Annotated in this window: 209 protein-coding genes, 7 tRNA genes, 1 pseudogene, 1 riboswitch and 1 other annotated feature; of the genes and pseudogenes, 54 read left to right on the top strand and 163 right to left on the bottom strand. The window is 45.9% G+C overall.

Annotated features, from left to right (window positions below):
* Positions 1-219 precede the first annotated feature (219 nt).
* From E0496_RS31365 to E0496_RS31350, 4 genes are all read right to left on the bottom strand, one after another.
* Positions 220-1920, bottom strand: a complete 1701-nt coding sequence (locus E0496_RS31365; protein ID WP_141505887.1) for a proline--tRNA ligase — start codon at positions 1918-1920, stop codon at positions 220-222.
* Between the two features lie 359 nt (positions 1921-2279).
* Entirely contained in the window at positions 2280-3434 is a 1155-nt protein-coding gene (locus tag E0496_RS31360) for an ABC transporter permease (protein ID WP_141505886.1), read from the bottom strand.
* The gene (locus tag E0496_RS31355) at positions 3427-4596 is read right to left on the bottom strand and encodes an ABC transporter permease (protein WP_141505885.1); all 1170 of its coding nucleotides are present in this window, start codon (positions 4594-4596) and stop codon (positions 3427-3429) included. The genes E0496_RS31360 and E0496_RS31355 overlap by 8 nt, the downstream gene beginning before the upstream one ends.
* A 12-nt stretch (positions 4597-4608) precedes the next feature.
* Positions 4609-5553, bottom strand: coding sequence for an ABC transporter ATP-binding protein (locus tag E0496_RS31350; protein ID WP_141505884.1), 945 nt, complete (start codon positions 5551-5553; stop codon positions 4609-4611).
* 219 nt (positions 5554-5772) lie between these two features.
* On the opposite strand from E0496_RS31350, the gene E0496_RS31345 reads away from it, so the two are divergent.
* Genes E0496_RS31345 through E0496_RS31335 form a run of 3 tightly spaced genes read left to right on the top strand, consistent with a single transcriptional unit; the run spans position 5773 to position 8263 of the window.
* Positions 5773-6903, top strand: a complete 1131-nt coding sequence (locus E0496_RS31345) for a sensor histidine kinase (RefSeq protein WP_161601652.1) — start codon at positions 5773-5775, stop codon at positions 6901-6903.
* Between the two features lie 38 nt (positions 6904-6941).
* On the top strand, positions 6942-7583 hold the full coding sequence (locus E0496_RS31340) for a response regulator (RefSeq protein WP_141505882.1): 642 nt from the start codon (positions 6942-6944) through the stop codon (positions 7581-7583).
* Positions 7584-7609: 26 nt separating this feature from the next.
* Positions 7610-8263, top strand: a complete 654-nt coding sequence (locus E0496_RS31335; RefSeq protein WP_141505881.1) for a DUF1054 domain-containing protein — start codon at positions 7610-7612, stop codon at positions 8261-8263.
* An 81-nt stretch (positions 8264-8344) separates the two neighbouring features.
* Here E0496_RS31335 and E0496_RS31330 read toward each other — a convergent pair whose 3' ends face one another.
* Entirely contained in the window at positions 8345-11365 is a 3021-nt protein-coding gene (locus E0496_RS31330; RefSeq protein ID WP_141505880.1) for an efflux RND transporter permease subunit, read from the bottom strand.
* Positions 11366-11605: 240 nt separating this feature from the next.
* On the opposite strand from E0496_RS31330, the gene E0496_RS31325 reads away from it, so the two are divergent.
* Genes E0496_RS31325 through E0496_RS31315 form a run of 3 tightly spaced genes read left to right on the top strand, consistent with a single transcriptional unit; the run spans position 11606 to position 14103 of the window.
* The gene (locus tag E0496_RS31325; RefSeq protein WP_141505879.1) at positions 11606-12367 is read left to right on the top strand and encodes an ABC transporter ATP-binding protein; all 762 of its coding nucleotides are present in this window, start codon (positions 11606-11608) and stop codon (positions 12365-12367) included.
* Positions 12364-13383, top strand: a complete 1020-nt coding sequence (locus E0496_RS31320) for an ABC transporter permease (protein ID WP_141505878.1) — start codon at positions 12364-12366, stop codon at positions 13381-13383. The genes E0496_RS31325 and E0496_RS31320 overlap by 4 nt, the downstream gene beginning before the upstream one ends.
* Before the next feature lie 57 nt (positions 13384-13440).
* Complete coding sequence (locus E0496_RS31315) at positions 13441-14103, top strand: TetR/AcrR family transcriptional regulator (RefSeq protein WP_141505877.1); 663 nt, start codon at positions 13441-13443, stop codon at positions 14101-14103.
* A 55-nt stretch (positions 14104-14158) separates the two neighbouring features.
* Here the strand turns inward: E0496_RS31315 and E0496_RS31310 are convergent, their stop codons facing one another.
* Positions 14159-15352, bottom strand: coding sequence for an MFS transporter (locus E0496_RS31310; protein WP_141505876.1), 1194 nt, complete (start codon positions 15350-15352; stop codon positions 14159-14161).
* Positions 15353-15529: 177 nt separating this feature from the next.
* Between E0496_RS31310 and E0496_RS31305 the strand changes: the two genes are divergently transcribed.
* Together E0496_RS31305 and E0496_RS31300 are read left to right on the top strand one after the other, a co-directional pair.
* Positions 15530-16999, top strand: a complete 1470-nt coding sequence (locus tag E0496_RS31305; protein ID WP_141505875.1) for an aminotransferase class I/II-fold pyridoxal phosphate-dependent enzyme — start codon at positions 15530-15532, stop codon at positions 16997-16999.
* 130 nt (positions 17000-17129) lie between these two features.
* The gene (locus tag E0496_RS31300) at positions 17130-17546 is read left to right on the top strand and encodes a DUF1885 family protein (RefSeq protein WP_141505874.1); all 417 of its coding nucleotides are present in this window, start codon (positions 17130-17132) and stop codon (positions 17544-17546) included.
* A gap of 110 nt (positions 17547-17656) precedes the next feature.
* On the opposite strand, the gene E0496_RS31295 is transcribed toward E0496_RS31300, so the two are convergent.
* The 3 genes from E0496_RS31295 to E0496_RS31285 all read right to left on the bottom strand — a co-directional run bounded on the left by E0496_RS31295 (position 17657) and on the right by E0496_RS31285 (position 19018).
* Positions 17657-17965, bottom strand: coding sequence for a DUF1292 domain-containing protein (locus tag E0496_RS31295; protein WP_141505873.1), 309 nt, complete (start codon positions 17963-17965; stop codon positions 17657-17659).
* 116 nt (positions 17966-18081) lie between these two features.
* Positions 18082-18645, bottom strand: coding sequence for a stalk domain-containing protein (locus tag E0496_RS31290; RefSeq protein ID WP_141505872.1), 564 nt, complete (start codon positions 18643-18645; stop codon positions 18082-18084).
* Between the two features lie 169 nt (positions 18646-18814).
* On the bottom strand, positions 18815-19018 hold the full coding sequence (locus E0496_RS31285; protein WP_141505871.1) for a hypothetical protein: 204 nt from the start codon (positions 19016-19018) through the stop codon (positions 18815-18817).
* Positions 19019-19148: 130 nt separating this feature from the next.
* Here E0496_RS31285 and E0496_RS31280 point away from each other — a divergent pair, with 130 nt between their 5' ends.
* A complete protein-coding gene (locus E0496_RS31280) occupies positions 19149-19877 on the top strand; it encodes an MBL fold metallo-hydrolase (protein ID WP_338325887.1) in 729 nt (242 codons plus the stop codon).
* Positions 19878-20093: 216 nt separating this feature from the next.
* Here the strand turns inward: E0496_RS31280 and E0496_RS31275 are convergent, their stop codons facing one another.
* Together E0496_RS31275 and E0496_RS35955 are read right to left on the bottom strand one after the other, a co-directional pair.
* Positions 20094-20345, bottom strand: a complete 252-nt coding sequence (locus tag E0496_RS31275) for a DUF3892 domain-containing protein (RefSeq protein WP_141505870.1) — start codon at positions 20343-20345, stop codon at positions 20094-20096.
* A gap of 156 nt (positions 20346-20501) precedes the next feature.
* The gene (locus tag E0496_RS35955) at positions 20502-20666 is read right to left on the bottom strand and encodes a hypothetical protein (protein WP_175598136.1); all 165 of its coding nucleotides are present in this window, start codon (positions 20664-20666) and stop codon (positions 20502-20504) included.
* A gap of 182 nt (positions 20667-20848) precedes the next feature.
* Between E0496_RS35955 and E0496_RS31270 the strand changes: the two genes are divergently transcribed.
* Together E0496_RS31270 and E0496_RS31265 are read left to right on the top strand one after the other, a co-directional pair.
* Positions 20849-21022 carry a YjfB family protein gene (locus E0496_RS31270; protein ID WP_141505869.1) on the top strand — a complete coding sequence of 58 codons (174 nt, stop codon included), beginning with the start codon at positions 20849-20851 and terminating at the stop codon, positions 21020-21022.
* A gap of 249 nt (positions 21023-21271) precedes the next feature.
* Positions 21272-21439: an aspartyl-phosphate phosphatase Spo0E family protein gene (locus tag E0496_RS31265; RefSeq protein ID WP_206669922.1), complete on the top strand. Its 168-nt coding sequence runs from the start codon at positions 21272-21274 to the stop codon at positions 21437-21439.
* On the opposite strand, the gene E0496_RS31260 is transcribed toward E0496_RS31265, so the two are convergent.
* Positions 21440-21790: a hypothetical protein gene (locus E0496_RS31260; protein ID WP_141505867.1), complete on the bottom strand. Its 351-nt coding sequence runs from the start codon at positions 21788-21790 to the stop codon at positions 21440-21442.
* Positions 21791-21967: 177 nt separating this feature from the next.
* Between E0496_RS31260 and E0496_RS31255 the strand changes: the two genes are divergently transcribed.
* Positions 21968-22040, top strand: a tRNA-Val gene (locus tag E0496_RS31255).
* 125 nt (positions 22041-22165) lie between these two features.
* Here E0496_RS31255 and E0496_RS31250 read toward each other — a convergent pair.
* Positions 22166-23668 carry a stalk domain-containing protein gene (locus E0496_RS31250; RefSeq protein WP_141505866.1) on the bottom strand — a complete coding sequence of 501 codons (1503 nt, stop codon included), beginning with the start codon at positions 23666-23668 and terminating at the stop codon, positions 22166-22168.
* A 343-nt stretch (positions 23669-24011) separates the two neighbouring features.
* Between E0496_RS31250 and E0496_RS31245 the strand changes: the two genes are divergently transcribed.
* The gene (locus E0496_RS31245) at positions 24012-24965 is read left to right on the top strand and encodes an S-layer homology domain-containing protein (RefSeq protein ID WP_141505865.1); all 954 of its coding nucleotides are present in this window, start codon (positions 24012-24014) and stop codon (positions 24963-24965) included.
* An 80-nt stretch (positions 24966-25045) separates the two neighbouring features.
* Here E0496_RS31245 and E0496_RS31240 read toward each other — a convergent pair whose 3' ends face one another.
* From E0496_RS31240 to E0496_RS37040, 13 genes are all read right to left on the bottom strand, one after another.
* Positions 25046-25738 (bottom strand): uracil-DNA glycosylase, encoded by a 693-nt coding sequence (locus E0496_RS31240; RefSeq protein ID WP_141505864.1) that lies wholly within the window; start codon positions 25736-25738, stop codon positions 25046-25048.
* Between the two features lie 211 nt (positions 25739-25949).
* A complete protein-coding gene (locus E0496_RS31235) occupies positions 25950-28220 on the bottom strand; it encodes a glycoside hydrolase family 88/105 protein (protein ID WP_141505863.1) in 2271 nt (756 codons plus the stop codon).
* A complete protein-coding gene (locus E0496_RS31230) occupies positions 28217-30007 on the bottom strand; it encodes a hypothetical protein (RefSeq protein ID WP_141505862.1) in 1791 nt (596 codons plus the stop codon). The genes E0496_RS31235 and E0496_RS31230 overlap by 4 nt, the downstream gene beginning before the upstream one ends.
* A gap of 46 nt (positions 30008-30053) precedes the next feature.
* Entirely contained in the window at positions 30054-30926 is an 873-nt protein-coding gene (locus E0496_RS31225; protein ID WP_141505861.1) for a carbohydrate ABC transporter permease, read from the bottom strand.
* Between the two features lie 56 nt (positions 30927-30982).
* Positions 30983-31879 (bottom strand): ABC transporter permease, encoded by an 897-nt coding sequence (locus E0496_RS31220; protein WP_141505975.1) that lies wholly within the window; start codon positions 31877-31879, stop codon positions 30983-30985.
* Between the two features lie 90 nt (positions 31880-31969).
* A complete protein-coding gene (locus E0496_RS31215) occupies positions 31970-33583 on the bottom strand; it encodes an extracellular solute-binding protein (RefSeq protein ID WP_241675051.1) in 1614 nt (537 codons plus the stop codon).
* A 230-nt stretch (positions 33584-33813) separates the two neighbouring features.
* Entirely contained in the window at positions 33814-36066 is a 2253-nt protein-coding gene (locus E0496_RS31210) for a helix-turn-helix domain-containing protein (RefSeq protein WP_141505859.1), read from the bottom strand.
* A gap of 309 nt (positions 36067-36375) precedes the next feature.
* Positions 36376-36861 (bottom strand): hypothetical protein, encoded by a 486-nt coding sequence (locus tag E0496_RS31205; protein ID WP_141505858.1) that lies wholly within the window; start codon positions 36859-36861, stop codon positions 36376-36378.
* A gap of 157 nt (positions 36862-37018) precedes the next feature.
* Positions 37019-37414, bottom strand: coding sequence for an RDD family protein (locus tag E0496_RS31200; protein ID WP_141505857.1), 396 nt, complete (start codon positions 37412-37414; stop codon positions 37019-37021).
* A 324-nt stretch (positions 37415-37738) separates the two neighbouring features.
* Positions 37739-37824 (bottom strand) — tRNA-Leu (locus E0496_RS31195).
* Between the two features lie 21 nt (positions 37825-37845).
* A tRNA-Ile gene (locus E0496_RS31190) sits at positions 37846-37922 on the bottom strand.
* Between the two features lie 37 nt (positions 37923-37959).
* A tRNA-Met gene (locus E0496_RS31185) sits at positions 37960-38036 on the bottom strand.
* A gap of 123 nt (positions 38037-38159) precedes the next feature.
* Positions 38160-38282 (bottom strand): hypothetical protein, encoded by a 123-nt coding sequence (locus E0496_RS37040; protein WP_277755901.1) that lies wholly within the window; start codon positions 38280-38282, stop codon positions 38160-38162.
* Between the two features lie 280 nt (positions 38283-38562).
* Here E0496_RS37040 and E0496_RS31180 point away from each other — a divergent pair, with 280 nt between their 5' ends.
* Positions 38563-39075 carry a 2'-5' RNA ligase family protein gene (locus E0496_RS31180; RefSeq protein ID WP_141505856.1) on the top strand — a complete coding sequence of 171 codons (513 nt, stop codon included), beginning with the start codon at positions 38563-38565 and terminating at the stop codon, positions 39073-39075.
* Between the two features lie 76 nt (positions 39076-39151).
* Here E0496_RS31180 and E0496_RS31175 read toward each other — a convergent pair whose 3' ends face one another.
* The 16 genes from E0496_RS31175 to lspA form a co-directional block, all read right to left on the bottom strand.
* The gene (locus E0496_RS31175) at positions 39152-40672 is read right to left on the bottom strand and encodes an ABC transporter substrate-binding protein (RefSeq protein WP_241675050.1); all 1521 of its coding nucleotides are present in this window, start codon (positions 40670-40672) and stop codon (positions 39152-39154) included.
* Positions 40665-41567, bottom strand: a complete 903-nt coding sequence (locus E0496_RS31170; protein ID WP_141505973.1) for an ABC transporter ATP-binding protein — start codon at positions 41565-41567, stop codon at positions 40665-40667. The genes E0496_RS31175 and E0496_RS31170 overlap by 8 nt, the downstream gene beginning before the upstream one ends.
* A gap of 8 nt (positions 41568-41575) precedes the next feature.
* Positions 41576-44497, bottom strand: coding sequence for an ABC transporter permease (locus E0496_RS31165; RefSeq protein WP_141505855.1), 2922 nt, complete (start codon positions 44495-44497; stop codon positions 41576-41578).
* Between the two features lie 3 nt (positions 44498-44500).
* Entirely contained in the window at positions 44501-45568 is a 1068-nt protein-coding gene (locus E0496_RS31160; RefSeq protein WP_141505854.1) for an efflux RND transporter periplasmic adaptor subunit, read from the bottom strand.
* The gene (locus tag E0496_RS31155) at positions 45534-46265 is read right to left on the bottom strand and encodes an ABC transporter ATP-binding protein (protein ID WP_141505853.1); all 732 of its coding nucleotides are present in this window, start codon (positions 46263-46265) and stop codon (positions 45534-45536) included. Before E0496_RS31155 ends, E0496_RS31160 begins: the two co-directional genes overlap by 35 nt.
* Positions 46266-46444: 179 nt before the next feature.
* Positions 46445-48172 carry a methyl-accepting chemotaxis protein gene (locus E0496_RS31150; protein ID WP_141505852.1) on the bottom strand — a complete coding sequence of 576 codons (1728 nt, stop codon included), beginning with the start codon at positions 48170-48172 and terminating at the stop codon, positions 46445-46447.
* 182 nt (positions 48173-48354) lie between these two features.
* Positions 48355-49002, bottom strand: a complete 648-nt coding sequence (pyrE, locus tag E0496_RS31145; protein ID WP_141505851.1) for an orotate phosphoribosyltransferase — start codon at positions 49000-49002, stop codon at positions 48355-48357.
* The gene (gene pyrF / locus E0496_RS31140; RefSeq protein ID WP_141505850.1) at positions 48995-49732 is read right to left on the bottom strand and encodes an orotidine-5'-phosphate decarboxylase; all 738 of its coding nucleotides are present in this window, start codon (positions 49730-49732) and stop codon (positions 48995-48997) included. The genes pyrE and pyrF overlap by 8 nt, the downstream gene beginning before the upstream one ends.
* 138 nt (positions 49733-49870) lie before the next feature.
* The gene (carB, locus tag E0496_RS31135; RefSeq protein ID WP_141505849.1) at positions 49871-53095 is read right to left on the bottom strand and encodes a carbamoyl-phosphate synthase large subunit; all 3225 of its coding nucleotides are present in this window, start codon (positions 53093-53095) and stop codon (positions 49871-49873) included.
* On the bottom strand, positions 53082-54227 hold the full coding sequence (gene carA, locus E0496_RS31130; protein ID WP_141505848.1) for a glutamine-hydrolyzing carbamoyl-phosphate synthase small subunit: 1146 nt from the start codon (positions 54225-54227) through the stop codon (positions 53082-53084). Before carA ends, carB begins: the two co-directional genes overlap by 14 nt.
* A gap of 64 nt (positions 54228-54291) precedes the next feature.
* On the bottom strand, positions 54292-55578 hold the full coding sequence (locus tag E0496_RS31125; RefSeq protein WP_141505847.1) for a dihydroorotase: 1287 nt from the start codon (positions 55576-55578) through the stop codon (positions 54292-54294).
* Between the two features lie 43 nt (positions 55579-55621).
* Complete coding sequence (locus E0496_RS31120) at positions 55622-56521, bottom strand: aspartate carbamoyltransferase catalytic subunit (RefSeq protein ID WP_141505846.1); 900 nt, start codon at positions 56519-56521, stop codon at positions 55622-55624.
* A complete protein-coding gene (gene pyrR, locus E0496_RS31115; protein ID WP_141505845.1) occupies positions 56518-57093 on the bottom strand; it encodes a bifunctional pyr operon transcriptional regulator/uracil phosphoribosyltransferase PyrR in 576 nt (191 codons plus the stop codon). Before pyrR ends, E0496_RS31120 begins: the two co-directional genes overlap by 4 nt.
* A 363-nt stretch (positions 57094-57456) precedes the next feature.
* Entirely contained in the window at positions 57457-58692 is a 1236-nt protein-coding gene (locus E0496_RS31110; protein ID WP_141505844.1) for an LL-diaminopimelate aminotransferase, read from the bottom strand.
* Positions 58693-58811: 119 nt separating this feature from the next.
* On the bottom strand, positions 58812-59750 hold the full coding sequence (locus tag E0496_RS31105; RefSeq protein ID WP_141505843.1) for an RluA family pseudouridine synthase: 939 nt from the start codon (positions 59748-59750) through the stop codon (positions 58812-58814).
* Complete coding sequence (lspA, locus tag E0496_RS31100) at positions 59731-60252, bottom strand: signal peptidase II (RefSeq protein ID WP_139997975.1); 522 nt, start codon at positions 60250-60252, stop codon at positions 59731-59733. Before lspA ends, E0496_RS31105 begins: the two co-directional genes overlap by 20 nt.
* Before the next feature lie 235 nt (positions 60253-60487).
* Here lspA and E0496_RS31095 point away from each other — a divergent pair, with 235 nt between their 5' ends.
* Positions 60488-61219, top strand: a complete 732-nt coding sequence (locus E0496_RS31095) for a TraR/DksA C4-type zinc finger protein (RefSeq protein ID WP_141505842.1) — start codon at positions 60488-60490, stop codon at positions 61217-61219.
* Here E0496_RS31095 and E0496_RS31090 read toward each other — a convergent pair whose 3' ends face one another.
* The 9 genes from E0496_RS31090 to E0496_RS31050 all read right to left on the bottom strand — a co-directional run bounded on the left by E0496_RS31090 (position 61220) and on the right by E0496_RS31050 (position 69358).
* A complete protein-coding gene (locus tag E0496_RS31090) occupies positions 61220-61498 on the bottom strand; it encodes a DUF5665 domain-containing protein (protein WP_241675060.1) in 279 nt (92 codons plus the stop codon).
* Positions 61499-61700: 202 nt separating this feature from the next.
* Entirely contained in the window at positions 61701-64799 is a 3099-nt protein-coding gene (gene ileS, locus E0496_RS31085; protein WP_141505972.1) for an isoleucine--tRNA ligase, read from the bottom strand.
* Between the two features lie 48 nt (positions 64800-64847).
* Positions 64848-65154, bottom strand: a binding site (T-box leader).
* Positions 65155-65231: 77 nt separating this feature from the next.
* The gene (locus E0496_RS31080; protein ID WP_139997967.1) at positions 65232-65732 is read right to left on the bottom strand and encodes a DivIVA domain-containing protein; all 501 of its coding nucleotides are present in this window, start codon (positions 65730-65732) and stop codon (positions 65232-65234) included.
* Positions 65733-65827: 95 nt separating this feature from the next.
* Positions 65828-66610 (bottom strand): YlmH family RNA-binding protein, encoded by a 783-nt coding sequence (locus E0496_RS31075; protein WP_141505840.1) that lies wholly within the window; start codon positions 66608-66610, stop codon positions 65828-65830.
* Positions 66611-66645: 35 nt separating this feature from the next.
* The gene (locus E0496_RS31070; protein WP_277755898.1) at positions 66646-66918 is read right to left on the bottom strand and encodes a YggT family protein; all 273 of its coding nucleotides are present in this window, start codon (positions 66916-66918) and stop codon (positions 66646-66648) included.
* Positions 66919-66925: 7 nt separating this feature from the next.
* Positions 66926-67375, bottom strand: coding sequence for a cell division protein SepF (locus E0496_RS31065; protein ID WP_141505839.1), 450 nt, complete (start codon positions 67373-67375; stop codon positions 66926-66928).
* A 3-nt stretch (positions 67376-67378) separates the two neighbouring features.
* Positions 67379-68098, bottom strand: coding sequence for a YggS family pyridoxal phosphate-dependent enzyme (locus E0496_RS31060; RefSeq protein WP_141505838.1), 720 nt, complete (start codon positions 68096-68098; stop codon positions 67379-67381).
* A 3-nt stretch (positions 68099-68101) separates the two neighbouring features.
* Positions 68102-68890, bottom strand: a complete 789-nt coding sequence (gene pgeF / locus E0496_RS31055) for a peptidoglycan editing factor PgeF (RefSeq protein WP_141505970.1) — start codon at positions 68888-68890, stop codon at positions 68102-68104.
* A gap of 186 nt (positions 68891-69076) precedes the next feature.
* Positions 69077-69358 carry a YlmC/YmxH family sporulation protein gene (locus E0496_RS31050; RefSeq protein ID WP_053375508.1) on the bottom strand — a complete coding sequence of 94 codons (282 nt, stop codon included), beginning with the start codon at positions 69356-69358 and terminating at the stop codon, positions 69077-69079.
* Positions 69359-69415: 57 nt separating this feature from the next.
* Here E0496_RS31050 and E0496_RS31045 point away from each other — a divergent pair, with 57 nt between their 5' ends.
* Together E0496_RS31045 and E0496_RS31040 are read left to right on the top strand one after the other, a co-directional pair.
* On the top strand, positions 69416-69778 hold the full coding sequence (locus E0496_RS31045) for a hypothetical protein (protein ID WP_206669921.1): 363 nt from the start codon (positions 69416-69418) through the stop codon (positions 69776-69778).
* A 105-nt stretch (positions 69779-69883) separates the two neighbouring features.
* On the top strand, positions 69884-70180 hold the full coding sequence (locus E0496_RS31040; RefSeq protein WP_241675049.1) for a DUF3995 domain-containing protein: 297 nt from the start codon (positions 69884-69886) through the stop codon (positions 70178-70180).
* Positions 70181-70235: 55 nt separating this feature from the next.
* Here the strand turns inward: E0496_RS31040 and sigG are convergent, their stop codons facing one another.
* From sigG to E0496_RS30920, 26 genes are all read right to left on the bottom strand, one after another.
* Positions 70236-71018: an RNA polymerase sporulation sigma factor SigG gene (gene sigG, locus E0496_RS31035; protein ID WP_076339226.1), complete on the bottom strand. Its 783-nt coding sequence runs from the start codon at positions 71016-71018 to the stop codon at positions 70236-70238.
* Between the two features lie 104 nt (positions 71019-71122).
* Positions 71123-71845 carry an RNA polymerase sporulation sigma factor SigE gene (gene sigE / locus E0496_RS31030; protein WP_139997957.1) on the bottom strand — a complete coding sequence of 241 codons (723 nt, stop codon included), beginning with the start codon at positions 71843-71845 and terminating at the stop codon, positions 71123-71125.
* A gap of 37 nt (positions 71846-71882) precedes the next feature.
* Positions 71883-72812 carry a sigma-E processing peptidase SpoIIGA gene (spoIIGA, locus tag E0496_RS31025; protein ID WP_338325886.1) on the bottom strand — a complete coding sequence of 310 codons (930 nt, stop codon included), beginning with the start codon at positions 72810-72812 and terminating at the stop codon, positions 71883-71885.
* A 333-nt stretch (positions 72813-73145) separates the two neighbouring features.
* Positions 73146-73388, bottom strand: a complete 243-nt coding sequence (locus tag E0496_RS36305) for a hypothetical protein (RefSeq protein WP_206669920.1) — start codon at positions 73386-73388, stop codon at positions 73146-73148.
* Between the two features lie 192 nt (positions 73389-73580).
* Positions 73581-74693, bottom strand: coding sequence for a cell division protein FtsZ (ftsZ, locus tag E0496_RS31020; RefSeq protein ID WP_141505834.1), 1113 nt, complete (start codon positions 74691-74693; stop codon positions 73581-73583).
* 214 nt (positions 74694-74907) lie between these two features.
* On the bottom strand, positions 74908-76149 hold the full coding sequence (gene ftsA, locus E0496_RS31015) for a cell division protein FtsA (RefSeq protein WP_141505833.1): 1242 nt from the start codon (positions 76147-76149) through the stop codon (positions 74908-74910).
* Between the two features lie 219 nt (positions 76150-76368).
* A complete protein-coding gene (locus E0496_RS31010) occupies positions 76369-77130 on the bottom strand; it encodes a cell division protein FtsQ/DivIB (protein WP_141505832.1) in 762 nt (253 codons plus the stop codon).
* A 111-nt stretch (positions 77131-77241) separates the two neighbouring features.
* A complete protein-coding gene (gene murA / locus E0496_RS31005; RefSeq protein WP_141505831.1) occupies positions 77242-78510 on the bottom strand; it encodes a UDP-N-acetylglucosamine 1-carboxyvinyltransferase in 1269 nt (422 codons plus the stop codon).
* Between the two features lie 15 nt (positions 78511-78525).
* On the bottom strand, positions 78526-79431 hold the full coding sequence (murB, locus tag E0496_RS31000; protein ID WP_141505830.1) for a UDP-N-acetylmuramate dehydrogenase: 906 nt from the start codon (positions 79429-79431) through the stop codon (positions 78526-78528).
* A gap of 542 nt (positions 79432-79973) precedes the next feature.
* The gene (gene spoVE / locus E0496_RS30995) at positions 79974-81071 is read right to left on the bottom strand and encodes a stage V sporulation protein E (protein ID WP_141505829.1); all 1098 of its coding nucleotides are present in this window, start codon (positions 81069-81071) and stop codon (positions 79974-79976) included.
* 46 nt (positions 81072-81117) lie between these two features.
* Positions 81118-82566, bottom strand: coding sequence for a UDP-N-acetylmuramoyl-L-alanine--D-glutamate ligase (murD, locus tag E0496_RS30990; RefSeq protein WP_141505828.1), 1449 nt, complete (start codon positions 82564-82566; stop codon positions 81118-81120).
* Between the two features lie 88 nt (positions 82567-82654).
* On the bottom strand, positions 82655-83611 hold the full coding sequence (gene mraY, locus E0496_RS30985; RefSeq protein ID WP_141505827.1) for a phospho-N-acetylmuramoyl-pentapeptide-transferase: 957 nt from the start codon (positions 83609-83611) through the stop codon (positions 82655-82657).
* Between the two features lie 4 nt (positions 83612-83615).
* Positions 83616-85031, bottom strand: coding sequence for a UDP-N-acetylmuramoyl-tripeptide--D-alanyl-D-alanine ligase (locus E0496_RS30980; RefSeq protein WP_141505826.1), 1416 nt, complete (start codon positions 85029-85031; stop codon positions 83616-83618).
* The gene (locus E0496_RS30975; protein WP_141505825.1) at positions 85028-86515 is read right to left on the bottom strand and encodes a UDP-N-acetylmuramoyl-L-alanyl-D-glutamate--2,6-diaminopimelate ligase; all 1488 of its coding nucleotides are present in this window, start codon (positions 86513-86515) and stop codon (positions 85028-85030) included. Before E0496_RS30975 ends, E0496_RS30980 begins: the two co-directional genes overlap by 4 nt.
* Before the next feature lie 75 nt (positions 86516-86590).
* Positions 86591-88531: a stage V sporulation protein D gene (locus tag E0496_RS30970; RefSeq protein ID WP_141505824.1), complete on the bottom strand. Its 1941-nt coding sequence runs from the start codon at positions 88529-88531 to the stop codon at positions 86591-86593.
* Between the two features lie 132 nt (positions 88532-88663).
* Entirely contained in the window at positions 88664-90979 is a 2316-nt protein-coding gene (locus E0496_RS30965; RefSeq protein ID WP_241675048.1) for a penicillin-binding transpeptidase domain-containing protein, read from the bottom strand.
* 4 nt (positions 90980-90983) lie between these two features.
* The gene (gene ftsL / locus E0496_RS30960) at positions 90984-91376 is read right to left on the bottom strand and encodes a cell division protein FtsL (protein ID WP_241675059.1); all 393 of its coding nucleotides are present in this window, start codon (positions 91374-91376) and stop codon (positions 90984-90986) included.
* Between the two features lie 23 nt (positions 91377-91399).
* Positions 91400-92350 carry a 16S rRNA (cytosine(1402)-N(4))-methyltransferase RsmH gene (gene rsmH / locus E0496_RS30955; RefSeq protein ID WP_141505821.1) on the bottom strand — a complete coding sequence of 317 codons (951 nt, stop codon included), beginning with the start codon at positions 92348-92350 and terminating at the stop codon, positions 91400-91402.
* A 30-nt stretch (positions 92351-92380) separates the two neighbouring features.
* Entirely contained in the window at positions 92381-92818 is a 438-nt protein-coding gene (mraZ, locus tag E0496_RS30950) for a division/cell wall cluster transcriptional repressor MraZ (RefSeq protein ID WP_139997927.1), read from the bottom strand.
* Positions 92819-92964: 146 nt separating this feature from the next.
* On the bottom strand, positions 92965-93981 hold the full coding sequence (locus E0496_RS30945; protein ID WP_141505820.1) for a DUF4349 domain-containing protein: 1017 nt from the start codon (positions 93979-93981) through the stop codon (positions 92965-92967).
* A gap of 173 nt (positions 93982-94154) precedes the next feature.
* Positions 94155-95420 (bottom strand): adenosylhomocysteinase, encoded by a 1266-nt coding sequence (locus E0496_RS30940; RefSeq protein ID WP_141505819.1) that lies wholly within the window; start codon positions 95418-95420, stop codon positions 94155-94157.
* Between the two features lie 20 nt (positions 95421-95440).
* On the bottom strand, positions 95441-97081 hold the full coding sequence (gene bshC / locus E0496_RS30935; protein ID WP_141505818.1) for a bacillithiol biosynthesis cysteine-adding enzyme BshC: 1641 nt from the start codon (positions 97079-97081) through the stop codon (positions 95441-95443).
* Positions 97071-97220, bottom strand: coding sequence for a hypothetical protein (locus E0496_RS36300; protein ID WP_206669919.1), 150 nt, complete (start codon positions 97218-97220; stop codon positions 97071-97073). Before E0496_RS36300 ends, bshC begins: the two co-directional genes overlap by 11 nt.
* A gap of 9 nt (positions 97221-97229) precedes the next feature.
* Entirely contained in the window at positions 97230-97613 is a 384-nt protein-coding gene (locus E0496_RS30930; protein ID WP_139997907.1) for a DUF3397 domain-containing protein, read from the bottom strand.
* Positions 97614-97629: 16 nt separating this feature from the next.
* Positions 97630-98616 (bottom strand): ketopantoate reductase family protein, encoded by a 987-nt coding sequence (locus E0496_RS30925; protein ID WP_141505817.1) that lies wholly within the window; start codon positions 98614-98616, stop codon positions 97630-97632.
* A gap of 179 nt (positions 98617-98795) precedes the next feature.
* Complete coding sequence (locus tag E0496_RS30920; RefSeq protein ID WP_141505816.1) at positions 98796-99446, bottom strand: RsfA family transcriptional regulator; 651 nt, start codon at positions 99444-99446, stop codon at positions 98796-98798.
* Between the two features lie 277 nt (positions 99447-99723).
* On the opposite strand from E0496_RS30920, the gene E0496_RS30915 reads away from it, so the two are divergent.
* Positions 99724-99960 (top strand): DUF2626 domain-containing protein, encoded by a 237-nt coding sequence (locus E0496_RS30915; RefSeq protein ID WP_139997901.1) that lies wholly within the window; start codon positions 99724-99726, stop codon positions 99958-99960.
* Between the two features lie 291 nt (positions 99961-100251).
* Here the strand turns inward: E0496_RS30915 and E0496_RS30910 are convergent, their stop codons facing one another.
* Positions 100252-101409 (bottom strand): class I SAM-dependent methyltransferase, encoded by a 1158-nt coding sequence (locus E0496_RS30910; protein WP_161601651.1) that lies wholly within the window; start codon positions 101407-101409, stop codon positions 100252-100254.
* Positions 101410-101487: 78 nt separating this feature from the next.
* Between E0496_RS30910 and E0496_RS30905 the strand changes: the two genes are divergently transcribed.
* Positions 101488-102588, top strand: coding sequence for a coiled-coil domain-containing protein (locus tag E0496_RS30905; RefSeq protein ID WP_141505814.1), 1101 nt, complete (start codon positions 101488-101490; stop codon positions 102586-102588).
* 84 nt (positions 102589-102672) lie between these two features.
* Here the strand turns inward: E0496_RS30905 and E0496_RS30900 are convergent, their stop codons facing one another.
* From E0496_RS30900 to E0496_RS37310, 4 genes are all read right to left on the bottom strand, one after another.
* Complete coding sequence (locus E0496_RS30900; RefSeq protein ID WP_141505813.1) at positions 102673-103968, bottom strand: ABC transporter substrate-binding protein; 1296 nt, start codon at positions 103966-103968, stop codon at positions 102673-102675.
* A gap of 180 nt (positions 103969-104148) precedes the next feature.
* The gene (locus tag E0496_RS30895) at positions 104149-105549 is read right to left on the bottom strand and encodes a sialate O-acetylesterase (protein ID WP_141505812.1); all 1401 of its coding nucleotides are present in this window, start codon (positions 105547-105549) and stop codon (positions 104149-104151) included.
* 46 nt (positions 105550-105595) lie between these two features.
* Positions 105596-106306 (bottom strand): SGNH/GDSL hydrolase family protein, encoded by a 711-nt coding sequence (locus E0496_RS30890; RefSeq protein ID WP_161601650.1) that lies wholly within the window; start codon positions 106304-106306, stop codon positions 105596-105598.
* A 111-nt stretch (positions 106307-106417) separates the two neighbouring features.
* Positions 106418-106639, bottom strand: a complete 222-nt coding sequence (locus tag E0496_RS37310) for an AraC family ligand binding domain-containing protein (protein ID WP_421924799.1) — start codon at positions 106637-106639, stop codon at positions 106418-106420.
* Positions 106640-107024: 385 nt separating this feature from the next.
* On the opposite strand from E0496_RS37310, the gene E0496_RS35770 reads away from it, so the two are divergent.
* Genes E0496_RS35770 through E0496_RS30875 form a run of 3 tightly spaced genes read left to right on the top strand, consistent with a single transcriptional unit; the run spans position 107025 to position 108435 of the window.
* Positions 107025-107189, top strand: a complete 165-nt coding sequence (locus tag E0496_RS35770) for a hypothetical protein (RefSeq protein WP_161601648.1) — start codon at positions 107025-107027, stop codon at positions 107187-107189.
* Complete coding sequence (locus E0496_RS30880) at positions 107186-107449, top strand: hypothetical protein (RefSeq protein ID WP_141505810.1); 264 nt, start codon at positions 107186-107188, stop codon at positions 107447-107449. The genes E0496_RS35770 and E0496_RS30880 overlap by 4 nt, the downstream gene beginning before the upstream one ends.
* Positions 107446-108435 (top strand): zinc-binding dehydrogenase, encoded by a 990-nt coding sequence (locus E0496_RS30875; RefSeq protein ID WP_141505809.1) that lies wholly within the window; start codon positions 107446-107448, stop codon positions 108433-108435. The genes E0496_RS30880 and E0496_RS30875 overlap by 4 nt, the downstream gene beginning before the upstream one ends.
* Before the next feature lie 114 nt (positions 108436-108549).
* On the opposite strand, the gene E0496_RS30870 is transcribed toward E0496_RS30875, so the two are convergent.
* The 11 genes from E0496_RS30870 to E0496_RS30820 all read right to left on the bottom strand — a co-directional run bounded on the left by E0496_RS30870 (position 108550) and on the right by E0496_RS30820 (position 128394).
* Positions 108550-109686: a GntR family transcriptional regulator gene (locus E0496_RS30870; protein WP_141505808.1), complete on the bottom strand. Its 1137-nt coding sequence runs from the start codon at positions 109684-109686 to the stop codon at positions 108550-108552.
* A gap of 119 nt (positions 109687-109805) precedes the next feature.
* A complete protein-coding gene (rpe, locus tag E0496_RS30865; protein ID WP_141505807.1) occupies positions 109806-110471 on the bottom strand; it encodes a ribulose-phosphate 3-epimerase in 666 nt (221 codons plus the stop codon).
* Between the two features lie 26 nt (positions 110472-110497).
* Positions 110498-111535 (bottom strand): zinc-dependent dehydrogenase, encoded by a 1038-nt coding sequence (locus E0496_RS30860; protein ID WP_141505968.1) that lies wholly within the window; start codon positions 111533-111535, stop codon positions 110498-110500.
* Positions 111535-112605 (bottom strand): galactitol-1-phosphate 5-dehydrogenase, encoded by a 1071-nt coding sequence (locus E0496_RS30855; RefSeq protein WP_141505806.1) that lies wholly within the window; start codon positions 112603-112605, stop codon positions 111535-111537. Before E0496_RS30855 ends, E0496_RS30860 begins: the two co-directional genes overlap by 1 nt.
* 31 nt (positions 112606-112636) lie before the next feature.
* Positions 112637-113536 (bottom strand): sugar phosphate isomerase/epimerase family protein, encoded by a 900-nt coding sequence (locus E0496_RS30850; RefSeq protein WP_141505805.1) that lies wholly within the window; start codon positions 113534-113536, stop codon positions 112637-112639.
* A 250-nt stretch (positions 113537-113786) separates the two neighbouring features.
* Positions 113787-116714 carry a family 78 glycoside hydrolase catalytic domain gene (locus E0496_RS30845; protein WP_241675047.1) on the bottom strand — a complete coding sequence of 976 codons (2928 nt, stop codon included), beginning with the start codon at positions 116712-116714 and terminating at the stop codon, positions 113787-113789.
* Positions 116715-116768: 54 nt separating this feature from the next.
* Positions 116769-118925 carry a beta-galactosidase gene (locus tag E0496_RS30840; protein ID WP_141505804.1) on the bottom strand — a complete coding sequence of 719 codons (2157 nt, stop codon included), beginning with the start codon at positions 118923-118925 and terminating at the stop codon, positions 116769-116771.
* Between the two features lie 110 nt (positions 118926-119035).
* Positions 119036-125224: an S-layer homology domain-containing protein gene (locus tag E0496_RS30835; protein ID WP_141505803.1), complete on the bottom strand. Its 6189-nt coding sequence runs from the start codon at positions 125222-125224 to the stop codon at positions 119036-119038.
* A 46-nt stretch (positions 125225-125270) separates the two neighbouring features.
* Positions 125271-126089 (bottom strand): carbohydrate ABC transporter permease, encoded by an 819-nt coding sequence (locus E0496_RS30830; RefSeq protein ID WP_141505802.1) that lies wholly within the window; start codon positions 126087-126089, stop codon positions 125271-125273.
* Positions 126090-126093: 4 nt separating this feature from the next.
* Positions 126094-126963: a carbohydrate ABC transporter permease gene (locus E0496_RS30825; protein ID WP_076336724.1), complete on the bottom strand. Its 870-nt coding sequence runs from the start codon at positions 126961-126963 to the stop codon at positions 126094-126096.
* Between the two features lie 57 nt (positions 126964-127020).
* A complete protein-coding gene (locus tag E0496_RS30820; protein ID WP_141505801.1) occupies positions 127021-128394 on the bottom strand; it encodes an ABC transporter substrate-binding protein in 1374 nt (457 codons plus the stop codon).
* A 245-nt stretch (positions 128395-128639) separates the two neighbouring features.
* Between E0496_RS30820 and E0496_RS30815 the strand changes: the two genes are divergently transcribed.
* Both E0496_RS30815 and E0496_RS30810 read left to right on the top strand, forming a co-directional pair.
* Complete coding sequence (locus E0496_RS30815) at positions 128640-130367, top strand: sensor histidine kinase (protein WP_206669918.1); 1728 nt, start codon at positions 128640-128642, stop codon at positions 130365-130367.
* Between the two features lie 14 nt (positions 130368-130381).
* Entirely contained in the window at positions 130382-131926 is a 1545-nt protein-coding gene (locus tag E0496_RS30810; RefSeq protein WP_141505799.1) for a response regulator, read from the top strand.
* 112 nt (positions 131927-132038) lie between these two features.
* Here E0496_RS30810 and E0496_RS30805 read toward each other — a convergent pair whose 3' ends face one another.
* Entirely contained in the window at positions 132039-133370 is a 1332-nt protein-coding gene (locus E0496_RS30805; RefSeq protein WP_141505798.1) for a PhoH family protein, read from the bottom strand.
* Between the two features lie 118 nt (positions 133371-133488).
* Between E0496_RS30805 and E0496_RS30800 the strand changes: the two genes are divergently transcribed.
* On the top strand, positions 133489-134028 hold the full coding sequence (locus tag E0496_RS30800) for a YhcN/YlaJ family sporulation lipoprotein (protein ID WP_141505797.1): 540 nt from the start codon (positions 133489-133491) through the stop codon (positions 134026-134028).
* Positions 134029-134067: 39 nt separating this feature from the next.
* Here E0496_RS30800 and E0496_RS30795 read toward each other — a convergent pair whose 3' ends face one another.
* The 7 genes from E0496_RS30795 to E0496_RS30765 form a co-directional block, all read right to left on the bottom strand.
* The gene (locus E0496_RS30795) at positions 134068-134307 is read right to left on the bottom strand and encodes a hypothetical protein (RefSeq protein WP_141505796.1); all 240 of its coding nucleotides are present in this window, start codon (positions 134305-134307) and stop codon (positions 134068-134070) included.
* Positions 134308-134388: 81 nt separating this feature from the next.
* Complete coding sequence (locus E0496_RS30790) at positions 134389-135441, bottom strand: LCP family protein (RefSeq protein WP_141505795.1); 1053 nt, start codon at positions 135439-135441, stop codon at positions 134389-134391.
* A 17-nt stretch (positions 135442-135458) separates the two neighbouring features.
* On the bottom strand, positions 135459-135731 hold the full coding sequence (locus E0496_RS30785) for a hypothetical protein (protein ID WP_141505794.1): 273 nt from the start codon (positions 135729-135731) through the stop codon (positions 135459-135461).
* On the bottom strand, positions 135728-136039 hold the full coding sequence (locus E0496_RS30780; protein ID WP_141505793.1) for a YlaH-like family protein: 312 nt from the start codon (positions 136037-136039) through the stop codon (positions 135728-135730). The genes E0496_RS30785 and E0496_RS30780 overlap by 4 nt, the downstream gene beginning before the upstream one ends.
* Before the next feature lie 178 nt (positions 136040-136217).
* Complete coding sequence (typA, locus tag E0496_RS30775) at positions 136218-138059, bottom strand: translational GTPase TypA (RefSeq protein WP_141505792.1); 1842 nt, start codon at positions 138057-138059, stop codon at positions 136218-136220.
* A gap of 39 nt (positions 138060-138098) precedes the next feature.
* Positions 138099-138581, bottom strand: coding sequence for a hypothetical protein (locus E0496_RS30770; RefSeq protein WP_139997845.1), 483 nt, complete (start codon positions 138579-138581; stop codon positions 138099-138101).
* A 168-nt stretch (positions 138582-138749) separates the two neighbouring features.
* Complete coding sequence (locus tag E0496_RS30765; protein ID WP_421924798.1) at positions 138750-139415, bottom strand: TerC family protein; 666 nt, start codon at positions 139413-139415, stop codon at positions 138750-138752.
* Positions 139416-139656: 241 nt separating this feature from the next.
* Here E0496_RS30765 and E0496_RS30760 point away from each other — a divergent pair, with 241 nt between their 5' ends.
* Positions 139657-140352 carry a TerC family protein gene (locus tag E0496_RS30760; protein WP_141505791.1) on the top strand — a complete coding sequence of 232 codons (696 nt, stop codon included), beginning with the start codon at positions 139657-139659 and terminating at the stop codon, positions 140350-140352.
* Positions 140353-140384: 32 nt separating this feature from the next.
* Here E0496_RS30760 and E0496_RS30755 read toward each other — a convergent pair whose 3' ends face one another.
* The 20 genes from E0496_RS30755 to E0496_RS30660 form a co-directional block, all read right to left on the bottom strand.
* The gene (locus tag E0496_RS30755) at positions 140385-141281 is read right to left on the bottom strand and encodes a glycoside hydrolase family 43 protein (RefSeq protein WP_175598144.1); all 897 of its coding nucleotides are present in this window, start codon (positions 141279-141281) and stop codon (positions 140385-140387) included.
* Between the two features lie 17 nt (positions 141282-141298).
* Positions 141299-142951: an MGH1-like glycoside hydrolase domain-containing protein gene (locus E0496_RS30750; RefSeq protein WP_141505790.1), complete on the bottom strand. Its 1653-nt coding sequence runs from the start codon at positions 142949-142951 to the stop codon at positions 141299-141301.
* A 115-nt stretch (positions 142952-143066) separates the two neighbouring features.
* Positions 143067-144386 carry an ABC transporter substrate-binding protein gene (locus E0496_RS30745; RefSeq protein WP_141505789.1) on the bottom strand — a complete coding sequence of 440 codons (1320 nt, stop codon included), beginning with the start codon at positions 144384-144386 and terminating at the stop codon, positions 143067-143069.
* A 122-nt stretch (positions 144387-144508) separates the two neighbouring features.
* Positions 144509-145345, bottom strand: a complete 837-nt coding sequence (locus E0496_RS30740) for a carbohydrate ABC transporter permease (protein ID WP_141505788.1) — start codon at positions 145343-145345, stop codon at positions 144509-144511.
* A gap of 6 nt (positions 145346-145351) precedes the next feature.
* Positions 145352-146266 carry a carbohydrate ABC transporter permease gene (locus E0496_RS30735; protein WP_141505787.1) on the bottom strand — a complete coding sequence of 305 codons (915 nt, stop codon included), beginning with the start codon at positions 146264-146266 and terminating at the stop codon, positions 145352-145354.
* A 63-nt stretch (positions 146267-146329) separates the two neighbouring features.
* The gene (locus E0496_RS30730; RefSeq protein ID WP_141505786.1) at positions 146330-147931 is read right to left on the bottom strand and encodes a response regulator transcription factor; all 1602 of its coding nucleotides are present in this window, start codon (positions 147929-147931) and stop codon (positions 146330-146332) included.
* The gene (locus E0496_RS30725) at positions 147924-149726 is read right to left on the bottom strand and encodes a sensor histidine kinase (RefSeq protein WP_141505785.1); all 1803 of its coding nucleotides are present in this window, start codon (positions 149724-149726) and stop codon (positions 147924-147926) included. Before E0496_RS30725 ends, E0496_RS30730 begins: the two co-directional genes overlap by 8 nt.
* A gap of 156 nt (positions 149727-149882) precedes the next feature.
* A complete protein-coding gene (thiI, locus tag E0496_RS30720) occupies positions 149883-151103 on the bottom strand; it encodes a tRNA uracil 4-sulfurtransferase ThiI (RefSeq protein WP_141505784.1) in 1221 nt (406 codons plus the stop codon).
* A gap of 2 nt (positions 151104-151105) precedes the next feature.
* Entirely contained in the window at positions 151106-152254 is a 1149-nt protein-coding gene (locus E0496_RS30715; RefSeq protein WP_141505964.1) for a cysteine desulfurase family protein, read from the bottom strand.
* 96 nt (positions 152255-152350) lie between these two features.
* Positions 152351-153025, bottom strand: a complete 675-nt coding sequence (locus E0496_RS30710; protein ID WP_141505783.1) for a lytic transglycosylase domain-containing protein — start codon at positions 153023-153025, stop codon at positions 152351-152353.
* An 81-nt stretch (positions 153026-153106) separates the two neighbouring features.
* Positions 153107-153847: an HAD family hydrolase gene (locus E0496_RS30705; RefSeq protein WP_161601646.1), complete on the bottom strand. Its 741-nt coding sequence runs from the start codon at positions 153845-153847 to the stop codon at positions 153107-153109.
* A gap of 275 nt (positions 153848-154122) precedes the next feature.
* The gene (locus E0496_RS30700) at positions 154123-154725 is read right to left on the bottom strand and encodes a nitroreductase family protein (RefSeq protein ID WP_141505781.1); all 603 of its coding nucleotides are present in this window, start codon (positions 154723-154725) and stop codon (positions 154123-154125) included.
* A 161-nt stretch (positions 154726-154886) separates the two neighbouring features.
* Entirely contained in the window at positions 154887-155585 is a 699-nt protein-coding gene (locus E0496_RS30695) for a YwaF family protein (protein ID WP_161601645.1), read from the bottom strand.
* 88 nt (positions 155586-155673) lie between these two features.
* Positions 155674-156372 (bottom strand): response regulator, encoded by a 699-nt coding sequence (locus E0496_RS30690; RefSeq protein ID WP_141505779.1) that lies wholly within the window; start codon positions 156370-156372, stop codon positions 155674-155676.
* Positions 156365-157768, bottom strand: a complete 1404-nt coding sequence (locus E0496_RS30685) for a sensor histidine kinase (RefSeq protein WP_141505778.1) — start codon at positions 157766-157768, stop codon at positions 156365-156367. Before E0496_RS30685 ends, E0496_RS30690 begins: the two co-directional genes overlap by 8 nt.
* A gap of 22 nt (positions 157769-157790) precedes the next feature.
* Positions 157791-158519, bottom strand: coding sequence for a DUF6081 family protein (locus tag E0496_RS30680; RefSeq protein WP_141505777.1), 729 nt, complete (start codon positions 158517-158519; stop codon positions 157791-157793).
* A gap of 29 nt (positions 158520-158548) precedes the next feature.
* Positions 158549-159412 (bottom strand): prenyltransferase, encoded by an 864-nt coding sequence (locus tag E0496_RS30675; RefSeq protein ID WP_241675046.1) that lies wholly within the window; start codon positions 159410-159412, stop codon positions 158549-158551.
* Positions 159413-159670: 258 nt separating this feature from the next.
* Entirely contained in the window at positions 159671-161014 is a 1344-nt protein-coding gene (locus E0496_RS30670) for a GH1 family beta-glucosidase (RefSeq protein ID WP_141505775.1), read from the bottom strand.
* 191 nt (positions 161015-161205) lie between these two features.
* Positions 161206-162963, bottom strand: coding sequence for a methyl-accepting chemotaxis protein (locus E0496_RS30665; RefSeq protein ID WP_141505774.1), 1758 nt, complete (start codon positions 162961-162963; stop codon positions 161206-161208).
* A gap of 84 nt (positions 162964-163047) precedes the next feature.
* Positions 163048-163132: riboswitch (cyclic di-GMP riboswitch) on the bottom strand.
* A 74-nt stretch (positions 163133-163206) separates the two neighbouring features.
* Positions 163207-163977: a DUF1836 domain-containing protein gene (locus E0496_RS30660; RefSeq protein ID WP_141505773.1), complete on the bottom strand. Its 771-nt coding sequence runs from the start codon at positions 163975-163977 to the stop codon at positions 163207-163209.
* A gap of 254 nt (positions 163978-164231) precedes the next feature.
* Between E0496_RS30660 and E0496_RS30655 the strand changes: the two genes are divergently transcribed.
* Positions 164232-165551 (top strand): hemolysin family protein, encoded by a 1320-nt coding sequence (locus E0496_RS30655; RefSeq protein ID WP_141505772.1) that lies wholly within the window; start codon positions 164232-164234, stop codon positions 165549-165551.
* Between the two features lie 91 nt (positions 165552-165642).
* On the opposite strand, the gene E0496_RS30650 is transcribed toward E0496_RS30655, so the two are convergent.
* On the bottom strand, positions 165643-166356 hold the full coding sequence (locus E0496_RS30650; protein WP_141505771.1) for an MOSC domain-containing protein: 714 nt from the start codon (positions 166354-166356) through the stop codon (positions 165643-165645).
* Between the two features lie 128 nt (positions 166357-166484).
* Positions 166485-167606 (bottom strand): glycerate kinase, encoded by a 1122-nt coding sequence (locus E0496_RS30645; RefSeq protein ID WP_141505770.1) that lies wholly within the window; start codon positions 167604-167606, stop codon positions 166485-166487.
* 93 nt (positions 167607-167699) lie between these two features.
* Between E0496_RS30645 and E0496_RS30640 the strand changes: the two genes are divergently transcribed.
* Together E0496_RS30640 and E0496_RS30635 are read left to right on the top strand one after the other, a co-directional pair.
* A tRNA-Thr gene (locus tag E0496_RS30640) sits at positions 167700-167775 on the top strand.
* A gap of 11 nt (positions 167776-167786) precedes the next feature.
* Positions 167787-167863, top strand: a tRNA-Pro gene (locus E0496_RS30635).
* Between the two features lie 64 nt (positions 167864-167927).
* On the opposite strand, the gene E0496_RS30630 is transcribed toward E0496_RS30635, so the two are convergent.
* The gene (locus E0496_RS30630) at positions 167928-169307 is read right to left on the bottom strand and encodes a M48 family metallopeptidase (protein WP_141505769.1); all 1380 of its coding nucleotides are present in this window, start codon (positions 169305-169307) and stop codon (positions 167928-167930) included.
* A 376-nt stretch (positions 169308-169683) separates the two neighbouring features.
* Positions 169684-171426, bottom strand: coding sequence for a hypothetical protein (locus tag E0496_RS30625; RefSeq protein ID WP_141505768.1), 1743 nt, complete (start codon positions 171424-171426; stop codon positions 169684-169686).
* A 148-nt stretch (positions 171427-171574) separates the two neighbouring features.
* On the opposite strand from E0496_RS30625, the gene E0496_RS30620 reads away from it, so the two are divergent.
* On the top strand, positions 171575-171784 hold the full coding sequence (locus E0496_RS30620) for a YrzA family protein (protein WP_139997791.1): 210 nt from the start codon (positions 171575-171577) through the stop codon (positions 171782-171784).
* A 68-nt stretch (positions 171785-171852) separates the two neighbouring features.
* Here E0496_RS30620 and E0496_RS30615 read toward each other — a convergent pair whose 3' ends face one another.
* Entirely contained in the window at positions 171853-174780 is a 2928-nt protein-coding gene (locus E0496_RS30615; RefSeq protein WP_241675058.1) for a cellulose binding domain-containing protein, read from the bottom strand.
* Positions 174781-174940: 160 nt separating this feature from the next.
* A complete protein-coding gene (locus tag E0496_RS30610; RefSeq protein ID WP_141505767.1) occupies positions 174941-176392 on the bottom strand; it encodes an amidase family protein in 1452 nt (483 codons plus the stop codon).
* Between the two features lie 264 nt (positions 176393-176656).
* Here E0496_RS30610 and E0496_RS30605 point away from each other — a divergent pair, with 264 nt between their 5' ends.
* The 8 genes from E0496_RS30605 to E0496_RS30570 all read left to right on the top strand — a co-directional run bounded on the left by E0496_RS30605 (position 176657) and on the right by E0496_RS30570 (position 183843).
* On the top strand, positions 176657-178090 hold the full coding sequence (locus tag E0496_RS30605) for a stalk domain-containing protein (RefSeq protein ID WP_141505766.1): 1434 nt from the start codon (positions 176657-176659) through the stop codon (positions 178088-178090).
* A 231-nt stretch (positions 178091-178321) separates the two neighbouring features.
* Positions 178322-178639, top strand: a complete 318-nt coding sequence (locus E0496_RS30600) for an ArsR/SmtB family transcription factor (RefSeq protein WP_141505765.1) — start codon at positions 178322-178324, stop codon at positions 178637-178639.
* A gap of 54 nt (positions 178640-178693) precedes the next feature.
* Positions 178694-179986, top strand: a complete 1293-nt coding sequence (locus E0496_RS30595) for an arsenic transporter (protein WP_141505764.1) — start codon at positions 178694-178696, stop codon at positions 179984-179986.
* 27 nt (positions 179987-180013) lie between these two features.
* Positions 180014-180436, top strand: coding sequence for an arsenate reductase (thioredoxin) (arsC, locus tag E0496_RS30590; protein ID WP_141505763.1), 423 nt, complete (start codon positions 180014-180016; stop codon positions 180434-180436).
* Between the two features lie 202 nt (positions 180437-180638).
* Complete coding sequence (locus E0496_RS30585; protein ID WP_141505762.1) at positions 180639-181637, top strand: alpha/beta hydrolase; 999 nt, start codon at positions 180639-180641, stop codon at positions 181635-181637.
* Positions 181638-181704: 67 nt separating this feature from the next.
* Positions 181705-182295, top strand: a complete 591-nt coding sequence (locus tag E0496_RS30580) for a DUF1989 domain-containing protein (RefSeq protein WP_141505761.1) — start codon at positions 181705-181707, stop codon at positions 182293-182295.
* 72 nt (positions 182296-182367) lie between these two features.
* The gene (locus E0496_RS30575; protein ID WP_141505760.1) at positions 182368-182994 is read left to right on the top strand and encodes a LysE family translocator; all 627 of its coding nucleotides are present in this window, start codon (positions 182368-182370) and stop codon (positions 182992-182994) included.
* A 75-nt stretch (positions 182995-183069) separates the two neighbouring features.
* Positions 183070-183843 carry a YqcI/YcgG family protein gene (locus E0496_RS30570; protein ID WP_141505759.1) on the top strand — a complete coding sequence of 258 codons (774 nt, stop codon included), beginning with the start codon at positions 183070-183072 and terminating at the stop codon, positions 183841-183843.
* A gap of 11 nt (positions 183844-183854) precedes the next feature.
* Here the strand turns inward: E0496_RS30570 and E0496_RS30565 are convergent, their stop codons facing one another.
* Positions 183855-185165, bottom strand: coding sequence for an amino acid permease (locus tag E0496_RS30565; protein ID WP_141505758.1), 1311 nt, complete (start codon positions 185163-185165; stop codon positions 183855-183857).
* 154 nt (positions 185166-185319) lie between these two features.
* Between E0496_RS30565 and E0496_RS30560 the strand changes: the two genes are divergently transcribed.
* The gene (locus E0496_RS30560) at positions 185320-186183 is read left to right on the top strand and encodes an SDR family oxidoreductase (RefSeq protein ID WP_141505757.1); all 864 of its coding nucleotides are present in this window, start codon (positions 185320-185322) and stop codon (positions 186181-186183) included.
* Between the two features lie 42 nt (positions 186184-186225).
* Here the strand turns inward: E0496_RS30560 and E0496_RS30555 are convergent, their stop codons facing one another.
* Positions 186226-186591, bottom strand: a complete 366-nt coding sequence (locus E0496_RS30555; RefSeq protein ID WP_141505756.1) for a hypothetical protein — start codon at positions 186589-186591, stop codon at positions 186226-186228.
* A gap of 287 nt (positions 186592-186878) precedes the next feature.
* Between E0496_RS30555 and E0496_RS30550 the strand changes: the two genes are divergently transcribed.
* Positions 186879-187253: a BlaI/MecI/CopY family transcriptional regulator gene (locus tag E0496_RS30550; protein WP_141505755.1), complete on the top strand. Its 375-nt coding sequence runs from the start codon at positions 186879-186881 to the stop codon at positions 187251-187253.
* Between the two features lie 3 nt (positions 187254-187256).
* Positions 187257-188744 carry a M56 family metallopeptidase gene (locus E0496_RS30545; protein ID WP_141505754.1) on the top strand — a complete coding sequence of 496 codons (1488 nt, stop codon included), beginning with the start codon at positions 187257-187259 and terminating at the stop codon, positions 188742-188744.
* A 63-nt stretch (positions 188745-188807) separates the two neighbouring features.
* On the opposite strand, the gene E0496_RS30540 is transcribed toward E0496_RS30545, so the two are convergent.
* Entirely contained in the window at positions 188808-190517 is a 1710-nt protein-coding gene (locus E0496_RS30540; RefSeq protein WP_141505753.1) for an alpha/beta hydrolase family protein, read from the bottom strand.
* A 225-nt stretch (positions 190518-190742) separates the two neighbouring features.
* Between E0496_RS30540 and E0496_RS30535 the strand changes: the two genes are divergently transcribed.
* Positions 190743-191264 (top strand): ClbS/DfsB family four-helix bundle protein, encoded by a 522-nt coding sequence (locus E0496_RS30535; RefSeq protein WP_141505752.1) that lies wholly within the window; start codon positions 190743-190745, stop codon positions 191262-191264.
* Between the two features lie 742 nt (positions 191265-192006).
* On the opposite strand, the gene E0496_RS30530 is transcribed toward E0496_RS30535, so the two are convergent.
* Positions 192007-194658 (bottom strand): adenosylcobalamin-dependent ribonucleoside-diphosphate reductase, encoded by a 2652-nt coding sequence (locus E0496_RS30530; protein ID WP_241675045.1) that lies wholly within the window; start codon positions 194656-194658, stop codon positions 192007-192009.
* 256 nt (positions 194659-194914) lie between these two features.
* Between E0496_RS30530 and E0496_RS30525 the strand changes: the two genes are divergently transcribed.
* From E0496_RS30525 to E0496_RS30515, 3 genes are all read left to right on the top strand, one after another.
* Positions 194915-196738, top strand: coding sequence for a DEAD/DEAH box helicase (locus E0496_RS30525; RefSeq protein ID WP_141505750.1), 1824 nt, complete (start codon positions 194915-194917; stop codon positions 196736-196738).
* A complete protein-coding gene (locus E0496_RS30520; RefSeq protein ID WP_141505749.1) occupies positions 196735-197694 on the top strand; it encodes a YqhG family protein in 960 nt (319 codons plus the stop codon). Before E0496_RS30525 ends, E0496_RS30520 begins: the two co-directional genes overlap by 4 nt.
* Positions 197695-197818: 124 nt before the next feature.
* A complete protein-coding gene (locus tag E0496_RS30515) occupies positions 197819-198709 on the top strand; it encodes a hypothetical protein (RefSeq protein ID WP_141505748.1) in 891 nt (296 codons plus the stop codon).
* Here E0496_RS30515 and E0496_RS30510 read toward each other — a convergent pair.
* On the bottom strand, positions 198700-198894 hold the full coding sequence (locus tag E0496_RS30510) for a YqzE family protein (protein WP_141505747.1): 195 nt from the start codon (positions 198892-198894) through the stop codon (positions 198700-198702). The genes E0496_RS30515 and E0496_RS30510 overlap by 10 nt on opposite strands.
* 133 nt (positions 198895-199027) lie before the next feature.
* Between E0496_RS30510 and E0496_RS30505 the strand changes: the two genes are divergently transcribed.
* The gene (locus E0496_RS30505; RefSeq protein WP_141505746.1) at positions 199028-199732 is read left to right on the top strand and encodes an N-acetylmuramoyl-L-alanine amidase family protein; all 705 of its coding nucleotides are present in this window, start codon (positions 199028-199030) and stop codon (positions 199730-199732) included.
* Here E0496_RS30505 and E0496_RS30500 read toward each other — a convergent pair.
* Positions 199697-200611 (bottom strand): divergent polysaccharide deacetylase family protein, encoded by a 915-nt coding sequence (locus E0496_RS30500; protein WP_241675044.1) that lies wholly within the window; start codon positions 200609-200611, stop codon positions 199697-199699. The two genes, E0496_RS30505 and E0496_RS30500, sit on opposite strands and share 36 nt — an antisense overlap.
* Positions 200612-201038: 427 nt before the next feature.
* On the opposite strand from E0496_RS30500, the gene E0496_RS30495 reads away from it, so the two are divergent.
* From E0496_RS30495 to E0496_RS30485, 3 genes are all read left to right on the top strand, one after another.
* Complete coding sequence (locus E0496_RS30495; protein ID WP_141505745.1) at positions 201039-202331, top strand: sugar ABC transporter substrate-binding protein; 1293 nt, start codon at positions 201039-201041, stop codon at positions 202329-202331.
* Between the two features lie 99 nt (positions 202332-202430).
* Positions 202431-203738 carry a carbohydrate ABC transporter permease gene (locus E0496_RS30490; protein ID WP_141505744.1) on the top strand — a complete coding sequence of 436 codons (1308 nt, stop codon included), beginning with the start codon at positions 202431-202433 and terminating at the stop codon, positions 203736-203738.
* Positions 203735-204568 carry a sugar ABC transporter permease gene (locus tag E0496_RS30485; protein ID WP_141505743.1) on the top strand — a complete coding sequence of 278 codons (834 nt, stop codon included), beginning with the start codon at positions 203735-203737 and terminating at the stop codon, positions 204566-204568. Before E0496_RS30490 ends, E0496_RS30485 begins: the two co-directional genes overlap by 4 nt.
* A gap of 49 nt (positions 204569-204617) precedes the next feature.
* Here E0496_RS30485 and E0496_RS30480 read toward each other — a convergent pair whose 3' ends face one another.
* Both E0496_RS30480 and E0496_RS30475 read right to left on the bottom strand, forming a co-directional pair.
* On the bottom strand, positions 204618-205043 hold the full coding sequence (locus tag E0496_RS30480) for an Rrf2 family transcriptional regulator (protein WP_141505742.1): 426 nt from the start codon (positions 205041-205043) through the stop codon (positions 204618-204620).
* A gap of 84 nt (positions 205044-205127) precedes the next feature.
* Positions 205128-205730, bottom strand: coding sequence for a xanthine phosphoribosyltransferase (locus E0496_RS30475; RefSeq protein WP_141505741.1), 603 nt, complete (start codon positions 205728-205730; stop codon positions 205128-205130).
* 82 nt (positions 205731-205812) lie between these two features.
* Here E0496_RS30475 and E0496_RS30470 point away from each other — a divergent pair.
* Together E0496_RS30470 and E0496_RS30465 are read left to right on the top strand one after the other, a co-directional pair.
* Positions 205813-205896: transfer RNA gene (locus E0496_RS30470), tRNA-Leu, on the top strand.
* Between the two features lie 127 nt (positions 205897-206023).
* Positions 206024-206947, top strand: coding sequence for a tyrosine-type recombinase/integrase (locus E0496_RS30465; RefSeq protein ID WP_141505740.1), 924 nt, complete (start codon positions 206024-206026; stop codon positions 206945-206947).
* A gap of 588 nt (positions 206948-207535) precedes the next feature.
* Here the strand turns inward: E0496_RS30465 and E0496_RS30460 are convergent.
* Positions 207536-207883, bottom strand: coding sequence for a helix-turn-helix domain-containing protein (locus tag E0496_RS30460; RefSeq protein WP_141505739.1), 348 nt, complete (start codon positions 207881-207883; stop codon positions 207536-207538).
* A 528-nt stretch (positions 207884-208411) separates the two neighbouring features.
* Between E0496_RS30460 and E0496_RS30455 the strand changes: the two genes are divergently transcribed.
* Together E0496_RS30455 and E0496_RS30450 are read left to right on the top strand one after the other, a co-directional pair.
* Complete coding sequence (locus tag E0496_RS30455; protein WP_141505738.1) at positions 208412-208795, top strand: hypothetical protein; 384 nt, start codon at positions 208412-208414, stop codon at positions 208793-208795.
* Positions 208796-209042: 247 nt separating this feature from the next.
* Complete coding sequence (locus E0496_RS30450; RefSeq protein WP_141505737.1) at positions 209043-209351, top strand: hypothetical protein; 309 nt, start codon at positions 209043-209045, stop codon at positions 209349-209351.
* 165 nt (positions 209352-209516) lie between these two features.
* On the opposite strand, the gene E0496_RS30445 is transcribed toward E0496_RS30450, so the two are convergent.
* From E0496_RS30445 to E0496_RS30345, 21 genes and pseudogenes are all read right to left on the bottom strand, one after another.
* Positions 209517-209753 carry a hypothetical protein gene (locus tag E0496_RS30445; RefSeq protein ID WP_141505736.1) on the bottom strand — a complete coding sequence of 79 codons (237 nt, stop codon included), beginning with the start codon at positions 209751-209753 and terminating at the stop codon, positions 209517-209519.
* Between the two features lie 46 nt (positions 209754-209799).
* Positions 209800-210837 carry a hypothetical protein gene (locus E0496_RS30440; protein WP_206669917.1) on the bottom strand — a complete coding sequence of 346 codons (1038 nt, stop codon included), beginning with the start codon at positions 210835-210837 and terminating at the stop codon, positions 209800-209802.
* Between the two features lie 35 nt (positions 210838-210872).
* Complete coding sequence (locus E0496_RS30435) at positions 210873-211301, bottom strand: hypothetical protein (RefSeq protein ID WP_141505734.1); 429 nt, start codon at positions 211299-211301, stop codon at positions 210873-210875.
* Positions 211302-211342: 41 nt separating this feature from the next.
* Positions 211343-211504, bottom strand: coding sequence for a hypothetical protein (locus E0496_RS36295; RefSeq protein ID WP_206669916.1), 162 nt, complete (start codon positions 211502-211504; stop codon positions 211343-211345).
* 232 nt (positions 211505-211736) lie between these two features.
* Entirely contained in the window at positions 211737-211925 is a 189-nt protein-coding gene (locus tag E0496_RS36755; RefSeq protein WP_241675043.1) for a hypothetical protein, read from the bottom strand.
* 706 nt (positions 211926-212631) lie between these two features.
* Positions 212632-212886, bottom strand: coding sequence for a hypothetical protein (locus tag E0496_RS30425; RefSeq protein WP_141505733.1), 255 nt, complete (start codon positions 212884-212886; stop codon positions 212632-212634).
* A 28-nt stretch (positions 212887-212914) separates the two neighbouring features.
* Entirely contained in the window at positions 212915-213298 is a 384-nt protein-coding gene (locus E0496_RS30420) for a nucleoside 2-deoxyribosyltransferase (protein ID WP_141505732.1), read from the bottom strand.
* A gap of 179 nt (positions 213299-213477) precedes the next feature.
* Positions 213478-213963, bottom strand: a pseudogene (locus E0496_RS30415) (DUF4304 domain-containing protein); the annotation flags it as partial.
* 127 nt (positions 213964-214090) lie between these two features.
* Positions 214091-214966, bottom strand: a complete 876-nt coding sequence (locus E0496_RS30410) for a DDE-type integrase/transposase/recombinase (protein WP_241675057.1) — start codon at positions 214964-214966, stop codon at positions 214091-214093.
* A 53-nt stretch (positions 214967-215019) separates the two neighbouring features.
* A complete protein-coding gene (locus E0496_RS30405) occupies positions 215020-215346 on the bottom strand; it encodes a transposase (protein ID WP_161601644.1) in 327 nt (108 codons plus the stop codon).
* Between the two features lie 1267 nt (positions 215347-216613).
* Positions 216614-217237 (bottom strand): recombinase family protein, encoded by a 624-nt coding sequence (locus E0496_RS30395; RefSeq protein ID WP_141505728.1) that lies wholly within the window; start codon positions 217235-217237, stop codon positions 216614-216616.
* A gap of 470 nt (positions 217238-217707) precedes the next feature.
* Positions 217708-217884: a nucleoside triphosphate pyrophosphohydrolase family protein gene (locus E0496_RS30390; RefSeq protein WP_141505727.1), complete on the bottom strand. Its 177-nt coding sequence runs from the start codon at positions 217882-217884 to the stop codon at positions 217708-217710.
* Positions 217885-217899: 15 nt separating this feature from the next.
* The gene (locus tag E0496_RS30385) at positions 217900-218424 is read right to left on the bottom strand and encodes an FxLYD domain-containing protein (protein ID WP_141505726.1); all 525 of its coding nucleotides are present in this window, start codon (positions 218422-218424) and stop codon (positions 217900-217902) included.
* Between the two features lie 13 nt (positions 218425-218437).
* Positions 218438-218836 (bottom strand): hypothetical protein, encoded by a 399-nt coding sequence (locus E0496_RS30380; RefSeq protein WP_141505725.1) that lies wholly within the window; start codon positions 218834-218836, stop codon positions 218438-218440.
* A 300-nt stretch (positions 218837-219136) separates the two neighbouring features.
* On the bottom strand, positions 219137-219562 hold the full coding sequence (locus tag E0496_RS30375) for a hypothetical protein (RefSeq protein WP_141505724.1): 426 nt from the start codon (positions 219560-219562) through the stop codon (positions 219137-219139).
* 42 nt (positions 219563-219604) lie between these two features.
* Positions 219605-219964: a hypothetical protein gene (locus E0496_RS30370; protein WP_141505723.1), complete on the bottom strand. Its 360-nt coding sequence runs from the start codon at positions 219962-219964 to the stop codon at positions 219605-219607.
* A 127-nt stretch (positions 219965-220091) separates the two neighbouring features.
* Complete coding sequence (locus E0496_RS30365) at positions 220092-220295, bottom strand: hypothetical protein (protein ID WP_141505722.1); 204 nt, start codon at positions 220293-220295, stop codon at positions 220092-220094.
* Between the two features lie 52 nt (positions 220296-220347).
* A complete protein-coding gene (locus E0496_RS30360) occupies positions 220348-220854 on the bottom strand; it encodes a hypothetical protein (protein WP_241675042.1) in 507 nt (168 codons plus the stop codon).
* 31 nt (positions 220855-220885) lie between these two features.
* Positions 220886-221119, bottom strand: a complete 234-nt coding sequence (locus E0496_RS30355) for a hypothetical protein (RefSeq protein ID WP_141505960.1) — start codon at positions 221117-221119, stop codon at positions 220886-220888.
* A 302-nt stretch (positions 221120-221421) separates the two neighbouring features.
* Positions 221422-222564: a DUF4303 domain-containing protein gene (locus tag E0496_RS30350; protein ID WP_161601643.1), complete on the bottom strand. Its 1143-nt coding sequence runs from the start codon at positions 222562-222564 to the stop codon at positions 221422-221424.
* A gap of 61 nt (positions 222565-222625) precedes the next feature.
* Positions 222626-222895, bottom strand: coding sequence for a hypothetical protein (locus tag E0496_RS30345; RefSeq protein WP_141505720.1), 270 nt, complete (start codon positions 222893-222895; stop codon positions 222626-222628).
* Positions 222896-223373: 478 nt separating this feature from the next.
* Here E0496_RS30345 and E0496_RS30340 point away from each other — a divergent pair, with 478 nt between their 5' ends.
* Positions 223374-224204 carry a hypothetical protein gene (locus tag E0496_RS30340; RefSeq protein WP_141505719.1) on the top strand — a complete coding sequence of 277 codons (831 nt, stop codon included), beginning with the start codon at positions 223374-223376 and terminating at the stop codon, positions 224202-224204.
* 164 nt (positions 224205-224368) lie between these two features.
* Here E0496_RS30340 and E0496_RS30335 read toward each other — a convergent pair whose 3' ends face one another.
* The 6 genes from E0496_RS30335 to E0496_RS30320 all read right to left on the bottom strand — a co-directional run bounded on the left by E0496_RS30335 (position 224369) and on the right by E0496_RS30320 (position 230477).
* On the bottom strand, positions 224369-224890 hold the full coding sequence (locus E0496_RS30335; protein WP_161601642.1) for a DUF1643 domain-containing protein: 522 nt from the start codon (positions 224888-224890) through the stop codon (positions 224369-224371).
* A gap of 820 nt (positions 224891-225710) precedes the next feature.
* Positions 225711-226133, bottom strand: coding sequence for a hypothetical protein (locus tag E0496_RS30330; protein ID WP_141505717.1), 423 nt, complete (start codon positions 226131-226133; stop codon positions 225711-225713).
* A gap of 145 nt (positions 226134-226278) precedes the next feature.
* The gene (locus E0496_RS35765) at positions 226279-226428 is read right to left on the bottom strand and encodes a hypothetical protein (protein ID WP_161601641.1); all 150 of its coding nucleotides are present in this window, start codon (positions 226426-226428) and stop codon (positions 226279-226281) included.
* Positions 226429-226568: 140 nt separating this feature from the next.
* On the bottom strand, positions 226569-226700 hold the full coding sequence (locus E0496_RS37035) for a hypothetical protein (RefSeq protein WP_277755897.1): 132 nt from the start codon (positions 226698-226700) through the stop codon (positions 226569-226571).
* 34 nt (positions 226701-226734) lie between these two features.
* Positions 226735-226953, bottom strand: a complete 219-nt coding sequence (locus E0496_RS30325; RefSeq protein ID WP_141505716.1) for a hypothetical protein — start codon at positions 226951-226953, stop codon at positions 226735-226737.
* Between the two features lie 506 nt (positions 226954-227459).
* Entirely contained in the window at positions 227460-230477 is a 3018-nt protein-coding gene (locus E0496_RS30320; RefSeq protein ID WP_141505715.1) for a hypothetical protein, read from the bottom strand.
* Between the last annotated feature and the right edge of the window lie 209 nt (positions 230478-230686).

The raw sequence follows: 230686 nt of genomic DNA, 5'->3' as shown, positions 1-230686 counted from the left end.
TGTTCTGATAATTTGTTCTTATCTTCATCTTATACTCCATCTTATGTTCTGGCAACTTGGATTATTGACTATTTTTACGCTTACAGCCGACTAAACTTAAAAAAGGGCGCAGTCGTCTGTAAATCAAGACGGCTGCGCCCTTATTCCATTGATATTCTATAGGCATGCGTTGAATTTTGATCAGGCTGAAAGCTTGCCCTCATCCAAACTTCAATGTGCTTATTCTAGCGCAAGGGCAATGGCTTCTTCCAAGCTTAGCTTCTGCGCTTCGGATTCACTTCGGCGCTTCACTTCCACTATGCCCTCAGCCGCTTGCTTCCCTACTACGATACGGAGTGGAATCCCGATGAGATCGGAGTCTTTGAATTTCACGCCTGGCCGCTCGTCTCGGTCATCCAGCAGAGTTTCAATGCCTGCTTCACTCAATCTAGCTGTTATATGTGCCGCAAGATCGAGCTGGGTTTGATCCTTCGCCGACACCGGAACCACATGAACGTGATAGGGAGCAATGGCTTTTGGCCATATGATGCCGTTGCTGTCGGAATGCTGCTCAAGTACAGCCGACAGCAGCCTAGATACGCCGATTCCATAACACCCCATAATAAGCGGCTGTTCTCTGCCGGTAGCATCCAGAAACTTGGCATTCAACGCTTCGCTGTATTTCGTGCCGAGCTTGAATACATGCCCGATTTCAATGCCGCGATGAAAGGTTAATCGCCCCTGCTCGCAGCGAGGACAGCCGTCATCGGATTCCGCGTTGCGATAATCGCCTGCTTGCACTTGAGCCAGATGAACGCCCGGAATAACGTGAGCCAAATGATAGTCCTGCTCGTTGGCTCCCGCAATGCCCTCTTCCATCGCCATAACCGCAAAATCAGCAAGAACCGGAATCGCGAGTCCGATCGGACCTGCGAAGCCTATAGGAGCTCCGGTCACGCGTTCGGCGGTCTCCTGATCCGCAAGCTCCAGTTGCTCCGCAGCTAAAGCATTTTTTAATTTGATCTCGTTAACCTCATGGTCGCCGCGAACAATGACCGCGATCGGCTTCCCGTCCGCAACGTAAATTAAGGTTTTCATAAACGCATCCGCACCTGTGCGAAACGCTTCAACAAGCTGATCTATTTTCTTGATGCCCGGTGTGTGATGGCGCTCAAGCTCAACTGGTGATTTGGTTGGTATGCTTTTCTCGCCGTCCATCACGCGATATTCAGCTTTCTCCAGATTGGCCGCATAATCGCAGGCCGAGCAGACCGCTATCGTATCTTCGCCGATGTCGGCAAGCGCCATAAATTCATGCGTTCCGCCTTCGCCACCGATCGAACCAGCATCAGCTTCAACCGGACGGAAATGAATCCCGCATCTTGTAAAAATACGGTTATAAGCTTCGTACATACTCGTATAGCTGCGGTGAAGACTTTCCCATGATTCGTCGAAGGAATAGGCATCCTTCATCAGAAACTCTCTACCCCGCAGCAGCCCGTAACGCGGACGCTGCTCATCACGGAATTTGGTCTGGATCTGATAGAGGGTCATCGGCAGCTGGCGGTAGGAGCTAACCTCACCGCGAACCAAAGCGGTAATCACCTCTTCATGCGTAGGCCCAAGTGTAAATTCGCGATCATGTCGGTCACGCAGACGAACAAGCTCTGGCCCATATACATCATAGCGGCCGGATTGCTGCCATAGCTCAGCTGGCTGCAGCGCTGGCATCAGCACCTCTTGTGCTCCTGCTAAATCCATTTCCTCGCGCACAATTTGCTCCAGCTTTCGAAGCACTCTGCGGCCAAGCGGCAAATACGTATAAATTCCAGCAGCAAGCTGTCTGATCAGACCTGCACGCAGCATCAGCCGATGGCTCGCCGCCTCTGCTTCTGATGGCGCCTCGCGCAGCGTAGGCATTAATAATTGACTTTGTCTCATATCCATCTGTCCTCCGATTATTGAAATTACGTTAAAAAAACAAAAAGAACGCATTCGTAAGGGACGAATGCGTTCGTGGTACCACCCTAATATCGCCGCTTAACTAAATCATGCGACTCTTCATGGATAACGGAATAAAATATTCCGGCAGCGTTTTGATTGAGCTTCCACGCTGCAGCTTGCAAGGTAGGGAATGATCAGTCGTTCATAGAAGCCTTGCAGCCTGCGGGCTTCCTCTCTGTCATAAACGTGTGCTGGTCAACATAGCCTTGGTCAACGCTGTTTTGCTGTCATTAACTTTTGACAAACTTACAATACAACGCTGGTGAAGTCAAGCACATTCTACATTAGGAATAAAATCAGGATTTGCTGCTTTGATTCGGTCGGAGTACCGCCGATCCAAAGGCGATCATCACCGCTGCGAACAGAAACAGTATAGAGAGCTGCATTCCAATATCGCTCAGGCTACCTCCGCCACCCAAGCGATCTATCGCTTGAATCGCCCATTTTTGCGGTGTGAAATTAGCCATTTTTTGCATGAAATCGGGCAGCATGGATATAGGGAAAAAGCAGCCGCTAATGATGGAGGTCGGCGTAATGACTAAATTGTTGATTTGGGACAGCTGGGTGCTGTTGCGAACAAGCCCCGCGACTGCCGATGCGAGACCTACCGCCGCCAGCAAGAAGATCTCCAATACGAGAAGCAGTTCTCCAAATGAGATGCCCGGCGAGTAACCAAATACAAAATACGTTAAGCTGAGAACGATAAGCAGCTGTATGGTGCCAACCAGCATGCTTCCGGCAAAATTGCCAATCGCGATATCGATTGCGCGCAGCGGAGCCGTAAACATTCTAGCCATTGTCCGTTTCTCCCGATCCTCCATAATAAAGCCAATGGATTGACTGGCAAGCAGCATAAGAAACATAAGAATAAGCCCGATCATTAATGGATTGGATACTACGTCTCCAAGTTTCATCCCTGCATTCTGAGCTACGATTGTTGGCGTGGCCTGTGCATCCAGCAGTTCCTTGAGCTTGGTTAAGTCAGCCGTCCCACCTGTGGCACGAACCATGGAGGCTGAGGCAGCTAGTTTGCTCGCTTCAGCAGCGAGACTGGTCTCCAATGCCGCACTCCATAGCTGCTCATTCATGCGATATAGTCCCGCTTCGACAGTTATGCCTTGGAGAAGCTTCTGTGAATAATCCTCAGGAATATAGACTGCCGCATCCGCTTTGCGGTCAAGCACAGCATTTTTCAACTCTTCCTCCGAGAGCTTAACCTCCAGCTGAATATCATATAAGGCTTCTTTCTCCAAAGCGGCAGCAAGGTAACCGCCCATTAGGCCAGAGTCAGCATTTTGAACCACAATAACCGCTTTTTGCCCTTCCAGATTAGAGAACAAACCTGAAATGATTGCTAAGAAAATAGCCGGAATGAATACATTCATGATCAAGCCACGGCGCGAGCCCATGGTTCTTCGAATGAGCTGGGCGGCAATGTGCAAGCTAGGCATGATACTTCACCACCTTTGGCATCCTTAAGACAGCGATAATCGTTAATGCAAGAGCGATGAGACCGAGGATTCCCACATGATAACTGACGCCAGAGAGGCCCGTATTGCTCATGATCTCCCTCAGACTCTCATTAGCCCAGTAATTAATGGTGAATTTACCTACGCCGCCAATTATTCGATCGATGCCCGTTACCATGCCTCCGCTTACAAAAGTCATGCTGAATACAATAATCGTAAACAAGCTTTGCAACGTTTTCTTTGAACGGACAAAGGAGCTGACGATAATCGCAAATCCGGCACCCGCAGCGATGGTGAACAAACAAATGAGCGCAATCCAGCCCAAATGCCCTCCCCAGTCCACGCCGTAGACGTAAGTTGTAAATGCGACAATAATGACAGCTTGCAATGCCGCAAGCAGCATCGCGCCCGCTATAATGCCGAATACGTTGGCTTTAAACGAACTAGGTACGGCATACAGCCTCTGCAGCGTACCACTCTCCCTCTGGTTCAAGAGCGCAATAGCCGCCGACATGCCCCCGTACAGCAAGAACATAATCAGATAAGCTGCTGAATAATACTGAAGAGCTGATGTTTTACCAAACCCTTGATTATCTCCATATCCCAAATTATGTGTGAGAATAGGAGATTCCGTTGCCTGCGTTGTGCTGCGATCATCATCAGATGCTTCGAAAGCCGCAGGGCCAAGCGTCCGAAGTGCCGCCATACGCATATTCGCATTACCCAAATAACCATTCACTACCGCTTCCGCTGCCAAATTCTTTTCCCCATACCTCCCTGAATACGTAAACCACGCTGCCGTCTCCCCTGCGGAAAGCTGCTTAGAGAAGTTCACGGGAATATGGACGCCAAAGTCGGCTATCCCCTCACGCACCCAATCCTGAACCTCCTTTTCAGACCCGGCGTCCAGCACTTTAACATAGGGCTTAATCGCATCATCGTTCCAGAGCTGGTCTATGCTCTCGCGCATTTCTCCGTGATCGGCTACGTATAGCGCGACCTTGGCGGGCTTGATCTCTGTGTCAAAAGCGCTGCCGAGCAGCAAGATCAACAATAAAGGCAAACCTATTAATAGGATAAGAACCGAACGCATGCGGCTATATTTAATCAGCTCGTAATACACAGTCGTCCACCATACCAACATTGCCAGCACCTCCTATTCATCACGCAATGTGCGTCCAGTCATTTGCAAAAAAAGTGATTCTAAATTAGGTTCTACCCTCGTAAGCGTTCGAAGATGGATGTCGTGCTTCTGTAAAATGAATAATAAGTCCTGCAAAATGGACGGAGATTCCTTTACCGATACCTCCAGCGTTAAGCCTTGGTCCCGCACATCCAATTGTTGTACGCTAGGATGCTCTTCCATCTCTATGATCGCACTCTCCAAGTGCCGGTCAATCTCAAAAATAAGCTTCTCTTGCTGTCCTAATTGGCGCTTCAGCTCATCTTTTGTGCCGACTGCGATAAGCTTTCCTTGATCCAAAATACCGATCCGAGTGCAGATCGATTCTACCTCTTCCATATAGTGGCTCGTATAAATAACCGTCGACCCCATTTTATTCAAGGCTTTGACCGATTCAAGAATATGATTGCGGGATTGCGGGTCAATTCCCACCGTTGGTTCATCCATAATAATCAGCTTCGGACGATGCATGATTGCACAAGCAATGTTTAGCCGCCTCTTCATCCCTCCGGAAAACGTCGAGGGCTTATCCTTCGCCCGCTCCAGCAAGCCTACGAATTGTAATGCTTCATCCACCCTTTCCCGCAGCAGCGACCCTTTCAGCCCATATAACTTCGCAAAAAAAGTGACGTTCTCGCGTGCAGTCAACGTCTCATAAATGGCCAGTTCCTGTGGTACAAGGCCGATCCGCTTCTTCACCTCAACTGGCTGCTTCCGAATCGAGAAGCCATCAACCAAAATATCGCCGCCGCTTGGATCTAGCAATCCAGACAGCATATGGATGGTTGTGCTTTTGCCAGCCCCGTTCGGACCCAGCAAGCCAAAGATTTCTCCCTCGCCGATAGTGAACGTCAAATGATTTACCGTTAAGACGGTATCGTATTTTTTGACAACCTCACGAAATGCAACCAAGCTCATCTATTATTCATCCTTTCGGTTTGTATCTGATATTTTCATTGTACGTCATGATTTGCCTGCATACAGGTTTATTAAGTCACCTTCGAGGGTGACAAAAGTCATATTGTTCTAATCATTGCCTTCAAGACATGAAGGTTGGATGAAAAGCTTTCTCCTTGTCGTGTGCCCCTGCTTCATTATGCTATAATGAAGCAAATTCAGCTGCGGGAGCGTTTTTTTATGAATAGTATGCTGTACCGAATTCGAATCCTGCTGGCGGTACTGCCTTGTATAATTAGCATTGCGCATGTTGAGGCTGGCTCTTATGCTTTTTATACTGCTTACGTTCTGCTTATTATGCTCCTGATTAAAGCAGGCTCGATGCTGCCCAGGTTCCGGCCCTTATTAGCGCTCTCGGAGCTTCTTGCCTACTCTTGGCTCTCGTATACGTATGGCGGCGTTTTGTTTCTTTTGCTATTTTCCAGCCTTATCGCCATATTCCGGAGCAGACCATCTCCTACCGCAAGCCTGTTATGGACGGTCATCGGTTTTACGGCTTTGGTCGCAGGCATGCAGGGAAGCGATTACGAAATCGTGTTCGCTGTTGCCCTTCTATGGGCGACAACGGCTGCCATTCTTTATGCTTCCAATAATTTCGAGGATAAACGACTCCAGATCGAGGATCTGTACGAGGCGCTGGCCGCCAGCAATGTTGAGCTCGGAGCAGCAAAGAGCAGGATGCAAGATTATGCCTCCCAAGTAGAGCTGAACGCGCAAATCGAGGAACGGAATCGCATCGCCAAAGATATTCATGATGATCTAGGCCACCGGTTGATACGAGTCAAAATGATGTCCGAGGCTGCCTTGCATTTATTCGATGCAGACACGAACAGAGCAAAGCTCACCGTGGAGCAAATTCGCGATCAACTGCAGGATAGCATGGAGTTGATGCGCCGAACGGTGCGAAGGCTAGCTGCGGATGGCGAGAAGGACGCAAGGCGTTATGCGCTTGACCGACTGGTAGAGGAATCCGCTTCAGGCCTTGGCATCGCAGTAAGCTTTCAAATCATTGGCATTTTAAGACCGTTGTATCCAAGCATTGAACTTATCCTGTTCAAAAATGCTCAAGAAGCGATTACGAATGCGGTTCGTCATGGAAAAGCAACGTCAGTAACCATCGATCTCGAATTTTCCACCACAAGTGTATCGCTAACTGTATCCAATAACGGCAGCTTGCCAAGCGATTCTATTGAAACAGGAATTGGGATAAAAGGCATGAAAGAAAGAATAGCCCTCATTGGAGGGCAGCTCGACTGGCGGATGGATGACCGCTTTTCAGTTACGACCACGCTTCCGCTGCTTGGCAGCTAATGAACAAACTCCCGTCCGGAATTGGAGATGGACAGCTTATGATTCAAGTGTTGATTGTAGATGACGATCCCTTTATCCGGGAAAGCATGAATGTGATTTTGGGATTGGATGCCGACCTGCAGGTTGCTGGCATTTGCTCCAATGGGAAGGAAGCGGCTGAGTTCGTACGTGCACAGCCTGTCGATGTCGTTCTCATGGACATTCGCATGCCCGTGTGTGACGGCGTAGAAGGCACAAAGCTGCTGCGAGCGCTCGCTTCCCCACCCGCCGTCCTCCTGCTCACAACCTTCGATGACGATGAATATATCGCACAGGCCATTCGAAACGGCGCGAACGGCTACCTGCTCAAAAACGTACCCCCGAGTCGCATTATAAGCGGCATTAAGACCGTGCACGAGGGCTCTATGCTGATTCATCCTGATATCGCCCGCAAGCTGGCGGGCATGATCGAAACACCACGTGCCGATACAAGCAAAGCCGTTACAATCGCTGGCCTTACGCCCGCCGAAGCTCAAATTGTCCGTCTCATCGCAGATGGGCAATCGAACAAAGAAATTGCAGCTTCCTTATTTCTGAGCGAAGGCACCGTTAAAAATTATATTACGGAGATCTTACACAAGCTTGAGCTGCGTGACCGTACGCAAATCGCTATCTTCTATTTGAAATTATTGCATCAGTGATTTAGATGCCGAAGGAGATTACTAGAATGACAACCCAACACCAAGCAGCTACCGCTTCTCTACCAGGATTCACGCAAGCCGACTTTGACGTCTTTCATCTCGAAGGGCTTGAAGAACGCATGGCAGCCATACAAAATCAAATCCAGCCTAAATTCCGTTCACTCGGAGAGCAGCTTAGCGTGGATGCAGCCGTTCATGCAGGCAATGAAATGTATCTGCATGTGGCCCGGCATGCGCGCCGCAAAGTCAATCCACCAAAGGATACTTGGCTTGCCATTTGCAACAATAAACGCGGCTATAAAGCTCATCCTCATTTTCAGCTGGGCTTGTTTGATGACCATTTATTTATCTGGCTGGCACTCATTTATGAAGTACCGAATAAAGCAAACATTGCAACAGCGTTCTTAAAACAGATCGACAGCGTCATCGCAACCGTGCCTCAGGATTATGTGCTCTCATTGGATCACATGAAGAAGGATTCCCAAGCGGTTAGCGAAATGTCCAAGCAGGACTGGAAGGATGCGCTTGTTCGCTTCCGTGACGTGCAGAAAGCCGAGCTGCTCATTGGCCGCCATGTTCAAGTCAACGACCCTATCCTTCGTGATGGCGATGCCCTGCTAGCGTTTGCCTCCTCCACCTACCAGAAGCTGATGCCGCTCTATCATATGGCGAGTGTATAGATTTTCAAAAAAAGGCTGTACCCGGTATTGGTCGACATAGACCAGTCCAGGTACAGCCTTTACTTTTCTTACTTATGCTTGCTACGATAAGGCAGCTTCGGATTGCGCGGATGCAGCTCCAGCGTGCCGCTGCTTGCGTGAAGTACGGAAGAACAACAATTCATACACGCAAGGCACGATGATGAGCGTAAGCAACGTGGCTGCTATCAAGCCGCCAATGACGACAATTGCCAAGCTTTGCGATACGATGCTTCCCGTTTCATGCGAGCCAAACACAAGTGGAAGCATGGCGGATACCGTCGCTACCGCAGTCATCACGATCGGGCGCATCCGGGTCGCGGCAGCTTCGATCAGCGCTTCACGTATAGACATGGTCAGCTCATTTTGCTTCACGCGGTCGATCAAGACGATTGCATTCGTAACCACGATGCCAATGAGCATCAATGCCCCAAACATCGCGGTAAAATCAGGCGTTACGCCAGAGACGAGTAGGCCCGTGACCGCTCCGATGGCCGCTAGCGGAAGTGAAATCATAATGGCCAGCGGTGCCCGAAGCGTCTTAAACGTCAATACCATAATCAGATATACGATTCCAATAGAAATTAACGCGGTTAATCCCAAATCTGCAAAGTCGCTCGTTTGGTCAGCAGAAGCCCCTCCAACCGCGAAGGCTACGCCATCAGACAGCTTAAGCTCATTGGCCGCTTTCGTTATTTTGTCGCCAACGACCGACAGCTGCTTCGCATCGGCACTCGCCGTAACGCGGATATAGGTTTTTCCATCCTTATGGTAGTAAAGGGAAGGCTCTTCGGTTCGAACCAATTGTGCCACTGATGATACAGGTACGACGCCATCAGCTGTACGCACCATTAAGTTATTCAGCTCCGCTTCAGAAGCCGGATTCACTGTCGGCTGTAAAATGACGGAAGTGTCGCTCTCCTCGATCCGAATAGAACCGATTGGCATGGGGTTTAACATGCTTTGCAACTGCAGTGCCACATCCTGGCCTTTTGCAGCTACGGGATCAACAACGAAGGAATAGACGGCTTGTTTCTCTTCTTGGTTGCTCTCCACCTTCTGCACGCCCTCGATCGGCTCGATAGCTGCAATCAACTGATCCGCCGTTTGGGTAAGCAGCTCGGGATCATCCCCTGTTACATCGATATAAATTTGCGGCGAGCCGCCTCCCATAATTAGGTCAGAAGCGTTTACCGTTAGCTCTGCTTCCTTGTAGTTATCCTTCTGAGACTTTACGCTGTCCATGAACAGCTCCGCGTCAACACCGGTTTTTAGATCGATCATATACGTAATCAACGTAGGCGAGGACACTGATCCGTATTTTGCCGCATCAGCGCTGTTGCCGAGCATCATCATAACCCACTCGATATCGGAACTCCCGGTCAAATAAGCTTCTAACTGCTTGCCCGCCTCCAGCACTTTATCCGCTTGGGTATCGCTTGGATATTGCAGCGTCACGTTAATATTTTCTGCGCTGGAAGAATCCAGTGCTCCCTTAGGCATGAACATATACGCGCTAATGGAGCCAGCAAACAGCAGCACAGCAATGAGCAAAGGCACTGCTTTGTGCGCAAGGTTCCAACGGATGAAGGAAGCAAATTTAGGTGATCCGGCATGCGCCTTCTCCTTCGTTCCACGCAGCAGCCACGCACTTAGAAGCGGCACGACCGTCAAAGCCACAAGCAAGGAAGCAAGCAGCGAATAAGCAACCGTTAATGCAAAGGGCAGCAAGAAGGCTTGCAGCGATCCACGCAGCAGTCCCATAGGCAAAAATACGGCGACCGTAACGAGTGTCGATGATGTAATCGCCGAGGCTACCTCTTTCGTGGAGTCAATGATGAGCTTTACGGAGAAGGACTCTTTCTGGAGCCTTCTATAAATGTTCTCAATGACAACAATACTGTCGTCTACCAGACGGCCTACCGCTACGGCTACGCCGCCAAGCGTAATAATATTCAAAGATACGCCTGATAATTGCAGCAAATAGAGCGTAATCCCCAGGGAGAGCGGAATCGAAACAATCGTAACAATCGTTGCTCTGATATTGCGCATGAACAATAAAATCACGATCGTAGCGAACAAGGCCCCAAGCAGCACTTCACGCATCATGCTGTTAACCGAAGAAACGACTGAATCGGATGTGCTTAAAATAATGGACGCATCGATTCCCTTTACATCTGCATTTAAACGTTCAACCGTTTCTTTGATGGCATTGCCGACCGTAACGGCATTCGCATCTGCCGATTTTGAAATCGTAAACATCATGGCATCCTTGCCGTTCATTCGGCTGATGCTCTCCTGATCCTTGGCCAGCTCGACATCCGCAACATCCGATAGCTGTACACCTGCAGCAACCGGAAGCTTGCGGAGCATATCCACGTCGGTAATCTGGTCATAGACATTAATGTTGCCAGCTGCCCCGTCCACATTTCTCTCTCCAATAGAAACGGATGCTCCGCGTCCTTGAAGCACACCCATGAGTGCTTCTACGGGAATACCAGCTGCTTCCAGATTTGTAATATTCGGCACAATGTGAATCGTCGGCGAAGACTTCCCGCTTACGCTGACTTCACCTGCCCCTTCAGATTTTTGAAGCTCTGCCGTAAACAGCTTCAGCTTAGCTTCCTTTTCCTGCTCGCTCATCGACTCATCGAAGGTAAGAGTAACCCAGGCAATCGGAATCATCGATGTGTTGAACTGTACGACGAATGGCTTCATCACATTCGCAGGAAGCGGTACCTGTCCTACCATCCGTTCAATTTCAGCCTTAGCTTCTTTCATATCCGTCTTGGAATCGAAGTTTAAACTAATCTGAGCATAACCAACGCCTGAGGTCGAGAACATACTCGTCTTTCCCTTCACAAGCGTCACTGCATCCTCTAACGGATTCGTGACTTGCTGCTCCATGGTCTTGGCGTCACTGCCTTGCCCGATCGCTGTAATCATCACTTGCGGGTTATCCGCAGCAGGCAGAAATTCCATCGGAAGCCGGAAGTAACTGACCGCCCCCATCGCCAAAGCCATAATGACGATCAGAATAACAGCCGCTTTGTTTCGGAACGACCATTCTGTAAATTTGCTCATTTCTTTCTTGCTCCTTCTCCGTAACGGTTTCATTTATTTGTCTTTTCTAATCATAGAGAGAAGTAGGATTCGTTAAAAACGTCCAGAGAATGGATTTCCCGCTCGCCTCTGGATGTAATCCGTCTACGACTTCAGGCGGAGGCCTATAAAATGAGTAAGTACTCACTTATATTCAAAAGCATTATCGGTTATAGTGAAGTGAGTACTTACTCACTTATGGATAAAGGAACGTGAACAGGTATGCATGCCTTTCCAAATAAGCCTTTAGCATCCGCACCTGCGGTTGAGCTAAAAAGCATTTCACGGCATTTTGGCAACCACACCGTTCTCCAAGACATCACACTTGCCATTCCGCGCGGACAGCTGTTTGGGCTGCTTGGTCCCTCTGGCTCGGGCAAAACAACGCTGATTAAGCTCATGACTGGCATTGACCGTGCGGATAAAGGAACGGTTGCCATGCTTGGCGAGCCTATGCCTCAGCTCAAAATGCTGCAAACATTCGGATACATGGCGCAAGCGGACGCATTGTATGCCGAATTGACCGGCAAGCAAAACCTCGCTTTTTTTGGCGCCATGTTTGGTTTAAAAGGAGCTTTGCTTCAGGCACGCATCCAGAGCGTCGCTAAGCTCGTTGACTTAACGAATCATTTGAACAAGCAAACCTCCGCCTACTCCGGAGGAATGAAACGACGCCTGTCGTTAGCGGTAGCCCTGCTGCATGAGCCGCAGCTGCTCGTACTCGATGAGCCTACTGTTGGTATTGATCCTGTGCTGCGCCAATCGATCTGGAAGGAGCTATCCGCGCTCAGCAAGCAGGGCGTTACAATTATCGTAACGACCCATGTCATGGATGAAGCGGAAAAATGCGATCGCTTGGGACTAATCAGAGGCGGTAAGCTTATCGCAGTGGATACGCCTAAAGGAATTATGGAGCAGTCTGGCACCACGACCATTGAAGAAGCATTCATCGCATTTGGGCAAGCGGGAGGCGAGGAAGCATGAGGATCAAAGCGTTGGCGATCCGGATCATTCACCAATTTATTAAGGACAAACGGACGCTGGCTTTGTTATTTCTTGCCCCTCTTCTTGTTTTAAGCTTAATGAAGCTTATTTTTGACGGTCAAACGGTCTCGCCTGCAATCGGAGCGGTCGATATCCCTCCAACACTTATCGAGAAAATGGAACAGCTGCATGCTGACATCACCGTCTTTGCAAATGCGAGCGATGCCCAATCAGCCCTCGGAACTGGCGACTTGGCCGCCATACTGCAGCTTGATGGTGGTCAGCCCAAGCTTATCCTTGAAGGAAGCGATCCATCGGTCAATAAAGCCGTTCTACTTCTGCTGCAAAATGCCTTTCAGAATGGGGCAGCCAGCACGTCGCCAACCATTAGCTATTTACACGGCGGACCCGATATGGCTGCCTTCGACGCTTTTGGGCCAGTACTTATCGGATTTTTCTCATTCTTCTTCGTATTTCTTCTCGCCGGTGTCTCTTTCCTTCGGGAGAGAACAAGCGGAACCTTGGAGCGGCTTCTCGCCACTCCGATTCGTCGCAGCGAGATCGTGTCAGGTTATCTAGCCGGATTCGGCATATTCACCTTGCTTCAGGCTTCTTTGATCGCTTGGTTTTCCGTTGACGTGCTTGGCCTTTACATGGCGGGGAGTATCGGGTATATGCTGGTCATTAATTTATTGCTATCGTTAACGGCATTAACGCTTGGCACGCTGCTCTCTTCCTTTGCCAGCAGCGAATTTCAAATCATCCAATTCATCCCGCTTGTCATTGTCCCGCAAGTATTTTTCTCTGGATTATTCAATCTGGACGCGATGAACCCTTGGCTGCAAAAGCTCAGCCTGATTATGCCACTTTATTATGGTGCTGACGCTATGCAAGGGATTATGATCCGCGGGGAGGGCTGGATGGATTTCCATAGGGATGTTTACGTCTTGATCGGGTTCTCTTTACTCTTTGCCATACTGAACGTACTGGCGCTGAAGAAACATCGCCGTATGTAGAAAACCGCTGCTTCTGATATACTAATTGGAATGGGTAGTTAAGAAGGAGTGTCTTTCATGCAAGAACCTGTCGAGCAATGGCTTCAGGAACTGTTAAAATTAGATAACGAAGATATTCAAATGACGGATAAGCAGTTGAAAATCGTGCAGGCTGCCTCGGAGGTATTTGCACAGAAAGGTTTTGCTGCTTCATCCACGAGCGAGATCGCCCAGCGGGCTGGGGTAGCCGAAGGAACGATTTTCCGGCATTATAAAACAAAAAAAGATTTGCTCTTCTCCATCGTCGCTCCCGTTATGGCTAAGCTCATAGCACCTTTTGTGCTCCGCGACTTCTTCAAGGTGCTCGACAGCAGCTTTGACAGCTTCGAGGAAATGCTTCGAGCCATTATTGAGAATCGGATCGCGTTCCTAGAACGCCATATGCAGGTATTTAAAATATTCATTCAGGAGATTCCGTTCCATCCCGAGCTTCAAGAGCAATTTCAAGAGCTCATACTTGCTAAGGTACTTGAGAAATTCAGTAGCAATATCAAGAAATTCCAAAGACAAGGAGCTATTGTCGAGTGGTCGCCTCATACGGTTATCCGGTTGACTGCATCCACGCTGATCGGCTATGTCCTTACCCGCAGCTTTGTAAATAAGGAAAAGAACACGACATGGAATGACGAAATGGAACGGGAAGCAACCATCACTTTTATCATAAAAGGGCTTGCACCATAAACGAAGCACAAAAAAAGCCGTTGGCTCATCCTGTGATGAACCAACGGCTTTTTCTTTATTTTGCTGAATCCATGACAGGCGACTGCAAGCTTTGCTTGTCCAACTGACGGAAGCGAAGCAGCAGCAACAGCGCTGCAATACATAAGATGCCACCAAGCAAATACGGCAGCCCCATCTCAATCGTAAAGAAGAAGGAACCGAGCAGCGGACCTGCAATCCTGCCCAAGCTGTCCATCGACGAGCTTAAGCCGGACGCGACACCTTGGCCAACGGTTGTCTTTTGAGTAATTAACGAGGTTACGCAAGGCCTGATTAAGGAATTTCCAATCCCGAAGACCGCCAGCGACAGGGTCGCCCACCATAACGAGTGAGCCGCTAAGAGCATGAAGAAGCCCAGCGCCGAAATCACAAGACCGATGGCGATGTATTTCGGCTCCTCCCCTTTCTTGATCCTGCGGCGTACAATGCCGCCTTGAACGAGAGCGCCAACAAATCCACATACAAAAAACAAGATGCCGACCTGAAGCGGAGTTACGTCAAAACGCCTCATGCCAAAAAATTGCAGCGTAGCCTCCATGCCTGCCAATGTGAACGTTACAAAAAACGCCAGTACGTACAAATACTTGAGCGGCCCGGTAAAAGCAGCCCACCTTGACACCCGCTTCTCTGACTTACTTTTGCGCTGTTCCGGTGCAAGCGATTCTTTCAGCTTCATCGCTGCCAGCACAAACGTAATCAAAGCCAGTGCTGATGCCGTATAGAATGGCGTCTCCAGGGAAAACACGCTTAATAGGCCGCCAACGCCAGGTCCGATCGTAAAGCCAAGACCAATCGACATCCCGACAAGCCCCATCCCCTTCGTTCTTTCCTCGGGCGGAGTTATATCAGCGACATAGGCGACAATAACTGAAGCCACAGCCCCTGAGAACAATCCTCCCAGCACCCGTGATAGATACATCAGTGTCAAGTTCCCGGATGAGAGTCCAAACAGCAGGAAGCTTGCTGCAAAGCCAAGCACGCCAACTAAAATAATCGGCCGTCTGCCAATCCGGTCGGACAAACTGCCCCAGAATGGGGATAGAAAAAAAGAGACAGCGGAATAAATGGCCAGCATCCGGCCCGTATGTATTTCCGCTTTATTCGGATCTGCCGCTTGGATAATTTCAGGCATAACCGGAATGATAATGCCAAACCCTATAAATGTTGTCATTAAAATAGCCATAACAATAAGCATCCGTTTATCTTTCATGCTGCAACCCCTCCACCAACCTATGTTACCATAACCGATTATCCTGCATGTATGAACAATTGAAGAACAAATAACACTGCTATGGGTGCTCTCTTAAAAATGAAGCTTGCATTCCCCCCTGTATTTGCTATACTCAACTTTGTTTGTAACCTCTAATGAAAGGCAGGGATGTTAGCGATGGATCATAATAAAACCCCGCTCTTCACAGCGCTTCGCCAACATGCGGAGAAGGATCCCGTACAGTTTCACATTCCAGGACACAAAAAAGGATTAGGCAGCGACTCGGAATTTCGCGAATTTATCGGCGATAACGCATTGTCGATCGATTTAATCAATATAGCACCGCTTGATGACCTGCATCAGCCAACAGGCGTTATTGAGGAAGCACAGAAGCTTGCTGCTGACGCATTCGGCTCGGATTACACCTATTTCTCCGTGCAAGGCACCAGTGGCGCGATCATGACGATGATTCTGACCGTTTGCGCGCCTGGCGATAAAATCATCGTCCCGCGTAACGTTCACAAGTCGATTATGGCCGCTATCATTTTCGCAGGAGCAAGACCTGTATTTATCTCACCTGCTCGAGACAACAATCTCGGTATTGACCACGGCATTACCACCCGGTCTGTTCGCAAGGCGCTCGAGCGTCATCCGGATGCCAAAGCCGTCCTTGTCATCAACCCGACTTACTTCGGCATTTGCGCCAACTTGAAAGAAATTGTCGATCTTGTTCACAGCTTTGACGTTCCTGTACTCGTTGACGAGGCGCATGGTGTGCTCATCCATTTCCATGAGAAGCTCCCAATGTCTGCAATGCAGGCCGGTGCGGATATGGCTGCCACAAGCGTGCATAAGCTTGGCGGCTCCATGACTCAAAGCTCGGTGCTTAATGTGCGTAAAGGAAGAGTTAACCCACATCGCATCCAAACGGTTATCAGCATGCTGACGACGACATCAACTTCCTATATTTTGCTAGGCTCGCTGGACACCTCGAGGCGCAATCTGGCGTTGAATGGACATGCTATCGCGGAACGGGCGATTGAGCTTGCCGAATCCGCCCGCAAGCAAATTAACGAAATTCCTGGTTTGTATTGCTTTGGCGAGGAAATTCTCGGTGACGAGGCTACCTATGATTACGATCCGACCAAAGTTTCCATCCATGTGCGCCACCTTGGCATTACAGGCTATGAGACCGAGAACTGGCTGCGGGACAACTATAATGTGGAAATCGAAATGAGCGACATGTATAACATTCTTTGCTTAGTTACGCCTGGAGATACCTCAGATTCCATATCTAAATTATTAATTTCATTGCGCGGCTTGTCCGAGCATTTCCATGAAGGCGCTGAAGCGCGTGAATTGGTCGTAAAAATTCCAGATATTCCGCAGCTTTCTCTAACGCCGCGCGACGCTTTCTACGGTGAGACCGAAGTCCTTCCGTTTAAAGAATCAGCAGGCCGTATCATTGCCGAGTTTATTTATGTCTATCCCCCTGGTATCCCGATTTTGCTGCCAGGCGAGGTCATTACCCAAAAAAACATCGATTACATCGTCGATCACGTGCAAGTCGGCCTGCCGGTCAAGGGACCGGAAGATCGCAGCATCGAATTTGTTAAAGTTATCGTGGAAGAAACAGCGATATCGTAATCCAAACACCCGAAACGGCCTTCTATGCGCTTTGCGCGGATGGGGCCGTTTTTTAAAGCGATTTTTCAGAGCTGGCACTTATTGTCAACGGTTTTCGCTCGTGCTATGATGTTGGCAGAGGTGAGATGCGATGAGTCAGAGCGCTTACATAAAATTTGTGCAAGGATCATCCGTTCAGCAAGTGTCGCTGGAGGATATACGCCACCAGCTTCTGCATTACCGTGAGCAAGTTACGCTAACTGGCACCCAACTTGATTGGGATTACGCAGAAGCGGCTTTCCCTTATACCATCGAATCCAAGCAGGATGACCGTTGGTTTTATTTAAAGGGAATCAACCCGCTGTATAAACATATTATTTTGGGCCCCAGTGAAGCACCTAGCACCACGGGCATTTCGGTTCCATGCATTCATGTCGTGCTTCCTGATGAAGCCACTCACGGGGATAAAGCGAAAGCAAATGAATTATGCAAATACATAGCAAAGCAGTTGAAAGCAGAACTGACGATGTTTAATGGACGAACCATATACTTTAATCCGAGAAAATAAATCCGATCTTTGAGGGGTTAACAATGACTTACAGCAACACAAAGAAAGGTCCGCAAGCGACGCTCGCAGACCTCTCTTTATTTGCTTGTCAGCTGGAAGGAAGCACGAAATTAATTTCCTTCGCTCTCCGTACGGGCAATTTCCTCGTAAATCGCAGTAACGCGATCCCACTCGGCATCGTCTTCAATGCCAACAAGGAAGGATTCGTCGTTTTCTTCTTCAATACGGAAAATAACGCCGTCCGCTTCCGGATCGTTGCGATCGAGCAATACTGCGTATACATTGTTTTCGGATTCAAACGTATAAACCATGACCATTTCACGTTCTTGGCCCTCGTCGTCAGTCACGATAAAGACATGCTCTTCATGCTCGTGGTCTTCACCACATCCGCAATCATCGGTATGCTGATGTTCGCTCATGTTATTACCCCATTTCAATAATGTTTATAGACTATCGTATAGTAACATGACATTCTATGAAAGGTCAAACGAAAACGCCCCTCAAATAAGAGGAGCGAATCATGGCAAGGTTCCGATTATTGGGAAGATATGAGTTTTTCTGAAACTGCGGTCCATTCTTCCGAGCCCTTGAGCTTCAGATAGAAGCGAATTGGGTATTTTCCACTAGCATCGAATTTATAATCGATCTCGTCCGTTGCATACCAGAAATTGTCCTTGGACGTATTCACAGTCTCGGTCTGGATTACTTTCTCTTTGCCGGAGGGGTCGAAGATGGATACTTTTACGGCGACGACGTCTGTTTTTAAGTTATCGAGCTGGGCGAATACCTTAAACTTTGCTTGGTAGCCCTTGGCTACATTTCCGAATACCGCATTATTTTGGAATAGAAACATATGCACATTAGGTTTATATACGGTTGCACGTTTGTTTGGACCATCCCACTCGATAATAGCCTGCATGGAAGTGGCTAATTGGCGAAGCGGCAAATAGGTTTTGCCGTCGGTCATTAACCCCCCGCCATCCTGTTCAAGTCCGTTAATTAAAACGCGAACCTTCTGGGTTGCTGAATCTGCAAACAGCATTGATCCGCCCCATAATGACAGCAGCAGCAGCGGAATAATAACTTTTCTGAATTTCATAGGTGTAAGCCCTCCATCCGATAGCCTGGATGTAAGGTTATACTCAGCAATTCCTGCAAAGTTGCGCCTTTAAAGAAACTATTTTGAATGCATTGTTCATACGACCCATCTTGTCAAACGCTGTTGAAACCTGCGCTTGCCTGGGAAATAAATAAAATAATCGCAATCATTACCCAAACGTTCTCGTCAGTACACAGGGCACGCCTTTGCCGACAGTGCCTGGCTGACGCATTCTGGACAAGTAATTGATGCCTCTGGCACATGGTGTTTTGCACACGGCACATGTATCCGAGAGCACTAACTTATAGGAATACTGCTTCCGGTCGCTTGCCGGCTGTTTCTTCTTTGCTACTTTACCTTTTCCTTTGCTCATGCCTTGTTCGCCTCCATTGAACATATTGCTTTTGCATTGTATGTACATAGAGGCAAATGTGCATCAACAATTGTCAAGGATACACAGGATTTGGTACATTAAATGAATGGACGATAAGGAGGGAATTTTCATGCATATCACGATGATCGGAACGGGGAGTGCTTTCGCGAAAAAGTACGACAATAACAATGGAATTATTGAGGTAAACGGCTATCGGCTGTTAGTGGATTGCGGGATTACCCTGCCGAAAGCGCTGCATGAGCAAGGCCTCTCCTTTCCCGAGCTGGATGCTGTACTGATCAGTCATATACATGGAGACCATGTTGGCGGATTGGAAGAATATGCCTTTCAGATGATGTTCAAATATAAGCGAAAACCCATCTTATACCTTGCGGAGACACTTGTTCAGCCCTTGTGGGAACACACGCTTCGTGGGGGGTTAACGCAGGAACCGTTGGACAAGCTTGAAGACTTTTTCGAGGTTCGTCCGCTTCAGCCGGATACAGACATTGAGCTGTCCCCCGGCTTAACCGTTCGACTGATTCAAACCAAACATATTACGAATAAACCAAGCTATTCTTTTATCTTTAACGGTCATTTCTTTTATTCCGCCGACATGCGTTACGATCCCTCGCTGCTTCAGCAATTGATCGATGAGGGTGTGACTACGATTTATCACGATTGCCAGCTTGAGCCTCCCGGCGTCGTGCATGCCTCACTTGAAGAACTCGTACAGCTTCCTGAAGCTGTTCAGAAGAAAACCTGGCTTATGCATTATGGTGATACTATTGAAGAGTACAGAGGCAAAACCGGCTCCATGCGCATTGTTGAACAGCACAAAAGGTATGAAATTATTTAGAGGAAAACAATAGCACTTCTTTCGTTCTTATAAAGAAAGAGTTCATTAAAGCGATAACTTCTGTTCATTCAAAAAGGCGCCAGCATGTTACGCATGCGGCGCCTTTTTTGAGTCGAGCTTATATGCTTTTCTTAATCAGAAATTCATACAGAACACCGTCTTTCTGACTCATAGTTCTGCTTTAAAATTTTTATTTTACTACATGAAATAACGGTGCTAAAAGAGAGGTAGCTGGTCCAAATTATTGGTTGGATCGCCATCAGCATCTCCACGGATATAAAATTCGCCATCCTTGCCTTTGAAGGTATTAACGCCCGCAATATGCCCTGCTTGTACTTCTTGGAGTGCGGTTGAATAATCGAGTACACGCCCGCCAGAGGTTTTGAAAGCCGTCAGATCACCGTCTCCATCCTTTTGTACCGCAACAATATGTTCCCTTGCATCTTGTCCGCCATTGAAGTCATTCATTTTTGCATAAGCCCCTCTCAGATTAACCAAATGTACAGCCAATTATTATGATGCCCCACCATTGTATAACTATGAAATATTCTACTTGTCTTTTTTGAGAACAGTACAAAAAAAATCCGGCTTATTCGCATCCTTCTGCGATTGCCGGATTTCTGTTTACTTCTTGCGAGCTTCTGTTGGAATTCTTCTCAACCACACAAACTGCTCATCATGCGAAAGTGAATCATAAATCGCAAACCTTGCAACGGCACCAATCACAATACCAATAATTCCAAACATACCCGCCAGCCATATGGCCAAATAGGCATACTCTGCAGCCAACAGAAACCGCCTCCTGCGCGCTTTCTTTATAGGTATGCGGTAACATTGGGCTTTAGTATAAGATTCGCACATGCGTTGATGCGATAAAATCAATATGTGACATCGACTAGGAAGGACTTTCATTATGATTAGGTGTAAACAAGTCCCTTCGATTTTCCGATAATGGAAGTAGGAGGTGTAAGATGGATATAGCAGCAGTATCAATGGCCATGAGCCAAAACAGTCTGGCGCTGGCCGCAAGTCTTCGCGTCATGTCCATAGCCAAGGATCAAGCAAATCAGCAAGGTCAGAACCTCGTACAAATGTTAAGCAGCGCTCAACCTAATCTTGGCAAAAACATAGATATTCGTGTTTAAAAAAATCCCCCTTAAAGCAATAAATGCTTTGGGGGATTTTCCCTCGTATTTATGCATTACAGGAAAAATAATCAACTTTTGCATTATGAAAGTGTTTCATATGAAGATTATCCGTTTAGTAAATCAAATACGAAGGTCCTCTGCTCTTAATTATTTTTGTAGCTAACATAAACCTAATTTTTATTTCGGAAAATTCTAACAACCTTCGTTTATTCTAAGTTTAACAAATGAAAAGTTGGAGGGATTATGATGGACAACCATTTTTATCAGCAAAAAATTGAAGAAGTACGTGCAGAAATGGTCCTTTTATTCGAAGCCTGCAACAACTTTACCGATCACGCTGTCGTCAAAATCAGCCAGGAGCTGGATTTTCTCCTTAATGAATACTCCGGATGCTTAGCCAATAGCCGATCCTAGTTAAGCCATATAGAATTCAACCGCGTTGCTTTCATCCTTAAGAACAGCGAAGGCAAAAGCAAGGCCCTGCGGCACCCATTCCTCTGCCACTTCCGGCTGTGTATGATCTAGTTCAAGTATCGCGCTGTCCCAAATTTCCAAAGTGTCCTCTTGGCCAAGCCCATTCAAAAACGATAGTTGAAAAATCATAGGATCCTTCTCATTATCATAATGCTCCGTTACTTCAATACCTGTAAACTGCTGTACCGAAATCTTGTAATCGACGTCATTTTGCAAATGAATGACACCTGACTTGCCGATCAATTGTTGAACTGCTGCTGCAAACTGATTATGTACCTCAAGATTAAACATGTCTCTTAACCGCTCCCGTCACATAGGTGATGTAAAACATAAGTAGGCATCAGCCTTCAGCTATTATATAGTTGTCTTGGCTCCGTGTAAAATAAGGTTTCGCATGGTGCAACAAATTCCAAAAAAAGTATTGACTTCATTCTCCGCCTCTGATATATTATTAATTGTCGCTAACATGATCTGGTAGCTCAGCTGGGAGAGCACTATCTTGACAGGGTAGGGGTCACAGGTTCGAACCCTGTTCAGATCATACAAATAAAAAGCCCGCAATCCTTTGTACCATAAGGGATTGTGGGCTTTTTCCTTTTCATTTTACCAGTGGTTATACTAACCATTTTAGATTTGGTGCGGAAATTGGTGCGATTCACTTTGTTATTACTTTTTGCTTTTAATCGTAATCAATCGATTTTTTTCGTCCCAATTGACTGATGCTCCTAATCCCTCGCTTACAAAGCGAAGTGGAACCATTGTCGTTCCTCTAATTACTAAAGGAGGGCTGCTTAGCGTAATATTCTGCCCGTTTTTTGAAGCCGCTGTCGTTCTTATCTGGAGCTTCAGCTGATCATTATCGCTTGATATGGTAATATTCCCACTATCATATTGAACATGTCCGCCCATCTGCTCAATTACCCCTCGCAGCGGCAAGAAAGAGACTCCATTTATAATGATTGGATTTGTAGGCAGTTTGAGCTCATTTCCGTTGAGCTTTAAAGTGATCGCTTTCCATACAGTTCTAAGCTGAGTCGCATTGACCATCTCTTCTGTTACATTTGCATACTTCTTATAGTCTGTATCATTTATCGTTTCATTACCGGTATTCGCAGAAATCGGGCCGTACGACTGGACGGTACCATCCATTTTTAAAAGCATAGTAGAATAATTGAAATCAATTTGTTTAATCTCTAGCGGATTTATCACTAAACCATGTTTTTCGATATTATTAACATCGCTAAATTTGACCGCTTCTCCACTTGTTTTCAGAATCAAACAACCAGTATAATGGCATTTAAATGACAAGACATCCCCCATTATTGGCTTTATTTCTAAGGATTTTTGAACCTCCCAAAATGTACCGTCTGTCTTCGTCACATAGATGCGATTATGGAAGTCATCGATTTCTTTAATTGGAAAGTCAAAGAGCTTTACAGGCTCCCATCTGGATACTAGACGATCTACAACATTAAAATAACTGCTGAGCGTCCCCCAAGCCCATGTGGTTCCAGCCTCATCCGTTGCCGCGGAAAAATCATTTCCGGCATAGATGGTCTTTATTTTTTGAAGACCAGGTACCTTCATCGGTGTGAAGGCTTTCGGAGTGGATTCCTTCCATTCAGATCTACCAAGCTTGCCCCCAGTTGAACTTCCCCAGCTCCAAACCGTTCCATCCGATTTCAAAGCAAGAACATGAGTAATGCCGGCTTTTATATCAACAACGTCAGATAGCGCTTTGATTGCTGTTGGATTAACAAAGTCAGTAATGCCTGGGCTAGAATAGGAATTTAGTGTTCCATTTCCTTGCAAACCAGTTGCTTTGCCCCACATCCAGACAGTACCATCATTTTTAACTGCAAAACTGTTGGTATCACTTGTAGCAATTTTAATGACATCCTTTATTACCGGAATAGCGGCAGAATTATAACCTTTGATTCCATTGCCCAGTTGCCCATAATTATTTTCACCCCATGCCCATACAACACCTTGCTTATCCAATGCTAAGGTGTGGGGATAATAGTAATGGTATCCTCCTGTGCTGACCTGTACTATGTTGTCTAAGTATCTAGGATTAGATCCAGCAGCAAATAAATGAGCAGGAAATAAAATAGAGGTTGAAATGGCTACAATGAAAAGCAACTTAGTAAAATTAAAATATTTGTTCATGTTCTCCTCCTAGAAAGTAAATTTTTAACAACATTTACAATACGACTGCATGTATAAAAAAGTTGCAGTTGAAAATCATCGTTATTAAACGAAATGTTCGCCTTTGTAGCCGGATTCTTACCTTTACATGTCTAAGTGCATCAAAGAATCTGGCTACAAGCGCGATCGTAAGAATGATCTGCTTGCGCAGCAATCATAACGTAATTGGTTCGTTCAACAGGTGTAGATCAAATCTTCCGAATAATCATATACAATTTTCGAAAGAATTAGGAAAAATGCAACATTTCCGTTTATAATAACGTCAAAATAGGTGCTGCAGCAAATAAGATAAAGAGGTGACCTAATGAGAAAACGACCGATAGTCATCATAATGTTAGTTGCGATGATGCTCTTTACTCTCGGGCAATCCGCACTAGCCTTCAAGGATGTTAAAAACGATACAAATGAACAAAAAATCGCTGAATTAAAAAAGCTGGGCATACTGAACGGTAATGCTCAGGACAAGTTTAACCCAAAAGGCAATTTAACTTATGCGGAAGGCGTTTCTTTGATCGTTAGAGGCCTTGGCCTGAACATCGATAACATCCGTTTCATTAGAGCACCCAAAGCGAGCGATTATTACCCGAATGTGAAAGATGATGCCTGGTATTCGGATGCATTCATTATCGCCAGCCTAAACGGGCTTGAAATTCCAAACGGTGTAAAACCAAATGATATCATGACCCGTGAGCAATTCGCTCACCCCTTGTTCAAAGGGATGACCAAAAAAGGCGATTATGCGTTTATTGAAATCTTTATGCTGCTTGAGGATGAAGCTGAAGTCAATAAAGACTATATGGACAGCATACAGAAACTGATTATTTCCAAAGTGGTTACACTCGACAAAACCAATAAGTTTTATCCGAAAAAAGCCATCACGCGCAGTGATGCAGCCGGCTGGCTCTATAATGCCATTCAATTCGTAAAGGAGACGGCTCCGATTCCAAATTTGCCAGAGCAGCCTACGCTTGATCCCAAGCTGACCGTTACGGCAGTAAACGCCGATATTAACAAAGTAACTGTAACTGCACAAGTGCCACACCCTGGATATGGTCTTCGCATTACTTCCATCGAATTCAACGGAGACCAAGCGATCATCCATGTGGAAGCGGTATTGCCAGACCCTGAAAAAATGTACCCGCAGGTCATAACAGACGTTCAGGTTTCTACTTATATTGATGCTAAGTTGAAGCCGGTACTGCCCGTAACCTCCGGTGGAAGCGAGGCCTCTACAGGCCCTGCGATCATTGTGGAATAACGAAATAATCAAAAGGCTTCTCTGCCTGTCTGAGCTGATGTTCAGACAAGCGGAGAAGCCTTTTTTATTTCATCCGTCTGCTACCTTGCGTCTTCGGCTAGAGCCGGTATGTTCCAATCAATTGGCTCGCTTCCCGTGTTTTCCAAAAAAGCATTTGCCCGCGAGAAAGGCTTGCTGCCAAAAAAACCTTTGCGAGCAGCAAACGGACTCGGATGCGCAGAAGAAATAATGAGATGCTTATCCTTATTAATAGCTTTGGCTTTCTCCTGGGCATACTTGCCCCAAAGCATAAATACAACCGGCTTCTCTCTTTCATTCATGACCGCAATAACGGCATCGGTGAACCGTTCCCACCCCATGCCTTGATGTGAATTAGGCTGCCCCTTCTCCACGGTAAGCACCGCATTCAGCAAAAGCACCCCTTGACGAGCCCAAGACACCAAACTTCCGTGATCGGGTATTGGAGCGCCTACGTCCGACTCAAGCTCTTTGTAAATATTTTTCAGGGAAGGCGGTATCTTTATGCCTGGCTGAACCGAAAAACTCAGGCCATGAGCCTGCTGGGGACCATGGTAAGGGTCCTGACCCAAAATAACAACCTTCGTCTGCTCATAAGTGGTATAGTTTAGTGCGTTAAAAATATGATCCTTTTCCGGATATACCGTTTCAAGCTTGTATTTATCCTCCAGCCAAGCCTGCAGCTCCACCATATATGGAGCATTAAATTCACTCTCCAAGTACAGCGGCCAATCATTCTTAATTTCAATAGTCATAGGACACATCTCCTTCGTCGACGGATAAGCGTATACCGCTATCCCTGGCCTTGGCCAGTGAAGCCCGCTTCGCGGTGAATTATTAAATCTAGTTAAGTTGGTCAACTGGTCATTTCTTCTATTTTAAAATAAAAAACTCTCCTTTACCATGTTCTAATTACTTAGAACATAACAAAGGAGAGTCGGAATCTATTATTTTTGTCACCATCGCTCAAACGATCGCTTTTTCCTGCAATGAAAAAGGATATCCGTTCTTCCTATCCGCCTTTAATCGGCTGATTTCCACGCCTGCGAGCAGCATGATGCCAATGCCGTGATTATCGTTCTGGACAGTCCGAAGATCATACATATAATAATCGGGGGAAAAGGAATAACGCGAGCCGCTGCATACGCCATGCACGTTCCCCTGCCTGTCGATGGCTTCGCCAGTCAGTCCCTGCCACGCATTCAACGCAATTTCAGAAAAATAGCTTGAATTGTCCAACCACCCAAAACGAACCCCGCGTGCGATTGCATAAGCAAACATGGCGGTGCACGACGCTTCCTCATAGGCATCCTGCCGGTTAAGCACTTGACGCCATAACCCCGAATCGGCCTGCAGAGCCGCGACGCCTTTGCACATATCCTGGAAAAATGCGATCAATGCAGGCTTATCGTCATGGCCTTCCGGCAACTTCTCCAACAGCTCTGATAAGGAAAACAGGCACCAGCCATTCCCCCGTCCCCAAGGGACTTGCGTTGCATGGCCAAACTTAAAATCGAAAACATGTGACATTAAACCTTCGTTTTCCATATATAAATAGCTTTTGAACAGCAGAAATTGCTTGGCCGCTTCATGAAGCGCCGCTTGCTCGCCGGATACTTGCGCATAACGAATAAGAAAGGGCCCACTCATGTACAAATCATCCGCCCACATCGTGTCCGCAGAATACTCACCTTCGCAAAGCCGGTAGAATGCCCCCTTCTCTGTACGCTCCAGCCCTTGAAGCATAAACTCCGCAATGCGATCTGCGATCCGTTTAAACGTAAGATCGTTAGTTTCCGCATAGGCTTCCAGCATCGCAGATCCAAATGAACCGCAATTGTCGAGCATCTGAATGAGCACGAGCTGATGGTTAATAGAAGGAAAACCGTATTCCTCTTTATCCCACATTGAGTAGTCATACATTTCTGTACAGCTCCGAATATGGCCGAGCGCATACGAGAGCAGATCCTTCCGTTGCAGCTCGCGCGCTGTTCTCAGCAACCCGTACATCGTAACGCCAAGCGGATAGTCCCAGCGACCATAATTCGTCGCGCTGCCGGTAGTCCACTTATTGCTTAGCATCGCGTTTTCGTAATAGGGACGAACTCGCGCATCCGGTGCATCCAGCGACCAATAAGCAGCGCCGCATGGTTGAGCATCGAGATTTACTGCAGGGAAAACTGATGTCATCGTACATACGGATGAAGGAGACATGGCTAGACTTGGATCAAGTGGTCCCGCAAAAAACCATTCCTTGTCATACCCGTGTACTAGTCTTGGCACACTTAATGCAAGTGGAACGCCCTCTTCAATGATATTCAGCTCAAAGCCCCATCCCTCCGCGCTGCTAACGGTATGAACCAGCACTTCTCCACAGCCAGCTGGCAGAGAAATAGGCTGTTCAAATGGACCTGCTTCCTCAATGGTTAATGCCAACGCCCCGTCCAGCCAAATGGTCGTCGGCCCCCAAGCTCTTCCTATTAACTGCACAGTGCCCCCCGCTGCTGGTGACCTAAGCACTGTCCATCCGTATGCGGCAGTCTCCGCCGACGGTCGCCCGAACAGGCGCTCGCAATTGGGTTTGCGTTCCTGCTCGGCACTCCAATTCATTTGTGGTAGCCATGTTAATCCGCTTTTCTCTTCCGGCAACCGATAATCAAAAACATCGATCTCTGCCTTCATCTTCGAAGCTGGTACCGGCTCAGAATACACCCAGCCGGCGCTGCCTGAACGTCCCTCGAAGGGGGCAAGCACTTGCAGAATTCGAACTTTAGCTTCATCGGCCCCAAAACAACAGCCAAAGCCCACCGGTGTTTTGCGCGCTTCGATGACAAGCTGGTTCCAGCCCTTCTGAAGCAAGAGAGGAATAATTGCTCTAGCACCCGTCTTCAGCTCATCGACCACTGTCGACCGGTAAAGCTGCTCCCCGTTTAAAAAGAACTGAATGGGCCCGAACGGCACCATTAAACCGTCAATTGAACGCTCGTCGTCGCTCCAGACAAGGCCATAGAGGTATGAGTAATCGCCAATATTGGCATTTTGCAGCCTCTCCAGCATGTTCATTTCATACAAGCCTTCTTCATTTTGCAAAATACCCGATTTAGCGAAAGCTCTAAGTGCGAAAGGAATGGGCGGATTCGCTCCAACGTATCTGCCTGACAGCACCTCAAGTATGCGCTGCTCATCTTCACCGTACCAATAGCGGCTGCTCTCACGAGGCTCCAAATAGGTGCTCATCGTATCAGCCCCTCTTCTGCGTCATCCAATGCAGCACCATGCTTCGCAAGCTTTGGATTGCCGCCGGAGAGTTTGATATCGAACGTATGATCATACGGCGTCATTAAATTCACGACCAGCGATTGACACCCGGTAGGTACGCTAGCATTTCGAAGAGCTTTCACCCAGTGCTCATGCGCCCCTCCGTCCAGTTCAATCCAATCTTCGCCAGCGGAATAACGTGCCTTGCCATCCTTCCAGAAATGAATGTCATCCATAGGTGTTATTGCCTCTCCTGTGAGCACTCCTTCATTCCCAAACACAAATGCAACCTGCACCATCATGCCCTCTGGTTCAGTACAACGGATGTTTAGCTTCCAGCCCTGTTCACTTTCCGTCAATTCCGCCTCGACATGATGCTGCTGCAAATGAGTAATTTCCCTCACATGATGAGGGAGCAAATACCACGGACTTATCTCAGATCCAGCCGTCTCCGGCAAATCAGCAGCTGTGATCGGGCCATAATAACCTTTAGTCTCTGTCGCCACCAAGCGGTAACTATTTTCCTCTACATGCAATTGATTCATTTTGACATGTCCCGGCTCGAATGAAGTGCCTATTTGCACGGCTAACAAGCGTGCTTCGCCATGCCGAAGAGCAGCAATGGAGCTCGCTTCCGTTATAACCGTCAAGCTGGTTGCCCCCTGCCGTTCACGGGCGATCGGAGCACCAAAATCCGGATGAAGCCGGCTGTGATAGATCTTTCCGTTATGACCAGCTGAATCCATAGCATTCAAGTATTTCTCGCGAGGAAAGTTCCCGTTAATCACTACGCGGTAACTGCTTGGCAATGTCTGGGGCTCAATAGTAAGGTTACGGAGCTCCGGGTGCAGCAAATACCCCAGCAAGGCATTATTGGGCAACCCGCCCGGATGTTTAAGCGTTTGAGCAGCCAGTTCCGCTATAGCCGCGAATAAGGGATCTTGATCCTTCTCTGCCATTAGCCTGCTGACAAGAAAATAACTGTCCATAGTAAAGCTTAGACCGTAATCCTGCCGACCTGAATAATCGGTAACGACCTCGCCATTCGGATGTACTAGGTAGGACATCATTCGCAAGTTTCGTCTAACTGGCTCTAGCAGCTCAGGCCGGTTCAGCAGCTCTGCGGTATGGTAAAGCATAATATCGCTAACCGCATTGTAAATCCCATTGCTTCGCTCCGTCCATTCCCCATCCTCGGTACAATCCAGCCCCTCTGCCAGCCATTCGTTCGCTCGCACCACCAGCTCAGTTCGTCCTGTTAGCTTATACATTGATGCGAGCGCAGCTGTCAACACCCAGCGGTGATTTGGCGTATGACAGCCGCCCGTTAACAAAGCAGGAATCGTCCGCTCCAGGAATGTAAGAATATTGGCTGCCGATTCAAGAAGAGGCTCCCATTGGTGTTCGTGCAGCAGCTGATAAACCTGCGCGAGCCCAACAACGACAAATGCCGTATCCGGTGGGGAATGCATATTGGTCCAGCCTGGTGAAATCGTACCATCCCCATGCTGCGAGCGCAGCATATACTGCGTGCCGAGCTCCAGACGGGCAAGCATATCCTCGTTATGATAATATGCCGAATCCTCGTTAATCAGAGCTGCTGCCCAAAGCGCCATCACCATAGGAGAGCCGCCATGACTAGGCCATGCTATGCCATTCTCCGGTTCGGTTACTCCCCCGTAATACCGGCTATTCGGGTCCAGCACTTGGCGTTCAGCACCTTCGTTTGCCCAATAATCGTTTATTGCTACAAGCTTCTCGTACATGCTCATCCTCCTCTGCCTTGATTTCATTTGATCCAATTGAAACTCGTTATCCCTTGACCGCCCCCAGCATTACACCACTTACAAAATAGCGCTGCAGCCACGGGTACACAATTAAAATCGGCACCGTAGCAAAAATAACGCTGGCAGCCTTTAAGCTTTCTGGCACGACGGTCGCCATTTGAGCGCCTTCCATCTGCATGAGCTCGGTGATCATATTGTTTTGAATGAGCTGGTACAATTTCAGTTGAAGCGGATAGAGCTCTGGGCTCGTAATATACATCAACGTATCCGTAAATCCATTCCAGCGGCCAACCGCGTAAAACAAGCTGAGCGTCGTAATTACTGGAAGTGATAGCGGCAGCATGATGCTGAATAACGTTCGGAAATGACTGCTGCCATCAATCTCGGCCGATTCTTCGAGACTCTCAGGGATATTGTTAAAAAAAGAAATTAATATAATTAAATAAAAAGGATTGATCAAGCCAGGCAGAACAAGCGCCCACATCGAATCCAGCAAGTGCAGGTTCCGAATTAAGATATATTCAGGAATAATACCGCCGCTGAAAAACATCGTAATCACGACGACAAACATAAATACTTTGCGTCCCTTAAGCTTCTTTTTGGACAAAGGGTAACCAATTGCAATCGTCATGACCATGCATAGTACTGTAAAAATACCAGTAAGCAATATCGTAAAGCCTAGTGAACGAATCATCGCAGGATCGGAAAACACCTTAAAGTAAGCTTCAAAATTAAGCTCCACCGGGAATAAGCTTACTTGCCCCGACACGATCGGCCTTACGGAGCTTAAGGAAATCGCCAATATATGAAGAAATGGAGCAAGACAAATCAGCGTGCAAACACATAATACAATAAAATTAACGGTGTCAAATATTCGGTTAGCGGTTTGTTCTCTCATTTGATCCGCTCCTTTCAAATAGTCATAGCTATACAACGGATCGTTCCTACCTACTATTAGAGAATGCTCTCGTCCGTCAGCTTTTTGGAAGCATAATTCGCGCCCAGTACAAATACGAGCCCCACGACCGCTTGGAACAAGCCAACGACCGTCGCCAGCGTATATTGGCCGGATTGTATACCGGTTCGATATACAAAGGTACTTAGCACATCCGCATATTCGCGAACCGCCAGATTCCCAATGACATAAGGCCGCTCGAATCCGATGGAAATCATATGGCCCAGATTGATGATAAGCAGGACCACAATCGTCGGTTTGAGGCCTGGCAGCGTAATATGCCAGATTCTCTTCAGCCTGCCCGCTCCGTCAATGCCTGCCGCCTCGAACAGCTCTTTGTTGATCCCAGTCAGCGCTGCCAAATAAATAATCGTTCCCCAGCCTGCGCTTTGCCAAACGCCGACTAACAAATACGTGATCAGCCAATCATTTTTGTCTGTAAGAAAGGGAACCGCGTCAAAGCCTATCGAAGTAATGATATTGTTGATCATGCCCGATTGCGTACCAAATACCTGATACACAATTCCACCGATAATAACCCACGAAATAAAATGAGGAATATATAAAATCGTTTGGGATAGTTTTTTGAACCAAACCATCTTCATCTCATACAGCATGATCGCCAAAACCAATGGCGCAGGAAAGGATACCAACAAATCAAGAAAATTTAGCATCAGCGTATTGCGAAGCGTAATATAAAAATCACGCATACCGAATACTTCTTTGAAAGCTTCAAAGCCGATCCACTCACTGCCGTTAATCCCTTGAAAAAAATTAAAATCCTTAAACGCGATTTGAATGCCGTACATCGGACCGTATTTAAAAATAATGAAATACGACAGCGGCAAAACAAGCAGCGCATACAGCTGCCAATATCTGCGAAAATAGTTGGTCATGCTCACAGCGGTTGCCTCCTCTATTAAAACCGGATGCCGCGGGAGAAAGAGGATTGCCTCTTCTTCCGCGCTCACCGATTTTCACTCGCTTTATTTGGATTTCATCTCTTTATATAAGGCAGTGCGCTCATCCAAAATCGCTTGGCCGCCGCTCGACATGTAATCCTTCAGCATAGACTCATAAATGCTGTCGAATTGGTCCGGCTTCGCCATCGTCGTCTTAACGATAATTTCGTTGAATTTATCCAATAGTGTTGTTGCATATTTAGTTTGCGCTTCGATCGGTCTGTCCAGCAAGATAAGATCAATGGTATCCGTGTTTGCAATATCCTGTGCTACAGCAACCTGTTCTTGGAATGCCTTTGGCATTTGAAACGCTCTGGCCTTCAGGTTTTTCTCCAAGCTGCCAAGCTGCTTGCCGTTTGAAATAATAGCCATATCGCCAGCATTGAACATCCGATTGGTCGCTTCTACCGTTGGATTTTCTGCGGCAACAGGAATGTCTTCAACGAGGGTATAGTTTTCATTCTCAACTCCGTTTTGAAGCTGGAACAGATTATCGCTTGACGCCATCCAATCCAAATATTTAATGGCCTCAACCGCACGCTCGCTTGATTTAGGAATCATAATATAGAGACCATTTGACGCATATTTCGGTTTAGCATGCTTTCCTTCTTCATTCGTAAATACGTCTACCGCAGCAATTTCAGCACCCGGTATATTTTTTTGCAGCAGCGCATAGGTTCCATTTTCATAGTAAATATTCACATCATCTTCAGTGAAAAAACCAATTTTTCCGTTGGAGATATCTTCAGTTAATTTCTTCTTGTCCTTATCGAGGCCAAAATCCTTGTTCATGAGGCCTTCATTGTAAAGCTTGTTCATAAATTGAAGCCCATCTTTAAAGCCTGGGAGCAAGATTGGATAATCATTAGAGCCCAACTGTTGTGTTAAGGTGAATTTCTGTTCCTCAGTCATCGTTTTAATGAAAGACCAGAGCAGCGGTTCATATTGTGCGGATGCGATTGTCATGCCTAGCGGAATGACCTGACCGCCGATTTGGCCTGGATCCTTCTCTTTGAATGCTATCAAGGTGTCATAAAGCTCAGCCGTCGTTTGGGGTACAGGCATGCCAAGCTTATCCAACCAGTCCTGACGGATAAAGGATGCATATTTCCCAGTATTCGAGCGCTTCGCTGGAATGGCAAACTGCGTACCTTCAAACTTTCCGTAATTCAATACATCATCGCCTAAAAACGCTTTCAAATTCGGGCCGTATTCATCAAGAAGCGGACCGACATCAGTTAAGCCACCTTGCTTCGCATAACGGTTAAACGTATTCGGGTCATAAGTAAATACGATATCCGGCACGTTGCTTCCACTTGCCATTAGTACATTTAGCTTCTCCACTTCCTCTGAGCGAGGAACTGGAACATACTCGACATCTATATTGCTTGAAGCTCCGAAATTTTCATTTACCCATTTGGTCCAATAGTTATCTGTGATGGTAGAACCTGCTGGTGAATTTCCCCGATCGAACACTTCAACTTTGAGTGTAACCGGCTTCGCTGCTGCTCCTCCACCGTTAGTGCCTTCCGCGGCATTTGGTGAAGATTTCGATGAGCATGCGGTAAATAATAATGAACACGCAACCGCAAGCACGAGCATAGATGTTTTCGAACCAATGAACCGTTTTCTTTTCATGTTTCTAGTCATCGTTCCAACCCCTTCTTCGAATCGAGTAGTATTCCAATCTGGCTGCATCACTCACCTGGTTAGCGCTTACATTCCTTTTGCCGCAGCCTCGACTGGAATGACCAAAGTATGGCATGACTCGAGAATAAGGCGCAATAAACTAGTTTCTAATGGATAAACCCGAAGGAGGAATACCCATTATGTGGAACTACCGATCGGATTCGTATACTAAACATTTTTCATAAATGCCCGGTATGACGGGCTTTCCCAGGCTTTAACTTCAGTTTTCTGTAGTCGCCAGGCGTGACGCCTACCACCCGTTTAAACACGCGGCCAAACGTAATCGAATTGGCATAGCCCACCTGAAGGGCAATGCTTTGCACGGAATCCTCCGTTTCTGCAAGCAGCCCCTCCGCATGCTCCATTCGCAGTTGGACGATGAAATCCACAAATTTCATATTAAATTCCTCTTTGAACAAATAGCTCGCATATTTACCGGAAATATGGAAGCGGTCACTTAGATGCTTAAGCGACAAATCCGGGTCAACAAAGTTTTCTTCGATATAAGCTTTCATTTCATTGATCATCGCTTTGTGGTTTTTCGTTTCACAATAAGCAACATAAAGGCGATAAATTTCGGTTAAATGCTCTAGAAAAAGTGACCGGAGCTGTTCAAGCGTAGCCGTCTCCTCCATCGTTTGCTTCCATTGCTCAGCCTTCTCTCCTGCAAAATGCTCTCGTAAATCTTCGGATACATTGCCAAGCTCACTGCCAAGCATATCCATCATCGTCTGCAGCAGCATCCGAATGTCTTCATCCTTTAAACAATCCGCTTCCAGAGATTCGAAGATCTGTTCGAAATGGATGCGCCACTCCCCTGTGGACAAGCGGAATTCCCGAACCAGATCCGCTGCAAGTTGCAAATGCTTATACGACTTTCGAGCTTTTTGACCAGGCAGATCCTCGCTCATAATGACTGCATCCTTGCCCAGCGACATTTTATGATGCATAGCTTCCACTGCCGGTTTATAGGAAGACGTGATTTTCTCCAAGCCTTGAATAAGCGGGCCTATGCCAAAGGTTAATGACATACGGAGATTTTCGGTGACCCAAAGGCTTCCTTTTTCCGCAAATTGACGTATATGTTCCTTCGCTTCCCGTTCCCCGCCGCTGATGCCAACGATGATGCCCATTCTGCTCTCGCCGATCCATTCCGCCCACGCCTGCATTTCCTCGTCTCTCGCAAGCTCCTGCAGCACATTACTTAACGCAAATTTCAGTGTATTCTGGTCACGAACGGAAAAACCGCTGCGGAATTGGCCATAATGCCCGATTTCAACCACGATAAAAGCAAACTGCAGCACTTCTCTTCCTTCAGGAAGCAGCTTTAACTTGTGCAGCCGCTCGTTCATATGAGGAACGTCTTCACCTTGAATCAACTCAAAGAACAGCTGTTTTCTTCCTACCAGCAAATTTTCATTTTGCTCCTTATCATAATCCTCCGTCTGCTGGATCAAATTCTCAAGCGTTCTGTCGATGAGAGAAAGCTCATCCATCTTGATGCTAAAGCCGTCATTTTGCAGCTGAATGGATTCGATTCGATTCATCATGACTCGGATTGGCTTATAGTTTTTCCGAGTAATATAAATAATATAAAAAATAGCAAATACGACGGTCAGAAGACCGATCACCACCCAAACATAGGAAATGACCGATACCCATAAGAAGAGCTGACCGGCCACGATGCCGCTCTCAAAAGTCCATCCCATTAAGTCTAGCGTTACCTGGTTAAGTACCTTTCCGCTGTCTTCCTGATTTGGTACTGTTGAAAACAGCAGCTTGCCCTCCTTGTCCTTGATATGAAGAAACGTCACGCTATCGCTTTTCATCGATTGAATCAATCGCTCCACTGCATACATGTTCACATTAATAACAACGAGCCCTTCGGTTCCAAAGGGGAGCGGTTCTCTTTTGTACATGGTGATCACCCGTTTGTCACTTTCCATGCTAAGCTCATGATAATTCCGAATCGAAGACCAGCCTTGATAAGAAGCATTTTTGAGCGCCTGATCCAGAAACGACCGATCTGCAAAATCCTCGTACGCAACGAGCCCGATTCGGGTAAGCACCTGCTTGTCCTCAATTCGGTACACATACATTGAGTCTAACAAGCTGTCATTGGCAATTAAGGAGCGCATGCTATTCACTACATTAAAGATGACCTCTCTATTCTCTTGTGTACGCTCAACATTAAGAAACTCGCGGTAATGAGCATTTTTCTCTACTTCCTCAAGCACATTGCTTTCAATCCCTCTTAGCGACCTAGTCAGCGTGTCTGTAATATAACCCGTTGATATGCGGTCAGCTTTAACCGTTTCCTTATGAGATATTTCATTGACCATAATAAACGACAAAAAGATTAAAATCGTCACCGTAAACAAAAATATCGGAAAATAGGAAAGCAGCATGCGGCGGTACCAGTTCTTTTTCATTTTCATCACTCCTCTTTCTTCAAAAGATGCATCATCTCGTCATAATCATGTTCTATGTTTTTAAGATGTAAACGCGTTCACAAATCAAGTTAAGCGCTTTCTCTAATCATTCTATGAGATAAGCTCTGTCTAATCAATGCGAAAAATATAAAAAGAAAAAACGAACGGAAGCTAACAGACCTTAGTAAACAAATATGGCATAAAAAAAACAGCGGAAGCAAGGACTACTCTTACGAGAGCCTTGTATCCGCTATTTTTCAAACCTTTCATGTATGCATCTAACCTAGTCGACTACGCTGTTGCCTTTAACTATTGCTTATCAAACCAATTGTGGAAGGATTGATTAATATACTGTCCGGCTAGCAGATAGGGCAGCGTCTCTTCCTCCACAAACGTTTCTCTTCCTCGTATGCTAAAATACAGCCACAGCGCCAGTCCTTCTGAAAATGCCCCCGCGTGATATTCGGCATCATTCAGAAGCTTGGAGATCGCACCCATGCAATCCTCAAACGCCGCTTCCCCCTCTGGATGTTCGGCGTTTAGTTTTACCGTTAGATAAGAATAAATATAAGGAAACTCCTTGCTCCCTGCCAGCACCTTGCTATATAAGGCTGTCGCAATAGAAGCAGTCATGATGCCCAGCTTCCACTGCTCTGCTTTTTCTAAAATGGACGCATCATCCTTAAAGCGATTCAGCAGATCATTATACAGCGTATCCTTTAAGGAGAATACTTCCGCATATAACCGGCGCGCGCTTTGTCTCAGTAACGACTCCTTGTTCTCCTGCTGGTTCATTCCTTCACCTGCTTCCCTAAAGACACTTTTTCATCTGTTCCTTCATTATAGTTTACTTCATCCAAAATAGAGAATGCAAAACCATAACGCTTGATTACTTTTATAGCCATGAAAAAAACCTACTGTAAGGATATACAGCAGGCCTGCTTGTAAAAAGTTATTCGCTATACACAACTTCGGTTCCAGCTATTAAATCGTGAATTGCCCGTTTATCCTCACGCAGACCGACCATAAACGCGCTTACGATAGCCGCAATTCCTAATGTCACCGCATAGATGAGACTGCAAAGCAGATGACGCAGAAGCATCGTACCAATACCAGGAGGCGTACCGTCGAGTTTTTGAATCTTGATGCCACAAATCCGTTTACCAATCGTGAATCCCTTCCAGAAAACAGGAATCAGCAGGGAATACAAAAAAGAAAGCGATTCTGTTATATAATTCGAGCCTTCCATTGAACCCGAAATGAGCAACGAAATAACCGCCAAAGGTATACCTACAATAATTCCATCTAATAAACCCGCTCCAAACCTAATCCAAAAACCTGCATTCATTACTTATTCCCCCGGTTCTATTACTTTGACCTTTTTCAACAATTATACGATAGAATAGGTAATATGTCCCATATAAAATTATATACACATAATTTCATGCAGCTCGGTGCTGCCCAATGTTGATTGTATTAACTATATGTTGATTTATCAATACTATATTCTTTAGACAACGAAAAAACCTCCTTCGTTAGTATCTGATCTAGCCAGATGCTACAAAGGAGGTTATTCAGCTTTTACATGAATCATGAGTACACATTACTATGTATGAGATTCATATAAATATAACGCTTATGTACTTCGTGAAAGCTCCAGGCTTTCGAGGTATGCCGAGGACGGGAATCGAACCCGTACGGTGGTCACCCACCGCAGGATTTTAAGTCCTGTGCGTCTGCCAGTTCCGCCACCCCGGCATGTTGTGAAGGTTTTGCTTATGGTGGGCCCTGAGGGACTCGAACCCCCGACCAATCGGTTATGAGCCGACCGCTCTAACCAACTGAGCTAAGGGCCCTCGAAAAACGTCTATTTCAACGTATTCATCGAAAGGTTGGTTGCGGGGGCAGGATTTGAACCTGCGGCCTTCGGGTTATGAGCCCGACGAGCTACCGGGCTGCTCCACCCCGCGACGTATATCCATTTGAGCAAAGCTTCTTGAAATGGCGACATAAAATAATATACTATATGGAGGTGTTTTAAGTCAAGCAAAATATGCTAATTTATTTTTTCTTTATTTTTCACGGAATATACCTCACGCCAAAACGTCCTTTCCGCGACCGAAAAACCTCGATTTCACGCGGACATTCGTACCCGTATACCCACCAATCATTTTCCATTCTTCTAACGAGACATCCCGCTTGAAACTTCGACTCATATAGGCGAACCCAGTATATCCATCTCATCCTATTCCCTCCGCTGTCTGATAAGATAAGCAGCCGCTAAGCCGCATTAACAAAGGTTGTAGCCATTAGAATACCCCAAAATACGGATAATACAAGCGAACCAATGGAATCCTTATTATAAGAAGAGCATGCCAGCAAAAGAAGCACATTGCTCCTAATCCCGCTCCCTATTTCACATCACGCTTATGAACTCTTATTATTCATGCAAATCGGGTATACTCAAATTAGGCCAATACGAAGGAGCTGAGCACCATGTTATATGGAATCGTCGCTTTCCCGGAAAAACATGTTCAGGACATCGCTAATAGCTGGCGAAGACGGCATGATCCTCATTATGCCTCCATTCCCGCTCACTTGACTTTAAGAGAGGCGAAGGAATGGTCCGAGGAGCAGCTGCAGCACACCGTCGCCCATCTGGAGCAAGTGACTTCAGCAATGCCGCCATTCACGATATCCCTCAACCGTGTCTCGACTTTCTATCCTGTAAGTCATGTTCTCTATCTCGCGCTGCAAGATACAACTGGCATGGAGAAGCTTCAATCGGCGATCTGCAGCGGTCCTTTAACCGTAGCATCCCCAAAGTACGTGTACACTCCCCACGTTACCATTGGGCAAGAATTGTCAGCTGATGAGCTGCATGATTTATATGGGAACCTCCGAATGCAATCGATCGACCTGCTGACGAAAATTGATCGCATCCATTTGCTTTATCAGACCGATAACGGCTCCTGGACCGCCTATCAGTCGTTTCTGCTAAGAGGATGAGGAAAACATCATCGATATAAATAAAAGCCCTTAAACGACATTTCTGTCGTTTAAGGGCTTTCTGTGTTGCTGCTGGTTATCTAGGAACCGGCATAATTTCGATGCCGCCTCCGCCGTCAGTCACACCTCCACCGGTCGGATTGTTTTTAATTCTCTCAAGCACTGCGTTGCCTTTGGTTTCCCACTCGGCAAGCGCCTCGCGTGCAGTCTTGGTTCCTTTAACCACTTCCTGGAACAGCTCATAGCCTGGTTGCTGTGCTTCCCATACGCCTGGATTGTCACGGTAAATTTTCTCGCTATCCGTGCTGGATGGCGGCAATGGCTTCAAAGAAGTAAAAGCATCGATATTGTATTGCATACCGCCAATTGGCGTTAGGAACTCTTTACGTGCAACCATTTCATAAAGACTTCTTGATTTTAGCTTCGCCCATTCCTTGCTGTTTGAATATTTAATGAAATCCCAAGCATCTTTATCGTTTTGCGCTTTGCTGTTAATACCCATAAGTTGACTAAGCGAAATGCTTCCGCCAACGTCAGGATCAGTCGGGCTGACCGGCACCGTTACAACATCCCAGTCTACCATTTCGAAATCTTTAATTTTAGATGCGTTATCCGACGCTTTTTTCAATTCATTAATGTAACCATAATCTCCAATCGTCATGGCTACTTTGCCTTTAATAAACAAATCACCATAAAACGGATCATTGCCGCCCTCAGCGCTTTGCTTTTCATACAATTTGTTCATGAACTCCTGCGTTGGCGTGATTGCATCCTTTTCCAGCGAGGCTACAGTACTCCAAACCTCTTCCCATTGATCGCTGTTAACGAGCATTTTCTCGCCTTTGTCATCAAACATTTTCAACTGCAATGCTTGGCTGTATACCTGTGAGTTATTAAAGCCATCTGAAGCCCAGCGGTTGAATGAGAATCCGAAATTACGGTCCTCTCCTTCGCCTTTAGCAACCTGACGAGCTACGTTGAGTACTTCCGACCATTGCATTTTGTCCGTCGGAGGCGTCACTCCAGCGTCTGAAAACAATTTTTTGTTATAAAAGAGTGCGGATGAACTGAACGTTGGCGTCAAGGCATACAAAGTGCCATCACCTGCGGATTTGATACCCTCAATAACCGTCGGAACATAATCGCTCAAGTCGAATTTATCTTGGGCTACAAGCGGATCAAGTGGTTGGAGCAGATTATCCTGCGTGAACCGGCGAAGCATGTTGTAGTCCAGTACAATAACGTCTACAGGGTTTTGACCGTTAAGCATTTCTTTCATTTTCTCATACGGATCAGCCTGCGGGATCGGCTTCGATGAATCCGTTTGTTCAAAGCGCTGCTCGTCGTAATTAATGGCGCCCACGATTTCAAATTCAATATTCGGATGAGACATTTCGTACATATCTGTATACTGTTGGCGGAAATAAGGCTCGTTGTCTGATCCACCGTAAAGAACGCCAATCCGGAGTACCCGTTTCTCTGCAGATTCATCAGAGCCGCTGCTGCAAGCTGCAAGCAAACCAACAAGCAGCGCAAGCGTTAGGCTCACTAAAGTAAATTTGCGTAAACGCATTCCTGACATTCGTTTGTTATTCATCCGATTTAACCTCCAATGATTTTGGCGGAGTTATAATGATCCGCTCACCGTCAAATTCCATAGTTGCTTTGTCCTTAATGTTTAGAGCTGTTAAATACTCTTTGGGTACTTGTAACCGTCCGACCCGATCAACGACGACATATGCCTCATGCACCGATTGCAGTCCGCTGGCAGCAGCCGGAAGCTCGGCCTCACCCCCATCAGGATTAATGTTCGGATTACGTTTGATAAACTCTGTACTCGTCAATCCATCGCGAATGGCAACTACCCGATCGACCTTGCCGGCAAGCGTCAAATCATGCGTAACAATGACAATCGTAATGCCAATCTCGCGGTTAAGCCTTCTAAAAATCCCCATAATTAAATCGGATGTTGCCGTATCAACTGAGCCTGTAGGCTCATCGGCAAGCAAGAGCTTGGGACGATTAGATAACGAAATCGCTATCGCTACCCTTTGCTGCTCGCCCCCGGACAGCTGATGAAGCTTGTTGTGCATGCGCTCCTTCAAACCGACCCATTCCAGCAGCTGCTTCGCGTAAGGGCGATCCACTTTGCCCGAGAGCATCATCGGCATTTCTACGTTCTCGAGTGCTGACAGATAGGGAAGGAGGTTACGGGCATTGTTCTGCCAAATGAAGCCTACCGTTTCTCTCTTGTATTTCACAAGATCCTCTTCGGTAATTTTGAGCAGATCCCAGGGCCCTACATGCACCTGTCCGGCAGAAGGGCGGTCAAGACCGCCCAGCGTATTGAGCAGCGTCGATTTTCCGCTGCCGCTGTTGCCGATGATCGCCATCAGTTCGCCTTCGTGTACTTTTAAGTTCAAGCCTTGCAAGGCGACGACCTCCAGATCATCGGTCTTATAGATTTTTACCAGACCCTCGCAATCGATCATCGCTGTTGTCATCGTTCTTCTCCCATCTTGACAGCTTGATGCACTTTAAGTCTGCGGATATGCAGGAAGAGCAGCATTGCGCCAATCAGCATCATAAATCCGACTACAATAAACAATTGATTCGTATCGCTCGCTTCGAAGATAACCCGGAAAGGAGGTACGGTTTCCGCAACATTTTCTGTTGTTTGCAGAAACGGCAGAAATAACAAGCTGACTGCCTTCCCAATCAATACGCCCAGTCCTATTGCCAAACCAGCCGTAAATAGCTGCTCCAGCAGCAGCATCCCTGTAAGCTGCCTGCGGGACAATCCCATTGCTCGCAATACCCCGAATTGTACGACACGTCCAGATAAATTGAAGAACCAGAAAAGGACATATCCGGCTAAAGTGATAACTACCGAGACGAGGAAGCCCAAGCTCAAAATACCAAAAACTCCGCCTCTTGTTGGCAGCTTGGATTGAGAAATCAGCTCGCTTCTAACGTCCTTAATGGCCGCAATCTCGACACCCGCCTTTTGAAGCTCATCAACGATCGGCGCTACCTTCGCATCCGGCTCCATCTTCAGCCATACCTCGTATGGAATAAGCGGAATCTGGTCGTAAATATAATCCAAATTCGTAATTATGAATGGTGATTTATCCGGATATTGACTAGGCCAATATGGCAGTATTCCTACAACGATAAAGTCCACCTTGCCCTCTGTAAAACCAACGGATACCGGATCGCCTAGCTTCAGCTGATATTTCTCTGCAACCTTTGATGGAATAAGTGCAGCGTTCTCGTAAACCCCTAAATTATTTAAATAATAATAAGGGTGAGCAGCGTAAAGATCATTGCGGAACCAGCCTACTTTGGCAAAATCAACGTTATCAATTCCCATGATCGTGCCTTGGCCGATAGACTTGCCTGAGATAACGACACTGCCTTTCGCTTGCAATACACGTGCTGCCGCTTCTACGCCTTCGAGGGAACGGAATAGCTCAAACGGAGGCTCACTGAACAACATTTTTGTAGGGACGCTTTGGCCGCCGCCTCCGCTTCCACCACCGGAACCCCCGCCAGAGCCTCCTCCGGTGCCGCCGCCACCTGAGCCGCCGCCCGAACCCCCTCCATTGCCGCCATTTCCTCCTCCACCGTTTCCACTAGGTGTCGTTGTAATTTCAGCTGAGCCTTCCCATACGGTTTGAATCGTCACATCTGCTCCGTACTTATAAAGCGTCCGTTCTGTCGAGTTCAAATCAATGGTTCGGGCTGCCGATGCATTATATACCCCTAGTCCAAGCGTAAGCACCAACAGAATCATCAGCGGATAGTAACCCTTGGATGAACGTGATAGCTGAGTTAGCGTCAAATAAAGCGGTACGGGCAAGAACTTGCGTCCGAGCCAAGTGAATACCTTCAATAGCCATGGAAACAAACGCAAGAAAAATAACCCAAGCGCAAAGATCGACAATGCAGGTACAAAGAACAAAAACGGCTGAACGTTTAATTGATCCGTTGTCATTCCCGTTTTGAACGTCAGCATTTGTCGTTCGTTGAACATATACCAGCCATATCCTGCCGCCGCTAGCAGCAAGACGTCAAGAAACCAGCGCTGCCATACAGGCTTGCGATCGGATCTAGCTAAATCCTGCTTGTAGCTAACAATTGATGATCTGGCATAAATAACCGCTGGAATAATGGTCGCAAGAAGCGCAAGCAATACTGCAGCTCCGCCTGCAATCATGGCTTCCGTAGAGAAACCGACCGGAATCGACTTACGGTTAACGAAAGAGAGAAATCCGTTGGCGGACCCAATACTCTTGGCCATAAACCAGCCAATAAACGGACCGCTAGCAAGCGCTAAGCTTCCAAGCAACAGCCCCTCCAGCAGATAAATCCATATAATCTGCCGTGTGCCCGCTCCCCTGCTTCGCAGCACAGCAATATCACTCCGCTGTTTATCCAACGACTGCCTTGCATTCATCGCGATAAAGAAGAAGACCATGGCGAGCATCGGAGCAGCGAGCGTAAACAGCAGTGTTTGAAGCTGCAAGCTCTGCTTCTTGAACTCCGTAAGCGTGGAAGCAAAGGAAATCTCAACCCTTGTATCGGTTAGGCGCTGATACAATTCGATATTCAGTCGCTCCAGCGTTCTTCCTAGCGGAGTAAGCTGGCTCGTTTGAATTTGCGAGAGATCAAATGCATAGTACCAGCTGGCATTGTGAAGCGGAATGTTTTTCTTCGCAAGCAGCACTTTATCGAATGCAGCCTCGCTGATTTGGAACGTGTTCAGCAAGCTCTCCATTCCTTGATACCAGTATGAGCTCGTTTCCGTGAGCGGCTTAACCGCTCCGACGATTTTGACCCTTAGCGTAAGGTTTAAACCGCCGAATACCGGGTATTCAAATACATCGCCGATATGTACATCATTTCGATACATAGCCTCCTCGAACATAACCGCTTCGAGCAGGTCTCCATCTCCTTCAGCATTGACGAACCAACGGCCCTGTGTAAGTTCCGTATTCGCTTCAAGCCCAGACATGGTCATAATGGTCAATTGCCGATTGCGGCCCGCATCCACCTTTGTGGAATCCTCCGGGACAACCTCCGTACTGCGAATGGAATAGCTATTGACAAAGGTATTAAATGGAAAACCGATTTCCTTCGGTACGCCTTCAGAAATGTAGCGTTCAAGCTCCGATAACGCCGATAAATCCGTTTTCCCGCCAGCGGGTGATTGATACCTCATAAGCAGCGAGCCCGCCGGCAATCCGGCGCTCTTCTGCTGAAGCGATTCAGCAACGACTCGCTTGAGCGCGCCATCCGCGTACATCGGTATGCTGGTCGCAAACGCAACCGCCAAGGTCAGACCCGCCAGCGTACTCAAGGTTAGCCAGCGCGTGTTCCACATTTTGCGGAACAAAAAACGAAACAGCGGAATCCCCATCGGCTATCGACCTACGACTTTCTGCCCTGGCTTCAAACCTTGTAGAATCTCTACCTGCGTTGCGGTTTGTTGGCCTACCTCTACGTCCACCTCGCGTTTGCCCTCAGCATCAATAACCTGCACATACGTGCGGGAACCAATCGAACGAAGCGTAGAAGGTGGAATGACAATTGCGTTTTCTGTGCGCTTCGTAATGATATTAATGGATAATGGCGTACCTCGGTTCAGGTTTTTCGGCAAGTCCTTCAGGTCAAGAATAAGAAAATCCTCAGGTCTCTCAGGCTTGGTTTCGCCGCCAACGCCTCCGCCACCGTTGTTCGCTTCTGCTGTCTTAACGGGAAGCAGTTTAACTTTGCCTTTAAATGTACCCACATTGCTGATATTCACATTTACTTCCATACCAACAGCAACCTTTTCCAGCTCGGTTTTGGAGAGCTTCGCAGCAGCCGTTATCTTACTTGTGTCTGCAACAATCGCAATAGGCGCATAAGCCTTGATTAAATCGCCTTTTTGTACGTTAAGTGTGACGAGCGTCCCGCCAAACGGTGCTGTCAAGGTCGCTTTCGCGATTTCCTCTTCCATGTCGACCAGTTTCTGCTTGCTCTCTTCGAAGGCAATGGATTTCTCTTCAAATTCAATCGGATCCATCTCATCGCGTGCACGAAGCGTTTCTTTCATGGCAATTTCTTCTTTCTTAAAGTTTAGTTTCGCCATGCGCAAGGTTTTAGACAGGTCATCAACATCCAAGGCACCGATGGCCTGACCCGCCTTAACCGTATCACCCGCTTTCACATTCAACGTCTTCAAATGCTTGCCGTCCAATGTGAAAAACAAAGTTTCTTCTTCCAGGGAAATAAGCTTCCCAATCACAGGCACCTTCGTTTCGAGATTAGCAGTCGTCACCTCATACTCTGGCTTCTTCGAGATCTGAGCAGGCGCAATTTCTGGCAGAACTTCTTCTTCTTCCTCTGCGGGAAAGAGCGAACAGCCGCTCGCAAACAATAGGGATACACTCATTACAACAACCATTGAACGTTTAAATAAATTTTCCGTCCACCATTTCATAGACACGGTCGGCAACCTCCAAAATTGTAGGATCATGTGTAGTCATACAAATTGTAACTTGTTCAGTGCGAATAATATTTTGGAAAACCGCCATAATCTGAGCAGACATTCCGGTATCAAGCTCTGCCGTTGGCTCATCGGCCAATAGCAGCATTGGTTTGTGGGCAATGGCCTTAGCAATAGCTACACGCTGCTGCTCGCCTCCAGAGAGCTCAAACGGACGATGACTCATCCTCCGCTCCAAACCAACAAGCTCCAGACATTGCGTTACCCTGTCCTTCCATTGCGCCCTAGGAACACCGGCCATGCGAAGTGACAGCTCAACGTTTTCCCGGGCGGACAAAAGCGGCATAAGAGCAAAGGCTTGGAAGATAAAGCCCATGTGCTTGCGCCTCACTAATGTTCTTTTGTCATCGCTCATGGTGTGGAAAGGCATGCCGTTAAACATAATCTCTCCCTTGCTGGGGGTATCCAGTCCGCCCAAGCAGTTCAGAAGCGTCGTCTTGCCCGAGCCGGATCTGCCCCTCAGCATCACTAATTGGCGCTCCTTTAGCTCCATTCGAATGCCTTTCAATACATGCAGCGGAGAACCTCCAACTTGAAATGTACGTTCTACATCGGTAACGGTTAGTAGATTACGCCTTTCTTCAGCGGGTTCCAGCTGCGCTTCTGTTGTCTGTTCTTCTCCCTGCGAAATAGCCATTAGCGCTTCAGATCCCTCCTTAACCAACTTTCATAATTCTCATCTTACATGATAGACGTAGGACATGCTCAAAAAGTTACGTCAAATTTAAACATCTTTTTAAAACATTTGTAAACGCAAAAAAACTGCCGGCAGCTTAGGCATTTTAATCCCGCTGACGACAGCTATTAGCAAGCTTGTTATTTCACTTTAAACTGCGAAATCGCACGGTCCAGCTCACGGACAATCGCATCTAAATGACCGGCAGCAGACGAAATATTGTCCATCAAAGCCAGCTGCTCTTCCGTGGCAGCTGCAACGCTTTCCGTCTTCTCTAGGTTGGCAGCCGCAGTGGAAGCCGTTTGCTCCATAGAAGCACTTACCTCTTCTGAGCTAGCCGACATTTGCTGCGTAATCGCAGAATTTTCATGAATTTGCTCACTCATCTGGTTAATAGAAGCAACAATAATATCGAGATTTTGTCGAACATCATTTACACGCTCGCTGCCTCGCTCCATCTCTTCCTTCGTTTGTGCCATGTAGGCAGATGCTCCCGCAATTTCTCCGCGGGTTTCATCAACAAGCTGATGGATACCATCTGCGGATGCAAGAGAGCCTGCTGCCAATTTGCGAATCTCTCCTGCCACAACCGCAAAGCCTCTGCCTTGCTCGCCTGCGCGTGCTGCTTCAATGGATGCATTGAGCGACAATATATTCGTTTGATTAGCGAAGCTTGTAATGTTTTCAGCAATCGTACCGATCTCCTTGGAGCGCTGCTCCAGAGTCACAATGGTAGCCGACAGCTTCACAATAACCGCCGTCACTTCACCCATTTGAGAAACTAGGCGCAGCAGCGATTCATGTCCGAGTTCGGCCTGGCGAGAGGTTGAAGTTGACTTATCAGCGATAGATGCCGTATTCTCCGCAATTCTTTGAATACCTATGGTCATCTCTTCAACAGCGCGAGAGGTCTCTTCGGCCCCTCTTGCCTGTACCTCAGAGCCATTTGCCACTTCCTGAATATTCAAAGCCACATGCTCTGTCGCTGCAGCAGACTCCTTGGAAGCCGTTGATAATTGCAGGGTCGAGCTTGTTACCTCCGCTGCATTGTCTGCGATGCCGCCAACTAGCTTCTTCATCGCTTCGATCATGTGGTCGACTGATTTTGAAATGGTTCCTAGCTCATCATGTTGATACTTTTGATCCGGAAGGACCGTTAGATCTCCTTCTGCAACCTTTCCGGTTTTGTATACGACGCTTTTGATCGTTCTCATAATTTGCCGAACCATAAAGAATACGCTAATGGACAAAACGAGCGTAACTAAGCCAATCCCCATATAAATAAAGATCTGGGTCTGATTTAATTCCTTCGTCAACCTAGCAATGGTTTCTTCTGAATAAATGTCAATGCTTTCTCCAATCTCATCAATCCCTGAACGACTGGTTTCGAAGCTTTTATCAATTCGGTCATTCTTAAATTGACTGGTTGAATCGGCAGCCCCTTTCACTGCCGCTGCTGACCAGAAATTAAAATTAGCTTTAAATTCAATTAAAATTTGATCGATAGTACGTTTGGATGTGCCGCCTGCCAAACTTTGAAGTTCATTATCGTACAAAATCTTTTGAGCAGCTTCAATACGCTCCCCTACCTGCTGAATATTTGCTGCTAAGTCTGCTCGCTGAGCTTCCAAGCCTGCTTGGTCCAATGTACCTGATTCAATCTTCAGATAGGCTTGATAAGCTTGGTACATATCGCGGTCAGCATTTAAAACGAGCGTATCCATTTGATTGGATGTCTCGTAAATTCCCTCCTTCATATCGTTAAAAATACTGCGCTGCTCTCCGAGCAAATAAAGGCCTGTCCCTGCATAAAAGAACAAGGGCACTATAGCCAGCAGCGCTAATCTCAAACGTAAAGATAATTTCATCAAAAATCCCGTCCCTCCAACATGAAAATAGTTCTATACCTATTTATCGGGAAAATCGGATAAATAAGTAGATTAAATGAGAAATATTAAAATTATATTGTCGAATCCTATATTTACCAAATAAAAAAAGCATGCTCTCTTCAAACAGAGTGCATGCCTTTCGTCTACACGTAATTTTGCAATTACTTACCGAAGGATTGAGGATCTTGTCTCCAAGCTTGCAGGGAAGCTACATCCTCAGGAGCAACCTTGCCAAGCTCCAATGCCGTTTGAATCAAGGCGCTGTAATTCGACAACGTAGCCAGTGGAACCTGCTCCGCTGCAAAGGCTTGAATCGCTGTGTCGAATTCGTAAGTAAAGATGGCAAGCACGGCCAAAACCTCAGCACCCGCCTCACGAACAGCCAGTGCCGCTTTCAAAGAGCTTCCGCCCGTTGAGATCAAATCCTCAATAACGACTACTTTCTGGCCTGGGAGAACTCGTCCTTCGATCTGGTTTTGTTTGCCGTGGCCTTTTGCTTTGTCACGGATATAAGCCATGGGCAGATTGAGTTTCTGAGCAACCCATGCTGCGTGAGGGATACCTGCCGTAGAAGTACCCGCAATGACCTCTGCGTCTGGATATTGCTCGCGAATAATCGCCGCAAAGCCTTCCGCAACCAAGTCACGAATGGCAGGATAGGTCATCGTCAGTCTGTTGTCGCAATAAATAGGCGATTTGATGCCTGAAGTCCAAGTAAAAAGGTCATTCGGCCGCAAAGCGACAGCCTCAATCTCAAGCAAGCTCTTAGCAATCTCGTTAGGCAATTCAGCTACTGTAAATTTACTCATGAGTAGTCATCTCCTCAATAATGGATTCTATGGATTGACGCGGGTTAGGTGCTGCTGTAATCGGACGGCCGATAACCATATAATCCGTTCCCTGCCGCAGAGCCTCGCTAGGCGTCATAATGCGGGACTGGTCATTGACATCCGATCCAGCGGGACGGATGCCTGGCGTTACTGTTTTAAAGGATGGACCGCATAACGCTTTAATCGCTTCAACCTCAGAAGGCGAGGCCACAACCCCATCCAGGCCTGCTTTTTTCGTTAACTCCGCGTAACGTAATACCGCAGATTCAACCGTACCGCCAATACCGATTTGCTCATTCAGCATCGCTTGGTTCGTGCTTGTCAAATGGGTAACCGCGATGACCGTCGGTTTGCGCAGAGCGCTTCCCGTAAGCGCGATATCCACGCCTTCCATCGCAGCTTCCAGCATGGCGCTTCCTCCTGCCGCATGAATATTAAACATATCCACGCCCAGCTTCGTTACGCTGCCTGCCCCGCCTTTGACCGTGTTCGGTATATCATGCATTTTGACATCGAGAAAAACATAGTAGCCTCGCTCTTTCAAGCTCTGCACAAACGAAGGCCCAGCAGCGTAGAACAGCTGCATTCCCACCTTCATGTAACAAGGAATACCCTCCAGCTCCGCGATTAAACGCTCCGCCGCTGCCGCATCCGGGTAGTCCAATGCAACCATAATGCGCCCTGCTGCTTGCTCGTTTGACAATTTCATTCGAAATCGCTCCTTTTTCTCTGTTCATTGGCATAATAAACGGCCATACGTCTGCTCCTTACTATTCTCGCGTGACAGGATGTCAAGCAGAGAATAGCGGAGCATATCACGCTGGCCGTACTTTAAGCTGATAACAGCTTATTTTTTTTGAAGCAGCACCGGCATCGAGCGCGAGGAGAAATTCAACGTTTCGAGCATCACTAGCAATGCGCGAACCGTATCTAGCGATGTCATACAAACAACGCCATTCTCAACGGCTTCACGGCGAATTCGGAATCCGTCACGTTCAGGAGCTTTGCCTTTTGTCAGCGTATTGACAACAAACTGCGCTTGGCCCTCACGTACCAGATCCAGAATATTCGGCGATCCTTCGCTTAGCTTATTGACAGTAGTAACGATCAAGCCTGCTTCTTCCAGCGCTTTAGCCGTTCCGCCTGTAGCAATGATTTTGTAACCAAGATTAAAGAATCCGCGCAGCAATTCTGTTGCTTCTTCTTTATCTTTGTCCGCAACGGTTGCGATAATCGCTCCCGATGTTGGAATTTTCATACCTGCACCGATGAGGCCTTTGTAGAGTGCTTTCGCGTATTGTACGTCACGGCCCATAACTTCGCCCGTTGACTTCATCTCAGGCGTCAAGGTAGGGTCAACGCGGCGCAGCTTAGCGAAGGAGAATACAGGTACTTTAACCGATACATACTCATCCTCAGGCCACAAGCCGTCCACATAACCGAGATCGGCAAGCTTCGTTCCGAGAATCGCTTGCGTAGCAAGGTTAGCCATTGGAATATTCGTAACTTTGCTCAAGAACGGTACGGTACGGGATGAACGTGGGTTAACCTCGATCACGTACACTTTCTCCTGATGAATAACGAACTGGATATTAACAAGTCCGATTACATTGAGCGCTTTGGAAATGCTGATCGTAATATCAACGATTTGTTTCTTGATATCATCGGATAGCGACTGCGGCGGATAGACTGCAATGGAATCCCCAGAGTGAACGCCTGCGCGCTCAACATGCTCCATGATGCCTGGAATCAGGACAGTATCGCCATCACAAATCGCATCCACTTCTGCTTCTTTGCCAAGCATGTAGCGGTCGATAAGCACCGGATGCTCAGGGTTGATTTTCACAGCAACTTCCATATAGCTCAGAAGCTCTTCGTCCGAGTAAACAATTTCCATCGCACGGCCGCCAAGCACGTACGAAGGACGTACAAGAACCGGATAACCAAGGCCTTGTGCTGTTACGACAGCATCGTCAACCGTTGTTACAGTCTTGCCATCAGGCTGCGCAATGCTCAAGCTCCGAAGCAATGCTTCAAATTTCTTACGATCCTCTGCTGAATCGATGCTCTCAAGACTGGAGCCAAGAATACGTACCCCTGCTTTGGAAAGCGGAGCTGCAAGGTTAATTGCGGTTTGGCCGCCGAATTGAACGATTACGCCAATTGGATTCTCTTGCTCAATGACGTTCATTACATCTTCGAAGAACAAAGGCTCAAAATACAATCTATCCGATGTGCTGAAATCAGTCGAAACTGTCTCAGGGTTGTTGTTGATGATAACCGCTTCGTAGCCTGCTTTTTGAATCGCCCAAACTGCGTGAACAGTGGAGTAATCGAACTCGATACCTTGACCGATACGAATCGGACCAGAACCAAGAACGAGCACTTTCTGTTTGTCCGTTTGAGTAACTTCATTCTCAACTTCATAAGTCGAGTAGTAATACGGCGTTGAGGCTTCAAATTCCGCCGCGCAAGTATCTACCATTTTGTATACAGGCTTCAGGTTTTGCTGTACGCGAAGCGCGCGAACATCTGCTTCTGTCGTATGGCTGCCATTAGGGAAGCCTTCGCTGCGAACTTCTGCAATCGAACGGTCAGAGAAGCCTTTGCGTTTTGCTTCGTAAAGCGTCTGAGCCGTCAAGGTTGATTCACTGCGCATGCGATCTTCGAACGCTACGATTGACTGAATTTTATCTAGGAACCACCAGTCGATATTCGTAAGATCTTGAATTTCTTGAAGCTTGTAGCCACGGCGGAAAGCTTCCGCTACAAGGAACATACGCTCATCATCCGGTTTCTCCAAGCGCGAGCGCAGTACAGCATCTTCTAATGAAGAAGCTTCTTTCAAATGAATACGGTGTGCGCCGATTTCAAGGGAGCGAACGGCTTTGTGGATCGATTCCTCGAACGTACGGCCAATCGCCATAACCTCGCCCGTTGCTTTCATTTGCGTGCCTAGTTTACGGTTCGCATTCACGAACTTGTCAAACGGCCAGCGTGGAATTTTCGATACGATATAATCCAGCGTAGGCTCGAAGCAAGCGTACGTTTGACCTGTAACCGGGTTAACAAGCTCATCCAATGTGTAACCAATCGCGATTTTAGCTGCCATCTTGGCAATTGGATAGCCTGTTGCTTTGGATGCTAGTGCCGAAGAGCGGCTTACGCGCGGGTTAACTTCGATAACATAATATTGATAGCTTTGCGGATCAAGTGCGAATTGTACATTACAACCGCCTTCGATGTTCAAAGCACGAATGATTTTCAATGATGCTGAACGGAGCATTTGGTACTCGCGGTCAGACAACGTTTGGCTAGGCGCTACGACAATACTGTCGCCGGTATGTACGCCAACCGGGTCAAAGTTCTCCATGTTGCAGACAACAATACAGTTGTCGTTCGCATCACGCATAACTTCATATTCAACTTCCTTCATGCCTGCGATCGATTTTTCAATCAGGCACTGGCTGATTGGGCTGTAACGAATACCGGAAGCCACCGTCTCGCGAAGCTCGTCTTCGTTAGCGCAAATGCCGCCGCCTGTTCCGCCAAGCGTATATGCTGGACGAACGATGATTGGATAACCAATGGTTTTGGCGAAGCTGATCGCAGCTTCAACTGTGGTTACGATATCGCTATCCGGTACCGGCTGCTCAAGCTCACGCATTAGATCACGGAACAAATCGCGATCCTCCGCTTTCTCAATCGCTGTTAGCTGTGTTCCGAGCAGCTTAACGTTTTCGCGTTCAAGAACGCCAGCGCGAGCAAGCTCAACCGCCATGTTAAGACCCGTTTGTCCGCCAAGCGTTGGAAGAAGACCATCCGGACGCTCCTGGCGAATGATTTGGGATACGAAATCCAACGTGATTGGCTCGATGTAAACCTTATCTGCCATGTTTGTATCCGTCATAATTGTTGCTGGGTTACTATTGATAAGGACAACCTCGTAGCCCTCTTCTTTTAGAGCTTGGCAGGCCTGCGTACCTGCATAGTCAAATTCCGCCGCTTGTCCGATGACAATTGGGCCGGATCCGATTACGAGAATTTTTTTGAGTTCATTATTTTTGGGCATACTGAAGCTCTCCTTTCAACGTCTCCGATAATACCGCTTGACGACGTTTTTGTGGGTTATTTTTCTTATGCGTGCGGATCATCTCAAGGAATTCATCGAAAAGGTAGCTGGAATCGTAAGGTCCTGGCGCTGCCTCAGGGTGATATTGAACAGAGAACGCCGGGAATGTATTGTGCTTCAAGCCTTCGATTGTCCGGTCATTATTGTTGATATGAGTAACCAACAACGGTGTATTTTGAATAGAATCCTCAAGCACCGTATAGCCGTGGTTCTGAGAAGTAATGTAGCAACGGTTTGTTGCCAGTTCTTTGACTGGATGATTTCCGCCGCGGTGGCCGAATTTCAGCTTAGTCGTTTGTGCGCCGCAAGCCAGTGCGAACAGTTGATGACCAAGGCAAATCCCGAAGATCGGATATTCGCCAAGCAGCTCAGAGATCATTTTCACAGCGTAAGGTACATCCAGTGGGTCCCCAGGGCCATTCGACAATTGAATGCCATCCGGAGCCAGGCGACGAATCTCTTCTGCTGTTGTATTGTGAGGAACGACCACGACGTCACAGCCGCGCTTCGTAAGCTCGCGCAAAATGCCGCTTTTTGCACCGAAGTCAACAAGCACGATACGCTCGCCTTGACCTGGGCTTGAGAATACATGCGAAGTCGATGTACGTGCAACTTGATCCGTCATCAGCTTGGAAATGTTCAGACGCTCAGCAAGCTCTTCCACACGTTCGTTGCCTGTTGTAATAAGGCCTTTCATCGTTCCGTAGTTGCGCAGTTTGCGCGTAAGCATGCGAGTATCGATATCGCTAATGCCCGGAATGCCGTACTCTTTCAAAAGCTGACCGAGCGAATATTGCGCGCGCCAGTTGCTTGGCACTTCTTCATGACGGCGGACTACAAAGCCGTGAATGAATGGGCGCATGGCTTCAAAGTCATCGCGAGTGATGCCATAGTTGCCGATAAGCGGGTAAGTCATCGTCACGATTTGACCGCAGTAGGAAGGATCGGACAGAACCTCTTGATAACCCGTAATTCCTGTATTAAATACGACCTCACCCATCATCTGTGCTTCAGCGCCGAACGAGAGGCCTGTAAATAGCGTACCATCTTCTAACAATAATCTTGCTTGCATCCGTATCACTCCTCAGGTGTTGATTCATCCTATATATAGGCTTAAGTAAGTTGTTAATCAGGTATTATTCGGACCAAACGACCGCTCCGTCAACAATGGTAGTTACCGGCCAGCCGCTAAGCTTCCAGCCGCCGAATGGCGTATTGTTGCTTTTCGAAGCGAAGGTGCTTGGATCAACCGAACGTTCGCTGTCCAAATCTACGATTGTGACATCCGCAGGAGCACCTTGCTCAAGGCGGCCAGTCGGAAGGCGGAAGACGCGAGCCGGGTCAGCCGTCATGCGCTGCAGCAGGAAGCCAAGCGTCCATTTGCCGGTTTGTACAAACTTGGTGTACAAGAGCGGGAAAGCCGTCTCGAAGCCCACGATTCCAAAAGGAGCAAGCTGAACGCCGCGCGCCTTTTCTTCTGCACTGTGCGGCGCATGGTCGGTTACGACCATATCGATTGTGCCGTCCTCCAGCGCTTCGATTACCGCTTGCACGTCACGCGGCGTGCGGAGCGGCGGATTCATTTTCCAATTCGCATCATCTAGGCCTGGGATGTCCTCATCGGACAACAGCAGGTGATGCGGGCAAACCTCTGCGGTTACCTTTACGCCGATCGATTTCGCTAGACGGATCAGACGAACCGACTGCTCCGTGCTGACGTGGCAAATATGGTAATGCACGCCTGTCGCTTCTGCCAGCAGAATATCTCTGCCAACATGGATCGCTTCCGATTCATTCGGAATGCCCTTCAGGCCATGCTTGCGGGAAAATTCGCCTTCCGAAGCCCATGCGCCTTCAACCAGCGTATCGTCCTCGCAGTGTGCGATGATTGGCATATCCATCGATTGCGCCAGCGCCATCGCATTTTTCATCATTTGGGCGTTTTGCACGCCGACTCCGTCATCCGTGAAGCCAATCGCGCCAGCTTCTTTCAGAGAAGCAAAATCAGTGAGTTCACGGCCAAGCTCATTTTTGGTGATGGATGCGTAAGGAAGCACTTTAACCACACCCACCTGCTCGGCTTTGTTTGTAATGTAACGAACGGTTTCGGCTGTGTCCGTTACTGGACGCGTGTTAGGCATGCAGGCGATCGTTGTGAAGCCGCCCTTGGCTGCCGAAGCTGTTCCCGTTGCAATGTCTTCTTTATATTCGAAACCAGGGTCACGCAAATGCACGTGCATGTCGATGAAGCCTGGCGATACCAGCTTGCCCTGCGCATCGATAACCTCAGCGCTGCCCGTATCCGGCGATTGTCCGCCGTCAATGACCGCTTCGATTTTACCGTTTGCGATTTGAATATGCTTGCTTTCTAGTTTGCCCGAGGTTTCGTTCCATACGTTACCGTTTATAATCCATAATGACATTGATGATTCCCCCTCCGGATTTGTTCGTTCTATGCTGCTGGCGCTAGCTGAGAGCCCGTTCTACAACGGCCATTCGAATCGGAACCCCGTTCTCCATTTGTGGGAAAATGCGTGATTGCGAATGCTCTACCAGTTCATCGTCAATTTCAACATTGCGGTTAATTGGCGCAGGATGCATGATAATCGCATGGCTGGCCAGTTTGCTTGCCCGCTCCACTGTAAGGCCGTAATGCTCGCGGTAGCTCTCAGCGGAGCTTAGCATGCCGCTCTCATGACGCTCAAGCTGCACGCGCAGCATCATGACAACATCTGATTTTAAAGCTTCATCTATAGATACATAATTGACATCAAGTTCAGAAGCCTGCATATTCGGCGGCGAGCAGAAGTTTACGTTGACCCCGAATTTCTGAAGCGCCCACAGGTTCGATCTGGCTACACGGCTGTGAAGCACATCGCCAATGATGGACACCGTCAAGCCTTTCAGCTGTCCAAAATGTTTTCTCATCGTATACATATCGAGCAGCGCTTGTGTAGGGTGCTCGTTATTGCCGTCACCGGCATTGATCAAAGGCACTTTGATCTTTGTTGCCAGCTCGGCAAGGACGCCAATGGGCTTCAAACGAATGATACCCACATCGATTCCCATGGATTCCAAGGTGCGAACCGTATCGTAGATCGATTCACCCTTCTGGACGCTTGATACCGCAGACGAGAAGTTCAGTACCTCTGTACCCAGACGCTTCTCAGCTACTTCGAACGAAAAACGGGTACGCGTGCTGTTTTCAAAAAACATATTGGCTGCAAACTTGCCCTGCATCGTCGTATGAACTTTTACCGCTTGGTTTTCCCAATAAGCGGCGCGATCCAGAATTGATTCAATCTCTTCTTTGCTGAGCTCTTTTAATCCGAGCAAACTCCGTTGTTTAAGCTGCGTCATCGTCATCCGGCTTGCCCCCTCTGGTTAATGATCGTTACCTGGTCGATTTGATCAATTTCAGTTAAAGCCACTTCAATTTGCTCCTGCTTTGAGGTAGGCACGTTTTTGCCTACAAAATCAGGCCTGATCGGAAGTTCTCTATGGCCTCTGTCCACGAGCACAGCAAGCTGTATGCTTTGTGGTCTGCCACAATCCATTAGCGCATCCATTGCTGCGCGAATCGTGCGCCCCGTGTACAGCACGTCATCGAATAAAATAATCCGTTTGTCCTGTACTGTAAAGGGTACGCCGTCCGTATCGCCAATTGCTGCGGCGACTTCTACGTCTGCTGCAATCCCTGCTTTCCGGTCATCGCGATAGTGTGTGATATCGAGTTCGCTTACGATAACGGGCTTGCCTTCGATTTCACCGATTCGCTCGGCAATGCGGCGAGCAAGGTAGATGCCCCGCGTCCGTATTCCGACGATTACGCAATTATCGATGCCTTTGTTCTTCTCCACGATCTCGTGAGCAATTCGCGTTAATGCACGTCGAATTGCCGTTTCATCCATGATGACTAAATGCTCTTCTTCCGTCATTTCCGCTGACTCCTTCCATAATCGCCCAAATGCCAGGTTGCGACAAAAAAGCTCCTTGCCATAAATCGCAAGGAGCTTGTGACCGGCCATGAAGAGACAGGGTACAAGCCCAAGCCGCTTCCGTCACAGAAAGCTGCCCTTTAGGCTGTCCTATTTCACTCTTCGATGTGCCTGTTATTCACGCTACCTTGCCAGCCTCTCGGGACTGATTTAAAGGTACTGATGTATATCATAGGAATTATCCCACGTTCGACAAAAGATGTCAAGTAAAAACGATTATTTCCGCTTGTACTTAGTGTGGTCCTATTCCGATTGGCTATACAAGGTAAGCGTTGTAAGCAAGTCTTCTATGTTTAAAAATGGTTACAGGCTAAGCTTGCGAATTCTTTCCACAGCTTTTTCTGTATTTTCTCTGCTTCCGAAAGCGGTAAGGCGGAAGTAGCCTTGGCCGCTCTGACCGAAGCCTACGCCTGGCGTACCTACAATGTTAGCTTCAGTAAGAAGCTTGTCGAAGAAGGACCAGGAATCCATGCCGTTCGGTGTTTTCAACCAGATGTAAGGAGCGTTCACGCCTCCAAACACCTCAAGGCCAAGAGAGGCCAACCCATCACGGATAATCGCAGCATTCGCCATGTAATAATCAACGAGCGTTTTGATTTGCTCTTTGCCTTCTGCTGAGTAAATCGCTGCAGCCCCGCGCTGTGTCACATAAGAAACGCCATTGAATTTCGTCGTGTGACGGCGGTTCCACAAATCGTTGATCAATACTTCGTTGCCGGAAGCGTCAAGACCTTTCAGCTCACGCGGTACAACTGTATATGCGCAGCGTACACCCGTGAAGCCTGCCGTTTTGGAGAAGCTGCGGAATTCAATTGCCACTTCACGAGCTCCTTCAATTTCATAAATGCTATGCGGAACATCTTCTTCTTGAATGAACGCTTCATAAGCAGAATCATAAAGAATGATGCAGTTGTTCGCTCGCGCGTAGTCAACCCATACTTTAAGCTCGTCCTTAGTCAGCGTCATGCCGGTTGGATTGTTCGGATAGCACAAGTATATGATATCAACTTTGCGGTCCGGCAAGCTTGGCTTGAAATCATTCTCAGCCGTGCACTCCAAGTAAGCAATATTCTCATAACGCTTTGTTTCTTGGTTGTATTTGCCCGAGCGTCCCGCCATTACGTTCGTATCGACATAAACCGGATATACGGGATCTTGTACGGCTACAATGCTGTTTTCGCTGAAAATTTCTTGAATGTTGCCGACATCGCATTTGGATCCGTCGCTCACGAATACTTCATTCGTGGCAATGTCAATGCCGCGTGATTTATAATCATTTTCGATAATCGCATTAATCAAGAAATCATATCCTTGTTCCGGGCCATAGCCGCGGAAAGAACCGGGAGCTGCAAGCTCATCTACTGCACTGTGCATAGCGTTCAGTACCGCATCTGGTAAACCGCGTGTAACGTCGCCAATACCCAAACTGATGATTTCAGCATTCGGATTGTCTTGAATAAATTTTGTGCGGCGCTTGGCAATTTCAGAGAACAAGTAGCTGCCTTGCAGCTCCAAGTAATTTTGATTAATGGATGTCATTTCATGTCACCTATCCTTATTTTCTCATTGATTTCTGTTGTTATTGTTAGAATAACTTACTTCTCAGCTCGAAATAATGAATAAAGTGGTGAAAAGTTTGCACTTTTGGACGTTTCACATTATCTGGATCGCAGATTGCTTAACACAAATTCAAAGTCAGCGGGCAAAGGCATTTCAAACTCCAATCGTTCCCCGCTGCGCGGATGCGTAAAGCCAAGCAAGGTCGCATGCAAGGCTTGACCTTTCAGTGCAACGGTCTTATTCCTTCCATAAACCGGATCGCCTGCTAGCGGATGTCCGATGTACTTCATATGCACGCGAATTTGGTGAGTTCGGCCCGTCTCCAGTTGAAGCTCCACTACCGTATAATCCCCCAAACGCTCCAGCACATGGAAGTGAGTCACCGCATGCCTGCTGTTGCGTTCTGTCACCGTAAACAGCTTGCGGTCATTCTGGTCACGTCCGATGGGCGCATCAATTGTACCTTGATCATGCGGCAAATTGCCATGCACCAAAGCGATATATTTACGAGTAACCGTATGATCTTTAAGCTGCTCTGCTAAGGAAATATGTGCAAGATCGTTCTTCGCTGCCATCAGCAATCCCGTTGTATCCTTGTCTATACGATGTACAATCCCGGGGCGGATCATGCCGTTGATGCCTGATAGATCCTTGCAATGATACATTAGCGCATTAACCAGTGTTCCCGATGAATGGCCTGGCGCTGGGTGCACGACCATGCCGCGTTTTTTGTTAATAACGATCAGATCCGAATCCTCATAAATCACTTCCAGCGGAATGTTCTCAGGAACGATTGCGGCTTCCTCTGGCTCTGGTATATGCAGCACAACCTTGTTGCCCTCAGCAATTTTCACATTTGCTTTCGCTACCTTGCCGTCTACCACAACGGCTCCAGCCTTGATCCATTCCTGTACTTGCGTTCTTGACACGCCTTGTTCATCCATGCTGTCGGTTACAAACTTATCTACCCGCTCGCCGGCTTGCTCCTCGGCTGCGATCCATTCGAGCGGTTCTTCATTATATAGGCTGCTGCTCATGATTGTTTTGATCCTTGTCCTCTCCATTTTGCGAACGTTTTTTGTCTTCTTTAGCTGATAATAGCGTGTCAATTAAAATTAAGGCTACTCCACAGACGATACCTGAATCCGCAATGTTGAAAATCGGAAATTCATAGCTGCCAAAATTAAATTGCAGGAAGTCGGTAACCTCACCAAAGCGAGCACGGTCCAAAAAGTTCCCGATCGCTCCGCCAAGCACAAGGCCTAGCCCTACAAGCAGCCATGGCTTTGCAGATTTGCGCATCATCTGTATGTACCAAATAATGCCTGAGACAATAACCAAGGTAATAATGATGAAAAACAAGCGCTGCTCCTGCAAAATGCCAAATGCTGCTCCACGGTTGCGGTGCGAAGTAATCAGAAAGAAATTACCGATAACGCTAATTTGCTCCGCAATGACTAGTTTGGATTCAATTAATCTTTTTGTTGCAAAATCAAGAATAAAAACCAGTACCGCGATCCAGTAATAATAAAAACGCATGTGATCACTCCTATTTTTTGGTGAAGCCACGTTTCACGACACTCATGACTGTAGCTCAATCGAGCTTCATTATCATGCTTGTCCCTATTATTCCAATCAATTGTAGCATATTGAACCAAAAGAGAGCCAGCATCGGCGAATAAAGGCCTCTCTTCCATTCAAGTCCATACTGAAAAGCCGGCTTTCGGTTAAGCTAATACAGCAATTATGTTTCCTTTTAAGGAGGGCGCTCTAAATGACAACCCCATCATCAGCTCATGTTATGCTGCTTCAAAGCAGACTACTCGATGAGCAGCGCGAAATCGAACATCGCCTATCCGACGAAGACCATTATGGGCTTTCACATTCTTTGCGGGACAACACTGGCGAGCTTACCTCGATTGATAATCATCCCGGCGATACGGCAACCGAGCTTTATGAGCGTGAGAAGGATATCGCACTGCTTGAACAAGAGGAGCTTCATTTAAGGCGAATTGACGCCGCTTTAGAGGCCATTGCAAATGGCACATATGGGATATGTGCAGCCTGCAATGAGCCGATTCCGCTTGAGCGGCTCGATGCTGTTCCCGATACGCTGCATTGCATTGAGCACGCTCCCCGTCAGTATGTGTCGCTGCGCAGGCCTGTAGAAGAATTACTGCTCGATCCCCCATTTGGCCGAACCAGCATGGACGAGCAGGACTCTTATAACGGCTTTGACGGGGAGGATGCCTGGCAAATTGTCGAGCAATGGGGCAATGCCGATTCACCTGCTATGTCTGAAAATCGGGATGTAGCTGATTATGAGCATGTAGGCATCGATGCGTTTGAGCATGACGGCTTTGTTGAGTCCATTGAAAGCTTTCTCGCGACTGACATAACAGGCCGTCATGTGTCCGTCATTCGAAACCGTGAATATCAGCATTATTTAAAAGCAGGTGAAGGCGATCACGGACTAGAAAACGACGAGCTGAACGAAAACGGATAATTAGTACGTTTTCCCTTCCAGCTGAATTTGAACAATGCGGACGATGTCTGCGATATAGTCGCCAATAATAGGAAGATTTAGGGCTCCAAGTATCTTCAACACGTAAAGAATAGTCGCAGCAAAAAAAGTAAAACCGATGGCAATGCCGACGCCTCTGGCCGTACCCGCGAGCAGATTTCTCCAAATCAATGCTCGCGGCCTATTCAATAAGTCAACATATTCGGCCATCTGTGATCGTTCCATATCCGCAGCGATCGTTTGCAATCGTTTATCAAGCATGTTTAACGAAGTATGTAGCTCGTTCAAATTTTTCGGCTGTTCCGGGTTATTTGGTTTCATACGAGGCATCCCCTTTGTCAAACAAGAAAACGAGGCCCTTTCCTCCTACTGCTTGCGCCATGTGACCATTCGGTCGCGGGCTGCAGCAGCCGGCAGGCGACGGCCTCGTTTTTCGCTTGTTATTCTACTCTATACTATATCCTTAACCGCGGATGAAAATCCCTATTTCCTTGCTGCCGAGTGATACTTTCTCCATCTCAGGCACTACCTCGTAAGTCACGCTTTGAACGAGCACATTATCGTAGAGCACTTCAGAGAACGCTTCAAGCGCAGCCTTGAGCTCAGTATCTACATCAAGGACAAGATCAATCCTTTTCTCGATAGCGAGGTCAAGCTTTTTGCGCGTATCCTGCACGGCACGAATCACTTCACGGACCCAGCCCTCTTGCTCGAGCTCAGGCGTAATATCCGTATTCAAGGCTACAGTCACGCCATTTCCAGATGCTGATGCAAAGCCGGATTTCGCTTGTTTTTCGACTAGAAGCTCTTCTACGGAAATCGCAAGCTGCTCGCCCTCTGCACTCGTAAAGGCGAAGCTTCCGCCATTTACGATATCGCGTGTTTGATCAGCGTTCAGACCTTTAAGCTGACCTTGAATAGCACCGACGTTTTTACCGTATTTTTTGCCTGCAACCTTAAGATTCAGCTTCAAAGTAAAGTCGACAAAGCCGCTGTCTGAATGCTGTACCGTAATGGTTTTCACGTTGATTTCATCCTTTACGATATCCTCGTAGTCCGCCACATGAAAATCACGATCAAGAGATACGATAAGCTCCGAAAGAGGCTGACGAGTTTTGATGCCTGTTTCATTGCGGACATTGCGTGCCAGCTCAACAATTTGTTTTGCGTTCTCCATGTCTAGCTCCAACGTTTCATCGATCGCCGACTCATCCACTTTCGGATAATCTGCGAGATGAACGCTGCCTGTTCCGCCAAGATTGCCGTAAACATCTTCAGCCAGAAGCGGTGCATAAGGCGCAATTAGACGCGAGAGCGTCAGCAGCACGCTGCGCAGCGTTTGATAAGCAGCAAGCTTATCCTCTGACAGCCCACTTCCCCAGAAACGATCACGCGAGCGGCGGATATACCAGTTGCTAAGCTCATCAACGAAAAGCTCAATGGATTTGGCAGGGTTAAGGAAATCATTGACCTCGAGCCCTTTATTCACCGTATTGATTAAGCTGTTCAAGCGTGAAATGATCCAGCGATCCAGCTTGTTGTCCGATTTCTTTTCCTCATGCGCCGTATAATCATAACCATCAATGGACGCATACAATGCGAAAAATGCATGTGTGTTAACGATTGTATCAATCACTTTGGATTTTGCTTCGCCAACGATGCCGCGCGAGAAGCGCTTGCTGTTCCAAGGAGCGCTATCTGCTAGCAAAGCCCAGCGGAACGCGTCTGTTCCGTATTCATTGATGATTTCCCAAGGATCGATAACATTCCCTTTGGATTTGGACATCTTTTGCCCGTTTTCATCCAAAATATGGCCGGTTGAGATAACCGCTTTGTACGGTGCCTTGCCATTATATAGCGTAGAGACCGCAAGCAAACTGTAGAACCAGCCGCGCGTTTGGTCGATTCCTTCGCAGATGATATCCGCAGGGTATTGATCAGCAAATTGCTCCTCGTTCTCAAATGGATGATGGTGCTGAGCAAACGGCATCGATCCGCTGTCGAACCAGACATCGATAACTTCTGGGGTACGGGTCATTTCCGCACCCTCGGCATATGGCGATTTGAGCTTAATTCCATCCACGTATGGCTTATGAAGCTCGATATCCTCCGGTACATCACCGACAGCCATCGCACGAAGATCGGCAATGCTGCTTGGCGAATACTCCTTGCCAGTCACATCGCAAACCCAAACGTTCAGAGGCGTTCCCCAGTAACGATTCCGGCTGATGTTCCAATCAACCAGATCCTCCAGAAACTTGCCGAAGCGACCTTCACGGATATGGCCCGGATACCAATCAACTGTATTGTTGTTGGCAATCAATTGATCCTTCACAGCTGTCGTTTTAATAAACCAGCTTTCCATTGCGTAATAGATCAAAGGCGTTTTACAGCGCCAGCAGAACGGATAGCTATGCTCATAACGTTCCTTGGAGTAAAGCAAACCGCGTTCGCTCAAGTTTTTCACGATATCGATATCTAGCTCACTGTCTTTGACGAAACGCCCGGCAAAGTCGGTTACTTCTGCAACGTAGCGGCCTGCCAAATCAACAACGCTCAGCATACTTATGCCGTTCTCACGCGCGACACGGTAGTCATCCTCACCGTGAGCCGGAGCGATATGAACGATACCGGTACCGCTTGTATCGCTGACGAAATCGCCGGCAATAACGACATGCCCTTTGTCGAGCGCTACGTAGTTAAATGGCGCTTCATAACGAAGCCCAACGAGCTCAGCACCTTTTACAACCGAAAGCACTTCGTACTCATCTTTAAATACCTTCTCCGCTAAGTTTTGAGCTACGATATAAACTTCGCCATTCTTGGCTGCACGAACATAATCCAGTTCAGGATTAACAGCAAGCGCTACGTTCGCTGGCAGCGTCCAAGGCGTAGTCGTCCAAGCTAGAACGAACTCGCCTGATTCGAATAACTTGAATTTTGCAGTCGCGCTCAAATCTTTGACATCCTCATAGCCCTGAGCAACCTCATGGGAGCTGAGTGTCGTTTGGCAATCCGGGCAGTAAGGACTAACGCGATGACCGCGGTACAACAAGCCTTTGCCGTGAATCGTCGATAAAATATGCCATACGCTTTCGATGTACTCATTTTTCAAGGTGATATATGGATTGTCTAAGTCGGTCCAATAAGCAATGCCTTCTGTCAACTCGCGCCATTGCTTCTCATATTCAAATACGCTGGCCTTACATTTTTTGACGAATTTCTCTACGCCATAATCTTCTATCTCTTGCTTGCCGGAAATCCCAAGCTGCTTCTCTACGCCTAGCTCAACTGGCAAGCCATGCGTATCCCAGCCCGCTTTACGGATGACCCGATAGCCTGCCATCGTTTTGTATCGGCAAATAAAATCCTTTATTACGCGGCCAAGCACGTGACCGATATGCGGAGCACCGTTAGCGGTTGGCGGCCCTTCATAAAAGACGAAGTTTGGTTTGCCTTCCCGATTTTCGATTGATTTCTTGAATGTATCTTCCGTTTTCCATTTCTCAAGCACACGCAGCTCACGAGAGCGTGCACGTTCCTTTACGTCTACGCGTTGCATCATTTCAGCCTCCTATGTTAAAAACAAAAATAAAGCCTCATCCCTATGAGAAGGGACGAGGCTTAGTCGCGTTACCACCCTTGTTCCGCACATGCTTCAGCTATACAAAGTAAGCTTGAAGCCGAAGGCAGGCAGCTCAAGCCGAGCTGTGCTTCATGCGGCACCTTAGTCGCGAACGATTCGTTCGCGTTCCCTGTAACGGGGGACGGCCGTCAACGCTTATTGGTGCAATTGCAGGTTCGGCGCTGCTTCTCAGAGAGGATATTCCGCAATGGCTCACACACCGGGCTTTCAGCTGCCGCCGGCTCTCTTTGGAGTGAACGTAAAGCGTACTTGTTCTCATCAACGAAGTTTGGATTATCAATTCATTATCCTAGTTATAGCTTACCGACAGGCCAAATGTCAAATGGCATTTCGCCTAAATCTAAAACATTAGCCTCTAGTCAGCTCATGCTCAGAGGATCTGGAAGCTTGCGGCTCCAATGTATCCCAGCCGTCTACCGTTAACAGTTCAAGCTGCGCCTCAACTAGTGTACGGAAACGTGCCCGATAGACCGATGCTTGCTTCTTAAGCTCTTCCACCTCAAGCGATACCTTGCGAGATTTCGCCAGTGAATCATTAATAATACGGTCAGCATTTTTCTCTGACTCTTTAATGATCAGCTGTGCTTCCTTCTTCGCATTGCTTCTCACCTCATCGGCAGCTTCCTGCGCGACGATGATCGTTTTGCTAAGCGTTTCTTCGATATTTGTAAAATGATTCAATCTCTCTTGCAGGCCAAGCACTTGATTTTGCATCTCTTTATTTTCACGAATGAGCGATTCGTAGTCTTTAATTACTTGATCGAGAAATTCATTGACTTCATCCTCGTCATAGCCGCGCAGTCTCCGGCCGAATTCTTTGTTATGTATGTCCAATGGTGATAACGGCATTGGCGCACCTCCTCATGGTATTTGTGACTCTGGCAACGGGAAATACTATTTGTTGTGAACATTTTCGACAACCGCAGTGAAATTCCTGCATTCGCTCAAATAAATTTGCCGACTTTGACTCGGATTCTGCCTTTTTTTGTCACTCCGTCCATCTCTAGTACTTTAAACCGGCCAAGTCCCTTAAAGGATACCACATCGCCCTCGCGAAGCTGCTTCGAAGGGTCCTCCTCCGATTTCCAGTTGACTCTGCATCTGCCAGCCCTGATCGGATCGACAATTTTGGACCTGCTGATCCGATATACATCGCTAGCGATGCCATCCAGTCGCATGGAAGCGACCGACAAGCTCATCTCCTCCAGCTTCGGAACGACCGTCTTAAGCTCATTTAGAGGAATAACGTCCGTCAGAACACTAATTCGATGGACCTGCCTTAGATGGATATTTAAGTAGTCGGCAATTTCATCCATGACGACAATATGGCAAAAATGTTCATGAACATGTATGTCACCAATTCGGTCACGCTTAATGCCAAGTCCGAGCAAGGCGCCCAAAAAATCACCATGGTCCAGTTCAAGCTGGGCTTGTCCTGGCCAGTTTACCACAAGAACGGAGATTCCCGCTGTTTCGTCATCGAGATGACGATATTCCGGCCCAATGATCGCCCGGCAGCGTTCAGCTTGCTCATAACCGCCATCCAGACGAATGCTGACATCCGGATTGCGATTAGCCAGAATCGTCAATATTTGCGCTTGTCTCGGGTCTAAAAAATCGGTCCGCTTCAGCTCATGCTGCTGTGCGGACCGCTCTATCCATTCCTCCGCCCGATCTACGAAAGGCTTCTCATCGGGGTGAAAATGATCATATATACCTTGTTTCATACGATCTCATTCCTTTATTTAAATCAGACATTCCATTACGGGATCAAAAATTCAATAACCGCAATCAGACCCATCGCCACGAAACGCAAAGCGAATAGTGCGATAATCGGGGACAGATCAAGCATTCCGCCAATCGGTGGAATAAACCTTCTGAAAATCCCGAGATACGGCTCGACCATTTTGCCTAGAAAAACGCCAATAAAGCTTTCACGGGCATTTGGCAGCCAAGACAGCAGCACGTAACCAATAATCATAAAGCTGTAAATACTTTGCAGTGTACCAATGACATCTCCCACACTATTAAACAACTCAAGGTCACCTCATTTTGTTGTAGTCGTTCTCCTCCGCCAGCATTTCCGTTATAGCGCCTTGAATTTCCACTGAATCCGGCGTGCAAAGAAAAATATTAGGACCAAGCTTAGAGATGCTCCCGCTTAAAGCGTACACTGTACCGCTCAGGAAATCAACAATGCGAACGGCGAGATCGCTCCGGACGCGCTGGAGATTAACGATGACGGCACGACGCGAGCGCAGATGATCGGCAATTTCTTGCGCTTCGTCATACGAACGGGGCTCACTAAGCACAACTCGTACATTTTTCTGCGAATGGATGCTGACGACGTTATTGCTCTTTGTAGTCTTACGTGCTTCGAACGGTGTGGTTTCAGCTTCTTGTTCTTCATTCTGTACAACTCGTTCTCTCTCTACAACTTCTTCTTCGTCCTGCAGACCAAGAAAGCTCATAAATCGGTTCATGACACTCATCCTTTATTCCTCCTCTTTCCCAACTAGTATCGTGCCAAGACGAATCCAAGTGGCTCCTTCTTCAATCGCGACTTCAAAATCATTCGACATCCCCATAGATAAATGAGTGATCGTGCTTGTATGGTTCGATTGCCGCTGAAGCTCATCACGCCATTCACGCAATGCTCGAAACACGGGCCTTGTTTGCTCTGGTTCGGCTTCATAAGGCGCCATAGTCATTAAGCCAATTGGCTTGATCGACTGAAACCGCTTCAGCTGTTCCACAAACGGAAGCAGGTCCTCTGGCTCCAGACCTTGCTTCGAATCCTCGCCCGATACGTTAACTTGAATAAAGCAAGGAACGATAATACCAAGCTGAGAGGCCTTCTTGTCGATGGCTTCGGCAAGCGATAGCCTGTCCAACGAATGCATGTATGTAAACTTCCCAATGACGTCCTTCACTTTATTCGTTTGCAATGAACCAATGAAATGCCAGATGGGTTGATCGTCAGGCTCCCCGATAGGATTGCTGCTAATGGCTTCCCATTTGACCTGTGCATCCTGCCAGCGGTTCTCGCCTAAATGGCGATAGCCATGTCCAAGCGCTTCCTTGGTTGTGTCCAAAGACACATATTTGGTCACTGCAATAATTTGAACCTCGTCCCTGCTGCGTCCTGAACGCTCACAAGCTTGTCTAATCCGCTCTTCTACGAGCGCTCTTCTATCCTCAAATGCAGATGACATGCTTCACCTCTCCCGAATGCCGATCCAACTGGCCATCCGGCCGGTTAGGCCACCTTCTTTGCGATGAGAAAAAAACAAATCTCGTCTGCATCCGGTGCACCACTCTGTTAATTCGATATGGATCGGCAAAATTCCTGCTTTTATCATAATCTGTCGGTTTATTTCTTTCAAGTGCAAGTTCGCTTTTCCATCTCCAGACAACTTCAACATCGTTTCAGCGGTTTCCGTTTTAACGCCAAGCCCTTGCAGCAGCTGCTGTACCTGATTGATCACGGGACCATCAACCTCATAACAGCAACTACCAATTGATGGCCCTATCGCTGCAAGAAGGACCTTAGGATTAGTTCCATACGCGGCTTCCATCGCATGAATCGTCACTGCGGCAATCTCCTGCACCGTCCCTTTCCAGCCTGCATGGGCAAGAGCGACTGCATCATGCTCGGGATCATAGAAATAAAGCGGTACGCAGTCCGCATAAAATGAAGCCAGCAGCACGCCGGGAACATCCGTCATTATCGCATCGCAATCCTTTATGACGCTGCCTAACGAGTCTCTGCCGCGTCCCCTGTCTTCCTCTATCATTTGATGCACGGTATTCCCATGTACCTGCTCCGCACATGTCCACGCGTCAAATGGCCAGTCTATAGCGTCTGTTAATGCCCTCCGGTTAGCGATGACCGAATGATCCTCATCCCCTACATGAAGACCCATGTTCAAGCTCGACCACGGTGCTTCGCTTGAGCCGCCTTCCCGGCCCGTAAAACCGACAGTTAGCCGTTCATTCCGGACCATCCAATTGGGCAACAAAAAAAGCGAAGGCCCCTTCGCTAATTGTAGATGTTCGAAAGCTTCCACTGTTCCACCTCTATTCAAAGATTTGAGAAGCTGGCTGCTTAACCAGTCATGCCAAGAGCTGCCGTTCCTTTCTCCCTCAGCGTTCAGCGTCTCTACCTTAATATCTAAAAATAGTTTACCGCGTTAAGAGCGGGCGTGCAAATCATCCTCTTCGGCACGGAGCTGCTTCGTATCATCCATTCGCACCAGCACAACGTCCGCACCAATCTTCACAATGTTTCGCCAAGGAATAACAACCTCCGTCCCTCCTCCTCCAAACATCCCCAAAAACTTAGTAAACTGTGGCACGACAATTGAATCAATACGCCCTTGTCTTAAATCCAGCTCCAAATCCGAGATTTGACCGAGCTTCTTCCCGTCCACAATATTAATGACATCCTTCGTCTGAAAATCAGATATTTTCATCACCGTTCACCGCTTTTCACGTAGAGTGATCGTCCTTTTAACTTCTCCTATAACTATATGAGGCATTTGCTACATTTTATGTACGGCATCTGGTATTTCAAAAACCGCCCCTTATTAATTAACCGCATCACAGAGCATTGGCAAGAGCTTGCAACGGCGTCGATTATCGCCCATATCGAAATGCACCATGCTGTGAAGCCGCCAGAGAAGATTCGCCAATTACTGAAACTGATGTTCAGCTCTGTTGACACGAAGGATTTTGTGTACCATCTCCGCAAGCTTGGGGCGACGGAGAGCAAATACGAGGACCTTTTATCAACCATCGAACAGCAGCGGCTTGCTTGTGGATTGCGGCTTCAGTCTGGAGAGGGCATTATCGATCTCAGATTTTGTGTACCATTATTATTTGGGTTGGCATGAACGCAATAAGCATAAAGCAAGGAGCGTTCAAGAAACTGAAAAACAGATCGTACAAATCCTCTCGTTTATCGGAAAGCCTGAATAATGATACTGGAGGGGTTTGATATGCCTTTGCTGCTAGCGTATGGCATTGGAGCGGTAATCTTGGTTTTCTGGGCTGCAGTCCTGATTCTCCTCATGCATGTCGAGGTCATTCCACGAATGGTGCCTTCATGGCTCGCCAACTTTGGCGGGTGGACGCTTGCTGTTGTTTTTTTAATTCGATCAGTTGGCGAATTTAATACGGTCGGCCTTTTCAAGCGCATTCGCAAAACCCCTTTTGCCCGCATGGATACCTTCGTTTATTCACCTCTGTGCCTGTTCCTTTCCTGCTTAACCGTCTGGCTTATGCTGATTACTTAAGCCGTCCGCATATGCTTTTTCACACACAAAAAACGGTGCCTCGCGGCACCGTTTTTTACGATTTTACATGCTTTTGCATTTGCTGAATAGCTGACTTCTCCAGACGTGAAACTTGTGCTTGTGAGATCCCGATTTCATCGGCGACCTCCATTTGCGTCTTGCCTTCAAAGAAGCGCATCGACAAAATCATTTTTTCCCGGTCGTTCAGCTTATGCATCGCTTCCCGAAGGGCAATCTCCTCAATCCAGGAGACATCCTTATTACGCTCATCACTAATTTGATCCATGACATAGATGGGGTCACCACCATCATGATAGATGGGTTCGAATAAGGAAACTGGGTCCTGAATGGCATCCAGTGCAAAAACAACATCTTCCTTCGGAACGTTCAATGCCTCCGATATTTCAAAAATCGTCGGCTCGCGTGAATTCCTGTTCGTTAAGCTATCCCTTACCTGGAGCGCCTTATAAGCGATGTCTCTCAAGCTGCGCGAGACGCGGATCGGATTGTTATCTCGCAAGTAACGGCGTATTTCTCCGATAATCATCGGTACGGCATAGGTGGAAAACTTGACATTTTGGCTAAGGTCAAAATTATCGATCGCCTTCATAAGTCCGATGCAGCCGACTTGGAACAGGTCGTCCACAAACTCTCCCCTATTGTTAAACCTTTGAATAACGCTAAGTACCAGCCGCAGGTTGCCGTTTACTAATTTCTCTCTTGCTGCCCACTCGTTGCGGGTTTGCAATGCCGTAAACAATTCTCTCATCTCGACATTATTTAGGACAGGCAGTTTCGCGGTATCCACTCCACAGATCTCGACTTTATTTCGGGTCAACGTGATTACCTCCCAAGGAGAAACATTACTGTACATTATCTCCTCAGGCGGCCTTTTTATTCCTATTGTGACATCATTCGACAACCGCAGGCAGGACGCGGCCTCTAGACCATTTTATTAAATTCTTTGCGAAGTCTTTTGATAATCCGCTTCTCGAGCCTTGAAATATAGGACTGGGAAATGCCAAGCAGGTCTGCAACATCCTTTTGCGTTTTCTCTTCCCCATCAGCTAAACCAAAGCGCAGCTCCATAATGATCCGCTCACGTTCAGACAGCTTATCGAGCGCTTTATGCAGCAGCTTGCGATCCACTTGCTCCTCGATGTTTCGGTAGATCGTATCATTTTCTGTTCCCAGCACATCGGACAATAGCAGCTCATTGCCGTCCCAGTCGATGTTGAGCGGCTCATCAAAAGATACCTCGGTGCGTGTTTTGCTATTGCGGCGCAGATACATCAATATTTCATTTTCGATACAACGCGAGGCATAAGTGGCCAGCTTGATCTTTTTCTCCGGATCAAAGGTGTTGACCGCCTTGATTAGACCAATCGCGCCAATCGATACGAGATCTTCAATATGAATGCCGGTATTCTCGAACTTGCGGGCAATATATACGACAAGCCGTAGGTTTCGTTCGATCAGCATCGCCCGAATGGCCGTATCGCCCGAAGGCAGCTTTTCCAGCAAATATTCTTCTTCTTCGCGTGTTAATGGCGGTGGAAGCGCTTCACTGCCACCGATATAATAAATCTCTTCGCTTTTTAATCCGAATAAAAACATGACACGATAATAATATAACTGAAGGATCAATTTGTACTTGACGAGCATTTGGCCCATCCCTCCTCGTTTGTATGAGCATACGTTTTTATTGTTGTACCATAGACGGATGGATAATGGCTCGATATGCCCCATCAGACGTTAGCTTTCCGCCGTCAAGCCCGATAAGCACCTTTCGCGTTTCAAAAACTTGTCCTTCCCTAGTAATCTCAACCGCATCAGGCTTTATTGCGAGCATGAACTGTGATCCTCGGTTGACCCCTCTGAATGGAACGAGACGAAGCCTGTCTTGCCATATGAAGTAAGGCTGATCATCCATTCCCGCCACAAGACGATCTACTTGTGCATCTCGTATGCTATTCAACCACGACTCGGGCAAATCTTCTTGCCAAATAGAAGCTTCCATCACCATAACTGGCGTTCTTGTAAGCGGGTCATATAGCTGGTTCCCGGTGTCGATTAGACCAACACAGGTCTGCACTCGTTCACCAATCGTAATCTTCACTTCTGCTAAATGAGTCTGCACCAGCTCCCGTTCTCTTTTTTGCGTCAATACGGTACGGTAGATATACAGTCCGATACAAAACGCAGCAATTAAATAAAACAATCCCATCTTGAGCTCCACATGCATACTGCCATTTACGAAACTAATCGTTCTCCATACTTCACCTGATCCTTGCATGAATAAATAATAAAGCCCTAGCACGGCACCCGCTGCCACAAAGTTAACCGCATAAAACGCCGCAATGTTCCTTGCAAAATGCTGAATCGAAGCAAACCCAAACGCAATCCAAACCATAAGCAGCGATATACCGATCTTTACAACTAGCGTAAATAAAAAAGATAATTGCGGAAAAAGCATCAAAACGACATAACAAGCTCCGACAGCAGAAGCCGCTAACACCCGCCAAGGCCTTGGTTTAAGATGACGCGCCCATGCGGAAGTTAGTAGAATCGCGCCGTCCACGAGAAGCTCTCGCAAAAACATAACATCCACATAAACAGCCACTTCGGTCACCTTCCTGCAACTGGCGATACACGGACCTGCATCCGGCTCCCGGGAGAACGATTGAGACTAGTATATTAAAATCCTATTTCAAAGTCTGTCTATTCATGACAGCATGACATATCTTTTTTTGTCGAGTAGGAGTATAAAAACCGCCTCAACTTTTGCGTTTCTTGTGATTGTTCCTTTCAGAAAAAGCTTGTTCGCGTTTATAAATTATCGTATGATACGAAGCTTAGAAGGAAAGCAGTGAAGCACACCGCCTACTCGGGAGTACCTACCCGAAGTATGCGGTATTTTATTTTACAAGGGGGGATCGATTTGTCGTTTCAAACGGAATATGAGCTATGGCTGGAAAAGGAACTGAACAATCGTAAGGGGGAGTGTAGATGAAGGCTGGAACAGGGGCTTGGCCATGCGGAAAAACATTTTGTCGAGTACATTTGGTATCCCGCCTTCCACGACCTCGACAGATTGCATCCGGAGTTTGAAGTCGCCGACTATCGCGATGGGATAAGATATCTGGACTTTGCCTACTTTAATGATGGACTGCGGCTTGCCATTGAGATTGACGGTTACCGAGCACATTCTGCTGAAATCAGTCGTTTGCAGTTCTCAGATTCGCTTATCCGCCAAAATCATCTCGTATTGGATGGCTACTCTCTAGCTGTAAGAGCATATATGTGCTTACAGCACTCTTTCGGCATCAATGAGCAATGTACATCAACAACAAAAAAAAAAACGCCTCACCAGGAATGGCGAGGCGTTTCATTACATAGATTAGCGATCGCTGCGTGGGCGATTGCGAAGGAATGCTGGAATCTCCAGTTGGTCACTAGACGTGTTGCTTGCACCAAATGGCTTAACAGCACCGGTATTGCCTGCAGGTCTTGTATCCACTGCTTCTGGCTGCTGTGGAGAACGGCGCGGTGTTGGCGCTTTATGTTCAAAACCTGTTGCGATAACGGTTACTTTAATATCGTCCTCTAGGCTTTCATCAATGATAGCACCAAAGATCATATTTACATCTGGATCAGAGGCTGAAATAACGATTTCAGCCGCCTCATTCACTTCATAGAGCGAAAGATTGCTGCCACCAGTAATATTCATAATTACACCACGCGCGCCGTCAATTGATGTTTCAAGCAACGGGCTCATAATCGCTTTTCTCGCAGCTTCAGCAGCACGGTTCTCACCAGTAGCAATACCGATACCCATCAAAGCGGAGCCGCGTTCTGTCATAATCGTTTTTACGTCTGCAAAGTCAAGGTTGATTAGGCCTGGTACTTGAATAAGATCTGAGATGCCTTGTACGGCTTGACGTAATACATTATCTGCCGTACGGAACGCTTCTAGCATAGGGGTTTTCTTATCAACAATTTCAAGCAAACGGTCATTTGGAATGACAATAAGTGTATCCACTTTTTCTTTTAGTGCTTCAATACCAAGCTCAGCTTGTCCAGCACGTTTGCGGCCTTCAAAAGTGAACGGTCTAGTTACTACACCAACTGTCAACGCGCCGCATTCACGCGCAATTTCAGCAATAACTGGCGCAGCGCCTGTTCCTGTTCCGCCACCCATACCCGCTGTAACGAAAACCATGTCCGCGCCTTTTAGCTGATTCATAATAATTTCGCGAGATTCTTCTGCTGCCTTGCTGCCTACATCTGGGTTGGCACCCGCACCAAGTCCACGCGTCAGCTTATCGCCGATCTGCAGCTTATGCTCAGATTTAGCCAAATGCAGCGCCTGAGCGTCGGTGTTTACCGTAATAAACTCCACGCCTTTAACACCATTCTCTATCATTCGGTTAACAGCATTGCTACCGCCACCGCCAACACCTATTACTTTTATTTGAGCAAGCTGCTCAAGCTCAAAGTCGAATTCCAACATCTTTCATTTTCCCCCAGTCAAGCGTAAACTGCTGATAGCATCATGTGACGGTACAGCAACGTTTCGCGGTAAAATATAAGCATCGTACAAGGTGAAACGGCTGTTGCCGTCCTTTGGCGGCGCGGCACGTTTCAATCCAAGAAATATAGAGAAAGGATGGCGAAACCATATGCTTTCCTATATTTTAAAGTTGAAACTTATATTATCTTATATTTTAAATAAATTCATTAAACATACTCTTAATCCGCTCGAACATACCGGGTTTGGTTGAAGGTGCTGGACTTGATTTGCGGCTTGCCGTTTTCTTCACTGCCCCAGTTCCACGAGCTCCCATATATTTCGACACGTATTGGATCATGCCAACACCACTGCTGTATGCCGGATCTCTTACTCCAATATAATCAGGCAACGCAATTCTAACGGTAGACTCCAGCTCTGTCTGGGCCAAAGCGAGCGTTCCTGGCATGGATACGGAACCACCAGTCAGGACATAACCATTTACCTTGTCTCCATAACCTAGACGGCGCACCTCTTGCCGAATAAGATGGAAAATTTCTTGCATGCGAGGCTCAACGATGCTTGCAAGGTCAACCTGCGAAAATTCCTTCTCCACATTGCTTCCCATGCGTGTCACTTTAAATTTTACGTCTTCCGCTGCATCCAGTACATTCGCACAGCCGTACTTCAACTTGATTTTCTCAGCTTGATCGCTTTGTGTGCGCAAGCCATACGCGATATCATTTGTTACATATTCGCCACCGATTGGCAGGGTAGATGTAGCTGCCAGTCCGCCTTGATCGTAAATGGCGATCGTACAGGAGCCCGCTCCAATATCCGTAAGTACAGTTCCCATTGCTTTCTCGTCTTTAGTTAGAGAGACCACGCCGGACGCCAATGATAACAATATGACGCCAGAAATACGAAGGCCTGCTTTCTCTACACAACGCATAAGGTTATGTATGGCAGTCTTCGTCCCCGTGACGATTGTCGCCTCAACCTCAAGGCGGACTCCAATCATACCTCGCGGATCGGATATTCCTTCCAGTCCGTCAACCAAATATTGCTTCGGTACCAAATTAATGATCTCGCGCTCTGGCGGGAGCGCGACAACCTTAGCCGCTTGCAATACGCGTTCAATATCTTCTTCGCCTATTTCACGATCCTCGTTGGATACTGCAACGACGCCACGATTGGTCTGCAGTGCAATATGATTGCCCTGAATTCCCACGTAAACGTCGGATATTTGAATGCCTACCATGCGCTCCGCATGCTCTATAGCATTACGGATCGATTGCACGGTTTGGTCAATATCTACTATTGCTCCTTTGCGAATACCCTCTGAGTCAGCAGATCCAACTCCAATAATATTAATGGCTCCATTATTCACTTCACCAATAATAGCACGAACTTTGGATGTACCGATGTCCAAACTGACGATGATGTCGTTGCTGCTCATCTTGCGGCACCTCCGTTTCAAATAAAAATTATTACATTACTCGTTAAGGTCTTTCTACTAATTCAACACCTTTAATATTTTCCCTCTTTTTTCAACAAGATTTTCATTGTTTTTTCATTTCCTGGCGAGTCCCGCCCCTTGCGAGACCTGATATATCCTAATGTTATCCAGCTTCATCGAGTATAAAAGCGATAAATAAAATTCTACCATTCTTTCAAGCTATTGAGTAGTCTCTTTTTCCTCAGAGTCTAAATTTTCATTAATAAAAGCTTCATATTTATCTGCAAGCAGCATCGTAATCTTCCCTGGTTCCTGCGTTTCAATAACCGCATTCAACGTATCAATTTTTTCAACAAGAACAGAGACTGCTGTAATAACTTCAAATTTGGTTCTTGTATACATTAAAATACGATCCGGGTACGCCGAAGAGGGATTAGGAATAATTTCAGAAAGATCCGAAAGCTGCTTTGCCGTAATTTTACCGAGCTGCTTCGTCAGCTCAGCCTTGACGGGGTCTTCATCTGCCCAGCCTGAAAGCACAGGCTTGTCCACGAGCTGCATTACGTCGCTATCCGCCTCTACTGTCGTTCCATTTGACAAAAGCGCTGTCATTTCACCTTGCTTGGAGAGTTCAAATGCAACGACAGGGTATTCTTCCACTGTTATTTTCAACAAGCCAGGAAATACCTTTGTTACCTTGACCTCATTAATTTGCGGGAGAGCAAGCACTCGATCCTCTATCGTGGAAGATGAGGTTCGAAAAAACGCATCCCCGACCAAAATGGCTGCCGCTTTGCCAATCTCTTCCTTCGTAACGAATCTCGTTCCTTCTATTTGAATCTCTGAAACCTTGCTGATAGAGGAATTAAAAAATAATACAGCCAAAAGAGCAACAAACAATAAAATGAGAATCGTCAACAGCTTGGGGTTGCCCATTCGCTTGCGACTTGGCTCTTTCAGCACAGGCATCTGTGCGCTCATAACTTGTCCCTTCTTTCCCCAAAAAACATCCGGCTCTCCTCTCTGCTTCAGCCATTGCTTTGCAGTGCCAGGAAACCGGCTGTTTCTATCTTGCAGCTCAAACGCATAGTATTAATTATTAGGCACTGGAGCATAACGCGATATCCGCGCACCCAATCTAGACAGCATCGTTTCAATTTTCTCATAGCCTCGGTCGATATGATGAATTTGCTCAACAACGGTTTTGCCCTGTGCAGCCAATCCTGCAATAACAAGAGCAGCACCTGCGCGCAAATCTGTGGCTTCCACCGTGGCACCATAAAGCCTAGGGACACCGCGAATAAATGCAGCATTCATATCTACCCGGATGTCCGCTCCCATTCGGGACAGCTCATCGACATGCTTCAATCTGCCTTCAAAAATCGTTTCTTTCAGTATGCTCACGCCATCCGCCAGCGTAAGCAGAACCATCAATTGAGACTGCAAATCGGTAGGAAAAGCCGGATATGGAGAGGTTACGATTCTTTCGACCGCTTTCGGCCTCGTTGCACAGCCGACTTTAATTATATCACCGTCGACAACAATTTGAACACCTGCACGACGCAGAACATGAATCAAGGAGGATAAGTGCGCGGGCTGAGTATTTAGGAGCGTTACCTGCCCACGTGTGGCGGCGGCCGCTACCATAATTGTCCCTGCTACTATGCGGTCCGGAATGACTTTATAACGACATGGCGTTAGCGACTGTACCCCATCTACCGTTATCGTATCTGTACCGGCACCCATAATTTTCGCGCCCATCGCATTTAGAAAATGTTGCAAATCTTGTATTTCCGGCTCACGTGCAGCATTACTGATCGTTGTCCGGCCCTCCGCCAAAGCAGCGGCCATCATGATGTTTTCTGTAGCTCCAACGCTTGGGAAGCTTAAATGAATATCAGCGCCCCGCAGTTTGTCTGCACGACAGATGATGCGGTTACCTATTTCTTCAATATCCGCACCAAGAGCCTTCAAGCCTTCCAGGTGAAGATCAATTTTTCTCTCGCCGATCGCACAACCGCCCGGCTGGTAAACCTGCGTCTCTCCAAACCTAGCAAGCAAAGGCCCCATTAGAAAAATAGAAGAGCGCATTTGTCTCATTAACGATTCCGGCACGTGGGAAGTATGTGCAGTTTCTGTATCCAGCACAACCGTTCCTCCCACATGCTCGGCGCGGCATCCTAATTCGCGCAAAATGTTCAGCATGACGTCGATATCCAGCAAATCAGGCACATGATCAATCGTTGTTGTGCCTTCGGCCAGCAGACTGGCAGCCAGAATCGGCAAAGCGGCATTTTTCGCTCCTTGGATAACTATGGTTCCTGAGAGAGGTTTCCCACCTTCAATCACCAATTTGTCCAATGTATCACCTCCGAATTACCGCTCACCCACCACCAATACTTCCGGCACCAACAGGATGTCATAGCGATCCTGAATAGTGCTTTGTATATGAGTCATGAGGGCGAGAACGTCTTCAGCTTTTGCTTGCCCGGTGTTAACGATAAAATTGGCGTGCTGCTCTGATACTTGCGCACCTCCGAGACGCTCACCCTTAAGTCCCGCCTCTTGAATAAGTCTGGCAGCATGATCATTCGGCGGATTGCGGAATACACTTCCTGCGCAAGCAAGCTGCAGCGGCTGCGTTCTCAATCTTCTCTCTTTGTAGGAGGCCATCATGGCAAGAACTTCCTTCTTATCTCCTTCTGCCAGCTCAAAGGTTGCTTCAACGACAAGACCCTTTTGCTCATGCAGAATGGAATGCCGGTAAGAGAAATGCATATCGTCTCGTTCGTAGCGAACCAATTCTCCTGTCTCCAGTACAATATCAGCTGACTTAAAAATACGTGACACATCCGATCCATGCGCGCCAGCATTCATATAAACGGCTCCGCCTACCGTACCGGGTATTCCTCCCGCGAACTCCAGACCGGTTAGGCCTTCCTTACCTGCCATTACTGACAGTTTGATTAAAGAATATGAAGCTCCTGCAGTAACTGTAGGCCCTTCAAAGCGCACATAATCCAACCCTCTGTGTGGCTTAATTACAACACCCCGAACTCCTTTATCGCTCACCAACATGTTTGAGCCCCTGCCCAAATTAGTCCATGGCATTTGATGCTTTTGCACCAAACGAACCGCAGCAACTAATTCTTCTTTGCTACGAGGGAGGATTAATATATCGGCGGGACCGCCGATTTTCCATGTCGTATAGTTCGAGAGCGGCTCGTTGTACAAAACTTCGCCAAGATTGGCTTGTTCCAATTCCGCTTTAAATGCTTCCATTAGTAGAACCTCCTTAAGGTTTTGTGAAGCAAAACCTACTTCGTAAGCAGTTGCTTAGGTTTTGTGAAGCAAAACCTACTTCGTAAGCAGTTGCTTAGGTTTTGTGAAGCAAAACCTACTTCGTAAGCAGTTGCTTAGGTTTTGTGATGCAAAACCGACTTCGTAAGCATGCCCATGCTCATGTGCTGCTCAACATGATGATAATCAATAGAATTCGCTGCATTTCGGCTGTAAAGGTCACAACCGGATGCTTCTGCTGCAATAACCGCTCCACGTGGGTGACGGTCACGAATATAGTGTATCTTATGCCCTTATAGGCTCTTGTGTGACAGTCGCCCATTTTGGCCAATTTTCACATTCACGGTTGCTTTCTATAAATACGACAGCAATATCCGGCTCTAATAGACACAGCCGCGCCAAAGCGCACTGCAACTAATCAGAAGCCGGATCCAGGTTTTCGTGTTGTAAAGCTTTAACATCAACTGCATAATCCGAACCAAAGTGAACAATTGATCTTCAACGATCCAGGCAGGCACCTGGCCTCACCTCGAATATCGCGAGATATTGAGCAAGATGCCTAGCGCCGTCAGCAATAGCGTAAGTGATGAGCCCCCGTAGCTAACGAGCGGCAAAGTAATTCCCGTTACCGGCATCATACCGATGACAACACCGATGTTAATTAGCACCTGAACTCCGACAATGCCCGTGATGCCCACGGCAAGCAAACTCCCAAATGTATCGGGAGCGGCAATAGCCGCGCGTATGCCGCGCCATACGACGATTAAAAATAATAAAATCAAAGTTGCTCCGCCAATGAAGCCAAGCTCTTCAGATAAAATCGAAAAGATAAAATCGGTTTGCGGCTCCGGCAAATAACTGAACTTCTGCCGGCTCATTCCTAGCCCTAAACCGACTAGGCCGCCGGGACCAATTGCATATAGTGACTGAATGATTTGATAGCCGCCGCCGAGCGGATCCGCCCATGGATCAAGAAAATTCGTAATGCGTTTCAGCCGATATGGCGCCGCTATGATCAAGCCGACAAAGCCTGCGATGCCAATCATCGCGAGGCCGCCCAAATGAGCCATTCGGGCACCTGCCGTGAAGATCAGAAGCAATGATGCTCCTACCATGACCGCGCCTGTGCCGAGATCCGGCTGCAGCATGATCAGCCCAAAGGCTAGTCCAACCAGTCCAAGCGGCGGTACGAGTCCTTTTCTAAACTGCGTAATCGTTTGCTGCTTCTCTGAAAGCCATTTTGCCAAGAACAAAATCATAGCCAGCTTCATGAATTCCGATGGCTGAATGCCGAAGGAGCTAATGCCTAGCCAGCTGCGTGCGCCTCCGCGGACGACGCCTACCCCTGGAATGAGAACGAGCAGCAGCAGACCGAAGCAAACAATCAATGCCATCGGCGCCCACTTTTTCCAGATGGTATAATGCGTGTTCATCGTAAACAGAAGCGCGCCTATGCCTAAGCCCGCAAATAAAAGCTGGCGCTTCACAAAATAGAACCGGTCGCCGAATTCATGAAAAGCAAGCACCGCACTGGCGCTGTACACCATAATTAACCCGATAGTGAGAATGAGCCCAATTGCAGTCAGCATCCAGATATCCGGGGCAGAACGCGCTTTGGCCATAGCGAACACACCTCTTAGCATGGGAAAGTAGGGACATGCCCCCTACTTACAAGGTATGCGCTGAATCTTTAAAAATGCGCCCTCTTTGCTCATATGAAGCAAACATGTCCCAGCTGGCACAAGCAGGAGACAACAGCACGATGTCGCCCGGCTCTGCAATAGCAGCAGCTTGCTTCACCGCTTGCTGCAGAACGGATTCAGCGTCTTCACTAGGTTCGACGATTTCCACTCTGGCTAAACCTGCAAGGTTCGCTACATTCGCGAGCTTCTCGCTCGTCTGACCGTAAGCAACAAGCGCCTTCAACTTTTCCTTGAACAGCGGTTCAAGCTCCATATAGTCAGAACCGCGATCCAAACCACCTGCGATGAGTACGATCGGCGCAGTAAAGGATCGAATAGCTATGGTCGTAGCAACCGCATTGGTCGCTTTCGAATCATTGTAATATTTGACGCCATTCACATCCCGCACGAACTCCAATCGATGCTCTACGGCATCAAACTCTCTGAGCGGCGCTCTAAGCTGTTCTATAGTCACACCCGCTGAAATACTCGCTGCAATGGCCGCAAGCGCGTTAGCGGCGTTATGTACGCCTGGAATCCCTAGCTCAGCTACCGGTAATATGACCGTTTCCTCCCCATCCGTTTGGCGAAAAACGATTTGCCTCTCAGCGAGCTCTTCGGTTCCATCCGAGATAAGTGCGCCGTTCGCATCGCGCTGGTATGGAGGATCGATATACAGACCCGCTTCAAGCTTCTCATATAGGGAAAAAGGAAATCTCTGCGCGATGAGATGCTCTCCGATTGCCCTGCATTCTGGATCATCCCAATTAATGACGGCCACATCATCCTCAGTCTGGTTATCAAACAGCTTGGCCTTGGAGTTGACATAGTCATCCATGTCACCGTGATAATCCAGATGCGTCTCCGCAATATTCAACAGCATTGCGATATGCGGACGGAACGCATGAGTCCCTTTCAGTTGGAAGCTGCTGAGCTCGGCAACGATCCACTGATCCGGCGCTGCCTCCAGTGCAGCCTCGCACAGTGGACGTCCAATGTTGCCGGCTACGATCGGCTTTAAGCCTGCATCGCTAAGAATCTTGCCGAGCCAGGTTGTGGTCGTGGTTTTTCCATTCGAGCCTGTAATACCGATGATTGGCACAGGTGAAAGCCAATATGCGGCTTCAACCTCCGTAATGATCTCAACCCCAAGCTCCTCCGCTCGTTGAACGGGAGGAGAGCTGTAAGGGATGCCTGGATTTTTAATGAGCAATGCGGTCTCTTCTGTAATTAGATCGTCTGGGTGAAAACCGCATAGCACAGAAATGCCCAAAGCAGTCAATTCGTCCGCTTCGGGGCATAATTCGCGATCTTTTTTATCGTTGACAACGACTTCTGCTCCGAATTGATGAAAGACTTTAGCAACGCTAACGCCGCTTCTAGCCAAGCCTAGTACAACAACTCGGCGGCCTTGATAAGATGCCGGATGATTCATGACTGACAGTCCCTCCTATAGATACATATAGATACATGAAACGGCCCCAATAGGTATCGGAAGCCGCTTTCCGTTATATTACTCTCAATTATATTATAATCAGCAAGCCAATGGCAGCTAGCACTAATCCGACGAGCCAAAACACGGTAACGACCTTCCATTCCGACCAGCCAACCAGCTCGAAGTGATGATGGATAGGACTCATTTTGAAAATACGCTTGCCCCTCAGTTTAAAGGAGCCTACTTGCAAAATAACCGACAGCATTTCAAGCACGAACACGCCGCCAATGACAATAAGAAGCAGCTCTGTTTTGGTCAGAATGGCTACGGCCGCAATGCCTCCGCCAATCCCGAGCGAGCCCATGTCTCCCATAAATACTTTGGCTGGATGCGCATTAAATACGAGAAAACCAAGAACCGCACCCACCATCGCCGCAGCGAAAACAGCTGATTCATGGGCAGAGGTTTGCAAAGCAACGACCGTGAATGCGCCGAACGCGATTGCGCTCGTTCCCGCAAGCAGGCCATCCAGCCCGTCGGTAAAATTGACCGAGTTGCTCGCCGCAAACAAGATAATGACCACCAGCGGGTAGTAGAACCAACCTAGGTCAAATCCCCAGCTTGTGCCAGGTACAGAGATCACGGTGCTGTGATGCATGTTATAGAGCATTGCGCAAACAATGATGGAGAACAGCAGCTGACCGAACAGCTTCTGCCCTGCCGTAAGGCCCAGCGACCTTTTAAAAACAATTTTAATGTAATCATCCAAGAAGCCGACGAGCCCAAAGCCGAGCGATGCTGTCAGCAGCACCCAAAATTCAGGCGTTTTATCCGAAAACTTCAGAAATGCAATCATAAGCGCCAGCATAATAATGATGCCGCCCATGGTTGGCGTACCGCTCTTTTTCAGATGGCTCTGAGGACCTTCCGTACGAATTTGCTGGCCGAACTTCAACCTTCGAAGCATCGGAATGAACAATGGTCCGAGAAGAACCGCTAGCAGGAAAGAAGCGCCTATCGAAAATAAAATGACCATCATGTCCATATCCTCACCCCACTTCCAAAGCTTGGACAATCTGTTCCATACGCATGCCGCGCGAGCCTTTGATCAGAACCAGATCAGTTGGCTCAAGCTTCGTTTTTAGCCACAGTGCAAGCTCTTCTTTATCATTAAAATGTTTAACAACCGCGTCTGCCGAGATAGAGGCAAACTGTGATGCGGCTCCTGCTGCTATATGCTCCGCTAGAGGCCCAAACGCAAGCACGGCATCAGCTTTGCTTGGCGTAATGTATGCGCCGATTTCAAAATGCAGCTCCTGCTCCTCCGGACCAAGCTCCAGCATATCGCCAAGTACGATCCATTTGCGGCTGTAGCCGTCCAACTGCTCAACAAGATCAATAGCTGCGCGTACGGCTGTTGGATTAGCGTTGTAGGCGTCATTGAGCAGCATGGCGCCGTTAAATGCTCTTACCGGCTGAATACGCATGCCCGTCAGCTTCATCCCGTTTAACCCTTCGACTATTTTTGCTGCTGGAACACCGAAGAAACGGCCGATCGCAATCGCTGCCAATGCATTACTCACGTTATGCTGGCCAGGTACCGGGATATGAACCTCTCCCAAACCGCTAGGCGTTCCGTTATAAAGTGCCGTAAAGGAAGACGCCTCGGATTCAATTCGAATATCAGCGGAAGACCACTCGTTATCCGCGGATAATCCGAATGTGCGGCGAACGATGCCTGCAGGCAGAATCGCGCTCTGAAGCTCCGCTTCAAGAAGCGGCTCATCGCCGTTGTAAAGCAGCAATCCATCCTCACTTAATCCTAGAGCAATCTCTAGCTTAGCCTTCGCTATTCCCGCTCTGGAGCCCAGTTGCAGCATATGGGCATCGCCTACATTCGTTATAATAGCAGCGTCAGGCTGGGCGATCTTCGTTAGCAGCTCTATTTCGCCGAATCCACTCATACCCATCTCCAGCACAGCAACCTCGGTATCCTCTTCCAGTTGAAGCACCGTTAGCGGCAGCCCGATATGATTGTTGAAGTTGCCTTCTGTTTTGTGTACCTTGTAGGAAGTACCTAGAATGGCAGCCGTCATATCCTTTGTCGTCGTCTTGCCGTTGCTGCCAGTAATGCCAACAACGCGCACAAAGAGCTCGCTTCGGTATGCCGTAGCCAGCCGCTGCAAGGCAACGAGGGTATCGCCAACAATAAGGAGCGGCACATGGGCCATTGACTCCGGAACCTCCTGCCCCTTCTTCCATAGCGCGGCAACCGCTCCGTTTTGGACGGCCTGCTCCAAATATGCATGCCCGTCAAATTGCTCGCCGACCAACGGAACGAACAACTGGCCCGCGGCAGCTTGCCGCGAGTCCGTCGTCACGCCCGTAATCATAAGCTCATTCTCTTTGCCATTCCATCTTGCGCCGCTCATCTCGGCTATTTGCTTGATCGTACGTTTAATCAATGTATGATTCCCCTTATCGCTTCTTTCGCTGCTTCTCGATCATCGAATGGATATTTAACTCCACTGATATCCTGGTAGGTTTCGTGACCTTTCCCCGCAATCAATACTACATCGCCTGGGCTTGCCATTTCAACCGCTTTTTGAATCGCTGCCCTTCGGTCAGCTATTAATTCATAGGCAGACGGGTCAATATGGCTCCGAATAAGCCCATCCTCTATATCCTTTAAAATGAGCTCTGGCGCCTCTGTTCGAGGATTATCCGAAGTAATGATCGCATAGTCCGCATATTTAACGGCAATTTTTCCCATTAGCGGCCGCTTTGTGCGATCGCGGTCGCCACCGCAGCCGAATACGCATAAAATTCGCTTCTCCGCAAACTGCTGCACGGCCCGGAGCACATTCTCCAGCCCATCAGGCGTATGCGCGTAATCCACGATAACCGCAAAGGGCTGACCAGCGTTGACCGCCTCTACACGGCCAGGCACGCCGGGAATGTTACGAAGGCTTTCCGTGATTGCTTTGAGCTCAACGCCTTCAATCAGAACCGCTCCTATGGCAGCGAGGGCATTATATACATTAAATTTCCCGGCCATCTGCAAGGTGACGTCTGCCTCGCCTCGAAACGTATGAACGTGAAAGGTAGTTCCTTGAGCCGTAATCCGTATGTTTGAGGCACGAATATCTGCCTCATTATCTATGCCGTAAGTGATCACCTCGGCTGCCGTAAGCTCTGCATATGCGGATGAGATTGAATCATCAGCATTGAGGACGGCATAGGATCGATCATTCTCTACAGCTTTATATTCATTGCCAAGCCTTGAGAAAAACAAGCCCTTTACAGCTGCGTAGCGGCTCATCGTTTCATGATAATCCAAATGGTCCTGCGTCAAGTTGGTAAAGACAGCCGTTCGAAAGCGGCAGCCCTTGACCCTGCCCTGCTCCAGCGCATGCGAGGAAACTTCAATCGCGCAGTACTTCGTGCCTGCATCCCGCATTTCGGCGAGATAGCGCTGGAGCTGGAGGGTTTGCGGAGTTGTGCTGCTCATTGGGAAGGACTTTCCGGCAAAGCGGCGCTCAATCGTGCCAATCACTCCTGCCGGCAGGAGCTGGTCATTTAAAATTTGCTCAATCAAATAGGTAGTTGTTGTTTTGCCGTTGGTACCTGTCACTCCGATAAGCTTTAGGGTATCGCTGGGATAAGCATAATAATGATTGGCGATCGCAGCCATGGCAAGCCTGCAATCCCTGACGATGATTTGCGGTATCGGCAGATCAAGCGCTCGTTCCGCAACAATGGCGGCAGCACCGGCCTCCACAGCTTCCGGTGCATACAAATGCCCGTCGACGGTATGTCCTCGCAAGCAGATAAACAATTGACCGCTCGCAACAACTCTCGAATCGGATTCAATTCCGTTCCATTGCGTTTCTCCGCTGCCAATGAGCCGCGCAGTGACAAGCAGCTCAGCCACTTCCTTTAAACGCATCTGCCACACTCCCCCCTTGGACGCCGGCGGAAAACCGTTAGGCCGCAGGAACGTCCTCGTTAACTACCATTATAGTCAATGGGAGTGGGATATATTATCGTCTTCACCTAAATAGATGCGAATGGTTGACCCACGGTCCACGCGGGTTCCCGCTGCGGGTGCTTGGCGGATAACCGTTTTCCCTGATCCGGCAGAGGTCAGGTTAAAATTCATGTTCATGTCCTCATAAATATCCGAGACGGTTTTGCCAACTAAATTCGGCACTGTTACGATAGGAGTCTCCCCGTATTTGTAGATGCGGTCGATCTGTTTCTCACGTGCTGGAATTTCCAGTATAGATAGAGCGTCTTCCATCATATTTCGAACGATCGGAGCGGCAACGACGCCTCCGAATTGAATCCCTTGGGGATTGTCTACGGCCACATAAATAACAATCTTCGGATCATCGGCAGGCGCGAAACCAATAAAGGATACGATATGCTCATTCGGCGAATAACGTCCGTTAATAACTTTCTGGGCCGTCCCGGTTTTGCCGCCAACACGATAACCATCGATAAACGCATTGCGTCCCGTCCCTTTTGCAACGACGCTCTCGAGAGCCTCGCGCACCTGCTTGGAGGTTTCCTCCGATATGACTTTCCGCACGGCGACGGACTCCACCGTCTCTACCGTTGCTCCAGATTCAGGATTTATCCATGCTTTTGCCACATGAGGCTTATATAACGTCCCGCCGTTAATCGCGGCGGATACAGCGGTAATTTGCTGAATCGGCGTTACGGAAACCCCTTGCCCAAAGGCTGTTGTAGCCAGCTCTACTGGACCGACTTGACTGAGCTTGAACAATATCCCGTTTTCTTCCCCGCCAATGTCGATGCCAGTTTTCGTGCCGAAACCAAATTTTTTGATGTAATCGAACAGCATATCCTTGCCAAGCCGCTGCCCTAGTGTGACAAACCCTGGGTTGCAGGAATTTTCAACCACCTCAAGAAACGTCTGGCTGCCATGGCCGCCCTTCTTCCAACAGCGAAGCCTTGCGCCGCCAACCTCAATCGCACCGGGGTCAAAAAAGCGCTCATTGTTCAAGTCAACTTTCTTCTCCTCCAAAGCGGCGGCTAGCGTGATAATTTTAAATGTAGAGCCCGGCTCGTAAGTCATCCAGATAGGAAGGTTCCGGTTGTATACCTCCGTCGGCACCTCACGATACTTGTCTGGTTCATAGGTAGGCCGGCTGGCCATGCCCAAAATCTCACCATTATTCGGGTCCATGGCAATCGCAATGATTCCGTTAGGCTGCAGCTTCGTCATCGCCTGATCCAGCTCTCGTTCCATAACGGTCTGTATTTGCTTGTCGATCGTGAGCTGCATCGTAAGCCCGTCCTTCGGCTCGACATAGGTATCCGAGGAATTCGGCATTTGCCTGCCGGCTGCGTCGGACAGAAAAGATACGCTGCCGCCGATTCCGCTAAGCTCGGTATTGTATTTTGCCTCAATGCCGGTTAACCCCTGGTTATCGATGCCGGTAAAACCAAGCACATGCGCGGCCAAACTGCCGTAAGGATAAAAACGTTTGTTGTCCTCCGCCACGACTACGCCTGGAAGTGCAAGATTGCGGATTTGCTCTGCCTTATCGATCGTAATTTTCCTGCCGCCTGGCCCGAGCTTAACGATCATTTTTTTGGTTTTAATTTTTTCCAGCAGTGTCTCCTGCGACATATCCAGCAAAGGGGCAAGAGCAACGGCCGCAGCTTCCTTATCCTTGATTTGCACAGGAATCGCATACACGGTTGGCGAGCTGATATTATAAGCCAGCTGAACGCCATTACGGTCCACAATTTCGCCGCGCTTCGCTACATAAGGAATATCGCGCCGCCATGAGTTCTCCGCTTTATTCGCAAGCTCTTCCCCTTGCCATAGCTGGACGTAGCTAAGTCTGATACATAAGGCTAGGAATGAAAACCCGGCCAATATAAGAACGATAAATAAACGTCGCCTTACAGTTACATTAGATACCTTCACCGCTTGTTCCCCCTCCGCCTGACTGTTTCGAAGGAGCGTACACTGACGCTCATTCCCAGATTATTCGGGACAAGCGGCGGATAGAACAAGCTTTACGTATTAACAGCTTTGGTTATTTGGCAAACCTAGAACTTATGGCGTAGAGTTAACGGAGGCTTCATCGCCAGCCGTGATCTGCTGGTCGGTTTGCGTGGTTGTGCCATCTGTGCCCGGGGCTTCGCCTTCGGCACCAGCCTCTCCCTCACCCTTCGCTTCAGAATCTCCGGTTCCATCTGCATCTTCCGTTTTAGGTGCTTCGCTAAATGGCGGTGCCAGCACGACCTTTAATACTCTAACGTTATTCAAGGTTTCTTCCTTCTGCGAGACGATATAACCTTGTCCCTCAGGGATGAGCCTAATGCCAATCAGCGACGTAATTTCCAGCGCATCACGCAAGGAGACTCCTTTCAAATCCGGAATCGCAAGCTTCTCCCGCTGCTCCGTAATCAAATAGATGCGCTGCGTTGGGTGAACCGCGGAACCTGCAGCCGGTATTTGCTGCAATACTGTTTTACCATTTCCGACTAATTCAAAGGTCATCGCCTTCGCGGTTAATTCCGCTTTGGCCTGTACGACTTTATAATCCTTCATATCCGGTACGGTTATGGATACTTCTTTTTGAGCATTTTCGGAATCTGCGGGATAGTTAGGAGCTACGCCCATTTTGCGCAAGCTTTTGAGCACAATCTGCTTGAATGCAGGAGCAGCTACCTTACCGCCCCCTACCAAAGGGTCATTCGGTTCATCGACTACAACATAGACGACAATTTTTGGGTCATCCACTGGCGCATAACCGATAAAAGAAACGACAAACTTGGTAGTCGAGTAGTTTTTGCCATCAACTTTTTGGGCTGTACCAGTTTTTCCCGCTACACGGTAACCCTCAATGTAGGCGTTTTTCCCTGTACCCTTCTCCTGATCGGAGACGACCTGCTCCAAATACTCTCCGACTTTTTTGGAGGTTTCCTCCGAAATGACCTGACGGACCACTTTCGGCTCGAAGGTTTGGGTCGTTTTAGTTACAGGATCTGTAATGCTCTTCACGATTTGCGGTTGAAGCAGTTTGCCTCCGTTAGCAACAGCCGCAACGGCCGCAACCTGCTGGATTGGCGTTACCGTAACAACCCCTTGCCCGAAAGTTGCCCGGGCAATATCACTTGCATACCGGAAATTAATCGTTCCAGTTGATTCGTTACCTAATGGAATACCTGTTTTTTGGCCGAAGCCGAAATTGGTATAATATTTTCTAAGTCTCTCTTCTCCCAATCTTTCATAGCCAAGCTTAACGAAAGCAACGTTACTGGAATATTTTAAGCCATCTAGAAACGAGATCGTTCCCCAACCGTCACGCTTAATATCGCGAATGGGAGTAGGCACGCCTTTGAGCTTGATTAGCCCTGACTTATACATCTCATCCGGATTAAAAACGCCTTCTTCAACCGCTGCGGCAAGCGTAACGATCTTAAAGGTTGACCCTGGCTCATAAAGAGATTTAATTGCATGATTATAAGAACTGGAATTATTTACCGAATATTCATTTGGATTGAACTGCGGCATATTCGCCATCGCCAGTATTTCCATCGTATTCGGATCCGCCGCAATGGCGGTTGCACTTTTGGGCGCATACTTCTTCACAATTTCCTGGAGCGCTTCCTCGACGTAGTGCTGAATATCGTTATCAATGGTCAACTTGATGTCTTGCCCATTCTCTGCCGGCTTATACTCTACGTCGCCTTCGGCCAATTGGACCCGCTTTCCATCCTTCTCATACTTGATGAAGCCATTTTCTCCGCTTAGCTGCTCATTAAAAGAAGCTTCCACGCCAGTCATGGCAGCTCCGTCACGGTCCAAATAACCAACGAGCTGAGAAGCCAAAGTTTTACGGGGATAATAGCGTTTTAAATTATCGGTCAAATCGATGCCAACATCATACACCTTCTTTTCTTTATTTTCTTTCAAGAGCTCTTCACGAAAAGCTTTGATTTGGTCTGCAACTGACTTATCCAGTTGCCAGCCGCCATTACGTACCTCCCGATGCACCACGAAGTTTCCATCATCCTTCTTGGCCATTACGTTCTTTCTTAATTCGTCCTTTGATACACCAAGAATTTCATGCAGTCCGTCAATCACTTCCTCTGTAAGCTCTGCTTCGTTGATCACCTTCGGATTAAGAGACAGGTTATAGGCAATCGTATCCATCGCTAGAACATTGCCTGACCGATCTGTGATGGTGCCACGCTTGGCTACTAGCTCTTCAGCAGCAGACCACCTAATCTTCGCAAGATCATACCATTTCGCGCCTTCTACTACCTGCACGACATACATTCGGCTTATTAAAATGAGAAAAAGGAGGGTCATTACCCCTCCAAACAACAGTGTGCGCAATCTGATTCTTTTTTTCATCTTCATCACCTTATTCACGCATAGCCGATTTCAATTCGCTGTCACCGGTATTCACTGTAATGCCGCCTTCCAGCACGCTAACCATTCCTTGGCTCTCAGCCAACTTGCGAATCCGTTCCGGATCGCTAAGCATTTCCACTTGTTTCTTCAAATCTTCCATTTCAATGTTCATCGTCTGATATTGACTATTCAATTGTTTAATTTCAACATTCATATCGTAGATTTGCGCGTAGCGGAAAATAATGACACCAGCGACTACAACGCACATTAGTACGGTAAACATATACAATAGCTTTTCTTGGACGGGTAAGGATTTACGTGTTTTTACCAATCGTTTTGTTTCTTTAATTACCGGTTGTTGATCCTGCTTACGCTTAGGTTGCAGCGCTAAATTGCCATTCACATACGCCAATTCAAATCCCCCTCTTACAATTTTTCTGCGACTCTAAGCTTTGCCGACCGTGCACGTGGATTAAGCTCCAACTCTCTCTCCGACGGAACTATGGGCTTGCGATTAACCAGTTTCACTTTGCCAGCGTTTCCACATACACATAGTGGAAAGTCAGGCGGACACGTACATTTCTCCACAAACTTCACAAACATTTGCTTACAAATGCGATCCTCAAGCGAATGAAATGTAATCACTGAGGCTCGTCCCCCAGGCTTCAAACATCGAATCGTCTGTTCAAGCGCCTCTTCTTCGGCACCAAGCTCATCGTTTACTGCAATACGAAGCGCTTGGAACGAACGTTTGGCGGGATGACCGCCTGTGCGCCTTGTAGCGGCAGGAATGGACATTTTGATTAGCTCGGCAAGTTCACCGGTTTTCTCGATTGGTGCTTTTTCTCTTGCTTTTATAATATTACGCGCAATAGAACGCGCAAATTTCTCCTCACCGTAGCGATCCAAAATACGGGAAATGTCTCGTTCATCCCAAGTATTGATGATTTCGTGAGCCGTTAAATCGCCCTCCCGATCCATCCTCATATCGAGCGGCGCATCGTGGTTATAGCTGAAACCACGCTCTGCCTCGTCAAGCTGCGGACTGGAGACACCCAGATCGAACAAAATGCCGTCTACCTGCGGAATGCCGTCCTCCATTGGAACATCGCAGCCCCGAAGCTCCTGCTCTAAATCGCGGAAATTGCTTCTGACCAGTGTTACTTTATCCATATATGGAGCCAGCTTCACGCGAGCATTATCCAGCGCCCAGTCATCCTGATCGAATGCGATTAGCCGCCCTCCTTCGCCAAGCCTAGATGCAATCAGCTCGCTGTGGCCAGCTCCTCCAAGTGTACAATCGACGTAAATGCCGTCCGGCTTAATAGCCAAACCGTCAACTGCTTCTTCCAATAGCACTGTAATATGCTGAAACACGCCTCAGCCCCCCCATTCTTGTTGTCCATTCTAGAAGTTGAAATCAAAATCGACGAGTTTCTCAGCGATTTCGTTAAAGGTTTGCTCCGACTGCTCATAGTAGCCATCCCATGTCTGCTTGCTCCAAATCTCAACGCGACCGGATACCCCGAGCACCATGCAATCTTTGTCCAGCTTCGCATATTCGCGCAGATGGCTGGGTATGTTTACCCTTCCCTGTTTATCCAGCTCACATTCGGTTGCCCCAGAAAAGAAAAACCGGGTAAACGCGCGTGCGTCGGATTTCATAAGAGGCAATGATTTGAGCTTTTGCTCCAAAACACTCCACTCGCTCATGGGATACACAAACAAGCAATTATCTAATCCGCGTGTTGCGATAAACGAAGCGCCAAGTGATTCACGGAATTTCGAAGGAATAATGATGCGGCCTTTGTCATCAATGCTATGTTGATATTCACCCATAAACATGAGTTCGCCCCACCCCTTCCCCTATCTCCACCACTTTGCCCCACTTTTCCCCACTAAGATACAGTAGTTCGCCACCTAAAATAAAAATCCTGCTCTTAGAGCAGGATTTTTCTAAAATATTTCATAGTATTAATGATTATTAATAATTAAAGGGTGGGCGGCTGCTCCTCGTCCTGTTCCGGCAGCTTAACAGTTCTCCCCTTCTTATTCCGTTTTGCCAGCCAAATAGCGGGAACAGCAATTACAGCAAGCACGGCGATTATTGGAACAGCTCCGGCAATCACAATGAGAAGAAGCTTAAGCGTTTCCCAAACGACCTTTGTGCTGCCGCTGATCGCCTCAGCCATTTTTCCGCCTAGATGTTTCTTTTCCCCACCAGCATCGATTAGGGTTTGCTCCGTTTGGTACATCCGCAGTTCCACCGTAGAGAAAGCGACATTTTTGTCCAAATAACGGATTCGCCCTTTAATCTGCTCGATTTCCTCCTGAACGCTCGCGAGCTGCTGGGAGAACTTGAGTAAATCATCGGCCTTACCCGCCTTTTCCATCAGCGTTAACAACCTTGTTTCCACAAGCTGCTTCGCTTTTAGCCTCGACTCTAGATCTACATATTCCTCCGATACGTCCTTGCCGCCAATCTTACGTTCGAAGTCTTTATGCTTAATTTGCTCAATACGGTCAATGAATGACATAAAACCGTCAGCTGGAACCTTGATGGTATAGGTTGAGCCGATTTCTCCTTCGTTTCTGGTATCTTGAAATTGTAAAATATAGCCACCGCTCTGATGAATGGCATTGCGCAGCTCGGTCGCGGCTTCGGCCAGAAGAGCTACTTGCATATTCAGTGAGGCGGTATAAATAATTTTCTGATTCCATTCTTCGGAAACAACTGCCGTATCCGCAGCAAAGCCTCCTCCCGCTGTAGCTGCAATTGAAAAACTTAATGCCTCTACATTTACCTCTTGTGGAACCTCACTCCCGTTTTCAGCAACAGAAGCTTCAGTCGCAACCGTTCCATCTGCTTCCTCTCTGAATTGATCAGATAAAGGCTTGGAATTGGCTGAATCGCTGTTTGCGGATGAGCAGCCTGCAAGCAAGCCCAATATAACGACAACGACGGCCCAAACTGCCAGTGCTTTTTTCTGTTTTTTTTGTTTATACATGAATATCTCCCCCTGTTCATTTTCCCTATAGACGCCGTCTGGGAATAAAAGGTTACATATCCAATAGAAGAATACTTTATAGCGTGAAACCTATAAAGTCTTATAGTACAGAAAGAAGCCGCGATTGCTCGCGGCTTCTTTCTGTACTACCTATGATCTGCTTTATTCCATATTTATTCCGTTTCTTTCCAGCTGTCTAAATATGCGATTTGCTCCTCTGTCAGCTTGTCGATGCCAAAGCCCAGCGATTGGAGCTTCAATCTTGCGACCTGCTCATCAAGCTCATAAGGAACATTAACGACCTTCGCGCCAATGGACTGGTACTGTTCGTTCACATAACGCAGTGCGACCGCTTGCAGCGCGAACGTCATATCCATAATCTCTGCTGGGTGTCCGTCGCCAGCAGCCAAGTTAACCAGACGTCCTTCAGCCAGCAAATAAATGCTGCGTCCATCCTTTAGCTTATATTCCTCAATATTGCGGCGGACCGTACGCACGCTTGCTGACAAAGCCGTAAGCTCTGGCTTGTTAGCCTCCACGTCAAAGTGGCCCGCATTGGAAATAACTGCTCCGTCTTTCATTACCTCGTAGTGCTCACCGCGAATAACATCCCGGTTTCCAGTAACGGTAACGAAAAACTCACCAACTTTGGCCGCTTCAATCATCGGCATTACAGCAAATCCATCCATATAAGCTTCAACAGCCTTGATGGCATCAATTTCAGTGACAACAACGTTTGCACCTAATCCTTTGGCACGCATCGCAACACCTTTGCCGCACCAACCATAACCGACCACTACAACGGTTTTGCCGGCAACCATCAGATTAGTCGTTCGGTTTATGCCGTCCCATACCGATTGTCCGGTACCATATCGGTTATCGAACAAGTGCTTGCAATAAGCATCATTAACTGCAACCATTGGGAATTTCAGAGAACCATCCTTCTCCATGGCTTTAAGCCGAATGATACCCGTTGTCGTTTCTTCCGCACCGCCGCGAAGATTTTCACCAAATTCCGGATGCTCCGAGTTCAGAATAGTCGCAAGATCTCCACCATCATCAATAATGAGATCAGGCTTCCACTCCAGCGCTTTAACATTTAATGCCTTAAACTCTTCCGCACTTGGATTGTATTTCGCATAAACAGTAATGCCGTCTTCCACTAGCGCAGCACATACATCATCCTGTGTCGATAGCGGATTACTGCCCGTAATCGTTACATCCGCGCCGCCGGCTTTGACGACCTTAGCCAAATAGGCCGTTTTCGCTTCCAAGTGAAGCGCAATGGTCACCTTTAATCCTTTAAAAGGCTGATCCTTTTCGAATTGCTTGCGAATCGTATTCAAAACCGGCATGTGTGCTGCAACCCAATCAATTTTCAAACGCCCTTCGGGCGCCAACGACATATCGGCGACAATGCTTTTATCTGCTGTACTCATCGTAAAAACCTCCTGTATTTTTATAAATATACAATTTCATGACCGCCTGTTCGGCTATAAGGCGCCTCCAGCAGGGAATCCAGCCAATTTAAGCTATACCGGTTCCAGTAGGCCGCCATATTCATTACGCGTTCCTGCGGCTTTCCTAACGGCTGAATCGATAGATGAATGCGGTCAAGCTGACGTGTCGAAGCTTCAAACTGCTTATTAAAAGCATCCACCGTCTTGGAGCCCATATAATTGATCTGTTCCACGATCTTCTGCAGATTGGTATCTCCGAGCTTGGAGAGAGATGGCTGAACGGATGCTGCGAGCGCAAGCAGCGGCTTGTAGAGCTCTTCGAAAGCATCCCTTGCCTCGCCAAACTGTTGTTCAATCGATAATCCGTCTTGCTCCTTTAGCCAAGAAGCCTTGCGCTCCTCAAAGCGCTCCATCACATCTGCAAAAGAAAGCTCATACTTGCTCATATGTTTGGCTACGGTTCCTTCAATTAAGGTATAGGACATGCGCGGAACAATGATAGGCATTTCCATATCAAGGGTACGGAAGGCCTCTCCAGTCAGCGCCCAATACGCAATTTCGCCGGGGCCGAGTACGGTTGCCAGAACCGGAAACAAATAATCCTGCATGAGTGGTCTGGTCAACACATTATTGCTCAGTTGCTGTGGCTCAACCTGTGCAATCCTGAGCAGCTCTTCCTCGGTAAGGGACACTTGACCTTTGCGATCCTCATAACGGCCGTCCTTTTTATGGAGAAGCGTTCTTTCATTGCCATTGGATGATTGAAAAAGAAACAGGTTCGCGCTTCCAGGTGTTACGTCCGCCTGCAGCTCATAACCAAGCTCCTTTACTTTAGCAGCTGAGGCAGCATAAGCCTTCTCCAAGTCGTCATTCCGCTCAATGATGCGTTTGAACATAGGCGACTCCAAGCGGCGAATGCTCTCATGATCTGAATCAAGCAGCACAAGGCCGTGGCTGCCGAACAAATGGCTGAGCAGCATGGCGAAAAAATCGGATAGCGATTGTGCATTCTCCGACATTTTGCGCAATTCCTCAAGCATCACCGGCTTAAATTCAGAGGACGGAAGCGCTTGTTCGAGTTCAGCGAGCAACTGCGCCCAATCTTCAGAGGTTACTTCCGTGCGGCTGACTGACGTGCGGGGCCCTTCCGGCCGGGCAAGGGAAAGCTTGCGCAGCTCTTGTTCTGCAGTCAGTACATAGGCATGATTAGCCTCGTCCCAGTCATGATCCTCACCCGCAATCCAGAACACAGGCACAACTTTTTGTCCAAGCTGCTCACTCGCCGATCTTGCAGCACCAATAATGGATACGGCTTTATGTATGACGAGCAGCGGTCCGGTCCATAAGCCTGCTTGCTGGCCTCCGATAACAACAGGCGCTCCTTCCGCAATCGCAGAAATGGATGCAAATACTTCTGGAGCTGCATCCGCCTTCTCATTGTATGTGCGAAGCACGCTCGCTGCCTCAGTTGCCTCTGCCCGCACATGAGCGCTTTCCTGCAACCGTTTAAACCGTCTTTCCCAATCCTGCTTGGCTCCCGCATGATAGCCGTACAAAGCTTCAGCACGTTCATCAGTGCGATGTATATAAGCCTCTGTCAAAGGCTGAGCGCTTTTCATTGCATAGTTTTCATCTCTCATAGCGCAGCCTGCAACCTCCCGCTTTATAGTCGTCATCAACGACTTTGATATAAATAAACTTAGCTCCATAATTGTACACAAAGGAGAAGCCGTCCGTCAAAGCAAAAACGCCTCTGCATAGGAGAGACGTTTGGCTCATTTGGCGGAGTCAGACAGTAAACACCATTCTTCCGATTCCGATAAACATAAACAGGATATACAGCAAGCTCATCGTGAAGAAGCTAAGCCGCCATATCGTCCGAAAAACTTTTTTGACATCTACCGCTCCCCGCTTGCGAAATTGTGCATTTCCGAGGAGTCCTCCTCCAAGCAGCATAAACAACATGATGCCGTAGAGACCGAAGTTGCTTTTGAATAAATCGTCGAACAACACCGCTACGCAGCCGATCAATAATGCTGTTGTAATATCCATGGCTAACCGGAAGGCTTTCTTCCGATCCTGAATGTATGCCCCGTAACCAAATAATATGATTGCGAAAGGTATGATTGGAAGGACCGCCATATAAGCATACAGATGCTTGATGAACTCCATCTTTCTTCATTACCCCCTACTTCTGCTTAGGATGCAGCGCTTGCACGAGTTCAGCAATTGCTTGGTTGAGCGGCGCTTGCAGACTGTGCCTCTTAGCCAGCCTCACAACACCGCCGTTGATGGCATCGATTTCTGTTATTCTTCCTGCACGTACATCGCTTAGCATGGAGGAAATATTGCGGCTGGTTTGCTGGCACACATCTAGAATGAGCTGCCACCCGTCTTCGGGCGCGCGCATCCCCGCTGTCACAAGCACCTGCTCCGTTTCGATATAGAGCGAACGCATCAGCATCTCCCTATTCGGATGATTGGGTAGCTCTCCGTTTTCTACATCAAAAAGAGCTGTCAACGGATTGATGACTGAATTAATAAGCAATTTATTAAAAATACGATTATTCAACTCATTCGACAGATTAGAGGAAAATCCTGCCGTTTGCAGCATAGAAATCAACAATTGCTGTGACAAATCATGCCATGCCTCCGGAAAGCGTGCATTATCCTCCCATTCGCCTAGCCATAGCTGCCCTCGGCCCGTGTGCTCAACCGAGCGCATATCTAACCGTTTAGCCCCTTCTGTTGTAACCGCTGCAAATAGCGGGATGGCCGGAAGCTCTTGCTTTATTCGCTCCAAATGGCCGATACCGTTCTGCAAACATACAACAGCCGTTCGTTCGCTGCCCGATGCCATGATTTTAAGCGCTGCTATAAGCTCATCATTAATGTCCGTTTGCTTGACCGTCAGCCAGATCCACCGGTAGTTATCTCCCTTTTCGCATGCCAATCCTGAGTTTTTGATTGAGGAAGCCTGTCCAATCCAGCCGCTTTTCAACGGAATGATCCGCTCATTCTCTTCACCGAGCTCACGAAGACGAATGCCTGAACCTGCAATCCTCTCTGCTTGCGCCTCGGTTCGCGTCCAGACCGTCACGTCGGCACCAGCTTCAGCCAGCCTTCCTCCATAGAGTAGTCCTATCGATCCTGCTCCAACTACATCGATTCTCACATGTTCCTCCTTGCAAGCCTATAATGGTTGTCCATTTTTAATTATCGTATCAAATGTGCCGAAAACATAGCAACAAATAAATGCGATGCTTGTCATGCACTTTCAGCAATTCATTCAAACGCAAAAAAAGAGGCTGGCCTTTTCAAAAGGCCTGCCTCTCTTTTTGCAATCGGTATAACTTATTCAATACGTTCCAAATTGCCGTTCGCGTCCATCTTGAATCTCGGTTTTGCTTCGTCGTCGCTTGTGAGTACCGTCAGTCTCCGTGCGCGGTCCATGATCTGGATCAGCGTCTTGTAGTCATCGTTTACTGCGCGGTAGTCCGTCTGGACATTGTTAACCTCTTTGGACAATCTCTCATTCTGATCTCTCAAGCGATAAAGCTCATCATCTTTTTCTTTCAATTCCTTCTCGAACCATTTGATTTGACGAGCTAAATCCTGATAGGTCGTCTTCCAACCTCTAAGAAAACGAATAACAGCATCTACCGACAAGCCTTCCTCGATCGAATTGCTTTCTTGTCTCAATCCGCGATCATCGGTCTCAAACACAGCAATCGATGATACATGAGGTGTCGCGACAATCGTCTGTTTCTTTAAATAATTACGTTTCTGACGCTGCTGCTTAGCGATTTGTATTGCATCCTCGTACCTTTTGCGAACACAACTGTTCCACCGAAATCCACAGGCTGCGGATGTCCGGCCAATCCTCTCTCCTACTTCCTCAAAAGCTGCAAGCTGTGTACTACCTTCGCGAATATGGCGTAGTGTAACCTCGGCGAGTATTAAATCATCGTCCGGACTCCACGCATCTTGTCTAACTGCTGTCATGCAACAAAAACCTCCTAACGTAAAGGCGCTTACTTTATCTCTATGCCCTTGGTAGAGTTCATAGAATCTATTGGATACTAATTTGTATAACCAAATTTTCGCTTGCTCATACATGTTAACCGTTATATTTGAGCAAACTATATTCAAGCACAGTGTGCATTGTCGGTCTTTAAACAAAAAAATTATGATTTCGTCAAGGTTTTTAGTTTACACTTATTTCACCAAACGTTATAATGATCATTAGAAAATCGGGTCGCAGCGAAAGGGGGATGTTATCATGGCACGCATGTATCGGGTACTTGGCTTTTGGACCCTGGTAATCGGACTAATGGCTTTTGCAGGCCATATGACGGAATTTGCGCTTTTGTTTTTCGCGCAAGCCGTAGCTTTCGTATTTCTAGGCTACTTGAATTTCTCCGAAAGAACTTACATTGTAATGTTCTGGGGATATATGATCATTTCATTCGTGGGTTTCACGTACTGGTCGGTCTTCAAGATGGGCTTGCCTTTCTAACCAAGGCAACAAAGAAATACGCCATGGCAAGCAAAATACAAAGCGAAACGTGATCAGCGCTTGCTTCTAATCAGGACAAGCAGCCTGCTCACCGATTGCCTTAAAATGTATACGTCACACGCATACATAAGCAAGGTTTAAACAACCAAGGTGAAACGGCTGCGCCATCCTTTGGCGGCGCAGCGCGTTTCATTCCGAGAAATGTAGAGAAGGGATAGCGCAATGATATACTTTCCTATATTTCAAAAACGGTACCGCCCTTAACTAGGACGGTACCGTTTTTGGTTCCAGCTACTTTTTATCCAGCACCATTACTTTAAACGATTCGCTCATTTGATCACTAAGCAATAGCTGCCTGATAGCACGATTAGACCGCGCTGCCTCACTAAAAGGATCGGCGCTGCTATGATTCTGCAGAAGTTCCAGCACGCCGTGCTCCATTAAAAATTGTTTTTGGGTAGCATAGCTGCTTACCTGCCAGCCGCTTTTCTCCGCTTCATGCCTGATAAATGTAAAAGGAACATGCGAAGTAATATCCTGCTCCCCGATCTGTTTATACGGAGATCCACCTGCTTGGTGCCGCCAATAACACATAAGCGTTCCCATCATCCGGTGCTCTGCTGCATATTCGACGGATTCATGTCCATAATCAATAAGAACCAGCCTTCCCTTTTTCACAACTGTCCCCAGCTGTCTTAAGAACGATGAAGCATCGGCATGAATCTCCGTTTGCTGTCCGTCATTCATCTCAATACCATCACGAATTAGCCATTCATAAATCCGATCATCGGTTAGAGGCAAGTTTACTTCATAAAAACCCAACTCTTTACTATGTGCTACCCCGATCTCCATTAATTGATCATTTACCTTTTGAATGCGGTGTACGGGAAAAGCATCTATAAGCTCATTGGCAAGAATTAACGATGGTTTTTGCAGCCACTCAGACTTCCAGGCTTCCTCTGAAGACATGATTTGCACATGAAGTTCACACAGATTTCCGGACTCCGAAAACTTTTTCTTTGCTTCTTGCTGATGTGCCGGGTGATCCTCAATCAGAATACTGCGAAATTTACGGCCCCAATCTATACTTTGCCTGCAGCCAGCTTCAGCAATTTGCGCTGAGAGTCTTCCCGTTCCCGCTCCCCATTCAATGAAGCCCTGCGGTTCTCCTATTTCCTGCGCATAGTCCAGTGCGAACTTTGCAAGAACTTGCGCAAGCACATCTCCAATGGCAGAACTCGTGTAGAAGTCACCTGCCTTGCCTACACGAACAGGACCTGAACGATAATAGCCGAATTTCACGTCGTACAAACAGGCGTCCATGAAGTCACGAAAGGTGATACATGGCACCGTTCTATGTCTTCCAGCCCTATCCTCATACCAGCCATATAAAGAGGAAGCGGATATCTTTATTGCTAATGCCGCTGTAAGTGCATTTTCCTTCGTCATAAGGTTCATCCTTTTCCAAATGTAAGATATAATAGAATGGATTGCCGCATAAAATGAATGCTGAGGAGGACGATGCCGTTGACATGGACAGCCAAGCGCAATCGTATATCCGCAGCAGCCACAGCTATGCTTCTGATCGCGTTACTGCTGATTCGGCTTCCCGTATGGGCAGAGCCCTTGCCAACCGATGAAGAGGAAATGCATTCACTGCTTGAAAAAAGCCTATCCGTTGTGGAAATTGATAAGGAAATTAGCCGAATTTCTGCGCAAAAGCAGGAACTTATGCTTACCATGACAGATACAGAGAAGCAGCTGCTGCTGCAGGAACAGCAAATATCGGACAAGCAGGAAGAAGCGGGAAATGTTCTTCGCGCCTATTATATGGGAGACAGAGATTTTTTACTTCAAGCGCTATTGTCCTTTAATTCCTTATCCGAGCTGTTTCAAATGCTGGATTACGCCGAAATTATTCTTACTCATGACAAAGATACCTTGAATACATACGTTGGGCAATATCGAAAGGTCAAGCAAGGTTATGAACAGCTGCAGACCCGCCAAGCGGAGCTTAACGCCATTGAGGAGCAGCTTCAAACGCAAAAAAAACGGGTACTGGCGCTCGAACAACAGCTTGATGCACAGCTCTCTGGACGATCAGATGCTGACCGAATCCGTATATTGATGAACGAGCTTACCTCTTATTGGGAAACCGCAGGCATTAACGAAGTCAAACAATATTTTCGCGCCTTATCGAAGGCTATGAAGAACTTACCATCCTGGGTACAGGATAACAAACAGCTGCTCGAAATTAAAGGGTTTAATTACACCATTCGGGTGCCTGAAGATGATTTGAATTCGTTTTTGCGCGAGCAAAACGATATTTTCAACAACTTCGCATTTACTTTCAAGGACGATAAAATCATTGCCCAAGGTAAAAGCGACAATATGGAAATTAAGATTACTGGACATTATACGATTGAAAATGACCCCAAAAACGCGATTCTCTTCCATGTCGATGAACTTATATTCAATGGATTCTCGCTTCCAGACACGACTAGCCGAGCGCTGGAAGAAGAATTTGATTTAGGCTTTTATCCCGATCTGATCGTTTCATTCCTGAAAGCAAATGCAGTCGAGATCAAGGACGGTGAGCTTACGATTAAACTCCAGCTCAAGCTATAACTTTCTCTTCTCACAAGAAGAAACAATTAAAGTCCTATATTTTGAAAGAAGAGCCTATTCCACTCGGGGTGGTTAGGCTCTTCTTTATTCTCCGTTTAAGGCAAGCGATTCCAGGTAATCAGTCAATCGGAATGCAGGGCCTTCCGAATACTGCTTCCACATTTGCTCTCGGAAATGCCATTTCTTGATCCATCTTGGATCGGCTGGTAGAAATTCAGATTCGGATGGTTTTGTATTGAGTACATTTTTCCACCAAGCAGGCGGCAAGAGTACCTGATCAACTTGAATGGAGCTATTCAAAGAATATAAGGATGCTCTGGTTGGCAGCTCCCCTGCATCGTTATACTGGAGTTGTTGATTGTTCGCATCCGTCATCTCCTGAATCCATAAGATGGCTTCTTCTTCAGAATCGCTATTCGATGAAATCGCATAACTCCGGCTGTTTAACCAAGGAAATGAAATATGGTCCTGGTCAACCGTCAGCTTGCTGCGTATGCTTTCGCTCAGAAGCTCATAATTTGTCCAAGGCATGACTGCAGCTAATAAACGCATATCCTGAAAAGCTGCGTTCAACGGATGAATTACCCCTAAAGCTAAACTGCTAATATGCGACTCCATCGTTTGCAGCCAAGCAAGCTGCGTGATTTGAAATTCATCCAAAGGCATAATGCTCAGCAGGCGTGAAGAACCTTGCTGAAATGCTTTTAACCAAATCAGCTGCTGCTGCAAATCCCCTGTACTCCAATTGAGAATACTCGCTTCCGGATGAATCGCAACCACTTTCGCTGCAACTTCCTGATAAGCCTTCCAATCCGCTGGAGGCTCAGTTAATCCCGCTTCCTCCAACAGCAGCTTGTTCCAGACAATGACATAGGGATTGACATCCCTGGGTACCCCCCACAAATAACCGTTCCATTTGAGCGGCTCCAGCAGACCGGCTAATTGATCGGATAAAATATCGCCTGTCATCATACTGTCCACCGGTTTAAGGTATCCTCGTACAGCAAACGTCTTAATCCAGCTGCTGTCCAGCAGCAAAATATCGGCGCCTTCCCCTTGCTGGCTCTGCAGCTCCCATGATTCATATGCCGCGCTCTTGACTGGCTCATTGGCAAGCTCCACTTGGATATGGGGATATTTCATTATAAAATTCCGGTTCAATTCCTTGAGCTGCTCAAACTGCGCTTCCGGTAAGGAAACGTTTACATGAATAGGAGCGGACTGATCAACGATGAGCTTGCCAGGCGCGGGCTGAACGCTGGTCTTCCCGTCCGGCTTGCCGATACTGACCTGATTCGTATTTCTGGAAAAGGGGATCAGCAACAACGCTGCCAACAGCAACATGCCAACAAAAAAAGGCACATATTTTCTGGGAGTCACAGCTTTCTTCCTTTCATCCTTAAATCTACTAAAAATAGGATAACAATAAATTCCCGCTTTGTCCAAATGAACCTTTTGATCTTGAGCTTAAATGCGAAAAAAAAGCCCCTCATCTCTGGAGGCCACTGAAAAACATGTGTATTTGGCGACTATAAAATGAACTTAAATAGATAAAAGCTATTACTCAGCTAACTGTACTTGCTGTTTATAAAAGGCAAGCATCGGCATATAAGTGCCCGTATCTAACGGCAAATGACTGGAAGGATTCATTTCATAAGCACCATGAATGAAAGTATCACCTTCAGGAGACCTAGATAAGCGCAGTGTGATCTCATTGCGTGCCGTTATTTCCCACTGAATCAACTCAATTTCTCCGTTTGCATCTTCAACAGAGAACACTTTATCCGTCGGGCAAATGGCAATAAGATAACCAGACACATTGTCAAACTTCAAGCAAATACTTGGAATCTTTCCTTCATGCAGCCAAACAACGGAGGATAGATTTGGGGCGGCTGCAGATTCAAGCGCATTTGAATAGAGATGAGCTAATGCAACCTTAGCCAATCTCTCACCAATGATTACATTTCCAGCAGGACTGTTATGTATGGTGTCTGACAAGGGACAATCCAAGGCAGGAACCGTGTACACTTCCGGAATGGTAAGTGCGGCTTGCCGCTGGGCTTCCCTCACTCTTCCCCATGATTGATTACCCTCTATGGTAGCAACATCCGTGCATCGATTAAGCTGAACCGTTAATATAGGCAAATCCGTTGCGTTCAGATCTCGATGAATATGCTTAACCATCTTCTCGAAACGTACCGAGTAGCTGGAGGATTCCTCAGGATTGCAATCCGAACAGCCCTGATACCATAAAATACCGCGAACTTTGCCCCCTGCGGATGCAATGATTTTCATCATATGGCGATATAAGAAACCATCCTCATCTGGATTCCAAGCCTTTAAAGGTGATCCACCAAATGCGGTTTGCAAAAATCCAATTGGGCGACTCGTTTTTTCCTGTATCATTTTACCAAAAGCTAGAAACGGGGAATGGCCTGGATTAGCAAATTCTCTATTCTCATAGTGGATAGAAGCTGTAGATTCGTTAAACGGATGGGATGCCAAATCCCATATCCCGTTATGTCGTTGCAAATGAATTCCCAACTGTGGCGCATCTTGAATAGGACCTTTGCCATATCCAGCAGCATTACTTTGCCCAGCTATAACCCAGATATCTCCCACTCCGATATGGTGGATCATATCCCCTCGAGCAGCCCATTCCAAAGCCGGATGGTTATCAATTTGCAGACAGGTTTCAAGTCGATATAATCCTCCTGCTGGAATCTCATCCAAGGCTATCTCCCAAGCCTGCCCCTCTTGCATCCTACAAGGCCGCCAAGGGACGACTATTCTACCATCCGCTTCATTAACGATTCGAGCTAAAACCTGAGCGTGGTTGATTACCCGATCGATCATACCCGCCCAAACGCCTGATAAAGCTATGCTTCCAAAACCTTTTTCCTGCTGAATAATCGCCCAATGCTGAGGGCCTTGTTTAATGATTACACCTATTTGCGCCATTTAAATACTCAGCTCCTTTTAATAAAGCCCTCGATCATACAATAAGTTACTCGAGCAGCCTAGCTTCAAGCTGAGCAGACAACTGGTGATGAAAGGCAATATCCGGATGATTGATTCCATTCGACAAGCGGGTATGAATATCAACGCCTTCTTGATCCATCTGCTCCCAGATCGCATATACATCAAGCAAAGGTATAGCATGATCAGCAGCATAGCTGCGAAGCGCATGGTTATATTTTAATAAGGTCCCCTCTTCATATAGGTGGATAAAATCAGGAACCATAGCTTGATAAAGGTCTGGGACGTTTGGATTATCTTTTTTGAGCATCATAATCGTAGATAAGATAAGTATTTCTGCTTCTGTCTCCATCCGTATTCGATTAATGAGGTCACCAATAGCTGTAATATATGTTTCTATTCCTGCTTCGCCCCTATGACAATCGTTGAGACCAAAGCAGATCGTTACTAAATCTGGCTTGTATAAGAGGACATCACGCTCCCAACGTGTTCTGGATTGCTCCGCTGTATCCCCGCCGACACCTGAATTAATGACATTAAAATTAGCTTCAGGGTAATGTTTTTCTACTCGACGACGCAAAAGCTCATGATAGACTTGTTCATGCTCAATTTCATTCGGGCCTAGGCATCCTTGGGTGACACTGTCCCCTATGGCAACATATATCACCGTTCTTGCTCCTGGATTCTCGGACTTATCCTTCAACCGTTGATGAAGCCGTGGGAATTCATGTTTACTCATAAATGGCATACTCCCTTAGTTATCTAATCTTAAATCAGGATCAGTCTACCTCAATGGAGTAGGGAAGTATTTACATAATATTATCTATTCCTATGATGGTTTCTGCTTTCGTCAGTTCGTTGGACTTAGGCCTGTTTTTCGTTTGAATTCTCCGCTATTACCCGTTAATTCGATATACCAAAAAACAGTTTTTTTGGAGTGGATGATTAAATCATGAGAGGTATCGGGCTTCAAAATAAATAAAGAAGAAGATGAGACTTCGTATTGTTCACCTAGCCAATGCAGTTGGAAAGAACCAGAAGCAAGATAAAGCAATTCTTGGGTAGGATGTATGCCACTCGTTTTGTAATCAGGTGTAATTGTAAAATCATGATAGACCTTACCATAATTTTATAACCTCATTTCATCCCACCTCCCTGTTCCATATACTTCTTTACGCCTAACATTAGTTAAAACCGAATTGCTTGTATACCTTTTTCAAGTGAATATTCTGAAACAGTGAAATATTATATAAATAAAAAGTCTATATAGATATTGAATAAGTAGAATTTAACAGCTGTTTACGTCAATTCAAGTAAGATTTAATAAATACTTCAAAGGCTATATTACTTACAATGAAGTTGGAAATTGGAAGTGGGATCCGTAAATTTAAAGTGGGTGATCGTGTTGCGGCGCTAGAACATATTGGGGATGCTCCAGGTGCTTATGCGCAATATGTTTGCTTAAAAGAAGAGGATTTACTGAAGCCAAGCTAGTTAGCGATTTGACCGTTGAAAAGTTCGACCTTGGCTACGACTGTGTAGGAGCAGCACCTTCCGTGCAAAATCTATTCAACTTCGTAGAGGAGCATATCGTTATTTTTGGCGTATTACGAGGGAATTGAAATACGCCGACCATTTATGGTTTAAAGGCTTTAAGCTGGAGTCTTACAAATATCGAGGACTTGTTCAAAGAGATCATGATTTGTTGATCGATCTGGTCGTGGATAAAGACTTAAACATGGAGTGCCTCCAAACCCATCATGGTTCCTTTACTAAATATGACGGAGCCGTGCAGCTGCTAAGAGAGCAAAAAGCGATTAAGGTTTATTTCCACCCTCAAGAAGACTTCAACGAAGCTTCCGTTAAAGGTAAATCCCTATGATAGGGAAAGGGGTCGTTTTTACCGAAATACTGAAGGTAGCCTATCAAGATGTCAGCATTCCCGATCTACAGGATGATGAGGTTATGATAGACATCGAGCATTCTTGGATTAGCAATGGAACGGAGTCCTCTTTTCTCCGAGGCGAGAGAATAGATGGGGAAACACCGTTCAGGGATGGTGATCCGCTTCCTTTTCCACAAGTAGCAGGGTATCAGAAGGTTGGCATAATCACTTCACTGGGAAAAGATGTGCAAGGCTTTGCAGTTGACGATCAAGTCTTTGCTACAATCAGTAAGGTTAATGGAATGTTTTATTCTACTGGAGGACATGTCAGTCCTGCTGTCACCCATGAAAGCCAAGTATGGAAGCTACCGGCTGAAGCTGATCCTATTGCTTATTCAGGGCTCGTATTAACTCAGGTTGGTTACAACTGTGGCATGTGTCCACCCGTTAAAAAAGGCGATTATGCAGTCGTCATTGGAGATGGAATGATTGGGCAATGGGCTGCCCAAACGCTAATGCATCGCGGGGCTCATGTCATTGTACTTGGTAGACATCATGACCGCTTGGATCTGCTTCCAAAAGGTATTCATAAAGTAAATACGAAAGTATCTTCGATTAAAGAAGCCCTTCAGGATGTCAGGGATACAATCTCGATCATTGTGGATACGGTGGGATCATTAGCAACGGTAACCGAATTAATTTCATTCGCGCAGTACGGCTGTCACTTAGTTTCGGCTGGGTTTCTCGGTGAGGATGGCCGGATTGATATCCAAATGCTGCGTACCAAACAGGTCACCTTGCATTGTCCATCCGGCTGGAGCCAAGAAGCTATGGATGAGACTTTGCGAGGAATCGCAGAAGGTTGGCTTCAAACCACATCGCTTGTTACTCATCGCTTTCCTGTCGAACAGGCTAAGGAAGCATGGGATTTACTATTGGATTCGAAACAGGCGAAGCTTGGCGTTATTTTAGATTGGATATAATAGGTAGCAGCCAATGCAATGGCCATGCTGATCGATCTGGCTGATTCCATAAGCAATTGTATTTATAGCTACACAAACAACAAACCCGCCATGTTGCATTGGCGGGTTTGTTGTTTACAATATCACTTGCCGAACACTTCCACGTTCAATAATCTGAGTAGGAAGCTTAACGCTTTCAATTCTGCTACCCTCTGAGGCCATCTTCTGAAGGAGTAAACCGAAAGCTTTTTTGCCTAATTGTTCTGGAGATTTCATTACGGTCGTTAGCGAAACTCTACCCACTCTGGAAATCATCAGGTCTGTAAACCCGACTACGGATAAGTCTTCCGGAATTTTACGGCCTAATGCTTCGGATATATTCATCACTTGTATCGCGACTAAATCATTCGAACAGAATAGAGCCGTCATGTTTGGGTTCTGCTCAAAAAAACGAGCCAATCTGCTAGAATCCTTTTGTTCGTTATCCCAATCCGAGATGATGGCATTGATCATAAAGGGGATCTCGGCATCAAGCTGAGCTTGAATATATCCATAATAGCGGTCTTCCCTACTCATAATGCCCGTAATAGGCTCAGAAATAAAACCCACATTACGGTGACCTTTGTCGATTAAATAATTGGTCATCTCGTACGCTCCCAAGAAATGATCATGGTAGATCGCCGTAATGTCCACTTCACGAAACACCCGGTCGATAATAACGACCGGAAAATCGTTCAGGTGCAGCCGTAACACCTCTTGCCCGCACATCCTCCGCTCGCCCGGAAATAGCACAATACCGCGTACTCTTCCCCCGCTGCTAATCTCCCGTAGAATTGCGTCCTCTTGCTCAAGATCGTTACCCGTCACTCGGATGAGTACTTCCCAACCATGGAAAGCCCCCTCCTGCAGGAACGCAGTAACGGCCAAACCAATAAACTCATCCAGCATAGGAACAACAATGACGACCGCTTGCTGGGGCACCAGCGACATTCCTGACAGAGCGGCAGCTTTAAGCATCGTCTCCGAATTCTCGGAGAGGAAAGTCCCTCTCCGAGGCAAGCGATAGAGAATACCTTCCTTGGCGAGAAGCTCGAGCGCCTGCTTGCTTGTTCTTCGGCTTACGCCAAACAGATCGGCAAGCTCTCCCTCTGACGGAACCGGGTCATGGGGCTTCAGTTGTCTCTCCACAATTAAAGCCATTACCTTCTGCCGCATTTGCTCATATAACGCGATTGGTCCTTTAGTCAGCTGTTCCTTTATGTTTTTGTTCATATCCGCTCATCCTTCATCAGCAATGTATCACTGATACTAACATAATGCATCTGGATCGACTAATCAACGCCATTACAGTAATTTGTCCGCGTATCCGCTTTTCAAATACGCATTTCACCTCACGCAATATACTCGCGGAACTTCTCCGTCAATTCGTATAAATCCTGATCCTTCTTAAAAATACTCGAGGTGCCTGCCACGAATATATCCGCACCCGCCAAGCGCATCTTTTGCGCATTTTCACAGCTAACGTTGCCATCTACTTCAATCTCGATATGCGAATGGCCGGATTGTTGAAGATATTGCTTCAATTTATGGATCTTTCCTAGAGTGGCAGGGACAAGCTTCTGGCCAGCGAATCCCGGATTAACCGTCATAATCAATACGATATCGATATCGTCGAGAATATCGTCTAGCGTATAAATTGGCGTGGAAGGATTTAGTGCGACCGAAACTTTCGCCCCCTTGTCCTTAATTTGCTGAAGCGTTCGTTGCAGATGAATAGTGGCTTCCTGATGGACCGATACGATATCACCGGGACGAATCGCGAAGATCGGAAGAAAATCCTCTGGCCGGTTGATCATCAGGTGAATATCGAGCGGAATGTCCGTCATCTCTCTGACACTGTTCATAAAGTCTGGGCCGAGCGTAAAATTAGGCACGAAGCTGCCATCCATGATGTCCACGTGCAAATAATCAACACGGGCTCGCTCTAAGGCTCTTATCGTTGTCTCCAAATTTCTGAAATCTGCGCACATGATCGACGGCGATATTCTGCCTCCCATACCTGCACCTCCTTAGTTATTAAAGCTTACGGTTGCACAATAACCCGCATCCCGACATGATCTTCTGCCGCGCTTATCGCTTGGTTGATCTCATCAAGGGGATAACGATGAGAGATATAACGCTTCATATCGATGACGCCGGAGCCTATTAAATCAATGGCTTTCTGATGATGTGCAGGCAAGGAACCATGCGCCCCATGAACGAACAACTCTTTGTAATGAATAATATTGGTATCTAGCGTAACCATCGATTTCCCCTTAGGCAGACCGCCGAAGAAGTTCACCCTTGCGCGATTTTTCGCCATATAGATCGCATCTACCTGTGCTTCCGGCGACGGGTTTGAAGTAATGACCACATCTGCTCCGAGTCCGCCCGTTTCCTCCAATACCCGTTCAATGGCGTTCTCCTCGGACGAACAGATATAAGCATGAGCACCAAACTGCTTAGCCATCTCCAATCGGGGTCTGGAACGTTGCACGAGGATCACCTTCGTGGCACCCATCAGCTTCGCAATCTCTATAATCATGCAGCCGATAGGACCTGCACCGATGACAACGACAGAATCCCCCAGCTTAATATTCGATAGCTCCAAGGCATTTAGAACGCAAGCAAGCGGTTCGGCCAGAGCGGCCTCCTCATAGGAGATATGATCCGGGATCTTGTGGATCGGACCGTAATTCACCATCGTCTTGTTCAGAAGCACATATTCTGCGAAGCTGCCCGCGAATTGGTAGCCCATAGCGTAGTTGATCTGGCAATTGTTGCCGATTCCAGCCTCGCAGAAGATACATTCCCCGCAGGGTACGTCCGCACCTAGAGAAATTCGATCTCCAATTTTGAATTTGTTTACATTTGAGCCTAGTTCAACGATTCGCCCTGCAGCTTCATGCCCCAGCACTTGCGGAAGCGTCACCCTGTTGTTCCCATGGCGGAATATCCGAATATCCGAACCGCAAATGCCTACAGCCTCGACCTTCATTAGAATACTATCACCATCTATGGATGGTCTCTCCACTTCCTTTACGACCATTTGCTCTAATTGCTCTAAAACAGCTGCTTTCATCATTTATCCTTCTCCACCTTTATTAATTCGTTAGCATTCACATACATGACTTTGTTAAAGAAGCCTTTACGGTCACGCATCATAACCATTCCCTCATAGATCCCCTCAAGCGCAACCTTATGGCTAATGAGGGGCTTCACATCCAGCTTGCCCGCTGCCATATAATCGACGGCTAGCTTCCACTCGTTCCTTGGAATATCCGAATAGGAGGAATTCCAAGTACCGCTTATTGTCAGCTGCTTGCGGAGAATCTCCCAATAGCCATCTTGCGTCAGGCTCATCCCCCCGGCTGGATTGCCCATCAGCACCACCTTACCAAAGTTCCGGGTTGACTTTAGACAATTCTCCCATGAAACCGGGCTTCCGGCTCCTTCTACCGATATATCTACGCCTCGTCCCGTCAGCCCGTATACCCACTTCTTAATGTCGCCTTGCAAGGGATTGTATACATCCGGGAACCCTTGACCTACGGCGAAATCAAGCTTAGCCGGATCAATATCCGCGAGCAATACACGGGATGCCCCCCAGGCTCTGGCCCACAAGGCCAGCATCATGCCGATCGGACCAGCTCCGCTGATCAGAACCTGATCGCCAATGCCAATTCCAGCTTGCCGCAAAGCATGAACGGCTACTGCCGCCGGCTCAACCATAGCCAATTCCTCATAAGACAACGTATCGGGCGCAGCGACCAAATTCCATATCGGGATGCAGATGAATTCCGCAAAAGCACCATCTCGCCGCGAACCCATGTAATCGTAGTCCTCGCACTGGGCGAATTCGCCAATTTCGCAAGAAGCGCATTTGCGACAAGGCAGCAAAGGAAAGACTGCTGCTCTTCTTCCAATCCAGCTGGGATCAACGCCTTCTCCCGCTTGTACGACTAGACCTGAGAATTCATGCCCGGGTATGGTCGGGAAACGGTAGGTTCCCTTGGTGAATACCCGCGGAATGTCGGATCCGCAAACCCCGCATGCTTTGATCTGCAGAAGCACTTCACCCTCTTTAGGCGTGGGAGTATCGACTTCCTCCACGCGTAAATCCCCGAGTCCGTGCAGTACGCAGCCCTTCATCCTTTCTCCTCCAATCTGATATCCGTGCTGCTTAGTTCTTAATAAATTGGCGCCAGTAGTTTACCGACTCTATGTGATCCTGGATAATTCTGAATTCAGTTGACCACGCTTCCCGATGGGAAAGCTCGAAAATAATTTCCGCCTCGGTTGCACCCGATTGTTCAATGGCTTCAATTAATAGCTCACCATGGATAATGCCGAGCTTATTGTATTCTTCCGTGAATGGCCAATGCCGACTGTGGTCCTTCTCGGTTTGCTGGATATGGATGATTGGCGAAACGCTGCCAAGCTCCCTAACCCACCGGTATGGATCACGATCATTCGGATGGGGAGCGTGCCCCACGTCCAGACATACCTTGAACGGAATTCCGGCACCATCGTTTAATCGCGCTAGCAGTTCCTTTGTGTCCTCGACCGTATTCGCCATTTCACGCGGAATAGACATCGGCTCGAAATTCAAATATTCCATGCCGAGCTCCTTACAGTACCAGCTAAGCTCCTGCCAATTCTTGATCCCTTCTTCGATGATATATTCCCTGCGCCGAACATCGTCATAATCAGCAAAGGTTAGTATGCCGAAGTGGCTGCCTGTCGTTCTCGCTCCCATCTGAACAGAGATGTCTGCGAATCTCTTAAACCAATTCAGCCAAGCTTTGCGGGTATCTGCATCCGGATGCATGAAGTGATTAACACGCGTGAATGCACTTGTAAACGTACTCGTAATTGCAAGATCATGCTTTTGTGTACATGTATTAATCCTCTCCACCTGGCGGTCCACAATGTCGGGCGGTAGAAAGACGTTCAACAGATCGGCAACGAATTGAACGTATTTGATCCCTAAATCTTCAGCTACAATACGCGTCCACACTTCAGGCTCAATATACTTGTTGATTGCAAAACCAAGATTGATTCCCAGCTTTAAATTGGCCATTCCGACACTCCTCTGATCGATTGATTCTAATTAATATTTACTGATACATTTAATACTATTATGTGTCACTGATACATTCAAGGGGGTATTTCAAATAAAATAATGATTATTGGCTACGCCCGCTTCTCGGCAAGAAAATTCGCCAAGCGTTGGAATCTCGGAGAAGGCCAGCACAAGTATCAAAACGAAAAAAGAGACTCCAAGACAATTGCAGCCTTGGAGCCTCTCTTCATTTAAATCACAGCTAAGCTTATAAAATTTCCAGCTTCATTTCCGTGATTGAACCGGTATAGCCTTCCGGCAACCGTATACGCGCCATCATCCCTCCCGGATAGGACACGTGCAGTTGAATCGTCCGGCTACGCTCATCAGCGGTCCATGAAACATCAATCCGACCTCCTGCTGGGTGCGGAACACTGCCCTTCGCCCATGTTAGTCCGCATGGAACAGGTGCAATTTCAACTTCGGTCCAGCCCGTCGTCAAGCTCCTCACGCCAAGTAACTCACGACCCAAGAAATAGGCTGGGGCAGACGACCACGCATGACAGTGACTGCGCGTTAGCATATCCGGATTAGCCCGATTCTCGAGGAAATTCGGATATTGCTCCCAGCACGTAGTCGCGCCATGACGGATCATCATGCCATAGTGTTGGCGGATATCGTCCAAGATGAGACGAACCTCACCCAGCTTGGCCAACGCTTCATAATAGAAGAAGGACATAAACGGACTACCAATTTGCACAAAGTGTTCAGGAGGTTGAACGAGATAAGCATCGATAATCTGCTTGCGTTCTCCCTGAGCGACTCCCGTAAGTGAGGCTACAACCTGCGAATGTATGCTAAGGCTATCGGAGCGACGACCATCCGCATGGATGCAATCGATATACGCCTTCTTCTCTTCATCCCACAGTTGCTCATTAATTGCACTCGCAAGATCGTTAGCCGCTGCGTCGAATTTCGCAGCGCCCCCCTCATCCTTCGCAATCCTCCCCATCTGTGCAGCGACGCGTAACGTCTGAACCAAAAACATGTTCTGGTGCGTGACAATACCGTCGTTCGGCTGGTCAATTGGCGACCAATCAAGCATGTTCCAGCCCTCTACATTAAACAAGCCGCGTTCGTCAATCTTGAGCAAATAATGCTCCGCCGTGTACCGAATCGCGTCATACATCTCCACCGCGAACGCTTCATCCCCGGTTTGCTCGTAATATTCCGCACAAGCGATCGCCCAGAAGAACGTCCAATTCGGAATCACGCTGCTCCATCCGCTCGGCACTTGGTTCGCATAGAGCGGCGATTGGTGCTTGGAGCCTGGGACAAGTCGTAAGCAACGCTTCAGAATATCCTGCACCCCATACAAGTAATTGCTGACAAGCGCTTCGTTCCGACTGTCACCGACCCAGAACGTTTGCTCATACGCCGGGCAATCAACGAATGTGTCTTCCATGCACAGCTTTGTCGTATGCCGGCTAATTTCCCAGATATCGTTCAGAAGCACGTCGGAGCATTCAAACCGCCCAATCTCAGCCATCGGATAGTTGCTTTGAATGAAGGTCACGCCATAAATACTCACCGGTACCTTTGCCCCGCGCACCGTCAACGCCAAGTAACGGAAGCCACGGCGAATAGGCGTCTCATACACTTGCCTGCCTTCATGGCATACGTAACGAAGCGTATGATCTAGATCGAACGTATCCTGTCGATATTGTCCAGATAGGTATTCAAATCCGTACCAATCAAGTACCGTTCCCGCTTCCGCCTCGACTTCGAATGATAGATACCCCGAATACTCCTTGCCCAGATCGAACAGCACCTCGGTATCGCAGCCTTCAAATAAGGGCACGATACCTGCCTCAGTATTCGGAATGATAGCATTCTGAAGCTGTGCGGGGATTGCAAATTTCACGTTTTCTTTACGCCAAACACTTAGTGCGAACACATCGACCTCTGACACGTACTTCGGATCAATGGGGCTTATCCAATTTCCGTACCGCTCCAAGTCCTCCGGTCGTTTCAGCGCGCCGAGAAATTCAAGATAGGTCGGATGTGTCCAATCGAGCGCACGAACGGGCTGATGATCAATCGGAATGATAGCATCGAATGGACCGATTCGGAAGAAGGTGGAAACAGAATGATCAGCTTGCAGTTCTAAAGGGGCAACGAATGACAATTCCCCGCTTTCTTCTCCGTATATGCCGAGCTGCAGCTTGCCGGCGTGGAGGCTGCCAGATACATCGATGATGAGCAGGTTATCCCCTTCGTTCAGGTTAACATCCATATATCGTTCGGGAATGGTTCCATATATCCGGTCCTCGGTGACCAATTCACCATTAACGGACAGCTCGCGAAAGCATTCTCCCCCTTGCAGGAAACCAAGCGTTACTGCACCCGCACATTTTGCTCGAATTGCAGTCATCAGGAATCCCGTGAATTCCAACCTATTCGCATGGTCCTCACTGCCGTCGTTCAGCGCATTCCGAACATCAATCGCTGTTGTCGCATGGAACGATCTCACCTTCGCCAATGACTCCACCCGCACAGGGTATACTGTCTCGTCCGTCAGCATCGGGATATCCCTGGACTTAAGCGTCGTCCAAGGCGCCATACCGACCGAACCAAGGGCGATCGCATTCGTCCATCCCGTATTGTTATCTGCCAGCTCCATCCATGATGAATCCCATGCTGTGGCATCAACGTATTCGGAGAATGCTTGCTGAACCGACATTCGCGGTGCTCGTGGATGCTGTCCAAGATGACGCGAAGTCAGCCAAGTCGTATCGGTCGAGACGACGACTTCCCCATCCGCATCATTAAGCTCAACCAACAAACCTCCCCTTCCCCTTACATAGTAGAACGTCGACAACCCGAAGTGCATGACGAGCACAGCAATCGTATTTTCTTCGCCAGCCTTTAGAAGATGACTAACTTCGTACGTATCATAGGACTGCTCGTTCGGCCATGAGCGAACAGGTCCACGCCCAAGCCTCGTTCCATTTACGTATAGAACATATCGTGAATCAGCCGTAATTCTTAGTTTTGCGCCTGAGAGAGACTCTGTTACAGCCGATACGTCGAATGTTTTACGGAAGCATCTCCATTCATTGCGAGGACTTTCGTCCCCCTCTCCCCAAATCCACTTGGCTTGCCAATTCATCGTCATCATTGTTCTAGTCCCCATCCATTTCGTTAGATTGTCTTTTTATGCAAATAACAGAAAGCGCTGCTGCTTGAATCAACGAGTAAATGGCTGATGCAATTGAAACACTTGAATGTCGCCTGCTTTTAGGGATAGCCTTATAGAATCGGTAACATCGTTCTCTTCTAAGGTATTAGCTCCTTCTGGAAACCATGGCGTTACTCGCTCATAGGTGAATGGCAAACTCACAGTAAACTCCGTAGCCCTATTCGTCGTGTTATGAACAAATAGAAAGGCGCCCTCTTCGCCATCATGCTTCCATTCCAGAACATCTGCACGAGCCTGATCGCCATGAACCTTCACATAAGGCTCCAAACCAAGCTCTTCCTCAAGTATTTTCCGCATAAAATCAAGCGTATTCCTATCCTCTTCTTGCCAATAGGATGCGCCGAGTAAGGTGCCTACCCAGACCGCTTTCCCTTTCCCGTAATCTGCAACCGTTACGGCAGCCGAGTTATCTTCACTGAATGTAGCGGCAACTCTTACATCCCTTAGCAACTCAATTTCCGTTTTGTAGTAGGAACCTTGAGCAGGATCATTTCCAAGCGCACTGTTCAATGGAATTTTCTGCTTGGATTGAACCGTAACATGATGATAGCTATGATCTAAATTTTCTATAGAGTGAATCCACGTTTCACGTATTCCAAATACTTCATCAAACCCATAACCAGGCACTTGATAACTATGCGTGCCATCCTCCGCTTGCAAAGCTCCAAAGGAGCATTCGGACAGAAGAATTCCGCCTTCGCTTACCCACTCACGAATGACATCCGTCATTTGTTTGTTTAAATAGAGAGGGTAAGGCATCCACAGGCATTTATACTTGGCCAATTCCTCTTTTGAAATATCATGGTCATGAATAAATTCGACCTTGTAGTTCAAATCATGCAGAAGCTTGTGTGCTCCTTGTACGGAATCTGTATAGGTATCCAAATGCGCGTAAACGGAGAAATTAGCAATTTGGTTTTCCGAACTGAACAAAATGGCGACTCCATCCGACGGTCTGTACGAATTGAGCAATGAATTGCGATTCGCTTGAATCGTCTCGTTTAAGCTCGCCATTTCCCTTAGCCACGGTGTTTCGCTTCCATCCAAGTAAGTGCTTCCCCATGCTGGCGCCTCATGTCCTAGCACTTCTGGACGGTATTGCCAGAACAAAAAACCGCTTATGCCTCTAGCGAGCGGGATTAATATATGTTTTTTCAGCTCTAGCCATGGAAGCTTTTGCGGTTTGAGTGCCGTATTTCCAGGCAGCGCATGAATTTCCGAATTAATAATCGGCTTTCCCTTCGCCGCTGAGATCAAGAGATCCGCGGACCAGGCCGACGATCCCAAGCTATTGCCGAATAAGTCGCAAGGCTCCGCCAATTTGAAATCATCCGACCCTGCCGTAATGAGATTAAAAATCGGGGAGGGAACGGTATGCACCATGACAGGATGAATGGAATCGAATTGCTTGACTACCGCTACGCGGCTTTTCAAGTCATCCGTTAAAGCATCTGACATAAACAAGCGCCAATCGACCATATCGTTAAATACGGCTTGCCCGCGAGGGGGTTCAATTTCATCCCAATCTTGATAGGTACGCTGCCATTTGTAATTAAGTGCTTCCAGCGTGCCATATTTATGCTCCAGCCATCCTCCGAATGCTTGCAAAGAATGCCCGCAATAACAAACCTGATTATCAAAGGACAGCTCACGTTTAATTCCGGCTGTCAGCTCAGGTTCGTTCCATAAGTCCCATACCCACAAAGCAGGATGATCCCTAAACGCCTTTACCGCCTCCGCCAAAAACTTGTCTTTCTCCAGTTGTCCCGGCGCATGATGATAGCAAGGGCCTGGAGCTCCGCCTATTTGTCGGTAACTTAACGCTCTCGGTTCAATAACCGTTCCGTCTGATGTAATCATTTTGGAATCTGGATATTTCTTGTAAAACCACGCCGGAGCTACGTCAAATAGGGTGTTGAGCACAACCTTTAATCCATAACGGCCGGCTATATCCATTAGCTCCCGGATATCGTCAAATACAAAAGTGTTTTCGGCTGGATGGCTTGCCCGCCACTGCACCCAGAACTTTACGCAGTTAAATCCCATTTGGGATAGGTTGCGTAGATCCTCTTCCCATTGATCCCGATAGGGAGTTGGGGAACGGTAATACTGAAAACCAAAAGGAATGAAACCTGCTTTCGACATACTAACACCTCTTATTTATGATAATTACCCTGTTGACCAACTGCGCTACTTTAATTGAAGAGGGGTGGAGCGGCCTCACGAAAGGCTATGAGGCCGCTATCCTAACCGTCTTAGTTCTTATCCTTGATGATGGCAAAGATAAAGGTTGCTGCTTCCGCCCTCGTTGCCTTTTCCTGTGGCGCGAAACGATTGTTTGTTCTGCCTTGGACAAGGCCTGCAAGCTTAAGCTCCGTTACGTAAGACAATGCCCAGCGTGGTATTTCTTGCGTATCGGAGAACAAATCACCGCTAGCGGTATTCCCCGTTAGCTTAAGTGCTCTCCCCATCAGAGCCGCTATTTCCGCACGTGTGATCGGTTGATTCGGTCTGAAGCTGTCTTCGCTTATTCCTGTAACAATACCCGCCGCTACAGCAGCTTGAACGCTTTTCGCATACCACGAATCCGCTTTAACATCCTTAAATCCTGTAGCAATGTCCGTGAGCTCAAGATCTAATGCCCGAACCAGTAGAGCAGTGAATTCAGCTCGGGTCGTCAAGGCTGCAGGCTTGAATATGGATTCGGTCACGCCGGTTACAAGATGCTTCGCTGCCAGTACTTGAAGTGTGCTAGCGGCCCAATGAGCTGCTGGAACATCCTCGAAAGTCTTGTTATACTCCAGCACCGCGTATTTGCTAAGATGCTTAAGCTTGACCTTTATCGTATCCGTAACCCTATCTACCGTACCGCCTACATATTCCCATTGCTTTGTAGACTCGTTAAAGAAATAAATGCCTAGAAGATCCTGATCCAATCCCGTTGTAAAAGGCAATGTGATCTCCACGTCACCCGATACTTGTTCAGCTGTGTACACCGTTCCATCTGGCTTCGTTAACGTAATGCTAAGCTCATACACTTGGCCTGCGGCGACTACTCGCGCTTTCCCTCCCCGTACCGGAGAGTTCGAGATGTTCGAATCTTTTACAGGCAACATTTGAACCTCGAGAATAGCGCCCGATGTTACCCCCGCCTGCTCTGAAAGCCTGCTAAGTACGGCTGGATTAATCGTAAATACGGCCGCTCCCGATTTCACCTGCACAGGAAGGTTCCCCACTTTCTCTAGGGGTACTGAAAAGAGAGTTTCATTGCTGCCAAGCTCTACAATCACCTTGCCCTCATCGATCACAAAACGACTTGTTTTATTACTATTGTTGCTTGTCGGTGTCGCTGTTGGCGTTGGTGTCGCTGTTGCCGTTGGTGTTGGCGTTGGTGTTGCCGTTGGCGTTGCTATTGGTGATGGTGTCGGCGTAGTGCCATTTACAGCTGCAAAATCCAACTCATCAATGTACTTGGCCGTTCCTTTCGGCTCCTTGCCTTCAAAGCTTTGTATCCAGTTTGTATCCCCAATAATCCAAAGGTTTCCGTCCCTGAGTGCCCATACTTTGCCTTCGGCCGTCTGATATACAATCTCAGCGGTAGCACTTGCCTGTGGATTCAGAACCTGAACAACCGTCCCATTCTCTAACGTTGTAAATTCGTTCGTGAAATAGCTATCAATCTCCGGCAATGCGCCTAAATTTCGGCGATAACCCATATAGACGGTATCTCGCGTTCCATCCTTTAAGCTCCCTAACTCCAGCAATGCTTTTCCATAAACCGTAGTCGCTGGATCATCCTCGAGATTGACGAGCAGTACATCGGTTTTTACCTTAGGATCGAATGTAGGCAGCACCCATTTGTCATTCGCAGTCGTAAGCGTTGCTCCACCCTGATAGTCATTTCCAGGCAATACGACATTGCGTCTGTTAGGTCCCCACCACATTTCTCCTGCGGGGTAGGCATAATAAACCTCCGGACGATAAGCAACCAGCTCAGCTAACGAATCTGGATCTAATAGATTCGTCCGATATTCATCCAGCCATTCAAATTGAATAGGCTTGGCTGTGTAATAGGCATAAGCTTCGGTACAAGCTGTATGATAGCTGCAATTGAGCAAGAAATCATAAATGCCTTTCGAGCCGCTCTTGATCAAATTATCGAAATGATTGTACATCGTTTGCTGATCCGGATAGCCTTTCACACCCGAATTATACTTCTGCTCCATATTCTCATCTAACTGTGTTTCGGTTGTAATCAGCCACATCGTTTGCGCAGACTGTTCGGCTGCCGAGTAAGGATATCCGGCCCGCTCCCTTACCAAATACTCTGTATTTCCGTATACTTCTCCACCTATGCCTTGAAAACCGCCGGATTGCTTATGGTTGATAAAATACTTCCTTTGGCTTGAAACGTATTTATAAATAACAGGTATAGATACAATTTCATTAATAGCGTCGGCAACCTTCATTTGATAATCGTTAAAGGAATAGTCCCGGAAATCAGCATAATCATCCCACAGTCGACCCTGATAGGCATCCGCTTTGTACATGATATCAGGAGATGCTGAATCGACTAGCAAAAGCTGGTTTTTCCAAGCTTCTTCCCTCTCCCCCCTCACGATAGGCACGAGACGGGCTGCTGCTTCGTAAGAAGGAAGCGGTGTCAGCATTTTCCATGCCTCATTCAAATCCTCAATCGTCGAATAACGATTATTCAGCCACGTAATAAATTGAGCGCGATAGACAGGCGAATCAATCAACATGCTCTCGTTCTCGGCATATACGCCCGATTCGTTATTGACCGGGTCTACGAATAACCGGAAGTTAGGCCCGAGCCTTAACTTACTGACATGGCTCTTGATTTTATCAAGAAAGAGATCTCCCTTATCCCAAATATTGACCAGTACGTGACTCTTGTATTTCACCTGAGGAGTAAAGTAGACCGTATACGTGCCATCACTTAAAGTCGGTACCGTGACATCCGCCTTAAATTCAAGCATGCTGCCGCTCTGCTTCTCCACCGTCCCTTTGCCCGAAGCGACCACTTCCCCCGTCTTGGGGTTAATGACTGTAAACAAATTAGATATAGCCGTTATGCTAAAGCTTGAAGCTGGCGCTACTGCATTCTGAACGTTAGCGGATGGAACGGTGAGAGAGACTTCGCCACTTTGGGTAATGTCCTCCACTTTCAGCCAACCGGATAAATAGGCTCCTGTAACGTTCCCTGATTCCGCCTCAATCCAGGCGTAATCACTGATCGGATGATTCGGTTTAGCGATTCCATTCGGTGTCCATGCCCAAGCTTCAGGCACTACCGCGATCGCGTCGAGCCCTTGGGCGTATAAGCCGTCATTGACACTTTGTCTCGGCGAGTCGGTCAAGAAGCCAAGTGAATGCGTTCCGCTTGCTAATTGTACAGAATCCAGCTTATGCCATCCGATTTGCAAGGCCTCAATGGTACTATATACCGGTTCGCCAGATGCAGCTCCCGTTGATTGATAAGCCCCGTTGTCAAGCTTCCACTGGTAAGTGGAAACATAGGATTGATTATTCGGCGTGCCTAGCACCCAAATGTCATAGTTCCCCGCGGCTGGAAGATGAAATGAATAATCCGCTGTCCCTTTAGAGCCGGGAATTTTAGTGTACATTTTCAGGAATTGTCCGCCGCTGGCTGCCTTGAGTGACGTAGCCCCATCGCTCGCCCTAGGCATATACGCAGTCTGAACGACCTCTTCCTCATCTCCGTGGTTGATCGCATTAAATTGAATACCGTAAGTAAATCCTTCTTCATCCAAATAATCGAGTAACCACTGCCATGCCCATGCCGGTATTCCAGCTCCATGTACGACGGCATTAATATACAAATCCTTTAACCCTTGAGCCTTCATATACTGTAAAACCTGCTTATCGTCTTCCCAACGCGCTTTGTTGGCAGCCGCATCCGTTGTAGAGAAATAAATCAAATAATCAGAGGTAAACAACCCCCCTACGGGAACAAACGGTGCCCCATCCCAGATCATCGTATGGTTTTGGTCTGCATACCAAAAGTGGGTTTCACCTAGCTTCTTGTCAACGAAGCTGCCATTCGTGAGCGGCTTGTAGCCATCGCTCGATGCCGTAGTGGAAACAACCGTCGAGCTCGGTGTCGATGGTAACGCTTGCAGCTTATGAAGTCCAAATCGGACAACATAGCTCGCGGCTGGAATGTCCTTGGGCAGCTGGAAATCGAACGCGACTTCCTTATTTTCACCGACGGACAAGCTAGATGTACTCACCGATGCAAGCTCCGATACGCCCCACAATACATCATCTTTCCAGAAGCTTAGATAGGCTGTCGTATCGAAATCCACAGCTTGCAGCAATTCGAAGGAAGCCGTTCCCTGCAGGGTCGCCTCACGGTTCATTTGTTGCGGTATGATCAATTCCTGTATTTCCGTCTTAAGCTCCGGCGCATCCCCTTGAGCCGATCCCATTGCGAATGACTGCACGAGTACGGAGTCGCTACCATCCGGCGCATTCGTGTAAGGAATATCGACGATTCCCGTTCTCACCTCGTAAGAGCCATCAGGTGCATTAAATGGAATTTTCAGTTGCATCGTCTGAACATTTTCTTCCCCATTCGTCCAGCTCTTCTTAACGGAAGGAACAACCTCGCGTGATACGACTTCTTCGTTTAGCATCAGATCGGCAAAGAAGTACAGCTCGCCGTTAAAATCTGCTTCCACCTTATTCGTAGTGGTGACGGTCAATATGTCCTCTCTTTGCACAATGGTCTTATCTAGTTCGCCGCTAACAAAACTAAATTTCACTTCTTGCCCATTAAAAGGCTTATTGAGGCCTTTTGGAGACCATCCCCACGAATCCGGAACGATAACCCAAGCATCAATTGCTTGCGAATACAAGCCATCTAAAGAGGCCTGCCTTGGCGTATCAGTTAAGAAACCTAGCGAATGTTGGCCTTGGCTTAATTCAGATACACCTAGCTTTTGCCATGACATAGGCAATCCTTCCGGTGTGACATACACCGTATTAGCTGAAGGGGAATCGACGACTTTATAGCTGGCGGCATCCAGCTTCCACTTAAATGGGGATAGCCATGGGTTATCTCCGGGTGAAGCCAATACCCAGATGGAATAGCTTCCGGCTTCAGGAATATCAAACTCATAATCCGCTGTGCCCGTAGCCCCCGGTGCCATTGTATACATTTCAAGAATTTGTTTGTCGCTTGCCTTAGCATTATATTTCGAATGATACTCTCCGGTTATAGAAGCAGCTTCGCCTTCCATCCAGACATATTTAGGAGGAATAATGGGTTTGGGTGCAGGATGTTCCAACCCATTTGGTATCCATTCCCACACCTGCGGCACGACAGCCACAGCATCAATCCCTTGAGAATATAAACCGTCCAACGCGGCTTGTCTCGGGGTATCCGTTAGAAATCTCAAGTCGTGCTGACCCTGCTCCAAATCCATTGAGCTTAGTTTTACCCAATAGAACGGCATGCCTTCCGGCGTACCAAACACGCTTTCTCCGAAAGCTTCGCCAACAGCGCTATAAACACCTGTATCCAGCTTCCACTTGTAACCTGATAACCACTCGTTATCCCCAGGCGTACCCAGCACCCAAACATCATATTTAGCCGTTGCTGGAATATCCAATTGATAATCCGCCGTAGCGACCGTATTCGCATCGTAAGTATATAATTTCAAATAACTAGCTCCACTAGAGGCGCTTTCACCCGCGACTTGATATCCTCCATTGATGGCTTGCGCATCCTCTCCTTCTACCCACAGGGAATCCGCTTCAGGAAGAACCATATTTGTAGGCTGTTCCAATTCATTAGGCTTCCATTCCCATGCATGCGGCACAGCCACCACGGCATCAATTCCTTGCGAGTATAACCCGTCCGAATTTCCCTGTCTCGGGGTATTCGTTTGAAACCCCAAATCGTGCTGACCCTGCTCCAAATCAGTAGAGCTCAGCTTAATCCAATAGAATGGCATGCCATCCGGCGTAGTAAATACGCTTTCTCCGTAAAAGGAGCCAGCAGCGCTGTAAGCACCTGTATCCAGCTTCCAATTGTAACCCGACAGCCATATGTTATCTCCAGGCGTACCCAGCACCCAAATATCATATTTAGCCGTTGCTGGAATATCCAATTGATAATTCGCTGTAGCGACGGTATTCGCATCATGAGTATATAACTTCAAAAAACTGGCGCCGCTGGAAGCCCCTTCTCCGACAACTTGGTAGCCTCCGTCGTAGGATTGCGCATTCTCTCCTTCTAGCCATAAGTATTCAGTCGTTGATTGTAAAGCCGGCGTATCAACGCTACTATCATTTGCGGCGTTAATTACATAAGATGGCAAAGTAGCCACCAAAACAGCAATAACAAGTGTTACCTTTAGAAGTTTATTTTTCGCATTTTTCATAGCCTGCTTCATCTGAGAAAACGCCTCCCATTACTCTTATAATGAATAGCTATCTCTATTAACCCTTAACTGCACCAGCAGTAAGACCTGAAACAATATATTTTTGGACGAATATATACAATAAAATAACGGGCAACGAGACAATCACAATATTGGCAAACACCAAATTCCAGTCACTGGAATGTTGACCAAAGAAGAAATAAATGGTCATGCTTAACGTAAATCGACTTGCCGTATTCAGAAAATAAAATGGCGTTTGAAAATCATTCCAAATGTTCATGGATGAAAGGACAACAACAGATGCATTGACTGGCATTAATAACGGAAAGAGAATTTTAAAAAATAATTTAAACCTTCCTACTCCATCGATAATAGCCGCTTCGTCGAGTTCTTTAGGCACGCCTCGAAGAAATGAAATATACAAATAAGTCATGAAGGGGAAATTAGTGGCTACATAAAGTAAAACAATCCCCGTGAGCGTACGAATGAGATGCAGCGATTGCATTAAATAATAGGTTGTAATAATAGAGCCAGGAAGGATCATTCCCGCTATTAGAACGTGCTGCAACAGTCTCATAAGACGGCTATCTCTGCGTTCAATAACAAAAGCGCCAACTGCACAAACGATAATAATAAGGACAACAGATACAACGGTTATGAACAGAGTAATCCAGAACGCTTGTGGAATACGTGCAATTCTAAATACCTCTGTATAATTATTAAAACCTGACCAATCTTTAGGCAGTGTCAACTTTAGGTCTGCTGCATCGCTTTGATTCTTAAGAGAGTTCACAATAACCATGTATAAGGGTATTGCTACGATTCCGCTTAGAACCAAGGAAATCAGCTCTAGTAATCTTTTTTTCCATTTGCGCATCTGATCACCCTTCTACCTTCCGGTTCAGCACCTTATTGACCAGCAGCACGATCACCAGGACAATCAGGAACAACATGACGTTTGCTGCCGTAGCCTCCCCATTTCTACCTGCAGCAAAATTCTTAAATACGATTGTGTTAATGACCTGGGATGAATTTCCTGGTCCTCCCCCTGTCAAGGCATATACAATGTCAAATACCTTCAAACCGCCGATTACACTGAGAATAACGTTTGTATTAACAATTGGCATTATTAAAGGAAGCGTAATATGTCGGAACATTTGCCAAGAGTTAACCCCCTCAACCATCGCCGACTCCTTCAATTCCTGAGGGATCGTTTGTAGTGCCGCTAAGAATAGAATCATCGATAGACCAGTCCACTTCCAAATTTCAACAAAACTCACAGAAAAGATAACAATTTGTGGATCAGTCAACCATGATTGCGCAAGCATATCCAAATGAAGCGTTTCGAGAAACACATTTAAAAGTCCCCTGCTAGGATGCAGCAAAGCACTGAATACAAGTGAAACTGCCAATGTACTTAGAAGAACTGGGAAAAATAGCATCGATCGAAAAAAGAGTGTTGTCCTTAACTTAGCATTGGCCAGCAACGCAAGCAGCAAGCCTAAAACAATCTTAAAAACGGTAGTAATAATGGCAAAAATAAAGGTATTCTTGAACGCGATAACCTGATCATCCTCCTGGAACAAGGATTTGAAATTGTCGAATCCAACAAACCGAGTATATTTGAAACTTTCGTCCATATTCGTAAAGGCATATAGAAATCCTGTTAGATTTGGATAAATGAAGAAAACACTAAAAATCAACAAGCCAGGCAACAGCAGCCAGTAGCTATAATACATTTTTTTTATCATTCGGCACCTCTATATAAAAGGAAGGGAGTATTGAACTCCCCCCTCTTTCTAATGTCTTTACTTGAAGTTTGGATCATCCTTGGCTTTTGCTGCTTTTTCATAATCCTTTTGTTGCGCTTCTAGCACTTGTTCCGGTGTTTTCCCACCAATAATGATATCCTGCAAATAAGCTGGGAAAGCCGCGTTGATATCGTATTTCATACTAAACCCGTCGCCACTTGCTCTACCGGCATCCAAAAAGGCTTTGGCTTCAAGCTCTGCTGGTGTTAGTGATGTCACCGTTACTCCCTTAATTGCTGGAATTCCGCCATCTTTGCCGAAGAAAATATTTTGCGCTTCTAGAGATTCGAAGAAGTTAACAAACTTCTGTGCAGCTTCTTCATTTTTACCTTTGACCACAAAGACGGCATTTGGTGCAAAAATATAGCTTTTATCGGCATCAGCACCCTGATAAGGCATAATGAACGCGCCAATGTCTGCTGTCTGATCCGGGAATTTACTGGCAATATCGGTCATCACCCAAGTCGCCATAATGTACATGCCTGCTTCGCCCGTCGCCAAAGCTTTCTGTGCATTATCGTAAGTATCAGACAGCACATCTTTGTTCGTCAGCCCTTTAGAAGTCACATCTTTAAGGAACTGCAGCCCTGTCTTACGAGCTGACCAATCTGTGAATTTCGCTTGATTAACATCGATTTTAGCGAGAATCTCAGCCGTTGAAGATGTGGCTTGTGCATGCTGCACGGGTAATTGCAATGTCCATGCATCTTTACCGGAAAGGTATACCGGAATTTTCCCGCCTTTCTTGAGCGCCTCGCTAACGCTCCAGAATTCATCCATCGTCGTGGGTACTTGAAGCCCTAAGCTTTCGAATACCTTTTTGTTATACAGAACTACACTTGTATTAGAACCGCCATATGGAGCTCCATAATATTTACCGTCTTCAAGAGCTGTCATAATGCCCTTCCAAGATTCCTTGTCAAAATTAGTTATCCACGGCTGATCCTCTTGGCTAACGAATGTATCGGACATTTTACCGAAGCCTTGTGTATCCCCAAGACCAGCGTAGTAGAACAGTAGATCCGGCTTATCTCCAGTAGCAAAGCGGGCTTTGACTAGATTAACGCCATCCATACCCTCTGGGATTTTCTCTATTTCTAATTCAATGCCTGTTTTCTCAGCTGCTGCGATTAGGACTTCATCCATACCGCTTTTAAACCAGCTCGCATGTCCAATCCCTTTGATCTTGATCTTCTCCAAAGATGCACTTGGGCTTTCTTCAGGTGTAGATGGACTAGCGCTTGGCGAACTACCATTGTTCGTGGAACTGCTTGAACCCTCATTATTCCCACTGCCGCATGCTGTAACGACCACCATCAACAAAGCTAATATCGCTGCAGCAAAAACTTTCCCGAAATATTTTTTTCTCATACTTTTCCCCTCTTTTCAAATCGATATTGGTTGAGTCGTTCTCAGTGTACCGTCTGTATTCATCAAACGAAATAGACATTCTTATTCATCGCAGGTGGATAATCTTATCTACATCTCGCAATCGTCAGTCTAGCTCCATAGTTAATCCTGATTCTATTTCAATTGATATAGGTTCATGTTACAGTATTAAAAAAATGAACGAAATCGAAGATGATAGGTGGATGCTAATGTTCTCCTTCAGCAGCTTGCGAGCAAAACTATTCCTAACCTACATGCTGATTATTATTGTCTGTACGCTTGGCGTATCCATTCCCTCTTATTTTTACATTAAAGAAAATATCGAAAGCAGTACTCTCTCTAACCTAGAGCAGTCAGTTCAAGGCGTGTCTGATCAATTGAATGCCTTTCAGAACGAGTTTGATAATATCTCCACGCAGCTTTATCTGAATTATGATGCTGCCGGCAATACGATGATACATTATCTTAATGTTCTTAATAAGTCTACTGATACAATCGAAAGACTAAAAGCAACGCAATCCCTTGATAAATTTATCCAGATTAACAGTTCCATTTATCAAGACCTATATCGTATTACTCTCTATGCTAATAGCGGTCTTCTATTCTCAAGCAGACCCATCGTTAATAATATCTATGAATCGGAAGCCTCTCATACTTGGATTTCCTTAATCGCTCCGCTTCGCGGCAATACGTTTTATCGATATTCCGCTAGCGACGAATGGACGAATGAACAGCAGCCTTCCATTTTTTCCTTCATCCGTGCAATTGACCCTAACGACCAGCAATCGGGATATATCGAAGTACAGATCAAAGCCGCCGATATTCTTGCATCCGTTGATTCACTCAATTGGGAAGGAAGCCAACTCCGTTTATTGGACGACAAAGGCAATGCTTTTTACACCATGATAGCTAACGAAGAACTAGAAGTTACGAGTAATAACAGAGATAACTACTATACTTTTACGAAAACAACCAGCAAGAAATATATCGTTGCCGAGCTAGCCGTCACCAAGGACCTTGTGCTCTCCCCCATTCGATTACTTCGAAACATCTTTATCGCATCTCTTGCGGTGTTTCTTATTTTTTCCGTATTCTTCTTATCTTTTTTAGCCAAAATTTTAATAAATCCCTTAATTAAGCTAAAAAGCAGCATAGATCGAATTGACTTGGTAGACAAGCCCCTGGGCATTGAGAATAAATATAAAATGAATGAGGTTGATCAGATTAACCGAGCCTTCCGGATTATGAATGATCGGCTGCAAAACTCATTACAGCAAATTATCCAATTTCGCACCTTACAGCTGCAATCCCATTTCGATACACTGCAATCACAGATCAATCCCCACTTTCTCTTTAATATGCTAGGAGTAATTCAAGCTTTGTCCGATAAAGGGGATACGGATAAAATCAATAAAATCACGTCTAATCTAGCGGATTTCTTAAGATATTCCTCTGCTACCAGCTCAGCTGTAACTTCATTAAAACAAGAAATAGAGCTCACAAGGAAATATTTAGAGCTCATGAAATCCCGTTACTTATACCGCTTGGAGTACAGCTTTGATTTGGATCAACAAATGGATGATTTGATCGTACCTAAACTAACCCTTCAGCCATTAGTGGAAAACTGCCTCCAACATGGCTTTAGAGATGCTCACACCCTTACTATCCGTATTACCGGTAAGATTATCGGAGATCGGTGGGAGTTGACTGTGCAGGATGACGGAATTGGATTTTCAGAGACCATCTTGCCAACGATACGCGATAAGGTTGAATCCTATTTACAACAACTCGATACCCACGCGCAAGGTGATCGATTGGGATTCGGGGGGTTGGGATTATGCAGCACCCTGGCGAGGATGCAGTTGATCTTGAAAAACCAGCTTCATTACACGGTAGGTAACAATGTGAATAGGGGAGCTTACATCATGATGTCCGGCAATATTAAATTTCTCTAGGAGGCATACACGTAATGAAGATTATGCTTGTAGATGACGAACCCGTTTTTCTGGAGCAATTAAAAGAACTAATTATTCGGATAGCCTCCGAAGAAGGGAACTATTCGTTTGAAATTATCGCGGAATGTTATAGCGGTCAGATGGCGCTTGATCAAATCCCCTTATTAATTCCAGATGTCATTATTACGGATATTAAGATGTCGGCGATGGACGGCATTGAATTGGCTCATAAAGTCCAGCAGCGTTGGCCTAGCACCGCAGTCATCATTATTAGCGGCTTCTCCACCTTTGATTATGCCAGAGATGCGTTACGAGCTAACGTCGAGGAGTATTTGTTAAAGCCCATTGAAGCAGATGCCGTACGAAACGTACTTTTACGGATTCAAGAAAGACTAACAAACAAAACCTATTCTCGGAGTAAAGAAATTTTACAATTGATTCTTGAATCGAAACGAAACTCCTCGTTACCTGAGCTTATCCAAGAGCGGTTATTTCCTTACTCCAATTATGGGTTGCTGATCATTCCAGATCATGACTTCTCGATCGATAATGATTTACTGCTTCCCCAGTCCTTAAGCGCAGAAAAAAACTACTATAGCAAAGCCATAAGCTACCTCGACGAACAGGAAGAGCTTTGGGTATTGCGGACAAAGAGTAGGCGGGAGCTTGCGATCCTGATTGGTTTTCAGAAAGATTCAGCTCTAAAGCTGCATAATCTTCTTCAGTTTTCACAGCATCATTTTATGAACAAAGGCCTTAGTCCTTCCATTGCTTACAGTAATAACTTGAGTCATTTGGCAGATATCCATATCGTTCAGCAAAAACTGATGGATGAGCTATACAAGAACTTGGTCATTGGAGAGCCTAAGCTCATATCCTTAGCTAACTTCTCAGAGGCTGTCCATGATGATTTTTTATTGAAAGCCGAGGAAGTCGAGCAGCTCTCCCTCTACCTGAATAAAAGTGACTGGAACCAAATTAAGAAACTCATTTATCATCTCTTTCGGAACTGGTGCAGCAAACATACTCCCCTCTTATATTTGGAAAAAAACGTAAAGACCATCGTTCGATTATTGGAACAGCAATTGCCTCCTATCGACATCGTAACAAGTAAAACTCTGGAAATTCGAATAGAGGAAATATGCTTTGTCTCGTCTTCGTTCTCGGAAACGGCAGATTCCTTCTGGGATTTAATCATTCACGTGTTCCAGCCTCAGGTTCATGAATCCGATTCAGGCGCCCTGCTCTTCCAACAGATTGAAAGTTATATCTCCTCTCATCTGAAGGAAGCACTAACATTGGGTGATTTAATGAAACGATTCCATATCTCCAGCTCCTATTTATGTAACTTATTCCGTAACAATAGCGGCAAATCATTCGTGGAGTATATTACCGCGCTGCGCGTGGAGAAAGCAAAATCACTCATGCTTAACTACCCCTCCATGCTGCTGAAAGACATTGCAGAAATCGTAGGCTATCAGGATCATCATTATTTCAGCCGCGTCTTTAAAACAGTCGTTGGGACCACACCTAAAGAATACAAAAATATCTCTAACTAATACCGAATCGATTTGAACAAAATGAACCCCCTTGATACACCAAGGAGACTGATTACAATAGCAAAGAACCTTGATAGCCAAATATCTGGCCATCAAGGTTCTCTATTATAGGCTATAGCAAATCTGCAGCAAGTTGAGCCAGCTTAGAGCGCTCGCCCTTCTCGAGCGTCATATGACCGCTGGTGCCTTCGTTCTTGAAGCGTTCTACAATATGAGTCAAGCCATTGCTGATGGAATCGAGGTACGGATGGTCAATTTGTTCCGGATCGCCCATGAGTACAATCTTGCTGCCCTCACCGACCCTGGAAACGATTGTTTTCACTTCATGCTTCGTTAAATTCTGCGCTTCATCGATGATGATGAACTGCCCCGGAATAGAGCGGCCGCGAATATAAGTGAGCGCTTCGACTTGAATGCTGCCCATCCCCATCAATATTTTATCAATATCGCCCGATTTCTTCGTGTCGAATAAATATTCGAGATTATCATAAATCGGCTGCATCCATGGACGCAGCTTCTCTTCCTTCTCGCCTGGCAAATACCCGATATCCTTACCCATTGGCACAACCGGCCTTGCGATGAGCAGCTTCTTATATTTATGCTCATCCTCCGTCTTCAGGAGACCTGCAGCGAGCGCGAGGAGCGTCTTGCCGGTTCCTGCCTTACCGGATAGCGTAACAAGCGGGATATCGTCATTCAGGAGCAGCTCCAGCGCCATGCGCTGCTGCGCATTCCGAGCGGTAATGCCCCATACCGGATCATTGCTTAAATAAAGCGGCTCCAGTCTTGCGCCGTCCTGGCTTACTTTCAGAAGCGCGGATTTGGAGGTACCCATCTCATCACGCAGAATGACAAATTCATTCGGATTCAAACGAATGTTCAAATGCATATTATTCACCGTAAGAAAACGGTACGTGTAAAATTCATCAATCACTGCCGGATGAACGTAAAGCGTCATATATCCGGTATAAAATTCGGAGGATACCACCACGCGGTCCGATAAATAATCCTGTGCCTGCAGGCCGAGCACATCCGCTTTAATACGGACAAGCACATCTTTGCTGACTAAGACAATGCTTTGTTTCTCTGGCTCATTTTCCTGTTCGATGTGGTAATTCAGAGCTACCGCCAAAATCCGATTGTCGTTGGACATCTCACCAAACATTTCTTGTACGCGCATGAAGCTGCGGTGATTTAATTCTACCTTGAGCACGCCGCCGCTTGGAAGCTCAATTCCTTCATGCAAATGGCCTTTCTCTCTCATTTTATCAAGCAGACGCGAAATCGAGCGTGCATTGCGTCCTAATTCATCGGCCAGCCTCTTCTTAGAATCAATTTCCTCCAACACAACCGCGGGAATTATGACCTCATTATCATCGAAAGCGAAAATCGCTTGCGGATCATGAAGCAGCACATTTGTATCGAGCACGAATATTTTTTTCATGAGAACCCTCCCGGCGTTGGATATTCATTAGAGGCCATACATAGCAAAGCGCAGCTGCGGGTAAACTATGGCGACAAGTTACTATATGATTTTCAACGTAAAAAAAGAGGTGGCAAACATGTTCAAATGGCTAATTTCTATGATCATTATCGCGATTGTAGCGACAGGCTGCAGCAGCGTCGCACGTAATGAGACATCACCCTCTCCTCAAAATAATGGCCGTGTGCGGGCTCAGCAGACCGAACCGAGGAAAAAAGAGATCAAAGATTCGAAGCAGGTTGCGGCACATCTGGAGCAGTTGGCCAAAGGAATTGACGGCGTGACGAACGCACATTGTGTCGTGTTCGGAAATACTGCGATTGTTGGCATTGATGTAGATGCCAAGATGGAACGCTCCAGAGTCGGAACCATTAAATATTCCGTGGCTGAAGCCTTCCGCAAGGACCCTTACGGCGTAGATGCTCTTGTCACCGCGGATCTCGATCTATCCGAGCGTATTAATGAAATTGGAGCCGATATCAGACGCGGCAGGCCGATTGCCGGTTTCGCTGAAGAAATGGCTGATATCATCGGAAGAATCATTCCACAGATGCCGCGAGACGTCTTGCCACAAGAGCCGGAGAAACAAGAAGCTCAGAAAATGAATAAGAAATTGTAAAGGCTCCCCGAAGACACAAAAAGCCTAGTGAGCTATTCACTAGGCTTTCTTCATGGCAGCATAAACCTGTACATCCAAGTTGTCCGCAGCAAGGTTCTTATTCGTTTGGTCAATCACATAGACAGAGGACAAGCATACGCCGTTTGCAACATCCACGTGACTTGACACGCCAGAGGATAGTTGTTCAGATACCCTATTCATCTCGTACAGTAGAGCGAAAGTTTGCATAGGCAGATCTTCGATCGGTTGCTTGGACTTTGCGAATACGGCTTGGGTCATTCGCATGACCTCCTTCTGTACAAATATCAGAAACGGCCTCTGTAAGCTTATTATATCCAAATCCTTATCGGCAGTCTATGGCTATTCAGCCATTTTTGCCTGAAGGGCAGCCCGAGCTTCGTTCAGATTCTGCTCGCTCAAATAAACATAAGGACTTTTCCACGTTCCCTCGAGCGGGATGAATGTAACCTCCTCACGGCTGATGCCGAGGTAGGTAGACATCATGTTTTTAATTTCATTGGAAGGCATATCCATTGTTAAGTTATTCCCAACCGCCTCAATTACAGAACCTAATTTCGTAATGCCGTCCAAAGACTTCATTTTGTCCGTTAGCGCTCCGATCACTTGGCTTTGCCTTTTGTTGCGGTCAAAGTCGCTGGACATGTTTTTGCCATTATTCGATTTGCGGTAACGGACAAAATCAAGCGCCTTCTCCCCGCTCAAGCGCTGAAAGCCAGGTTGCAAATCAATATTTGTGCCATCAGCCGAATCCTTGTACTTCATGCGCATATCGACATCGACCTCCACCCCGCCCAGTGCATCCACGACGTCGGCAAAGCCTTGGAAGTTAATGACGGCGGTATATTTGAGATCAATATCAAACAGCTTGCTCATGACGGTTCGCACTTCTTGCTTCGCGTCTGCGTAAGCTGCTTCTTTTTTCATTTTTTTCGTATTTAATGCATTCATGTAAAAGTCCGCATAGAAGGCATTTGCTTTCCGTGCACGATAGCCGTCGATGTCAATGTTGGAATCGCGGGGAATCGTTACGATCGTCGCTGATTTGCTGTTTGGGTTAAATACGGCTACCATCATGACATCCGTATTCAAGCCTCCGCCATGGGAGCGGGAATCGATGCCCATGAGCAGCATGCCAACCGCTTTTTTCTTCACAGATTCTTCCGGGGGCACAACGACTTCCGTCTCGCCTGGCACAGATATTTGGTCAACCGCTTTATCAGCCTTGAACACCAAATACGCCAAGCCTGCCGCAATAATAAGCAGAATGGCAAATAGCACGACAAAAAACATTTTCAGTACGGAACGTTTTTTCTTTGGCTTCTGTTTCTTGGTTTTCTTTACCGGCTGACGGGCGGCCGCTCTTGATGGTAATTCTGTAGTTCCTTTACTCATATGGGCCACCTTCATGTTCAATTGTATTTTGGATTGGATTCGATGTCCGTCAGCAGCTGCTCTCCAAGCTCGCGCGGATATAACTGCAGCTTGGAACGGCCTTCCTTCGTATACTTGACATGGATCATCGTTTCATCGGTCCTGATGATCGAATAATCGGAGAGGCCATGATCCTCTGACAAAATTTGCTCAAAAAAAGAGAGCGTATCCAGAGCCGCCTGATCGTCTTGACGGGCATTGGATACCACCTTTATTTGCAGCCAGTTAAACAAAGCATCCTCGAACTTCATTTGCCTGATCCAGCATTCTGCTGCGGATCCTTGCTTTCTCTAATACCTTTCCACTTGTCATAGAGCTGACGCCCCCGAAGCATGAGCATCATAAGAACAGCAACGCCCATACATTGAATAATCGGCAGCTTGTCGACTTGCAAGATCATAAGTACGAAAGAACCGAATGCAATCAAAGCATAAACGAGGATCTCCTTGAACAACGGCAGCTTCTGCTGAGCACGAAACACTTTATTAAATATGTATATCGTAAAGCCCAGAATGATTAAGTAAGAAACGAGCTTATGGTCGCTTAGCCACGCCTGCATGCACCTTACCTCCTTCTCCATTTAAACGGCTGTAGCCGCGTATTAGTTGCACGAATGTGAATTCAATATGAAATATAAGTGGGATTATAAGTTAAGCAACTTATAATCCCACTTATATTTTAAAGAAAACGTAAGGCCTTGCTCGCGCAAAGCCTTACGTTCGTTGAAGGATGCAATCTTAGACGCTGGCTTGAGCGTTTTTACGGTTTTTGTCAGCACGCTCACGTTCGCTTTTGTTCAAAATCTTTTTGCGAAGGCGAATTGATTTTGGTGTAATTTCGCAATACTCATCATCATTCAGATACTCAAGCGCTTGCTCAAGTGAGAATAGACGAGGGCTTTTCAGCGTAACGGTATCGTCTTTACCAGCAGAACGGATGTTGTTCAGCTGTTTCACTTTACAAATATTAACGATGATGTCGTTCTCGCGCGTATGCTCGCCAACGATCATGCCTTCGTAAATTTCTGTACCTGGCTCCAGGAACTGAATACCACGATCCTCTACGCCCATCATGCCGTAGAATGTCGAAGTACCGTTCTCACTAGCTACCAGTACGCCTTGGTGACGTCCGCCTACGCCAGCGCCTGCAAGAGGACCATAGCTGTCGAATGCGTTGTTCATAATGCCATAGCCGCGTGTTAGTGTCAGGAATTGAGTACGGTAGCCGATCAAACCGCGTGCTGGGATTTTGAACTCCAGACGAACTTGGCCATTGCCATGGTTGATCATGTTTAGCATTTCAGCTTTACGAGTTCCAAGGCTCTCCATTACAGCGCCAGTGCTCTCTTCAGGAGTATCAATTAGAAGACGCTCGTAAGGCTCTTTCTTCGAACCATCGATCTCTTTAATGATAACTTCAGGCTTGGATACTTGAAGCTCGAAGCCTTCACGACGCATGTTCTCGATAAGGATACCGAGGTGAAGCTCACCGCGTCCGGAAACGATAAAAGCATCCGGGCTGTCTGTTTCTTCAACGCGAAGTGCTACATCTGTTTCAAGCTCTTTGTACAGACGCTCACGAAGCTTACGTGATGTTACCCATTTACCTTCACGGCCAGCAAACGGACTATTGTTAACGAGGAATGTCATTTGAAGAGTAGGCTCATCGATCTTCAGAACCGGCAAAGCTTCAGGGTTCTGCGGATCAGCAATCGTCTCGCCGATATTGATCTCGCGAATACCTGCGATCGCGATGATGTCACCAGCGCCTGCTTCTTCAATCTCCACGCGCTTCAAACCTACAAAGCCGAACAATTTCTCGATGCGAGCTTGCTTAGTACCGCCTTCGCGAGTCATAACGGCAACGGTTTGGCCTTGCTTGATAATACCGCGGTTAACGCGGCCAACGGCAATACGGCCAAGATATTCATTATAATCAAGCAGCGTAACGAGGAATTGCAATGGGAGCGTAGTGTCCTCTTTAGGCGATGGGATATTGCTAACGATCGTCTCATAAAGAGCTTCCATGTTCTCGTCTTGTTTCTCAGGGTCCATGCTTGAAGTACCCATAAGGGCAGAAGCATAAACAACCGGGAACTCAAGCTGCTCGTCATTTGCGCCTAGCTCGATGAACAGGTCAAGAACCTCGTCAACAACTTCTTGCGGCCTAGCGTTCGGACGGTCAATTTTGTTAACGACAACGATTGGGGTTTGGTTCGATTCAAGCGCTTTGCGCAATACGAATTTCGTTTGCGGCATACAGCCCTCAAATGCATCAACAACCAAAAGCACGCCGTCAACCATTTTCATAATACGCTCAACCTCGCCGCCGAAGTCAGCATGTCCTGGCGTATCCACGATGTTGATCAAATAATCTTTGTAATTAATTGCTGTGTTCTTAGCCAAAATCGTGATCCCGCGTTCACGCTCAAGATCATTGGAGTCCATAGCGCGCTCTTGAACGGCTTCATGGTCTCTGAATGTTCCTGATTGTTGAAGCAGTTTGTCCACCAATGTTGTTTTACCATGGTCAACGTGGGCAATAATGGCGATATTCCGTAAGTTCTCTCTTGCTTGCATAACTTGTAATCCACTCCAATTGTTTTTTATTTAAATCTTTTACCAACGTCTGCGTTTGCTTAGCATTAACCATACACCCGCTGCAATCAATGCTGCAGCAATCGCATAAATTCCCCAGCTCCACAAAAGAACAAGAACAAAAAACACAGCTGATGCGGCAGCTAACGCCATCGATGCCGTGAGTACTACACGCGGTCTGGATGAACCGAACAAATAATATTCGTAGAGGCCTGCTGCCACACCGAAAATAAACAGCGGCCACAAATATTTCAACTTATCCCATCCAAAAAGGTTGCAGACGATAAACAGTACAGCATATACGACGAGCATTCCGCCTGGTACAAGCACGACCGCAGGAACCAATCTGCCAAAATAAAGAACATGCAGCAGAATTCCAGGGATCAGTACCAGCAGCGGCCAGAAAATCGAGCCCAAAAAGCCGAATACGCCTAACTTGCCCAACAAAATAACGAGCCCGGCTAACAGCAAAATAATTCCAGCGGAATATTTGTTATTAGGCATACGCGCTTCCGCTCCTTACAACGCCAATCGCATATGTTGACGAAAGACGACAGTTTTTATCTATATTAGTTTAAAGGAACTGACGCAAAAATACCAGTACGTTGCGCGGTTCTGAACAAAAAAAAACCGTTCATGCTTATTTTGCATGAACGGAACAAGGCGAAAGCCTTATAAAATGGGCTTTTTTTTGGCAATGGCCAAAATAATGACCAGTGGAACGCAAAGTAATGGAATCGCTTCCGCGAGCGTTTTGGAGCCATGGAATAGCAAATTATCCATTCCGGGATCATGCATCAGCATCTCGCCAGCAGCGTAGGCGAGCAAAGCGGCACCTATATAGGAAAGTGCTGGGAATTTTTGCAGCAGCGTTCCCAGCATTTGGCTTCCCCATATAATCATAGGAATGCTTAGCGCGATTCCGAGCAAAATAAGAACGGGATCTCCATCGGCAACAGCTGCAATAGCCAATACATTGTCGAGACTCATGACGAAATCGGCCACCACGATTGTCCAAATCGCCTGCCCGATCGTTGCTGCTTTTTTGATCTTATGCGTTTCCTGCTGCCCGCCTGAATCGGCAAGCAGCTTTACCGCGATATAAAACAGCAGCAAGGCGCCGATCGCCTGTAGGAAAGGTACATCTAGCAGCCTAATCGCTACCAGTGTCAACAAGCATCTAAGCAGAACGGCTGCCAGCGCTCCCCACCAAACGGCGCGTTTGCGCTGCTCAGGCGGAAGCTGGCCGCTGGCCATTGCGATGACGATTGCATTATCGCCGCTCAGCAGTACATTAATCAATACGATTTCGATAAACAGGATTACGCTGTCCAACATCCATCCCTCCTCTTAACAGCTGTATGTACAAGCTTCGGAGAATATGTCCTAAAAAAAAATGAGTTCAACCCTCTTGCTCTTCGCATTGTTTTTAAGCTTCATAAATAAGCTAGTATCAAGCGTTAACGTCACTCCATGCTCCCTATAGGTGAAGGCACGTTGCGCCGTGAAATATAAGAATCCCGTATAAGTTGAAAAACTTATCCATTCTTATGTTTTTAAGAAAGGATGGCCACCGAATATGGAACTTTTCTCGGTCGAATTTTTTTCCGCCCTGCTTACCATTATTTTTATTGACTTGATTTTGGCCGGAGACAACGCCATAGTAATTGGACTCGCGGCTCGGAATTTGCCCAAAGAACAGCAAAAGAAGGCAGTCATTTGGGGCACAGCGGGAGCTGTAGGCATTCGGGTCATCGCAACCCTTCTTGTTGTTCAACTGCTGAATGTACCGTGGCTAAATCTTGTGGGAGGACTTCTTCTCGTCTGGATTGCCTATAAGCTGCTTGTGCAGGAGGATGCGCATGACGGCATCAAATCAGGCAATACACTCTGGCAATCGATCCGCACAATCATCATTGCAGACGCGGCGATGGGCATCGATAATGTCATTGCGGTCGCAGGAGCCGCACATGGCGATACACTGCTTGTTGTTCTCGGCCTAATCATTAGCGTTCCTGTTGTCGTTTGGGGCAGCACCCTTTTCATTAAGCTGATCAACCGTTACGAATGGATTGTATATGTCGGTTCTGCTGTACTGGCGTATACCGCTGCCAAAATGATTACACACGAAAAATCATTCCACGCTTTTTTTGAGAATCCATGGGTTTACTGGTTGTTCATCATTTCCGTCATCCTTCTCACCATCGCTGCCGGCTGGCTCACCAACAAGCGCAAGCAAAAAGATAATCCGCAAAAAAGCAGCGAATCCCACTAAGGGATCGCTGCTTTTTTTTCATCACAATGCGGCTACTTAAGAAGAGCCCCAATTTTAAATTCGCCTCTCTCCTCGATCAGCTCCACAAAGATAGGCCGCTCATCAGGCGTGCGGTTCGGTGTATGGATCGTGAGCAGCAGCCGTCCGTCGAAGGAGCGAAAGACCATGCCATGCCCTCCGTCATTCTGATAGAGCGCCTCCTCTGCGTGCGTCCATGGACCCGTTACGAGGCCAGTGGCAGACTGCGCTATACCAAGGGCGTACTTGTTGTCGATAAAGCTGGCCCAGAGCATATACAGGCTGCCAGATGACGAATGAAACAAATACGGTCCATCGGTTACATAATTGTCCTGATCCGGATATCGCGGCGAAACATAAGGGGTTGTCCAAGGCGCTTCCGAGGCGCAGAATAGGACGACCGGCTCCGACACTGCGCATGTGAGGTCATTACTTAGCTTCACTGCACAAACTTCCCCGTCCCCTGTCTGCTGCCATTCATGGCAAAATACCATCCAGGGCTGCTTCTCCTCATCCACAAACAAGCTTCCGTCTAGGGAGCTCCAGCTCTCGGGCGTAACAGGCCCGTCACTATGCGGCACAAACGGCCCAAGCAAATCATCCGATGCCAGCACTGCCGTGCCAAGAAGGCCATTATCCTGCCTGCGAAAGGTAGCGAACATATAGAAGCAATCATTATATCCATAAACCTCAGGCGCCCAAAAGTTCGTATCGGCAAAAAAATCAGAATCTGGCCGAAAGACAGGAAACGGCCCTTCCCATGACGCCAGATCATGGCTCCAATAAGCGTCGAATCCGGTACCCTTCCCCCAAATATTTTTGTCTGTACTGCCGTATAAATAATATTTTTGTTGATCAATGACAGCCAGTACGAACGGATCTCGAATTTGCAAATCCCCGCTTTTCAGCATCATCAGCGCTCCTTCTCCTACTTGTATGTTGGGTTTACGACTCCGATGGTTAATTTTTCGATAAAAATTCCGCCCTCAAATGCCAAAACTTGATTTCCTTTTATATGAAAAGGGTATTCCCTATCCTGATAAAATAAAGTCCCCTGTATCTCTCGGACACTCATGCCGATCAGGCTTGTTAATTTTCCTTGCCGATCAGTAACTACGCGTACTCCGCTAGGGAAGCGCATATAACTTGTTCCATCTCGGTATAGCAAGGATTCCTCCTGCAGGTTCAGCAGCTCGTAAGTGACACCGTCTATCATCCGGCTATAGCCGGTCTCTCCCGTGATTTCTTCCCCATGGTCCACATCATAAGGGACAAGTCCCGTAAACCACAGCTTGCCGTCTGGTGTTGGCAATATGCCGCTTAAACGCTCTACATAATCAAGCAAGCATAAGATTGATGGAGAATATGCTTCCGTGAAGCCTTCGTCTCCCGTCCATGGGCTGACTGCCTGAGCAAATCGGGTAGCCTTCGCAAATGAGGCCAGTATAGGATAAAGCACCCATGTCAGTTCAACGTGGCGGCCATGGTGCTCGAATGCATGCGGCGCGCGAATCAGGCTCAGGAAGTTCGACGCCCCGCCCCAGCTATTGTAGGTTGAGAAGGGATCAAACCTCGGATCGTCCATTGACATGGACGTAAATGGATATTTCGCAAAAAACTTCCGTGTATTCAACAAATAACGTTTCAACATCGTATCGAAGAAGGCCCGGTCTCCGACCTCGCAAGCCATGACGCGCAGCAGCACGTCCGACTGCACGCGAACGAGCTCATCGTTCCGGTCGCGGTCATAGAAGAAATGATCCTCTTCGTCAAAGCAATAGCGGTATAAGCTCGCCAAGCTCTCTTCGGCTTTCGTCTGCCACTGCTCGCCCGGCAACCCCAGCTCCTCCGCGATGCGGGCCAAATAAAGACGCTGGCAGTACACGTTTGCAGTCAAATCCGGCGCAAGAAAGGGCAGAATCGGCGAATCGGGATTAACCTGCGTCGCATCATTGCGGTGCGGCGTATCCGGAACATGCCAGAAGCGAGGGGAGAGATCATGTCCCGTATCGAACGTGCTGAAAGCCTCGACGCATCCTGTACCTCGTGTATTACGGTATTGGACAAGCCACTCATCGTAGCGGACCATTGCATCGTACATCGTTTGCAAGAACGGCCTGCCTGCTTCATTCAGCTTGTAGTGATTCCAGACGCTGCGCGCAAGCGGCGTCACCAACTGGATTTGCCGATAGGCTGGCCCATTCTCTGTCACTTTGTAGGGCAGCATGCCATCCTCCCGCTGGTGCACAGCAAACGATCGGTACGTGGCTTCTGACACCGATGGCATAAACCGGGACAGCAGCTCCGCGTTGATTGTTCCCGTGCTCTCCAGCCAGCACCCCAGGTATATCCCGCCTTCATGCAGAATTGGCGCGTCTCCAGCCGTCGGTACAATACAATCAAAGAGAGTTCTCACGGCTTGGTAATAGACTTGCTCCAGCTTGCCGGAACGCGCCGTAAAACGAATGCCGGAGCGTTTCCATTGCTCCAAGCTGTTCTTATCAGTAGGCTTATTTAGCGATCCAACTTTCTCATCTATATCTACCTCTCGCAGCTGCCTTAGCAGTGATTCGCTCACCATAATCCCCTCACTTTATTTTATTTTCGCAAACAAGGCTTTCCTATATTTTGAAATGAAACAGACTGCCGCGAGGCAGCCTGTTCATTATCTCATTCACACCATGTCCTTTGCCGGACTATTGATTGTTCTTGAAAATTTTCACCGTACCGCTATAGAAATCACTTACGGCTTGCTCTACCGATTTGCGGCCAAAACCAACCTCATACATCGTCGTTTCAGCAAGCTTCGAATATTCAGAGAACCCTGGAGGGTTGTAGCTCACAGCGAATGGTTCCGTCTTCGTTGCTTCAGATACACGGCTGGTGTAGTCGTATACGATCTTCTCCACGTCATTTGCATTGCTCTCGAGAAGCGTGCGGTTGGCCGATGTTACAGGAACTCCACGGTCATTCCCCAATATTTTGGCCACATCAGGATCATTAATAAAGAAGCTTAGCAGCGTCGCAACTTCTTTCGGATGTTTCGTTTTCGCATAGCCTGACAAGCCTTGGCTCGATTCGAATACGACTCCCGTGCCCTTCTCTCCGCGAGGAACCTGAACCATAATCAGCTCATCCTGCGTCAGCCCTTGAATAGCTGCCAGCTGATTGGACGGAATTAAGCTCATTGCCACTTTTCCGGTAACCACTAACGATTTGCTCGTATCGCCCGGAGGATTGGAAACCTGCAGCTCGGAAGGCACCACACCGCCGGATTTGGCTGCTGTATCCCAATACTGGAACCATTTAAGCGCGTCCGCCTCTTCGAATCCAAGCGTTCCCTTATCCATATCGTACAACTGCTTGCCTTGCTGCTTCAGGCCGATATCCATGCCATCGATGGACATGTTATAAGTGCCGTATATGCCGCTACCCAGCTTGTCGGAAATCTCCTTGCTGATGCGTGCAAAATCTTCCCAGTTCCATCCGTCCGTTGGCACCGGAATGCCGGCTTTCTCCAACATCGTCTTGTTCACGACAACCCCGCGGGCGTTCGCTCCAGCAGAAATATGAAGCAGCTTGCCGCCGATCGTGCCATATTGAATCATCGATTGATCCATATCGCTTAGGTTAAGCTCTTTGTCCACATAAGGAGAAAGATCAAGCAGCACTTCTTTATTCGCGTAATCCACCACATTGCCGCCTAGGAAAAAGATGTCAGGCGCTGTGCCTGATGCGAGCTGTGTATTTAGCTTATCGAAGTAACCGGTGGAAGGAGCAAATTCTCCGACTACCTTGATTCCCGGATTTTTCTCTTGGAAAATCTTCAGTGCTTCGTTAGTGATATCTGCCCTTTTCTGGTCTCCCCACCACATGATGCGCAGCTCTACTTGGCTTACTTCGTTCCCGCCAGCACCATTCTGATTTTTTGCCCCGTTGCTGCTTGTTCCGCTTGAACATGCCGCAGTAAAGACCATCAACATCGCCAGCACCAAAATAATCAACCGTTGTCTCATCTTGATTTCCCCCTAGATTTGATTTGAGTTCCCTTTCACTTCTGATGCTACCCTTATTTCCTACCATTCGGAATTTCATTCCTTCGGGTATTGAATATCAATTTTTCCGGCTGGCAACCAGTTTACTTCAGACCAGTCGTTGCGATGCCATCCAGAAAATAACGCTGGAAAATCAAGAAGATGAGTGTTATCGGAACGAGTGACAAAGCCGACATCGCAAGCAGCGCACCCCAATCCGATTGACCAGTAGGATCGAACAAGGATCGAATGCCAAGCTGAACGGTAAACAGCTTGATATCGCTCAAGTAGATCATTTGGCTAAAGAAGTCATCCCAAGACCAGATAAACGTGAAAATAGCAGCGGATATCAAGGCAGGAACGAGCAGCGGCATAATGATCCGGAAATAAATTTGCCGCTGATTGCAGCCGTCGATCGTCGCGCTCTCATCGAGCTCTCTAGGAATGCCTCGAATGAATTGCACCATCATCAGTATAAAGAAGGAATCATGAGCAAGCCATTTCGGCAGCACGAGCGGAAAATACGTATTGATCCAGTGCAGCTCATTAAAGATGACGTATTGCGGCACTAGCGTAACATGATAGGGCAGCATGATGGTCACGAGCATTAACGAGAACCAAATCTTCTGAAACTTGAAGTTCAAACGTGCAAATGCATAAGCAGCGAAGGAACAAGTGATGACGTTGCCAAGCACGCTAAGGATCGAGATCAGCCATGAGTTGGCAAAAAACTTGCTGAAAGCCACGCCTTGAAAGCCGCGCCATCCATTCACGTAATTGTCCAGTGTGAAGGTACTTGGCCACAAACCCGGTTCTGTAAATATAAGTTCATTCGGCTTAAATGAGCTGCTGATAAGCCAGAGCACCGGATAGAGCATGGCGACACCAAAAATGATAATAAGCGTATGTTTCGTAAAACCGTTGATTTTTTTTACCTCCATGCTGTCCTACCTCCCTTCCTTGCTGTCACCGTAAAACACCCAATATTTCGAGGTTACGAAAATAATGGCCGTAAAGGCTCCGATGATCAGCAGCATAATCCAGGCAAGCGCCGAGGCGTAACCCATGTCGAAGAAGGAGAAACCTTTCATATACAGGTACAGGGTATAGAACATCGTCGCGTCGAGCGGGCCACCCCGTCCGTCACCGATGACGAATGCAGGCGTAAAGGCCTGGAAGGAATTGATAATGCTCATGACAAGATTGAAGAAAATAACCGGTGATAGCATAGGCAGTGTAATCCGGAAAAACTGGCGTACTTTATTCGCGCCATCCACTTGCGCCGCTTCGTATAAGTCCGCGGGCACTTGCTTTAAGCCCGCCAGAAAGATGACCATCGCCGACCCGAACTGCCATATGGATAACGAAATAATCGTATATACGATATAGCTCGGATGGGAGATCCAGGAAGGCCCTTGAATGCCGAACCAACCCAAGAATTGATTGACCAGCCCGCTCCCATCAAAGATCTGCCGCCATACAATCGCGATTGCGACGCTTCCGCCAAGCAGGGACGGAATATAATAGATGGTTCGGTAAATGCCCAGCGCCCGAATTCCTTTGTTTAGCACCATAGCAACCATCAGCGCGAAAGCAAGGCGCAGCGGTACGGAAATGAACACGTATTTAATGGTTAGCCATAGCGAATTCGAGAAGGTATCGTCTTCTTTGAAAATTTCAATGTAGTTGGCAAAGCCAATCCATTGCGGCGGTGTCAGCAAGTTATACTTGGTGAGCGACAAATAAAGCGATCCAAGCATCGGTCCCAGCGTCAGGCAGAAAAACCCGATCAGCCAAGGAAGCAAAAAAGTATATGCCGTCAAATTGTGCTGATTGGCCAGCGGCTTGCGGCTTTTTCTCATCGCGAATACCCCTCTCTTAATGATGTAGTTCCATCATAAAGGAGGGGTACTCGCGATTGAATGCTATTTCTTCGGGTGTTCGCTATCAATTTTTTCAGATGCCTGCAGCCTATAATCAGATGGGGTTATTCCATACATCCGCTTGAACTTGGAGCTGAAGTAGCTCGCGTTCGAGAAGCCGGTAAGCTCGGCAATGTCCCATAAATTAAGCGTTGTTGTCGTTAACATCCTAACAGCTTCGCCCATGCGAACCTCGTTCAAATAGTGAATAAAGGTTTTGCCTACCTTTGCTTTGAACATCTCGGAGAAATAAGTGGCATTATAATTAAATTTCTCTGCAATCATCGTCAGGTTCAGATCATACATATAGTTCTCGTCAATAAAATGCTTGGCGGCCAAAATCAAGGAAGGATCCGTTTCCTCGGAATCGCTTTGCCGCTTGTGTTCAATCTTGCTGGCAATCCGCATTAGAAAACTCTCGGCTTTCTCAACCGAATCGAGGCTCAGCGTCATCTCTGGTCTTAGCCAAAGCTGCTCTGCGCTCTCCATGCTAATGCGCGATTCCTGGGCCATGTTCTCCAGCATCAAGTACAGCTGGAAAATAACCTTCACGAAACGAAGCTGAGAACCGGCCGTTTGCCGCAGCTCCTGACGTATGGCTCCCCTGAAGGAATCCAGCTCGCCTCGAATCAAATAACGCTCGATCACCTTCATCGTATGCTCGGGAAGCGCGGCTTGCCCTTCAGCTGCTTTAGCGGTTCCCTCCGTGCTGCCCGCAGGCAAATACCAAGCCAGCAAGGAGGAAATATAGCCCTCCTTCCACTGCTTAAAGCCACTCACGGGTTGTCCTTTTCCTAGTTTAAGCTCAAAACCCATATATGTGTTCACGCTCTGGCGAAGGGTTTCAGAAAACTCCAGCTCCATAGCTTCCTCGGCAAGCAGGACAAAATGCATTAATCCCGGGTAGCTCACGTCACGGAACACTTCAATCCTGCCTCGGTAATTCGCCGCGCATTCCCTTGAAATGATGTCAAAGGGCAGTCTGAACTTGTCCGGCGTACGCTCCATTTCAGCATTTGGCACCTCACGCTCCAGCAGTCCTGCAGCTAAAAACCGCACGTCGCGATCTTCCCAGACATCCAGCTCGAACAATCGAGATCGATCCTTGATGACGCTTTCCCGGTCGATCTCCTCCTTTACGAGATGAATGATAAAATGCTCCTTCATTTCCATGTAATATTGCGAGAGCCGCCACTGCGTAAGTGCAGCCTGATCCTGACTGTGCCGCTCCTTATCCAGCTCGTTCTTCACATTTGCCAGCGTATCAGTCAGTTCCTTTCTCGCTACCGGTTTTAATAAATAATCTCGGGCCTTATTTCGAATGGCTGCCTTAGCATAATGAAAATCTTCATACCCTGTAATCACGATGAGCCTCAGTTCTGGATACTGCTCATGACAGGCATCCAGAAACGACATCCCGTCCATAACCGGCATATTCATGTCCGTAATGACGATATCGATGGGCTCTGCCGAGAGCTTCTCCAGCGCCTCCACGCCATTGGAAGCCTCACCTGATATGCGAAGCCCGATACTCTCCCAATCCACCTTTAGCTTCAACCCTTGGCGAATTTCAGGCTCGTCATCCACAATCATTACTTTATACATGCTGGCGTTCCTCCTGTGCGGGTAGTATAAGCTCAATGGTCGTGCCTTCGCCAAGAGTAGAAACAATTCGAGCTTCAAATAACGATTCGTAATAGAGACGGCAGCGGGCAAGGACGTTGCCCAGGCCAATCTGGCTGTCTCTGCTGCTTAGTAGCTGCTCTAGCTGAACAGATTCGGAGCGCTCCAGCAGCTGCCTCTGCTGATCTGTCGTCATGCCAGGTCCATTATCGGAGACGCTAAGATGCACACGCCCGTCGGTGTGCCTGATTCGGATGCGGATTTTTGCGTTCGATTGATGCAGAAAACTGTATTTAACCGCATTTTCAATCAACGGCTGGAATATAAATTTCACCGTCGTCAGCCTGCCAAGCTCGCCCTCTTCCTCCAGTGATAGATCCAGCTGATCTCCGAAGCGGATTTGCAATATCGACATATAGTAACGCACGTACAGAAGCTCCTCTTCCAGCCTTATGAGATCATCGCTCATTTTCAACGAAAAACGCATCATTTTCCCAAGCGACTCAATGACCTCGACCGTGTCGTCCGTCCGCTTCTGGATGGCTAGGCTGCTCATCAGCTCCAGCGTATTAAACAGAAAATGCGGATTGATTTGCATAAGCAGAGCTTTGTATTCCGCTTGCTGCCGAAGCAGCTTAAGCTCGAATTCCGTTTTGATATGATAACGTAGCCGGATAACCATATTGCGGAATGTTTCCGTCGCAAAGCCAACCTCATTGCGCACCTTTTTCTCCGGCGCCAAACGGCTCTCTGCAAGAATAAAATCACCGCGCTGGACATGGCGCATGGCTAGCACAAGCCGTGTAAGCGGCTTCGTAATGCCGTGTGAGAGCCAAGTTGCCAGAATTAAAGACAGCAAAAGCATGATTCCAGCCACGATAAAGATGGTACTTCTTAGACGAAAGAGCTGAGAATACAAATCCTTCTCTGATACGAAGCCAACGAGCATCCAATTGGTCTGGGCCAGCTTCTTGTAGACTAGAATGTCTTTGTCCCCTCGCTCGTTAGTCGAATACATAACGCCCTGCCGACTTGGGCTGCTGCGAATATCCTCCACCTGACGCGCCATGTCCTGATGGGTACTATATTCGCTCTGGGACATCATCGGCTCGCCAAGCTGGTCTAACAAGTAGATTGTTCCGCTCTCTCCTAAATGGATGCGAGCCAGCGGCTCAAGGAAATAGTCTGCGCTTACATTAATCTTCATCAGGCTTCTCGTTAGCGAGGGCTCGAACGAGCCAATTGGCATAATCATGCTTATAACCGGATGCTTGTTCTTATTTCGCAGCTCCGCTGTATCTGTATGAGCAGGGACCCAGTATTGATCCTTGTTCTTGAAATCAAGATACCACTTTTCCTCCAAAAATGACGAATCGGAAACCACTAAATTCCCACTGTTTACCCACATGCCTTCCTGACTGTAGACGGTTACGCTTGATACACTGGAGTAGCTGTTTGTCGTTTGCATCAAAAATTGGCTCATCCGGTAATGGGTAAGGTTTTTCTCCCCTCCCGAGGCTTCCGCATCCGATACCACGGCGTTCCAATTTTTTGTAATATCGCTATTAAACACGATGGAAGCCAAATCATAAATTTGCGTCTGTACCATGTCGATATAAGAGCCGTATTCATCCATTTTCTCCAGCGCCGATGATTCGATGTAGGACCTTATAATCGAGCGCGACTGGTTGAATAATAGAATCGCCATCGTGACAAAGGAGAGTACGAATAGCAGAAAAAAAATCGCAATCAAACGGCTTTTTAACGAATAAAATATAACCTGTCCCTCCTCGCCAACTTCTTTATCCCATTATAGCCATCATTTATCTGCCTGCAACGGGTTTTCACTGTAATGCCCTATTCACGGGTATAAAAAAGGGACAGCTCCTTCAGGCAACGCCCCCAGGATACTGTCCGCATTGTAACATTCATTTTAAAACCAGCTATCCTCGCCTGCCGTATGGACCGTTGTTTCAACTATCGGGGAAAGCAGCAGCTCCTCTGTCCCTTCGACTGCTGCAGCCAGCAGCTCCTTATAATTCGGAATCAGAGATTCAATCTTCTCCACGATTCGTAGATTTGGGTTGGTGCTAGGCGATTTAGGTAAAAACAGCGTACAGCAATCCTCGTAAGGCAAGATCGAGGTTTCAAATGTACCGATCCTCTCAGCCATACGAATAATTTCATGCTTGTCCATCATAATCAACGGCTTCAACTGTGGAAGCTGCGCAGATCGTCCGATGACATTCATGCTAGGCAGCGTCTGGCTTGCTACTTGGCCGAGGCTCTCGCCAGTCACAATGCCAAACGCTTTGTTGCGCTCCGCAAGCTGCTCCGTTATCCGCATCATAGCCCGCCTCATCAGCGTGATGATGAGATTGTCGCTCTTAGCTTGCACCAATGTGGTTTGTATTTCCGTAAAAGGCACCAAATGCAGCTTGATCGGCTCTCCGCTAAAATAAGACAACCGCTTCGCGAGCTCGATGACCTTATCCTTGGCTTGCTCGCTAGTGAATGGATAGCTGTGAAAGTGTACCGCTTCGATCTCAAGCCCTTTGCGCAGCGCAAGCCAGCCAGCCACGGGGCTGTCAATGCCACCAGAGAGCAGCAGCATAGCTTTGCCGTTAGACGCGAATGGAAATCCGCCTGCACCCGGAATCACCTCATAGAAGACATAAGTTGCTTCCTCTTGGATATCTACTCGCAATTCCACATCGGGGTGATTGACATTAACTTTGAGATCCGCAATCGCGCGCAGCACATGGCCGCCGACCAAATGATTCATTTCCTGTGAGGTATGAGGAAATGATTTCCATGCTCGCTTGGCGCTGACTTTAAACGTAGCCGGCTTAACAGGCACAGATTGCATAAGCGCAAGTGCGACCTCTCTAATTTTCTCAAGATCCGGCTCCGTGCAGATGACCGGACTAAGCGACACGATGCCGAATAAATCCTTCAACCGATCCACAATCGGCTCATGCGGATGGCCGTTAAGCTTGACATACAAACGTCCAAAAGATTTGAAAAATGTAATATTCCCATAAGCGAGCAATGCCTGCTTCACTTGATCCAGCATGCGTTTCTCGAATTTATTGCGGTTTCTTCCCTTTACCATTAAATCTCCGTACCGGAGCACAACCTGATCATAAAGCAAAATTAAGTCAATCTCCTCTCAAGCGGCTTTAACTGCGCAACGATTTTGTGCAGAGCTGCGCCAAGTGCAGTAATATCCCGTTCCTCATGCTCATCTCCGAAGCTGATGCGAATGCCGCCTGACGCCTGCTCATGGCTGGCGCCAATAGCTAGCAGCACGCGGCTTGGCTTATCATCCTTCGAGGAACAAGCCGATTTCGTTGATGCCATTATACCATGCTGCTCTAGCATGTGAATGACGACCTCAGGCTTCATCCCCGGATAGGAGAAATGAACGATATGCGGGGCAATAGGCTCCGCCCCGTTCAGCTTCAGCTCCTTGATTTCGCCAAGGATCGCCAGCAGCTGATTTCGTAGCTGTTGCATCTTTATCAACCATTGCTCCCGTTTGTCCAGTGACATGCGCAGCGCCTTAGCGGAGGCCACAATGCCCGGAACGTTTGGCGTGCCCGAGCGAAAGCCTCCCTCATGCGAGCCTCCTGACACGAGCGGGTACAGCGTCAGCCCTTCCCGAACATACAAATAACCAATGCCCTTAGGTCCCCGCAGCTTGTGAGCGGAACCAGTCAGCAAGTCAATTCCCCATTCCTCGATGGCAATAGGCAGCTTGCCCAAGCTTTGTACGGCATCCACATGAAACCTAATCTTCGGATGATGTTTGAGCATTTGTCCGATGGCTTCAATGGGCTGAACCGTCCCGATTTCATTGTTAACATGCATAATACTTACAAGTATCGTTTCATCCGTAATAGCCGCTTCAAGCTGCTCTACGTCAATATGGCCGGTTTTGCTTACAGGTAAATAGGTTACACGGTACCCTTCCGCTTCAAGCTGGGCAAAAGTTTCGTAAACGGAAGCGTGTTCGATTTGAGACGTAATCAAATGCTTGCCCCGACTTGCATATTGCCTCGCCACACCCTTGATGGCGATATTGTTGGATTCGGTCCCGCCGGAGGTAAACACCCAGCTGCCATTGTCCGTCTGCAAGCGATCGGCGAGCAAGGCACGTGAACGTTCAATCAGCTTATCGGACTCCATCCCAAACCGGTGAAGCGAAGACGGATTCGCGTACTGCGTTTTCATGACCTCCATCATCGTTTGTACGACTTCATCATAAGGCGGTGTAGAGGCAGAATGATCAAAATATAACATCATAACATAGCTCCTTTTCCAAAAAAGAAAAAGATCAGCAATGACTTCCGCCCGTAAAGGCCGAGAGCTCATCGTGATCTTATGGCTTCAACTGGCTTACTTTGCTTGCAGCACCTTAGCAACATAACGCTGCGTCTCTTCAGGCAGCGCTTCAAGCTTCTCGATTAGCTGCTCGTTCGTTCGGATGCCTGCCCGGTCCACTCGTCCAGGACCAGCGTTGTAGGCTGCCAGAGCCACTTGCTCGTTGCCGTTGTATTTACTCAGCAGCAGCGACAAATATTTCGTCCCGCCATTAATATTTTGAACGGGATCAAAGGAATCGGTTACCCCAAGCCCTCTGGCCGTGCCGTCCATAAGCTGCATCAAGCCTTTAGCCCCGGAACCTGACTCCGCATCGGGACGAAAGCCGGATTCCGTCTTGATAACCGCTTGAATCAAGCTTGCATCCACGCCGTATTTGCTGGAGGCTTGCTGAATGATTGCATCGTACTCGCTTGGCGTTCTTGTGGCTGACGACTCGCTGCTAGAAGTGAAATTAGCCGGAAGATTAAGCGCAGATAGCTGGGCAAGCGCATCGGCTGGCATAACCGGAAGCGATGAAGCTTGATCAGAAGCGCTGTCAGACATATATTGTGACAACAGAGTATCAAATAAAGAAGGAGAGCCATCGCCTGCTGCAGCTTGCAACGGGTTCGACGTGCCTTGCATATCCAGACTTGGCGTAAGCTGTAGCTGAAGCAAGGTTTTTATAATTCGCGGGTCTATACTCATGGTTTCCTCCTGGCATGTTCATTCATAAACAGATCATAATAAATGCGATAATTACTATATCGGTTATTATTGTACATGTTTTTATAGCAAACAGCCAGTTTTCGATTGTTCATGAAGGATAAGCTTTGCATAAACCTCGGATATGGATTGGCATGTCAAATAGTCAACCGGAATCCGCTCTCCTGAGGGCTCTTGCATTCTTGCGTTCAGCCATACAGGCGTCCAGCCTGCGCTGCTTGACGGCGCAATATCGTTATGCCAAGCGTCACCGACATAAACTAGCTCTTCTGGCAAATAGCCGGATAATCGCTGAACATGCCGAAACACCTCCGGGTCTGGCTTGGCAATGCCCATTCCGTCAGAGATATACACCTCGCTTTTGTCGATAACCTCCAGCAAACCTAGTGCCGTTACTTTATTCAGCTGATGCTGCACCGGTCCGTTCGTAATCAAACCAAGCTTTATGCCCTTTGCCTTTAATTGCCCGAAAAGCGTCAATACGCCTTCCCGCAGCGACAACCGAGACTGCTCCAGCTCATAATTCCGCTGCAGAGCATCGGCAGCCTCGTCCGTGATCTCAAGTCCAATCTCGGCAAACGCTTCCGTCGTGCGACGAATTCGAAGCTCAGCAAGCGATAGCTTTCCTTCCACATGAATGCTCCATAATCGGTCGCTGTGAAATCTAATGCGCTTAAATATAGCCTCTGCTAATAATCCGCCTCTAGCCAGCTTCGTTAGGCCACTCGCCTCTAATGCCAGCTGAAAAGGCATCAATTGGTCGTACAGCGTATCATCCAAATCAAAATAAACGGCTTTGATCACCGAAATCCCCTTTTCCTGGCATAGTTATGACAATTGAAATAGACATTCCTGCATCCATCATGAAAAAATCAAATCATTTGTGTTGTGATCGCTGCGCTAGCAAGTCATTCTTTAAGTTCGCGGTTGTAGCCAAATTCTTTGATTAATTTATCATATAATGATAAGAATCAGGCTACAAAGGCGAGCACTGCATATCTCCAGAATGTTCTTCTCGCTTCGCTAAAAAAGCCGTGTCCCATCGCTGGGCACGGCCTTTCTTTTCCGTAATACGATGCTTATTTGAATACTTTCACGCGCTCGTCGATCGGCTGGAACGTCTTCTCGCCTGGAGCTGCTGTCGGTTTGCCGAATGGCATTTGTGCAATCAATTGCCAAGAATCAGGCAAGGACCATGTCGAGCGCACTTCCTCGTCAACCAGCGGGTTGTAATGCTGAAGCGATGCGCCGAAGCCTTCTTTTTCAAGCGCAGTCCATACAACGAATTGGTGCATGCCGGAAGATTGCTGCGACCAGATCGGGAAGTTTTGTGCGTAGGCAGCGAAATTTTCCATCAAGCCGTCAATGACCTTCTTATCCTCGAAAAACAATACCGTGCCGTAGCCGCTTTTAAATGAGTTCATTTTTTGCGCAGTAGGCTCAAATTGATCTGCCGCCACGATGGCGCGGAGCGTATTGGTTGTGATATCCCAAAATTTATCATGGTTATCTCCAAGCAGCACAACTACCCGTGCGCTTTGCGAGTTAAAGGATGATGGCGTATGTTTAACCGCGTCTTGCACGATTTCTACGATTTTTTCGTCGGAGATAACAGCCTCCTTGTTTATCGCGTAAATGGAACGTCTGGATTTCACTGCGTCGAAAAATGCTTCTGATGTCATTGTTTCTCCTGCCTCTCATTGGTTTAAAGTTGGGGGAGTTGGCTGATCGTGATTCCCTATGCCATATTCCGGAAAACTTAATTACTTTACGTAAGTTACTTTATAATAATCAAAAACGCTTGTCAAGCGGATCACTTTCATTATCCCCCATATAACTGCAATTATGTCCCTTTTGCCTGCTCACTCTCAGGAAATAGCCTCACTGCTCCGTACAACAACAGGAAGATCCCAAAAGCAACAATCTCAAGCTGCAGTAAATACCAAGGCCACGGCGCAAGCAAATCCAGCAGCGAAGCCGTTCCAGGCTTGCGCGCCAAAAACATAAAGTTTGTCGTACCTGTGACGATATTGGTTATGGCTGCAGGTATCGCCAGTACATGCAGCCAAACCATCGCAAGCAGCACGGAGCGGAAAGAAGGCCGGTACCGTTCTACAGCTAAAATAAATACGGCAGCAGCAACGATTCCGATGTGGGCGATAAAAAATTCAAAATAGCGAAAATGTGGAAACGACTCATCCAAATTTGGCGTTAGCAGCGCTTGCAAGGCGCCCATGCTTCCAAGAAAAAAAATTACATCATAAAATCCTTTGTGATTCGCAATTATAACGACTGCACTTATGAGCACCATTAAGCTGCAGAGCTGAAACGGAAGCGAACCGATCCACCAGCTGTGCTCCATAAAGTAAGAAGCCTGCAAGGAGAGCTCGCAGCCAAGCAGCACAATAGCCAACGTCACTCGAATAAGGCGATTAAGCGCAGGCTCTCTCAGTCGAGCCCGAAAAAGGATTAAGGCTGCCATGACCAGTACAAAAACAACCAGTCCAGCAATATGCGCTGCGGAGAACATTTCAAATGTCATTTTATTTCCCCCCATTTCAAATGCACGCGAATGTATTCTTTACTCTATTTTGGTAATAAAAACAAAAAAAAAAAAAATAGTACCAAATTTACTTGGTACTATCTTCGTCATTTTTCTTATGAAACAAGCCCATTTCTTTCACTTTAGTTGCCGCTTCACGTGAACCGCTGAGATTTAGCTTTTTTAGAACATGGTTGACATGATTCTTTACCGTACGGATCGATACGACCAGCTTATCCGCAATTTGCGGCTGCGTGTAGCCTTGGTCGATTAAATCCAGCAGTTGCAGCTCGGATGGCGTAATCAGATCGCCTACCTTCTTCACCTCGAACTCACGTTCGAGCTGCTTCAGCCTGCGAAACTCCTCCCGCATGCGCTCCGCAACAGCCGCATTTATCGGCGAATGGCTGCGGAATGCGGATCTGACCGCATCAGGCAAACTCTCGAAATCGGACTTTATCTGATAATCGATCGCACCTGCTTGGAAGGACCGGAAAATAAGCTCCTTCTCCTCCATGGAGGTCAGCATGATCACACGCGCCCCTGTTGCTGCAGCCGTCTCCTCGGCGAGGAGAATACCCTCAGGCCGCCCATCAAGCATAATATCCATCAATATGACGTCAGCCGGTTGATCAAACTGCTTGCCATCTCTCAGCGCCTGTCTGACAACCTCAGCTTCGCTTGCGGTCCATACCACTTGCAAATCCGGCTCCTTGTTTAAGTACGCCACTAGGCCGCGCAACCAATCACGGTCATCTTCAATGATCCACACCCGAACATCACCCAATTGCTTCTCCCCTCTCGCTTGTGTTCCCTTCTGCTCTTGCCGCTTGTACGCTTCGTTTCGGAAACGTTAAATAGATAGAAGTGCCTACCCCAGGCTTGCTGCGCATATCGAGCATACCTCTGTGCTTGCGCATGACATGGTAAGCATAGGGCAGGCCGAGACCAAAATTGGTATCACTTCCGTTTTTGGTCGTATAAAAAGGTTCAAGCACTTTGCCCATTTCGCTCTTAATCATCCCTGGCCCCGTGTCTTTCACCTCAATAATCAGCTCTCTCTTGGTCTCATTCAGCTGAATAAACAGCTCACCGCTGCCCTTCATCGCTTCTACGGCATTCGCCACTATATTGCCAAGCGCCTCACTTATCTGTGCGGGGTCTATTCGACAATGCCAGCCTTTCGTGAGCGCAGTATGCAGCTTAACGTTTCTGAGTACTGGTTCATACCCCTTCATCGTTTGCTCAATCAGAACCGCAAGATCAGTCGTTTCGAGCTGCAGCATCAAATCCTCGGTTCTCCGATGCACCCGTTGAAGCATTTCCTGCATATGACGCGAAGCGTTCAGCACCGTTTCAACGTCCTCAAGCAGCTCCTGCTGATTGGTTTCTATCGCGTACGCTTTCATTTTTTCCGAGAATAAACGCATTTTACCTGCATCGTTTTTGATCGCGTGATTCAAGATAGCCGTCCCCGAGGTAACCGCCCGAAGCGTCGAATCAAAGCGGCGCCTATCAATATTTACCCGCACACCCATGAACCCGTATGTAAACAATGCCACAATAAAGACGGTTACGCCAAGTCCGACGACCCAAGTATTGTACACCCACATTCTCAGCATCCCAAAGCTAGGAAATACATAATTCATAACCATGCAGAACATTACCGGCGGCAGCACAACGGAACAAATGATCCAATGGGACCTTGAAAAAGAAGCATGCAGTTGGCGCTTCAGCAAGATCTGGACTGCCCCAAATATAATGTATGGGACTGCCCACCAAATGACGATTTTAAACGAAATCGGATACACTACCGTATAGAAGGGAGTAAATACAATACACAATATTATTGGAATGAGTAATAAAAACGGCAACGTCTGCAGCAGACGCTTGGATAATCGCAAAGGACGATACACGATGGCAAACAACAGGAACGAATACGGCAAGCCATAGTAGGAAACGAGAGAAGAGACCGCTTGCAATCGATACAGGAGCTGCTGCGCTACCTGATTCATTCCCGCTTCCGCTGCGGCAGGCAGCCACTGTAAATCCAGCACGGCTGCTAGTGCCCCTGCTCCACCGCTGAACGCTACCGCGCCCAGCCAATGATTAACTGATGCATGCCGGTCTGAGAGCCATATAATGGCTGCAATAGCCCACAGAGCAATAAGAACAAATAACATCACGCAGCTCCTTTACCATCACTTACTCTTTTATTTGGATCGTTATCGGAGACCATTCCGCTATGACTGTCTGTCCATGCACGGATACGCTGCCCTCAGGCGTTAAATCCTTCTCCGTCATAACACCTAACGCGACCGTGAATTGGTTGAATTTCACCGGCATATTCTTCTCTTTGCGAACCTCGCGCCCATTGAGGAAAAATACAACTTCATCCTCCGAACGGTTGTAGGTAATTTTGTACGTATTGAATTCTCTCGCTTCAAAATCCGTATCTTCTTTGAACACGCAAAAATAACGAGTTTTGTCTGTCTCAGGCACCTTGACACCTGGGAACGGCAACACCGCATAAACACTAGCATATTTATCATTGCCTACAAAAAAATCAAGCGCTCCGCCTGTCGTAAAATCAAGCAGATTCAACGAGACGAATCCGTCATATAAATCGTCTGCCGCCGTATTTTGCGTCCGCGCGCGTATTTGAAGCTCGAAGCTGATTTCCCCTGTCTCTGGCACCTTCACTGGCTCTGCAGAATAATACATATGTTTGGCATTATCGAGAATTTGAATTTGATCATTCGAGCGGCTTAGCGGCGCTCTGACATATAAGATCCCATTGCGAACAATTACGACTGCATTCGGTTCACGATACTGCCAGAACGAACCGTCCTGCAGCGGAAAGCCTCCGATCTTCCAAACTTCGCCTTCGTTTAAGATGGTATGGAAATCACCTAAAACCCATTGCTTGTCCATGTTGATAACCTCTTTCTTCTTTGTATGGTTTAAACCAGTCCTTGAACAATTAAACACACAATCATGATGCCTCCACAGCGAATCGTCGCTTGCAGCGATGCCCCCATGAGCGGAATATAGGCAGTGGAAGCATTATGCGTCGATAACCTGCCATATACCAGATAAAGCGGAATAGCAGTTGGCAAAGCAAGCAAAGCATAAATCGGCAAGGCGTCAGTTATTACGCTAATAACTAGTGCAAAATATGCAAGCGCAAGCAGCACTCTGGAAAACAACAACGCTCTTCTCTCGCCCCATACCACTACTAATGTGCGTTTTCCCGCTTGCCTGTCAGCCTGCCAATGCAAAAAGTGATGATTGAACAAAATTAGCGTCGTCAACAACCCGATCGGTAGCGAAAGCAGCAAAGCACGATAGTCCAGGAGCGAGGTTTGAACAAAATATGCTCCCATGACCGGCAGTACGCCAAATGATAATAATATAGCCACCTCGCTATAGCCTTTCCCTTTATAACCGAATTGAACGGGCGGAGCAACATAGAAATAAGCGATCAGCGCTCCTGCAATACCGAAAACGAACACCAGCCAGCCGCTAAAAAAGCTAAGAATAAGGCCACAAACCGCTGCAAGGGCAAAAAGTCCCCAGGTTACGGCTGCAAAGGTGCGTACGCTCCAGGTCCCTTTCGTTAGATAACCCGAATTGGTCGCTATCGCTCCCTCCGTATTTTGGGCAGCCGAATCGGTGCCATTATAATAATCCCATAAATCATTGATCATGTTGGAGAACAAATGAGCAGCGCCCGCTCCGATTATCGTTACCAAAAATAAAAAAGGATCAAATAGGCCATTCCAGACAAATGCCCCAAGAGCGCCAAGCGCTACGGGTATAAGCATGACTGGAAGGACTCTAATCCTGGAAGCTTTCAAAAATTGCTTGAACATCTCACTGTCACAGTCCTCTCTGTTGTCGTTAGTTCAATTGAACCACTTTCGTTCGACTGGCGTCAACCAATCGCTGAAAGTCTGATCTGCTAACTTTGACCACTACATTCGACATTTTACAGATGTATCCTTTTTTTCTCGCACAAAGAGCAGGCATTCATCCAGTCGTCTGGATAAATACCTGCTCTTCTTTTCCATTCTAATTTGCTGTTAAACGTCCAGTTGATTGCCCGTAGTAAGCTGCCGGTACCAATAATAGCTCTCCTTCGGCGTTCTCTCAAGTGTCTGGAAGTCTATGTGAACAAGTCCAAAAGGCTTAGAGTAGCCAAATGCCCATTCAAAATTATCCATCAGCGACCACACCATATAACCCTTCACAGGAACACCAGACTCAATGGCGCGGTGCAAAGCCATAATGTGGTCCCTCAAAAATCGGATTCTTGCATCGTCATTGACTTTTCCATCCTGTGGTTCTGCCTCGTAGCATGCCCCATTCTCCGTGATGTAGATCGGAATTTGGCCATAGGTTGCCGTAATCCAGGTAAGCACATGATAGAACCCGTCGGCATAGATGTTCCAGTCAAAATCGGTTTTGGCAAAGCTGGAGCTAATTTCCTCGCTATTGTAGATATCATTTCCTTCGGCGTATCGGATCAGGCTGCCCGTATAATAATTAATACCGAGAAAATCGATGGGCTGCGATATGATTGCCATGTCTCCCGGCTCGACTTTGACCTTATAACCCTTGTTTTCATACCAGGTAGTGAGAAGCTCAGGGTATTCCCCCTTTAGTACAGGTGAGAGGAACCACTCGTTAAACGATCCATTACGCAGCTCGGTAGCCTTAATATCCTCGGCAGAGGTGCTGTACGGCGTTCTCCACTCCGTATTCGGAGCATAGCCGATTTCTCCTTCGATACCAAGTTCGCGGAAACGCTGAACGGTTTTTCCATGGGCTACTAAAATGTGATGGGCTACATCTAGCGCAGCTTGCAAATCCTGCTTGCCTGGTGCGTGTGCGCCAATGTAATTGGACAGTATGGAAATACACCATGGCTCATTAAGCGTTATCCATTTCTTTACCTTGCCGTTGAATTTATGAAAGACGGCCTCGGAATACGCAACGAATGCATCAATGGTCGCTCGGTTTTCCCATCCACCCTCATCCTGAAGAGACTGCGGCAAATCCCAGTGGTACAGTGTCACGAACGGTTCGATGCCGCTTGCATTCAGCTTATCAATCAGCTCTTCGTAATAAGCGAGGCCCTGCGGATTCACTTCCCCTGTCCCATTCGGAACAATACGGGGCCATGCGATGGAGAAGCGATATACATTGACGCCAAGTTTTTTCAACAGCCGGATATCTTCATTAATGCGGTGATAGCTATCACACGCCACATCTCCCGTATCGCCGTTTAGGACATTGCCTTCTGTTTTAGCGAACGTATCCCAAATGCTAGGCATCCGTCCATCTTCATCATGTGCACCTTCGATTTGATAGGCTGCCGTAGCCGTCCCCCATTTAAACCCATCAGGAAATATTACAGTCGTCATTCTCCACTACCTCCATTTTTCTCTTTATTATATAAGCACTCCGATCATTCTACTGCTAATCGCGTGACTATTTTAACGGTAGTATGACTTTTCTATGACAACCATTGCTTGCAAGTTGGAACCATCGAGCAAAAAGAAAAACCGTTCAGCGCTGAGCTGAACGGTTGAACCTATCTTGATGAAGCTGCAGATTACAATTTGAAAACCGATGCCTTTTCCTTCAAATCCTGCGAGGAATGTGTTAGCTTCTCGGCAAGGGTGCGCAAATCATCCGAAATTTCATTCTGTTTTACGGAGAGCTCGCTCATATGTTCCATTTTTCCATTAACGTCAGAGGACGTGGTTAGCAGCTTATCAACTGCAGAAACGATATGTGTCATGCCCGAAGTGATCTCACTGATTGCCGTCGATATTTCATTCATTTGATCCGATAACACACTGCTTTGCGACTCAAGAGTCTGGAATGTGTCACTTGCTGTTTCCGATGCTTGACGTGTTGTAGTAATAACACTAGCGAAGCTGCTGATCGTACGGCTGCTAGCTGCTACGTCATGCTGAATCAGCGTCAATTCCTTCGTAATTTGCTTAGAAATTGTATCTGTCTGGCTAGAGAGCTTCCGTATTTCATCTGCAACGACGGCAAAACCTCGGCCGTGCTCACCTGCTCTTGCGGACTCAATTGATGCATTAAGTGACAGTAGGTTGGTCTGTGTATTTAAATCCTGAATGCCGTTCAAAAACTTGGATACATTGTTATAGCGTTCATTCATCGTTTCAAATGCTTCCGTAAGCTTCGCAAATTGCTCTACGGTTTCATTGACCATTGAAACAACTCCAGCCATCTGGTGTGATCCGCTTTGGGAGGATTGCTTCATTTGCTGCATGTCATTGTTGATATACTCGCTCGACGCTGCGATTTGCTGTGAGCTAGCAGAGATTTCCTCCGTGACCGCCGAAATTGAAGAGGCATCATCATACTGTGAGAGCAGCACTTCCCTGCCAAGATCAACCTGACCCTTCACGTCTTCGGATGCTTTGCGATTGCTTCCGATCATCGTATCCATGTTGCGAGATACATCAAGAACAGATTCACTCACCGTAAGCGTAGCCTTTATGGTATCCCGCAAACTGTCACCCATATCCGCAAGGGCTTTATCAATATCTCCGAACTCATCAGATCGAACGAGCTTCTCTTGACTGGTAAAATCTTTTTTTCCATACGCACTGATTCTTCTCGTAATGCCTTTAAGTCCAGTCTTAATCGACTGCGTAACGGCAAAGATCATAAGCGCTGGTAAAATAGCAAGCAAAATGACGTTGATAAGCACGATGATATTTGCACTTGACACATTTGCATTTAAGTCATTGCTCGTAGCCTCTGCATCAAGTGTCAATCGCTCATGCATGGTATCATTGGAGTAACTAAGCACGATTGTATAAACACCTATCAGATTGCTTACACGCATCGATTTCTCTTCTGCCGTTAAGCCGGTAATATCTGTATTCGTTTGGTTAAGATTATCAAGCGCAAGCCTGATGACGCCAATCTGGTTCGCATAAACGGGACCGTCTTTCACAGTCGGCGGATAGTTCTTGTCCATTTCAACCAGCTGCTTCTCAAGCGCGTCAATGTCTTTAGGCAAGTGCTCCAACTCTTTCATAATGGATGAAGCGTCGCTTTGCCCATTCTCAATGGCATCCACCATAAGCAGCATCGTCTTCAGCAGTTTGTTGGAAATGCCTTGATAGTTGCGTTCCACATGCGTCAACACTTCTGATTTCTTAATAGAATGCGCTACCGAAAGATTTTGTACATAGATGAAAACACCGGAACCTAGATTAAAAAGAGTAATGATTGCAGAAATAATGATTAGCCTGGTCGTGATTTTCTTGGTATTCAGCCTCTTTGTCAGCTTTCCAGCTCTCTCCATCCATACCTTCAAAAACATGTTTTCTCTCTCTCCTCTGTTTCCTGAAAAAAGAAAAGCTATCCAGCCCCAGGAGGCGGATAGCTAAGAAAAGCTTTATATCCTTCCGGCGGTCTGGCCGCCGTAGTGTGATCACCTTAGGCCCATAACTTTGCGTCCTAGTCTTTCGACTAGTTTGCCTTTTTCAGATTGTCTATGATTGTATTTACAACATAAACCAGTATAGGTTATTTAAGTGTTTCTGTACATCCCTTAAGCACTATTTTATTCAGGGCCTAGAAATAAAGTCGCATTACAGTAGCGCCTTGCCAAGGAATGAAAGTAGGACGTTTGGATCGAAATGACCCCGACTAATAAAATATTACGTGCTGCTTCCCACTGCTTTTCCGATAAATTGGGCAAACGGCTGGCAAATTGATTGGCAGACGAGCGAATTACATGCTCCGTCAATAAATCCTGATGCGGATTTTCCTTCAAATGACCCGAAATATCAAGAAGCTGGTCATTATTTGCATCAAGCTCCTCAAACATACTCGTATAGGATGCATATAATTCTATAGGACCAATCAAATCGTCGGTTTCATCCTCTGGTTTCTTGAATACAATTTCAAAAAGCTTGCGAATGGATTCAAAATCAAGATTTGACTTTAAATCATCAATAATAAACAACAAGGCAGCTTGATTCAGCGAATATTTCTTGCCAGCCTTAGGACAATCAAAATAAGGTTTAAAATCGCGCTTTACCCAGTTTTGCATGGAGGTAATCGACAAATTCGAATATTCAATCAGCTGTCCGAGCGCGGCAATCTCATGAAGCGAGAAGCCTTTGAGCTCATTGCCTTTGATCAACTTCTCAATGATCGGTGGCAGCAGCGTAGATAAAAAAGCGGGCAAGCCCGATCCCTTTTCCAAATCATTCTGATGCGTTTTTGTCCATGCGGCCTGCAGCACCTGTAGCGGCTTATGACTATGTTTTCCGTCCAGGGCAAGCAGCAAGCAAGCCATCTCTTTTCGAGTAAGCGTAAAGGACTCCATATCCCTTCCTCCTTGCGCTTTCGTCATACTTACTAAGTTACAAGTTCATATGAACTCATCATATGCCGGAGATTGACGCTTGTAAAGGCTCGAAAATCAATGAGAATGAGCTTTTCCATCTCCAAGAAACCCTCTAATTGCTCGTAAAAGGCTGTTACCGTTGCATTTGGCGTTTGTCATAACCTGTAATGATTCGTTATAGTAGATCATAAGAATAAAAAAATATAAATATAAAAGGGTAGTGAGAATCGAAAATGGGTATAGGATTCAATTTATTCATGATTGCTCTTCTTATTTTATTAACTGCTTTTTTCGTCGCAACGGAGTTCGCCATCATCAGACTTCGCTCCAGTCGGATCGATCAGTTAGTGCTTGAGGGCCGGAAGAACGCGCTTGCCGTTCAAAAGGTTACGAGTAATCTGGATGCCTACTTGTCAGCCTGCCAATTAGGTATTACCATCACAGCACTAGGGCTTGGCTGGCTGGGAGAACCAACAGTTGAAAAAATGCTTTTACCCTTGTTTGAACGCTTTGCATTAAACGATGACATTAGTCATATTCTATCCTTTTTAATTGCATTTATTTCGGTAACGTTCCTGCATGTTGTTGTCGGCGAGCTCGCTCCAAAAACATGGGCGATCCAAAAAGCTGAATTCATCAGCTTTCTTACAGCAAAACCAATTATTTTATTTCACAAGATCTTATATCCTTTCATTTGGTTGCTTAACGGCTCGGCCAATGCCTTGGTCCGCCTGTTCGGTCTAAAGCCCGCTACGGAGCATGAAGAAGCGCATTCAGAAGAAGAGATTCAAATTATTCTTAATGAGAGCTACCAGAGTGGAAAGATTAACAATACAGAATACGGTTATGTCAGCCGCATCTTTGCCTTTGACGAATTGCTGGCCAAAGAAATCATGGTGCCTCGCACCGACATGATATGCTTGTACACAAATAAGTCACTCACAGAAAACATGGAAATTATCCGCAAAGAACAATATACCCGTTTCCCTGTTGCGCTTGAGAGCAAGGACAACATCGTCGGGATGATTAATACGAAGCAGCTTTTCCTTGAATATGAGTCTGACCGTGATTTGGATTTCAAAAAGCTTGTTCATCCTGTACTAAGCGTATCCGAGGTTACTCCGGTTAAGATGCTTTTAAAACGGATGCAGCAGGAACGTGTTCATATCGCCATTTTGGTGGATGAATACGGCGGTACTTCCGGCCTAATTACGATTGAAGATATTTTGGAGGAAATCGTGGGTGAAATTCGGGATGAATTCGATGCCGATGAGCGCAAGGAAATTGAACAGTTGGATGAGCATTGCTATCTGCTTGACGGTAAAGTATCGCTTAGCGAGCTTAGCGATTTGACCGGCATGAATTTCGAAGAAGAAGACGTAGATACCGTTGGCGGTTGGTTATACAGCCAAGTATCCGATCCTAAGCCAGGCAAAGAGCACTTCTACGAAAATTATAAATTCATTATTCGAGAAACAAGCAAAAACCGGATTCGCAAAGTCGAAATGCTCATTCAGCAAAATGAAGAGACTATCGAAGGCGAGACTGCTTAACAACTAACCTTTACTAAACCAAGAGAAGCAGCCGCTGAATGTCAGAGGGCTGCTTCTCTTCTTGCCAGAGACCGTACTGTTTTACCGCTGATTACTTTATGTATACTTTATCTCCATTTCGTACATTTCCCGTCTGCTTGACGGAAGCATATACGCCGAATTTCAAATTCAGCTCCTCATTGACCCGCTTCAAGAGAGAGGCATCCCGTTCAAGGGAATCCGGATCAAGCGTTATCATGGAGCAGCGCTCACAGTGTTGGTCCACTTGCAGTGCTGCGTCACCCACTTCTAATTGTTTGCCAATCCAATACCCCTCATCAAATGAGTTGTCGCTTAATCTAATAAGAAAATTCGCACGGAAACGACGGTGATCCAAAGCTTTACCCCATAGATCTTCTAGTTTGCGTAACGATGTATCTGTAATGATTAAGATGCTGCCAAGATCGACGGACATTAGCTCGGGATTTTCTGGATTAGGCGCTCGGCAACTCTTCATTGACAGCTTCTGTTTAGATAAGAGTTGAATTTCACTTAATAGCTCTTCATTCCAACTAAAGCTTCTGCCATCCGGCCCTTTAACCTTCACAGTTTCACCTATCAAGCTGGCTTGATAGGTGAGCATGCTGGCGCTTTTTCTCGCTGTGAAGAAGCTGTCCCATCCCTCCTTCGTCTCATCATAAAACGCGCAAAATCGGTCTCCATAAATGCCATAGCTGTCAATCTTGCATGTGTTCAGCTGTTCTCCGGCAAACGACTTCACAGGATACCGACGAATCTCGCTAATTTCTCCAACTGCTCTAGTCACGATTAACTAATCCTCCGATGTTAGGGTAATAAATCGATTATATGCGATTTATCATTTAAAGTGTATTCATCAGAATGAACGGGTACCCCCGCCCTCCAGCCTCAACAAACAATTGCCTCAGCAACCACCTACATTAAACTAAAAATATGTGCCATCCGGTCTTGCAACCACTCTTCCGTACGGCCCATGGCTTCCTCAACGGTGCAGGGTCCCGGTACGAGGGAGAAGCAGGCGCGCAACCCAAGACTTGCTGCGGCTTCCTGATTAGCCTCGACAGTCCCGCAAACGGCAATGACCGGAATATGCTGAAGAACAGCTGATCGGCACACGGCTTCGATAACTTTGCCTCCACCGGTCTGACCATCCAGCCTTCCTTCGCCTGTAATGATCCAATCTGCACCTTGAATTTGCTCATCGAATTGAATCTTGTCCATCACAAGTCGGGCGCCCGCTTGCATATCGGCACCGAAAAATGCTAGCAAAGCTGAACCCGTTCCACCCGCAGCACCGCTTCCTGGCTGACTCGCTACATCCAGCCCGGTATGCTCATGGATCACTACCGCATATTGCAATAGCGCTTGGTCCAGTAACTTGACCTCCTCCGCACTGGCCCCTTTTTGGGGGGCGAATACGACGGAAGCGCCTTGATCTCCGCACAGAGGGTTACGGACATCTCCTGCGATGATGAATTGGCTAGCACAGATATTCGCATTAAAATTCGAATCATCGATTGAACGCAGATTCGTCAAATGCATCCCTCCTGGCGAAATCTCCGCCCCTCTTTCGTCCAGCAGCTTCAGACCGAGTGCCTGAAGCATGCCAGCCCCGCCATCGTTTGTGGCACTGCCGCCCAGACACACGATAAACTGGCGGTAACCTGCCTGAAGCGCATGGTTAATCATTTCACCCGTACCGTAGGTAGAAGTATACATTGGATTCCTCTCATGCTGACTCAGCAATGGCAGACCCGAAGCCTCCGCCAGCTCGATGACGGCAGTCAAACCGTCACCCAGCACGCCATATTTTGCTTCTATCCTTCGGCCTAGAGGATCATGCACAGCCACTGCTACAAAATGGCCACCCGTTGCATGCACAAGGATCTCCATCGTCCCCTCGCCCCCATCCGCCATTGGAAGCTGAATAATTTCGGCGTCTGGCTTCACTTTCCGAATGCCCATTTCCATTGCTTTTGCGATCTGATAAGCGCTTCCTGAGCCTTTAAAAGAGTCTGGCGCCAGCACGATTTTCATCCTCATCAACCTTCCCAAAAAAAAATAAAAAAACACTTGCAATTGAAATAGGTTCTATGCAATAATACATCTTGTGCTTAACGAAATACACGTGCCGTTGTAGCTCAACTGGTAGAGCAACTGACTTGTAATCAGTAGGTTGGGGGTTCAAGTCCTCTCGACGGCACCACTCTTTTTTAGCGGGACGTAGCTCAGCTTGGTAGAGCACCTGGTTTGGGACCAGGGGGTCGCATGTTCAAATCGTGTCGTCCCGACCATCGTCCACAACATTTAAAGCATACTACATAAATGAAAGAAGCTTGATTGCTCAAGCTTCTTTTTTTATATGTCTTCGCCTGTTTTTTGCAGCAGCAGCGCCAGATCGTCAAAACCATAATCACTGGCATAATCTCCTGCCGTATACCCGTTATGATCTGTTTTCGCTGGATTAGCCCCGGCTTTCAACAATAATATTGCCGCCTCCATATCTCCATTGGTTGCTGCCGTCATCAGCGGCGTCCAGCCCGTACTATCCTCCAGATCCGGATTTGCCCCTTCCTCCAGAAGCAGCGTGACCATTTCAAAGCTGAAATTATACAATGCGATCGTGAGAGCCGTTTCTTCATAGCTAAACTCTACCAGGTCGGGATTTGCTCCCGCATCCAGCAAAGCCGAGCCTATTTCCGTTTCGTTGAATTGTGCCGCCCACATTAAGGAAGTCCATCCTTCCTCGTCGGCCGCATTCGGATCTGCGCCTGAATCTAACAGCGCTTGAACCTCGCTTGCATCTGAAGCGGAAGCCGCGGCTAGCAGTTCTTCAGCCGAACCTCTTTCTTCAAATGTGGTCACCCAAGTAGAAACCGATTTGGACACCAAGAAGCCGAAGGACAACGCTCCAACGATGAACAAAGCGGATGCCAAAGTAAGGATCAAACCGATCCTTTGCGGTTTAAATACGATACTTGAAGGTAACCCTGCAAACTGCTGAATCGCATGAATGCGCTTGGGAAGCGTAGGATGCGTGGACAGCTTCTCGGACAGCCATACAAATAGCCCTCTCTCATTGCTGCTTTGCAGCAAATATTCTTCACGGTCCACACGATGATAAAGCGTTTTGCCAATGGCTAAGATCGTCAACCCATTCATGGCCGCTTCCACGTTATTCGTATAATAAACAGCCATCCGGTCACAAGTATATTCGCATGCGCGTGAATAGGCTTCACCGAGAAACGGAAGCCACATGGCCGGGAGAATGAACATCTGCTTGGACAAATGCTTCCGTTTCAGATGAGCAAGCTCATGCGCGATTACGAAGGCAAGCTCATTCTCTCCCTCCTTCTGAATCAATTCAAAGAGATCGGAATACAGCACAACCATATTTTTTCTGAAAAACCGCGAGGCAAACGCATTTAACACACCGCTTGACTCCATAACATAAACATCTGGAATAGCTTCAAAGCCCATCTTGCTGCATTGCTCCTGCACAATTTCGAATATTTCGGGGAATTGACGGGATGTGATCCGAACACCATTCGTACGTATGTGGGCGAGCATGATGCCTTGAGCGAACAACGGAAGAAGAATAAGCGCTATAATCACGAAAAGAAAAACGACTGAGATCAACGCGCCAAGGTAAACCAAAATGCTAAACACAAGAGCCAGTGTATAATATTGCTCTTCTTTCTTATGTACAAGCCTATAATTCAATTCATAGCTATTCAATAAACGGCAGCTCCTTCAAAATTAGTATCCACATTATACATGATTTCCCAAGCATATTACATAACTTTATGCACAAACAAATAAGACGCATTAGCTAATGGCCAAAGCGTCTTATTTCTAATTTAATCATCATATATGGACTCTACGCAAACTAGTGATCCGATTCATCCCATTTTTTGGAATAGGCTTTCTTAGTAATCCATAGCGTAAGCCAAGTGAGCAGTACAACGATTATACCCGAAAAAATCCAAACGCCAACAGGAACTCCCATCTGTATATACCCCCCTTTGTCTTCTATCTCTATTTTACAAGAACGGATAGCCTGATGCCCATAAATTCCGTTAACAAATTAGTAACATTTATAACAAATATAAAATTACAGCTTTCTGATTGAGCCGATCAGCACCTCGGAGGTCAACCATCTCCGAAACAGTAGAAATAAAAGAAGCGGAGGCAGGCTCAGCCATGCGCCCTGACGGAGAATTTGCTTGGCATCCCACTCCCCTGCGTTCGTTAACAGCATAAATTGGAGCATGGGGGATTGGCTTTCTGGATTGGCCATATAAATCAGCGAAGGATAATAGGCATTCCACAGCATGACTAAGTGCAATGCTCCAAGGGCGAGCAGTGGCTTCCATATTTTCGGTATAAAAAGCGTGAAGAACGTATGCAGCTCCCCCCTTCCCGCTGTTTCCGCCTGCATTTTCAAATCGGCATGCTTGGAATTAAATATACTCTTAAGCACGAATACGGCTGCCAGATTAAATAAACCAAAGAACAGCTGAGGAAAAATAGTATTTACCATTTCTAAATTTCGAGCAAACATATATTCACTGATTTGCCCACCGCTCATCGTGAAGGAAAGCAGAAGCAACAGCTTGTATGCTCTTCTGCCTGGCAGCCTTCTGATCGTTAGAGGGTAAGCCAGCGTAACGGTAATAAGCATAAATACAAATACAGCAAACAGATCAACAAATACATGATAGAAAGTATTCGAAAACGTAAACAGCTGCCCTACCTGGTTGCTAGTCACGTCCGTACTCGATGATCCCGTAAACGGATAAATAAATAACATAAAGAGTAATAAAATGACGACTACAGCATACAGACTAGCCATTGCAATGCCTAGCGCGCTCTTAGCATTGCTGTTTGACTGTATAGCTGAAGCACTGGTATAGCTGTGAAATAAATCTTTGAAGAAGTAACCTCTGACGATGATATAAGCAAGTATGGTAAAGAGCAGCTGGATACCATATTGAACCATGCTTATAGCAGCAGATTTGCTTACCTCCATCATTAGAAAACCGGTCTGATAGCTATAATGGTCTATCGTAGCCCCTGTCTCATATACCAAAGGGTTCAGCAAGCTGTTCAGGAGTTCAAAATCCGTAGTCAGCAAAGTCGATAACTGAAGCACCATAAAGGCTGCTGTTGCCCTTGCCGCAGGTATGACATTCATTTGCGAATAACTCTGCTTGAAAGAGATCCCGCCGCTGCCATCACCGCTTACCGTAGCATGCTTTGCTGCAATAGCTGCAACCGCGATTACGATCGGAATTCCGCATGTTTTCAGTACTTCAATGCAAACCAGCACGGGCTGAAACCAATCCGCATTCACCAAAATCAACGAGCCTGATGAGAAAAAAGGAGACGTGCTTGGCGAGAGGGCGTAAATGAATATACTGGCAAACACAACGGAAGGAATAAAGAACGGAACAAGAAATAAGGACGAGAAAAATCCTCTCAGCAGCTTGGAACGTATACCACTTAGGGCGAGCGCGAGCAAGAAGGTGATCACACCACTTAGCAGAATATACAAGCCTTTTATGATTATGGTGTTCTTAAATACTTCACGAAATACGGGATCATCAAACAAATGCGTGAAGTTATTTAAAGCTACCCACTCGCTCTCCCAGATCCCCTTAAACACTTGATAATCGACAAAAGAAAGGAAAACGCCGTTCAAGAATGGGATCCATTTGAAAATAAGCAGCAGCAATAGTGCCGGTATGACAATCAAATAATGAAGCTTATACTTCCATATCCGCTGCGAGATGCCTGCTTGTGTGCTGCTTGCTCCTACTCCTTTTTTTTGTAAAATGTCTGGTTGTTGTTCCATCGTCTGCCTCTTTTCATTCCATAATTTTACTAAATTATATAATTCCGCCCTGCTGCTGTATACCTTAAATTTAAAATGAAGCTTTGTGAATAAAGAAGACGACTGTATAATAGAACAAAATAATCATTTTGGATTAGGAGCTATTCATATGGATTTCCGACTGGATTTAATTGAGAACAAGATCGAATTTTTTGAAGCCTATGACTTGAAGACGCTTGAGCGCAAGATCGACCAACAAATTGAGAACAACAAAGGTCTTCTCCTTGAAGTTTTCCACGTGAGCCATCATGCCGTGTTTAATCCCAAAATCGAGAAAATGCTCTATAGTGCGGTTGTCCACTTTAAAGCGAAGAAATAAACGGCCAGAATTAAAAAAACCTCCCGACAATGGATTGCCGGGAAGTTTTTTAATGAAAGGGTGGACGTTTAAGGCTCAATCCCCCAATTGAGGCTGCCTGTTACATAGCCCGTAGCTTTGTTCCAGTCCGTATAACTTGTAGACGAGGCATTGAAGGAATAATCATTGGACTGCGTGTAATTACTCCAATTGTTCTTGGCGAACCGCGTCTGAATCTCGATGCTTTGGCCTGCTGCCACTGTCCCTGCTCCGCTGCTAAAAACAATTTCCAAATAATAATCCGCGCCTGTCTTCGCTGATGCCAGCTTAACGATGCTGCCTGTTACATTTGTATTGCCGGCTGTAGACCAATCGCACCAGAAACTCTGCGCTGTATCACCGTCTACGGTGTAGTAGTATCTAATTTTCACATCTGCCAAGTTAATTGCCGCGCTGCTCGTGTTCACAAGCTTTATTCGTGGATTGAGTGTATTCACGGAGCTTCCTGTAGCCCCATTGTAGAGTTGAACCTTGATACTGCCGGTTGCTGCGGTTGGCACTGGCGTTGCTGTTGCTGTCGGCACCGGTGTTGGCGTCGCTGTTGGCACTGGCGTTGCTGTCGCTGTCGGCACCGGTGTTGGCGTCGCTGTTGGCACTGGCGTTGCTGTCGCAGTCGGCACCGGTGTTGACGATGCTGTTGGCGTTGGCGTCGGATTGCCTGCGATGTCGCCATAGATGATGCCGCGGCCGTTGGTACCTATATACACCCGTCCGTAAATTCTCGGATCCCCTGTGATGGCACTGCCCGTATAAGCATACTGATGTTGGTCATCGTTAATTCTAATCCAACTTGCACCTCCGTCATCGGAACGGAAGAACCCTCTTATATGATCTATTTTTGCCGAGGTATATAGCGCTAAATAGGATTGGCCGGGTGCAGCTTTTCCAAAGCCAATGTTGTCGGCCTCTTGCACGGATGACAGCTTCGTAAATGACGTCCCTGAATTTGTCGAATGCCATAAACCATAAATGCCGCCATCCTCATTGCCGCCTGCGAGCCAAATATCACCTTCCACGCCAGGGAGGGCCTTAAAGTAAAGCGCTCCTTCAAGCGGCAAACCTGTCGCTGCCGTCTCAGCGAATGCTGCGCCGCCATCGGTGCTGATATAAAATTTGCCCGCAGCCGCCGCGTAAAATTTATTTTTATTCACGCGGTCTGCCGCAACCTTCGCGTTAGCGGGAAGACCGGTGCTCTTTGTCCACGAATTGCCTGAGGACTTGGAATAATAGACACCTACATCCGAGGTACTCCAAACAAGCGAACTATTATCCGCCGCTACGGCAATTTGGCCTCCCCCCTTTGTTGCAGTTGGCTCCGCGCTTGGCGCAAACCAATTGCCACCTCCGTCATAGGAGAGTGCTATCGATTTTGCATTCGGATTAACCGCTTTGTCCGCATAACCGACTCTAGCAATAAAGGTTGGATTCAACTGAGCAAAATCCAGGCTTGAGGTGCTGTCCGGATTATTAAGCATTTTAGCCGGTGCGACCGTTAGGTTGTCATGTTTGAAACCGGATACGTCACCAACTGCGCTAATCAATGGAGCGCCCGTTGGTGGGCTGATCAAATCATTAACCGCCATTTCCTCAATATTTTTCGCCATGACTGTCAGATTAATCTTTTTGTCCGCATCCCAATCCGTTAAATTGTTGGTGCCATAGATGGTCGCACCTGTCCCATACATCATTCGGTTCGAATTATGAGGGTCAATTTTCAGTTCACCAACCATCCAGCCAAGCTTCGGCGTTATTTCGGGAAGCTGCGGGTTTGCTCCCCAGTCCAGCCAAGGAGCCGCTGAAATATTTTGCGTGTAACGAAGCTTGCGGTTCGGATATCCATCAAAGTCCCAAATCCGCGTCCATGTCGCCCCGCTGTCCGTACTGCGGAAAATGATCGTATCCGGCCACCATGAGTTAAGCGCCGCGACCATCAGCGTTCCGGGCTTTTGCGCATCTATGGCAAGCCCGCCGTACCCAAAGAAATTGTCCGTGCTGCTGCTTGGAACAGGGCTAATATTCGTCCATCCGCCTGTCGTCGTATTGAGTTTCCAGACATCGCCCTTCTCGCCGTCGTAGGGGCCAATTCCGTTACTATAAGTAATATAAAGGTTGCCGTCTGAGGATAAAACACCATGATGAGGAAGGAAACCCGTTGGCTGACCAGATACAGCTGACCAATGAATCCCGCCGTCCGTACTGCGGTAGACGCTTGAATTCTTGTCGGCTACTCCTACATAAATGGTCTGGGTGGCATGGCCTGGGGAGCCTGTGGAAGGATCAAAGGTGATCCAAGCCAGACCCATAATATCGCTTGTGTAGGGATTTGTAGGATCTTGAACGTAATTGCCGGGGTTAGGGAAAGAGGTGACCTTGCCCCACGTAACGCCATAGTCAGTACTTTTCCAAAGACCATTGCCGCTGCGTGCTCCAAAATAGAGGATGTTGTTTTTGTTCGGGTCAATCATAAGCCGCTCGCCCATAGAGCGTCCCGGCATGTTGCCGCCTACTTTGAATGGCAGCTCTGTTTGCTGCCACGTCGTTCCGCGGTCCGCTGACCGCATAATGTAGCCATTGTTCGGGTCCCAATCATTCGTGTACGTCCCGACTGCGAGATACAGCCTGTTAGGATCAACCGGGTCGGTAGCCAGCGCATCGACGCCTGTTTTCCCCCATTCATCCCAGCCGATATGATCCAGAAGCGGAATCCAGCTGCTATCTGCCGGGTTCCAGCGATAAGCCCCTCCGATGTCTGTTCTCGTATAAATCAGGTCAGGCTCTGTTTCGTTGAAAATAATTCCTGGTATAAATCCGCCTCCTGCTCCTGTTACAACGTTTTTCCAGTTGTATGGTTGGCTTGCCGCTGCTTCAACGGAATGACTTCCCCCCACCCATGCTGTTCCCGTCAAGATAGCTACAATTAATAACCACACACCCACTCTGCTTGCTGATTTTTTGATCAATCGAACACCCTCCCTTATTTTGAATGCGCTTTCAGAATAACACATAGAAAAATAAGGAAATACAGTACTAACTTGAACATCTTTCATATGAAAATTAGTGAATTCTTTTTTCGACAAAACCCCTCATTCTTATGAAGAATGAGGGGTTTTGTCGACGTTAAATAAAGCTTTTTAAGGAAGGAGCCCTACGCACCTGGCTGAGTTGCTCATAAGCGTAAGCCAGCTTAATCAGCGTAGGCTCCTCAAACGCCCGGGCTGCAAAAGTAACGCCGAACGGTACACCTTTCTCCGTATAACCCGCCGGAACAACAATGGATGGATAACCTGCACGGGAAGTAATTCTTGCCCCAAAATCAGCCGGAAACAGCAGTGCGTCAAGGCTGTGCTCCTTCATTGTGGCATCTATCCCTTCCTCCTTGCATAATCGCAAATCGGCCATACGGTCCCGCAAATAAGGCAGCTCTGTTTGCGTGCCTGAGGTTGTGGTTTCTACGCGCAGCAGTGTAGATTGTCCGTACTTCAGCGTCTCCACTGGACGCTCGTTATTAAACGCAATAATATCCTTAAGCGTGCGAATTTTGAAGCCTGGTGGCAGCTTCGACAAATAGGCATTGATCGCAGACTTGAATTCATTCAGCACGACGGAGGAATAAACGATTTGGCGTGCGGTTCTTATATCAGCCGGATCCACAATCGTTGCGCCATGCTGCCTCATCAACTCCACCGCATCGTTAAAGATCACAAGCTGCTCGTCCGTCAATTCCTCAAAAAAATAATCTCTGGGAATGCCGATACGCGCGCCCTCTAGTCCCTTTGAATCAAGGAACAAGCTGTAATCGCTCTGCTTGCGCCACAATCCTGCACCCATGGATGCATCGTTGGCATCTTGGGCAACGATAGCGTTCAAGACATGCACGGCATCCGTTACCGTTCTTGCCATCGGACCCGCCGTATCCTGACTGTTCGACAGCGGCAAAATGCCGCTGCGGCTCACAAGTCCGACCGTTGGTTTAATACCGACGGTCGAGCTCAGGTTACCGGGATTCAATATCGAACCAGAGGTTTCGGTACCGATGGAAGCCATGCAGAAGTTACAGGCTACGGCTACACCCGACCCTGCGCTCGAGCCTCCTGTCGGCGCTGAAATATTGTAAGGATTAAGTACCTGACCACCGCGCGAGCTGTAGCCTGATGGCATGCCGTCCGTCATAAAGTTGGCGAATTCCGTCATATTTACCTTACCTAAAATAACAGCTCCTGCTTCCCGAAGCTTCTTCACGATAAAAGCGTCCTCACCCGCATAGGAATGGGCAAGCGCCAGCGACCCCGCACTCGTATGCATGAGATCACCAGTATTGATGTTGTCCTTCAGCAAAATAGGAATACCGTGAAGCGGGCCTCTTGGCCCTTTAGCCAACCTTTCGTTATCTAAAGCTGTAGCAATAAACAAGGCGTCGGGATTGAGCTCGAGAACCGAATTAATCGTTAGACCGTCTTTGTCATGTGCGGCAATGCGTTCGAAATACATGAGTACCAGCTCACGCGACGTTAACTCGCCCGCCTCCAGTGCTTCTTGAACGGATGAAATAGTTGCTTCAACGATATCCATGCCTCATTAACTCCTTATATCATCCGAATAAATGCTTGGTATCGCTAGTATATACTATTTTTTGACAGAAAGCAGATTTTCATCGTGATTAGATCATCTATCACCTTCATTCCTCTGGCTCTGAGCAGCAACAATCTTTTCCTATCCGCTTCCATCTATTTCCGACTGCATTCGCCAACTATTTTTAATGACCTAAATAACTTTTTAGCTACCCGCTGCGTCTAACTATTAATAATCTAAATTGCATATGAAGGAGTCCTCTGGATGAGACCACTTAAGAAATGGACGGGACTGACGCTGCTTCTGCTTGCGGTATGCACTTTCCAGGTGAATACGGTGTTCGCAAAGCAGGATGTGACCCTCAAGGGCACACCCCTGACGGGGATTATTGATATCGATTCCATGCTTGAATCGCATCTGGCGCTTGAGAAGGACGGAACTGTCTGGACTTGGAATGGCATTGATCAGGCACAAAGAGGACCGAAAATACCGGGTGCCATCGCTGCAGAGATTGGCAATATTGCTTTAAAAGCAGACGGCACCGTTTGGACCTGGGGAACCAATGAATGGGGGCAGCTCGGCAACGGCATGATTGATAAGCTGAGAACCAACGTATCCCGAGAGCCGGCACAAGTGAAGGGACTTAAAGATGTTGTGGCTATCGCAAGCGGAGGTTCATTTCATGTTGCGCTGACCAAGGATGGCAAGGCTTGGGTATGGGGAAATGTCTGCCTCTCTGCCATGACAAGATCCGATTTCACCTTCAACGAAAGCTACTGCCGTACTTATGATGAAAATACCGATGAAGCGAATGCTTATTCGCCTGGCTTAATTAAACGTTCCGACATTACTGCCATTGCGGCTTCGCCAAACAATTTATCGATTGTCAGGTCTGACGGCAGCGTTAACCGTTGGGGCAATTGGAATAATGGCCGAATGGGTGAGGACACGCTGCCATGGGCCACAAAAAATATTAGTTTGATATCAGAAATGTACAATGATGATATGGGAAACGTTTTTCTGCTTCGTAAAGACGGCTCGGTCGGTTATTATGAGCCCTCTTCCACCAAGCCAATGAGCGGATTCAAAGCCATTTCTGCTGCGCCATACAATTCCAATTACAATCTGGCTTTACTGCAAAATGGTACCGTTTGGAACAATGAAGAAAATGGTTCACTCATTCAGATTAAGGGCCTCAGTCGAATTGTCGCCATCGAAGCAAGAGCGCCAAATAGCGGTCTCGCCTTGGATAGCTATGGGACGGTGTGGTCCTGGGGCGCAGGAAAATACTGGTCAATTAGTCAAGGTTCTGCTCCGCCAAAAACAGGTAGTGAAATCAAGCCTGCTGCCGTTGTCAAAAGCTACTCTATCATGCTTAATGATAACTTCATTAAGCTAAGCGCAGACCCTGTAATCATCAACGGAACGACCTTTGTTCCACTCCGCGACGTATTTCAGGCAATGGGCGCCAAGGTCAATTACGATGCCGGCAAAATTTCGATTAGCAAGGGCAAAACGAGCATTACGCTTGAAATAAACAAAACTTTAACCACCATTAACGGAAACGTTAGGCAAGTATCGGAGGCACCGCGTTATATTCAAGCTAAGACAGTCGTCCCGCTCCGCTTCATTACAGAAGCACTGGGTGCAAGAGTCAAATGGAATGCTGCAAATGATACGATTCTGATTATCTCGTAGGCTCGATTAGAAATACCTAGCCTCATTATAAAACGAACAGCAAGCAGAGAAGGTCCAACCGACCTTCTCTTTTTGCGCTGAAAACTAATCTAATCTCCAAATAATCAAAGAACAATAATAGCAATAGAGAATTTATCAATATCTCCTCATTCCTTTTATATAAGTAAATGATTATATAATTGTTTACTTATATAATAGAATGAGTATAATAAACAGCGAAGGAGTGATTGCATGAAACAACCGATTACTACTCTAGCCGATACGTTGAAACTGTTGTCGGATAAGACTCGACTAACCATACTCGCAATGCTAAAAGAAAAGGAATTGTGCGTGTGTGATATTGTAACGGTGCTTGAAACGACACAGCCCAACGTAAGCCAGCATTTAAAAAAGTTAAAAGCAGGTGGCTTGGTCAATGAAACAAGACGGGCCCAATGGATATATTATTCATTAAACCTTGAGAATACGGCTAATCTTCAAGCCATTTTGGATCTGCTTCCTTCCATGAAAGAAGAGTTAGAGAAGCTGAAACCTGACTGCTGTAATTAATGGACAAGCTTATTTTTCAGATCAAATGATCAACAAAGATATTTAGGAGGACCTATGTTAGTTGTCGCATCCCTTATTTTCATCCTCACTTTACTATTCGTCATATGGCAGCCAAAAGGCTTGAATATTGGTTATTCGGCAGTTGGCGGTGCTATACTCGCCCTAATCTTTGGCGTCGTTGATTTTAATGATGTGTGGGATGTCACTGGCATTGTCTGGAATGCGACATTAGCTTTTGTCGCCGTCATTCTTATCTCGCTCATTCTGGATGAGATTGGCTTCTTTGAATGGTCGGCACTTCATATGGCACGTTTTGCAAAGGGCAACGGATATCTTATGTTCTCCTTGGTTGTATTGCTTGGCGCTGCTGTTGCAGCTTTTTTTGCCAATGATGGGGCTGCGCTTATTCTTACGCCGATTGTTCTAGCCATGGTCAGGGCTTTAAAGTTCGATGATCGTATGATCCTGCCATTCATTATGGCAAGCGGCTTTATTTCGGATACGGCCTCCTTGCCACTCATTGTCAGCAACCTCGTCAACATTGTTTCCTCTGACTTCTTCGGTATTGGATTTGCTGAATACGCCAGTCGGATGATTATCCCGAATTTCTTCGCGGTAGGAGCAAGCTTGCTTGTCCTTTTTCTGGTTTTCAAAAAACAAATTCCTAAGCATTATGATCTGAATCAGCTTAAAGAACCCCGCACTGTAATCAAAGATATGCGAATGTTTAAGCTATCCTGGATCGTATTAGCCATACTATTGTTAGCCTATCTAGCTAGCGAATTTGTTCATATCCCTGTCTCCATCGTTGCTGGCGTAGCGGCACTGGTCTTTATTATCGCGGCTCGCAAGAGCTCAGCCATTCATACTGCAGCAGTTATCAAAGGCGCACCGTGGTCGGTTGTCGTATTTTCCATCGGCATGTACGTTGTCGTGTATGGACTGCGAAATGTCGGGCTCACGGATGAGTTAGGCAAAGTCTTTCAATGGACCGCCAATCAAGGCTTATTCATAGCAACGCTAGGTACGGGATTTATCGCTGCCATCCTCTCTTCCCTTATGAACAACATGCCTACAGTCATGATCGACGCTTTGGCTATCCAAGGAACGAATACGAATGGCGTATTGCGCGAGGCCCTGATTTATGCGAATGTCATAGGTTCTGATTTAGGCCCGAAAATGACGCCCATTGGATCACTCGCGACGCTGCTTTGGCTGCATGTCCTTTCTCAAAAAGGCGTGAAAATTACATGGGGCTATTACTTTAAGCTTGGTATCGTTCTCACCCTTCCCGTTTTGTTTATTACCTTAATTGGCCTTTACTTTTGGCTTAGCATCATCCACTGAAAAGAATGTTAAAGGAGCCATGCAAAAATGGAAAAAAAGCTGGTATATTTTTTGTGTACGGGTAACTCTTGCCGTAGCCAAATGGCGGATGGATTTCTAAGCGCCTTGGGCAGTGAGCAATTCGAAGTAAAAAGCGCCGGGCTCGAAGCGCACGGCCTGAATCCAAGAGCAGTTCAAGTCATGAAAGAAGCTGGCGTTGATATTAGCGAAAATGAATCTAATGTAATCGATCCACACCTACTGAATCGTGCCACCTATGTCATTACCCTTTGCGGCCATGCCGATGAGCACTGCCCAGTCATATCCAATCCAAATGTGGTGATATGGCATTGGGGCTTTGATGATCCTTCCAAAGCAGCGGGCACAGAAGAGAAAATTTTGGCGCAATTCCGAAGCGTTCGAGATGCCATTAAAGTACGTGTCGAAGCCTTTGTGAACGCGATAAAATAAATAAGCGAAGTGATCCTCTGGTGGGTCACTTCGCTTATTTATTTTCAATTGAACCTAACGATTATTCTTCCTTGCTCTTCAAAGCTAGCCCTTTCTTGCCATAAGTACCGAGCCGCCATAGATATTGCATGTTCGCTGCAACACTGCTATTTTTAAATAAACGTTTCATTGATAGCCAAGAAATTTAGAGGAGTTTTCTGTGATGAAAATAGCAATGCTCGTGTTAGGAAGTTTGATCGTTCTGTTGCTCGGAGCTTTAGTTGCTGCAAGCTATTATTTCTACAACCTTGCGATTAAACGCAATAACAAGGAGTTTTTGAGCAATAACGAAGACTTGGTACAAATCAGCGACAATAAAAAAGCAAACGAACAAGCAGCGGCTACATTGACGGAAGTTGCGCAGCCAACGCCTGTGGAAGCCGTTGGAGTGGAATGGATAGAAGACCAAAGCTATGATACTTGGACTTTAACCTCTGACGATGGGCTTGCTCTTGTTAGTTATTTCCTTCCAGCCAAGGCATCAACGAATAAAACCGTCATTCTGGCTCACGGTTATACGTCCAAAGGCAAGGATATGGGGAGCTTTGCTAAATTTTATCATGAGCGACTGGGCTATAACGTGCTGATGCCTGACGACCGCGGCCACGGCAGCAGCGAAGGCGATTACATTGGCTTCGGCTGGCCTGACCGGAAGGATTACCTGCAATGGATTGGTCAAGTGATCAAGGTGGTAGGCGACTCCGCACAAATTGTATTGCACGGCATTTCAATGGGCGGCGCTACGGTCATGATGATTAGCGGAGAACAACTGCCGAGGCAAGTAAAAGCCGTCGTTGAAGACTGCGGCTACACCTCCGTTCATGACCAGCTCCTCTATCAATTAAAGAGGATGTACAAGCTGCCCGCATTTCCAATCCTGCCTGCGACCAGCTTACTGACCAAACTGAAAGCAGGCTATCATTTTAATGAAGCCTCGGCCCTAAAGCAGCTCGAGAAAAACAAACTGCCCATGCTGTTTATTCACGGCTCAGATGATCTATTCGTGCCAACGGAAATGGTATGGAGACTTTACGAAGCTTGCCGTTCGGACAAGGAAATGCTCATTGTTGAAGGCGCCGGGCATGGGATGGCCTATTTGATCGACAAAGCAGCCTATGAGAAGAAAGTCATCGACTTTCTTGGGCGATATGCAGCCGGATAGCCCATTCCATTCAGAGCCATACTGTTAGAAGGTAAGTCATACTCATCAGCAGGAGGGCACAAAGTAAATGCTAAAGCAAAAATGGCTTATTCCAGCCACGCAGGGTGTCGGCTTTCGGCTAAAACAAGGAGAAGTCGTCCGAGTTACGGATGTGGAAGGTGAACAGGTGGCTGATTTTGTCGCTTATCAAGCAGGTGATTTTACTGAACGGCTGGACCCCGGCGTCACGATGGATGCTCTGCATACAATGAATATTCAACCGAATGATGTGCTGTATTCCAACAAGTACAGACCCATGCTGACGATTATCCGGGATACGGTTGGCCGGCATGATTTTATTAATTCCGCTTGTCGTCCCGAAATGTATGAGGTATTATACAACAAAAAAAATCATGCTAGCTGCTACCAAAACATCAATGAAGCCTTACAGCCTTTCCAAATCCCCGTTCCCGATCAGCACTATCCCTTCAACCTTTTCATGAATACCGTCATTCAAGCATCGGGAAAAATTAGTGTGGAAAGACCGCACTCGAAGCCTGGCGATTATATTGAGCTTCGTGCCGAAATGGATCTGATTATCGCTATTTCTGCATGTCCCTGCGAGGAGAGCGTATGCAACGGCTATAAATGTACAGACATTGAGGCTGAGATTATCTAATTCCTTCTAGCTCCAGAACTCCTTGAATATAATGACTTGTACAAGTCCATTTATATTCAAGGAGCGATGTGAATGAATGCTTTTTTTGCTTATATGTTTCTTGGCCTGTCGCTGTCAGCACCGATCGGTCCGATTAACGCCGCGCAGTTGGATAAAGGGGCACGATTTGGCTTTACCCACGCCTGGCTGGTCGGTTTTGGGGCGATGTGCGCCGATTTGTTGTACATGCTCCTTATTTATTTTGGACTGGCCCACTTTTTGGATACGCCGTTCATGAAAACATTTCTGTGGCTGTTCGGCTGCTTCGTGCTGCTGTATACGGGAATCGAAACCTTAAAAAATATGAAAAAGGCAGTAGCGACCCGCGGAATCGAAACCGCTACAAAATCGAGCTCCTTCCGTTCGGGCTTTCTCATGGCGCTTACAAACCCATTAAACATCTTGTTTTGGCTAGGCATTTACGGCTCTATCCTTGCAGAAAGCGTGCAGCAGCATGGCTTTGCACAAGTGCTGTGGCACAGCTTCGGGATCTTCGCCGGCATCCTGCTCTGGGATGTAGTGATGGCTACGCTTGCGAGCACCTTCCACAAGTTCGGCAATCAAACCACCTTGCAAGTCATTTCGGTACTGGCTGGCATATCGTTGATTGTCTTTGGCCTATACTTTGGTTATCAAGCGTTCTTGCAGCTTACCCATTAAGCTGGACATTCACCTATAGCCCCTCCTTCGCATAGTATGCCTCGTCGTACTTTCTGAAGGAGGTTTTTTTGTTTTATGGCTGAACTCACTAGTAAAGTCTGGCTTGATGAGCATCTCAACGATTTACCGAATTGGCAGCAGGATGCCTTTCGTCAATTCGGCAGCATGATTGCAGACGCCGACAACAAATATCCTTGCATCCCCGGCCGACATGGCTTTCTGACCAATAATTTGCGCTTTGGCTTTGCCAACGACCCGAGAGATGAGCAAGCCATTTCAGAGGTTTCGCAGCTGCTTAAGGAATATGGCGGATGTGCCCGTGACACCGGAAAATACGCTTCGCTCGTTATTTTCTTCAAGACGCCTGAGGAGATGTTGAACGACTTTCGCGTCGCTGACTATGAGCAGCTGTTCTGGTCAGTGCTCAGCCGGGTAAGCGCAAAGGACGAGACGCCTTGGCCGGAAGCTATCTCCACGGACCCTTCCCACCACTCCTGGGAATTTTGTTTTGATGGCCAGCCCTATTTCGCCTTTTGCAGCACGCCCTCCCATGAAGCACGGAAAAGCCGGATGTCGCCTCATTTTCTCATTGCGTTCCAGCCCCGCTTCGTGTTTGAAGAAATTAATGACTCCACTCCGTTTGGACGCAATATGAAGAAGCTGATCCGCCAAAAGCTGGTTGAATATGACGGCATTCCCGCCCACCCTTCGCTCAAATGGTACGGGCAAGAAGACAATCATGAGTGGAAGCAGTATTTTTTGCGGGATGACGAGAGCGTGCCCTCCAAATGTCCATTTACTTATATGAAGAACAAGTTCAAGAGCTTGGGCATCAAGTTTCATAAATAAAGGATCAGCAATTACGTCATTCCCTTCTGCGCCCATTTGCGATTCATCATCCAAGTAATCAGAAGCACGATAACCACAATCAGCAAGCTGGTCCAAAAGCCGGCTCGACCTGATTTTTCGGCAAGAATACCCGAAACTGCCGCGGCAATCAGTACCATAGCGACCCAAGATTTAATCTGCCCGCCAATTCTCGGCTTCAGCAGCTTCAGGTAAGTAATTAGAACAAAGAGCCACGTATACAGAAGTACCAGCCCGCCCGCCGTCGTAATATGCTCGAAGATGCTCTTGGGCATGACTAGAGCCAAAACAATAGAAATGCACAGCCCTGCCGTATTGACAGCAAGTGCATAGAGTGGAAGCTGACGTTTTCCTTTCTTCTTGGCCAGCCATGCAGGCGCATCTCCATCATCGGACAAAGCAGAGAGCATCGTCGAAACTCCGTAAAGCGAGGCAACCAAAATCGAGAAGCCTGCTACGATCAGCACGCCGTTTAAAATATGTACGAGAATAGGCAAACCTAGGCTGGTCAAAGGAAGGATGAGCGGACTTTTGTCCAGCGTCAAATGATCCTTTGTAATGAACAGAAGCGCTAATCCAATGGAAAGCATGTATAATAGCGTCACCACAATCAGCATGACTCTCCCTGCTTTTGGCGCTTCCTTCGGTTTGCTCAGGTTCATCGCCATAAACCCCATCACTTCAATGCCGCTAAAGGCATAAAAGGCATACAGCAATCCGCGCCAAGCCCCCATCCAGCCCGCTCCTCCCCATTCCGAGACGCTCTCCGTAACGGATTTCGCCGCTTCTGAACCTTTAATAAGAGCAAACCCTGCAACCACTATAAACATCACAATGGCTGCTATTTTAACGATCGCAAATAGATTCTCCGCCTTATTGATTCCACTTGACCCTAAAATAACAACAAGCAAAGCGAGCACCGAGTAACCGGCAGCGAATATCCACAGCGGCACGCCCGGGAACCAATATTGCGAAAATAAACCGATTGCGGTTAATGAGCTTCCCAAAATAAGCATCTCTGAAGACCAATAGACCCACCCCATGCTAAAGCCCGCCCATCTGCCAAAAGCTTCTTTGGCATACGTTCGGAAGGAGCCTTTCTCTGGGTGTTTGGCTGTCATTTGAGCTAGTGCCTCATAGACAAATAGAGTAGCCAGTGCCGCCAGCAAAAAAATAATGAGCACCAGCCCTCCGCTTTTCTTGATTGCGATGCTTGAGCCCAGAAAAAAACCGGTACCAATCGTACAGCCTACGCCAAATAATGAAAACTGCCACCATGACAGCTTGTCCTCTTTTGTTCCCATTCCACTCGCCTCCCTATCACGTTTACTGTTCCTAAGCAGACTGGATTTTATTCTCATATCTGCGGCACTGTTCCTTCCCTTTCGCACATACTTCGGGATGAATATCGATATGATGAATCATGGGATTGCTCAAGCTTAAGAGGAGGCTGGCAAAATGGGACCACTTTCTGCTGATTTATTGAAGGGTAAAGTCATCCTGATTACTGGCGGAGCGACAGGGCTAGGCCGTGCGATGGCTGAGAAGTTTTTAGCTGTAGGGGCTTATGTCGCTATTGCCAGCCGAAACGAGCCTGTTCTTGAAAAGGCAGCAAAAGAGATGAGCATAGAAGCAAGCGAGGTTTATTATAAAAGCTGCGATGTACGGGAGACCATTCAAGTCTTTGACCTGATCGATGCGGTTGAGAACCATTTTGGGCATATCGATGTTCTCGTGAACAATGCTGCCGGAAATTTCATAAGTCCAACCCATCGTTTATCAACGAGAGCTGTTGATACGATTCTAAACATCGTGCTGCATGGCACCTTTTATACCACCCTCGAGGTCGGCAAACGCTGGATTGAACAGCGAAGAGCCGGTACGATGCTGAATATTGTTACAACTTACGCTTCAACGGGATCAGGATATGTGGTCCCCTCTGCAGCAGCCAAAGCCGGTGTACTCGCACTAACAAGATCCCTAGCTGTAGAGTGGGCACCTTATGGCATCCGGCAGGTCGCGATAGCGCCAGGACCTTTTCCTACTGAAGGAGCATGGTCACGGCTGTCTCCTACGCAAGATTTGGAACAAAAGATGCTGGACCGCGTTCCACTGAAGCGGGTTGGTGACAAAGAAGAGCTGGCCAATCTCGCTGCTTTCTTGGTCTCCGACTATGCCGCCTACATGAATGGTGAAGTGGTAACGATTGATGGAGGAGAATGGCTGCAAGGCGCCGGACAGTTCAACGGCTTATCCGAGATGACGGAAGAGCAGTGGGATGACTTAGCCAAGCTCACGCGCAAGAGAACGGAGCATGAATAAGAAAAAGCAGCTTATTCCTCAGAAGAGAAACAAGCTGCTTGCTCACCGCAGATAGCTCACTGCATTATTCGGTAGTACCTTCCGCAGCAGCGCGTGGACCTGGGCCACCTGAACGGTTGCCGCTGCGGTTGCCACCTGTACAATGACCTCCAGAACGATTTCCTCCTGTACGATTGCCACCAGTACGGTTTCCTCCTGTACGATTGCCGCCAGTACGGTTTCCTCCTGTACGATTGCCGCCAGTACGGTTTCCTCCTGTACGATTGCCGCCAGTACGGTTTCCTCCTGTACGGTTGCCGCCTGTGCGGTTTCCTCCTGTACGGTTGCCGCCTGTGCGGTTTCCTCCTGTACGGTTGCCGCCCGTGCGGTTTCCTCCTGTACGGTTACCTGCAGAGCTGTTTTTTGCATTTTTCTTTTCTTTTGCCATATGCGTAATTCCTCCTCTTAGAAGATACTTACAACATATGAACCAACTCTAGCTTTCGTAATAGACAGATGAGGGTTTTATAGAATAATAGACTCTGCTTCTTGATTGAGACTGCATTATGACCTCTTTCAAAAGCCGAATGATCCTATAAGGTTTTTTATTTCTAGCTTTTTATTATAATTATTTTCATAGATAATATTGACAACTATTGACTACAAGTGTAATCTTAATTCGTAGACTACAAGTGTAATCGAAAGGAAGGTACCAAATGAAGACATTGCCCCATATTACTGAAGCAGAATGGGAGGTCATGAGAATCATATGGCAATCATCGCCATTAACTGCTTCGGAAATCATTAAACATCTTGATGAGACCAACACATGGAAGCCAAAAACAGTAAAAACGTTAATTAGCCGACTCGTGCAAAAGGAAGCGTTAGGATGCAACAAAGACAACCGGGAATATACCTATTTTCCGATTGTTACTGAGACAGAATGTGTACATGCCGAAAGCCATTCTTTTCTAAAACGCATGTATGGCGGATCTCTGAAGCCAATGCTGGTTCATTTTTTGAAAACGGAGAAGCTCTCGTCCGAGGATATCAATGAACTCAAGGCGCTTCTGCAGGAGCAGAAGAAATAAACGATGGAAATCCTACTGCGATTGTTTGAGCGAACCTTGGCTGCCTCATTTGAAACCGTTTTTCTAATAGGCGTGCTCCTCCTGTTGACGACGGTCTTGCGGACGAAGCTCTCCTCTGCGACTTTGCATGCCATATGGCTCGTATTCATTGCCAAGCTCTTACTGGCATGGCTGCCAGAACCGATGCAGCGCTCATTGCGTTGGGCCGCTCTCCCCTCCTTACAAGGTGGCTGGTTAGATTCATTGCGACACACTGAACCTGCAAATTTAATCGATTCCGAAATTTTTTCTACAAATGCTGTACACTTGTCATCACAACTGGTTTCGGAGGGCTTAATTCAAACTGCCTCCCATAGCACTAATAGCAGTGAAGCTATCACCCAGCTATGGCTAAAATCTGCATTAGGCCTATGGTTGATCGGAGCTGTGGTTGTTCTAATCTACATCCTGATTGGCTATCTGAAAATATCAGGGGCACTGAAAGCTGAAACAGGTTTGATTGTACCAGATCACATAAATAAGCAGTTACAGCAATTGCAAAAACAGATGGGCATCCGTCCGCGGGTTCGCATTCAATTGTCGCAGCAAACGTCTACTCCTGCGTTATTCGGATTATTTAAGCCAGTCGTATTGGTCCCACATTATATGCAAGATCAGTTGAGTGAAGCAGAATGGGAATGCGTACTTCGGCATGAGCTTACCCATTTTAAACGGATGGATGTACAGGTAAACTTATTGGCCGTTATTCTCGCTGCATTCCATTGGTTTAATCCCATCGTTTGGTATGGCCTGTCTCGTATGCGTGTTCAGCAGGAACTCGCTTGCGACGATAGCGTATTGCAAGCAGCGCCGCCAATTAAGGACACCTATGCAGCCTGCATTGTGAAAATGCTCGAGATCGGAGAAAAGCAAAGAATGTCTTTCGTTAGCGCTTCTTTCTCCGGTTATAAAAATCAGATCGCGAGGAGACTTATCATGATCAAAAACTTTCAAGCCAAAAAGAAACGGTTAACTGTAATTGGACTTCTCGTCCTAATCGCTACAGCCATCCTAACCTTGCCATCCGCCTTTGCGGCAAACGGAGGCAATATATCTGTTGACGAATATTCATTCCAACTGCCTGCAGCTGGCGATATGACAACTTCTTTTGGAGATCAGACTTACCCTAATAATTCGAATCCCGTTTTGCATGATGGAATCGATATTGCCAATTTGGAAGGGACCGCTGTCCATGCAGCTGAAGGTGGCAAGATCATCAAAGCTGAGTATCATTCATTGACTGGTCTTACGATTATCATTGAACATAACGCTTCATGGAAAAGTGAGTATCGTCATTTGTCAGAGCTCAATGTCCAGCTAGGACAAGTTGTAAGCTCTGGTGAGCAGATTGGCTTTATGGGAAGCACAGGACAATCCACTGGAAGTCATCTTCATTTTTCAACCATCCATAATGGTAAATATGTAGACCCCGCCCCTTTATTTAAAAAATAACAGTTTCCAAATAAAAATGACGGAAGGATTATGCGGTTAAGCATCCCTTCCGTCATTTCTATCTTATTTCTTGCTGTTCATCCAAGTCGCCATATCGTTAATGATTGAAGCTGACACATGAGCAGCCGTATTGTATTCCATCCCAATCGACAAGCCTTCATATTCCGTCAGCAAGTGGTTTACGTTCGGATAAGATACAAACTTCACTTCTGGCTTGGCTTGTAAAGCTTTCTTCCAGCCCTCCAGCTGCTTCATGGATACTTGCCAGTCATTCTCGCCTTGCAAGATCAAGAGCGGCTTTGTTTGCTTTTGCGCTGCTGCTGCCGGCTCGTAATCCCGCTGCTCATACCACCAATAGGCAGGCGGAACAGGGAAATTCGCTGGCAGCTTCTCTGCTGAATAGTCCGGATTATGAATCAATTCAACGATACTCGTCCACGCCTCTGCCGCTTGTTCTTGGCTAGCGATCATCTCGGCGGGGAGACCTAATTTTTTCATCCGGTCCAGTCCTTCATTTTGCTGCTCGACCAGTACGGTAGTGATATTCTCGCTTGGCGCTGAAAGCAGTATGGCTCCAGCTATATCATTATTTAGATCATTGTCGATAATAATTGGCATCACATAGCCGCCTTGGCTATGTCCGGCTACAAAGATTCGTGACGAATCGATTTTGTCGGCCTTTTTCAATAAGGCAACCGCTCTTAAAGCGTCATCTGCCGATTCATTTTTGACGGAAAAGGTTGGCTGGCTTGAAAGTTTGAAGGTATGCTCTCTGGAAATTTTCTCATAGCGCAATACGGCAATATTTTGGGCAGCCAAGCCAGCAGCGATATCTTTGAAAACTTTAGTGCCTCCGATCGTAGAATCGCGGTCATGCGGACCGGAGCCTTGAACGAGTACGACAACCGGAAACGGACCTTCACCGGCAGGTACCGTCAGTGTTCCTGGAAGAGCAAACTCGCCTTCGCCTACGACAACTTGTTTCTCCGTGTAATTACTTTTATCATAGGACGGCTTAGCATATTGCCCTGCAGGAGCAGCCATTTCAAAATACAAATCGTCGATAAGGCCCGCTTTATCAAATCTGACGGTTATGGCAAGAGGCGTTTTGTCGGTTTCATAAACCATAACAACGTTCGTATGCACGTCATTGTTCTCGATTGCAGCCGAAAGCTGCTTGGAAGGAGCTCCATAAACTAGTGGATACTGCTGTGAAATAGCGTTCAATGCCTGAGCGGGGAGTGATTTCTTCAATTGCTCATTCAGCGTTGTCACGAGCTTGGCATGGTGGCTGTTGAAGAGCTGATACACAAAGGAGCTTGCCCGCCCCGCATAATCATTTTCACCAAATATGACCGATTGTTGGTCGGCATTCCACGTGACGCTGCTTCCAAGCGCTTCATTTATAAAGCTAAGCGCAGCAATCATATTTCCATTTTTATCAAGGAGTACTTGTCCGGATTGCACCTGTTTGCCATCTACGATCGCAACGGATTTCCCTATGGTCAGCACAATCTGGCTAGTTCCTTTCGTAATTGTAACCGCCTTATTTGTCGCGTTCCATTTCAGCTCTGCGCCCAACGTTTCAGCCACGATTCTGACTGGGATCAATTGCCCATTTGCAACCTGCATGGAAGTATCCGTTTGTTGCGTTATTTCATTAGCTTGTAATGCGACATTAGCGCTTGCTTGTGCAGCTGAAGGAATTGTCATTGCAAGTACGAGTGATGCGGCAATTATATTTTTCTTACTGCGGTTAGAAGATGGTCTCATTCCAAAAACACTCCTTTAGTTAAGAAAATAATAGCTATGTACCCCTTAGACGGTTGAGAGTCAGCTTTCGTTCAGTCCGAATAAAATCGATCAATGTACCCGAAGTAACTTCGCTCCTCTAGACCAGAGCATTAATCTATTTTACGGCAAAACAGCTTACAAAGTTTCACATTTTTTACTCTATACATGATAAACTAGTCAAAAAGAACGAGGAGTGAGCTAGACATAAGCAGTTACGACTATCAATCCAAAGATGAATTAATAGAAGCCATTCATAGCGGTTATTTGCTTTTGGATGTTGAATTCAATGACATTGCGGAAGAACATAAAGATCTAAGCATTGCCGAAGTTGATCGGACACCCGCTGAAATCATAGCCTACCAGCTTGGCTGGCTTAACCTTGTTATGAATTGGGATCGGGATGAACAAGCAGGTAAACCTGTGAGTATGCCGCATCCCCAATATAAATGGAATCAATTAGGCGCAATGTATCAATCCTTTTACAGCACTTATTCTCATTATTCCTTACACGAGCTCAGAAGATTGCTCAATAAAACCGAACATCAATGGCAGGACTGGATCAGCACGCTAAGTGATGATGAGCTTTTTATCCAAGGCATGCGCCAATGGACAGGAACCAATCCAAAATGGCCGATGTCCCGGTGGATTCATATTAATTCCGCAGCCCCATTCAAAACGTTCCGGGCGAAAATTCGCAAATGGAAAAAATATCGGCCGCAGGTCTAATGATCCAGCCCTTAATTGGCGTATTATGCTGGATAAAAAAAAGACTAAGCGCCTCTCTCGCAAAAGGGAGCTTAGTCTTTTTCGAGTTTTTTGTTCATAGTGGCTTTGAATGGTAATAGAATCACAATTCTGCCGTTTATTCAGAAGCCTGTCCTCTTTCGAAAGAAAAAGTAGGAAACGGTTAGATACATAATTAGGAGACAAGTCGTTCGGAAATATGGTGTTTCATACCATTTCGGCGTCTCTATATACATGATGTGATTTAAAACTAAGTTAATGCATGCCGCAGTTAAAAAGGTGAATAGGCCATACAAAATAAAGTTAAACCACATTCTCATATTCTCACCTTTTATTTAGATATTTTTCAAATATGGCTGTTTCACAAGTGAATTGCTCTTTTTTATGCTGTGCGACATCGATTTGCTGAGTGGATGTTGTTGAATTCCATACAAGTCGATTTATGCAAATATGTTTATATTATTTAGACGAAAGACCTTTCAATTAGTTTCAAAAATTTCCAATATTTCTATTAACTAGCTCCATTGAATTTTGGTTTGGGATGAAACTTCATTCCGAAGAATCTGTTGCATTTTTCAGCTCAAACGAAGGTTCATTCTCTATGCTTTTATAATAAACCTTCTAACCATTACATTTAGCTAGGGATATGTAACCAACTGATGTAACCAACAGAAAGAAGTCGACAAGAGAAAATTGTCGACTTCTAACCATTCACCCAACATCTTCAATTACACTTGCTATACCCGCAATTGCTGCACTGCTTGCAGCCTTCTATATTGATCAAAGCAGCCGAGCCGCATGACGGACATAGATCGCGGGAGCCCGTGTGCGCCTCGTGTCCATGCTGATTAGCTGCGATAGGAGCCTCTTTAACTGGGACAGGCTCAGGCTGAGCCAACAACACATGCGCTTCAACTGCCACTGCCGTTTCCTCTGCGCTTGCCAAGTGCAGCTCCAACGATTTGGCAACCGCATCGGCAATTGATTCAACCCGGTTTACGCCAAAGCCGATTGCGCCCGTCCCGCCAATCCCTTTCAGATGCTTGATCAGCAAGCTGACCTTGCTTCCATGATCGCCATAACGCAAGAATAATGAACAAACGCGGCCAAGCGCTTCAGCCATGGCAAATACGTCCGAGCCTGCCTTGCCCACGTTCAAAAAGATTTCGCCTGGCGTGCCGTTCAGATCGTTAATGGTAATATAGGCCATGCCGAATGGCGTGTTTACTTTGTAAGTCGCGCCGCGCAGCACCTGAGGCCTGCGTTTATACTGTTTGTCCATCACCTGCTCCGTTTGCGGGAGTGCGCCCGGTACGATGGCTTCCACCAAGTCTGCATCAAAATAAGCTTCACTGTCCACTGTAGGAGCGGCTTCGGAGTCTGCTTTCTCCTCTGTCTGTACCTCTGTTTTCTCTGCCTTCTCTGCCTTGGACGTAGAGAGAACTTGTACGTCACGGCTGCCGTCACGGTAAATCGTTACCCCTTTGCAGCCAAGCTCGAACGCAAGCTCGTAAAGTCGGCCTGTTTCTTCAACGGTGAAGTCTGCCGGGCAATTCGCCGTTTTGGATATGGAGCTGTCAACCCAGCGCTGAATGGCTGCCTGCACACGGATATGGTCTTCGGCTGACAAGCTCATTGAAGTAACAAAATAATCGGGCAGCTCCTGCCCGGGATGCTCTTCTTTCCATTCCGCAGCGATTGGCACATCCTGTTTATCGTAACCAAGCCGGCTTTGGCGAAAATATTCGAAAGCAAAATATGGCTCGATTCCCGTTGAGGTTCCGACCATCGTTCCGGTGCTTCCTGTAGGAGCCTGCGTGATGACGGTCACATTGCGCATGCCCCGCTCCGCCACGGCTTCTCCAATGTCAGGGAACTCAGCAATCATATGCTTCATAAATCCGCTTTGAACGAATTTGTCTGCATCAAAAGCTTGAAAAGATCCCTTCTCCGCAGCGATTTCAGTAGAGGCTAAATAGGATTCATGTGCCATAAAGCCGTATAGCTTATCTAGAAATTCAAGCGACTCCGGGCTGCCGTAACGAACCTCCAGCTTAATCATCAGCTCCGCAAGCCCCATCGTTCCCAGTCCGATTCTACGCTCCAGCTTCTGGTTCCGTTCGTTCTCTTCAAAATGATAAGGCGTTTTGTCGATCACGTTATCAAGGAACCTCACTGACCATCGCGTAACCTTGGCCAGCTCCTCCCAAGCGACATCATGTTTCTCTTCGTCATAAAATTTGGACAGATTAATGGCGGACAGGTTGCACACGCCCCAGCCAGGCAAGCCCTGCTCGCCGCAAGGATTCGTGCTGATAATCGGATTAAAATACCAGCTGTTCGACATTTGGTTGTAATATTCCATAAAGACGACGCCGGGCTCAGCCGATTTCCAAGCCGATTCGATAATCGCTTGCCAAATCTCGCGGGCGCGAACGGTTTTGTAAGCGATGACTCTTTTGCCCAGCCGTCTCCATTCATCCAGGTCACCCGTCCACAGCTCGTCGTAGCCTTCTTCCTTCGTATCCGGAAATACTAGCTCCCAATTTAAGTCTTCCTTCACGGCCTTCATGAAAGCGTTGCTCACGCAAACAGACAAATTCGCATTCGTCACCTGACCCATTGTCTGCTTTACGGTAATGAATTCAAGCACGTCGGGATGCCAGTCGTTGAGCATCAGCATCAAAGCGCCTCTTCGGCTGCCGCCTTGCTCTATTAATCCTGTCGTATAACTGAACAGTCCACCCCAAGATACCGAACCGCTAGATGATCCGTTAACGCCAGCAACAATGGCTCTTCGTGGGCGCAGCGATGACAAATTCATCCCTACTCCGCCGCCGCGCGCCATGATCTCTGTCATCTCTGTGAGCGTCGTCATAATCCCGCCCCGGCTATCCTTGGGTGAAGGAATGACGTAACAATTGAATAGCGTCAGCTCTTCGCTTGCACCCGCACCTGCTGCAATCCTGCCGCCAGGCACAAGCTTCCAATCGTCCAGTATATATCTGAATTTCTCCTGCCATTCCTGCTGTTTATTGGTCCGTTGCTCCACCGACGCCATCGCTTCGGCCAAACGATCCCACATCTCCTCGGGTGTTTTCTCAATCGTCAGCGTCAGCTTCTCCACGCTAGACTCGACCTGTTCTCCACTGCCCAGCCTTACCGTTACGCTCCCGCCTTGGCGGGCAATAACTTCCCCGACTTCTTTTACAGGAAACTTGGGATCATCCTTCGTTAGAACGAGCACAATATCTCCGATTTCCGTCTGGCTCGTATCTGCATTTTTCCACGCGTACCGGTCCAAAAATATTTTTTCGCTTAAGCCCTCAAGACGTTTCCCGCCAGTCTTCTCCATCCCAGCCACCTCTTTCGTCATCGTTCCGCGCTATCGGCATATGTACGTTATGATATGCAATAAGCACAATATATTGTGTTATTTAATCATTATACTATACTACATATTGATTTCCATGTTCATTTAAACCCAAATTACGCAAGCAGTGCCGCTTACATGACCACGCTCTCGCTTTTGCTTGTCCTATCTCTTTTTTAATCCGCTTCTTATTAATATTGGATGAAAAGGCAATACTGATTACAACTTATCCCTTTTACTCTGGAAGGAGCTGCACGCAATGACAATCCCTACAACGCCGCAGGCTGCTTCAGCCGAAACCGGCACAGCTATCGCGACGCGCAAGCTGCATCCGCTAGTTGACCTACAGTGTGACCGCTCATGGTTTGATGAGCTGCAAAACCGTTTGACAAAGGGCGGACCATGGGATGATTGGACGCTATATCAACTTGCTATGGAAGCAGAACAAGCCAAACGAATCGAAAGCTTCGACGAGCTGCTCTGCTTGCGCTCGCTTCCCTCCTTCGAGCCGATGGAGCATCAGATCAGCACGGCGCGCAAGGTCGTTCATGAAATGGGTGGCAGAGCCATTCTTGCTGACGAGGTCGGGCTTGGCAAAACGATAGAAGCTGGACTTGTGCTCAAAGAATATATGGTGCGAGGACTAGCCAAGCGAATTCTGATTCTCGTACCTGCTTCCCTCGTGCTTCAGTGGGTGCGGGAGCTTAACCAAAAGTTCGGCATTTCCGCGGTCGCCCAGAAGAAGGCGCATACCTGGGGTTATGACGTTGTCGTCGCTTCCATCGATACCGCCAAGCGCGAGCCGCATCGCGAGTTGGTGCTCGGGACCGATTATGATCTAATCATTATCGATGAAGCGCATAAGCTGAAAAACAAGAAAACAACCAACTATCAATTCGCTAATATTTTGCGCAAAAAATATTGCCTGCTGCTGACCGCAACGCCGATCCAAAACGATATGGATGAGCTGTTCAACCTGATCACGCTGCTAAAGCCCGGCCAGCTTGGCGGCCAAAGCGATTTCGCAGCCAATTTTGTCGTCGACAAACGTCTTCCGAAGAACGAGGACCAGCTCCAAGAAGCATTGTCAGGGGTTATGATTCGCAATCGCCGTGGAGATGGCGGCATCCATTTCACGAAACGTTTTGTCAAAAACATTCCGCTAACGCTCTCCGAAGATGAGAAGGCGCTGTACGATGCGGTTACCGGATTCGTCAAGGAGCGTTATGAAGAAAGCGGCGGCGATCTATCCAGCATGCTCTCCCTCGTCACGCTTCAGCGCGAAGTGTGCAGCAGCCGGGATGCCGTGTTTCTGACTCTCGTTAATTTGTTCAAAAAAACGTCAGAGGACTCGCCTATGCGCCCGAAAATTTGGGAGCTGGTCGAGAAAATCAAGCATATTAAAGCGAATACCAAAGCGGAAAAAGCGATGGAGCTCGTCAAAGAAATGAATGACAAAGTCATTATTTTCACCGAGTACCGAGCCACTCAGGAATATTTGCTGCAATTTTTCCGGGCGCAAAATATGATTGCCGTACCGTACCGAGGCGGTATGAATCGAGGCAAAAAGGATTGGATGATGGATTTATTTCGCGGCCGCGCCCAAATCCTGATTGCTACGGAAGCTGGCGGCGAGGGCATTAATCTGCAATTTTGCCACCACATGATTAATTTCGACCTGCCATGGAACCCGATGCGGGTAGAGCAGCGAATCGGGCGCGTCCATCGCCTCGGTCAGAAAGAAGATGTAAAAATCTACAATCTGTGCACCGTCGGAACCATTGAGGAGCATATCGTCAATTTATTGCATGAGAAAATCAATCTGTTCGAGCTGGTTATCGGTGAGCTTGACCACATCTTGGAGCGCTTTGAGAAAGGCGATGGCTCCATTGAGCAGCGATTAGCCAAAATGATGCTGGAAGCTGGCAATGATTCCGATTTGAAGCAAAAAATCAACCATTTGGGTTCCTCACTCAGCCGTATTCGCGAAGAGGTAATTACTGGCGACGCCAAAGTCGCTTCAACTCCTGATTTGCTGATCAATCTAGATTCACTTGGACAAACCGTGGAGGTGCAGCCTTGAACGAGAAACAGGTGCACAAATTCGTCAACCGTTATTTAGAAGCTACCGAGTGCTCGATTTTGGAAAAATCGCCCACTCATTTTACCGTGAAACTCTCTCCTCACGCCGACCGCGAGTTAACGAACCGCCCCTACTATTGGAGCTTCGTGGATCGGGTCGGCGCTGATCCGGAGACGATGACCTTCCTATTCGTTACGGATAAACATAAATATGACGCAGCGGAGGAACTCAAAAAAACCGAAGCGGCTAACGCTCAAGCGGAAGGAGCCGTTAACGCGCAGGATGCGGCAGCTAACGCCGCGCTCGGGCGCTCCCTTGGCTTCGTTCACGGCAATCTGGCTGCGCCAGCTCGCGTCCCTCGCGAGGATTTGTTCTTCGGCGCTCGCAAGCTTGAGCAGCTGTTCGAGGCAGCGAAAGCCAAAGGCAGCTTCGTTCATTTGTTCCAGGAGGCGGAGCGCCGCAGCGCGAATCCTTTCTCCTCCACGCCCTACACGGCTTGGCTCGGTGTGAACATGCGGGTGGAATTCGCTAGTGACCGCAAGCGTGAGGAAATACATTGTTATGGCATTTCTCTAGCGACCGGTCAATGCGTTGAACATTTCTATGATCGGTTGATTACCCATAAGCTAACGCCACGGCTGCCAGCCAATATTCACATTACGAAAAACGGCATTTCCTTTAACAAGGCATTAAACATTGTCGAGCAAACGCTGGAGCGTAAGCTTAGAAGCTATGATTACAGCTGGGCAGAGGGTGCTTCTGCCAGGCTGGAAGAAGAACTCGAGCGCATTAGGGGATATTACGAGCCGCTGGTCAAGAACGCGCTGGAAGAAAACAGACCGTCGGTTGAGGAGCAATTCGCGCAGAGGCAATCCGAGATCCGCTGGCAATATGAGCCGCGTGTGACGGCGTCCGCCATTAATTGCGGCATATTCCACCTTGAGGGCATCGATTGACAGCAATTAGACCTTATCCGCAGCGATACGCCAAAAAAAGGCGGTCACAAGGCCGCCTTCACGTGACACGTTGTAACAGCCTTCTTCAAGCCTGTCCGTTACAATAGCTAAGAGGTGATGAATCATGCCAAAAAAATTCATTAAGTTTACAGCAGCCTGCGTATTAACCGCTGTTGTGTTATATGCCGGGGGCTTGCAGCAGCAGCCTGCGGCAGCTGCCCAGCAATCTACTGCAGCATATGAGCCGCTTCAGCAGCAAGCCAAGCGTTGGGTGGACGAGCTTGCCGTCCAGTCCTCTTTTGCCAAATGGAAGTCCTCTACGCTCGATATTTCACCGATTGGTCCCGGAACGCACAGCTGGCTGGTTCTGGTGAAGCATAACAGCCAGACCGTCGGCTATCTGATTATTCATGCCGTGGAAGCAGGCGGCTATCAACTTGGCGAATATGGGGTCGGCAGCCAGCCGCTATTTGACGGGCGCACCATTTCGCGCTCCATCAAGCAGCTTGAGCTATTGAAGCCGGCCGACAGCGTTGAAGCTTTGTATGTGCATCCGCTGCTCGCTGCGTGGAAGGTAACTTCCGGCAGCAGCTCAGATTTTGCAGATGCAGCCAGCGGCGAGGCTCTTCCCGCTCAGTCCAAAGACTGGCTTAAAGCTTCGGAAACGAAGCTTCCTACAGCTGAACGTCTGCAAATCACTGGCAATGCCACTCTTTTGAAACAAGTCACCTTGCCCTCATTCAGCACATTCGATAAGATGCCTTGGCTCACAAGCCAGCCACTTCCTATCAGCTCAAAATCATATTCTTCTCTCTTTGCCAAAATAAACAACAAAGAACAGCTCCGCTATACCGCTGAGCTGTTCGAAGGCCAGATGCTTTATGTGTGGTCTGTTATCGGATACAACAAATGGAACAGCGGCCATATTTACATTGGACTCGAAACCGAAAACAGTGATGAACGACGATATATCCCACTCCTGCTGCTGCTTGAGCTTGGCAGCTTCTACCTGTGACGCTCAGTTCTGCCCCTCCACCATAGCATAATACTGACAGGCCCCCATCCGAACCAACGCGTCAGCCAAGGCTCTCTTCTCGCTTTGGCTGACGTTCTTGTCTGCTTCCTCTCTTCTCTTGGAGTCTCGATATAGGCCACAAATTGCTCCGCCATATACTTCACGTATTCCTCGCCCTTTGCCATTTGACCCGCTCCTTCCTGCCGTATCGTTGATGTTATAAGGTTGCCCAGCAATATTCGAAAGTAAACATGCATGAGTTTTCTTTCAAAAAGCCACGATAACCTTAAGACAAAGTGAGCTGGAGGAACGATCAATATGCTTCGTAAAACAGCATTATCCTTATTTATCTGTTGCTTTGCGGCCATTTGCAGCACGTCCGGCGCATCGGCAGCATGGCCGCTGCTGCCTGTAGGCATGGAACAGGACTGGGCGCTGCCTTCTACCACAGTCATTATCGACGTTGGACACGGCGGAATTGATGGCGGTGCTTCTTCAGCGGACATCCTTGAAAAGGACATTAACCTGGCTATCGCTCGAAGGCTTTATACGATTTTACGCAGTCAAAACATCCCCGCTGTCCTTAATCGAACGGGAGATTACGCGCTAAGCGAAGACAACCGCTGGCATATTACAAGGTCGAGGCATCGGAAGGATTTATCTCAGCGCCAGCAGCTTACAGAAGAAATTGAAAGCGATCTGCTCGTTAGCCTACATGTCAATTGGTCCAAGAAACCTTCGCAAAGAGGCCCTCTTGTACTGCATCAGAGCAGTGGTGAGAGCCATTTGCTCGCCTTATGCATTCAGGATTCATTGAATCGACAGCAAAAAACCGCTTTCCTTCCAAGAGAAGGAAATACGTTTTATTTGCTTAAAAGAGTACAGCAGCCTGCCGTCATTGTAGAAATGGGTTTTATAAGCAGCAGCAGCGATCGTGCTATGCTGACTGACCCGAAACGCCAGGAGGAAGTCGCAAACGCTATTGCATCAGGAATTTGGCAGTACAAGTGGATCGTTCATTAAATCGCCTTTGATAAGCGACGTCAGCTTTACGAATTGCACGTTTTGCTGCATCCCGGGTATGGATTGCTTCAGAACAGCTGCTGTCTTCAGGCCAGCTGGGCCGACATGTCCAATCGTGATGCAGCTTGCATGTGATTCCAAATGCTTGCGCAGCATACCAATCTGCTTGGTAATATGCTCAACCGTATACACATCATCTAGAAAAACATCATTGGAAACGAGGGAAACCCCGAGCTCCGCTGCAACCTTAGGCACCACCGTTTTGTACGTCGTCCGGCTATCCAGAAAAAATAAACCATGCTCCTTGCAAACGCCAAGCACGATTCGCATCATTCTCTCGTCAGCCGTTACTTTTGAGCCCATATGATTATTCATGCCTATCGCATGCGGAACATCAAGGATCGCATCCTCTACCCGCTTCTTGACCTCTGCATCACTCAAATCCGTAGTTAACGCGCCTGGCCCCAGCCATTTTTTTAATCCCTTGTTCGGTTCCATCGGCATATGAACGATAACATCATGGCCTAGCCTGTAGGCTTCTTCTGCATCCTGCTTCGTCGTTGGCATAAAAGGCATAATTGCCGCCGTAATTTTAACCGGAAGCTTTAACATTTCAGCCGTTCCATTCATCCCATTTCCAAAATCATCAATGACGATAGAGATCTTACGGATATCCTTTATCGGTTCGCTCCAACCCTGCACTTTCAACTCTGAAATTGATGTTCCAGCTAACGCTTGAACCCTGTCAGACGAGCTTCCAGCAGCGAAAACTGCACATAAGCTCAATGCAGCTGCGAGCACCTTTTTCAATCGGGGCATCCCTATTCCAACAGCCTTCTCCCCTGTGAATTCACCTATGCGATTCTTCTGTCTAAACATTGCAGCACACTCCTCACCTTTTACTATCATTGTTTGTGAAGCAGCTGGAAAATATACGAAAAGCATTAGTTAACATTCAGAATCGCTTTTATTTTACAAAATAAGAGAATTATACATCTTTATCCATGATAATCGAAGAGAATGAGCGATTTGGTTAAAAAACAGGGTGAATTTGAACAAAAACGGCGTTTGCAAGCGCTTTAAAGACATTATATAATGATGGCGTGTCATACAACACGAGTGGAATTCAAACCACAATATAAAGGCGATGTTACCTGTACAGGTACAACCTCGAGCACATAATGTGTAGCCGAGGTTGTGCCTTTTTTTGTTGTCCAATCGCCATAGGAGGTGCACCATTTTAACGCTATGTTTACTTCTTCGATAAGATTTGTTTAATCACAAAACATTTAAAAGGGGTGCAACAATGGGAAAAAGCAAAAAATGGGTTTCCGTACTTATTTGTTCCTTGCTCGTTCTGGCGCTTGCCGCGTGTAATGCTTCTGAACCGAAAACAAACGAAAATAACGGGAAATCGTCTACTCCAGAGCCAGTAACTGAAGGCAATGACGAAGAACTGAAGCCTGAAGCTGGGGCAAAGCTGGTCATTTGGGAAGCGCCGGAACAGCAAGACTATATGCAGAAGGTCGGCAAGGCATTCGAAGAAAAATATGGAGTTCCCGTAACCGTAGAAGTCGTAGCCGGCGGTGACCAAGGCAGCCGCTTATCGACGGATGGCCCTTCCAAAACAGCCGCCGACGTACTCACGCTTCCCCATGACCAAATTGGTTTAGCCGTAAAAGCAGGATTGCTTTTGCCAAATGATGTTTTCGAAGAGGAAACCAAAGCAGCAAATCTCGAAACGGCGGTCGTCGCTTCCTCATTCGACAACGTTCTGTACGGCTATCCGAAATCGGTAGAAACCTATGCCATGTTCTACAACAAGGATCTCTTTCCAGAAGCGCCCAAGACTTGGGAGGAGATCGTCACCTTTGCCAACACGTACAATGATCCGGCTAAAAATAAATATGCCATCATGTGGGAGTTTGTCGGCTACTACACATACCCTTTTATTGGCAGCTATGGCGGGTATATGTTCGGCGACAACAATACGAATGGCGCTGACATTGGACTAAACAAAGGGGATGTGGTCGAAGGATTCGAGTATCTGCGAACGCTCAAAAAAATTGTTCCAATGAATGCCGGTGACATCACATACGATGTCAAGACACAACTCTTTAAAGAAGGCAAGCTTGCCCTTAATATTGATGGACCTTGGTCGGTCGCCGCGTTTAAGGACAGCGTAAACTTCGGTGTAGCACCGCTTCCTAAATTTCCGAACGGCAATGATTCCGTCTCCTTCTCAGGCGTGAAATCCTATTATGTCAACTCTTACACCGCTTACCCCATAGCTGCAAGGTTGTTCGCCAGCTTCGCCAGCAGCAAGGAAAACCAACTGCTCAACTATGAGCTGACTGGAGCCATTCCAACAAATAAAGAAGCTGGAGAAGATCCGCTTATCAAAGAAGATCCGATTACGAGCGGCTTCTTCCAGCAGTTTAGCCATTCCGTGCCTATGTCGTCTGTTCCGGGCGTTGATCTTGTATGGGAAGCTTTGAAAGCAACATTCGTAGCTCTTTGGGATGATCCAAGCCTCGATATTAAAACTACACTCGACAATATGGTCAAAACGATTGAAGACGGACTTAAAGCGAAATAACGGCTGAACAAAGAGCAGCAACGCATATCACTTGGCTTCACCCTCCCTTCAAGGGACCGGGTGAAGTCCTTACTTTTTGAAGAGGAGAGGTTTAGCCTCATGAGCAGCAAAGGCAAAGCGGCAGCACTGTCCACCCTATTGATGGGTCTCGGGCAATTGTACAACCGGCAATGGCTGAAGGGCTTGCTGTTTTTGGCAGCAGGTCTGCTCGGCATCTATTTTTTCATATTTGAGCTCTACGATTATATTTGGGGCTTGATTACGCTAGGCGAGACGCCAAGCGGTTTTGTGAAAGTGGGCAAATTGACCAAGATGGTTGAAGGCGACCATTCGATTTTTATGATGATTAAAGGCTTGGTTGCTTTGCTTGCTGCGCTTCTCATGGCATTATATTACATCCTTAATATTCGTGACGCCTATATCGTTGGTGCCGCACGTGCCGAAGGCAAACGCCCTCACACGTTTAAGCAATCACTTGTTATGCTAGAGCAGAAGCATTTTGCCTATCTTGTGCTTTTGCCCCCTTTTATCGCGATCGCTTTTTTGAGCGTATTGCCATTATTGTTCTCGATCCTGATCGCATTCACCAATTATGCTGATCCCATCTTGCCGCCAGCCAATCTGGTAGACTGGGTAGCCTTTGACAATTTCTCCAAAATGATCAATATGAAGGTCTGGAGCAAAACCTTTGGCGGCGTGCTGCAGTGGACTATCATTTGGGCTATTTTGGCGACAGTAACGACTTATATCGGCGGTGTTCTGGTTGCAATCCTCATTCATCAGCCAGCGATCCGCTTCAAAAAATTTTGGCGTACCGTATTAATCATTCCTTTTGCCATACCGAATATGGTCTCCCTGCTTGTCATGCGCAATATGTTCAATAATCAGTTTGGACCCATCAACAGTTATTTGAAATTTTTCGGCCTTAAAGGGTTGCCTTGGCTGACCGATCCCTTCTGGGCTAAAGTCACCGTCATCCTCGTCAATATGTGGATGGGCATTCCCATTACCATGATACTGGCCTTTGGCGTATTGTCCACCATTCCACGCGATTTGTATGAAGCTGCCGATGCTGATGGCGCGGGCGCTATCCATAAATTCCGTTACATTACGATGCCGATGGTATTGTTCTCTACCGCCCCGCTTCTCATTATGCAATTCGCAGGCAATATCAACAATTTCAACGTGATTTATTTGCTCACTAATGGCGAGCCGGTCAATATCCATTACCAATTCGCAGGCCATACGGACTTGCTGGTGACATGGCTGTATAAGCTGGCACTTAATCAATCGCAGTTCAGCTTCGCTTCTGTCATTGGCATATTCATCTTCATGATCGTCGCGACCTTCTCGATCTGGAGCTACACGCGTACGCGATCCTATAAAGAGGAGGACATGATCCAATGAGAACATCATCGGCCAAATGGAAGCTGCGCACAAGCTATTTCATTCTAAGTGTCCTAACCGTTATCAGCGTATTCCCTGCTTTATGGATTATCTTGTCATCACTGAAAACCGGGAACAGCCTATATAGCGACACCTTTATCCCACGCGAGTTTACGTTTCAGCATTACATCGATTTATTCGAGAAAACCATGTACCCGGCATGGTTTCTAAACACGCTCAAGGTCGCTTTTTTCTCCACTCTAATCGGAACCTTCCTCCTCCTGTTCGCATCGTATGCGATATCGAGGTTCCGCTTTGTCGGTCGAAAGACAACGCTCAAGCTGTTTCTTGTCTTGCAAATGTTCCCAGGTTTCATGGCTATGATCGCTATCTTTGTCCTGCTTAATGCGATGAGCCTGCTAAATTCCCATTGGGCGCTCATTCTTGTGTACAGCACCGGAGCTATCATTACGAATGTTTTTGTCGCCAAAGGCTTCTTCGATACGATTCCGAAGAGCTTGGAGGACGCGGCACGGATCGATGGCGCCAGCCACTTAAAGGTATTTTTCAGCATTATAATCCCGCTGTCGAAACCGATGCTAACCTATGCCAGCCTGATGATTTTCAACGGGGCTTTCGTCGATTTTATTTTCGCGGATTTGATTCTGCGCACCGAAGAACAGCGAACCCTTGCGGTTGGACTATACAAAATGGTCAGTCAGCGCAACTCTACCGAATTTACTCTGTTTGCCTCAGGGGCCGTGCTTGTCGCCATTCCGGTAACCTTGCTGTTTCTGTTCTTGCAGCGTTTCCTGATCGAGGGTCTGACTGCGGGGGCAACCAAAGGATAGCAACAACAAAAAAGAGGCCTTCGCAGGCCTCTCTTCGCTTGTAGCCATTTCAATTCGATTTGCTGACGACATCCTGCGAGATTTGCTCAAGCGTAATGTCCGCAAGCTTATCCTCCATCGCTTTCTGAGCTTCGCTAAAGGCCGTTTCAAGCGAGGATTGGATGTGCCGGCCAACGGTGCACGCTGGGTTTGGTTTCTCATGGATAGCAAATAACTCATCCTGTCCATGGTTATGGACGGCACTATAAATATCGTAGAGCGTAATCTCGCTCGCTGGCCTTGTCAGGGTAGCCCCTGCAACACCTGCATTTGTGGAAACGAGTCCTGCTTTGTTTAACAAGCCCATGATTCTTCGTATGACAACAGGATTCGTATTTACGCTGCCAGCGATCCAATCCGAAGTTAACCGCGCTGCCTTATTCGTCTCCAATAACGTCAAAATATGAACCGCTACCGCAAAACGGTTGCTAGTCAACGTAATCACCTCCTGTCTGTTGTTTATTTCGATCTGCCGCTCAACCTATCATGTAAGCATTATAGTTACATGCCGCAGCAATTGTCAATCGTTTGAAGATGCTTGGGCTACAGGTTCCGCTACAAAGGATACTTTGCCGCCTGAAAGCGAAGCCACTCTTGCCAGCGAATGTACGCGGTAGCCTTGCTGGATCAGCACGTCCCGCCCTGGCTGGAAGGCCTTCTCGATCACAATACCGATTCCAGCAACCACTGCGCCTGATTGTTCTGCTATGCGTGCCAAGCCAAGCGCGGCATCACCGTTTGCAAGAAAGTCATCAATAATAAGCACACGATCCTCCGCATTCAGAAATTTGCGCGACACGGTAACCTCGCTCTCCTCTTGCTTCGTGAACGAATAAATTTTCTCCGTATAAAGATCATCCTTCAACGTCAATGATTTGCGCTTGCGCGCAAAGATCAACGGCACTTGCAGCAAGAGCGCGGCCATCACAGCTGGCGCGATGCCTGAGGATTCAAGTGTAAGCACCTTCGTGATGCCTTCAGCCTCAAATAACTTAGCAAAGGTCTGGCCGATGCTGTGCATAAGCTGCGGGTCCACCTGATGGTTAAGGAAGGAATCCACCTTCAATACGTTCTCTCCAAGGACAATTCCTTCGTCCAAAATCTTTTGCTCCAATTGCTTCACAGCAGTTCCCTCCATTTTTTAAAATTACTGTTGACTATCCCACTATATTCATGATATGATAATTTCTGTTGAAACAAGATATGCGGTCGTGGCGGAATTGGCAGACGCGCTAGATTCAGGTTCTAGTGGTGTAACAGCCGTGGAGGTTCGAGTCCTCTCGACCGCATCCTTATTGAAGAAATTGGACTTATCCACAGGGCCAATGATTTAGTGGTCTTGTAGGGACTCCATTATTGAAGTATAGCACACTATCTTACTGTTTCTCAAAAACAGTTGGAGGTGTGCTTTTTATTATGGTTATAAAATTTGCAATTAAGGATTTTCTACAAGATAGGTTATATAAAAACCTGTCTCCTAACACTGTCGAATCATATCGTTTGGTTTTAGATATGTTCCACAAATACTGTGTTTCACAAGAGATTGTGAATACAGAAGAGATTACTCAGAATGTTGTCAAAGCCTTCCTGATCTATTTACAGAATGAAAAACACAACAATCCCACATCGCGCAATACGAAACTTCGGACACTCAAAACCTTCTTCAACTATCTAGAGGAAATAGAAGTCTATACAGCTAAGCAAAATCCAATCAAAAAAGTTAGTTACGCCAAAGAGGACATAAATATTCAACCGTTTACAGAGTATCACATTAACCAAATGCTCGGGTATTTGAGACGATCCAAACAAAAAGAACGCACAATTTATAATTATCGTGATTACATGATATGTGTATCATTGCTCGGTCTTGGTATCCGTTTAGGAGAAATGGTGAATTTGAAATGGGCTGACATTGATTTCAAGAGTGGCACTTGCTTCATTCTTGGTAAAAAACGTGAACTATCCTCTGTCCCAATTACAGATAAACTACTTAAAGAACTCGCTGAATATCGAATCTTCTGTGAGCATCACTTTAAGACGCTTGGGGCTTATGTATTTCCAACAGACCAAAACACACAACTTTCACCTGATGCTGTCAAATCGTTGTTTAAACGTCTTAAAACGGCAATGGGATTTAAAGATGATATTCGGGTATCTGCTCATACTTTTAGGATTACTTTTGCAGTTAGGTGTATTCAAAATGGAATTGATGCTTTTACATTACAACGTCTTTTACGCCATCAAACTCTTGATATGACAAACCGCTACGTTCGAATGTTTGGAACCGCCTTAAAAACTCAGAATGATAAGTTCAATCCGTTAAACGATATTAATTTGTAGGTAGTGAGCAAGATGGCAATTGATATGTATGGATAATACCTTTTCTCTAAATTAACTTTTATGAACTATGTCCGATATGTTTGAGATGAGCTATTTGACGCAGCAACTTCATAAATTAAACCTAAAGAGCAGGGTTTTATAACTGCTCTTTACCTTTTCAAGCAGCGCCTATATTGTCTTATTAGTTTCCTAACAATCTAGTTACTACCGTTCTTTCAAGCTTCTTAGCGCCTCACTATAGCTTTCCATTTTCTGCTTAGCAATCCCTTACCACTTCTGGTCTAACATTTGATTCTGGAGCGTTTAGAAAGCTTAAAACAATACTACCATCCTCACTTAAACTGAAGCTACAATGATCCCCTGCTTTAACACCTAGTTTCTCAACAATTTCCTGTGGTAAGACGAAGCCAAGCTCCGTACCGATCTCTCTAATAGTAGACATGTTCACTACCATTCAGCTCCTTAACATGTTTATTTAAAGTCTTAACTGAATTCTACTATCGTAACCATTCTAGACAAAAGCCCCATTTCCTTTTCAATCACTATGTAAACAAAAAAAGACCGACTGCAGTCGATCTAATTTTCTTGCTATTTATGTTTAAATAATTCCTTAAGGATATTTTTAGCGAGTAGTAGTGCGTCACCATCCTGCTCATTAAGCAACAGGTAAATTTCCTTTTTTAATTTATCATTTTCAGATAATGTTTCATAATCTGATACATTCGAAAAAAATTCATGAACACTAACGTTAAGGACATTTGCAATCTTAGCGAGATTCAACAAAGAAATATTCTTATGTCCATTTTCCATTCTACCTATATATGAATATGAAAGACCGGCCTTTTCTCCTAATGCTTCCTGCGATAAGCCGGACAACTTTCTGAACTCTCTTATTCGACTTCCAACAAGCTTTAAAAGCGTTTCAGGGTTATTCATTCATCAACACCTACCTCATAATGAGTGTAGTAAATTGATGCCCTCTCTAACACTGAATTTTAGGTCTTAAAATCATGAATGTTCTATATAGGAACAATTATGATATAATATTAATGATTTGTACTTGGTTGACTAAAGGGGCTGAACGCTTTGGCAATATTTCTAGAAAAAAAACAAGCTATAGTTGAAGATTTCAAAAAACATTATCGCGACATGATATCTATCGGTTATCTCAACTCCTATAGATACACAGAAGTAGATAATCTTGATCCTGTGCATTATTTGTCTATATGTCCTAATACGAAACCATCTATTCAATGGTTAATCTTACATAGCTCAAGTGATACATTAGCTGAGACTCCCCTTGAGCTGTATGAGCAGAATTATAATGATATGCTTTCATATTACGAGTATTTCTGTAATTTCACGAAACAACATGGGCATGAGAACGATCAATCATAAGAATGTTAGCAAATGACTATTCTCTGCATAAAGCCTTCTATTATCAAAATTCCCATGAGGTGAAAGATGTCAATTAAATCAGAAGTGAAACGCAAAAAGATACTAATAGAGCAGTTTAAAAGCAAATATGTAGGTCTTAAATCAAATGAAGATATTTTTTGCTATAAATTCAGAAAAGAAAACCTCGCACCTGAGCTATATTTAAGTATCTGTCCTGATGCAAACTTATCTATTCAGTGGTTAATCTCACATAGCTCTTATCAAAGTATTGTTGAAACTTCATATGAACTCTACGCTCATCATTTTAAAGAGATGAAAAACTTTTATGATGAATACTACAGATTTTACCATAAGTGCTTCCCAGAATTAGAACTTGATAGAATTTATGCGCTAAAGGAAATAGAGAATGAAGAACTACAGAAAGAAATAGACGAAGAAAGTATTCGATAAAGGGAGTTTCGAAAAATGAAACTAAAAACAGCTATTACCATCTCAATAATAGGAGCAAGTCTATATGTATGTAGCAATCTGATCGACATGTATCTAAGATTTGTAAGTGGTGTTGATTACTTCATGCTAGGAAGCATCTATAGCTATTTATCCTCTGCAAGTGTAATCTTTGATTTTCTCTTCTCGTTGACTCTATTAAATCTATTCGTTTCGTTTTTGAAATCGCAGAAGAAAAGGAGCTTGTAACATGAGTTCTGAATTTGAAGATTTGCTTCACAGCAATAATGACTCTACAGCATCTTCTCTAGATGTTATACGATCAAACACCAATAGAATTCATAAGCTCTTATACTACACTGGCCTATCAATATGTGGACTAGCATTTATATTCGGTATTGTAGCTGCCAGTGAAATTGACTACTATGACGAATTAGAATTTACCTTTTCCATAGCAGTCCAATGGTGGATAGGCGGATTTATTACAGGCATCTTCTTTATTGCACTTGGAGAAATCATCAAAATCCTGCACGACATTCGATTAAAGCTAAACAAATAAGCAAACATACTGAACACAAAGAAGAAGACAGCCTATAAACAGCTGTCTTCATTTGCGTCTTTTAGACATCTTAACTAGCCAATGATAGTTCGCAGATCCTTATATATACTTATATAAAGAACTGCGAACCATTTTTATTCTGATTGTATCTATTAATACTACCCTCTAAAAGGTTCTTACGCCTTTGGAAGCATCCTTATATTTCTTTGTTGAGATAATCGTAATAACTATCACAACACCTTCACCTTTGGGTGCTACAATCGCAACAATCCCATTTTTCAAGAACCAACGAATCTTAGACTTGATCGGCGGCATCCTCTCAATATCTTTAATAAGCTGATTCCTATTAATAACCTGCTGTTTGATTCGTTGTTCGGTATGTTCTGATAGTAATACTTTCACTTTGGATCACCACCGTACAGATAATATTACATTGATACATGTTTAGTTAATCAATCGGTAAATCCTTGTTCGTTAGTACTGCATCCACTACCATAATTTCACCAATCTTCGAGATTTGATGAACATACTTATCATTAATAAAGAGTGTCTTGTGATAGGAACTAAGGATATCACTTTCCGTTCTACGCAAAGCAACCACAACACTTATCTTATCTTTATAATCTGCATGATTAAAGAAGCCATTAGACTTACGGTACCATGACCTCTTGCCGTCTGGTGAATACGTAAACACCTCGGTTCCAAAGCATGCTTCACTGATATCAATATCATCATAATGATCTGCTTCTATTGCGATGATATTGATCATACAGTCACTATTATTCCATGTATAAACTCCAGCTGCTCTCTTCATAGAATTAAACGCCTGAGACGTATGTTCATTAGTAACATTAACCATATGTAGATCGCCAGTCACTCCTATTGTTAAGTGCCTTAATTGCCTTTCTGGGGAGTCAATAAATTTAATAACAGCCTTAGTATGTTGATTGGTTGGGTAGTAAAACTTTATATTGTCCTCGTTAAGCATTACTTTTGAGCTAACAAACGCTATAAACTCTGTAATATCTACTTCACTAAAATCCTCTTCAAACTGGATAGAACAGTATTTATCAAGTGCTATTTGCTTAAATCTCCTTTGTATTTCCTCTACAATGTTTGCTCGCCTATTTTCTCTTTCACTACTCGATAATCTCTTCATTTGTATGCAATAATAGACTTCATTCTTTTTTAAAACAAAATCTGTTCTATTAAATTCTTCGGGTTCATATTGAAGATGGCCATCTGGATGATTATATCGTGCTAACTCAATACCAAAATTACTTTCGGCCAGGTAACTTAAAAATGTTCTCGACGACACCTTTGTATTATCTATTAAAACTTTGTTTAATGCGGACAAACCGTGAGATTCGATTTCGCGCATCTGATTTGCTAACTTTTTTATCAGATCACTGGAATCATTATGTATTGTTTTTTCTAATATCTGCTTAGCTTTTAAAAGATAATCATTCTCAATGACGATCACCACACCTAATACTAATTATTTTAATTTTTAAAGCTAAGCTAGAAAGTATTATCACTGTAGTAATCTAAAGTAACACTTTCATTACTTTTCACCCAAATCATCACTATCCCTAATTTCTCCAATACAGCCCTAATCTGATTAATTACCTTTCTATGACTGTCATTATCAGGTAAGGCAATTGCAACTTTAAATAGCTCTCCTTGCTTTTGCTGAATCAGTTTAGCGGTTGTAAGCAAAGCCCTTGATATGTGCGAATCTATTTGATTAGCGTTGAATGGCTTACCATAACGGCTACTTGTTAGGCTGGCACTTGTTTCTCCTTTTGCTTCTACATATAAGGTTACTTCATTCTTACATGCAATGATGTCGATGCCTTTTGCTGATGTATGGAGTGACTGAACGATGTCAAAGCCTAATTCTTCTATCTTTGAACAAGCTGCTGATATAACATCATTTTCCGTTAGCAAGACCATACCTCCATTTATAAATCTTGTGATTACCATTATTTCTAATTTAGCCTTGCGGATTCCACGCTTATGATATCATCCTCTGGAACCATAAAGACCTCATTGCTATTTGAAATCTTCACATAACCATCCATCTCTTTACCAGCTACAGCTTCCAACAACCCCTCATGTTTTGCTCCTGTATCAAGCGTCAATAAAACCATCTTGCCGAATTAATCATCTATTATCATCAGAACACCTCCTTTAGATGGAACCATTCGACAAAAAGTGTAAATTACCTCCATTCACTCATTGCTAGAGTCAAATTTTCCTTCAGTAATATCTATTGAAAGTTGTGTTAGTAAAATCTTTTTAGCAAAGCACATCAGAACGATATCCTACTCAGCTTCCTTAGTGTATTGATCAGTCTTTAATTTCAACAAGTCAACACTAAACTCAAGGTAGTTCATCAGCTTTTGACGTTAAATGCTCAATGTCAGCACCCTCGATGTCTCTAATATCAAACCATTCTCCGTCAACCATAAATCGTTGCTTAAACTGATCTACACGATCCACTATTCCGATTACTTCAAGTTTTTCAAACTCATGATACATTTTGAGCTTGATTTCCTTTCGCAGCTCCACAGACTCGACAATTACACGTGAAATATCTTCTCACTCCTGCTCATCAAGATTTATACGTTGGAGCTTCTGATTTTTACGATTCAATTCATTTAAGGCAACTTTATGCTCAGGCAGCATCATCCTACTGCTCTCCCACAAACCGTTTCCTTCAAGCTTCTTTCTTTATCTATCCCCATTTCAGCACCGCACCTCATGATTGATGCTATTAAAACATACGAACACACTCTCTCTATTCAAGGGCTAAGCATTGGCATTTCAAAACTACTGCAAGCAATGGAATAAAATTTATAAGACAAAAAGAAACCACATGAAGTTGATATACTCGCATGTGGCAATTAAACTTTAGTTTGTAAATCCAGTAATGAACCCTAAATCAACCCCTTTAATCGCGTATAAATAAGCTTGAAATTCCGAGAAGATAACAAGTAGTATGATCGAAGGGATTACATATTTAATAGTTCGAAAAGTACTTGAGAAAATATGATCCTTTTCTTCAACTACATAATATAAGACGTTCCCAACAGTAAATGCAAACAGAAATGCGAGAAGTTTAATAGGAATAAAATATTTCCAGTCAGGCACTCCAGTAATTGTAAAGCTAATAAAATATCCAATTGCGTAACCTATTGCAAAAAATTTGTAGCGCATGATTCTTGATTCACCCATTTCCAGTGTATCCAGTATTCAGTTTAATGATATCCATGTTTTATTTACATTCAATTAAATCATGCTGGCATCCAACTTTGGGGTCACCAATTATAAGCCAATTTTTTTCTTTTACATTTAAATGCTCTTCACAGTAATCTTCAGCATCCTCTACCAATTCAAACCAGTAGTCTGCAAAACATGGCTTATCTTCGTGTGTATCATATAAAAAAACGTATACTCCTTTATTCGTTTCATATATCATTACTTTTTTTATATTGTTAACTCGTTCTTCAAGAACTACATATTTCCTCATACATTTCCCCCTTAATCAAATTGCTCTTTTATTCCGAAGCTATCTTACTAATCAATCCTTCGATTGTCCCACTACATTTTTCCACCTCTCGTAGATGGTAGAACGTACTTGTGTTATTAAAGTTATTGATTTCATTATCTGGCGAATAGAGATAAATCTTTTTCCCTAATCCTAAAGCAATGCCTAATTCAACATGGCTTCCTTTCCCTGCTGGATATATCACGACCATACAATCTGATTCAATTATAGCTTCTTTTTCCTTTTCTCCTATATCCCTAAGTTGTTCATAAGTTGTTACATCTTTGTTTTCTGTCCAATCGTAAGTTTGTGTAAATCCTCTATCACGCAACTTTCTTGCTACTTCTCGAACAACTTCAACATTTTTGAAACTTGAAGCCACATAGAATTTCAATTTATTTCCCCCTTCTCTCTAGTAAAAATAGTGCTTTCATATAAGAAAGAAAATAACTACTTGTTCTACGGTTCACCGTTATGTGTCTAAACACAAATTACAGTTTGACCACAATATATATATCAATGTATAAAGACAAAGCCACTCCTAACAATGGAGTGGTTTCTTTACTTCCTTCATTATACGTGTAGAACTAATCGGTTAGCCAATTCTCTCGCAAATTCCTTTTTTGCATCCAACTTCAATTCATTAAACACTCTAGCCATGCGTTCCTGTGCTTTTCCCATGTTACCTATTGAACAGTAGAGTACCGTTAAATAATGGGGATTCTCGTAAACCCCATCTCTCTCACGTAACTCCATTACTTTGATTACGTCATTAATGGTTTCAAATTTGCGAAAGTGAGGGAATATATACTCTGTAATATCTTTTGTTATCATTCGTTTAAGTTGTTCAACGTCAGTATCAATAGTCAATCTATACCAACTATCACTTTTCGTTAGTTCTGTGGCACGAATCCGTAAAACTGAGCTTACTTCCATTGGAAATGATGGTTGCTGATAAAGAAACACCGTTCCGAATAATTTCTCTATATAAATGCCTGTATTAAAAAAGAACTCAACTTCATCTTGTGTATTCCACTTCGATAACTGAATGTTCACTGTTGCAGAGAAGTCAGAACCGGTTAAACCCCTTTATTGTGGACACTGCACCTCTTATTCGACTTTGATCATAGTATTGCTTTAAAATGCTCCGATTTTCTCGAAAATGCACATTTTGAATTGATCTGAGCTAGACTTTCACTTGCTTCGGTTGAACAGTCCCATTTTTGACCGCCTCCATATATTCGTACGGAGAGAAGTCATAGATGCTGCCGTGTAGACGAATACGATTGTAATCTTGAATAAATTGACTAACGATCTCATAGGCCTGCGGGTAGGTATCAAATTCATGGCGACGATAGCATTCAAGTTCGATGACGGCATGATAGGATTCAATATAAGCATTTTTATTCGGCGTGTTAGGAGGTATACGCTCATGAACCATAGTAAATGCCATACAGGCCTCTGCAAACCGATGACTGATAAACTGCGGACCATTATCAGAACGTATGACAGGTTTAGCTTCTTGATCCAATAGCTGACGCTTCATGAGCGCTTCCTTTGTAATCTGGACAAGATGTACAGCTTCGCAAGTTAGCCCTATGTGATAGGCGATGATAGCGCGATCAAACACATCTATAATACTCATTAGGAAGAAAAATCGCTGCTCACCATGAATCCAACCATACTTAATATCGACCTCCCACAATTGATTGGAGCCCGTTATGACGCGAGTGTTCGCAAGTCGCTTAGGATACTTGATGGTGATTTTGCGCTGTGGTCGGAGCACATCCATGAGCTTGCATAGACGATACACTTTTTTCTTGTTGATCTTCAGTTTATGGCGTCTTCGAAGAAGCACGGTAAGCTTTCGGTAACCGTATGCTGCGCCTTCTCCGGCCAGGAACTCCGTGATCCATTCACAGATCTGTTCATCGCTAACAGGTTTGCCTTCTTGTGTATAGGAGTAACCAGGCGCCGGACGACCGACCCTGTGGATCATTTTGGCTTCAGCCTGCAATCGATTCACATAGAAATAATACGTAGATCGCTCCACTTCTACGATCCGCAGAACAAATCGGATGTTGTGTCCTTGTTCAATATATTTCCGGGCAATCTCTATTTTATCCGCAAGTGCGGGTTCATTTTTTTTAGTAGGTCTTTGAGAATATCCCTCTCTAGGGCTTGCTCTGCAAAGAGCTTCTTCAGTTTTTCATTTTCTTTTTCGAGCTGTGCATAATCTTCAGCAGTAGGAACAAACTTCGCTTGCTTGACGCTGTTCCCGTCCAATTGATCCAAGTCCTTACGATTCAGTTCTCTTGCCCATCTTAGAACCATCTTAGGATCAAGCTCATGCTGACGCGCTACGGCTGTCATGTTGCCAATCTCTTTCCCTTTGGCCACAACCATTTTCTTGTAATTTAAATCGTACTGTTTCTTCTTCATCGCTCGTTCCCCTCCGCTTATTTTCATTGTATCTAAGTAAGGGGTGTACTGTCCAAGTCTTAATGGGGGCTAAATAGGAACAAACGTGAGCAAAGTTATTGCCCTGCTTCTTAAACCCTTCTATTTTAAATAAGGGAGCAATGGTTTCTTTTATGACTTGTTTTAAAACATTCTGCATTGTATTCATAACAGTCCCCTTAACGATGATATTCAATCTTCATTCATCCAAGTTAACCTCATTATACCTATCAAAAATACGTTCAAACTCGCCTTCTTTGATTAAATGTCCAATAACTTCCTCAATACGATTACGACTACATTCATCAACAAGAAGCATATCACTGCCCCAAAAGTACTTACCACGTAAGCACTCGCCAGTTTGCTTATTCTTTGCAGCAAGCGTTTGTATGTTTTTGTATGTAAAAAACGATGCAATCCATCTCGATCTATCTTCAAACGTTACAATAACATCAGTATTGTCGTCGTTTATATCCCATTGTCCTTCAGCCCATTCTTCTGCTTCAATTCAAATAGAATACTGTTTTGACATTATTAAAAACCACCTCATCTATTCTCAGTTTAAATATACCATATGCTGGATTAACTAAGGGAGCATATAATAAGAACCTTGAATTTTAATATAAAGAAATGATATATTACTAATGATTCAGAGTTAACATTGTCGCCATTCCCCCCAAGAGAGTTAAGGAGGTGCGATCAATGTTAAATCTATCAATAGTCTGTACTTTACCCTTTGGTTTCTTAATTGCAGTTACTATAGTAATAGTTGTCCTTTTAACAAGAAAAAAACAAGTTAGTAAATGTAAGTTAGAACAATAAGTTTCTATCCCTTAGCATAAACCTTTACAGTTAACTCTATATCCATTTTCACTCTCTTAAGGGGGGAGTGTCATGGATAAGAATAAAAAATGTTAAAAGGCTAAATTATATGAGCATCCGAATAAACTAAAAAAGCTACTACTCGCTGTTGGAGTAATGGCTTTTTTTTGCATTTAACTTTTTATAATCATATATTCAAGTTTTAGATGTGCTACCCCCTAATAAGAAACCGCTTTTGATCCAAAAGGTAGAAACCACCGCCCCCTACCCTAGGGATACATGCCTTTTAAAAGTGGAGTTTTATCAATACTTCCTAACCATGTGACTTAGCTATTCAAGAAAAATGGCCGTATTCTCAGTGTTAATTAAATGAGAACCGGCCATTAATGAAAGCAAGTTATAACAACTTACTATGACATACATTATTTTATGACTGTGACACTAGCAGACTGCCGCTTTCATAATCAGCAACTCTTCGGTAAAAGGTATTCGGCTTCATGTTTACACGTTTCATTGCTCCCACAGCTGTAATCCTCTCAGCTTTCCATTCATCATACGCATTTACAAATTCAGTTGTAATCTTTTGCTTAGGTCTGCCAAACTTCACACCATTGTTTAAAGCAATCTCAATGCCCTCTGCCTGCCGCAGCTTCGTCTTTTTACGTTCCTGCTCAGCAACATAACTGAGAAGACTGAGGAACTGATCTTCCATTAGCTTACCAAGGTCTCCCATTGTTCTGAACTTACGACTATCAAATAGCGTTTCGTTTTCTAGTACAACAATATCAGCATTCAATTCTCTTGTGATAAGTTTCCACTCACGTATAATGCCGTCATAGTCTCTGCCTAGACGGTCTAACGCATCAAGGTACAAAAGATCACCTTCTCGAATAATAAGACGCAGAGCTTGATACTGTGGACGGTTAAAGTCCTTACCACTTTGCTTATCAATAAATATGTATCGGTCTTCGATCCCTAACTCTTTCATTTTCTTTATCTGACGTTCAGTATTCTGCTCCTTAGTTGAAACTCTCACATAACCTAGGTTCATGAATTGCATCCCCTTTGACACATCGTGTATGTCAAAAAGTATATCATAATAATGAAATATTTCATATGTGAAATATATATGTTTTGAAATGCGAAAATGGCTTCTTTTTCAATATGTCACTTTTTATACTTTTTGAACTACCCATCATTCATAACAAGTGATAAAAAAGTTCCTTTTAGTGAAAGTGATGAACATTTTATATACTTAACAATATTTATTCTATTTGGATGTCGAGGGCGCTTTGCTGTTGTCAACACCGTTTTATGGTTCTGGTTAGATGATTTCAATAGATAGATTGAATCAAGCTTTTCATGTTCTTTAAGACAATCATAGACAAAGTTAACTTCGATGTTATGAAAACTCGCCTTCATGCCGTTAAGAATAGACTTTGGTTTACACTCCTTATTGACTACAAATGGAGGATACTTCATTAACTCACTTCCTTTATTTTCATTCTACTGATTCAAGAATCAGACGCTTCTCAACCCTCTACGCTCATCGTACTTTATCTGCCTAATTCGCTCAAGTTCATCTCTTTCAACACCCTTATTCTGAATGACGCTGTACACCACTTCAAGCAGATCAGCAAGTTCCTCCAACTGCTGTTCATCTGTAGCTTCGAGAAAATCATTCAGTTCTTCCTGCATCTTGATCTTCTATACCTATTCAAACAGTTGAAATTTATATTTCTTTATTCCTTCTGGATATTTGGTCAGCATCTCAAACTTCTTAGTCTCGTTTGGCTCAATCCCTAATGAATCAATGGCATATGTCCAATCTGTATCAATCACATTATCATTTGCATCCATATATATTGCCTTAACTTTTATGTAGGAATACGATCTGTCACCATTGTTCTTTACTGATCCTGTTGCACGAATGTAATCTCCATCTCGACTCACTTCTATATCAGTGAGTTCAAGCATAGGAACTGCATCTTTATTTATTACGTCCAGCAGTTCAGTAAAGAAATCCATGTCCTCTGACTTTATTACAACATCCGAAATAACCTCAAATGCTTCTTCTGTCTTTCCTTGCTTATGTAATTCTTTAGCTTGTACCAGCAATTCATCATATTCATTGTCCGAATTTGAATTAACATGAGCCTCAGTGCTTGAACATCCAGATAAAATAGAGATAGAAAGAATAATAAGAAGAATTAAGATTGCATTTCGCACTTCAAACACCACTCCCCTTATCCTATGAAGTTCCTGCTTCCCATTTATACCCACAACTCATACAGCCAACCATTAGTTTCTTACTTCCAATAAGTCCTCCTAGCAAGCCAACTCCACCTAGCAAAGCACCTCCAACAGCAGACTTGCCAAGGCTAAAGCCTTTGTCTCCTGCGGATAATTGAGTGGATTTGCATTTTGGACAACGCAATATCTCGTTTGAATTATCCGTATCTTGAAACAACTGTTTGTTTGCTGGCTTCTTAATAATGTTTGAAGACTCTCCACAAGAGCACATAATAACTGCATTGGACTTATAGCCAATGTCATTAGATTGACAGCTAACCTTAAGAACCTTATTCTCCTTAGAACATCTTTCACAGCTAATATAATAATATCTCCCTGATTCATGCAATAACTTCATATCAAACATTCCCCCTAGAACCTTAGAAATTTTAATAACAATCTAGTAAGAACAAGCCACAGAGAACAGCTACATAACCACTTTTCATAATCCAAGCTTATCAACTGCCAATTTAGGCCTGTCTTTCAATATTCGAAATGCTCTAACAGTATAGTTCATGTTCTTCTTTGACCCAATTCACTCTGTGTATCTACCACGAGCATAACTATGAACTAGCCAGCTACGAATAATCTAAAAAAATTCAATTTATGGGCATCCTTTGCGTTGCGCCCAAGTTCCATCCCCATTAAATCCAAGCTTTTATTTGTTTTGCTTTATCCAACGTAGTACATTCTCATAAATTATCCCATACCTTTTAGCACTTTGTACATTATGTTGTTCAAAATCACTTAAATATCGATCACTAACAACAAATTCCGAATGCCAAACGCTATACTCAGTAAGAATAACTCTATCAGATACATCATCAAATTGATCAGCAGTAATGTCAATAATCAAATTGTCCACCTGAATCCAAGCATGTGATTGACTTCCTTTCCAACCACATACATAATAAGGACTCAATCCAGAATCTTTAAAATACTTAGCTAATAAATGACTTGAATCACCGCAGCATCCACTTGGGAATCGACTAAAGAAACTAGAGTCAGGAAAAAATTCGATAGACATATTCTCGAACGCATCACGGAAATGATTACTAATAGTTTTTATGTCGACGTAATTCATCTTACCTACTCCTTTAAAATTGACCTTTTAATACCTATCTCATTACATTCTGGTAATTATTAGGTCGACTACACCACCAATACCAAATAAGCATATGATCACTGATGTACATCCACTTTTTTTAGTTTGTTGATATTGATATTTTCTTCGTTTTTCCTTATACTCCTTACTTGAATAATATTTGTTCACACCTCTTGAATCGTATTCGTTAATACCTACTTTGTAACCGTCTTCATAATCTCTATAAAAATCCGGGCTGTATCCATCCACTAAGTATTTCCCTAACTTATATCTACCGTCGTGCCACCCTACTTCCCAACCTTCTCCATCATAAATAATTCTATCTTGTTTTAAAGCGTTAACCCTAGTATTCCATCTTCCACGCTGAATCTTTCTAGTCATTGTTTCCCCCCTTAAAATTCAGGTTTTAATTCTAATCCTCATCATTGAAATGATCAATTTGAATCAATAGTGAGACGATATCTTTTGCGATTTGACTTGCTTCTTCTGTTGTCACTTGTATTAAATGTCATTGCTTCAATCTACCGTCAACAGCTGGCTTCATAATATTCCGAAACAACTGTTTTGCATTCTCACTATTGAATTCATTTTCATTTAACGCAAGCAAATGGGATGAATATACATTCTCTAGACGATTAATAATGTCTTTTTGATTACTTGCTAATGACTCAACTGCAAAATATAATCTTTCCCATGCTGGATGGTATTTCATTATTGACACTCTCCTGTGTTATTTAAAGTGGTTAAAACAACTCTTTTATAGCTCATTGATGATCACCATATACTTGGTAGTTAGGCATGTCATCGAGCACATTTGTCCACCTTAAGCCTGAAACCTCTGGCATTAACTGTTTGAACATTCCCCAATTTAGTATATGGACTTTAAATAAATCTTGATGTGGCAGTGTTTGGAGACTCATAGAATTAAACGCTGGTTTATGTGCATAAATCAGTAGCCTTTCAGCTAAGTCAATTTCTTGTAACCAAACTTCACTTAATGGAGTGACACTACCTGCGAGTCTCCCAACGTAGAATTTAATGTCGCCATAGTTGTTTGTATTATCCCATTTCTCTTGAAGCAACCTTCTGCCAAATGTTTGATTTCCTGTTTTCCCAATGTATAGCAGAACATCTTTACCATATACTGGATGAGTACCGTATACCTGATATATTCCCTTTTCTGTGTTGCTATTCATAAGTCCTTTAAGTTGATCTAAGGTATATGGGCCATCCCAATCAATGTGAATCATCATCTGCTGCGTAATATTCAAAACTGCTCCCCCTATAAAGCTAGTATTTTAACTACTGTAATTTCAACTTCCTCACAATTTCTTTAATTACCTTGAACGAAACATTGTCTGGATGAGTCGGAAAAATTGGATCATCATTTTCGATTCTAATTTCATAATTATTACGAACATACATACCTAATGTAAAATGTAATGAAATAAGTTGTTTAATATCAAGTCCTATTAGATAATCTTTTGCTTCTCGATCCAGATCATTTGCAATGATATGCTCAGCTGCCTCTTTCACTGATTCAAAACTTTTTCGCTTCAAATAATACACTTCTCTCCACTTAAAATCTCAGTTTTATCTTCTTCTTTGTCTATGCGAGTATTCTAATCTTTCTTTCATGCTGATTACGACTCCAGACTTAACTAAGCAACTAGAGCAATATGATTTACCTTCAGCGTTCAAAAGAGGTTGTTTATTCTGATTGCTACAATTAGGGCACGTATAAGATTTTCCATAACTTACTCTATTGAAAGTACTCCATCTACCTTAGGTTTAGATGTCTTAAAAGAAGATTTATGCATAAGAAACGCCGTATCAAATCAATTTCTTTTAGAATTCCTTCTAATTAGTATCCCAATATCACTTTGTATTTGAGTAAAAAAACCACTTAGAAATTCATTATATGGATAATCCCTGACTTTACTTAAAACCACTTGCAGTCTATTAACTATTTCTTCATCACATTGTATAAATTCTAAGGCTTTTAGATAAATTTCAATCTTGTTTCTGTTGACGTTATTAGTTAAATCATCAATAATTGACTTCTCTAATCTGTTTGTGCACTCAGCGGCTAATTTACCACCTTTATTTTTAAAAGTATCAAATACTTGATATTCCATTTTAATATACTCGTATGGTGACCCTTCATTAAATTCGCCTTGAAGGGCAATTTCCATAAAGTCTACAATTTCAATTATATTTTTACTGTTTATTGATTTCATCAGTCCATCAAACTCATCATCTTTGGTCTTCAGATCAGGAAAGCAAGAGTAAAACAATGGGAGGTCAATAGTTTTTCTCATTAACAAGCTATAATCTATGTAATCATGACCTGTTGCAGCGTAGAAAATAAAATTATCAGTCTTGTGTAACTTATCCAATTCTGATGTATTACCGATTCGTTTTAATGCATTGAAAGCTGCAAGATAAAAACCACCGTTAAATATTTTTTTCTCATATGCGATTAAAGCTCGATCGCAATCTAATAAATCCTCTAAATCTTCATTGTGTTGAACACCACTGTAAGCTAAATGCTCGCACCCCTCGATCAACTCCTGCATTTTTCCCATATCGCTTGGAAAGAATTGATACGTAAAATCCCCTTGGTTATATTTTATCTCTAGTTTGCTATCCTTCGTATCAGTTGCGTAGTGACGTTCGACATGCTCTTCAAAAGATTGTTCAGTATTTAAGTAAACATAAAAACTGTTGTATTCGTCAGCATACAAATTAAAAGCATAGACATCTTTGTTATTATTCGTTGAAATAAATTCATTAACGATGTGTATACATCCCTCGTACAAAGCGTCCTCTAGCTCTTTAAGCGTAACTACTTGAACATCAATTAAGACAGTATCTGACTGTACAATACGACCATCGTCAGTCTTTACAAAGTATCCTGAATTTTCAAGTTCTCTATCTCCATTTAATAATTGACAAATTTCTGTATAGTATAAATTCATAATTCGTGCCTCCATTTATTTTTCATAGAATTATCTTAAAATCCGTGTATTATTAGCCTTCTTACGCGTAGTATCCACCTTTTGGTATAAATGTTCCATCTATGATGTAAGTCTTATATACTTGTGAGAAAACTTTGAGCGCCATAAATCGACTTTTCTTTTCGCTGACTAGGATCATTATATCGTCAATCAAAATGTCTTCTTGATTAAAATCGACCCCAATAAATCGAAATTCTAGTTCATAATCCAAGTCTTTTAAACATTCGCCATATTTATAACGAGCACCTGAATTAGTTAACTGAACTAATTCGAAAACAATACAAATTGCCATTTATTTTAACCCCTATTTCAAATAAAATCAGACTCTTATTTAAACATGTTTGATTTTTGATTATTCTTTCCGTTGTTATAGCTGCGCTCAAGTACATGAATTAATAAAAATACACCAGCTATGGTAAATCCTCCACTTACTAAATAGTTATTATTGGATAAGAACTTCATTGAGAGCTGTATGAAAAAAACAGCGACAATTATTTTAATAATTAGCTTATAATTCATGAATGCGAATTTCTCTCTCAACTGATACACCAACTTTCATTATTACTTCCTTCTCTTCCAGCAATTATACGATATAATAGGTAATATGTCTCAATTCAGGACAAATAAAGCAGTATCAATAAGCAATACTTTCTATATGGTCATGTATAAAAAAATCGAATAGGATGGTAATGAATCGTAATAAAGATATTGAAAAGAATATTACGCTATAGACTACACTCACTAACTTTTTCCTATCATGGAGCTGAAAAATGAATAATATCGTTAGATTATATGGGGAATCGCAATTAAATAAGATGAGGTTGCAATTAGCAAGAATGAAAAAACCAGAAGGTGTCCCATACTTCCTTACTGCCACTGATGAGGGGGCATTAATCAGGCAAGTTAAATTCGACACTTATCTTGAGGTAGCATTTAGACATGAGATAATGGAAGATGATTTAAAAAATCGTTTAATGTCGAACGCATGGAATACCTTCTTTCAAGCAAAGAATGAACTAATGGCGGCTTATTGCGTTGAAAGCAATGGTCATAAAATCTCATTTCATCCCAAGGGAAAAAACAACACTAAAGACGAGTTTACAATTCACACTGAATCAGACGATATCTTTGTTGAAGTAAAATCCCCTATCAAGGAGCCTGATAGCATTGTGTGGAGTGGTAATGATGCGCTTAGCATTCGTAAGACAATTAAAGATGCCACTAATAAGCAACTAGATAAGAACAATACTAACCTACTGATCTTTTCAGGTGATATGAGGATTCCAATTACTCACAGCTATCATTCAGGCATTATAGAAGCGTTGTACGGCGAAGAAAAACTGGTCTTATCTATAAACAGCTCTAATTTGTCCAATGCGCCTGAGAGAAGTTTTGAAGTTTCTGGATTGTTCCAGTCACATCGTAACACCCGAATCAGTGCTGTAGCAACACTTCAGGATCTTCTGACAGAGAAGGGATTCCATTATAGCTTTAAGTTATTCCATAATCCGTTTGCACTCAAGAAGATAAGCATTGATTTGTTTAAAGGAATAAAACAATACGTCTATAACGATGAAACAGATCAAATGAACTGGATTTAAAAAAGAAGGAGCGGCTACTTAGGCTCCTTCCTTCTTATTACTTCGTATAATATAAGGTGCTTCACATTAAATACTCCCTTGTACCATGTATATTCTATATTTTATATATGACGTTCTACGACATTCAATGTGCACCTAATTCAGATCATCATTTTATCTTTTTTCTAAAAGACAAAATTATAATCCACCAATGTCCACATCTCAGAGTAATATGCAGGATGTCTGGGTTGTTTACCATCCTTATCTTGAAAACATTTCAACTTCTCCCTATACGGTAAAAGCATTTTTTCTACTTGTCTTTTACGCCTAACATGTTCTGTATTGTCTGATCCCCAACCAACAATAATTATCTCAACTATATCAGAATTGACTCCTTGAATAATGTAATCATCATTGTATTTTTCATATTCTTGACTTCTATTTTTAAGACCAGAACGTGGTGTCGTCATATAAGCAAATAAATTAACAATCTCAATTCCACCATAGTCATTATCAACCAAGAAATTAGTCATATTCATTACTGTTTGATCTGACTTTAGTTCTGTCGCCTTACTTGGATTCAACATTACCAAAGCTGCTAACTTTTTATCTTTATCCCAAACGCGTGTTAATCTATATCGATAATCATCATTATCCGAAAAAATCGCGGTAGATACAATTGCTTTTTCAACAATTCTAGGCTTCAATAACATCCCTCCAAATAAATCCGAGAATTTATAAACATTGCCCTAGTTAATTTATCGTTGCTTATTCTGAGGATTATTATTTGAAAATGTCGAGCTTGGACTATCTTTCCTTTTTCTCATTCTTCTGTTGATATTCCAAAGATTTATTCTTGTGCTGTGATCACCTTCAAGGAGCGTGTGCGCTAACTTATGGCAGGACTCACACAAATATATTAAGTCATTTAATCTCTCATTACCTACACGCTTATATGATTTGTGGTGAAGGTTTAATTTAGATTTAGATTTACATACATTGCATTCATTTTTAAATTTTGAAGCTTTGTACCTAGCACGAACATCTTGCCAATGATTACTTTGCAAGTAAGCTTTATAGGAAGTGAAATTTTCTCCAGTGTTATTGCATACTATGGGAAATTTAATTTTAACTATTGCAATCACATCCCTATAAATGAATTATTACATTAGTAATTATCTAATACAAATTTCAGATGGTTCCACAAATGATAAATTAACATATTCCACTTTGTTTTGAAGATTGATATCAGAAGATACTAAAAGTACATTTGAGTTCTGTTTTTTCGTATTACTTCCACTGTTTGACCATTAATCTCAATAACACGATATCGCCTTCAAAACGTTTAATAATACCTTCATAATCCCTCGCTTCTGAGCTTCAATTATTCACATCCTATACAATCACGATCCAGCTTAGTGCTATAACCAGGATTACCTTTCCTATTTGGTTTTTTTCTAGTTTCTCTATACAAAAAACCACTTCATACAAGAAGTGGGGTTACTCACTACCAGAGTAGTCATGTTTTTATTCCAATGCACTTTCAAGCATCGCTTCTAATTCAATACGCATTTCTTCTTGTGTCATTTCTTCAATTGGTTTATATTCACCATTTGCATTATAATCAGAAGGATTGTCACTGATTCCTCCTTCAGGAACATACTCACCATCTGAATTATAGTCATTTATATTGGTAGACGGCGCTTTTGGATCAGACTCTAACTGCCCCTTAGTGTAAGGGGCTTCTTTACTGGTTGACCCAGCAGGACTTTTTATAAAAAGAGATGACACATCGGATTTATCCTCTGTATCTGTATCTTTTTCTTCTACAATTACTGTTTCTGGTGATGCAGTAGGAATATCATCAATTGCATTGTTATTAGCAGCATTGCATCCTGACAAAAAAGCTGATATGCCTACTATTCCAATTAAAATATTAAACCTTTTCACTTAATTATCCCACCTTATTCCATATATTCCATCAGCATAACACTAATAGTCCTTTTGGTCTAGGTAAAATTACTTACACACATGAAAATAAGTTGTTCTCTTCTTAAAAATCAAAACAAAAGACCAATCCATCTCTGGACCGGCCTTAGTCTTCCTTGCTTGTTTCGCTTTCCTTGTACCAATCTCTAACTTTGTTTAAGTCCATCTTGGATGAATCTGAACCGATAAACTTGCTCCAAGCGTCTCTCTGTTCTTGTGTCATACCAGTTGATTTATTAAGAATAGGTTTTATCATTGTTACTCTCCCTTAGCCATTGGATTATTTTATAACTCGCTGGATTAGCTGGCTCTTGGCTTTCCTTTGCTACAGACTTATAAAATTCATGCTTTTCTTCTTCAAAAGCTTTAGCAAAGCTTTTCCACTAAAGAGATAGCTTAGTTTTGCGCTTTCTCAGGCTTTAATGTCTGCTTTTCTTCTCTTCGTGACTTTTCAATAGCTAATTCTCTTGTATAGAACTCATTCTGATTCTCCATCATCTTCTTAGTCAATTCTTTAAAATCCATCATAGAACGTACACCTCCTATAGCCGGTTATATCACTTCATACTAAGCTATGATCTAATTGCAATTTGGGAAACAAGGAAAGCAATTGCAGGGGAATTGAAATAAAGAGAGGTATTAAACTACTAAGCGTTTTTTCTTTGATAATTGAGTTCTTGCAAATGTCATTAAGCAACTGCTGTTCTTTTTCATTTTCTGCTATGTACAGCTCTGCTTTCTTCTCTTCAAATTCTTTAAGCACCTCTTTGAAGTCCAACATGATTGCTAACACCTCCGTAAGTTGGTTTCGATTACCTGATGCAGAAATACCACCTATCTCCATTTAACATGAGTTAATGGAAGAAAGCAAGTCAAACTCTCTACAATCAAAACATACGCCACACAAAGGCACGATAGATCAACGATGATGATACGATAACGATATATTAACCTTACTTTGCATCAGTATTAGAGTCGTAACCGTTTCGTATCACTAAATATAACAATGAATGATCTGTAAGTATCATTTGCTTGCTTAATCTGTAGCCACATAAGTTTCTATTTTACTACCTTAACTGCTATAATGCTTTTTCGAAGGTTTCTAATGCATTAATAGAGAATCAAACCTTTACCTTAAGATATTAAGATACATCAGGAAAATTTCAGGAGGAATTATAAGTGGTGTACTAAGGCCAGCTGACTGATCTACTAGTTGTGCTAGTATTACACATTTAAAATAGTTCGCATTTCCCTACATATACTTTATAGGAAAATGCGAACTATTATTTAAACGGAAGATGCTCTTGTAAGATATCTTTGTCTTTTGTCCAACTTGTTTTCGTCATCTTCTTCAGCGTATCCCAGAGCAGATATAAACTCTTGAATTTTCTTATGATTGAAAGTTCGAGAAAACACACCCTTGCTCAATCCCGAACGTTTCAACAAAGTACTGTACCATATTATATCCGCTCCTGCTTCCTCTTTAAGGAGTCTTTTTACAAGATGCATGTTAGTAGCATTACCTTTTCGATCTATTTCGAGATCGAGCATGTTCTTAGGACTCCATTTGACTACATTACAACCAGGAAACTTGATCCCCATGTATTGGAGTAAAATATCGTCTTTGTAAAACATGAAAATCTTACCAAACACATTTTTTGAACTATCACGTTGGCTTGAACGTTTAAGCTCCTGTGAGTAATCAACCAGCATATCTAATATTTTAAATATTTCAATGCGCGGATCAATGAATCTTCTTGATGTGTACGTAAGGCCATCCAAACTTTCAAGAGATTCACCTTTTTGTTCTAATATTGCTTTTGTTTTTGCCATGTAATATCCTTCACCTTTATGGAGAATGCCACCTAAGATAACAATATTACAATCTTGATATTTATTACTCCCTTTAGTGGAGCCGTAATGAGCTACTTTTATTTTGCCATCTTGAATCAAGTCACTCAAAAAGCTCTCCACCTCATTGCGTTGACTTTTAAATACTGGGAGAAATATCTTTTCAGATGGATTCTCATTCGCAATAATACGTACATCATTACAAAATGATTGCACGGTTCCTGCTTGTTCCATGATGCTTTTAGTTCCTCTTACATTGGCACATTGATATAACGTCAATCCTTCAAACGTTCTCAATGGCTCAAAATCATAAGCGTGATAACGTCCATGGATATAATCAGCGTCCATATCGCCAGTGCCATCAAAGATATACGTGTTGAAATCTTGGAATTGTCTATAGTTATGATATCTACTTGTTGCAATAGATGAAACGGATTGCCCTTTAACTGTCTTCGTTTCAATAATGCCACCATTACGGATAACACAACTAATAAATTCCAAAATTGCAAACTCTTTATCTGTAATGTCGAATAACTCGGTATGCTTTCTTAATGTTGCTTCTGAAAATCCAAAAATACAATTCGTCTGCTCGATTATCTTACGATACTTTGAAGCTGAATCGTATAATGATAGGATGGTCGTTACAGCATTTGAAAGCTCTAAAGACTCTTTCTCATAGCCATTTGCCAACAAACGATCCTTGATGTTGTCCGTAAGAGACTGAAATAATTTTAATGGATACTCAGCTATGTAAATAAACTTAGGTTTTTCATCAACCATTAACCATTTACGCTCTATTCTTTTATCATCTCGCATAAAATAACCATATTTACTTGTAAAACCCTTTGTACTTGATAATAGTCGTTCTGAAGTCATAACTAATACAGGATAGTCAATCTGTTCAATTTTCTGACCCCAATATCGACAACTATTCATTTCAGAACACTTGCTTTTATTTTTAGATGCAGCACAAGATGTGTAGTTACATCCATTCTTTTGGTTCATGAGGCATTCTGTTTTATCAAATCCATACATTTCAAAGAGTGCTTTATATCCCAATTCGTCATTTATTTCACTCACGATTTTCTTTACATCAATGATACGTTCTAGAACAAGAATAGCACCAAAATTCTTATCCTGTCTAAGCATCACCTTAATAAAGGTTTCAATGATGGTAGACTTACCACCCCCCATATCAAGGGTAATTAGAGATGGCTTATCTCGCTTTCCAGTGAGTAATAAACATACAATATTGAATATATACTCAACATGCTTTGAATTGATTGTTTGATTACGTTTTGAAAATTCCAACAAAACATCATCAGTAATTTTTTGAACATCCTTTTCCACCTCAGATGTGGAAGTGATTGTGCTAGGTAGAAGAAAGCTGCTCTTCAGTTTATTTATTTCACCTTGTATATCAAGAGGATAATGCCCTAGTAATTTAGATACGTCTTCCCATCCCATTACCTCTGCAAGCTGGAATATTGAATAACTCGCACCACATGAACAATGGTACCACAGATACTGGATGTCAAACCATGCACTCGGGTTCCGATCAGCATGATCCGGCATACAACATCGTGCTGAAATACTGTTACCTCTTAGCCTACTATTCTCTAACCTGTCAATGAGAATTTCGACCAATTTTTCCTTTTTGTCACCGACTAATTCGATTAGTGGTTCTCTTTCTGGTATAAATATAGAATCTTCTTCGTCTAATTCAGGTAAATCTTGTTTTATGATAGATTGAGAATAACGAATTTCCGGCTCAAATATAGGTACAGTTACAGGATATTTTTTCCTCGGGTCTTTCTGGTGCATGAAATACGGCAACCTCAGAACCCTTGCTTCGTTAATACAATTTTTATCACCATCAAAATACTTAACCAACTGTTTTTGCACGTAATGAAATAACTCTACATCATCATTTGGTTCGGAAAGCAACCAATATACATGAAAACCATGCTTTGTACGCGATACTATCGATGGTGGGACTTTGAAACTCGTTATACGTTCGAGTGTTTCACGCTTCCATTGACTTAGGAGTTTAGCATCTAATCGATATTCCTTAGGTGCGTCAATATCAACAAACTGGCTGTTTATTTTCCCACCATTACGAATATGGCTGTTACTGACCGTACATGAATCCATAATCTCATAGTTTGGTGAGTTGACCGTAAAGCATACTGCACCATGTAAGGACTCACGCAGATAATCTTCAATTACTACTTTATCAAAGTTCTCTGCTGATTCCTCGCAAAGCAATTCTTTCTTTTTATTCTGGTATGCATAAAAATAGCCCTGATAACGTAAAATGCTTGTGGTAGAAGCTACGCTCTTTCCTTCAGGCAACACTCTTATTTCATAAGTGTTATTTCCATGAATAGCATTTAAAAATTCCAAAACACCTTCAGCATGTGATAAATCCTTAATTCCCATTTCTATTTTCATCTAATATCCTCACCTGTCTACAATAAATTAGATAGCGTTGGCTACCTATTTTTTTGTAGTTTAGAAACAGTGTATACAATTACTGTAAATGTCAACATAAACATGTACACTTTTGCTTGTTTAAGGATGTACAAAATCACTTGTCCTCTTGAACGAAATGATCCTTCAATCGGTACGATTCGCCTACAATAGTTACGACAGTTGCATGG

The sequence above is a fragment of the Paenibacillus luteus genome (assembly GCF_006542765.1).
Taxonomy (GTDB): domain Bacteria; phylum Bacillota; class Bacilli; order Paenibacillales; family Paenibacillaceae; genus Pristimantibacillus; species Pristimantibacillus luteus.
Note: the sequence above shows the minus strand (reverse complement) of the source record. Positions and strands in the feature narration are given on the sequence as shown.

Excerpts from the sequence above, each read along its gene's own strand:
- E0496_RS30875 (WP_141505809.1), top strand. The coding sequence starts at position 107,446 with ATGATAGGGAAAGGGGTCGTTTTTACCGAAATACTGAAGGTAGCCTAT.
- E0496_RS30545 (WP_141505754.1), top strand. The coding sequence starts at position 187,257 with ATGGAAATCCTACTGCGATTGTTTGAGCGAACCTTGGCTGCCTCATTT.
- E0496_RS31175 (WP_241675050.1), bottom strand. The coding sequence starts at position 40,672 with ATGAATAACAAACGAATGTCAGGAATGCGTTTACGCAAATTTACTTTA.
- bshC (WP_141505818.1), bottom strand. The coding sequence starts at position 97,081 with ATGAGAGATGAAAACTATGCAATGAAAAGCGCTCAGCCTTTGACAGAG.
- murD (WP_141505828.1), bottom strand. The coding sequence starts at position 82,566 with ATGAATCATCCGGCATCTTATCAAGGCCGCCGAGTTGTTGTACTAGGC.
- typA (WP_141505792.1), bottom strand. The coding sequence starts at position 138,059 with ATGCAAGCAAGAGAGAACTTACGGAATATCGCCATTATTGCCCACGTT.
- E0496_RS30750 (WP_141505790.1), bottom strand. The coding sequence starts at position 142,951 with ATGGTGAGCGAATCACTGCTAAGGCAGCTGCGAGAGGTAGATATAGAT.
- E0496_RS31095 (WP_141505842.1), top strand. The coding sequence starts at position 60,488 with ATGACAACCCCATCATCAGCTCATGTTATGCTGCTTCAAAGCAGACTA.
- E0496_RS31045 (WP_206669921.1), top strand. The coding sequence starts at position 69,416 with ATGAGGCATTTGCTACATTTTATGTACGGCATCTGGTATTTCAAAAAC.
- E0496_RS30870 (WP_141505808.1), bottom strand. The coding sequence starts at position 109,686 with ATGAACAAAAACATAAAGGAACAGCTGACTAAAGGACCAATCGCGTTA.
- E0496_RS30320 (WP_141505715.1), bottom strand. The coding sequence starts at position 230,477 with ATGAAAATAGAAATGGGAATTAAGGATTTATCACATGCTGAAGGTGTT.
- E0496_RS30560 (WP_141505757.1), top strand. The coding sequence starts at position 185,320 with ATGGGACCACTTTCTGCTGATTTATTGAAGGGTAAAGTCATCCTGATT.
- E0496_RS30460 (WP_141505739.1), bottom strand. The coding sequence starts at position 207,883 with ATGAATAACCCTGAAACGCTTTTAAAGCTTGTTGGAAGTCGAATAAGA.
- E0496_RS30670 (WP_141505775.1), bottom strand. The coding sequence starts at position 161,014 with ATGACGACTGTAATATTTCCTGATGGGTTTAAATGGGGGACGGCTACG.
- E0496_RS31215 (WP_241675051.1), bottom strand. The coding sequence starts at position 33,583 with ATGAAAAGAAAACGGTTCATTGGTTCGAAAACATCTATGCTCGTGCTT.
- E0496_RS30530 (WP_241675045.1), bottom strand. The coding sequence starts at position 194,658 with ATGACGAAAGAGGTGGCTGGGATGGAGAAGACTGGCGGGAAACGTCTT.
- E0496_RS30770 (WP_139997845.1), bottom strand. The coding sequence starts at position 138,581 with ATGCCTAATAACAAATATTCCGCTGGAATTATTTTGCTGTTAGCCGGG.
- E0496_RS30345 (WP_141505720.1), bottom strand. The coding sequence starts at position 222,895 with ATGGCAATTTGTATTGTTTTCGAATTAGTTCAGTTAACTAATTCAGGT.
- E0496_RS30765 (WP_421924798.1), bottom strand. The coding sequence starts at position 139,415 with ATGTTGGACAGCGTAATCCTGTTTATCGAAATCGTATTGATTAATGTA.
- E0496_RS36295 (WP_206669916.1), bottom strand. The coding sequence starts at position 211,504 with ATGGTTTTATTGACGCTTGATACAGGAGCAAAACATGAGGGGTTGTTG.
- E0496_RS35765 (WP_161601641.1), bottom strand. The coding sequence starts at position 226,428 with ATGATAAAACCTATTCTTAATAAATCAACTGGTATGACACAAGAACAG.
- pgeF (WP_141505970.1), bottom strand. The coding sequence starts at position 68,890 with ATGGTCCGGAATGAACGGCTAACTGTCGGTTTTACGGGCCGGGAAGGC.
- E0496_RS31365 (WP_141505887.1), bottom strand. The coding sequence starts at position 1,920 with ATGAGACAAAGTCAATTATTAATGCCTACGCTGCGCGAGGCGCCATCA.
- E0496_RS30605 (WP_141505766.1), top strand. The coding sequence starts at position 176,657 with ATGAGACCACTTAAGAAATGGACGGGACTGACGCTGCTTCTGCTTGCG.
- E0496_RS31290 (WP_141505872.1), bottom strand. The coding sequence starts at position 18,645 with ATGAAATTCAGAAAAGTTATTATTCCGCTGCTGCTGCTGTCATTATGG.
- mraZ (WP_139997927.1), bottom strand. The coding sequence starts at position 92,818 with ATGTTTATGGGTGAATATCAACATAGCATTGATGACAAAGGCCGCATC.
- E0496_RS30830 (WP_141505802.1), bottom strand. The coding sequence starts at position 126,089 with ATGCGCAAATGGAAAAAAAGATTACTAGAGCTGATTTCCTTGGTTCTA.
- E0496_RS30910 (WP_161601651.1), bottom strand. The coding sequence starts at position 101,409 with ATGACGAAGGAAAATGCACTTACAGCGGCATTAGCAATAAAGATATCC.
- E0496_RS30485 (WP_141505743.1), top strand. The coding sequence starts at position 203,735 with ATGAGAACATCATCGGCCAAATGGAAGCTGCGCACAAGCTATTTCATT.
- E0496_RS31210 (WP_141505859.1), bottom strand. The coding sequence starts at position 36,066 with ATGAAAAAGAACTGGTACCGCCGCATGCTGCTTTCCTATTTTCCGATA.
- E0496_RS31150 (WP_141505852.1), bottom strand. The coding sequence starts at position 48,172 with ATGAAATTATCTTTACGTTTGAGATTAGCGCTGCTGGCTATAGTGCCC.
- E0496_RS36300 (WP_206669919.1), bottom strand. The coding sequence starts at position 97,220 with ATGAGCCAAACGTCTCTCCTATGCAGAGGCGTTTTTGCTTTGACGGAC.
- E0496_RS30365 (WP_141505722.1), bottom strand. The coding sequence starts at position 220,295 with ATGAAATACCATCCAGCATGGGAAAGATTATATTTTGCAGTTGAGTCA.
- E0496_RS30930 (WP_139997907.1), bottom strand. The coding sequence starts at position 97,613 with ATGGAGTTCATCAAGCATCTGTATGCTTATATGGCGGTCCTTCCAATC.
- E0496_RS31250 (WP_141505866.1), bottom strand. The coding sequence starts at position 23,668 with ATGAACAAATATTTTAATTTTACTAAGTTGCTTTTCATTGTAGCCATT.
- E0496_RS30575 (WP_141505760.1), top strand. The coding sequence starts at position 182,368 with ATGAATGCTTTTTTTGCTTATATGTTTCTTGGCCTGTCGCTGTCAGCA.
- E0496_RS30490 (WP_141505744.1), top strand. The coding sequence starts at position 202,431 with ATGAGCAGCAAAGGCAAAGCGGCAGCACTGTCCACCCTATTGATGGGT.
- E0496_RS30735 (WP_141505787.1), bottom strand. The coding sequence starts at position 146,266 with ATGAGAAAAAGCCGCAAGCCGCTGGCCAATCAGCACAATTTGACGGCA.
- pyrE (WP_141505851.1), bottom strand. The coding sequence starts at position 49,002 with ATGAGTAAATTTACAGTAGCTGAATTGCCTAACGAGATTGCTAAGAGC.
- E0496_RS30845 (WP_241675047.1), bottom strand. The coding sequence starts at position 116,714 with ATGGGGACTAGAACAATGATGACGATGAATTGGCAAGCCAAGTGGATT.
- E0496_RS31300 (WP_141505874.1), top strand. The coding sequence starts at position 17,130 with ATGAGTCAGAGCGCTTACATAAAATTTGTGCAAGGATCATCCGTTCAG.
- E0496_RS31320 (WP_141505878.1), top strand. The coding sequence starts at position 12,364 with ATGAGGATCAAAGCGTTGGCGATCCGGATCATTCACCAATTTATTAAG.
- E0496_RS31285 (WP_141505871.1), bottom strand. The coding sequence starts at position 19,018 with ATGAGCAAAGGAAAAGGTAAAGTAGCAAAGAAGAAACAGCCGGCAAGC.
- E0496_RS30660 (WP_141505773.1), bottom strand. The coding sequence starts at position 163,977 with ATGGAGTCCTTTACGCTTACTCGAAAAGAGATGGCTTGCTTGCTGCTT.
- E0496_RS30510 (WP_141505747.1), bottom strand. The coding sequence starts at position 198,894 with ATGGCAAAGGGCGAGGAATACGTGAAGTATATGGCGGAGCAATTTGTG.
- E0496_RS31225 (WP_141505861.1), bottom strand. The coding sequence starts at position 30,926 with ATGAGAGAACAAACCGCTAACCGAATATTTGACACCGTTAATTTTATT.
- E0496_RS31360 (WP_141505886.1), bottom strand. The coding sequence starts at position 3,434 with ATGCCTAGCTTGCACATTGCCGCCCAGCTCATTCGAAGAACCATGGGC.
- ftsA (WP_141505833.1), bottom strand. The coding sequence starts at position 76,149 with ATGAGCAGCAACGACATCATCGTCAGTTTGGACATCGGTACATCCAAA.
- E0496_RS31345 (WP_161601652.1), top strand. The coding sequence starts at position 5,773 with ATGAATAGTATGCTGTACCGAATTCGAATCCTGCTGGCGGTACTGCCT.
- spoVE (WP_141505829.1), bottom strand. The coding sequence starts at position 81,071 with ATGGCCAAAGCGCGTTCTGCCCCGGATATCTGGATGCTGACTGCAATT.
- E0496_RS30550 (WP_141505755.1), top strand. The coding sequence starts at position 186,879 with ATGAAGACATTGCCCCATATTACTGAAGCAGAATGGGAGGTCATGAGA.
- E0496_RS31305 (WP_141505875.1), top strand. The coding sequence starts at position 15,530 with ATGGATCATAATAAAACCCCGCTCTTCACAGCGCTTCGCCAACATGCG.
- E0496_RS30425 (WP_141505733.1), bottom strand. The coding sequence starts at position 212,886 with ATGAGGAAATATGTAGTTCTTGAAGAACGAGTTAACAATATAAAAAAA.
- E0496_RS30525 (WP_141505750.1), top strand. The coding sequence starts at position 194,915 with ATGACAATCCCTACAACGCCGCAGGCTGCTTCAGCCGAAACCGGCACA.
- E0496_RS30860 (WP_141505968.1), bottom strand. The coding sequence starts at position 111,535 with ATGAAAGCAGCTGTTTTAGAGCAATTAGAGCAAATGGTCGTAAAGGAA.
- lspA (WP_139997975.1), bottom strand. The coding sequence starts at position 60,252 with ATGCGTTTTTATTATTACTGGATCGCGGTACTGGTTTTTATTCTTGAT.
- pyrR (WP_141505845.1), bottom strand. The coding sequence starts at position 57,093 with ATGACGGAAGAAGAGCATTTAGTCATCATGGATGAAACGGCAATTCGA.
- E0496_RS30680 (WP_141505777.1), bottom strand. The coding sequence starts at position 158,519 with ATGGACAAGCAATGGGTTTTAGGTGATTTCCATACCATCTTAAACGAA.
- E0496_RS30665 (WP_141505774.1), bottom strand. The coding sequence starts at position 162,963 with ATGTTTTTGAAGGTATGGATGGAGAGAGCTGGAAAGCTGACAAAGAGG.
- E0496_RS31325 (WP_141505879.1), top strand. The coding sequence starts at position 11,606 with ATGCATGCCTTTCCAAATAAGCCTTTAGCATCCGCACCTGCGGTTGAG.
- E0496_RS30745 (WP_141505789.1), bottom strand. The coding sequence starts at position 144,386 with ATGAGACAACGGTTGATTATTTTGGTGCTGGCGATGTTGATGGTCTTT.
- E0496_RS30810 (WP_141505799.1), top strand. The coding sequence starts at position 130,382 with ATGAAGATTATGCTTGTAGATGACGAACCCGTTTTTCTGGAGCAATTA.
- E0496_RS30800 (WP_141505797.1), top strand. The coding sequence starts at position 133,489 with ATGTTCAAATGGCTAATTTCTATGATCATTATCGCGATTGTAGCGACA.
- E0496_RS31200 (WP_141505857.1), bottom strand. The coding sequence starts at position 37,414 with ATGAATGCAGGTTTTTGGATTAGGTTTGGAGCGGGTTTATTAGATGGA.
- E0496_RS31310 (WP_141505876.1), bottom strand. The coding sequence starts at position 15,352 with ATGAAAGATAAACGGATGCTTATTGTTATGGCTATTTTAATGACAACA.
- E0496_RS30375 (WP_141505724.1), bottom strand. The coding sequence starts at position 219,562 with ATGAATTACGTCGACATAAAAACTATTAGTAATCATTTCCGTGATGCG.
- E0496_RS31220 (WP_141505975.1), bottom strand. The coding sequence starts at position 31,879 with ATGACCAACTATTTTCGCAGATATTGGCAGCTGTATGCGCTGCTTGTT.
- E0496_RS31060 (WP_141505838.1), bottom strand. The coding sequence starts at position 68,098 with ATGTCATCTGCATTTGAGGATAGAAGAGCGCTCGTAGAAGAGCGGATT.
- mraY (WP_141505827.1), bottom strand. The coding sequence starts at position 83,611 with ATGGACATGATGGTCATTTTATTTTCGATAGGCGCTTCTTTCCTGCTA.
- murB (WP_141505830.1), bottom strand. The coding sequence starts at position 79,431 with ATGGAAGCATTTAAAGCGGAATTGGAACAAGCCAATCTTGGCGAAGTT.
- E0496_RS30610 (WP_141505767.1), bottom strand. The coding sequence starts at position 176,392 with ATGGATATCGTTGAAGCAACTATTTCATCCGTTCAAGAAGCACTGGAG.
- E0496_RS31270 (WP_141505869.1), top strand. The coding sequence starts at position 20,849 with ATGGATATAGCAGCAGTATCAATGGCCATGAGCCAAAACAGTCTGGCG.
- E0496_RS31165 (WP_141505855.1), bottom strand. The coding sequence starts at position 44,497 with ATGGGGATTCCGCTGTTTCGTTTTTTGTTCCGCAAAATGTGGAACACG.
- E0496_RS30500 (WP_241675044.1), bottom strand. The coding sequence starts at position 200,611 with ATGTTTAGACAGAAGAATCGCATAGGTGAATTCACAGGGGAGAAGGCT.
- E0496_RS30855 (WP_141505806.1), bottom strand. The coding sequence starts at position 112,605 with ATGAAGGGCTGCGTACTGCACGGACTCGGGGATTTACGCGTGGAGGAA.
- E0496_RS30920 (WP_141505816.1), bottom strand. The coding sequence starts at position 99,446 with ATGACAGCAGTTAGACAAGATGCGTGGAGTCCGGACGATGATTTAATA.
- E0496_RS30915 (WP_139997901.1), top strand. The coding sequence starts at position 99,724 with ATGGCACGCATGTATCGGGTACTTGGCTTTTGGACCCTGGTAATCGGA.
- E0496_RS31205 (WP_141505858.1), bottom strand. The coding sequence starts at position 36,861 with ATGAACCAGCAGGAGAACAAGGAGTCGTTACTGAGACAAAGCGCGCGC.
- E0496_RS31330 (WP_141505880.1), bottom strand. The coding sequence starts at position 11,365 with ATGAGCAAATTTACAGAATGGTCGTTCCGAAACAAAGCGGCTGTTATT.
- E0496_RS30940 (WP_141505819.1), bottom strand. The coding sequence starts at position 95,420 with ATGAGTACAGCAGATAAAAGCATTGTCGCCGATATGTCGTTGGCGCCC.
- E0496_RS31230 (WP_141505862.1), bottom strand. The coding sequence starts at position 30,007 with ATGTACGAGAAGCTTGTAGCAATAAACGATTATTGGGCAAACGAAGGT.
- E0496_RS30840 (WP_141505804.1), bottom strand. The coding sequence starts at position 118,925 with ATGTCGAAAGCAGGTTTCATTCCTTTTGGTTTTCAGTATTACCGTTCC.
- E0496_RS31040 (WP_241675049.1), top strand. The coding sequence starts at position 69,884 with ATGCCTTTGCTGCTAGCGTATGGCATTGGAGCGGTAATCTTGGTTTTC.
- E0496_RS30835 (WP_141505803.1), bottom strand. The coding sequence starts at position 125,224 with ATGAAGCAGGCTATGAAAAATGCGAAAAATAAACTTCTAAAGGTAACA.
- arsC (WP_141505763.1), top strand. The coding sequence starts at position 180,014 with ATGGAAAAAAAGCTGGTATATTTTTTGTGTACGGGTAACTCTTGCCGT.
- E0496_RS30685 (WP_141505778.1), bottom strand. The coding sequence starts at position 157,768 with ATGTTATTTGTTCTTATTGCTCTGTGGGCTATTGCAGCCATTATATGG.
- E0496_RS37035 (WP_277755897.1), bottom strand. The coding sequence starts at position 226,700 with ATGATGGATTTTAAAGAATTGACTAAGAAGATGATGGAGAATCAGAAT.
- E0496_RS31265 (WP_206669922.1), top strand. The coding sequence starts at position 21,272 with ATGGACAACCATTTTTATCAGCAAAAAATTGAAGAAGTACGTGCAGAA.
- E0496_RS30895 (WP_141505812.1), bottom strand. The coding sequence starts at position 105,549 with ATGGCGCAAATAGGTGTAATCATTAAACAAGGCCCTCAGCATTGGGCG.
- E0496_RS30710 (WP_141505783.1), bottom strand. The coding sequence starts at position 153,025 with ATGAGTATAGACCCGCGAATTATAAAAACCTTGCTTCAGCTACAGCTT.
- E0496_RS37040 (WP_277755901.1), bottom strand. The coding sequence starts at position 38,282 with ATGAGTCGAAGTTTCAAGCGGGATGTCTCGTTAGAAGAATGGAAAATG.
- carB (WP_141505849.1), bottom strand. The coding sequence starts at position 53,095 with ATGCCCAAAAATAATGAACTCAAAAAAATTCTCGTAATCGGATCCGGC.
- E0496_RS30620 (WP_139997791.1), top strand. The coding sequence starts at position 171,575 with ATGGATTTCCGACTGGATTTAATTGAGAACAAGATCGAATTTTTTGAA.
- E0496_RS31350 (WP_141505884.1), bottom strand. The coding sequence starts at position 5,553 with ATGAGCTTGGTTGCATTTCGTGAGGTTGTCAAAAAATACGATACCGTC.
- E0496_RS30890 (WP_161601650.1), bottom strand. The coding sequence starts at position 106,306 with ATGAGTAAACATGAATTCCCACGGCTTCATCAACGGTTGAAGGATAAG.
- pyrF (WP_141505850.1), bottom strand. The coding sequence starts at position 49,732 with ATGAAATTGTCAAACGAGCAAGCAGCAGGGCGCATTATGGTTGCATTG.
- E0496_RS31340 (WP_141505882.1), top strand. The coding sequence starts at position 6,942 with ATGATTCAAGTGTTGATTGTAGATGACGATCCCTTTATCCGGGAAAGC.
- E0496_RS31120 (WP_141505846.1), bottom strand. The coding sequence starts at position 56,521 with ATGACGATGACGCAGCTTAAACAACGGAGTTTGCTCGGATTAAAAGAG.
- E0496_RS31090 (WP_241675060.1), bottom strand. The coding sequence starts at position 61,498 with ATGCTTGATAAACGATTGCAAACGATCGCTGCGGATATGGAACGATCA.
- E0496_RS31010 (WP_141505832.1), bottom strand. The coding sequence starts at position 77,130 with ATGAGCGCACAGATGCCTGTGCTGAAAGAGCCAAGTCGCAAGCGAATG.
- E0496_RS31240 (WP_141505864.1), bottom strand. The coding sequence starts at position 25,738 with ATGACTATTGAAATTAAGAATGATTGGCCGCTGTACTTGGAGAGTGAA.
- E0496_RS31110 (WP_141505844.1), bottom strand. The coding sequence starts at position 58,692 with ATGACATCCATTAATCAAAATTACTTGGAGCTGCAAGGCAGCTACTTG.
- E0496_RS30715 (WP_141505964.1), bottom strand. The coding sequence starts at position 152,254 with ATGTTATATTTTGATCATTCTGCCTCTACACCGCCTTATGATGAAGTC.
- E0496_RS30790 (WP_141505795.1), bottom strand. The coding sequence starts at position 135,441 with ATGAGTAAAGGAACTACAGAATTACCATCAAGAGCGGCCGCCCGTCAG.
- carA (WP_141505848.1), bottom strand. The coding sequence starts at position 54,227 with ATGCAAGCAAGATTATTGTTAGAAGATGGTACGCTATTTACAGGCCTC.
- E0496_RS31355 (WP_141505885.1), bottom strand. The coding sequence starts at position 4,596 with ATGTTGGTATGGTGGACGACTGTGTATTACGAGCTGATTAAATATAGC.
- E0496_RS30455 (WP_141505738.1), top strand. The coding sequence starts at position 208,412 with ATGTCAATTAAATCAGAAGTGAAACGCAAAAAGATACTAATAGAGCAG.
- E0496_RS30795 (WP_141505796.1), bottom strand. The coding sequence starts at position 134,307 with ATGACCCAAGCCGTATTCGCAAAGTCCAAGCAACCGATCGAAGATCTG.
- E0496_RS31075 (WP_141505840.1), bottom strand. The coding sequence starts at position 66,610 with ATGAAACAAGGTATATATGATCATTTTCACCCCGATGAGAAGCCTTTC.
- E0496_RS31295 (WP_141505873.1), bottom strand. The coding sequence starts at position 17,965 with ATGAGCGAACATCAGCATACCGATGATTGCGGATGTGGTGAAGACCAC.
- E0496_RS30380 (WP_141505725.1), bottom strand. The coding sequence starts at position 218,836 with ATGAAGTTATTGCATGAATCAGGGAGATATTATTATATTAGCTGTGAA.
- E0496_RS30595 (WP_141505764.1), top strand. The coding sequence starts at position 178,694 with ATGTTAGTTGTCGCATCCCTTATTTTCATCCTCACTTTACTATTCGTC.
- E0496_RS31170 (WP_141505973.1), bottom strand. The coding sequence starts at position 41,567 with ATGATCGATTGCGAGGGTCTGGTAAAAATCTATAAGACCGATGATCTG.
- E0496_RS30565 (WP_141505758.1), bottom strand. The coding sequence starts at position 185,165 with ATGGGAACAAAAGAGGACAAGCTGTCATGGTGGCAGTTTTCATTATTT.
- E0496_RS30965 (WP_241675048.1), bottom strand. The coding sequence starts at position 90,979 with ATGAAGATGAAAAAAAGAATCAGATTGCGCACACTGTTGTTTGGAGGG.
- E0496_RS31275 (WP_141505870.1), bottom strand. The coding sequence starts at position 20,345 with ATGAATGACTTCAATGGCGGACAAGATGCAAGGGAACATATTGTTGCG.
- E0496_RS30655 (WP_141505772.1), top strand. The coding sequence starts at position 164,232 with ATGGGTATAGGATTCAATTTATTCATGATTGCTCTTCTTATTTTATTA.
- E0496_RS30340 (WP_141505719.1), top strand. The coding sequence starts at position 223,374 with ATGAATAATATCGTTAGATTATATGGGGAATCGCAATTAAATAAGATG.
- E0496_RS30495 (WP_141505745.1), top strand. The coding sequence starts at position 201,039 with ATGGGAAAAAGCAAAAAATGGGTTTCCGTACTTATTTGTTCCTTGCTC.
- E0496_RS30540 (WP_141505753.1), bottom strand. The coding sequence starts at position 190,517 with ATGAGACCATCTTCTAACCGCAGTAAGAAAAATATAATTGCCGCATCA.
- ftsZ (WP_141505834.1), bottom strand. The coding sequence starts at position 74,693 with ATGTTGGAATTCGACTTTGAGCTTGAGCAGCTTGCTCAAATAAAAGTA.
- rpe (WP_141505807.1), bottom strand. The coding sequence starts at position 110,471 with ATGGGAGGCAGAATATCGCCGTCGATCATGTGCGCAGATTTCAGAAAT.
- E0496_RS30825 (WP_076336724.1), bottom strand. The coding sequence starts at position 126,963 with ATGATAAAAAAAATGTATTATAGCTACTGGCTGCTGTTGCCTGGCTTG.
- E0496_RS31245 (WP_141505865.1), top strand. The coding sequence starts at position 24,012 with ATGAGAAAACGACCGATAGTCATCATAATGTTAGTTGCGATGATGCTC.
- E0496_RS30975 (WP_141505825.1), bottom strand. The coding sequence starts at position 86,515 with ATGCGTTTAAAGGAAGTGGCTGAGCTGCTTGTCACTGCGCGGCTCATT.
- E0496_RS31280 (WP_338325887.1), top strand. The coding sequence starts at position 19,149 with ATGCATATCACGATGATCGGAACGGGGAGTGCTTTCGCGAAAAAGTAC.
- E0496_RS31065 (WP_141505839.1), bottom strand. The coding sequence starts at position 67,375 with ATGAGTGTCATGAACCGATTTATGAGCTTTCTTGGTCTGCAGGACGAA.
- E0496_RS30805 (WP_141505798.1), bottom strand. The coding sequence starts at position 133,370 with ATGAAAAAAATATTCGTGCTCGATACAAATGTGCTGCTTCATGATCCG.
- E0496_RS30625 (WP_141505768.1), bottom strand. The coding sequence starts at position 171,426 with ATGGAACAACAACCAGACATTTTACAAAAAAAAGGAGTAGGAGCAAGC.
- E0496_RS30465 (WP_141505740.1), top strand. The coding sequence starts at position 206,024 with ATGGTTATAAAATTTGCAATTAAGGATTTTCTACAAGATAGGTTATAT.
- E0496_RS31105 (WP_141505843.1), bottom strand. The coding sequence starts at position 59,750 with ATGAGCAGCAGCCTATATAATGAAGAACCGCTCGAATGGATCGCAGCC.
- E0496_RS31235 (WP_141505863.1), bottom strand. The coding sequence starts at position 28,220 with ATGAGCACCTATTTGGAGCCTCGTGAGAGCAGCCGCTATTGGTACGGT.
- E0496_RS31125 (WP_141505847.1), bottom strand. The coding sequence starts at position 55,578 with ATGTCATTATGGATTATAAACGGTAACGTATGGAACGAAACCTCGGGC.
- E0496_RS31080 (WP_139997967.1), bottom strand. The coding sequence starts at position 65,732 with ATGCCGTTATCACCATTGGACATACATAACAAAGAATTCGGCCGGAGA.
- E0496_RS30585 (WP_141505762.1), top strand. The coding sequence starts at position 180,639 with ATGAAAATAGCAATGCTCGTGTTAGGAAGTTTGATCGTTCTGTTGCTC.
- E0496_RS30850 (WP_141505805.1), bottom strand. The coding sequence starts at position 113,536 with ATGGCCAATTTAAAGCTGGGAATCAATCTTGGTTTTGCAATCAACAAG.
- E0496_RS31260 (WP_141505867.1), bottom strand. The coding sequence starts at position 21,790 with ATGTTTAATCTTGAGGTACATAATCAGTTTGCAGCAGCAGTTCAACAA.
- ileS (WP_141505972.1), bottom strand. The coding sequence starts at position 64,799 with ATGCAACGCGTAGACGTAAAGGAACGTGCACGCTCTCGTGAGCTGCGT.
- E0496_RS30580 (WP_141505761.1), top strand. The coding sequence starts at position 181,705 with ATGCTAAAGCAAAAATGGCTTATTCCAGCCACGCAGGGTGTCGGCTTT.
- E0496_RS31180 (WP_141505856.1), top strand. The coding sequence starts at position 38,563 with ATGTTATATGGAATCGTCGCTTTCCCGGAAAAACATGTTCAGGACATC.
- E0496_RS30820 (WP_141505801.1), bottom strand. The coding sequence starts at position 128,394 with ATGAGAAAAAAATATTTCGGGAAAGTTTTTGCTGCAGCGATATTAGCT.
- E0496_RS30370 (WP_141505723.1), bottom strand. The coding sequence starts at position 219,964 with ATGACTAGAAAGATTCAGCGTGGAAGATGGAATACTAGGGTTAACGCT.
- E0496_RS30350 (WP_161601643.1), bottom strand. The coding sequence starts at position 222,564 with ATGAATTTATACTATACAGAAATTTGTCAATTATTAAATGGAGATAGA.
- E0496_RS31315 (WP_141505877.1), top strand. The coding sequence starts at position 13,441 with ATGCAAGAACCTGTCGAGCAATGGCTTCAGGAACTGTTAAAATTAGAT.
- E0496_RS36305 (WP_206669920.1), bottom strand. The coding sequence starts at position 73,388 with ATGTGCTCGGTAACCGTCAATCTCAATGGCAAGCCGCAGTCCATCATT.
- E0496_RS30570 (WP_141505759.1), top strand. The coding sequence starts at position 183,070 with ATGGCTGAACTCACTAGTAAAGTCTGGCTTGATGAGCATCTCAACGAT.
- E0496_RS31050 (WP_053375508.1), bottom strand. The coding sequence starts at position 69,358 with ATGAAAATATCTGATTTTCAGACGAAGGATGTCATTAATATTGTGGAC.
- E0496_RS30405 (WP_161601644.1), bottom strand. The coding sequence starts at position 215,346 with ATGAAGAAGAAACAGTACGATTTAAATTACAAGAAAATGGTTGTGGCC.
- E0496_RS30730 (WP_141505786.1), bottom strand. The coding sequence starts at position 147,931 with ATGTATAAAGTAATGATTGTGGATGACGAGCCTGAAATTCGCCAAGGG.
- E0496_RS30755 (WP_175598144.1), bottom strand. The coding sequence starts at position 141,281 with ATGCTGAAAAGCGGGGATTTGCAAATTCGAGATCCGTTCGTACTGGCT.
- E0496_RS30555 (WP_141505756.1), bottom strand. The coding sequence starts at position 186,591 with ATGCAAAAAACAGCTCTGCAGGTAACCGTACAGGAGGAAACCGCACGG.
- E0496_RS30600 (WP_141505765.1), top strand. The coding sequence starts at position 178,322 with ATGAAACAACCGATTACTACTCTAGCCGATACGTTGAAACTGTTGTCG.
- E0496_RS30450 (WP_141505737.1), top strand. The coding sequence starts at position 209,043 with ATGAGTTCTGAATTTGAAGATTTGCTTCACAGCAATAATGACTCTACA.
- E0496_RS30645 (WP_141505770.1), bottom strand. The coding sequence starts at position 167,606 with ATGAAAATCGTGCTGGCGCCAGACTCTTTTAAAGGCTCAGGAAGCGCT.
- sigE (WP_139997957.1), bottom strand. The coding sequence starts at position 71,845 with ATGCTCGTCAAGTACAAATTGATCCTTCAGTTATATTATTATCGTGTC.
- E0496_RS30515 (WP_141505748.1), top strand. The coding sequence starts at position 197,819 with ATGCCAAAAAAATTCATTAAGTTTACAGCAGCCTGCGTATTAACCGCT.
- E0496_RS30675 (WP_241675046.1), bottom strand. The coding sequence starts at position 159,412 with ATGCTTATACCCGTAGCGCTTGGCGCTCTTGGGGCATTTGTCTGGAAT.
- E0496_RS30945 (WP_141505820.1), bottom strand. The coding sequence starts at position 93,981 with ATGTATAAACAAAAAAAACAGAAAAAAGCACTGGCAGTTTGGGCCGTC.
- E0496_RS30505 (WP_141505746.1), top strand. The coding sequence starts at position 199,028 with ATGCTTCGTAAAACAGCATTATCCTTATTTATCTGTTGCTTTGCGGCC.
- E0496_RS30395 (WP_141505728.1), bottom strand. The coding sequence starts at position 217,237 with ATGAACCTAGGTTATGTGAGAGTTTCAACTAAGGAGCAGAATACTGAA.
- E0496_RS30740 (WP_141505788.1), bottom strand. The coding sequence starts at position 145,345 with ATGGAGGTAAAAAAAATCAACGGTTTTACGAAACATACGCTTATTATC.
- E0496_RS30760 (WP_141505791.1), top strand. The coding sequence starts at position 139,657 with ATGGAACTTTTCTCGGTCGAATTTTTTTCCGCCCTGCTTACCATTATT.
- E0496_RS31155 (WP_141505853.1), bottom strand. The coding sequence starts at position 46,265 with ATGGCTATTTCGCAGGGAGAAGAACAGACAACAGAAGCGCAGCTGGAA.
- E0496_RS30325 (WP_141505716.1), bottom strand. The coding sequence starts at position 226,953 with ATGTTGGACTTCAAAGAGGTGCTTAAAGAATTTGAAGAGAAGAAAGCA.
- E0496_RS30780 (WP_141505793.1), bottom strand. The coding sequence starts at position 136,039 with ATGCAGGCGTGGCTAAGCGACCATAAGCTCGTTTCTTACTTAATCATT.
- E0496_RS30785 (WP_141505794.1), bottom strand. The coding sequence starts at position 135,731 with ATGAAGTTCGAGGATGCTTTGTTTAACTGGCTGCAAATAAAGGTGGTA.
- E0496_RS30390 (WP_141505727.1), bottom strand. The coding sequence starts at position 217,884 with ATGCAGGAAGAACTGAATGATTTTCTCGAAGCTACAGATGAACAGCAG.
- E0496_RS30695 (WP_161601645.1), bottom strand. The coding sequence starts at position 155,585 with ATGACATTTGAAATGTTCTCCGCAGCGCATATTGCTGGACTGGTTGTT.
- E0496_RS31335 (WP_141505881.1), top strand. The coding sequence starts at position 7,610 with ATGACAACCCAACACCAAGCAGCTACCGCTTCTCTACCAGGATTCACG.
- E0496_RS30700 (WP_141505781.1), bottom strand. The coding sequence starts at position 154,725 with ATGACATCAGAAGCATTTTTCGACGCAGTGAAATCCAGACGTTCCATT.